209 protein-coding genes, 1 tRNA gene, 18 pseudogenes and 1 other annotated feature (1 of these 229 running past the window's edge) are annotated in these 227,089 nt (G+C 63.2%); of the genes and pseudogenes, 102 read left to right on the forward strand and 126 right to left on the reverse strand.

Annotated features, from left to right (window positions below; translation table 11 throughout):
* The 4 genes from Q5701_RS13970 to scpA all read right to left on the reverse strand — a co-directional run.
* Positions 1-1,056, reverse strand: the 5' portion of a protein-coding gene (locus Q5701_RS13970; RefSeq protein ID WP_306751586.1) for a homoserine dehydrogenase. 234 nt of this gene lie to the left of the window's left edge; the window shows 1,056 of its 1,290 coding nt (coding positions 1-1,056); its start codon is at positions 1,054-1,056; the stop codon falls past the left edge of the window.
* 63 nt (positions 1,057-1,119) lie between these two features.
* Positions 1,120-1,641, reverse strand: coding sequence for a hypothetical protein (locus Q5701_RS13975; RefSeq protein ID WP_306751587.1), 522 nt, complete (start codon positions 1,639-1,641; stop codon positions 1,120-1,122).
* A gap of 1 nt (position 1,642) precedes the next feature.
* Positions 1,643-2,458, reverse strand: a complete 816-nt coding sequence (locus Q5701_RS13980; RefSeq protein WP_306751588.1) for a glycosyl transferase — start codon at positions 2,456-2,458, stop codon at positions 1,643-1,645.
* A gap of 128 nt (positions 2,459-2,586) precedes the next feature.
* On the reverse strand, positions 2,587-4,722 hold the full coding sequence (gene scpA / locus Q5701_RS13985) for a methylmalonyl-CoA mutase (protein ID WP_306751589.1): 2,136 nt from the start codon (positions 4,720-4,722) through the stop codon (positions 2,587-2,589).
* A 57-nt stretch (positions 4,723-4,779) separates the two neighbouring features.
* Here scpA and Q5701_RS13990 point away from each other — a divergent pair, with 57 nt between their 5' ends.
* A complete protein-coding gene (locus tag Q5701_RS13990) occupies positions 4,780-5,283 on the forward strand; it encodes a DUF4174 domain-containing protein (RefSeq protein WP_234853352.1) in 504 nt (167 codons plus the stop codon).
* Between the two features lie 89 nt (positions 5,284-5,372).
* Here Q5701_RS13990 and Q5701_RS13995 read toward each other — a convergent pair whose 3' ends face one another.
* The 10 genes and pseudogenes from Q5701_RS13995 to Q5701_RS14040 form a co-directional block, all read right to left on the reverse strand.
* A complete protein-coding gene (locus Q5701_RS13995; protein ID WP_306751590.1) occupies positions 5,373-5,963 on the reverse strand; it encodes a hypothetical protein in 591 nt (196 codons plus the stop codon).
* Between the two features lie 56 nt (positions 5,964-6,019).
* Complete coding sequence (locus Q5701_RS14000) at positions 6,020-8,017, reverse strand: acetyl-CoA carboxylase biotin carboxylase subunit (protein ID WP_306751591.1); 1,998 nt, start codon at positions 8,015-8,017, stop codon at positions 6,020-6,022.
* Positions 8,018-8,116: 99 nt separating this feature from the next.
* Entirely contained in the window at positions 8,117-8,329 is a 213-nt protein-coding gene (locus tag Q5701_RS14005) for a YMGG-like glycine zipper-containing protein (protein ID WP_234853349.1), read from the reverse strand.
* A gap of 75 nt (positions 8,330-8,404) precedes the next feature.
* Positions 8,405-8,650, reverse strand: a complete 246-nt coding sequence (locus Q5701_RS14010; protein WP_234853348.1) for a hypothetical protein — start codon at positions 8,648-8,650, stop codon at positions 8,405-8,407.
* A 127-nt stretch (positions 8,651-8,777) separates the two neighbouring features.
* Positions 8,778-9,176, reverse strand: coding sequence for a hypothetical protein (locus tag Q5701_RS14015; protein WP_306751592.1), 399 nt, complete (start codon positions 9,174-9,176; stop codon positions 8,778-8,780).
* Between the two features lie 99 nt (positions 9,177-9,275).
* A complete protein-coding gene (locus Q5701_RS14020) occupies positions 9,276-9,422 on the reverse strand; it encodes a hypothetical protein (RefSeq protein WP_234853346.1) in 147 nt (48 codons plus the stop codon).
* Positions 9,423-9,620: 198 nt separating this feature from the next.
* Positions 9,621-11,153 carry an acyl-CoA carboxylase subunit beta gene (locus Q5701_RS14025; protein ID WP_306751594.1) on the reverse strand — a complete coding sequence of 511 codons (1,533 nt, stop codon included), beginning with the start codon at positions 11,151-11,153 and terminating at the stop codon, positions 9,621-9,623.
* Positions 11,154-11,711: 558 nt separating this feature from the next.
* Positions 11,712-11,981, reverse strand: a pseudogene (locus Q5701_RS14030) (integrase core domain-containing protein); the annotation flags it as partial.
* A gap of 352 nt (positions 11,982-12,333) precedes the next feature.
* Complete coding sequence (locus tag Q5701_RS14035) at positions 12,334-12,639, reverse strand: alpha/beta hydrolase family protein (RefSeq protein ID WP_306751595.1); 306 nt, start codon at positions 12,637-12,639, stop codon at positions 12,334-12,336.
* Between the two features lie 282 nt (positions 12,640-12,921).
* Positions 12,922-13,341 (reverse strand): ribbon-helix-helix domain-containing protein, encoded by a 420-nt coding sequence (locus Q5701_RS14040; RefSeq protein WP_306751596.1) that lies wholly within the window; start codon positions 13,339-13,341, stop codon positions 12,922-12,924.
* 198 nt (positions 13,342-13,539) lie between these two features.
* Between Q5701_RS14040 and Q5701_RS14045 the strand changes: the two genes are divergently transcribed.
* Positions 13,540-14,409, forward strand: coding sequence for a transglutaminase family protein (locus tag Q5701_RS14045; protein WP_306751597.1), 870 nt, complete (start codon positions 13,540-13,542; stop codon positions 14,407-14,409).
* 81 nt (positions 14,410-14,490) lie between these two features.
* Here Q5701_RS14045 and trhA read toward each other — a convergent pair whose 3' ends face one another.
* The 7 genes from trhA to Q5701_RS14080 all read right to left on the reverse strand — a co-directional run bounded on the left by trhA (position 14,491) and on the right by Q5701_RS14080 (position 20,080).
* Complete coding sequence (gene trhA, locus Q5701_RS14050; RefSeq protein ID WP_306751598.1) at positions 14,491-15,156, reverse strand: PAQR family membrane homeostasis protein TrhA; 666 nt, start codon at positions 15,154-15,156, stop codon at positions 14,491-14,493.
* Between the two features lie 153 nt (positions 15,157-15,309).
* A complete protein-coding gene (locus Q5701_RS14055) occupies positions 15,310-16,200 on the reverse strand; it encodes a transglutaminase-like domain-containing protein (RefSeq protein WP_306751600.1) in 891 nt (296 codons plus the stop codon).
* A gap of 117 nt (positions 16,201-16,317) precedes the next feature.
* Positions 16,318-16,545 carry a hypothetical protein gene (locus Q5701_RS14060; RefSeq protein ID WP_306751601.1) on the reverse strand — a complete coding sequence of 76 codons (228 nt, stop codon included), beginning with the start codon at positions 16,543-16,545 and terminating at the stop codon, positions 16,318-16,320.
* A 313-nt stretch (positions 16,546-16,858) separates the two neighbouring features.
* Complete coding sequence (locus Q5701_RS14065) at positions 16,859-17,323, reverse strand: hypothetical protein (protein WP_306751602.1); 465 nt, start codon at positions 17,321-17,323, stop codon at positions 16,859-16,861.
* Between the two features lie 117 nt (positions 17,324-17,440).
* Positions 17,441-18,634 (reverse strand): phasin family protein, encoded by a 1,194-nt coding sequence (locus tag Q5701_RS14070; protein WP_306751603.1) that lies wholly within the window; start codon positions 18,632-18,634, stop codon positions 17,441-17,443.
* A gap of 242 nt (positions 18,635-18,876) precedes the next feature.
* Positions 18,877-19,305: a response regulator gene (locus tag Q5701_RS14075; RefSeq protein ID WP_306751605.1), complete on the reverse strand. Its 429-nt coding sequence runs from the start codon at positions 19,303-19,305 to the stop codon at positions 18,877-18,879.
* A gap of 160 nt (positions 19,306-19,465) precedes the next feature.
* The gene (locus Q5701_RS14080) at positions 19,466-20,080 is read right to left on the reverse strand and encodes a hypothetical protein (RefSeq protein ID WP_306751606.1); all 615 of its coding nucleotides are present in this window, start codon (positions 20,078-20,080) and stop codon (positions 19,466-19,468) included.
* 106 nt (positions 20,081-20,186) lie between these two features.
* Between Q5701_RS14080 and Q5701_RS14085 the strand changes: the two genes are divergently transcribed.
* On the forward strand, positions 20,187-20,645 hold the full coding sequence (locus Q5701_RS14085) for an RraA family protein (RefSeq protein ID WP_306751607.1): 459 nt from the start codon (positions 20,187-20,189) through the stop codon (positions 20,643-20,645).
* 666 nt (positions 20,646-21,311) lie between these two features.
* On the opposite strand, the gene Q5701_RS14090 is transcribed toward Q5701_RS14085, so the two are convergent.
* Genes Q5701_RS14090 through Q5701_RS14100 form a run of 3 tightly spaced genes read right to left on the reverse strand, consistent with a single transcriptional unit; the run spans position 21,312 to position 23,903 of the window.
* Entirely contained in the window at positions 21,312-22,748 is a 1,437-nt protein-coding gene (locus Q5701_RS14090) for a response regulator (protein ID WP_306751608.1), read from the reverse strand.
* Entirely contained in the window at positions 22,748-23,698 is a 951-nt protein-coding gene (locus Q5701_RS14095) for a hypothetical protein (protein WP_306751609.1), read from the reverse strand. Before Q5701_RS14095 ends, Q5701_RS14090 begins: the two co-directional genes overlap by 1 nt.
* A 58-nt stretch (positions 23,699-23,756) precedes the next feature.
* Positions 23,757-23,903, reverse strand: coding sequence for a hypothetical protein (locus tag Q5701_RS14100; protein WP_306751611.1), 147 nt, complete (start codon positions 23,901-23,903; stop codon positions 23,757-23,759).
* Between the two features lie 280 nt (positions 23,904-24,183).
* Between Q5701_RS14100 and Q5701_RS14105 the strand changes: the two genes are divergently transcribed.
* From Q5701_RS14105 to Q5701_RS14130, 6 genes are all read left to right on the forward strand, one after another.
* Positions 24,184-24,402, forward strand: a complete 219-nt coding sequence (locus tag Q5701_RS14105; RefSeq protein ID WP_306755418.1) for an antitoxin MazE family protein — start codon at positions 24,184-24,186, stop codon at positions 24,400-24,402.
* Entirely contained in the window at positions 24,399-24,725 is a 327-nt protein-coding gene (locus tag Q5701_RS14110) for a type II toxin-antitoxin system PemK/MazF family toxin (protein ID WP_306751612.1), read from the forward strand. Before Q5701_RS14105 ends, Q5701_RS14110 begins: the two co-directional genes overlap by 4 nt.
* 165 nt (positions 24,726-24,890) lie before the next feature.
* Positions 24,891-26,993: a TonB-dependent siderophore receptor gene (locus tag Q5701_RS14115; RefSeq protein ID WP_306751613.1), complete on the forward strand. Its 2,103-nt coding sequence runs from the start codon at positions 24,891-24,893 to the stop codon at positions 26,991-26,993.
* Complete coding sequence (locus Q5701_RS14120; RefSeq protein WP_306755419.1) at positions 26,990-27,886, forward strand: iron-siderophore ABC transporter substrate-binding protein; 897 nt, start codon at positions 26,990-26,992, stop codon at positions 27,884-27,886. Before Q5701_RS14115 ends, Q5701_RS14120 begins: the two co-directional genes overlap by 4 nt.
* Positions 27,883-29,847: a Fe(3+)-hydroxamate ABC transporter permease FhuB gene (gene fhuB / locus Q5701_RS14125; protein WP_306751614.1), complete on the forward strand. Its 1,965-nt coding sequence runs from the start codon at positions 27,883-27,885 to the stop codon at positions 29,845-29,847. The genes Q5701_RS14120 and fhuB overlap by 4 nt, the downstream gene beginning before the upstream one ends.
* Complete coding sequence (locus tag Q5701_RS14130) at positions 29,844-30,614, forward strand: ATP-binding cassette domain-containing protein (RefSeq protein ID WP_306751615.1); 771 nt, start codon at positions 29,844-29,846, stop codon at positions 30,612-30,614. The genes fhuB and Q5701_RS14130 overlap by 4 nt, the downstream gene beginning before the upstream one ends.
* A gap of 351 nt (positions 30,615-30,965) precedes the next feature.
* Here the strand turns inward: Q5701_RS14130 and Q5701_RS14135 are convergent, their stop codons facing one another.
* A complete protein-coding gene (locus Q5701_RS14135) occupies positions 30,966-31,466 on the reverse strand; it encodes a lysozyme inhibitor LprI family protein (protein WP_306751616.1) in 501 nt (166 codons plus the stop codon).
* Between the two features lie 334 nt (positions 31,467-31,800).
* On the reverse strand, positions 31,801-32,241 hold the full coding sequence (locus Q5701_RS14140; protein ID WP_306751617.1) for a DUF2934 domain-containing protein: 441 nt from the start codon (positions 32,239-32,241) through the stop codon (positions 31,801-31,803).
* Between the two features lie 484 nt (positions 32,242-32,725).
* On the opposite strand from Q5701_RS14140, the gene Q5701_RS14145 reads away from it, so the two are divergent.
* From Q5701_RS14145 to Q5701_RS14175, 7 genes are all read left to right on the forward strand, one after another.
* Positions 32,726-33,007 carry a hypothetical protein gene (locus tag Q5701_RS14145; RefSeq protein WP_306751618.1) on the forward strand — a complete coding sequence of 94 codons (282 nt, stop codon included), beginning with the start codon at positions 32,726-32,728 and terminating at the stop codon, positions 33,005-33,007.
* 34 nt (positions 33,008-33,041) lie between these two features.
* The gene (locus Q5701_RS14150) at positions 33,042-33,266 is read left to right on the forward strand and encodes a hypothetical protein (RefSeq protein WP_306751619.1); all 225 of its coding nucleotides are present in this window, start codon (positions 33,042-33,044) and stop codon (positions 33,264-33,266) included.
* A 278-nt stretch (positions 33,267-33,544) separates the two neighbouring features.
* The gene (locus Q5701_RS14155) at positions 33,545-34,573 is read left to right on the forward strand and encodes a hemerythrin domain-containing protein (RefSeq protein WP_306751620.1); all 1,029 of its coding nucleotides are present in this window, start codon (positions 33,545-33,547) and stop codon (positions 34,571-34,573) included.
* A 179-nt stretch (positions 34,574-34,752) separates the two neighbouring features.
* Positions 34,753-35,154, forward strand: coding sequence for a hypothetical protein (locus Q5701_RS14160; protein WP_306751621.1), 402 nt, complete (start codon positions 34,753-34,755; stop codon positions 35,152-35,154).
* Between the two features lie 294 nt (positions 35,155-35,448).
* On the forward strand, positions 35,449-35,673 hold the full coding sequence (locus Q5701_RS14165) for a hypothetical protein (RefSeq protein ID WP_306751622.1): 225 nt from the start codon (positions 35,449-35,451) through the stop codon (positions 35,671-35,673).
* Between the two features lie 114 nt (positions 35,674-35,787).
* Positions 35,788-36,684: a transglutaminase-like domain-containing protein gene (locus tag Q5701_RS14170; RefSeq protein WP_306751623.1), complete on the forward strand. Its 897-nt coding sequence runs from the start codon at positions 35,788-35,790 to the stop codon at positions 36,682-36,684.
* A 585-nt stretch (positions 36,685-37,269) separates the two neighbouring features.
* A complete protein-coding gene (locus Q5701_RS14175) occupies positions 37,270-37,704 on the forward strand; it encodes a hypothetical protein (RefSeq protein ID WP_306751624.1) in 435 nt (144 codons plus the stop codon).
* A gap of 396 nt (positions 37,705-38,100) precedes the next feature.
* Here the strand turns inward: Q5701_RS14175 and corA are convergent, their stop codons facing one another.
* Both corA and Q5701_RS14185 read right to left on the reverse strand, forming a co-directional pair.
* Positions 38,101-39,057 (reverse strand): magnesium/cobalt transporter CorA, encoded by a 957-nt coding sequence (gene corA / locus Q5701_RS14180; protein ID WP_306751625.1) that lies wholly within the window; start codon positions 39,055-39,057, stop codon positions 38,101-38,103.
* Between the two features lie 337 nt (positions 39,058-39,394).
* On the reverse strand, positions 39,395-39,775 hold the full coding sequence (locus Q5701_RS14185; RefSeq protein WP_306751626.1) for a DUF6481 family protein: 381 nt from the start codon (positions 39,773-39,775) through the stop codon (positions 39,395-39,397).
* On the opposite strand from Q5701_RS14185, the gene Q5701_RS14190 reads away from it, so the two are divergent.
* Entirely contained in the window at positions 39,765-40,040 is a 276-nt protein-coding gene (locus Q5701_RS14190; RefSeq protein WP_306751627.1) for a hypothetical protein, read from the forward strand. The two genes, Q5701_RS14185 and Q5701_RS14190, sit on opposite strands and share 11 nt — an antisense overlap.
* A gap of 518 nt (positions 40,041-40,558) precedes the next feature.
* Here Q5701_RS14190 and Q5701_RS14195 read toward each other — a convergent pair.
* A complete protein-coding gene (locus Q5701_RS14195) occupies positions 40,559-41,323 on the reverse strand; it encodes a DsbA family protein (RefSeq protein ID WP_306751628.1) in 765 nt (254 codons plus the stop codon).
* A 269-nt stretch (positions 41,324-41,592) separates the two neighbouring features.
* Here Q5701_RS14195 and Q5701_RS14200 point away from each other — a divergent pair, with 269 nt between their 5' ends.
* The 3 genes from Q5701_RS14200 to Q5701_RS14210 are packed head-to-tail and all read left to right on the forward strand — an operon-like array spanning position 41,593 to position 44,588.
* Positions 41,593-42,348: an SDR family NAD(P)-dependent oxidoreductase gene (locus tag Q5701_RS14200; RefSeq protein WP_306751629.1), complete on the forward strand. Its 756-nt coding sequence runs from the start codon at positions 41,593-41,595 to the stop codon at positions 42,346-42,348.
* A 9-nt stretch (positions 42,349-42,357) separates the two neighbouring features.
* Positions 42,358-43,572, forward strand: coding sequence for an acyl-CoA dehydrogenase family protein (locus Q5701_RS14205; protein ID WP_306751630.1), 1,215 nt, complete (start codon positions 42,358-42,360; stop codon positions 43,570-43,572).
* Positions 43,569-44,588, forward strand: coding sequence for a phosphotransferase family protein (locus Q5701_RS14210; protein ID WP_306751631.1), 1,020 nt, complete (start codon positions 43,569-43,571; stop codon positions 44,586-44,588). The genes Q5701_RS14205 and Q5701_RS14210 overlap by 4 nt, the downstream gene beginning before the upstream one ends.
* Before the next feature lie 402 nt (positions 44,589-44,990).
* On the opposite strand, the gene Q5701_RS14215 is transcribed toward Q5701_RS14210, so the two are convergent.
* The 7 genes from Q5701_RS14215 to Q5701_RS14245 all read right to left on the reverse strand — a co-directional run bounded on the left by Q5701_RS14215 (position 44,991) and on the right by Q5701_RS14245 (position 52,641).
* Complete coding sequence (locus Q5701_RS14215; RefSeq protein ID WP_306751632.1) at positions 44,991-45,995, reverse strand: SIS domain-containing protein; 1,005 nt, start codon at positions 45,993-45,995, stop codon at positions 44,991-44,993.
* 14 nt (positions 45,996-46,009) lie between these two features.
* Entirely contained in the window at positions 46,010-46,987 is a 978-nt protein-coding gene (locus tag Q5701_RS14220; protein WP_306751633.1) for an N-acetylglucosamine kinase, read from the reverse strand.
* The gene (locus Q5701_RS14225) at positions 46,984-48,075 is read right to left on the reverse strand and encodes an ABC transporter ATP-binding protein (RefSeq protein ID WP_306751634.1); all 1,092 of its coding nucleotides are present in this window, start codon (positions 48,073-48,075) and stop codon (positions 46,984-46,986) included. Before Q5701_RS14225 ends, Q5701_RS14220 begins: the two co-directional genes overlap by 4 nt.
* An 18-nt stretch (positions 48,076-48,093) precedes the next feature.
* Positions 48,094-48,945: a carbohydrate ABC transporter permease gene (locus Q5701_RS14230; protein WP_306751635.1), complete on the reverse strand. Its 852-nt coding sequence runs from the start codon at positions 48,943-48,945 to the stop codon at positions 48,094-48,096.
* A complete protein-coding gene (locus Q5701_RS14235; protein ID WP_306751636.1) occupies positions 48,942-49,796 on the reverse strand; it encodes a carbohydrate ABC transporter permease in 855 nt (284 codons plus the stop codon). Before Q5701_RS14235 ends, Q5701_RS14230 begins: the two co-directional genes overlap by 4 nt.
* 127 nt (positions 49,797-49,923) lie before the next feature.
* Positions 49,924-51,183 carry an ABC transporter substrate-binding protein gene (locus tag Q5701_RS14240; protein ID WP_306751637.1) on the reverse strand — a complete coding sequence of 420 codons (1,260 nt, stop codon included), beginning with the start codon at positions 51,181-51,183 and terminating at the stop codon, positions 49,924-49,926.
* Positions 51,184-51,315: 132 nt separating this feature from the next.
* Entirely contained in the window at positions 51,316-52,641 is a 1,326-nt protein-coding gene (locus tag Q5701_RS14245) for an ROK family transcriptional regulator (protein WP_306751638.1), read from the reverse strand.
* 45 nt (positions 52,642-52,686) lie between these two features.
* Between Q5701_RS14245 and Q5701_RS22890 the strand changes: the two are divergent.
* Positions 52,687-52,833: pseudogene (locus tag Q5701_RS22890) on the forward strand (helix-turn-helix domain-containing protein); the annotation flags it as partial.
* Between the two features lie 547 nt (positions 52,834-53,380).
* Here the strand turns inward: Q5701_RS22890 and Q5701_RS14250 are convergent.
* The 13 genes from Q5701_RS14250 to Q5701_RS14310 form a co-directional block, all read right to left on the reverse strand.
* Positions 53,381-54,751 carry an aspartate aminotransferase family protein gene (locus Q5701_RS14250; RefSeq protein WP_306755420.1) on the reverse strand — a complete coding sequence of 457 codons (1,371 nt, stop codon included), beginning with the start codon at positions 54,749-54,751 and terminating at the stop codon, positions 53,381-53,383.
* Entirely contained in the window at positions 54,751-56,199 is a 1,449-nt protein-coding gene (locus tag Q5701_RS14255) for an NAD-dependent succinate-semialdehyde dehydrogenase (RefSeq protein WP_373568662.1), read from the reverse strand. The genes Q5701_RS14250 and Q5701_RS14255 overlap by 1 nt, the downstream gene beginning before the upstream one ends.
* Positions 56,199-57,209: a N(2)-acetyl-L-2,4-diaminobutanoate deacetylase DoeB gene (doeB, locus tag Q5701_RS14260; protein WP_306751640.1), complete on the reverse strand. Its 1,011-nt coding sequence runs from the start codon at positions 57,207-57,209 to the stop codon at positions 56,199-56,201. The genes Q5701_RS14255 and doeB overlap by 1 nt, the downstream gene beginning before the upstream one ends.
* A gap of 3 nt (positions 57,210-57,212) precedes the next feature.
* Positions 57,213-58,394 (reverse strand): ectoine hydrolase DoeA, encoded by a 1,182-nt coding sequence (doeA, locus tag Q5701_RS14265; protein WP_306751642.1) that lies wholly within the window; start codon positions 58,392-58,394, stop codon positions 57,213-57,215.
* Positions 58,395-58,405: 11 nt separating this feature from the next.
* Entirely contained in the window at positions 58,406-59,377 is a 972-nt protein-coding gene (locus tag Q5701_RS14270) for a cyclodeaminase (protein ID WP_306751643.1), read from the reverse strand.
* Positions 59,374-60,327 carry a hydroxyectoine utilization dehydratase EutB gene (eutB, locus tag Q5701_RS14275; RefSeq protein ID WP_306751644.1) on the reverse strand — a complete coding sequence of 318 codons (954 nt, stop codon included), beginning with the start codon at positions 60,325-60,327 and terminating at the stop codon, positions 59,374-59,376. The genes Q5701_RS14270 and eutB overlap by 4 nt, the downstream gene beginning before the upstream one ends.
* On the reverse strand, positions 60,324-61,067 hold the full coding sequence (locus Q5701_RS14280; protein WP_306751645.1) for an aspartate racemase/maleate isomerase family protein: 744 nt from the start codon (positions 61,065-61,067) through the stop codon (positions 60,324-60,326). The genes eutB and Q5701_RS14280 overlap by 4 nt, the downstream gene beginning before the upstream one ends.
* The gene (gene ehuD, locus Q5701_RS14285) at positions 61,064-61,723 is read right to left on the reverse strand and encodes an ectoine/hydroxyectoine ABC transporter permease subunit EhuD (RefSeq protein WP_306751646.1); all 660 of its coding nucleotides are present in this window, start codon (positions 61,721-61,723) and stop codon (positions 61,064-61,066) included. Before ehuD ends, Q5701_RS14280 begins: the two co-directional genes overlap by 4 nt.
* Positions 61,723-62,382: an ectoine/hydroxyectoine ABC transporter permease subunit EhuC gene (gene ehuC / locus Q5701_RS14290; protein ID WP_306751647.1), complete on the reverse strand. Its 660-nt coding sequence runs from the start codon at positions 62,380-62,382 to the stop codon at positions 61,723-61,725. Before ehuC ends, ehuD begins: the two co-directional genes overlap by 1 nt.
* Before the next feature lie 61 nt (positions 62,383-62,443).
* Positions 62,444-63,265, reverse strand: a complete 822-nt coding sequence (gene ehuB, locus Q5701_RS14295; RefSeq protein ID WP_306751649.1) for an ectoine/hydroxyectoine ABC transporter substrate-binding protein EhuB — start codon at positions 63,263-63,265, stop codon at positions 62,444-62,446.
* Between the two features lie 23 nt (positions 63,266-63,288).
* Entirely contained in the window at positions 63,289-64,074 is a 786-nt protein-coding gene (gene ehuA, locus Q5701_RS14300) for an ectoine/hydroxyectoine ABC transporter ATP-binding protein EhuA (protein WP_306751650.1), read from the reverse strand.
* Between the two features lie 93 nt (positions 64,075-64,167).
* Positions 64,168-65,556 carry a MocR-like ectoine utilization transcription factor EhuR gene (gene ehuR, locus Q5701_RS14305; protein ID WP_306751651.1) on the reverse strand — a complete coding sequence of 463 codons (1,389 nt, stop codon included), beginning with the start codon at positions 65,554-65,556 and terminating at the stop codon, positions 64,168-64,170.
* 154 nt (positions 65,557-65,710) lie between these two features.
* The gene (locus Q5701_RS14310) at positions 65,711-65,977 is read right to left on the reverse strand and encodes a hypothetical protein (protein WP_306751652.1); all 267 of its coding nucleotides are present in this window, start codon (positions 65,975-65,977) and stop codon (positions 65,711-65,713) included.
* Positions 65,978-66,290: 313 nt separating this feature from the next.
* Between Q5701_RS14310 and Q5701_RS14315 the strand changes: the two genes are divergently transcribed.
* Positions 66,291-66,551, forward strand: a complete 261-nt coding sequence (locus Q5701_RS14315; RefSeq protein ID WP_306751653.1) for a hypothetical protein — start codon at positions 66,291-66,293, stop codon at positions 66,549-66,551.
* A 563-nt stretch (positions 66,552-67,114) separates the two neighbouring features.
* Here Q5701_RS14315 and Q5701_RS14320 read toward each other — a convergent pair.
* From Q5701_RS14320 to Q5701_RS14350, 7 genes are all read right to left on the reverse strand, one after another.
* Complete coding sequence (locus Q5701_RS14320) at positions 67,115-67,414, reverse strand: hypothetical protein (RefSeq protein WP_306751654.1); 300 nt, start codon at positions 67,412-67,414, stop codon at positions 67,115-67,117.
* A gap of 127 nt (positions 67,415-67,541) precedes the next feature.
* Positions 67,542-68,582, reverse strand: a complete 1,041-nt coding sequence (locus Q5701_RS14325; protein WP_306751655.1) for a CNNM domain-containing protein — start codon at positions 68,580-68,582, stop codon at positions 67,542-67,544.
* The gene (locus tag Q5701_RS14330) at positions 68,579-69,955 is read right to left on the reverse strand and encodes a hemolysin family protein (RefSeq protein ID WP_306751656.1); all 1,377 of its coding nucleotides are present in this window, start codon (positions 69,953-69,955) and stop codon (positions 68,579-68,581) included. Before Q5701_RS14330 ends, Q5701_RS14325 begins: the two co-directional genes overlap by 4 nt.
* A 416-nt stretch (positions 69,956-70,371) precedes the next feature.
* Positions 70,372-71,040, reverse strand: coding sequence for an exopolysaccharide biosynthesis protein (locus Q5701_RS14335; RefSeq protein ID WP_306751657.1), 669 nt, complete (start codon positions 71,038-71,040; stop codon positions 70,372-70,374).
* On the reverse strand, positions 71,037-71,624 hold the full coding sequence (locus Q5701_RS14340) for a DUF2076 domain-containing protein (protein ID WP_306751659.1): 588 nt from the start codon (positions 71,622-71,624) through the stop codon (positions 71,037-71,039). Before Q5701_RS14340 ends, Q5701_RS14335 begins: the two co-directional genes overlap by 4 nt.
* A gap of 464 nt (positions 71,625-72,088) precedes the next feature.
* On the reverse strand, positions 72,089-72,496 hold the full coding sequence (locus Q5701_RS14345) for a type II toxin-antitoxin system VapC family toxin (protein ID WP_306751661.1): 408 nt from the start codon (positions 72,494-72,496) through the stop codon (positions 72,089-72,091).
* A complete protein-coding gene (locus tag Q5701_RS14350) occupies positions 72,493-72,732 on the reverse strand; it encodes an AbrB/MazE/SpoVT family DNA-binding domain-containing protein (RefSeq protein ID WP_306751662.1) in 240 nt (79 codons plus the stop codon). The genes Q5701_RS14345 and Q5701_RS14350 overlap by 4 nt, the downstream gene beginning before the upstream one ends.
* A gap of 201 nt (positions 72,733-72,933) precedes the next feature.
* Between Q5701_RS14350 and repA the strand changes: the two genes are divergently transcribed.
* The 3 genes from repA (at position 72,934) to repC (ending at position 76,294) form a co-directional block, all read left to right on the forward strand.
* Positions 72,934-74,118, forward strand: a complete 1,185-nt coding sequence (repA, locus tag Q5701_RS14355; protein WP_306751663.1) for a plasmid partitioning protein RepA — start codon at positions 72,934-72,936, stop codon at positions 74,116-74,118.
* The gene (gene repB / locus Q5701_RS14360) at positions 74,118-75,026 is read left to right on the forward strand and encodes a plasmid partitioning protein RepB (RefSeq protein ID WP_306751664.1); all 909 of its coding nucleotides are present in this window, start codon (positions 74,118-74,120) and stop codon (positions 75,024-75,026) included. Before repA ends, repB begins: the two co-directional genes overlap by 1 nt.
* 182 nt (positions 75,027-75,208) lie before the next feature.
* Entirely contained in the window at positions 75,209-76,294 is a 1,086-nt protein-coding gene (gene repC / locus Q5701_RS14365) for a plasmid replication protein RepC (protein WP_306751666.1), read from the forward strand.
* 82 nt (positions 76,295-76,376) lie between these two features.
* On the opposite strand, the gene Q5701_RS14370 is transcribed toward repC, so the two are convergent.
* The 3 genes from Q5701_RS14370 to Q5701_RS14380 form a co-directional block, all read right to left on the reverse strand.
* Positions 76,377-76,832 (reverse strand): hypothetical protein, encoded by a 456-nt coding sequence (locus Q5701_RS14370; protein WP_306751667.1) that lies wholly within the window; start codon positions 76,830-76,832, stop codon positions 76,377-76,379.
* 186 nt (positions 76,833-77,018) lie between these two features.
* Positions 77,019-77,906: an FAD:protein FMN transferase gene (locus tag Q5701_RS14375; RefSeq protein WP_306751668.1), complete on the reverse strand. Its 888-nt coding sequence runs from the start codon at positions 77,904-77,906 to the stop codon at positions 77,019-77,021.
* Complete coding sequence (locus Q5701_RS14380; protein ID WP_306751669.1) at positions 77,903-80,101, reverse strand: NosR/NirI family protein; 2,199 nt, start codon at positions 80,099-80,101, stop codon at positions 77,903-77,905. The genes Q5701_RS14375 and Q5701_RS14380 overlap by 4 nt, the downstream gene beginning before the upstream one ends.
* A 208-nt stretch (positions 80,102-80,309) precedes the next feature.
* Between Q5701_RS14380 and Q5701_RS14385 the strand changes: the two genes are divergently transcribed.
* The 10 genes from Q5701_RS14385 to Q5701_RS14430 all read left to right on the forward strand — a co-directional run bounded on the left by Q5701_RS14385 (position 80,310) and on the right by Q5701_RS14430 (position 90,214).
* The gene (locus Q5701_RS14385) at positions 80,310-82,217 is read left to right on the forward strand and encodes a nitrite reductase (RefSeq protein ID WP_306751670.1); all 1,908 of its coding nucleotides are present in this window, start codon (positions 80,310-80,312) and stop codon (positions 82,215-82,217) included.
* Positions 82,218-82,248: 31 nt separating this feature from the next.
* Positions 82,249-83,082, forward strand: a complete 834-nt coding sequence (gene cobA / locus Q5701_RS14390; RefSeq protein ID WP_306751671.1) for a uroporphyrinogen-III C-methyltransferase — start codon at positions 82,249-82,251, stop codon at positions 83,080-83,082.
* Positions 83,075-83,389 carry a c-type cytochrome gene (locus Q5701_RS14395; protein ID WP_306751672.1) on the forward strand — a complete coding sequence of 105 codons (315 nt, stop codon included), beginning with the start codon at positions 83,075-83,077 and terminating at the stop codon, positions 83,387-83,389. Before cobA ends, Q5701_RS14395 begins: the two co-directional genes overlap by 8 nt.
* On the forward strand, positions 83,386-84,540 hold the full coding sequence (locus Q5701_RS14400) for a cytochrome D1 domain-containing protein (protein WP_306751673.1): 1,155 nt from the start codon (positions 83,386-83,388) through the stop codon (positions 84,538-84,540). Before Q5701_RS14395 ends, Q5701_RS14400 begins: the two co-directional genes overlap by 4 nt.
* Positions 84,541-84,542: 2 nt before the next feature.
* Positions 84,543-85,520 (forward strand): siroheme decarboxylase subunit beta, encoded by a 978-nt coding sequence (gene ahbB / locus Q5701_RS14405; RefSeq protein WP_306751674.1) that lies wholly within the window; start codon positions 84,543-84,545, stop codon positions 85,518-85,520.
* The gene (locus Q5701_RS14410) at positions 85,517-85,999 is read left to right on the forward strand and encodes an Lrp/AsnC family transcriptional regulator (protein WP_306751675.1); all 483 of its coding nucleotides are present in this window, start codon (positions 85,517-85,519) and stop codon (positions 85,997-85,999) included. The genes ahbB (Q5701_RS14405) and Q5701_RS14410 overlap by 4 nt, the downstream gene beginning before the upstream one ends.
* Positions 85,996-86,493: a siroheme decarboxylase subunit beta gene (gene ahbB, locus Q5701_RS14415; RefSeq protein ID WP_306751676.1), complete on the forward strand. Its 498-nt coding sequence runs from the start codon at positions 85,996-85,998 to the stop codon at positions 86,491-86,493. The genes Q5701_RS14410 and ahbB (Q5701_RS14415) overlap by 4 nt, the downstream gene beginning before the upstream one ends.
* 11 nt (positions 86,494-86,504) lie before the next feature.
* Positions 86,505-87,878, forward strand: coding sequence for a heme d1 biosynthesis radical SAM protein NirJ (gene nirJ, locus Q5701_RS14420; protein WP_444875280.1), 1,374 nt, complete (start codon positions 86,505-86,507; stop codon positions 87,876-87,878).
* Entirely contained in the window at positions 87,853-89,415 is a 1,563-nt protein-coding gene (locus Q5701_RS14425; protein ID WP_306751677.1) for a nitrite reductase, read from the forward strand. The genes nirJ and Q5701_RS14425 overlap by 26 nt, the downstream gene beginning before the upstream one ends.
* A gap of 121 nt (positions 89,416-89,536) precedes the next feature.
* The gene (locus Q5701_RS14430) at positions 89,537-90,214 is read left to right on the forward strand and encodes a spermidine synthase (protein ID WP_306751679.1); all 678 of its coding nucleotides are present in this window, start codon (positions 89,537-89,539) and stop codon (positions 90,212-90,214) included.
* Positions 90,215-90,235: 21 nt separating this feature from the next.
* On the opposite strand, the gene Q5701_RS14435 is transcribed toward Q5701_RS14430, so the two are convergent.
* Positions 90,236-91,276, reverse strand: coding sequence for a fatty acid desaturase (locus Q5701_RS14435; protein WP_306751681.1), 1,041 nt, complete (start codon positions 91,274-91,276; stop codon positions 90,236-90,238).
* Positions 91,277-91,496: 220 nt separating this feature from the next.
* Here Q5701_RS14435 and rsgA point away from each other — a divergent pair, with 220 nt between their 5' ends.
* A complete protein-coding gene (gene rsgA, locus Q5701_RS14440) occupies positions 91,497-92,531 on the forward strand; it encodes a ribosome small subunit-dependent GTPase A (protein WP_306751682.1) in 1,035 nt (344 codons plus the stop codon).
* A gap of 163 nt (positions 92,532-92,694) precedes the next feature.
* Complete coding sequence (locus tag Q5701_RS14445) at positions 92,695-93,258, forward strand: FecR domain-containing protein (RefSeq protein ID WP_306751683.1); 564 nt, start codon at positions 92,695-92,697, stop codon at positions 93,256-93,258.
* Here Q5701_RS14445 and Q5701_RS14450 read toward each other — a convergent pair.
* The 7 genes from Q5701_RS14450 to Q5701_RS14480 all read right to left on the reverse strand — a co-directional run bounded on the left by Q5701_RS14450 (position 93,216) and on the right by Q5701_RS14480 (position 101,177).
* Positions 93,216-95,093 carry an adenylate/guanylate cyclase domain-containing protein gene (locus Q5701_RS14450; RefSeq protein ID WP_306751684.1) on the reverse strand — a complete coding sequence of 626 codons (1,878 nt, stop codon included), beginning with the start codon at positions 95,091-95,093 and terminating at the stop codon, positions 93,216-93,218. The two genes, Q5701_RS14445 and Q5701_RS14450, sit on opposite strands and share 43 nt — an antisense overlap.
* A gap of 3 nt (positions 95,094-95,096) precedes the next feature.
* A complete protein-coding gene (locus Q5701_RS14455) occupies positions 95,097-95,810 on the reverse strand; it encodes a Crp/Fnr family transcriptional regulator (protein WP_306751685.1) in 714 nt (237 codons plus the stop codon).
* A 53-nt stretch (positions 95,811-95,863) separates the two neighbouring features.
* Entirely contained in the window at positions 95,864-96,292 is a 429-nt protein-coding gene (locus Q5701_RS14460) for a PACE efflux transporter (protein WP_306751686.1), read from the reverse strand.
* Positions 96,293-96,432: 140 nt separating this feature from the next.
* The gene (locus Q5701_RS14465) at positions 96,433-97,701 is read right to left on the reverse strand and encodes a calcium-binding protein (protein WP_306751687.1); all 1,269 of its coding nucleotides are present in this window, start codon (positions 97,699-97,701) and stop codon (positions 96,433-96,435) included.
* Positions 97,702-98,099: 398 nt separating this feature from the next.
* On the reverse strand, positions 98,100-99,389 hold the full coding sequence (locus tag Q5701_RS14470) for a PQQ-dependent sugar dehydrogenase (RefSeq protein WP_306751688.1): 1,290 nt from the start codon (positions 99,387-99,389) through the stop codon (positions 98,100-98,102).
* A gap of 107 nt (positions 99,390-99,496) precedes the next feature.
* A complete protein-coding gene (locus Q5701_RS14475; RefSeq protein WP_306751689.1) occupies positions 99,497-100,741 on the reverse strand; it encodes an extracellular catalytic domain type 1 short-chain-length polyhydroxyalkanoate depolymerase in 1,245 nt (414 codons plus the stop codon).
* Positions 100,742-100,769: 28 nt separating this feature from the next.
* Positions 100,770-101,177: a ribbon-helix-helix domain-containing protein gene (locus Q5701_RS14480; RefSeq protein ID WP_306751690.1), complete on the reverse strand. Its 408-nt coding sequence runs from the start codon at positions 101,175-101,177 to the stop codon at positions 100,770-100,772.
* Positions 101,178-101,473: 296 nt separating this feature from the next.
* On the opposite strand from Q5701_RS14480, the gene Q5701_RS14485 reads away from it, so the two are divergent.
* The 7 genes from Q5701_RS14485 to Q5701_RS14515 all read left to right on the forward strand — a co-directional run bounded on the left by Q5701_RS14485 (position 101,474) and on the right by Q5701_RS14515 (position 109,796).
* Positions 101,474-102,337, forward strand: coding sequence for a hypothetical protein (locus tag Q5701_RS14485; RefSeq protein WP_306751692.1), 864 nt, complete (start codon positions 101,474-101,476; stop codon positions 102,335-102,337).
* A gap of 72 nt (positions 102,338-102,409) precedes the next feature.
* Positions 102,410-104,041 (forward strand): 3-keto-alpha-glucoside-1,2-lyase-like domain-containing protein, encoded by a 1,632-nt coding sequence (locus tag Q5701_RS14490; protein WP_306751693.1) that lies wholly within the window; start codon positions 102,410-102,412, stop codon positions 104,039-104,041.
* A gap of 200 nt (positions 104,042-104,241) precedes the next feature.
* A complete protein-coding gene (locus Q5701_RS14495; RefSeq protein ID WP_306751694.1) occupies positions 104,242-104,934 on the forward strand; it encodes an SDR family NAD(P)-dependent oxidoreductase in 693 nt (230 codons plus the stop codon).
* Positions 104,935-105,257: 323 nt separating this feature from the next.
* Positions 105,258-105,713 carry a (2Fe-2S)-binding protein gene (locus tag Q5701_RS14500; RefSeq protein WP_306751695.1) on the forward strand — a complete coding sequence of 152 codons (456 nt, stop codon included), beginning with the start codon at positions 105,258-105,260 and terminating at the stop codon, positions 105,711-105,713.
* Positions 105,713-107,992 (forward strand): xanthine dehydrogenase family protein molybdopterin-binding subunit, encoded by a 2,280-nt coding sequence (locus tag Q5701_RS14505; RefSeq protein WP_306751696.1) that lies wholly within the window; start codon positions 105,713-105,715, stop codon positions 107,990-107,992. Before Q5701_RS14500 ends, Q5701_RS14505 begins: the two co-directional genes overlap by 1 nt.
* A gap of 9 nt (positions 107,993-108,001) precedes the next feature.
* Positions 108,002-108,424, forward strand: a complete 423-nt coding sequence (locus Q5701_RS14510) for a hypothetical protein (RefSeq protein ID WP_306751697.1) — start codon at positions 108,002-108,004, stop codon at positions 108,422-108,424.
* A 337-nt stretch (positions 108,425-108,761) separates the two neighbouring features.
* A complete protein-coding gene (locus Q5701_RS14515) occupies positions 108,762-109,796 on the forward strand; it encodes a ScyD/ScyE family protein (protein ID WP_306751698.1) in 1,035 nt (344 codons plus the stop codon).
* 216 nt (positions 109,797-110,012) lie between these two features.
* On the opposite strand, the gene Q5701_RS14520 is transcribed toward Q5701_RS14515, so the two are convergent.
* From Q5701_RS14520 to Q5701_RS14545, 6 genes are all read right to left on the reverse strand, one after another.
* Positions 110,013-111,017: an ABC transporter ATP-binding protein gene (locus Q5701_RS14520; RefSeq protein ID WP_306751699.1), complete on the reverse strand. Its 1,005-nt coding sequence runs from the start codon at positions 111,015-111,017 to the stop codon at positions 110,013-110,015.
* Positions 111,018-111,027: 10 nt separating this feature from the next.
* Positions 111,028-112,050 (reverse strand): Gfo/Idh/MocA family protein, encoded by a 1,023-nt coding sequence (locus tag Q5701_RS14525; protein WP_306751700.1) that lies wholly within the window; start codon positions 112,048-112,050, stop codon positions 111,028-111,030.
* Positions 112,047-112,886, reverse strand: coding sequence for a carbohydrate ABC transporter permease (locus Q5701_RS14530; RefSeq protein ID WP_306751701.1), 840 nt, complete (start codon positions 112,884-112,886; stop codon positions 112,047-112,049). Before Q5701_RS14530 ends, Q5701_RS14525 begins: the two co-directional genes overlap by 4 nt.
* A gap of 10 nt (positions 112,887-112,896) precedes the next feature.
* Positions 112,897-113,814 (reverse strand): carbohydrate ABC transporter permease, encoded by a 918-nt coding sequence (locus Q5701_RS14535; protein ID WP_306751702.1) that lies wholly within the window; start codon positions 113,812-113,814, stop codon positions 112,897-112,899.
* A 79-nt stretch (positions 113,815-113,893) separates the two neighbouring features.
* A complete protein-coding gene (locus Q5701_RS14540) occupies positions 113,894-115,150 on the reverse strand; it encodes an ABC transporter substrate-binding protein (RefSeq protein ID WP_306751703.1) in 1,257 nt (418 codons plus the stop codon).
* A gap of 38 nt (positions 115,151-115,188) precedes the next feature.
* Positions 115,189-116,082: an N-acetylmuramic acid 6-phosphate etherase gene (locus tag Q5701_RS14545; RefSeq protein WP_306751704.1), complete on the reverse strand. Its 894-nt coding sequence runs from the start codon at positions 116,080-116,082 to the stop codon at positions 115,189-115,191.
* A 284-nt stretch (positions 116,083-116,366) separates the two neighbouring features.
* Here Q5701_RS14545 and Q5701_RS14550 point away from each other — a divergent pair, with 284 nt between their 5' ends.
* From Q5701_RS14550 to Q5701_RS14570, 5 genes are all read left to right on the forward strand, one after another.
* Complete coding sequence (locus tag Q5701_RS14550) at positions 116,367-117,140, forward strand: GntR family transcriptional regulator (protein ID WP_306751705.1); 774 nt, start codon at positions 116,367-116,369, stop codon at positions 117,138-117,140.
* Positions 117,137-118,162, forward strand: a complete 1,026-nt coding sequence (locus Q5701_RS14555) for an SIS domain-containing protein (RefSeq protein ID WP_306751707.1) — start codon at positions 117,137-117,139, stop codon at positions 118,160-118,162. Before Q5701_RS14550 ends, Q5701_RS14555 begins: the two co-directional genes overlap by 4 nt.
* Positions 118,163-118,172: 10 nt before the next feature.
* Positions 118,173-119,288: an N-acetylglucosamine-6-phosphate deacetylase gene (gene nagA, locus Q5701_RS14560; RefSeq protein WP_306751708.1), complete on the forward strand. Its 1,116-nt coding sequence runs from the start codon at positions 118,173-118,175 to the stop codon at positions 119,286-119,288.
* Between the two features lie 525 nt (positions 119,289-119,813).
* Positions 119,814-120,119, forward strand: a complete 306-nt coding sequence (locus tag Q5701_RS14565) for a DUF1127 domain-containing protein (protein WP_306751709.1) — start codon at positions 119,814-119,816, stop codon at positions 120,117-120,119.
* A gap of 284 nt (positions 120,120-120,403) precedes the next feature.
* Positions 120,404-122,113 (forward strand): catalase, encoded by a 1,710-nt coding sequence (locus Q5701_RS14570; protein WP_306751710.1) that lies wholly within the window; start codon positions 120,404-120,406, stop codon positions 122,111-122,113.
* Between the two features lie 102 nt (positions 122,114-122,215).
* Here the strand turns inward: Q5701_RS14570 and Q5701_RS14575 are convergent, their stop codons facing one another.
* On the reverse strand, positions 122,216-123,616 hold the full coding sequence (locus Q5701_RS14575; RefSeq protein WP_306751711.1) for a SulP family inorganic anion transporter: 1,401 nt from the start codon (positions 123,614-123,616) through the stop codon (positions 122,216-122,218).
* Positions 123,617-123,641: 25 nt separating this feature from the next.
* Positions 123,642-123,697, reverse strand: a sequence feature (sul1 is cis-regulatory element that is thought to sense ions involved in sulfur or methionine metabolism; They are found in Alphaproteobacteria).
* A gap of 316 nt (positions 123,698-124,013) precedes the next feature.
* Complete coding sequence (locus tag Q5701_RS14580) at positions 124,014-124,892, reverse strand: bifunctional metallophosphatase/5'-nucleotidase (protein WP_306751712.1); 879 nt, start codon at positions 124,890-124,892, stop codon at positions 124,014-124,016.
* A 319-nt stretch (positions 124,893-125,211) separates the two neighbouring features.
* On the opposite strand from Q5701_RS14580, the gene Q5701_RS14585 reads away from it, so the two are divergent.
* Positions 125,212-126,156 (forward strand): BMP family protein, encoded by a 945-nt coding sequence (locus Q5701_RS14585; protein WP_306751713.1) that lies wholly within the window; start codon positions 125,212-125,214, stop codon positions 126,154-126,156.
* A 213-nt stretch (positions 126,157-126,369) separates the two neighbouring features.
* Here the strand turns inward: Q5701_RS14585 and Q5701_RS14590 are convergent, their stop codons facing one another.
* The 3 genes from Q5701_RS14590 to Q5701_RS14600 all read right to left on the reverse strand — a co-directional run bounded on the left by Q5701_RS14590 (position 126,370) and on the right by Q5701_RS14600 (position 129,036).
* Entirely contained in the window at positions 126,370-126,930 is a 561-nt protein-coding gene (locus tag Q5701_RS14590) for a DsbA family protein (RefSeq protein WP_306751714.1), read from the reverse strand.
* A gap of 79 nt (positions 126,931-127,009) precedes the next feature.
* Positions 127,010-128,362, reverse strand: coding sequence for a sensor histidine kinase (locus Q5701_RS14595; RefSeq protein ID WP_306751715.1), 1,353 nt, complete (start codon positions 128,360-128,362; stop codon positions 127,010-127,012).
* The gene (locus Q5701_RS14600) at positions 128,362-129,036 is read right to left on the reverse strand and encodes a winged helix-turn-helix domain-containing protein (RefSeq protein WP_306751716.1); all 675 of its coding nucleotides are present in this window, start codon (positions 129,034-129,036) and stop codon (positions 128,362-128,364) included. Before Q5701_RS14600 ends, Q5701_RS14595 begins: the two co-directional genes overlap by 1 nt.
* 84 nt (positions 129,037-129,120) lie before the next feature.
* On the opposite strand from Q5701_RS14600, the gene dsbD reads away from it, so the two are divergent.
* The 5 genes from dsbD to Q5701_RS14625 are packed head-to-tail and all read left to right on the forward strand — an operon-like array spanning position 129,121 to position 133,696.
* Positions 129,121-130,938: a protein-disulfide reductase DsbD gene (dsbD, locus tag Q5701_RS14605; RefSeq protein ID WP_306751717.1), complete on the forward strand. Its 1,818-nt coding sequence runs from the start codon at positions 129,121-129,123 to the stop codon at positions 130,936-130,938.
* Positions 130,935-131,753 carry a TlpA disulfide reductase family protein gene (locus Q5701_RS14610; protein WP_306751718.1) on the forward strand — a complete coding sequence of 273 codons (819 nt, stop codon included), beginning with the start codon at positions 130,935-130,937 and terminating at the stop codon, positions 131,751-131,753. Before dsbD ends, Q5701_RS14610 begins: the two co-directional genes overlap by 4 nt.
* Complete coding sequence (locus Q5701_RS14615; RefSeq protein WP_306751719.1) at positions 131,750-132,487, forward strand: L,D-transpeptidase; 738 nt, start codon at positions 131,750-131,752, stop codon at positions 132,485-132,487. The genes Q5701_RS14610 and Q5701_RS14615 overlap by 4 nt, the downstream gene beginning before the upstream one ends.
* Positions 132,484-133,119, forward strand: coding sequence for a DsbA family protein (locus Q5701_RS14620; protein WP_306751720.1), 636 nt, complete (start codon positions 132,484-132,486; stop codon positions 133,117-133,119). Before Q5701_RS14615 ends, Q5701_RS14620 begins: the two co-directional genes overlap by 4 nt.
* Positions 133,120-133,150: 31 nt before the next feature.
* Positions 133,151-133,696 (forward strand): L,D-transpeptidase, encoded by a 546-nt coding sequence (locus Q5701_RS14625; protein WP_306751722.1) that lies wholly within the window; start codon positions 133,151-133,153, stop codon positions 133,694-133,696.
* A gap of 36 nt (positions 133,697-133,732) precedes the next feature.
* Here the strand turns inward: Q5701_RS14625 and Q5701_RS14630 are convergent, their stop codons facing one another.
* The gene (locus Q5701_RS14630) at positions 133,733-134,044 is read right to left on the reverse strand and encodes an ArsR/SmtB family transcription factor (protein ID WP_306751723.1); all 312 of its coding nucleotides are present in this window, start codon (positions 134,042-134,044) and stop codon (positions 133,733-133,735) included.
* Positions 134,045-134,133: 89 nt separating this feature from the next.
* On the opposite strand from Q5701_RS14630, the gene Q5701_RS14635 reads away from it, so the two are divergent.
* From Q5701_RS14635 to Q5701_RS14655, 5 genes and pseudogenes are all read left to right on the forward strand, one after another.
* The gene (locus tag Q5701_RS14635; protein WP_306751724.1) at positions 134,134-134,580 is read left to right on the forward strand and encodes a YeeE/YedE family protein; all 447 of its coding nucleotides are present in this window, start codon (positions 134,134-134,136) and stop codon (positions 134,578-134,580) included.
* A complete protein-coding gene (locus tag Q5701_RS14640; RefSeq protein WP_306751725.1) occupies positions 134,580-135,020 on the forward strand; it encodes a DUF6691 family protein in 441 nt (146 codons plus the stop codon). The genes Q5701_RS14635 and Q5701_RS14640 overlap by 1 nt, the downstream gene beginning before the upstream one ends.
* Positions 135,017-135,931: pseudogene (locus Q5701_RS14645) on the forward strand (MBL fold metallo-hydrolase); the annotation flags it as partial. The gene Q5701_RS14640 and the pseudogene Q5701_RS14645, both read left to right, overlap by 4 nt.
* Positions 135,932-135,958: 27 nt before the next feature.
* Complete coding sequence (locus Q5701_RS14650) at positions 135,959-136,330, forward strand: rhodanese-like domain-containing protein (RefSeq protein WP_306755422.1); 372 nt, start codon at positions 135,959-135,961, stop codon at positions 136,328-136,330.
* Positions 136,331-136,333: 3 nt separating this feature from the next.
* The gene (locus Q5701_RS14655; RefSeq protein WP_306751727.1) at positions 136,334-138,082 is read left to right on the forward strand and encodes a SulP family inorganic anion transporter; all 1,749 of its coding nucleotides are present in this window, start codon (positions 136,334-136,336) and stop codon (positions 138,080-138,082) included.
* A gap of 84 nt (positions 138,083-138,166) precedes the next feature.
* Here Q5701_RS14655 and Q5701_RS14660 read toward each other — a convergent pair whose 3' ends face one another.
* The 8 genes and pseudogenes from Q5701_RS14660 to soxX all read right to left on the reverse strand — a co-directional run bounded on the left by Q5701_RS14660 (position 138,167) and on the right by soxX (position 144,738).
* Entirely contained in the window at positions 138,167-138,604 is a 438-nt protein-coding gene (locus Q5701_RS14660; protein ID WP_306751728.1) for a pseudoazurin, read from the reverse strand.
* Positions 138,605-138,717: 113 nt separating this feature from the next.
* Positions 138,718-139,425: pseudogene (locus Q5701_RS14665) on the reverse strand (c-type cytochrome); the annotation flags it as partial.
* Positions 139,409-140,680, reverse strand: a complete 1,272-nt coding sequence (gene soxC, locus Q5701_RS14670) for a sulfite dehydrogenase (protein ID WP_306751729.1) — start codon at positions 140,678-140,680, stop codon at positions 139,409-139,411. The pseudogene Q5701_RS14665 and the gene soxC, both read right to left, overlap by 17 nt.
* A gap of 14 nt (positions 140,681-140,694) precedes the next feature.
* Complete coding sequence (gene soxB / locus Q5701_RS14675; RefSeq protein WP_306751731.1) at positions 140,695-142,386, reverse strand: thiosulfohydrolase SoxB; 1,692 nt, start codon at positions 142,384-142,386, stop codon at positions 140,695-140,697.
* 76 nt (positions 142,387-142,462) lie between these two features.
* Positions 142,463-143,326, reverse strand: coding sequence for a sulfur oxidation c-type cytochrome SoxA (soxA, locus tag Q5701_RS14680; RefSeq protein WP_306751733.1), 864 nt, complete (start codon positions 143,324-143,326; stop codon positions 142,463-142,465).
* A 79-nt stretch (positions 143,327-143,405) separates the two neighbouring features.
* Entirely contained in the window at positions 143,406-143,735 is a 330-nt protein-coding gene (soxZ, locus tag Q5701_RS14685) for a thiosulfate oxidation carrier complex protein SoxZ (RefSeq protein WP_306751735.1), read from the reverse strand.
* Between the two features lie 22 nt (positions 143,736-143,757).
* Entirely contained in the window at positions 143,758-144,204 is a 447-nt protein-coding gene (soxY, locus tag Q5701_RS14690; RefSeq protein WP_306751736.1) for a thiosulfate oxidation carrier protein SoxY, read from the reverse strand.
* Between the two features lie 54 nt (positions 144,205-144,258).
* Positions 144,259-144,738 carry a sulfur oxidation c-type cytochrome SoxX gene (gene soxX, locus Q5701_RS14695; protein WP_306751737.1) on the reverse strand — a complete coding sequence of 160 codons (480 nt, stop codon included), beginning with the start codon at positions 144,736-144,738 and terminating at the stop codon, positions 144,259-144,261.
* A gap of 158 nt (positions 144,739-144,896) precedes the next feature.
* On the opposite strand from soxX, the gene Q5701_RS14700 reads away from it, so the two are divergent.
* On the forward strand, positions 144,897-145,301 hold the full coding sequence (locus tag Q5701_RS14700; RefSeq protein ID WP_306751738.1) for an ArsR/SmtB family transcription factor: 405 nt from the start codon (positions 144,897-144,899) through the stop codon (positions 145,299-145,301).
* 11 nt (positions 145,302-145,312) lie between these two features.
* Positions 145,313-146,359, forward strand: coding sequence for a YeeE/YedE family protein (locus Q5701_RS14705; RefSeq protein WP_306751739.1), 1,047 nt, complete (start codon positions 145,313-145,315; stop codon positions 146,357-146,359).
* A gap of 37 nt (positions 146,360-146,396) precedes the next feature.
* Here the strand turns inward: Q5701_RS14705 and Q5701_RS14710 are convergent, their stop codons facing one another.
* On the reverse strand, positions 146,397-146,879 hold the full coding sequence (locus Q5701_RS14710; RefSeq protein ID WP_306751740.1) for a DUF302 domain-containing protein: 483 nt from the start codon (positions 146,877-146,879) through the stop codon (positions 146,397-146,399).
* A 35-nt stretch (positions 146,880-146,914) separates the two neighbouring features.
* Positions 146,915-147,358, reverse strand: coding sequence for a thioredoxin fold domain-containing protein (locus tag Q5701_RS14715; RefSeq protein WP_306751741.1), 444 nt, complete (start codon positions 147,356-147,358; stop codon positions 146,915-146,917).
* Between the two features lie 116 nt (positions 147,359-147,474).
* Here Q5701_RS14715 and Q5701_RS14720 point away from each other — a divergent pair, with 116 nt between their 5' ends.
* From Q5701_RS14720 to Q5701_RS14735, 4 genes are read left to right on the forward strand one after another with little or no spacing between them, the layout of a single operon-like run.
* Entirely contained in the window at positions 147,475-148,212 is a 738-nt protein-coding gene (locus tag Q5701_RS14720) for a cytochrome c biogenesis CcdA family protein (protein ID WP_306751742.1), read from the forward strand.
* Entirely contained in the window at positions 148,209-148,760 is a 552-nt protein-coding gene (locus Q5701_RS14725; protein WP_306751743.1) for a thioredoxin family protein, read from the forward strand. Before Q5701_RS14720 ends, Q5701_RS14725 begins: the two co-directional genes overlap by 4 nt.
* Before the next feature lie 42 nt (positions 148,761-148,802).
* A complete protein-coding gene (locus tag Q5701_RS14730) occupies positions 148,803-149,729 on the forward strand; it encodes an MBL fold metallo-hydrolase (protein ID WP_306751745.1) in 927 nt (308 codons plus the stop codon).
* Positions 149,730-149,731: 2 nt separating this feature from the next.
* The gene (locus tag Q5701_RS14735) at positions 149,732-150,694 is read left to right on the forward strand and encodes an MBL fold metallo-hydrolase (RefSeq protein ID WP_373568664.1); all 963 of its coding nucleotides are present in this window, start codon (positions 149,732-149,734) and stop codon (positions 150,692-150,694) included.
* Between the two features lie 19 nt (positions 150,695-150,713).
* On the opposite strand, the gene Q5701_RS14740 is transcribed toward Q5701_RS14735, so the two are convergent.
* The 9 genes from Q5701_RS14740 to Q5701_RS14780 form a co-directional block, all read right to left on the reverse strand.
* A complete protein-coding gene (locus Q5701_RS14740) occupies positions 150,714-151,772 on the reverse strand; it encodes a YeeE/YedE family protein (RefSeq protein ID WP_306755424.1) in 1,059 nt (352 codons plus the stop codon).
* A gap of 202 nt (positions 151,773-151,974) precedes the next feature.
* Positions 151,975-152,424 carry a hypothetical protein gene (locus tag Q5701_RS14745; RefSeq protein WP_306751747.1) on the reverse strand — a complete coding sequence of 150 codons (450 nt, stop codon included), beginning with the start codon at positions 152,422-152,424 and terminating at the stop codon, positions 151,975-151,977.
* 250 nt (positions 152,425-152,674) lie between these two features.
* Positions 152,675-153,370, reverse strand: a complete 696-nt coding sequence (locus Q5701_RS14750) for an ATP-binding cassette domain-containing protein (protein WP_306751748.1) — start codon at positions 153,368-153,370, stop codon at positions 152,675-152,677.
* An 8-nt stretch (positions 153,371-153,378) separates the two neighbouring features.
* Entirely contained in the window at positions 153,379-154,551 is a 1,173-nt protein-coding gene (locus Q5701_RS14755; RefSeq protein WP_306751749.1) for an FtsX-like permease family protein, read from the reverse strand.
* On the reverse strand, positions 154,548-155,762 hold the full coding sequence (locus Q5701_RS14760; RefSeq protein ID WP_306751750.1) for an HlyD family efflux transporter periplasmic adaptor subunit: 1,215 nt from the start codon (positions 155,760-155,762) through the stop codon (positions 154,548-154,550). Before Q5701_RS14760 ends, Q5701_RS14755 begins: the two co-directional genes overlap by 4 nt.
* Positions 155,763-156,075: 313 nt before the next feature.
* Positions 156,076-156,324: a hypothetical protein gene (locus tag Q5701_RS14765; RefSeq protein ID WP_306751751.1), complete on the reverse strand. Its 249-nt coding sequence runs from the start codon at positions 156,322-156,324 to the stop codon at positions 156,076-156,078.
* Between the two features lie 3 nt (positions 156,325-156,327).
* A complete protein-coding gene (locus Q5701_RS14770; protein WP_306751753.1) occupies positions 156,328-156,510 on the reverse strand; it encodes a hypothetical protein in 183 nt (60 codons plus the stop codon).
* 100 nt (positions 156,511-156,610) lie between these two features.
* Positions 156,611-157,150, reverse strand: coding sequence for a calcium-binding protein (locus Q5701_RS14775; protein ID WP_306751755.1), 540 nt, complete (start codon positions 157,148-157,150; stop codon positions 156,611-156,613).
* Positions 157,151-157,586: 436 nt separating this feature from the next.
* Complete coding sequence (locus Q5701_RS14780; protein WP_306751756.1) at positions 157,587-159,869, reverse strand: heavy metal translocating P-type ATPase; 2,283 nt, start codon at positions 159,867-159,869, stop codon at positions 157,587-157,589.
* Between the two features lie 50 nt (positions 159,870-159,919).
* Here Q5701_RS14780 and Q5701_RS14785 point away from each other — a divergent pair, with 50 nt between their 5' ends.
* Complete coding sequence (locus tag Q5701_RS14785) at positions 159,920-160,351, forward strand: MerR family transcriptional regulator (RefSeq protein WP_306751757.1); 432 nt, start codon at positions 159,920-159,922, stop codon at positions 160,349-160,351.
* On the opposite strand, the gene Q5701_RS14790 is transcribed toward Q5701_RS14785, so the two are convergent.
* Positions 160,348-160,728 (reverse strand): MerR family transcriptional regulator, encoded by a 381-nt coding sequence (locus tag Q5701_RS14790; RefSeq protein WP_306751758.1) that lies wholly within the window; start codon positions 160,726-160,728, stop codon positions 160,348-160,350. The genes Q5701_RS14785 and Q5701_RS14790 overlap by 4 nt on opposite strands.
* A gap of 86 nt (positions 160,729-160,814) precedes the next feature.
* On the opposite strand from Q5701_RS14790, the gene Q5701_RS14795 reads away from it, so the two are divergent.
* From Q5701_RS14795 to ade, 10 genes and pseudogenes are all read left to right on the forward strand, one after another.
* Positions 160,815-161,606 (forward strand): glutaredoxin family protein, encoded by a 792-nt coding sequence (locus Q5701_RS14795; protein ID WP_306751759.1) that lies wholly within the window; start codon positions 160,815-160,817, stop codon positions 161,604-161,606.
* Positions 161,607-161,694: 88 nt separating this feature from the next.
* Positions 161,695-162,090 (forward strand): hypothetical protein, encoded by a 396-nt coding sequence (locus Q5701_RS14800; RefSeq protein WP_306751760.1) that lies wholly within the window; start codon positions 161,695-161,697, stop codon positions 162,088-162,090.
* Positions 162,091-162,289: 199 nt separating this feature from the next.
* Positions 162,290-162,601, forward strand: a complete 312-nt coding sequence (locus Q5701_RS14805) for a four-helix bundle copper-binding protein (RefSeq protein WP_306751762.1) — start codon at positions 162,290-162,292, stop codon at positions 162,599-162,601.
* Between the two features lie 36 nt (positions 162,602-162,637).
* Positions 162,638-163,114 (forward strand): CopM family metallochaperone, encoded by a 477-nt coding sequence (copM, locus tag Q5701_RS14810; RefSeq protein WP_306751763.1) that lies wholly within the window; start codon positions 162,638-162,640, stop codon positions 163,112-163,114.
* A gap of 169 nt (positions 163,115-163,283) precedes the next feature.
* On the forward strand, positions 163,284-164,612 hold the full coding sequence (locus Q5701_RS14815; RefSeq protein WP_306751765.1) for an MFS transporter: 1,329 nt from the start codon (positions 163,284-163,286) through the stop codon (positions 164,610-164,612).
* 166 nt (positions 164,613-164,778) lie between these two features.
* Positions 164,779-165,144: an SDR family oxidoreductase gene (locus Q5701_RS14820; protein ID WP_306751766.1), complete on the forward strand. Its 366-nt coding sequence runs from the start codon at positions 164,779-164,781 to the stop codon at positions 165,142-165,144.
* Between the two features lie 8 nt (positions 165,145-165,152).
* Positions 165,153-166,016, forward strand: coding sequence for a TauD/TfdA family dioxygenase (locus Q5701_RS14825; RefSeq protein ID WP_306751768.1), 864 nt, complete (start codon positions 165,153-165,155; stop codon positions 166,014-166,016).
* 1 nt (position 166,017) lies between these two features.
* Positions 166,018-166,635: a DUF6134 family protein gene (locus tag Q5701_RS14830; protein WP_306751769.1), complete on the forward strand. Its 618-nt coding sequence runs from the start codon at positions 166,018-166,020 to the stop codon at positions 166,633-166,635.
* A gap of 481 nt (positions 166,636-167,116) precedes the next feature.
* Positions 167,117-167,844, forward strand: a pseudogene (locus tag Q5701_RS14835) (transposase); the annotation flags it as partial.
* Between the two features lie 287 nt (positions 167,845-168,131).
* Positions 168,132-169,826, forward strand: a complete 1,695-nt coding sequence (gene ade, locus Q5701_RS14840) for an adenine deaminase (protein ID WP_306751771.1) — start codon at positions 168,132-168,134, stop codon at positions 169,824-169,826.
* An 18-nt stretch (positions 169,827-169,844) separates the two neighbouring features.
* On the opposite strand, the gene Q5701_RS14845 is transcribed toward ade, so the two are convergent.
* Positions 169,845-169,919 (reverse strand) — tRNA-Gln (locus Q5701_RS14845).
* A gap of 95 nt (positions 169,920-170,014) precedes the next feature.
* Here Q5701_RS14845 and Q5701_RS14850 point away from each other — a divergent pair.
* Positions 170,015-171,190, forward strand: a complete 1,176-nt coding sequence (locus tag Q5701_RS14850; protein WP_306751772.1) for a BaiN/RdsA family NAD(P)/FAD-dependent oxidoreductase — start codon at positions 170,015-170,017, stop codon at positions 171,188-171,190.
* Here Q5701_RS14850 and kdsA read toward each other — a convergent pair.
* The 3 genes from kdsA to Q5701_RS14865 are packed head-to-tail and all read right to left on the reverse strand — an operon-like array spanning position 171,187 to position 174,387.
* Entirely contained in the window at positions 171,187-172,029 is an 843-nt protein-coding gene (gene kdsA, locus Q5701_RS14855) for a 3-deoxy-8-phosphooctulonate synthase (RefSeq protein WP_306751773.1), read from the reverse strand. The genes Q5701_RS14850 and kdsA overlap by 4 nt on opposite strands.
* The gene (locus tag Q5701_RS14860; RefSeq protein WP_306751775.1) at positions 172,026-173,750 is read right to left on the reverse strand and encodes a KpsE/RkpR family capsule polysaccharide export protein; all 1,725 of its coding nucleotides are present in this window, start codon (positions 173,748-173,750) and stop codon (positions 172,026-172,028) included. Before Q5701_RS14860 ends, kdsA begins: the two co-directional genes overlap by 4 nt.
* On the reverse strand, positions 173,734-174,387 hold the full coding sequence (locus Q5701_RS14865) for an ABC transporter ATP-binding protein (protein ID WP_234855455.1): 654 nt from the start codon (positions 174,385-174,387) through the stop codon (positions 173,734-173,736). Before Q5701_RS14865 ends, Q5701_RS14860 begins: the two co-directional genes overlap by 17 nt.
* A 157-nt stretch (positions 174,388-174,544) precedes the next feature.
* On the opposite strand from Q5701_RS14865, the gene Q5701_RS14870 reads away from it, so the two are divergent.
* Together Q5701_RS14870 and Q5701_RS14875 are read left to right on the forward strand one after the other, a co-directional pair.
* Positions 174,545-175,132 carry a uracil-DNA glycosylase family protein gene (locus tag Q5701_RS14870; protein ID WP_306751778.1) on the forward strand — a complete coding sequence of 196 codons (588 nt, stop codon included), beginning with the start codon at positions 174,545-174,547 and terminating at the stop codon, positions 175,130-175,132.
* A 69-nt stretch (positions 175,133-175,201) separates the two neighbouring features.
* The gene (locus Q5701_RS14875) at positions 175,202-175,360 is read left to right on the forward strand and encodes a hypothetical protein (protein ID WP_306751779.1); all 159 of its coding nucleotides are present in this window, start codon (positions 175,202-175,204) and stop codon (positions 175,358-175,360) included.
* 333 nt (positions 175,361-175,693) lie between these two features.
* On the opposite strand, the gene Q5701_RS14880 is transcribed toward Q5701_RS14875, so the two are convergent.
* The 3 genes from Q5701_RS14880 to Q5701_RS14890 form a co-directional block, all read right to left on the reverse strand.
* Entirely contained in the window at positions 175,694-176,254 is a 561-nt protein-coding gene (locus tag Q5701_RS14880; protein ID WP_373568555.1) for a winged helix-turn-helix domain-containing protein, read from the reverse strand.
* Positions 176,255-176,318: 64 nt separating this feature from the next.
* The gene (locus tag Q5701_RS14885) at positions 176,319-176,828 is read right to left on the reverse strand and encodes a hypothetical protein (RefSeq protein ID WP_306751780.1); all 510 of its coding nucleotides are present in this window, start codon (positions 176,826-176,828) and stop codon (positions 176,319-176,321) included.
* Positions 176,829-176,846: 18 nt separating this feature from the next.
* Positions 176,847-177,167, reverse strand: coding sequence for a sulfotransferase family protein (locus Q5701_RS14890; protein ID WP_306751781.1), 321 nt, complete (start codon positions 177,165-177,167; stop codon positions 176,847-176,849).
* A 151-nt stretch (positions 177,168-177,318) separates the two neighbouring features.
* Here Q5701_RS14890 and Q5701_RS14895 point away from each other — a divergent pair, with 151 nt between their 5' ends.
* The 4 genes from Q5701_RS14895 (at position 177,319) to Q5701_RS14910 (ending at position 181,830) form a co-directional block, all read left to right on the forward strand.
* Entirely contained in the window at positions 177,319-178,257 is a 939-nt protein-coding gene (locus Q5701_RS14895) for a glycosyltransferase family 2 protein (protein ID WP_306751782.1), read from the forward strand.
* Positions 178,258-178,338: 81 nt separating this feature from the next.
* A complete protein-coding gene (locus Q5701_RS14900) occupies positions 178,339-179,388 on the forward strand; it encodes a glycosyltransferase family 4 protein (RefSeq protein WP_306751783.1) in 1,050 nt (349 codons plus the stop codon).
* 25 nt (positions 179,389-179,413) lie between these two features.
* The gene (locus tag Q5701_RS14905) at positions 179,414-180,862 is read left to right on the forward strand and encodes an O-antigen ligase family protein (RefSeq protein WP_306751784.1); all 1,449 of its coding nucleotides are present in this window, start codon (positions 179,414-179,416) and stop codon (positions 180,860-180,862) included.
* 2 nt (positions 180,863-180,864) lie between these two features.
* Positions 180,865-181,830, forward strand: a complete 966-nt coding sequence (locus Q5701_RS14910) for a glycosyltransferase (protein ID WP_306751785.1) — start codon at positions 180,865-180,867, stop codon at positions 181,828-181,830.
* Between the two features lie 7 nt (positions 181,831-181,837).
* Here Q5701_RS14910 and Q5701_RS14915 read toward each other — a convergent pair whose 3' ends face one another.
* The 4 genes from Q5701_RS14915 to Q5701_RS14930 form a co-directional block, all read right to left on the reverse strand.
* On the reverse strand, positions 181,838-183,307 hold the full coding sequence (locus Q5701_RS14915) for an oligosaccharide flippase family protein (protein WP_306751786.1): 1,470 nt from the start codon (positions 183,305-183,307) through the stop codon (positions 181,838-181,840).
* A 57-nt stretch (positions 183,308-183,364) separates the two neighbouring features.
* A complete protein-coding gene (locus Q5701_RS14920) occupies positions 183,365-184,060 on the reverse strand; it encodes a VPLPA-CTERM sorting domain-containing protein (protein ID WP_306751787.1) in 696 nt (231 codons plus the stop codon).
* Between the two features lie 317 nt (positions 184,061-184,377).
* Positions 184,378-187,239: an HAD-IIIC family phosphatase gene (locus Q5701_RS14925; RefSeq protein ID WP_306751788.1), complete on the reverse strand. Its 2,862-nt coding sequence runs from the start codon at positions 187,237-187,239 to the stop codon at positions 184,378-184,380.
* A gap of 93 nt (positions 187,240-187,332) precedes the next feature.
* Positions 187,333-188,364 (reverse strand): glycosyltransferase, encoded by a 1,032-nt coding sequence (locus tag Q5701_RS14930; protein ID WP_306751790.1) that lies wholly within the window; start codon positions 188,362-188,364, stop codon positions 187,333-187,335.
* Between the two features lie 121 nt (positions 188,365-188,485).
* Between Q5701_RS14930 and xrtD the strand changes: the two genes are divergently transcribed.
* From xrtD to Q5701_RS14945, 3 genes are all read left to right on the forward strand, one after another.
* Complete coding sequence (xrtD, locus tag Q5701_RS14935; protein ID WP_306751791.1) at positions 188,486-190,099, forward strand: VPLPA-CTERM-specific exosortase XrtD; 1,614 nt, start codon at positions 188,486-188,488, stop codon at positions 190,097-190,099.
* A gap of 234 nt (positions 190,100-190,333) precedes the next feature.
* Positions 190,334-190,894, forward strand: a complete 561-nt coding sequence (locus Q5701_RS14940) for an acyltransferase family protein (protein ID WP_306751793.1) — start codon at positions 190,334-190,336, stop codon at positions 190,892-190,894.
* A 20-nt stretch (positions 190,895-190,914) separates the two neighbouring features.
* Positions 190,915-191,361, forward strand: a complete 447-nt coding sequence (locus Q5701_RS14945) for a hypothetical protein (protein ID WP_306751795.1) — start codon at positions 190,915-190,917, stop codon at positions 191,359-191,361.
* Here the strand turns inward: Q5701_RS14945 and Q5701_RS14950 are convergent.
* Positions 191,292-192,092, reverse strand: coding sequence for a hypothetical protein (locus Q5701_RS14950; RefSeq protein ID WP_306751796.1), 801 nt, complete (start codon positions 192,090-192,092; stop codon positions 191,292-191,294). The two genes, Q5701_RS14945 and Q5701_RS14950, sit on opposite strands and share 70 nt — an antisense overlap.
* A 171-nt stretch (positions 192,093-192,263) precedes the next feature.
* Between Q5701_RS14950 and Q5701_RS14955 the strand changes: the two genes are divergently transcribed.
* Positions 192,264-193,229, forward strand: a complete 966-nt coding sequence (locus Q5701_RS14955) for a sulfotransferase family protein (protein WP_306751798.1) — start codon at positions 192,264-192,266, stop codon at positions 193,227-193,229.
* Here Q5701_RS14955 and Q5701_RS14960 read toward each other — a convergent pair.
* Both Q5701_RS14960 and Q5701_RS22895 read right to left on the reverse strand, forming a co-directional pair.
* Complete coding sequence (locus Q5701_RS14960) at positions 193,171-194,490, reverse strand: glycosyltransferase family 4 protein (RefSeq protein WP_306751799.1); 1,320 nt, start codon at positions 194,488-194,490, stop codon at positions 193,171-193,173. The two genes, Q5701_RS14955 and Q5701_RS14960, sit on opposite strands and share 59 nt — an antisense overlap.
* 261 nt (positions 194,491-194,751) lie before the next feature.
* Entirely contained in the window at positions 194,752-194,859 is a 108-nt protein-coding gene (locus Q5701_RS22895) for a transposase (protein WP_373568556.1), read from the reverse strand.
* Between the two features lie 76 nt (positions 194,860-194,935).
* Here Q5701_RS22895 and Q5701_RS14965 point away from each other — a divergent pair.
* A pseudogene (locus Q5701_RS14965) lies at positions 194,936-196,280 on the forward strand (transposase); the annotation flags it as partial.
* A 404-nt stretch (positions 196,281-196,684) separates the two neighbouring features.
* Here Q5701_RS14965 and Q5701_RS14970 read toward each other — a convergent pair.
* On the reverse strand, positions 196,685-196,813 hold the full coding sequence (locus tag Q5701_RS14970) for a hypothetical protein (protein WP_306751800.1): 129 nt from the start codon (positions 196,811-196,813) through the stop codon (positions 196,685-196,687).
* 309 nt (positions 196,814-197,122) lie between these two features.
* Between Q5701_RS14970 and Q5701_RS14975 the strand changes: the two are divergent.
* The 5 genes and pseudogenes from Q5701_RS14975 (at position 197,123) to Q5701_RS14995 (ending at position 202,359) form a co-directional block, all read left to right on the forward strand.
* Positions 197,123-198,374, forward strand: a pseudogene (locus Q5701_RS14975) (IS256 family transposase).
* Between the two features lie 305 nt (positions 198,375-198,679).
* Positions 198,680-199,429 (forward strand): class I SAM-dependent methyltransferase, encoded by a 750-nt coding sequence (locus Q5701_RS14980; protein WP_306751801.1) that lies wholly within the window; start codon positions 198,680-198,682, stop codon positions 199,427-199,429.
* On the forward strand, positions 199,426-200,259 hold the full coding sequence (locus tag Q5701_RS14985; protein ID WP_306751802.1) for a sulfotransferase family protein: 834 nt from the start codon (positions 199,426-199,428) through the stop codon (positions 200,257-200,259). Before Q5701_RS14980 ends, Q5701_RS14985 begins: the two co-directional genes overlap by 4 nt.
* Entirely contained in the window at positions 200,256-201,179 is a 924-nt protein-coding gene (locus tag Q5701_RS14990; protein WP_306751803.1) for a sulfotransferase, read from the forward strand. Before Q5701_RS14985 ends, Q5701_RS14990 begins: the two co-directional genes overlap by 4 nt.
* Positions 201,166-202,359 carry a glycosyltransferase family 4 protein gene (locus tag Q5701_RS14995; protein ID WP_306751805.1) on the forward strand — a complete coding sequence of 398 codons (1,194 nt, stop codon included), beginning with the start codon at positions 201,166-201,168 and terminating at the stop codon, positions 202,357-202,359. The genes Q5701_RS14990 and Q5701_RS14995 overlap by 14 nt, the downstream gene beginning before the upstream one ends.
* Here the strand turns inward: Q5701_RS14995 and Q5701_RS15000 are convergent.
* Complete coding sequence (locus Q5701_RS15000; protein WP_306751806.1) at positions 202,340-203,344, reverse strand: replication initiator protein A; 1,005 nt, start codon at positions 203,342-203,344, stop codon at positions 202,340-202,342. The genes Q5701_RS14995 and Q5701_RS15000 overlap by 20 nt on opposite strands.
* 474 nt (positions 203,345-203,818) lie before the next feature.
* On the opposite strand from Q5701_RS15000, the gene Q5701_RS15005 reads away from it, so the two are divergent.
* Complete coding sequence (locus Q5701_RS15005; protein WP_306751807.1) at positions 203,819-205,195, forward strand: AAA family ATPase; 1,377 nt, start codon at positions 203,819-203,821, stop codon at positions 205,193-205,195.
* 33 nt (positions 205,196-205,228) lie between these two features.
* Positions 205,229-206,194, forward strand: a complete 966-nt coding sequence (locus Q5701_RS15010) for a ParB/RepB/Spo0J family partition protein (protein ID WP_306751808.1) — start codon at positions 205,229-205,231, stop codon at positions 206,192-206,194.
* Between the two features lie 36 nt (positions 206,195-206,230).
* Here the strand turns inward: Q5701_RS15010 and Q5701_RS15015 are convergent, their stop codons facing one another.
* Together Q5701_RS15015 and Q5701_RS15020 are read right to left on the reverse strand one after the other, a co-directional pair.
* Complete coding sequence (locus tag Q5701_RS15015) at positions 206,231-208,561, reverse strand: hypothetical protein (protein ID WP_306751809.1); 2,331 nt, start codon at positions 208,559-208,561, stop codon at positions 206,231-206,233.
* 1,283 nt (positions 208,562-209,844) lie between these two features.
* Positions 209,845-210,601, reverse strand: a pseudogene (locus tag Q5701_RS15020) (IS5 family transposase).
* Between the two features lie 146 nt (positions 210,602-210,747).
* On the opposite strand from Q5701_RS15020, the pseudogene Q5701_RS15025 reads away from it, so the two are divergent.
* Positions 210,748-211,928, forward strand: a pseudogene (locus Q5701_RS15025) (IS701 family transposase).
* 154 nt (positions 211,929-212,082) lie between these two features.
* Here the strand turns inward: Q5701_RS15025 and Q5701_RS15030 are convergent.
* The gene (locus Q5701_RS15030) at positions 212,083-212,814 is read right to left on the reverse strand and encodes a sulfotransferase family protein (RefSeq protein ID WP_306751810.1); all 732 of its coding nucleotides are present in this window, start codon (positions 212,812-212,814) and stop codon (positions 212,083-212,085) included.
* Between the two features lie 691 nt (positions 212,815-213,505).
* Between Q5701_RS15030 and Q5701_RS15035 the strand changes: the two are divergent.
* The 3 genes and pseudogenes from Q5701_RS15035 to Q5701_RS15045 form a co-directional block, all read left to right on the forward strand.
* Positions 213,506-213,751 (forward strand): annotated as a pseudogene (locus Q5701_RS15035) (transposase); the annotation flags it as partial.
* A 36-nt stretch (positions 213,752-213,787) separates the two neighbouring features.
* Positions 213,788-214,300 (forward strand): annotated as a pseudogene (locus Q5701_RS15040) (integrase core domain-containing protein); the annotation flags it as partial.
* 125 nt (positions 214,301-214,425) lie between these two features.
* Positions 214,426-215,400: a hypothetical protein gene (locus Q5701_RS15045; protein ID WP_306751811.1), complete on the forward strand. Its 975-nt coding sequence runs from the start codon at positions 214,426-214,428 to the stop codon at positions 215,398-215,400.
* 13 nt (positions 215,401-215,413) lie between these two features.
* Here Q5701_RS15045 and Q5701_RS15050 read toward each other — a convergent pair.
* A pseudogene (locus Q5701_RS15050) lies at positions 215,414-215,612 on the reverse strand (IS5/IS1182 family transposase); the annotation flags it as partial.
* Between the two features lie 266 nt (positions 215,613-215,878).
* Here Q5701_RS15050 and Q5701_RS15055 point away from each other — a divergent pair.
* Positions 215,879-216,543 (forward strand): annotated as a pseudogene (locus Q5701_RS15055) (IS110 family RNA-guided transposase); the annotation flags it as partial.
* Between the two features lie 48 nt (positions 216,544-216,591).
* Here Q5701_RS15055 and Q5701_RS15060 read toward each other — a convergent pair.
* From Q5701_RS15060 to Q5701_RS15070, 3 genes and pseudogenes are all read right to left on the reverse strand, one after another.
* Positions 216,592-217,843: pseudogene (locus Q5701_RS15060) on the reverse strand (IS256 family transposase).
* 656 nt (positions 217,844-218,499) lie between these two features.
* Entirely contained in the window at positions 218,500-219,225 is a 726-nt protein-coding gene (locus Q5701_RS15065) for a VPLPA-CTERM sorting domain-containing protein (protein WP_306751813.1), read from the reverse strand.
* A 352-nt stretch (positions 219,226-219,577) separates the two neighbouring features.
* Positions 219,578-220,051, reverse strand: a complete 474-nt coding sequence (locus Q5701_RS15070) for a hypothetical protein (protein ID WP_306751814.1) — start codon at positions 220,049-220,051, stop codon at positions 219,578-219,580.
* A gap of 448 nt (positions 220,052-220,499) precedes the next feature.
* On the opposite strand from Q5701_RS15070, the gene Q5701_RS15075 reads away from it, so the two are divergent.
* Positions 220,500-223,052 (forward strand): aminotransferase class III-fold pyridoxal phosphate-dependent enzyme, encoded by a 2,553-nt coding sequence (locus tag Q5701_RS15075; protein WP_306751816.1) that lies wholly within the window; start codon positions 220,500-220,502, stop codon positions 223,050-223,052.
* Positions 223,053-223,281: 229 nt separating this feature from the next.
* Here Q5701_RS15075 and Q5701_RS15080 read toward each other — a convergent pair.
* The 4 pseudogenes from Q5701_RS15080 to Q5701_RS15095 form a co-directional block, all read right to left on the reverse strand.
* Positions 223,282-224,142, reverse strand: a pseudogene (locus Q5701_RS15080) (IS5 family transposase); the annotation flags it as partial.
* Positions 224,143-224,411: 269 nt separating this feature from the next.
* Positions 224,412-224,543: pseudogene (locus Q5701_RS15085) on the reverse strand (IS5/IS1182 family transposase); the annotation flags it as partial.
* 659 nt (positions 224,544-225,202) lie between these two features.
* Positions 225,203-225,773 (reverse strand): annotated as a pseudogene (locus Q5701_RS15090) (integrase core domain-containing protein); the annotation flags it as partial.
* A 68-nt stretch (positions 225,774-225,841) separates the two neighbouring features.
* Positions 225,842-227,034 (reverse strand): annotated as a pseudogene (locus Q5701_RS15095) (IS256 family transposase).
* Between the last annotated feature and the right edge of the window lie 55 nt (positions 227,035-227,089).

Consider the following 227,089-nt stretch of genomic DNA (forward strand, 5'->3'; position numbering starts at 1 on the left):
GCGCAGGTAATAGGCTGCCGGAACCGCCGTCCGCGCAGGCTGCGCCGCCTTCAGCGTCGTCGCAGGCTGACCGAACACCGGCAAGCGCACGCCACGGGCGATTTCCACGATGTCGGACAGGACCGCACTGGCGGTCGGGCCTTCGCCCGCGCCCGCGCCGCGCAGGACAAGCTGGCCCACGCTGTCGCCTTCGACCACGACCATGTTCGTGCCGCCCATCAACTGGCCCAGGGGGCTGTCTGCGGGAACAAGACAGGGCGACATCCGCTGTTCCAGGCCCCGGGGCGTCATCTGGGCCACTCCCAGCAACTTGATCTTGTAGCCCATGTCGGCGGCGCGGCGGATGTCGTCGATGCTGACCCGCTCGATCCCCTCGATCTCGACCGCGTCGAAATTGACCCGAGTGCCAAAGGCGATCGACGACAGGATCGCCAGCTTGTGCCCGGCGTCGATGCCGCCCACGTCCAGCGTCGGATCGGCCTCAAGATATCCCAACTGGCGCGCTTCCTCGAACACGGCCTCATAGGGCAGGCCCGCGCTGTCCATGCGCGTCAGGATGTAATTGCACGTCCCGTTCATCACGCCCATCACGCGGCGGATCTCGTTGCCCGCAAGCGATTCCGTCATGGCCTTGATGACGGGGATGCCGCCTGCCACCGCCGCCTCGAAGCGAAGGGTGCGGCCCAGGCTTTCGGCCAGTTCGGCAAGCGCCTGCCCGTGGACGGCCAGCAGGGCCTTGTTCGCGGTGACGACGTCCTTGCCCGACCTCAAGGCAGCCTCGATGCTGTCCTTGGCAATGCCGCTGTCGCCGCCCACCAGTTCGATGAAGACATCCACGTCACCCGCCGTGGCCACCGCCATGGTATTGTCTTCCCAGCGATAGGCCGACAGGTCGGCGTCGCGGTTCTTCATCTTGTCGCGCGCGCAGATGGCGGTGATCGACACGGGGCGGCCGGTTCGGCGCGCCAGCAGATCGGCGTGTTTCTGGACGATCTTGACGACACCGATCCCGACGGTGCCAAGCCCGGCGATGCCGAGGCGAAGGGGGGACGACATGAAGGCCTCTTGTCTGCGATTGCCTGCTGTTAGCGCGGGCCGCGCCGTCATGCAACGCGCGAGTCAGGCGCCAGGGTCATGGCCAGCCCATTCCCCGTCGATGCCCGTTCCGCGCATGATGGACACCACCCGCCGTGCGGCCCGCAATGTGTCGGCGTGAATGGCATGGACCGCAGCCGGGTCCATCTCGTCGGGGAAACGTTCGCCCCGGGTGTTGATGAATGTCGGATGCCACTGGCCCGGTTCTTTTCCCGGCCGCCAGGACGCGTGGCACAGCAGGTTGCGCATCAACCGAAGCTGCCGCAGATCGTCGGACAGGGTTTCGCGGCCTTCGATGCGCGCCTGCTTCATCGCCGCCGCAAAGCTGTCGATCAGGGTGCCAAGGGTATCGTCGGCGATCTCCTCGATCCGGTGCAGCCAGGCTTGCAGGGCGGCTTCGGTCACGTCCTGGCCCAGTTGCTGGCGCGTCAGGGAAAAGATCGCGCGTTTCAGCGCCTCTTCCAGAAAGCCGAAGGCCGATACCGCGTGACCGATGGCCGCCGCCATGTCGTCCGAAAGCCGGTCGGGCGCGCGGGGCAGGGCCATGCTATTCCCGCCACAAGTCCCTGACCCAGGTTGCGGGCAGCAGGTAATGACGCAGGTGCTTGGACAGGCTTTCCTTGCGGTTGCCCGAAAATGTCCGGCGCAGATGTTCCCCCGGGCTGCGGTGGATATCACCCTCCTCCCAGCGGCCGGCAATCGCGTCGGGTGGGTTCAACGCGCCTGCAAAGATCACGATGCGGCTATTCTTTGGGATCTTGGGTTCGCGCAGGTAATTCAGCGGAAAGACCGGAACCGAATGCATCCTGAAATGCGCCAGCCATCCGCGCGGCCAGAACTTGACGCCGCCTGGTGCGTTGCGGGTGACGAAACGCTGTTCGTACCGGTACTTGTCCGCCACAGACTGCGGGTCGGCACGAAAAATATCCTGCAGCGGCGCCAGATTTCCGACCCGCATCCGATAGACCGAAGTCTGGCCCAGCCGTTCCAGCGGCGTATTGGGATTGCGCCCCAGGATTGTGTCGTCGGGATCGCCGAAGGTAAAGAACGGATCCAGATCGCCGGTGATGATCACGTCCAGATCCAGGAACAGCACCACCCCTGTCACATCGCCCAGATCGCCCCAAAGCCGCGATTTCGGCCATTTGCCGCGTGTGTTGACGGGCGCCTCGTATTCGAAGACCGGCAGCGGCCTGATCGCGATGTCGGGATGCAAGCCAGTGCCATCATCCGTAAAGCAGAACAGCCGGAACGGCGGGGTGATGTTGCGCGCGATCATCCCGTACAGTCGGTTCACGTATTCCGGCCCGAACTTCGTGCCCCACTTGATGCAGATGATCTGCTTGATCTCTGGCGCGTCCATGGCCTGCCTCGCTGTTTCCCGGCAAGGTTTCACAGCCGGAAGGCCAAGGCAATGTCCTTTGCCTTGGTCCAAATATCCTCGAGGGGTGCAGGGGGGCAGACAGCCCCCCTGCCATCGCGGGACGCAATTCAGGCCGCGCGGTTCTCGCGGATCAGCCTCAGGATGTCGGCGGCGGCCGAGGGAATGTTGGTTCCTGGCCCGAAGATCGCCTTGACGCCTGCCTGCCGCAGGTAATCGTAATCCTGCTGCGGGATCACGCCGCCGCAGATCACCAGGATGTCCCCCGCCCCCTGGGCTTTCAGCGCCTCGATCAGCTTCGGCGCCAGGGTCTTGTGGCCCGCTGCCTGTGAACTGATGCCGACCACGTGCACGTCGTTGTCAACCGCATCCTGCGCGGCTTCCTCGGGCGTCTGGAACAGCGGTCCCACATCCACGTCAAAGCCGATATCGGCGAAAGCCGTGGCAATCACCTTGGCACCCCGGTCATGGCCGTCCTGGCCCATCTTGACGACCAGCATCCGGGGGCGGCGGCCTTCTTCCTCGGCAAAGGTTTCCACGTCGCGCTGGATTTGCGCGAAGCCCTCGTCGCCCTCGTAGGCCGCGCCATAGACCCCGGCCAGGGTCTTCACCTCGGCCCGGTGGCGGCCCCATTCCTTTTCCATCGCCATGCTGATTTCCCCAACGGTTGCACGGGCGCGGGCGGCGCCGACGGCGGCCTCCAGCAGGTTGCCGCCCTCGCGGGCGCGGCGGGTGATTTCGTCAAGGGCCGCCTGGCAGGCAGCCTCGTCGCGCGTCTGGCGGATCCGGTTCAGGCGTGCGATCTGATTGTCGCGCACCGCCATGTTGTCGATGTCCAGAATGTCGATCGGGTCTTCCTTGTCCTTGCGGTACTTGTTGACGCCGACGATCACCTCCTCGCCCCGGTCGATCTGGGCCTGGCGGCGGGCGGCGGTTTCCTCGATCCGCAGCTTGGGCATTCCGGTGGCCACCGCCTTGGTCATGCCGCCCAGCTCCTCGACCTCCTCGATCAAGGCCCAGGCTTTCTCGGCCAGTTCGGCGGTCAGGCTTTCGATGTAGTACGACCCCGCCAGCGGATCGACAACATGGGTGATGCCTGTTTCCTCTTGCAGGATCAGCTGGGTATTCCGCGCAATCCGCGCCGAAAACTCGGTCGGCAGGGCGATGGCTTCGTCAAGCGCGTTGGTGTGCAGCGACTGGGTGCCGCCAAGCGCCGCGCTCATCGCCTCATAGGCGGTGCGGATCACGTTGTTATAGGGATCCTGTTCCTGCAGCGACACGCCCGAGGTCTGGCAATGCGTCCGCAGCATCAGGCTGCCTTCCTTCTTGGGTGCGAATTCCGTCATGATCCGGTGCCACAGCAGCCGGGCGGCCCGCAGCTTGGCGATCTCCATGAAGAAGTTCATGCCGATCGCAAAGAAGAAGGACAGCCGCCCCGCGAACTGGTCCACGTCCATGCCGGCCTTCAGCGCCGCGCGGACATATTCGCGCCCGTCGGCCAGCGTATAGGCCAGTTCCTGCACCAGGTTCGCGCCCGCTTCCTGCATATGATAGCCGGAAATCGAGATCGAGTTGAACTTGGGCATTTCATTGGACGTGTATTCGATGATGTCCGCGATGATCCGCATCGAAGGCTCGGGCGGATAGATATAGGTGTTGCGGACCATGAACTCCTTGAGGATGTCGTTCTGGATGGTGCCCGACAGCACGGCGCGGGAATGGCCCTGTTCCTCTCCGGTGACGATGAAGTTCGCCAGGATCGGGATCACGGCGCCGTTCATGGTCATCGACACCGAAACGCGGTCCAGCGGAATGCCGTCGAACAGGATCTTCATGTCCTCGACAGAGTCGATGGCGACGCCCGCCTTGCCCACGTCGCCCACCACGCGCGGATGGTCGCTGTCATAGCCCCGGTGGGTCGCCAGGTCGAAGGCCACCGACACGCCCTGCTGACCGGCGGCAAGCGCCTTGCGATAAAAGTTGTTCGATTCCTCGGCCGTGGAAAAGCCCGCATATTGGCGGATGGTCCAGGGCCGGCCTGCATACATCGTGGCGCGCGGGCCGCGGGTAAAGGGCGCGATGCCCGGCAGGCTGCCCAGGTGGTCCAAGCCGTCCAGATCGGCCTCGGTATACAGCGGCTTGACCGGGATTCCTTCCAGCGTGTTCCAGGTCAGGCTGTCGGGGTCGCTGCCGCGCATTTCCTTTGCCGCCAGCCTTTGCCAGTCGTCCAGTGTGGGTTTCGTCATGGTCGATCCTTTCGCACGGCGCGGGCTGCCCTATATTCAGAAAGGGAAGGGGTGCCGATGAAGTTGAAATTGTTGATCTTCGCAATGCTGGTTGCAGCCATGGGTCCGGCGCGGGAAGCACCTCCGCCCCGGCTCGAGGCACAACCCACCAGTCCCGAGGAGGTCGCCACCCCCCAGCCGGAACCTGCGCGTCCCGAATTGCGCATTCTGGCCGCGTCCGATGCGGAACCTGCGGATTTCCTGTGGCAGGCCCGCCCCGTCGTGGTCTTTGCCGACACCCCGAACGATCCGGCATTCCGCGAACAGATGCGCGTGCTGGAGGCAGGCGACACGGCCCTGGTCGAACGCGACGTGGTGATCATCACCGACAGCGATCCGGGGGCGAACAGTGCGTGGCGCCAGCAACTGCATCCGCGCGGCTTTTCGCTGGTCATCATCGACAAGGACGGGCAGGTGAAACAGCGCCGCCCGCTGCCCTGGGACGTGCGCGAAATCAGCCGCGCCATCGACAAGCTGCCCTTGCGCCGCCAGGAAATCGGCCGGGCGGGGTTGTTGCCGTAAGGATTGAAATTCCGAATTCCGTCACCTATATTCCGCTGACAGGACAAGGAGGTTCGACATGAGCACGACATCCTACAACCCCCCCCCAATTACTGGCCGTACCGGCCCGAAGCCTGGTTACTGATCTTTCTTCGATACGCAGCGCCCCGACCATCCAGGTTTGCGCGGATCGCCTCCAGGGCCTTTTCGCCCAGTTCGAGAGCCTCGATTTTCATCGAAATATAATCGTGATACATGCCGGCCGCCCGCTCGGCGCCGATTTTCGCGACATCCAGTTCCCGCAGGTCGCTGATCATCGCCGAAATGGCGTTGAGCTGACTGTAATACAGCACCACCGGATCGACCGTGTCGCGCGGCAGGACGTGGATGTCTCCGATGATCGCCCTGAACAGGGCATCGTTGTGTTCGGTCGGAATGACCGGAAAGAAATCCGCTTCGGTCAGGATGCGCGTCTTGATCGCGGCGCCATACTCGCCGACGTTATCGCGGCGCAGCACCGCCAGATAGGCGCGGATTTCGGCGAATATCGCCCGCTGCACGTCTCGCACGCGTTCCGCCCGCAGATTGGCGTCGCGTCTTCGGTTTTGCAGGGCAACCACCCACCAGCCGGCAGCCAGGAACACCCCGGCGATGACCGCCTGTTGCGCCTGGGGGCTGAGGTAGGTGTCAAGCGGCGGCATTCAGGCGTGTCCTTGCGGAAGTCCTTGCCGGCCCGGCGCGGGCCGGGCGGGCAGGATCATTCAAACTCCATGATCACGTCATCGACGCGCAGGCTTTGGCCCGGCTCGGCATTGACCGACCTGACCACGCCCCGGCGTTCGGCGCGCAGGATGTTTTCCATCTTCATGGCCTCGACCGTGGCAAGGGCTTGGCCTTCCTGAACCTCGTCCCCCGGCGCCACGGCGATCTTGACCACCAGCCCCGGCATCGGGCAGAGCAGGAATTTCGACGTGTCGGGCGGCAGCTTTTCGGGCATCAGGCGGGCCAGTTCTGCGGTGCGGGGACGGCGGACCTGGACCTTCAGGTCGGCGCCGCGCGTGCGCAGGCGGAAACCGGCCGGGATCTTGTCCGCCTTCATGACCAGGGGACGGCCATCGACCACAAGCCGGGCCAGGGTCTGACCGGGCTTCCAGTCGCTTTCCACGCGCAGGTCGCGGCCGTTCACGGCGACGGTGGCGCCGTCGCGGTCGGCCCGAATACGGACGGGGATTTCCTGGCCATTGATAAAGACCACCCAGTTCTCGCCCACGCGCCGTTCGTGGTTGTCCAGCCGCCCGCTGATCCGCGCGCGCCGGATTTCGGCCACCCGGTGCATGGCTGATGCCGCTGCGGCCACGCGGGCCAGTTCGTCGTCGGGCAGGGATGCCCCCCCGAAGCCCTCGGGGTATTCCTCGGCGATGAAGGCCGTGGTGATGTCGCCTGCAACGAATTTCGGATGGTCCATCACGGCGGACAGGAAGGGCAGGTTGTGGCCGATCCCCTCGACCTCGAATTCGTCCAGGGCCACGCGCATCGCCTCGATGGCCTTCGTGCGCGAGGGTGCCCACGTGCAGAGTTTCGCGATCATCGGGTCATAGAACATGCTGATCTCGCCACCTTCGAAGACGCCGGTGTCGTTCCTGACCACATGGGTTTCGTCCGCGACCTCGGCCGGCGGGCGGTAACGGGTCAGCCGCCCGATCGACGGCAGGAAGTTGCGATACGGATCCTCGGCATAAAGGCGGCTTTCCATGGCCCAGCCGTTGATGGTAAGGTCGGATTGCGCAAAGGGCAGCGGCTCGCCCGCCGCCACCCGGATCATCTGTTCCACCAGGTCGATGCCGGTGATCAGTTCGGTGACGGGATGTTCCACCTGCAGCCGGGTGTTCATTTCCAGGAAATAGAAGTTCTTCTGCCCGTCCACGATGAATTCCACCGTGCCCGCACTGGTGTAGCCCACGGCCTTGGCAAGCGCGACCGCCTGTTCACCCATGGCCTTGCGGGTGGCCTCGTCAAGGAAGGGCGAGGGTGCTTCCTCGATGACCTTCTGGTTGCGCCGCTGGATCGAGCATTCGCGTTCGTGCAGATAGACCGCATTGCCATGCTTGTCGGCCAGCACCTGGATTTCGATATGACGCGGCTGCGTCACGAATTTCTCGATGAAGATGCGGTCGTCGCCGAAACTGCTGGCGGCTTCGTTGCGCGAACTTTCAAACCCTTCGCGCGCCTCGGCGGCGTTCCAGGCGATGCGCATCCCTTTGCCCCCGCCGCCAGCAGAAGCCTTGATCATCACCGGATAGCCCACCTGGTCACTGATCCGCACCGCTTCCTCGGCATCCGCGATCAGGCCCATATAGCCTGGGACGGTGGAAACACCCGCTTCCTGCGCCAGCTTCTTCGAGGTGATCTTGTCGCCCATCGCCTCGATGGCAGGGGACGGGGGGCCTATGAAGACCACGCCCTCGCGTTCCAACGCCTCGGCGAATTTCATGTTCTCGGACAGGAAGCCATATCCGGGATGAACGGCCTCGGCGCCCGTCCGGCGGATCGCCTCCATGATCTTGTCGATCACGATATAGGACTGATTGGCGGGGGGCGGGCCGATATGAACGGCCTCATCCGCCATCTTGACGTGCAGCGCGTTGCGGTCGGCATCGGAATAAACGGCGACCGTCGCGATGCCCATCTTGCGGGCGGTCTTGATGACGCGGCAAGCAATCTCGCCCCGGTTGGCGATCAGGATTTTCTTGAACATGGGCCCCCCCGGCCAGGCATGAAAAAGCCGCCCAAGGGCGCATGGCCCCGGGCGGCGATAAAGGTGATACGGCGCGACGGGCGCGCTGCGATCAGGTGGTTACTGGCACAGCCGCACGTCGTTGCACAGCGCGCCGGCAGCGCCACCGATGGCCGCGCCTTTGACGACGTTTTCACCGCTGACGCTGGCAATGGTCGCGCCGACACCCGCACCGATAAGGGCGCGGTCGGTGTCGGTCGGGTTGATGCCTTGGGTGCAGCCCGCGATGGCCGTGGTGCCGACAAGCGCGGCAATGGCAAGGAATTTGGACATTCTGGTCTTCCTGTCGTTTGAAAGGCTGGATCGGAACGCCGATCCAGCCCGATCGGTTCTGAAAAGCCTGCGTGATCAGTAGCGACGCTGGCAGACGCCGGCGTCATCGCACAGCGCGCCGCCGACGGCACCGATTGCAGCGCCCGTGGCCAGATCCTCGTCCAATGCCTTGGCGATGACAGCGCCAGCGACCGCGCCGCCGGCCGCACGCTGCGCATCGGGCGACAGCCCGGTCGTTGTGCCATAGCCTTGGTCGCAGGCAGCCAGGCCCAGAAGTACGAATGCGCCGGCTGCGACGCGGGTGAACAGCGAAGTCTGCATGGAAATTTGCCTGTATGGTGGGCCGCTCGAACGGCCGGTGATAGGTGCCGAAGGACTATCGCATAGCCCGGGGGCAGGTCAAACTGACATGGCTGTGAGATCAATGCCCTAGGCAGCAAATTGCGCATCATTCGTCGTCCGGGTCGTCGTCTTCGTCCCATCCGAAATCGGGCGCGCTGTCCGCGGCGAACAGTTCGGGAAAGGACGCCTCGGCCGCTGCCATGTCGATCTGGAAAAGCTGGTCATAGTCGGCAGGATCGAAGGTGCCGACCGGCACGACCTCTCGTCCGATCAGCCAGCCAAGGCGGCCCGCGTCCAGGTTGCCGCGAACGAATGGTTCCTCGCCGAAATGGTTGATCAATGCGGACAGAAAGCCCGCGTCGGCGCGGCGGTCGGCAGGCTTGCGGTCACGAAACCGTTCGCGCCGGGTGATGGGCGTCGCGCCCTTTTTGCGATTTTCGCGGCGGATGACGAACTGGAAGTCGGTTCCGGGAAGGCGTCCCGGAAAGCCTCGGTGCTTCAGCATGATGGTTCCCACAATGCGCATTGGGGGCGGGGGTCGTGCTGGACCGGGCCGGAAAGGCGCGGGCAGCCGGACCGCCCGCGCAAGATCAGTCGGTCGGGATCAGTTGGCGCCGTACTTGCCCTGGTAAACCGGTTCGGTCGTGACCGGGTTCGGGGCGGGCACATAGACATCGGGTTCGGCTGCCGGACGCTGGCAGGCAGCAAAGGCCGAGACCAGCACCAGGCTGAGGATGATTTTCTTCGACATAGTGTCACGCTCCTGTAAAGCGGGCGCGCCTGCGCCCGTCTGCTCGGGTTCAGGGGGATGTCTTGATGCACCGCCCCGGCGGCGATGATAGCGGCGGCAGCCATGCGCAGACAGGCGGGGCGGGCGACAGGGGGCAAATGCCCCGCGCCCTGTGGCTGGCCTGCATCATTCACGCGTTTGTGCAACACCGTTAGCATCTTACAAAGGAATGTTGTCGTGCTTCTTCCACGGGTTCGACAGCTGCTTGGTCCGCAGGCTGGCAAACGCCCGGGCAATGCGCTTGCGGGTCGAATGGGGCTGGATCACCTCGTCGATGAAGCCCTTTTCCGCGGCGACGAAGGGATTGGCAAAGCGCTCCTCGTAATCCCTTGTCCGCGCCGCGATCTTGTCCGTGTCGCCCAACTCGCTGCGATACAGGATCTCGACCGCGCCCTTGGCGCCCATCACCGCGATCTCTGCCGTGGGCCAGGCATAGTTGAAGTCGCCCCGCAGGTGCTTGGACGCCATCACGTCATAAGCCCCGCCGTAAGCCTTGCGGGTGATGACCGTCACCTTCGGCACCGTCGCCTCGCCATAGGCGAACAGCAGTTTCGCGCCGTGCTTGATGACGCCGCCGTATTCCTGGCCTGTTCCGGGCAGGAACCCCGGCACGTCCACGAACGTCAGGATCGGGATCTCGAAGGCGTCGCAGAAGCGCACAAAGCGGGCGGCCTTGCGGCTGCTGTCGATGTCCAGGCACCCTGCCAGGACCATCGGCTGGTTGGCGACCACGCCCACCGTGCGTCCTTCGATGCGGACAAATCCGGTGATGATGTTGCCCGCGAAGTCCTTCTGGATCTCGTAGAAATCACCCTCGTCGGCGACCTTCACGATCAGTTCCTTCATGTCGTAGGGCTGGTTCGGGTTGTCGGGGATCAGCGTGTCCAGGCTTTCCTCGATGCGGGCGGGGTCGTCGAAGAAGGGACGCACGGGGGCCTTGTCGCGGTTGTTCAGGGGCAGGAAGTCGAACAGGCGGCGAACTTCCGACAGTGCCTCGACATCGTCCTCGAAGGCGCCATCAGCGACCGAAGATTTTTTCGTATGGGTGGAAGCGCCGCCCAGCTGTTCCGCCGTCACCACCTCGTTCGTGACGGTTTTCACCACATCGGGACCGGTCACGAACATATAGGACGTGTCCTTCACCATGAAGATGAAGTCCGTCATGGCCGGGCTGTAAACCGCGCCCCCTGCGCATGGCCCCATGATCACGCTGATCTGCGGCACCACGCCCGAGGCCATGATGTTGCGCTGGAACACGTCGGCATAGCCTGCCAGGCTGGCCACGCCCTCCTGGATGCGGGCGCCGCCCGAATCGTTCAGCCCGATTACGGGGGCGCCGTTCTGCATCGCCATGTCCATGATCTTGCAAATCTTCTGGGCATGGGTTTCCGACAGCGACCCGCCGAAGACGGTGAAGTCCTGGCTGAAGACATAGACCATCCGGCCGTTGATCGTGCCCCAGCCGGTCACCACGCCGTCACCATAGGGACGGTCGGCCTCCATTCCGAAATCGGTGGACCGGTGGGTGACGAACATGTCGAATTCCTCGAAGCTGCCTTCGTCCAGCAGCAGTTCGATGCGTTCGTGCGCGGTCAGCTTGCCGCGGGCGTGCTGCGCCTCGATCCGGCGCTGGCCACCGCCCAGCCGGGCCTGCGTCCGGCGGTCTTCCAGTTCCTGAAGAATGTCCTTCATTGCAGCTCCCCCCGATCTTTCCGCCGCAGCCTAGTCAGGCAGGGCAGGACGGGGAAGCAGAATCGAGAAAATTTGCAAACTCCATTGCCGCTGGAGCCGGAAAACTGAAAAACTGCAAATCAACTGGTGCGCAGGGAGGGCGCGGTAGTTTTGGGGACGGCCTGTCACCAATCTTTTCGACATAGTAAAGAACACCTGACAAAAACCTTCTGATCTGGTTGAGGCAGACGACGGCGCAGCCGGGGATCACGAAATGGACTGCCTCCATCGAGTGGTCCAGGTTGATTGTTAATGGATTGTCGGTCGCTGGCTTACCGGGGTGACAAATTCAGGTGCGGGCGGGAGATATCGCAAGATCTGTGCGGCCTGATAGTGTCGCAGTGACGGCGCCATCGCTCGATGAGGATCTGAGCCTCCTTAGCGAAGAGAAGACCTCGGCGCCAGTAGCTCGTGTCGCATTGCCTCACGCAGATTGTTACTGAGCGGCCTTGCTGCCTCATCTAAGATGTTCCCCGCGAAGCGGCGCTCCCGGTGACCTGCCCCCCGATCGTCCCTCGTTCATAACGAGAGTCCTTGGGGTTGATAGTTTTCGGTTTCGGATGTGGCAAGCGCGCCGGGCACGGTGCCATCAAGTAGCTCGAGCGCCCGGCGCGCTTCTGCGGGGGTCTTGTTGCCCGGCGAGGAATGCGGCCTGACGTTGTTGTAGTGGTATCGCCAGAGGGCCAGCTTGCGGCGGGCATCGGCCAGGCTATCGAAGATTTCCTCGTTGAGGCATTCGTCGCGCAGGCTGCCGTTGAAGGACTCGATGTAGCCGTTCTGCTGTGAACGCATGGCCGATCAGGGCTGCGATGGCGGATGTCTCCGCCCAGCCCGGCCATGCTTGGCCACCCTCGGTGAGACATTTCTGCTTTGCGCAGCCAAGGACATTTCAACTTGGTTGCAACAGGAGGCTACCTGCGCGGCATGACCCGCGCCTTTCAGCAAGGCCAACTCAATCTGATGGGCAGCCTGATCGGCCTGAGCGAACGCAAGCGGCAGGATCAGGCGCTCGGATGACCGAGGTTGCCTTCACCCTGCTGCTGGCCTTGGCTCTGTTTTTCTAGTTCCGCCATGGCGCAGGCGCCGCTCTGCGTGCCGCCCGAGGAGCCTTGGGTGCCTGAAAGGATGCCGACCTCCGGGCCTATGTCGAGCCGTGAAGGAAGAAGCGCACCATCGCCGCCGAGGCATTGGGTCCGCGTGGATCGGTGTAGGAGCCGCTCGGGTGTCCGCCGGCCCAGGCATGCTGCGCGCCCTCGATCATCCAGCTCTCGATCCCATGCGTGCCGTCCTCGCGCTTGGCAACGAGGCGCGTGTATCCGCGGGTTCCACCCGAGGCTCCAGACTCAACCCGGGAGGTCTTCCCGGCACCGGCGCCTTTGCCGGCAATGATCCGTTCGGCATTCGACGGATGGACCGTGGTGTCCGCGCTGCCGTGAAACACGATCACCCGCGGCCCCGCCTCCAGTCCAGCAGCGGGCTTCCTCGACGGCACTGCGCCGAGGCCGGCCTGCCCCCGCATCACCGCAAAGGCGGACGGTCTTGATGATCTTGGCCGAGGCACCGGCAGTGATCCCGCTGCCTGAGTCTTTCAGACCTGCGAGTGCCAGGGCGTTCTGAACGATTGCTGTCACGCCGGCCGGATCACCAGACCGCAGGGTGCCAGTCGCGCGGAGGATCTCCGCGACGTAATCAGTGGTCATTTTTTCTACCTTTCCTGCCGCTCGCGCGGCTATTTGATCCGTGGGGCCAAGGCGGCCTTGATCTCGCGGCTTGCCTGCAGTGCGCCGAGCACCGTCAGTGAGCCGATTGTTTGAAGGGCGAGCTCCGGTGTGACATCGGGGGCAATGCGGATAAGGCCCACGACCCTGACATGAAGCGTTTCGCCGGCAGCCGGTGCGGCCTTCAGTTCATCTGCACCAAGCTCCAGCAGGCCGACCTCCAGCCGGTGCCGCTCGATCGAGCGCGACACCTCTTCCGCTTGGCTGCGCAACTGGTTGCGGATCGCCGTCCTGATGAAGTCGGTGCGGTTTGAGAAGAAGCCTTCCTGGACCAGCAGATCGATCCGACCGAGGTCGACATAGCCCAGGTTGATGGTGATCTTCTCGCTCTCGGGAACCTGGGGCCGCAACGGCACCACTTTATCTGACATCCTATTCTAATCCATCCGTATGGATGGTATGTGGATGTCAAGTTGAGGGTTACAAGAGTAGAGGCCTGCTATTGAAGCCCAAGCAGGTCGTCACGGGAACATGTAAGGTCCAGGAGTTTTGTGGCACCAGTCGAAACCGCCTGCGACAACGGGGCTTCAGCCGACAACCGCATCTGCTCGGAACGGACAGGATTTCTCATGCCAATCGTGACTGTAGCCCATAGAACCACGTATATTTATCGGTACCCGGTTATGCTTGGCCCGCACCAGCTGATGCTTCGGCCGCGGGAAAGCCGAAACCTCAGGCTCATCTCGCACGAGATCGACATCTTGCCGCAGGCGGACCTTGCGTGGTCGCAGGACGTGGCGGACAATCCAGTCGCGTCCGCGATGTTCCAATCTCCGACAGACCGGCTAACGATCAGCAGCCAGGCAAAGGTTGAGTTGAGTGCGCCGATGTGGCCGATCTTTCCCATTTCCGCCAACGCGGCCGCATATCCATTTCGCTACTCCGATGATGAGTGGACCGATTTGGGAGCCTTGACCCGCCAACAATTCCAGGACGATGAATGCCAATTCTCCACCTGGGTCGAGGGCTTTGTCCGTCAACGACCCACGGACACGCTGTCCCTCCTCAAGGATATCAACGCCGGCATCCCTGCGCAGATATTCTACGAAAGCCGGGACAGCGAGGGCACGCAATCTCCCCTGCAAACGCTCCACCGCGGGCGTGGATCATGTCGCGATTTTGCGGTCTTGCTTGCGGAGAGCGCACGGGTTCTCGGGCTGGGGGCGCGTCTTGTCTCCGGCTATCTGTTCGATCCTGGAAGCGACATGGTTGGCTCGACGGACGCTGGATCCACCCACGCCTGGGTGGAGATCTACATTCCCGGTGCGGGTTGGATCACCTTTGACCCGACCAACCAAAGCATGGGAGCAAGTCATCTCATTCCCGTGGCCGTCGTGCGAGATATTCGTCAGGCCGTCCCGGTCGCCGGCAGTTTTTCCGGCAGTCCGGACGCCTTGGTGGACATGACCGTTGAGGTCAGAGTCAGCGCTTCCGGCTAGATGTGTCGTATCGTTCAAGGTGCTCTTTAACATCGCACGGACATCGCTGTCCCGGTCAACTCGGCGAGCGATCATCAGGGCTCAAGTCGAACCTGCGCTGCCAAGAACATGCGCAGCAACGGCGGCAAAGAAGACAGCACTCGCGGCGATGACAAAGAGGTGCCAGATGGTTCGGTGATACGGCAGCCGTGGCGACAAATAGAACGCAAACCCGGATGTATAGAGCAGCCCTCCTCCCAGGATCAGGGCGAAAACCTGGGACGTCATCTCGGCAAAGACTGCGCCGCCGGCGACCACGCCTGACCACCCCATGACCAGGTAGAGGCCGATTGCCACGCCACGGAAGTGGTCTTGTGTAAAGCTGCGCAGCGCAGCTCCGAGAGCGGCACAGGCCCAGATCCAGATCAGAAACCAGCCTGTCGGGCCTGGCGAAAGCAGAGCGAAGGGAGTGTAGGTGCCGGCGATCTTCACGTAGATCGCCGAGTGGTCGAGCCGGCGCAGCACGCCACTCCAGACATCGGGGTGTGCCATGTTGTAAAGCGTGGAGCACAGGATCATGGCAATAAGCGCCACGCCATAGATCGCCACACCGAGCAGGACGGCTGGCTCGGTGCCGAGAGACCACGTATGAATGATGAGGATCGGGACCGCCATGAGGGCAGCCAAGAGACCAACAGCATGAACAATGAAGTCCGAGATGTTCTCGGTGCGGCTGTAGCCGGCGCGTTGCGGCAAACGAGTGATCACTGAAGGGTCCTGTAAAGACGTCGGTTTGAAGCGGCAACGCCCATGATTGGCGGAAGGCCGCAGGGCTTGACGATGCCGAAAAACCGCCTTCCCAGGTTGATGGACCGAGGCATCAAGAACATGAGCTGCGGGTCAGGGATGTCTCGCAGCATGTCAGGACGACCCCGCCGTGGCTAAGGTCAGTGCAGGGGCGTTTGGCAGGCGCTCCAGTTCCGTCAGGACATCGGCCTGCGTCATCCCCTCGGGAAGCTCGTCCGTCCAGACCCGAAACAATTCCAGCTTGTAAGCTCCGAAGGAGGTGATCATCGCCCCATCTGCAGCGTCGCGCCCGCGGACCATGAGGATGCGCCCGATCCTGGGCGTGTTGTAGCGCGCATCGAAGGTGTACCAGCGGTCCTCCAGATAGACCTCGAACCAGGCGCAGAAATCGCCGGGACCGGACGGTGGAACGCCGATATCGCCGAGATAACCGCTCGCATAGCGCGCCGGAATGTTCATGGCGCGGCACAGCGAGATGGCCAGATGTGCGAAGTCCCGGCACACGCCGGTTGCCTCGGACATCGCGTTGGCTCCCGTTTTCGTCGAGCGCCCGAACTTGTAGCCGAAGGTCAGGTGATTGTGGACGAAGTTGCAGATCGCCTGAACACGCGCCCAGCCAGGCTTTACCGCTCCGAACAGGTCCCAGGCCTGTTGCGACAGCATGTCGGACTCGCAATAGCGGCTGGCTGTCAGAAAGGGGAGCGTCTCGGGCGGAAGGTGCGCGACCTCGTGCTGGCGGGCATTCCGGTCGAAGACGTCGGGCTCTCCATCGATCTCGATCACGTCGTCCGACCAAAGCCGGCAATGTCCGGGCGGAACTGTCAGTCGCGCCCGGCGATTGCCGAAGAGATCCAGGAACTCCTCGACCGACACCGCAGGTTCGGTCATGACCTTGTTGGCGCCCAGGATCTTGCCCTTGACGGACGAATGGGGTGACAGCGCAAGGATCAGCGGAAGGGGAACTCGCGTGGTTAGCGCAATTTCAAAGCCGAAGCGGATGAGCATGATGTGCCTTCCTTGCGGGGAGCGAGAATAAAGGAAGGACTGCCAGCCTCGCCATGAGGGCGTATCATTCTTCCGGCGGAAGACGGCAGTCCTGAAGAATGGCTCGAACAGCTCGCTTCATCGCGTATGCCGCTCGTCTGACCCAGGCGAAAGCTCGATTTGGGCGAGGTCTTCCATGATGGTCGCGTAAGGTTCGGTCACGTTTACCAGGGTGCCATCGCTCAACTTGATCTCGGTGCCTGCATCGTCCGCCACTTCCCTGACGGAGACGATGTGATCGACAGCAACGGCGATCCTGCTTGGGGGTCGTCCCGGCTCATTCAAGTGAAACACCACGAACGCCATCTGGTCTTTCCTCGCACCAGCGGATGGAACCACGATAGGTGCGGAAAGGGGCCCAGGGCAATTGTACTCTGGGGTTCCGAACTGTGCCTTGTTTGCGGTGAACGTGGTCGCTGTTCGCCTGCATAGGGCTGAGCGGAGTTGCAGACATAAAAGGTCAAGGCGCAGCCGATTTCCGCCATTCCTCAAGGAAAAAGGATCAAGGGGAACGGGGAACTCCGGGAAAAGCCTCGGCCTGTGAAGCCGAGGCAGTACTCGTTACAAAAGCCGTATCGGCCCATCAACGCAACCAGCACGATCTCGGTTGTGAACCCTGCTAGCGCAGGCGCCGTGCGTTGGCCGTGGCCTGCTGATGGACAGGCGCCAGGGCCAGTCCACCCGTGTCCATGGAGCGGGTGATCACCCGGGTTCCATGGGCGATGCAGCGTTCCGCAAGCCCGGACATGTCTGTTATGCTCAACGGTCGTCTGCCAAATATCAGGGGGCGGAGATGCTGCGCCTGCTCTGCGGCGTCGGCCAGCATCGCCGACCATTGCTCGACAAGGGCCGCGTTGACTTTCCCGATGGCCACCACCTTCTCCTCCACCATGCCGCCGATCTCTGCATAGTCACCTTGGGCAGGACTGCGGGCCGCATTGCCCATGATCGTCATGCGTGCCCCGATGACGCTGCTAGAGGCGATCATCATCTCGTTCACGCGCATGTTGGTCTTCATCATGTTGGAGCTGGCCTTTGCCAGCTCGGTCCATGCGTTAGTTCCGGCACTCATCAACGTGTTCATCCTTGCTAAACCGGACAATGAGACAGCACGGCTGCATGGGCCGCCTGCGCCCCGATGTCCTCGCACGGTCAGCGCTGCCGCGTGTCGCAGCAACGCCCACCATGCGGGTTCGTGTGGTTACGCCGCTTCGTTGACGCGCGCTTGAAGCGGGCTCAATGCCTGCTTCGAACTGCGTTGGGCGATCTGCAGCATCGCTGTGCGACGCTCCATCCAGTTGTGCATGGCGCCGGTGGCGAACGCCCGTTGCATCTCCGCGATGTCTTTGATCGACTTGGCGCGGAACAGCTTCTGCGAGGCTTCGACATTGGCGCGCGTGGCTTTCTCGAACCAGGTTGTCCAGGCAGAGGTGACGTCCGACAGGGCCTGCGTCGAGGTGGCAGACGTTGTGGCGACAACCTGCATGTCCTCGGCCATTCTCCGTGCGGAGTCGCTGTAGATCGTCATTGCCTCTTGAGTGTCGGAGGCCACATTTCGGGCGCGTTCAGTGACGACCTCCGTGACCTGGCGCGCCCGGTCCTGCACGGCGGTCGCGCCGCGTTCCATGACATCGGCCACCTTCTCGGTCGCCTCACGGGTAACGCGCTCCGCATCCTTCCGGGCCTTCGCGACCGCACGCTCGGCGGCAAGGGCCTTCTCGGCCTCTGCTTCCTGACGCTCCGCCTCGGCCCGCTCGTCGCGCTTGGCCTCTTTAGCCGCTGCACGCTTGTCCGCTTCGACCTGCGCGGCCTCTTCGGCGTCACGCTCGGCTTGCGCCCGCTCCTCGCGCTTTTCGTCGCGCTTTGCGGTCTCGGCGTCCTTGACGGCACCCTCGATGTTGGCGGCAACGCTGGTTGCCTCGTCATCGCTGAGTGCCTTGAGGACAGCGGGGAGAAGCTCCTTGCGCTCGTTACGAACGTGCTGCTGGAAGCCTTTGTTCAAATCGGCAATCGCAGCCAGAAACGCATCATTGTCCTTCGGCAGACCGGACAGCTTTTCAAGTGAGGAACGCAGGTCCTTGTTGCCCTTCAGGGCGCTGACGGCGAGGTCCTTGGTTTCGGGATGCTTGCGCAGCAGCGGCAGAAGGTACTGTTCCTCGATCTCAATATAGCGGACGAGTTCGTCGCTGAGTTCCGCATAAAGGCTTTCGCGGGATTTCACCGCCTGGTTCGAGGTCGCGGCAAGTTTCGCGATCAACGCGGCAGCTTTTTCAGGAGCAGCCTGGATCGTTTGACGAAGGATCATGGGAACATTGTCCTTGGGCGCCGCCTTGAACGCAAAGCCAGCCACCAAGTCCCTACCGAAGTGCAGAGAAATCACATGCTGGTTGCTCAAGGAAGCTCAAGCAGGATCATCCAAGGAAGGACTCTTCGAATGTCTCGCTGCAGTGCAACATAACCAGAGACCCTGACAATTATAAGGGGTTTCGAAGATTATTGTCCAAAACCAGCCGATGCTTCTTCTCGAAATTGCTGCATCGCAGCGAAAAACAGGCGATTGTGCCCGGGATTTCACACGCTTCTTCGGCAAGGCCCCCTTACGCTGGAGAGGAATACTTGAGGTCAGGGAATAACTGCTTAGCCACAAGCACCATGTTGACCGGTTTGTCGATAGCGAACGGCAGCGTCCCTTTCCTGGAGGTCAGACCAGGCCCGGTCTGTTCGGAAGAATTGCAAAGGGATGATTGGCTTCCCAATGAGCGGGATGGTTGCATACTTGCTGGGTATTGCCGCTTTGCTCTCGCTGCTCGTAAATATGATGGGCACGCCAACTGCCATGAGATCGTCCGCCACCGGGGAGACCATGTCGTCGCCAACCCGGATGTCGAGGATGCTGCCCTCCGGCTGAGGACCTGTCTGGAGGAGAGCGTGACCGCCCGCCAATGTGGAGACCGGGCCGACGACCACTCCCCTGCAGGCTTCGATTTTGGCGCAAATATCTGCGGCCAGGACGAACTCATCTTCGACCACCAGGATCCGCTTCCCGGCCAGGTCCGGCTTGTGCATACATCACCTTGGCAAATGGAGAACAGCGATCCCCCCGATCAACTGCTTTTTCCCGCCGATTGGATCACGAAGGTCCAAGGGGGGGTAATTTTGGCGATCGACAGGGCAAGAATGGTGGCCGCAACGGAAAGGTTTGGGGAACGGCGCGCATTTCCCGCTGTCACGCATCCGGCCTTTGCAGGGCAAGATCGAAGTAGCTATCCATCATGCGTGTCAGGGCTGCGCGTGGGTCGGCATAATCTCCCCACAGCCGCGCATGGTCCATGTCCTGCAGCACAACAATGCCCAGCGTCAGTGCCCGCATTGTCAGGAGCACTTCAGGGATATCGGTATCAGCCTTGATGAGGCCCACCTCCCGGGCGCGCTCCATCATCGACTGCGCGAGGTCGTAGATCGCAGACGAAAACCGACCCACCTGGTGGTGCGAGAGCACGGCAACGGCTGCAGGACTGACCAGCAAACGCCCGCCTACCGGATTGTCGAAAAACCACTCGACATAGGCGTGGGTCAGGGCGCGAAGCTGGCCGATGATATCATCGGATGGCACGGCGGATGCGCGACGGGCCAAATGGTCCGTCAGCAGCACCATCTGCTGCTCCACGACTGCCATGCTGAGTGCCTGATCATCAGCAAACCATCTTTGCGCCTGCTCCAGCGAGACGCCGGCCTCCTGCGCGGCGAGCGCCAATTCAGGCAGCGGCGAGATCTTGGCCATCTGCTCCGCCGCGTGTTGCAGCAAGAGATCATAAGGGCGCTTTCCAGATAATTCTTTCATTGCAGTCAACCCTCTTGCTCCAATGCCAGTTTTTCTGAGTGATGCCCTGGAGGGGCAACTCACTATCAGCTAACGCGAACAACAAGCCAGATTGATGAATTGATTTTTGCTAGAGGAAGGCTGCGGGTCAGACTGCTGTGAGGATTTCAGGATAAGGCGGCTACTTGCGCGGCATGACCCGCGCCTTCCAGCAAGGACCCGTGCGCTTATCGGCGGCATCATGGTCGCCATTGCGAAATCGCGCGGCGCAGCTGGATTCGTGCTGAACGGATCGGTCCGCGATACGGCCGAGATCGGCGCCGACAGCTTCCCGGTCTTTGCCCGCAGCGCAATCCATCGCGGTCCCTACAAGAATGGCCCGGGATTCATCAACGTCCCTGTGTCTCTACAAGGCATGGTTGTCTCGCCGGGCGACATCGTTGTGGGCGACGAAGACGGAATTGTTGCCTTCACGCAGGAAGAGGCGCCAGCTTTGCTGGAAGCGACGCTTGCCCAGGAACGCAAGGAAGCTGAGATCATGGGTCAAATCGCTGCAGGGACCTACAAGGGAGCCTACGCCAAGTAGCTATTCGCTACCAGCTAACCCGTTTTGGCACGGGGGCTGCGTATTCCACGGGATCTTGGGAACAGATCCTACTCGGGTCGTGGCCAGGTTTGACCGAAAGTCTGAAGCTACGGGTCCTCTCGTTGGGACGATTGAACCTGTAGTTCTCAGACGATGGCTGATGAACACAGTCTACGGCAATGGCGACGCTGCGCAAAACCGTCTCGTAAAAGCAAGCATCTAATCTGTTCGCAAGGGGATGGTCATCGCCGATACGGACTCCGAGGCGGTGGCTCCCCGGCGTGGTCTCAAAAAGGACAAAGAGCATCTGCGTGCCGGAGATACCTTATACCAATGGCCTTAACTATTGACCGCCTTTGGGTACTCTTGAGTAAGCAATTTTTCTGAGGCGTTTGGGATGGTTTGCGAAGGCGCCCTATGCGTCGCGGCATCGCTCGACGATGTATTCTCGGAGGTTTCGAAAACCGAAATGGCGAGGCGGTCAATGGTTAAGGCCGTTGGTATTAGTGGTCTGGCGGCTCCGTCGCGGCTGCCGCACTTGATGTGCGGTAATTGCTGACCGCGTACTCAAGGCGCGAGCGCAGTTGGATATTGAAGCGAGCCCCGAGACTTGCGGGCGCAGGCGCGCTGCCACGCCCTGCGGCAAGACTTCAACGACGAGGCTTGCTACCGACGGTTGTCGGACAGGGCAGCCAATGCGCGCTCCAGATCGGCTTCCACATAGGGCTTGATCACCGCGATGGCATTCTCTACTTCGCCTGCCGCTGCTGGATCGCCCGTGACCAGGACCACAGGCAGGTCCGGCCTTTGGCGTCGGCAAGCCGCCACGAGATCCCTGCCGTTCATGTCCGGCAGGCCCAGGTCGGTCATCAGTACGTCCAGATCGGGTGACAAGCCGGCTAAGGCCTGCGCCCCGGTCCCCACAGCGGCGACCGAATGGCCCAGCGACTCCAGCATGTCAGCCGTGCCAAGCCGGATCAGGTCGTCGTCCTCGACCAGCAGGATGTTAAGTGCTTTTGCGATAGAGGCGGCTCGCGAACCATCGCGGTGCCCGTTGGCCAAGGATGCGTGCCGCGCGGCGACTGCATTGGCTTGCTGCTGATTGGCCAGCACATGCCGGATCTTTCGGGCCAGCGTTTCGCGGGAATAAGGCTTCGGCAGCAGTTCGACCCCCGGATCCAGGCGTCCGGCATGGACAATGGAATTTTCCGTATATCCCGAGGTGAACAGCACTGCGACGTTGGGTAGTCGTTCTCTGGCCTTTCGCGCCAGTTCCGTGCTGCGCAGGGGTCCGGGCATCACCACGTCGGTGAACACCAGGTCGATGGGCGCGCCACTTTCCACCACTGTCAACGCGCTTGCCGCATCGCGTGCGCGCAAGGTCCGATAGCCAAGGTCGGTTAGAAGCGCCACGGTCGTGTCGCGCACCTCGTCGTCATCCTCGACCACCAGAACGGTTTCCGTTCCGCCCTGCACAGGCAGGCTGCGCAGGTCGGTCAGCACATCTTCGGAGGCCGTGTTCCGCGGCAGATAGATCTTGACTGTGGTTCCGTGCCCGACCTCGCTGTAGATCTTGATATGGCCGTTCACGCGCTCGCGCTGAAGTGCGAATTCCGCGTCGAGGCTGAGGGCCTCCGCCTCGATCACCGCCAGGCGCGCTTTCTGCGACTCTGCCTGGCGTGCAAACAGCGCGCGATGGCTTTCGCGTTCGGCAAGAAGGCTGTCCCGGCGGGCCTGCAAGGCGCGCAGAACCTCTTGACGCGTTTCTCCGTTGCCGCTGCGCTGTTCCCCCGACAGGACGGCCAGCACGTCACCTCGCGTGACCTGCTGTCCCTCCTTGACCAGGACCTGCGCCAGCACACCTTTTTGCGGCGCGACGACCTGCAGCAAACCCTGCTGCGGTGACAGCCAGCCTGACAGTCGAACCTTGCGGGTGTATTCGCCAAGGGCGATCAGTACTACGACACCAAGAACGATCAGCACGGCAAACATCGTCAGGACGCTGTGCGACAGCCGCGGGACCAGCAGGACCGAGCCCAGCCACCGGTCCTGCTGTTCGGCCAATGCCTCGGGACGGAACAAGGATGTGGCATGGTCGCGCATCAAAGGTCTTCAAGGTCGATTTCGGTCACCGTATAGCGAACTTCGATCATCTTGCGCTTGCGCCGTACCGGCAGGACGGTGCTCGTCTTGGGATCGAAGAAGTCCTTTAGCAAGGGCGGGCGGTTCGCCCGGAAATAGAACGCCGGATCATCGGCAACCGAGCCAGCCGCTACTGTCTCCAGCTCGTCGCGGCGGCTGACCGTCTGGACGATGATCGGGGCATGGGTAATCCCCGCCATCCGCATTGCTGTCGCCCGGTGATAGCCGTTGTGCAGCACGATCCGCTTGCCCCAGCGAATACCACTGAGAAAATTGGACCCATGTCCGACAACGATCCCGACGATCCCGGCAACCGGCCCGCAGCGGCGCAGGTCGGTGACCTGATCGGGACGCAGGATGGTTGTCTCATGATAGCGCAGATCGGTCGAATCGGACAGGAATGCATAGCGGTCGCGCCCCAGGCGGCGGCACTCGACCGGCGCATCCCGTCGCTCCAGCGGCTGGCAGAACCGAAACAGATCGGCGCCCTTCAATGCGCTGTCCAATCCCGATGCCAATCCCTGCACGAAGGGCAGTGTTACATGTCGTTGGCTCACGACGATCCGGTCCAGTTCGACCATCTCGATCGTCGTGGGGACGCGATCAAAGGTTTCGCGATAGAAATCCTTCTGTTGCAGATCTTCGGCCAGGGACCGCATCGTCTTGGGCAGCTTGCGGCAGCGAATGCGATCGGCCAGACCGGCCTCGTTCTGCTCCAGTTCGCCCAGATGGTCGTTCGCGCCGCGCCATTCGGCGATGATGTCGTCGCGACGACGCGGGTCGCCCACTGTGTCTTGCGTGACGACATCCAGATAGTCGTTCAAGGGCGGTTGACCCAACAGCCACAGTTCGTCGCGGGTCGGGGCCGCGTGACTGGCAAGCTGGAGAGGATCGACAAATTCGAAAGGCATGGTCTTCCCCAGGAAAAGCTCCCCGGGATCATCAAGACCCCGGGAAGATTATGGCATATCAGCTGCGGCTGTTGCTGCGGCCCTTGCTGCGCGATGCGCCGCTGTTGCTGCCATTGCGGCGCTTTGCCTTGGTTTTCTTCTTCTTGCGGCCTTTGCCGCCAGCACCATAGACTTGTTCCAGTTCAAGTTCGTTCAGGTCACGCATTGGTCTTCTCCTTTGGTTGTTGAAGGCATGCTCGCCTTGCTGTTCCATGGAGGGCACCAACCGTACACACGCCAAGCGCTGACCCGAAAAGAGGGCGATTTCTTCGCAAATTTTAATGTGGCTCTTCGCAAGCGTTAATCTGTTGGCAAATCCGCTGCTCAGGAAAAACTCCTGACATACACCCTGCACCGAATAGTCGATGACGACTTAACCTAATGGCACTTAGCGACCTTGAAGCGGCACCAGGAATTTGTTACATGTAACGAAACAGGAGGCTGCTATGCCAACATCTATTTCGCAGCGTGTTCAGAAACGCCGCGATGCCCTGCGAGCCGCCGGCCTTCGTCCAGTTCAGATCTGGGTGCCTGATACGCGCCGCCCCGGCTTTGAGGCCGAGTGCCGACGCCAGGCGGCCCTTGTCGCTCAGTCGGACCGTTCTGATGCCGCCTTGAATGACTTCATGGATGCTGCCCTTGATGATGTGGATGACTGGGAGTGAAGCGAGGGGACTTGGTAACGGTTGCTCTTCAAGGCGATCACGGCAAACCTCGACCGGCTCTGGTGATCCAGTCCGATCGGTTTCCTGATACAGCCACCACCACTGTTCTCTTGATTACCTCTACACTGGTCGAGGCTCCCTTGATCAGACTGACAGTTGAGCCGGCGGCAGAGAACGGCCTGCGGGCGACGTCTCAGATCATGATCGACAAGGCCATGACTGTACGGACAGACAAGCTCGGGACGACGTTTGGTCAGCTTGATGACACAGCCATGCTTGAGGTCACTCGAGCGCTCGCCTTGTTTTTGGGTGTTGCGGGATAAGAAATTCATTCCAGCGACACGACAAGCCTCAAACGTAACTGGTATACCGTGAATGCACACAAGACCAATTTCGTAGAGTTTTAGTCAGAAATTGTTGACGCCCCGGCAAAGGCGACTAAAGAGTGGGGCAGTGCCAGGTGCTCTACTCATTTCCATAGGTTTCTCATGCCCGATCTGCCCCGTTCATTCCTCCTTGTCAGTGTCAGCGCATTCGCATTGGCCTGCCCGGCCTTGGCGCAGAATGCTGGCACTGCGACAACCACCACCGCGTCCGACGACTCTGTCTTCGTTCTAGGCGACATCACCCTGACAGCCGATGAGGTAGCGGGCTATGTTGCCAGCGGCGCGCAGACAACGAAATCGTCCACTCCGATCGCAGAAGCGCAGCAGTCTGTGTCTGTTGTCACCGAGGATCAAATCGCGGAACAGGGCGCGCAGAACCTTGGACAGGCTCTTGGCTACACCGCAGGTGTCCTGGCCGAACCCTTCGGCATCGATCCTCGCTTCGATGCGCCTTACATCCGGGGCTTCAAGGCAGAGAACGCGCAGTATGTGAACGGTCTCCGGCAAGGTCGTTATTTTGGCGCGGTGGGGCAGGAAATCTATGGTCTCCAGCAGATCGAAGTTCTACGCGGCCCGTCGTCTTCCCTTTATGGTGCCGGCTCGCCCCTGGGCGTCATCAACATGGTCCAGAAACGTGCGCGGTCCTTCGACTTTGGAGAGGCCGGCATCGGCTATGACAGCAACAACAGCCCCAGCCTGTTCTTCGACGTAAACCGCGCGCCGTCCGAAGATCTGTCCTTCCGCGTTACTGGCATCGGCCGCGACGAAAGCACCCAGATCGAGGATCTGACGAACAAGGGCGGATATCTGGCAGGCGCGGTCCGCTGGACGCCCAGCGACGAGACGACCATCGATTTTCTGGCGAACTATACCAAGGATGCACCGATCTCGCCGACAGGCGTGCCCTTCGCACTGACCCAGACCGGCGACGGCGAGTACTTGCGCGACCTTTATACCGGGCAGAAGGATTGGGACGACAGCGATCGCAGGATGTACAGCGTCGGCGTCGAGATCAGCCACGCGCTCGACAATGGTTGGACGCTGAGCCAGGGCTTCCGTTACGAAAGCCTGGATTGGGATTACCGTGGCACTTATGCAAGTTCGGTGATCGGGCCGGACACGATTAGCCGCGGTTCGAGCGATCAGAGCGAGAACAGCGACACGATCAGCCTCGACACCCGGCTGTCTGGCGACGTCACGACAGGACAGGCCGTCCACAAGCTGCTGTTCGGCGCTGACATCCGTCAATACGATGCCTTCGAAAGCAGCCAGTTTGGTTCTGCCAGCGATCTCGATTTGCGGAATCCAAACTACTATGCCGGCGGGCAAACCTTTGCAGGTGAACCCAATGCCGGCGACTCGACCCTGCGCCAGGTCGGCGTTTATGCCCAGGACGAAGTCGAGTACGGCAACTGGCGTGGCTCGCTGGGTCTGCGGTATGACTGGATCGAACAGACTGGTGAACGCTACGGAAACCCCTCCGAATACAAGGACAACGAACTGACTGGCCGCGTCGGCCTCGGTTATGTCATGGCCAATGGTGCTGCGCCCTATGTCAGCTATTCAACCTCGTTCGATCCTCAGGTCGGGCAGAACATCGACGGCGATGCGCTTCTTCCCACCGAAGGCAAGCAGTGGGAAGTCGGCGTCAAGTACAGCCCGACCGGCTTCGACGGCCTGATCACGGTTGCCCTTTACGATCTTCGCCAGACCAACGTGAACCGCAGTGTCCCGTTGCCCGACGGCGAAGGAAGCGGAATTCGCCAGATCGGCGAGGTTAGGTCAACGGGCATCGAGATCGAAGCGACCGCCGAGATTGCAGACGGTTGGAAGCTGCGCGGCGGCTATGCCTATAACAAGACCGAACAGAAGGCGCCGTCGGGAGATCCCTTGGACGGCAACGAGCTTCAGGATGCGCCCAACCACCTTGCAAGCCTGTGGCTGGATCGTGACTTCGGCAATGGCATGCGTGTCGGGGGCGGCATTCGTTATATTGGCGAACGCTATATCGACGCCGCCAACAGCGCCGAACTGGACAGCGTGACGCTTGTCGATCTTGGCGCCGGATATACCCGCGATAATGTCGAAATGTCCCTGAACATTACCAACCTGACCGACGAGGTTTATGTCGGTGCCTGCGGCTTCTCCTATTGTTCGTATGGCGAAGGCCGGACTGTTGCTGCAAAGGTGGCCTACAAGTGGTGACCGGCGGGGGCATCAAGCCCTCGCGTCGTGCGATCCTTGCCGCCGCCGGGACCATCCTGGCGGCGGGCTTGCCTTTGGCGGCCCGACCCGCGCCACGCCTTGCCGCCATTGATTGGGCAATGCTGGAAACGGCAATAGCCGTCGGTCATATGCCGGTCGCTGCCGCCGAACTGGTGCGCTTTCGGGCCGATGTGGCCGAACCCCGGGTTCCCGATGTCGTCACCGATCTTGGCCTGCGCGGCGCGCCGAACTTCGAGCTGTTGCAGCTGACCCGGCCGGACCTGATCCTTTCTTCACCCTATTACACCCACTATGAGGATCGGCTGCGCCAGATCGCCCCGGTTCTGTCCCTTCCCTTCTTCATTCCAGGCGAGCCCCCGCTGCCCAAGGCCATGGCAGCGCTGACCGCCGTGGCAGACGCCATCGCGGACCCTGCCGCCGGCACCCGTGCCGTAGCGAGGACCGAAAGAGAACTGGACGCCTTGGCGCTGAGACTTGAACCCTTCCGTGACCGACCCGTGGCCCTGGTCAATATCGGCGACGCACGCCATCTGCGGGCTTTCGGCTTTGACAGCCTGTTCGGCAGCACGCTGGACCGCCTGGGGCTGCGGAACGTCTGGACTGGAAACACCGCCTTCAGCTTCCTCGCCCCTGTCCCGATCGAGCGGCTGGCCGACATGCCGGATGCCCGGCTGGTCGTCGTGGGTGTCCTGCCCGCCTCTGCCAAACGGGCATTGTCGCGCAGCATCCTTTGGCGCTTCCTTCCAGCCGTGGCACAAGGGCGGACTTATCTCTTGGCCGACACCAATGCCTTCGGCGGTGTTCCGGCCGCCCTTCGCTTTGCACATTTGCTGGTTCAGGCCTTCGAGGCCGGACCCCATCCCATCGCATGACGGCCCGGCTGCTGCCCTTTGCGCTGCTGACCGCGCTGCTGTGGCTGTGGTCAGCGTTTGGCCTGCTGCCCTTGGACCGATGGCCGGCATGGCCGCTGGATCCGGACCACATGGACATATCCCAGATCCTCCTGGCCTTTGGCCTGATGCCGCGCGGCGTCGTGGCATTGGTTGCAGGGGCCATCCTGGGCCTCTCTGGCGCGATCCTGCAGGTGGTGTTGCGCAACCCCGTGGCGGACCCGACTACCCTGGGGATTTCGGCGGGCGCCCAACTGGCATTGGTCATGGCCACCATGCTGGCACCCGGCCTGTTGGAGGAGGGTCGCTGGCCGGTGGCGCTGACAGGGGCGGGACTGGCTGCCGGACTGGTGCTGGCGATCGGCGCGAGGCGCGGTTTCGCGCCGGTCACGATGGTGATTGCCGGGATGCTGGTCGGCATGACGGCAAGCGCAGTTGCCACGGCGATGACGCTGGCCCAAGGGCAGTACCTGCTTTCGCTGGTGATCTGGAACGGCGGAGCCCTGGTGCAGCAGGACTGGTCCGCAGTCCGTGTCCTGTCCGAGGTGCTGGTCTTTGGCGCCATTGCCGCCGCCCTGCTGGCGCGTCCCCTGCGCGTTCTGTCACTGGGTAATGAAGGCGCGGCAGGCCTGGGCCTGAACGTAATGCTCGTCCGGCTGCTGGCGGTCGGCGTTGCGGCGATCCTTGCAGCCGCTGTGTCCGCTGAATTGGGGCTGATTGCTTTCGTGGGCCTTGCCGCCCCTGCCCTGGCCCGGACCTTGGGAGGCGTTTCGATCCCTCGCCTGCTGAGCTTGTCCCCACTCATCGGCGCGTTGATCCTGTCCCTTTGTGACGGGGTGGTCCTGCTAGTGGCGGGACAACTGGGAGAAATGTTTCCGACCGGCGCATTGACCGGGCTGATCGGCGGGCCGCTGCTGATCTGGCTCTTGCCCCGTCTTCGCGGATCGACCCCACCGGGAACTGAACGCGCCGAAGGACCAAGCCCCCGCCGCAACCAACCTGCCCCCTTGCTGGTCGGGCTCGCCCTCGCCTTGGTCATTGCCGCGCTTGTGCTGGTCTGGATCGGGCGTGTTCCGGGGGGCTGGGCGGTGTTGGATGCCGAAAGCTTCGCAGCCTTTCTGCCCATGCGCCTGCCCCGCCTGATCGCGGCAGCCTCGGCCGGGGCGGCCTTGGCAATTGCGGGGGCGATCCTGCAGCGGCTGACTGCCAACCCGCTCGCCTCGCCCGAGGTGCTGGGCGTATCCGGCGGCGCGGCCATGGGCTATGCAGGTGTGGTCTATCTGGTCGCGACCCCGACGGCCGTGGCCCTCACCCTGGGGACGATGGCAGGCGGCGCCTTGGCCCTCGTGTTGATCGCAGCCTTTGTCAGCCGCCGCGACATGCCCCCAGAGCGAGTGCTGCTGGCCGGGATTGCTGTTTCGGCCTTGGCGTCGGCGCTGCTGTCGGCAGTTATGGCCGTTGGGGACATTCGGTCGTTCCAGATCCTGGGGTGGTTGTCGGGATCGTCCTCGGCGGTGACGATGCAGGGGGCCACGGTCCTGGCCGGACTGGCTACAGTTCTGTGGATCGCTGCCCTGGTCGCACGCCGCTGGCTGGCGGTTCTGCCGCTGGGGACTGGCCTGGCCGCCGGGCTGGGCCTACCCTTACGGCTGGCAAGGATGCAGTTGATCGGGCTTGCGGGGGTGGCCACAGGCGCTGCGATCGTGCTGGTCGGGCCGCTGTCCTTCGTGGGGCTGATGGCGCCTCATTTCGCGCGTCGCTTAGGCTTGGCTCGGCCTGGCGATCATCTCACCGGCGCGGCGCTGATTGGCGCCGGGCTGATGTTAACCGCAGATTTCGGAGCACGCATAGCGGGCTTTCCCTATGAACTGCCGCTGGGCCTGTTCGCGTCACTGATTGGCGCGCCTTGGCTGATCTGGCTGATGATGAGACCGGCCCGATGAGCCTCTTTTCCCTTCGCGACCTGAGCGTCGATGTCCCCGGCCGCCGCCTTCTGCACGGGCTGACGTTAAATCTGCCTGCGGGCGAGGTGACCGCGCTGATCGGTCACAATGGATCGGGTAAGTCGACCCTGCTCAAGGTTCTTGCCCGGCAGATCATGCCGAGCAGCGGAAACGTCGTCTTCGAAAAGCGTCCCCTATCGGGCTGGCGCGCCCGCGACTTTGCTCGTCGGCTAACCTTCCTGCCTCAGCACCCTCCAGCCGCCGAAGGGATGATCGTGCGCGAACTGGTGGCGCTTGGCCGGTATCCCTGGCATGGCGCACTTGGTCGGTTCGGCCCCCATGACCACGCAACTGTCACCCGTGCCATGGCCGAATGCGGGGTTTCCGACCTTGCCGAGCGGTTGGTTGACACCCTGTCAGGCGGTGAACGTCAGCGGGCCTGGCTGGCCATGATGGTCGCTCAGGAAGCGGGCACCCTTCTCCTGGACGAGCCGATCAGCGCGCTTGATATTGCGCACCAGGTCGAGGTTCTGGGTCTCGTCCGCCGCATGTGCCATCAGACCGGCCGCAGCGCCGTGATCGTTCTCCACGAGGTCAACATGGCGGCCCGCTTCTGCGATCATGTGGTCGCTTTGAAGGAGGGGCGGCTGGTTCTTCAGGGAGGCCCGGTCGACCTGATGCAGCCATTGCCGCTGGAACAGATTTATGGCTTGCCGATGCACGTTCTGGATGGTCCTGGCGGCAACCCCGTCGCCATCCCCGCCTGAACGAAGAAACCAGGCTGCACACGTCATAATCTTGTGGCCAAGCGCCACGGCGTTGTTGTGGGGAAGGTGGCTGGGAGTGTGACCCTCACCCTTTTACCGGCGATGTCATGTGTCGCTGCAATAGTTTCAGCATCATGCAGCAGGCTCGTCGGACAGCCCACTTGTCATTCTGTCCCACCAGCAAGGCCCCGATCAGGCGAGCGGTGGCATCACCAAAGGGAAAGACGCCGAGCAAATCGGTTCAGCGCTTGATCTCTGGTCTGCGACGATGCGCCCCGAACCGCTGCCCAATGACTTATATGTCGAAGCGCGTGGCATCCGCATGTCCGACTTGCCACATGAACGGCTTCGTCATGCCACACCTCGTTGATAGGCCATCAGCAGGATCACCTGCCGTGCGGTCTCGTTCAGCTTGCACTCGGTCTCTGCCACCGGACTGCTGGTGTTGATGATCCGGTCATAGGCGCAGCGAGCGTCCCGGAAAGCGATCCAATCTCGTTCCATCTTGACCAAGGCGTCCACATGCTCAGCGCCGCGTTCATCCTCGGTCGCCTTCAGCCGATCATAGGTCTCGGTTAGCCGTGTTTCCCAGACCTGCCATTCAGCATCAAGACAGTTCAGCTGCCGGTCCACCACATCAACATCGCCATGTTCCGCCTCAGCATAGGCGAGGCAGCTTTCCTGTCCCACCCCCGCACAATCCAGTCGCCCCCCGTCCGTTGAGGCGTCAGCCAGGCATTGGTCGATCAGTGCAGGATCGAGACCCGAACTGTCGCCCGCCAAGGCGGGCGGCACCAGCCACAGGGCGACTGGTAAAGCAAGCGCGATGCGCAGCGGGGCAGAAAGGGGCATGATCAGTCTCCCTTCACGAGAGTGGTATGAACCCAACGGTTTGCGGCGCCTTCAGGGTCCCCAAGGGACGCCCTTGCTTCTGCGCCCACACTCTCAGCCGTGATCTGGAATGTGAGCCGTTCCGTTCGGAACCGGCCGTTGGTCCATAAAGCCGCAAACGTCTGGTGCAGAGGCTCCACATAGCATTGCCAAACAGATCACGCCTGTTCCTACTGGAAAGGTCTAAGAGTGCTATCAGAAAACGCTGCCTGGGAACTCCTTGCGGCTTGGCGGCGCCAGGGTGATGCTCTTTGTGGTGGGCCTTGCGCGGTGTTCCTCACGCCGCCCCCAATCGTTATTGCGACTGGAACTCGCGGGTTTGATGCCAATCTTTGTCGGCGCCGCCGTCCGGACTCCCCTCTTGCTGCCACAGGACGTAGGCACGCCCCTTGAGATGCTGCTCGAGGGCACGATGCCAGAACTCTTCAGCGCGTCCGTCTGGCCGCCCTTCCTGTTCCCACAGGGCATAGGCCTGCTCGCGCACCACCTGTTCCAAACCAAGTTTTGTCTCCGATGTGGTGCTGATCTCGTCGCTGGAGGGCTGCAGTCGACCTCCCCGGCTTTGGTGCATCCGCGCGCTCAAGCCTGGGAGTTCGGCGTCGGAAACGAGTTGACCATGGGCAGCAGCCTGCAAGGCTTTGGCTTGGTACTCGACGTCGCCGGCGCCTTCGCCGGTCTCACCAATGGTGATGGGATAGGTGTGAAGGACCCGTCCACTGCTGTCGATGATATCCACAAGTCGTTCTTCCATAGTGATCTCCTAGGATTGCCAAGGTCGTTCTGGCTACGGCGTCTCCTGGACGCCAATGGTGACTCTCACATCTGAACTCAGCAGTGCGGGAAGGCATCATCGTGGCGCTCACGACAGAACCGGCCGACAGTTCTGGTCGACACCTCCAATCGCGCGAGCGCCTTTCGCTCAGCCCTTCCTGACCTGTGCCGTCCGCCGCTGTGGCGGGGCCACTTCCTCGATTGCAGACACGACCGCGTCGGTTGCGGTCCGATGGATCATGTGGCCCGCAGTTCAAGGTGCGATAACAAGGCCATGCAACTGCCGCCTACGTCTCTTCAGACCTCAACTTCGCCCGAGGGCGTCATAATCCCTGTTGATCCTGGCGTAAGCCAATGATCGCACAAGGCCTAGATTGATTGCAGAGGGCCGCACCTCGAACCATCCGATAGCCCTTCTGAATACTTTTGCAAAAAATCCGCCGTGTTTGATGGAAGTTGCCAAGGCGTTCACTGCAGTGAGGTTGGCGCGTTCGTTCGGCATTCTTGTGGGAAAAGTATTCATTTCAAGGTCCTTGATAGAAAATGGCAGGTCACGGCATGCGGCTGCATGGTTTACTGCTCGGGAAAGTGGTTCTTTTTCCGAGGTAACCCGCTTCCTCGGCTACCTTTCGCAAAGCCTCGGCATCTTCAAAATCGTGCTCCCGATGATCGCCGGGGTACTCTCCGATGGGTTGGCGATTGGAGCGTTTGGAACTGGCAGGAAGTCGTAGGGCCATAATGAGGCCTCCATAGGTCACGAGCAGAATGGTCTGCCGCAACCTTTCCAACATGGGCTCCAGAAGATCACTTTACATCGGCCAGGCCGGACCTAACTCGCAATGCCATGGGAAGGCAGGAAAGAAGGACGGCCCTACCCAGCAGGGATTCGGCAATTTGCTACCCGGCGCGCTCATCAGCATGCTCCCTGCGGCAGAGCAGCAATTTCTAGAGCTTGAATATCCTTCTTCGACGGTAAAAAAGGCGATCTGAAGCAAGCCAATGATATTCTTGGGACAAGCGCCCCGGTTTCGCCGCAGTGCAGCATTAAACAGCCAAATATCACCCCGACGGGGTCTATATTCTTCGCTATCCTCTTATAACTGCCATGTTCTCGGGTTATGTTGCACTGCAGCAAGACATTCGGCGAATCCTTCTCGGATGATCCTGCCTGAGCTTCCTTGAGCAACCAGCATGCGACGTCTCCGCACTTCGGTGGGGCCTTTGTCGCTGGCTTCGGGTTCACGGAAGCGTGCACGGAAGATATTTCCATGACCCTTCGTCAAACGATCCAGGCTGCTCCTGAAAAAGCCGCCGCGCTGATCACGAAACTTGCGGCGACCTCGAACCAGGCGGTGAAATCCCGGGAAAGCCTTTATGCGGAGCTGAGCGACGAACTTTCCCGCTATGTTGAGATTGAGGAACAGCACCTTCTGCCGCTGCTGCGCAAGCATCCCGAAACCAAGGACCTTGCCGTCAGCGCCTTGAAGGGCAACAAGGACCTGCGTGCTTCGCTCGAGAAGCTGTCTGGTCTGCCGAAGGACAATGATGCGTTCCTCGCGGCGCTTGCCGATCTGAACAAGGGCTTCCAGCAGCATGTTCGCAACGAGCGCAAGGAGCTTCTCCCCGCCATCCTCAAGGTGCTCAATGATGATGAGGCAGCCACTGTAGCATCCGAGATCGAAGGTGCCGTCAAAGAGGCCGAAACCGCCAAGCGCGACGAAAAGCGCGAGGAGCGGCGAAAACAGGCAGAGCAAGCCGAACGCGAAGCTGAAGAGGCGAAACAGGCTGCCGCAGCTGAGCGTGCGGTCGTGAAGGCTCAGAAGGAGGCAGAACGCGTCACGCGCGAAGCAACCGAGAAGGTGGCCGATGTGATGGAACGCGGCGCTGCCGCCGTGCAGGACCGGGCTCGCCAGGTCACCGAGGCCCTGACCGGGCGCGCCCAGCAGGTCGCCTCTGACACCCAAGAGGCGATGACGATCTACAGCGACTCGGCACGGAAAGTCGCCGAGGACATGCAGGTTGTCACTACAACATCCGCCGCCTCGGTACAGGCCCTGTCGGAGGTTTCCTCCGCCTGGACAACCTGGTTCGAGAAGGCCACGCGTGCCAATACTGAGGCCTCGCAGAAGCTGTTCCGCGCCAAGTCGATGAAAGACATCGCGGAGATGCAGCGGGAGTTTGCCACCGGCGCCATGCACAACTGGATGGAGCGTCGCACGGCGATGCTGCAGATCGCGCAGCGCAGCTCGAAGCAGGCGTTGAGCCCGCTTCAGGCGCGCGTCAGCGAAACGGCGTAACTGCACGAACCCGCATGGTGGCGTTGCTGCGACACGTGGCAGCGCTGCCTGCGCGAGGACATCGGGGCGCAGGCGGCCCATGCCGCCGTGCTGTCCCATCGTTTGGTTAAGCAAGGATGAATACGTTGATAAGTGCCGGAACAAACGCTTGGACCGAACTGGCAAAGGCCAGCTCCAACATGATGAAGACCAATATGCGCGTGAATGAGATGATGGTCGCCTCTGGCAGCGTCATCGGGGCACGCATGACGATCATGGGCAAGGCGGCCTGCAGTCCCGCTCAAAGCGATTATGCAGAGATCGGCGGCATGGTGCAGGAAAAAGTGGTGGCCATCGGAAAGGTCAATCAGGCCCTTGTCGAGCAATGGTCGGTGATGCTGGCAGACGCCGCGGAGCAGGCGCGGCACCTCAGCCACCTGATGTTTGGTGGGAAACCAATGGGCATAGGAGACCTGTCAGGGCTTGCAGAACGCTGGTTGGCGCATGGCACCCGCATGATCACCCGCACCATGGACACGGGTGGACTGGCCCTGGCGCCTGTCCATGAGCAGGCCACAGCCAATGCAAGACGCCTGAGCTAGCAGGGTTCACGACCAAGATGCTGCCCACGCCCGAAATGGCCTGAGGCAGCTTGTATAACGAGTGACGCCTCGCCCTGGGTGGCGGGGCTTTTCCAACAGTTCCTCGGTTCCGCTTGATCTCACTCCATCGGAAACTGTCGGGAGCGTTGCCGTAACAGTTGAGACGAAACACTCTGCCCAGCACCAGCCGGGTATCGCCGAACACGGCGGGGTCTGGAGCTTCATCAGCACAATTGCCTGGAGTTTCCCCTACCGCCTATCATGACACCATCCGCTGGTGCGAGGAGAAGCCAGATGACTTTCGTGGTATTTCATCTGAATGAACCGGGACGACCGCCCAGCAGGGTTGCCGTTGCTGTCGAGCACATCATTTCTATCAGGGAAGTGGCAGACGATGCAGGCACGGAAATCAAGCTGAGCGATGGCACTCTGGTGAACGTGACCGAACCATACGGCACCATCATGGAAGATCTCGCTCGGATCGGGCTTTCTTCTGGGGCGGACCTACAGCATCCGTGATAAGGTGAGCTGCTCGGGCTATTCGTATGGACTGCCATCTATCCCATCGGGTGTGATACGGCCCTTTGCCTGGACAGCCCTCCGATCTCATCCGCTATTTGCAAGGAGGCCCTCATGCTTGTCCGCTTCGGCTTCGAGATCGTCATAAGCACGCCCGGGCCGCTTCCGTTGATCTTGGCACTCTCGCCCCACCCTTCCGTCCCTGGCCGCATCCTTGGCGCCAACAAGATCCTGACAGAGCCGTCCGTGTCGGTTGAAGAATTCCACGACCCTTTCGGCAACCGGCGGGCACGGCTGGTAGCGCCTCGGGGAATATCACGCCTCTGGTCCGACGACGTCATCGAGATCGACGGAGAGCCGGGCGTCTTCGACTGGAACGCCCGACAGCATGAGGTGGCGCACCTGCCCCCCGAGACGCTGCCTTTTCTGACGGCCAGCCGGTATTGCGAAGCCGACATGCTGTCGCAACAAGCTTGGGATCTGTTTGGCGGCACAAAGCCTGGCTGGGCGCGCGTTCAGGCGATCTGCAACTTCGTCCACAACCATCTGACCTTCGGCTACAAGTTCGGACGACCCACGAAAACTGCCACCCACGCCATGGCCGAGGCGACAGGCGTATGTCGGGATTTTGCGCACCTTGCCATTGCGCTCTGCCGCGCCATGAACATTCCGGCGCGCTATGCGAGCGGCTATTTGGGAGATATCGGCGTTCCGCCGTCAGGTCCTGGCGATTTTTGCGCCTGGTTCGAGGTTTATCTGGAGGACCGCTGGTATACCTTTGATGCCCGCTACAACACGCCCCGGATCGGGCGCATTCTGATGGTCCGGGGGCGCGATGCGGCGGACGGCGCCATGATCACGTCCTTTGGGACTTACCACCTGGACATGTTCCGCGTGTGGACGGATGAACTTCCCGCAGGCATGACGCAGGCCGATGTCCTGAAAGAGCTGGAGCACCTGCCGGAAGCCCCTGCCCTGACGCTGGCCATGGCCATGGCCGGGTCGTCGTGACAACGACAGGATGGGAAGAGATCAAGTCTCTCCCATGATTTTTATCTGAGCAAGTCTGGGCCACCAGCAAGCCGGATTGCCGGCGCTATTGATCACCTCATCTGCGGAGGAAGGCAGACGAGGCCAGCAACGAGGTCAAGCTGACGCGCAATAACGAGCTTACGCAATAGTTCTGGGGACGGCCATGCAATCTGCCCGCTGACCCCCCATATCTTCAAGGTCGCAGCAGACTATTCTGCCTGTGACATATGGAGGACCCCCCATGGGGACCCGAGGCTTCGCCGACAATCCGAACAAGCCGCCCCGCGATCCTTTGCCGGATTGCGGTCACTCCGAACGCCTGGGTGTCTCGGAGAAGAGAAGCCCCTCGTCTGAGCAAGGTTGCAATCAGGTGAAGGCTTGAACGGGTCAGACGGCGTCAGACTTTGTCTTTATCCTTCGCCCAAATGCTACCGCGGAAGGGACGCCGCTATCTGCTACCGGTAAAACCTCACTTGCCTTCCCGCTTATCGCTTCGATGAGCCGTTTTCATGATCAGGCTTTGTCTTCCGCGACCCCAGCGGTGTTCCATGCAAGGAAAATCAGATGTCCACGCGCTCGTCGACCTCCATCGTTGAATTCAAGCATCCTTTCGTTGTGCCTGGCTCACCAGAGCAATTCCCTCCCGGTCGCTATGAGGTGCTGGTTGAGGAAGAGTTGCTCGAGGGTCTCAGCTTCGCCGCTTACAGGGAAACAGGGGCCTATCTGATGATATACGGCAGGGGGCAAAACTCGGGACCCACGGAAATGCGACTGATTTCGTCGTCCTACCTCACTATGGCATTGAAGCGCGATGCCCTCCTGGACGCCCCGGCCACAGGCGTCGGCTTGGCGTCCCCCTCTGAAACGGTCAGTCCAGATGAAGGTAACTTGCCTGTTCAGGATGTGCAGGCACTGGAGCTGGAGGCGAAGAAAGGCACGACCGTTGGCAACAGGATCAAGCGATGGATCGGGACTGTGACATCGCCACAGCCGCGGTGACTCTTCTTCAGGAACTCTCGACTGCCGCGTAATTCAGACGAATGGCATTTGGCTGCTGCTCCACAAGGTCAACACCCAAGACGCGATGAGCCCTTCTGACGGGAGGCCTGCGATAAAGGTCTGCGTGCCCCAGCCACCAAAAGGCGCGTACATCCGGAGCCGCTGGCCGCGCCGGGGGCGCCCTCGCAGCCAGGTCAGGTTTATCTTCACGGAGGTTTCGCTGCGCGGACCTGCGGTTCGTCAATGAACACGAGCTGTTCAGGCTGCCGCCGCATGAAAGAAGTGCCCCGTTCCAGCCAGTCACGCCGGGTCTGTTTTACACGGGCGCGGTGCTGAAAGGATCAATCACAAACAGACCGACTGGAAATCCCCGACTCAGGTTTTCGCAGAAGTGCTTTAAAGCCAGCCGCGCCGCTTGAAATAGAAATATGGCAGGACTGCAGACAAGATCATCAGCCCGATCGCAAAGGGGTAGCCGAAGGTCCATTGGAGTTCCGGCATGAACGCGAAGTTCATGCCATAGATCGACGCGACCAATGTGGGCGGCAGAAAGACAACCGCTGCCACAGAGAAGATCTTGATGATCCCGTTCTGCTCGATGTTGATCAGGCCCAGCGTGGCATCGAGCAGAAAGGTGATCTTCTGCGCCATGTAGCCCGAGTGGTCGGTCAGCGATCGCACGTCCGATGCGAGCGCCTTCAGTTGATCGCGGACCGCCTTGTCACCTTGGGTGAGCTTCGGTCCAAGGAAGGCCAGAACACGCTCCAAGGTCGCAAGGCTGTCGCGGATGTTCGAGGTGAAGTCTCCCTTGCGCCCGATCTCTTCCAGCGTCGTCTTGTAGTTGGCGTCCTTTCGCGCGGCCGTCCCCTTCTGGCCGAACACGCTGCGCGAGATCGCGTCGATTTCCCGCCCGGCCCGTTCGAGGATGTCGGCCAGACGGTCCACGACTGTCTCCAGAAGACCCAACAGGATCGTCTCGCCACTGGTCAGGCCGAGCGCGGTTTTTTCGGCGCGCTGCGGGAAGGTCGTGAAGGCGCTCGGCTCGATGTAGCGGATCGTCACCAGCCGGTGATCACAAAGAATGAACGTCACCGGCTGAATGACCGCGTCATCACCATCGGTTTGCGACGGGAGCAGCGCCGTCATGAAGTGCCCGCCGTCCTCGGAATATAGCCGTGAGGAGATCTCGATTTCCTCCATGTCCTCGCGGGTGGGGAGTTCGAGAGCCAGGCGATGCTCCAGGCCTGTTCTCTCTTCCGAGCCGGGGTTGACGAGATCCCACCAGACTACGGACGCGGCATCCGCCGCGACGGGCTTCAGCCGATCTGCGGCCAGTTCAAATGCACGGATCATGGCGCCCCCCTGAGAACATCAGGCTGTGCGAGTAGCCCTCGGACGTGGCTTCGTAAAGCCACCCGGTCAGCGGATGCAGGATGAAACAACAGATATGACCGGTCGCAAGGCGCGCGAAAAACGACGACCCCCCGCAAAATGCTCCGGTTTTGTGGCTGACACGTGATCGGCGCCTACCGCGGGCTGATCTTCCTCTGCAGGATGGGATCCGATTGCCGCTCCTGGTCGGTATCTCTCAGTTCCCCGGAGGTCTCATTGCCAACAAGCGCCCCTAGTTAGAGCGCTTGGCGACCAGGTCTGCTTGGGATCCGGATCAGGGAGGACGTCCTGCGGCCTCTCAGCCCTGGCGTGCTTTCCGAGCAGCGTATCTCTGGTCCCGCATCGCCTTGCGCATGGCCTCATCGTCAAGAACACGGGCAATGCGTTTGTCGTGGGCATCCTCTCGGGCGTCAGCTTCTGCCGTGGCTGCCTTGGCAATGGCGGCCTCACGGTCCCGGGCTTCTCTTTCAAGACAAGCCTGCTCCTCAAGCTTTGTCTGCTCGCGCGCAGCCTGGCGCGCTTCCCGCGCTTCGGCAATCTGAATGCGCTCCTGCTGTCGGGCCTCGCGCAGCGGTTCGGCGGCTTCCTTCGCGGCCCGATAAGCCTGAAGAAGGGCGGCTTTTGCGTCTGTGGACGTGCTGCGGCGCTCAGACAGTTCGGTCTTCTTGATGTTTCTCATATCTCTGCTCCAGGTCGTTCAGGGATCAAAACCGGTCGGGTCTTTTCTTGTTCCGGCTGGACAGACGGTCATCGCCTTTCTCCTGCTGCTGCGCGGGGCAGAGTTGATCCTTGCCCGCCGCCACACCCGCCGCCTGGTGGCCCGGGGGGCGGTCGAACACGGCGCCGCGCATTATCCGCTGATCGTGGTGCTGCCGGTCCTGGGGCACGCGACCTGGCACCTGTACCGCCGGGCTGTGACCTTCCCCGACCCCGCTGCCGGATGATCGCGTGTCGTGTGACATGGCGGACGCGTCCTGCGGCCTGCTGCAGACAAGGACGGCAAATCAACTTTGCCAGTTCGCGACAATTCTACTCTGCGCCTACATTCTCCCGGAGCAACAACGGGTGTTATGGAGCGGATAGGGGAAAGCGACGTTCTGACGCTGAGGCCTGCGGCATTCTCGATGGGAGAGCTGGCGCGTTGACCAAAACTGACGAGGCTATATGGCTGGTTGGGGATACGGTTCGGAAGAACGCGAGTTTACTTCCCCAGACTGGTTCTTCAGCATGCTCTTTATTCCCAGGGCGGCCACTTTTGCAAAGGCACAGACGTGTGATTGCAGGCTGAGCTTGGTGGCAAGAAGCAGGGATGCCGAAGGAATGTCTTGTTGGCTGGGCCAGGACAGCGTTGGATGGCTGTCTGATCCCGCTGGGTGATGCTCGATATTCCGGTTATCTTCAAACCGCAGAAAACTGCCAACTATGCCTGACCGGAAATGCTCGCCAGATGTGCCTGTATGTCTTACATTCCTCGGCTTCCCGAACGCTCCAGCCGGGCAAGGTCGCGCAGGCGGGACTGTGATATTTCTCCCTCCGCTACAGTCCTGCCGACCACGAGGCTTGGCGTACCGATAAAGGAAAAAAGTCGCGCAAGCGCGCGAGCGCGTTCTAGCGAGGCAGTGACGGCAGGTGCCTGCATGTCCTGCACCATCCGGGACCAGGACAGGCCCACATCTCCCGCGATGCGACGCAAGAACTGCGGCGTCACCTGCCCTGCAGTTCGCAACAGCCTGCCGTGTAGCTTGTCAGTATCGCCCTGCATCTCTGCCGCCAGCGAGGCTCGGGCGGCCAATAGGGAGGCTTCACCGAAGATCGGCCAATGCTGACGCGTCACGACGATTTCCGAAGCAGCGGCAAGCTCCGTCAGATGCGCTGAGAGCACGCGGCAATAAGGGCAGTAGTAGTCGAAGAAGTATGCCACGGGGGTGGTATTGCTGCCGACATCCATGGCTTTGAACAAGTATCTCTCAGGAGCAGCTTTGACCTGCTGCATCAGACGCGCTGGCAGAGGCTCGACAGGCGTAAGTCCTGCCATGAAGTCGAAGCTTCCGCTCCCTGGCGAACTTGTTCTGGCGGTGGATGATAGGGTGCGAAAGCCCGGAACCTGCTGCAGCGGGCTGAACTCAATTCCATCAAGTTGGGCAGCTATCTGTGGGACAAGACGAAACGCTCCGACCCAGACAGCCAGTCCGCCGGCGAGGAAAAGAAATTGTCGACGGTTTGCCATGGGACCTCTTGTTACTCATGTGTTCGCTGGTTCAAACCAACGAGTCTTTTGCCAGTCTCAAGCCTTCCGCGAGCGCCCGCTTTTGTCGGCCGTCGCACCGCACGTCGCATGTTGATATGCAATGCCATCCCAGACCATTGCAGTCTTACAATGGTCGATCTCAGGGAAATATTCTGATGGGGGTACCCGGCTGAAGCATCGCATAGATGTCAGGCACTCGAGGCTTGGGACACGGCCGAGCGGGACTGGCTGGCGGGGGGCAGCGAGCAATGAACAATTCCATGGGCGTAACCGGCAAGACCATCCTGGTGACGGGCGCCTCCAGCGGTCTGGGCGCGCATTTCGCGCAGCTGTTGGCCCGGGACGGCGCGCATGTGATCCTGGCCGCTCGCAGCCGCGACAAGACCGCAGCTCAGGTTGACGCCATCCGCAGCGCCGGCGGCCTGGCCCAGGCGGTCGAGATGGACGTGTCCGACCCGGCTTCGGTCGCGCAGGCCTTCTCGCAGGTCGAGGGCCAGATCAACGGGTTGGTCAACAACGCAGGTGTCACTGCCACCGGCCCGGCTATCGATACAGACCCGGGCGAATTCGGCGCGATCCTGGATACCAACGTGAAGGGCGTCTTTCACGTGGCCCAGGCCGCGGGTCGCAGGATGCGCGCCGACGGTGGCGGATCAGTCGTCAACGTGGCATCGATCCTGGGTTTCCGAGTTGCGGGCAACGTTGCCGCCTATACCGCGTCGAAGGCCGCGGTGGTGCAACTGACCCAGGCCCTGGCACTGGAATGGGCCCGTTTTGGCATTCGTGTGAACGCACTCTGCCCCGGCTATATCGAGACGCCGCTGAACCGCGACTTCTTCGCCACCGAGGCGGGGCAGGCATTGATCCGGCGGATCCCGCAGCGCAGGCTAGGGCAGCTTTCGGACCTCGATGCGCCGTTGCGGCTGCTTCTTTCGGACGGTGCCGCCTACATGACAGGCTCGTCAATCGTGGTCGATGGCGGCCATCTCTGCTCCAGCCTTTAAGGGATTTCGATGGACTTCAAGATATCGCCGCAGATCGACGACTACCGTTGCCGCATCGCCGCCTTCGTGGCGGATCGCCTGCTGCCGCTGGAAGCCGATCCGGCCAGCTATGACGAGCATGAGAACATCGCCCTGCCCCTGCTGGCGAACCTGCGTGCGCAGGCCCGGGCCGAAGGATTGTGGTGCCTGCAGTTGTCGCCCGAGAACGGTGGCCAGGGGCTGTCGCGCATCGGCATGGCGGTCTGCTACGAGGAGATGAACCGTTCGATCTTCGGACCGGTGGTCTTCAATTCGGCCGCGCCAGACGACGGCAACATGATGGTGTTGCAGGCCCTGGGCACTTCGGAACAGAAGGAAAGATGGCTGCGGCCGATCGCCGAAGGGCGGGTCCGGTCGGCCTTCGTGATGACCGAACCCGCCCCGGGCGGGGGATCTGATCCCGGCATGATGCTGACCCGCGCCCAACGCGACGGCGATGACTATGTCGTCCATGGCCGCAAGTGGTTCATCACTGGCGCGGCCGAGGCCGAACACTTCATCCTTTTGGGCCGCACCAGTGACGATCCGCGTCGCGGCCACAGCTGCTTCCTGTTCCACCGCGACGACCCCGGCTGGCGCATCCTGCGCCGCATCCCGATCATGGGCCCCGAGGAACATGGCGGCCATTGCGAACTGGAGTTCGACGGCCTGCGCATCCCTGCCGCGAACCTGCTGCTGGAGGAAGGGCGCGGCCTCAAGGTGGTGCAGACCCGGCTTGGCGTCGCGCGCCTGACCCATTGCATGCGGTGGCTAGGTCTTGCCCGGCGCTGCGTCGAGATCGCCCGGGATTATGCCGAACGCCGCGAGGGCTTCGGGATCCGGCTTGCCGACCGCGAAAGCGTCCAAATCATGCTTGGGACGCTGGCCGCCGATATCGAGATCGGGCGGCTTTTGGTGATGCGCGCAGCCTGGGAACTGGATCGCGGCGGTTTTGCGCAGAAAGAGGTGTCGATGGCCAAGATCCATGTGGCGAGCCTGCTGCACCGCGCCGCCGATACCGGCATCCAGATCAACGGCGCGCGGGGCTATTCTAAGGATACGGTCCTGGAATGGATCTATCGCTATGCCCGGCAGGCCCGCCTGGTCGATGGTGCGGACGAGGTTCACAAGATGATCCTCAATCGTCACTTGGGCAGCGAAGGGAGGGACTTCTGGTCTTGGCCTGTCGAGGAGGGCGCGGCATGACCAACGTGACCTCCGAACGCCTGCATCCCTTCCTGGCCGACCAATTCGGACCAGGTGAAACCCGACTGACCAGGATCGGCGGTGGGCAATCCAACCCGACCTTCATCGTCGATCATGGATCCCGCCGCATGGTCCTGCGCAAGCAGCCGGCGGGCGAAATCCTCCGCGGCGCCCATGCCATCGACCGCGAGTTCCGGGTCATGAGGGCGTTGCAGGACACCGATGTCCCGGTGCCTCGGGCGCTGCTGTTCCACGACAACCCCGACCTTCTGGGCACGCCCTTCTACCTGATGGACTTCGTCGAGGGCCGGGTCTTCTCCGACTGTCGCCTGCCGGACCTTTCCCCGGCTGAACGACGCGGAATCTACCTCTCGATGGCCCACACCCTGGCCCGCCTGCACGCCATTCGCCCCCCGGCTGTCGGTCTCTCGGACTTCGGCCGTCCGGGGGACTACTTCGCGCGCCAGTTGCACCGCTGGACCGGCCAGCTGAAGGCGTCGAGCTTCGCGGATGATGCCTTGCTTCTAGCGCTGTCCGAAAGGCTGGCCGCGTTGCAGCCGGAGGATGACGGGCTGTCCTCGATCGCGCATGGTGACTTCCGGCTGGGCAACATGCTGATTCACCCCACCGAGCCACGTGTCATCGCCGTGCTGGACTGGGAACTGTCCACCATCGGGCATCCGCTGGCAGATCTGGGCTTCGTGGTGATGCCGTTCCACACCAGTCCCGATGAATATGGCGGCATCTTGGGCGCAGAGACACCAGGCATCCCGACAAAGGCCGAGTTCGTGGACGCCTATCGCGCGATGCTGCCTCAGGTGCCCGCGCCGCAGCCTTTCCACATTGCCTTCGCGCTGTTCCGCTTTGCTGTTATCTTCGTGGGCATCGCCGACCGTGCCCACGCGGGCAATGCGGCCGATCCCGAGGCCGGGCGCTATGCGCCGCTGGCCAATCGCTTGGCCGACCGCGCTTGGCAGGTCCTTGGCGAGACGCCGCCCCCTTCTGCAACCATCTGAAACGCGGCATTCGTAACCCGAGCCACCTACTATCCTAGACGGAGCGCGCACAGCCATTGGCCTTTGCGGCGAGCTGGCGCCCTCGGGCATCGGAGTCGTTGCTGCGAAAGCCGTCACCGGTGCATGGTCTGCCAAGATGCACAGACCCGGTTCTGTGAACTAAATGACGTTCGCAGATGGGATTCCGAAATTATCGAAACAAGATGGTGGGCAGCGACTGCATCTGCAGTCCTGCTCACGCCTGTATCGGGTCTTATGGAATGACGAGGGTGTATGACAGCTCGCTTATGCGGCGGTGTCAGAGCTATGGGGCAGAACGCACTGTTATTCGGCCAAAAGGCCTGACTGTCGGTGATCGCGGTTTTGCCCGGAAGTGCACGAAAGCTACTTCCGGGCCGAAGATCAGGCCGCTGCCTCAGTCTTCACCTTCGTGTCTTGCATTCGGTACCGGAACTTCACGTCGGTCAAGCCCGCAGCATCAGAAAGCTGGGCGGCAAGGAGTTGCGGCGCAAGGATATCCACGATCCCTTGAGCGATTAGGTTACCGAAGGCGGGAACGTGAATGGCTGTTAGAAGCGAGCTGTCAGACACGGATTTGTCTGTGGTGATCAAGAGGACCGGGCAGCCGATCTTCTCAACCTGGTGAGCCAGCTCAACTTCGCGATCGTCACCGATGATGACGACCCCAGTGGAGTCGTCCATCGCCTCCAGCGGTCCGTGGAGATAATGCCGCGTATCATAGGCGGAAGCTGGAATTCGTGCAGCTTCGCGGATCAACAGGGAGGCTCCATCGGCCGTGCCAAGCGCGGCCCCCGCGCCCACGCAGTCGATCGCGCGCCGCGTTGCAAAAAGCTCTCCCAACCGATCCATCTTGCTTCCAGCATCAGCCAGTGTCCGCTGTACAACAACAGGCAATCCCGAGAAGCTGTCGTTTGAAGCCCCCAGAAGCCTTTCGACCAACATGCCCATGCCGAGCAGCGTCGCGGTATAGCCGACACTCGAAGGCGTAGCGTCCTGCCCCTGTGCAATCTCCAGATGAAAATCAGAGGCTGCAGCCAGCGGTCCTGCCCCATCCTTGCTGATACCAATACGCTTAGCCGAGGCCAGCTTTTCAAAAGCCATAACTGTTTCGATGCTGCGGCCGCCGGCGGAAAGACCAATCAGGGTATCCGCGAGATCACGTCCAGCCGCCATGTCGCAGGCACGGATTGCGGAAGCGCGGCAGCCTTTGGCCTGCAATTCCGCGGCTCCGACCACGGCGGCAGCAAAGCTGGCACCAATGCCCGTGACACCAATGACAGGTTGCAGCAGTGTTGAAAGGTCTGCGTCGGCCAATTGGCGGATGACGGCTGCATGCGTGTCGGCAAGCGCCTCAGGCTGGCGCGCAATTGTGGAACGATAGCTCATCTGTCTTTCCTTCTTCAGACTTTGTGGGAATGCTCCGGGGACAGTTCGAAGGCATCGACGTCCCGGTTGCTCGTGATTTCCGCTGCGAGGCGGCAAGCGCCATCGACGGGATGGCCCTCGAAAAGCTGCGGCGTGACCTGACCGTCACTGCGGATCTGGATGGCTGCGACAAACGCATCCCAGAGGGGTCGCTGCGACACGATGACGCTTCCTCCCGCAACGACATGAGAAGCCGTGCTGCCGCGCAGCCGGAGATTTACCACCAGATCGGCCAAAGCCTCAGCGCCCTCGACAATCACGCGGCGGGCCAGGGGCGATCCCTCGACATAGGCGTCAAAGACGGCCGGGGCATGGGCTCCAATGGCTGCCGCGTTCCCCCTGCTAGCCAGGGCGCTACCCAAGCGAGGCAGTTCCGGCTGACCAAGCGAGGCGTACATTCGGTAGATCAGCGGATCATCGGTGGTGGCGCCCGTATCCAGTGCGCGCGCGATGGTGCGCGCGGCTTCCCGAACCAGCCCTGCGGCGCTGCCGTCGTCACCGATCAGCCAGCCCCACCCTCCGGCCGAGATCATCCGGCCGTCGTCGTCACGGCACACCGCAATTGAGCCGGTTCCCGCAACCAGACCGATCTGGCCCAGCCGTCCCATGGCCAAGGGCATCAGTTCGGCATCATTAACGACGCGCAGCGGCACGGATGTCCTGGCCCGCAAGGCCTCGGCAAAGGCATTGCATTCAGTGTCGTCGTCACAGCCATGCGCCCCAACGCCAATCGCCACCAAGGCTGTTTCCCCGGTCAGATCCTGTATCAGACGCAGCAGGCTGTCAGCATCGGAGGCGAAGTCGCGACCACGCCAGGATGAACTGGGCAGCACCACTTCGCGCAGCTTGACCAGTCTGCCTTCTTCATAACGTCCGAGACAGATTTCGGTCTTGGTGCCGCCGATATCGACGCCGACGAGGGCCCCATCAGGCAATGTTGCAAGGGAGCTCATGCGCAGGCCCGCAGGCGTTCGCCCGTAGCATCAAAAACAAGGGCACGGTTGCTGGCAATCGCCACCGCCACCTCGTCGCCAAGGTGTGCAGCATGTCTTTCGGCCCTCACACCGATACGCGTTCCATCGGATAGTTGCAGATGCAGGTAGGATTCCGCACCTAGATCCTCAATGAGAGCAACCTTTCCCGAAACTGCCAAGTTATCATCCGCCACGGCCTCTCCTTCAGGAAGCACCCGGAGGTGTTCGGGGCGCACACCAAGGTCGATCTGCATGCCCGGCGCCACGCGAACGCCGGCCGGCAGCATGACGGTGCCGCCGGCGGCCAGATCGGCCTGGGCGCTATCCATTGCGCGCGCGGACAGGAAATTCATCTTGGGCGAACCCACGAAACCGGCGACGAATTTGTTGTCGGGATCATCATAGAGATCGAGCGGCCGGCCATATTGCTGGACCTTTCCGCCACTCATCACCACCATCTTGTCTGCAAGGGTCATCGCTTCGACCTGGTCGTGGGTGACATAGATCATCGTGGTGCCCAGCCTGCTGTGCAGCTCCAGCAACTCGGCCCTCATCTGCACACGCAACTCAGCATCGAGGTTCGACAAAGGTTCGTCGAACAGGAACACTCGCGGTTCGCGGACAATTGCGCGTCCGATGGCCACGCGCTGCTTTTGTCCGCCCGACAACTGCCCCGGCTTTCGATCAAGCAGCTTGTCCAGGCGCAGAATGGCCGCGGCCTTGTTAACGCGGTCCCGGATCAGCGCCTTGGGCATGTGCGACATGCGCAGGCCGAACGAAATGTTCTGGAACACCGTCATATGGGGGTAGAGCGCGTAAGACTGGAACACCATTGCTGTTCCGCGCTTGGCCGGATCAACATTGTTGATCACTTCGCCTTCGAGGGAGATGGTTCCCGCGGACGGCGTTTCCAGTCCAGTGATCATCCGGAGCAGCGTTGATTTTCCGCAACCTGACGGGCCGACAAAAACGACGAACTCGCCATTCTCGATCGATAGGTCGATGTTGTCCAGAACGCTGAGGGCTCCAAAACTCTTGTGGAGGGATTTGATTTCAAGAAAAGCCATTGTTTCACGATACTCCGATCAGCCTTTGGTGCCCGACATCGCAATGCCTTCGACGATCTTCCGCTGGAAGATGAGGAAGAACAGCAATGGCGGGATCGCGGCGAGTAGGTTGGCGGTCATGACGACATCGACCGTCTGATGGGACAGAGGCGCATTGAACAGCCCGACGACTTGGCCGACCGTGTACATATCGGGCGTCGTAGTCACGATCAGCGGCCACATGTAGTTGCCCCACGTCTGCATAAAGGTCAGGATCGCTAGCGTGACCAGAGCATTGCGGCACAGGGGGAGCGCAACGTGCCAGTAGATCTGGAAATGACCTGCCCCGTCTAGGCGCGCCGCCTCGATCATGTCCTTGGGAATTGCACCCATGAACTGCACCAGCATGAAAAGGCCGAAGGCCGATGCAAGGCCGGGAATGACCAGACCGCGCATGGTGTTCAGCCAGCCTAGTTCTGACGTCAGCAGATAGGTCGGGATGATCGTCACTGCCGTTGGCACCATCAGCGACAGCATCACGATGCCAAACAGGACACGCTTGCCAGGAAACTCAAACAGCGCAAATTCGAACGCGGCCAGAGAGCCTACCAGGATCACGCCAAGGATCGTTAGGAGGGCATAGGCCAGTGAAATGCCATAGGCTCGCAGATAGCCCGTCTGGGTGAAGATCATTGTAATCTTTTCCAGCCCGGCCGACAGCGAAGTCGGCCACAGTCGGGGATTGATGGCCACCGGCTCGCCGGGTAGGGAAAAGACCACGTTCACCATCCACCAAATGGGAAAGATCGTGATTACGGCGATCAAGACGGCGATGATCCATTTTAAGACTGTCCAGATCGAGACAGATCTTTCGGGGAAGTATGCGGTCATGGACGCTGCCTCCAGCTGCGGATCAGGAAGAGGACCGCCGTCACGGCAATGATCGCGATGGTGAGCAAAAAGCCATAGGCGGAGGCTAAGCCGAACTGCACGCCGCCGAACGCACGGCCCATCATATCCATGACCGGGAACAGAAGCGCACCCCTCCGCCCGCCGTATTCTGAGAAGGACGATCCGGTCAGAAGCCAAGGCGTGTCAAACACCTGCATTGCCGAAATGATCGCGTAAGTCAGGACGAAGAAGAGAACTGGAGCCAACATCGGGATGGTGATGTGGATCACCTGCTGGAACTTGTTGGCACCATCCAGACGGGCCGCCTCGTAGAGATCGGCAGGAATGTTCTTCAATCCTGCCAGGATGATGACCATGTTGAACCCGGCCGACACCCAAATGTCTACTGCGATTAGCGCATAGAGCATTGTACCGGTATCATTGAGGAAGCTGATAGGCTGAGCACCGACCCAGCCCAGCATCATGTTCAGAAGCCCGAAATTCGGCGCATAAATCCACCGCCAGATCGTTGCTGCCAGAAAGGCAGGCAATACGACCGGCAGGAAGTAGGCATTGCGAAAGAAGTTTGCCCATCGACCGGTAAAGCTGTCCACCAGCAGAGCCAGGCAGAAAGCCACCGTTAGCCCAAGGGGAACAGTGATTAGAATATAGCGGAACAAGTTCCACATCGCCCGTGAGAAGTCACGGGATGCCAGCAGCTTCTCGTAGTTGCCAAGGCCAACATTGACCGGGTCTCGGACCCCGTTCCAGTCATGGAAACTATAGTAGAGCCCGCTGAGAATGGGATAGAGGAAGAACGCCGCGAAGAGCACCATGAACGGAGCGATCATGATGAAATGTGGCAGGTGATGTCGGAGGGGTCGCATCGTTTATCCTGTCGGTGCTGGGGACTGCCGTAAGCAGTCCTGCGCAGGGCGTCCCGCTTTCTGACAAGCGAGACGCAGCTTTGTTTGAATATCAGCCTGCGATGCAGTCGTTCAGTTCGGCGATCATTTCCTCGGCCCCTTCTTCGGGCGTGAAATCGCCGTCAGCGGTAGCAGAGACATAATCCACGACAATCGAGGAATAGCAGGCCGGAACGGGTTGGATTAGGTAGGGTGGGTTGACATCCATGGTTGCGGCGACCGCCTCGACCGAGACAGCGATCAGCGGGAGATCCGACACACCGGGCTCAGCCATAGCTGCGTCATTCGAGTTGTAGCGGGACAAAAGCTTTGCCCACCGCGCCATCTGATCTTTTTCTGTGATGTAGGCTGCAAATTCCCACGCCACATCAAAGTTCTCACCAGGAGCAACCCCGACGATCTCGAAATTCTTTATCCCGCCATGCTTGTCGGCTGTGTCCCCGGGTAGCAGCACAAAGTCATATTTAAGGCCACTGTTCTCGGCGGCCTCGGCATAGGTTGGATTGACCCACGGCCCGATCGAATGGAAAGCAAGCTGGTTAGTGACAAACAGATCCTTCGTCGCCTGGTCGTTGCGGCTCGTGCCCGACGTCAGCGGCTTCATCTCCACGAATTTTTCCAGAACTTTCGTCATGACCGCTGGGTCGATCCGCGTCTTCTTTGCCTCCCAGTCGATGCCCCAGGTCGAAACGTCGCCGGAAACAGCGTACATTTCAGCAATGGAATTGAAGACAAGAGCCTGATCGGGAATTGCAAACTTGCCCGCGTCCTTGACCTTCTTCATCTGATCCAACCACTCGGCCCAGTCGGCGGGCGGCTTGGAGGTGTCTATGCCAGCTTCTTCCAGCACGGTCAGGTTACGAAACAAGAGCGAGCCGTAGCCGGTATAGGGGATGCAGTACATCTCTTCAGGACGAGGGGAGCAATTCTCAACCGCACTCTTGTTGAACTGGGCACGGAATTCCTCGGGCATAGCCATCCATTTTTCATGGATGTTGGCAAGGGCGCCGATATCCGCCAGTTGCGCGCCCACGCCGATGCCGTTCATGAAGACATCTGGCAGGTTGCCACTAGCCGCGCCGGCAATTTGTCCTGCAGTCAAGTCGTCGTCGCCCTTACCGACGATGTTTACGGTGACACCAGGATGGGTTTGGATGAATTCCTTGATGAATTCTTCTTGCAGAGCCAGGGCCTCCCCCTGAGCAAAGTCCGAGTACACCCAGTACTCAAGGCTTTGCGCACCAGCCGCAGTCCCCGCCGCGAGGCCGATGGACAAGGCAAGCAAGCTTGCAGCAGTTCTCTTGGTCATCATGCACTTCTCTCCCGTCGAAAGGCCGATTCTTTGATGATCCGGCGTTTGATTGTTAGGCAGCTTAACAAACGAACTTGGTCCGGCAAGAACTTTTTCGCATCGTCTCAAAATGTTCGTTTGATTTTGGCCAGGTTAGCCTGTGGACTTCAGCATTGAGCTCAGTGCACGTTCTGCTGCCAGACGCTCCGCGCCAAGAACTGTCGCTTCTGACGCTAAGCTGCTGGTCGTGATATCAACAGGAAAGGCCAGGCGCTTCACGACATCTTCGACCTTTGGACGTAGCAGCGGAGAGGCCCCGTAGCCTCCACCCAACACAACGAGACCTGGATCAATCACGCTGACACATGTAGCGATAACTGCGCCTATGTCTGCTGCATGACTTTCTACGTAATGAAGCGCTGTCTCGTCCCCCTCGCCAGCCCGGGCCAGAAGTTCATAGGTATCAGCTGGAGGATTACCACTGGTAACAGGCCACGCCGTGCGGACCCTCGCCAGAAACGCCTCGGTCCCAATGTACCGTTCCACCTCGCCAGGAACAGGTTTCATCCCGGGACCAAATGGAAAGGCGATATGGCCTACCTCACCTGCTGCTCCGTTGACGCCTTGAAGAACCTGACCATTCAACATCAACCCTAACCCGATCTTCACGCCGACCTGAAGAAAGGCAAAGGTTTGACGGCCTTTTGCCACCCCATAATGATATTCGGCCACCGCTGCGCAATTGACGTTGTTCATCAGCAGCACGTCGATGCCGGATGGCGGGGTAAAGTTGGAGTAGATCACATCCTGCTGGGTCGCGGCAGTATCCCCTTCGGGCCCTACGACCCGCGTCGGCAGTGCGATCACCATTCCATGCAACTGTCCCCACTCCTGATCCGTGTTGACAAGCGCGTCGGCCACCGCCGATGCCACCACGCTGCTAATCTCCGGTGCCATGGAGTAGTGGCTTTTCGACAAGGGATGCAGGCTGGAATACAAAAGCCGCCGATCAAGTGTGCTGAGCCTCAGTCTCACATGTGTCGAGCCAGCATCTACAGCCATGACGTGACCCGCCGACGTTGCTACCCGATACTCGATCGCCCGGCGTCCTGTTCCCCCTTGGACAGCACCGATTGGCTCTACGACTCTGGCCCTGGCAAGCTCAGAGATGGCTGCAGACATTGTCGGACGCGATAAACCAAGCTGTTGGCCAAGCTGGGGCCGAGTTGACGGCCCAGCCTCGACCAGGGTGTGCAGCACGCTAAGTGCACTGCTGGTAAGAACCAGGGACGGGCGGATCATAGTTACTCGCAGCAGCGGAATTGGTGGCCTATAGTCCGCTTCTAAGGATTTTTCATTAAATGGACCAGCGGGCACAACACCCGGTCCTGCCACGCGAACTGACAAACCAACCCCCTGACCAACCCTAGACCTGTCCCTCTCAAATCTTTCCGATAGGAAGGACAGATGAGGGGCCATGCTTCAAAGTTTGTTGAATGATCGAGGTTGACGCATGGAAAGGAAATGCTTCAGGCAGAGGAGGTGGCACAATGATGCCGCTGCACGAATTGGGCTAAGGGGGCGAAGCGGCTGTCGAAAGAGTTCGGCTGCGCCCGCAACACAGTCCGCCGCTATCTCAATCCCGGTGGTGGTATTTCTTACGGTAAACCGGACCACTCGATCGGCGCACGCCACTCTCGTGGCGGCTATACCGCGATCGCGATCAACGGGTATTATGGCACAACTCACGACCTACGGCAGGATGGTGCCGATAAGCATAGTGCCAAAGGTGTGTTTTTCCTGGGCCAAATGGTCCCTGCGGCGGCTGTTGATTATCGGCGCCAACGGCGTGGCCTGTTAGAGCGTCCGACGGGGAACCGCAGCCGAAACCTCGGGGGGCATGCGGACGCGCAAGCCTTGAATTCTCGTGCAGGTGGCGTGGCGAACGGTAAGCGGGGCAGCACCGCTGGTGCGAGCACACTGCAAACGGCGCGAGTTGTTTGAGCACTAATGACACATCAGCTGGGCGTTGATGATGTGCCTGACAGCTTTCAGCAGTTCCGCGCGAAGATAGCGGCAGGTTGAAGGCACCGATACCGTCGAAGCGGGGGTTTGGCCTGCTTCGGTAAACGTCGATACTGCCGATGGGACCAAGCTTGGTCGACCGCCAAGTATGGAGGTCAACGCGAGCATGATGCCATTCTTGGTTTCAAGGCCCTTAGCCTAGGATCTCACGGACGGCCTCGACGGTGACACCGACGATGATGTCGGCCTCGGCCTCAGTTAGGCATAGGGGTGGCGCAAAGCCCAGGATGTCGCCTTGCGGCATGGCGCGGGCAATTACCCCTCGGCGCAACATGGCTGCGACGACCTTGGCGCCCATTCCCGCGGAAGCATCAAAGAATTGGCGCGACCCCTTGTCCTTGACCAGTTCGACTGCACAAAGCATCCCTTCGCCGCGTATCTCACCCACATGCGCGTGATCGCCTAGCGCCTCTGCCATTTGGGAATTGAGATAGGCACCCACCTTGCCCGCGTTCTGGACCAGCCCCAGGTCATCGATCAGCTTCAGGTTGGCGACGCCCGCCGCGGCGCCGATGGGATGGGCGGAATAGGTCCAGCCATGGCCGAAGACGCCGTTTTCGTCGCTGCCCTGCATCAGCACCTCCCAGATTTTCTGGCCGATGATTGAACCCGAAAGCGGCGCATAGGCACTGGTCAGGCCCTTGGCGCAGGTGATGATGTCGGGGGTCATTCCATAATGGTCGCTGCCGAACATCGATCCCAGGCGGCCAAAGCCCGTCACTACCTCGTCCGCGATCAGCAGGATGTCATGGCGTGCCAGCACCTTCTGGATCGCCTCCCAGTAACCGGCGGGCGGGGGCACGATGCCGCCGGTGCCCAGGACCGGCTCTCCGATGAAGGCCGCGATGGTGTCGGCGCCTTCGGCCGCGATCAGTTTTTCCAGTTCCTCGGCGCAATGGGCGCTGAACTGCTGCTCGGTCATGCCCGCGTCGGGGCGGCGGAAATAATAGGGCGCCTCGGTATGGATCACCTGGGCCAAGGGCAGGTCGAACTTCTTGTGGAACAGTTCCAGCCCCGTCAAGCTACCGGTCATCAGGCCTGAGCCGTGATAGCCCCGCCAGCGGGAGATGATCTTTTTCTTCTGCGGCAGGCCGCGGATGTTGTTGTAATACCAGACTACCTTGATGTTGGTTTCGTTCGCATCCGACCCGCCCAAGCCGAAATAGACGCGCGCCATGTGCTTGGGCGCGCGGTCCATCACCATCTTGGCCAAGGTGATCGAGGCCTCGGACCCGTGCCCCGCATAGGCGTGGTAATAAGCCAGCTCATGCGCCTGCTTCGCGATCGCATCGGCGATTTCCGTGCGGCCATAGCCCACGTTCACGCAATAAAGCCCCGCGAACCCGTCCAGCAGGCGGTTGCCGTCGCGGTCGATGATGTGGACACCCTCGGCCCCCTGGATGATGCGCTGCGCGCCCTCGCCCCGGGCGAACTGGCCCAGATGCGTCGAAGGGTGGAACAGACTTTCGCGGTCCCATTTGGACAGTTCGTCATTCGTCAGCATCATGCGCTCCTTCTGTCGGCCCAGTCGCGGCAGACGTATTTGATGTCGGTAAAGGCCTCGAGGCCGTGGCGGCTGCCCTCGCGGCCGAGGCCGGATTGCTTCATGCCGCCAAAGGGGATCGGCGCGCCGGTGACCTTGGTGCGGTTCACGGCGACCATGCCGAATTGCAGCGCGCGGGACAGGCGATAGATCCGGCGCGGATCGCGGGAATGGACATAGGCGACCAAACCGTATTCGGTCGCGTTTGCGATGGCCACCGCCTCGTCCTCGGCGTCGAAGGGGGCAATGGCGGCGACGGGGCCAAAGGTTTCCTCGCGAAAGATCAGCGAGTCGGGCGCGACATCGGCCAGAACCGTCGGCTTGTAGAACAGCGGTCCCAGGTCGTCGCGGGCTCCGCCGGTCAGCAGACGGGCACCCCTGGCCAATGCGTCGGCCACCTGTTCTTCCTGCTTGCGGACGGCGCCTTCGTTCATCAGCGGGCCAAGGTCGCGGTCATCCGTGCCTGGACCCATCGTCAGCGCGGCAGCGGCAGCGGTGAAACGACGGCAGAAGTCGTCATAGATCGGGCGCTCGACCAGGAAGCGGTTGGCGCCGAGGCAATCCTGGCCGGATGTCGCGAACTTGGCCTTGATCGCTTCCTCGACCGCCAGATCCAGATCGCAATCGGCAAAGGCAATGAACGGCGCGTGCCCGCCCAACTCCAGCACCAGCCGTTTCACCGTGTCGGACGACTGGCGATAAAGCAGCTTGCCGATCTGGGTCGAGCCGGTAAAGGACAGGGCGCGCACACGCGGATCGGCGCACCATTCGCCGACGATTTCGGGCGCATTGCCCGGAACCACGTTGAAGACGCCCGCCGGAAAGCCCGCACGGTCAGCCAGTTCCGCCAAAGCCGTCGCGGACAGCGGCGTTTCCGCGGAAGGGTGAATGACCACCGTGCAGCCCGCCCCCAACGCCGCTGCCGCCTTGCGGGTGATCATCGCGCAGGGAAAGTTCCAGGGCGTGACCAGGGCCGCGACGCCCACGGGTTCGCGCCAAAGCTCCATCTCGGCGGTGGACAGATGCGAGGTCACGCTTTCGATATTCGGGCGCTTGGCTTCTTCGGCATAGAATTCGACGAAGCTCGCGGCATAATCGATTTCCCCACGCGCTTCCGACAGGGGCTTGCCCTGTTCAGCGGTCATGATCCGGGCCAGATCATCGCGGTAGTCGCGGATCAGCTGGAACCAGCGATACAGGATCGCGGCGCGTTCCTGCGGCAGCGCCATAGCCCAGGCAGCAAAGGCGGCCTGGGCGGCATCGACGGCGGCACGCGCGGCAGCGGCATCCAGTTTCGCCACCTGCGCGATGGTCCGGCCAGTCGCCGGATCGGTCACGGCGAAACGGTCGGTCCCGATCCATTGGCCGTTCACAAAGGCGTCTTCGCGCCACAAGTTCCTGTCGGACATCATTCGTCCACCTCTACGCCAATGACGGCGACGCAATCGCCGGGTTTCACAATGCCGGGGAAATGCCGGGCCATCATCACGCCGGACCGTCGGGCATGGACGATGACCGGCGGCAAGCCGGTGCGGGTCACGGGAAAGATGCGGGCCACGGGTTGCTCCTGTTCGACGGCATCGCCCAGATCGGCCAGGAACTCGATCAGCCCGCCATCTTCTGCAAAGGTAAAACAGTCCTCGTCGGGCATATCCAGCCATTGGGTCGGCTGTGCCTGGACCTCGCCCTGCATCACCCCCGCCGCGATCAGCAGGTTTTTCAGCCCGCGCTTGGCAATGCCCGCGCTGCGGGCGGTGGCAGTTCCGCCGCCGCCCAGTTCGGTGGTGACAAAGGTCTTTCCCATCTCCTCGGCCGCGGTGTCGTACATGCCGACCGCGTCGATCTCCAGCATCTTGACAGACCAGGGCGCACCAAAGGCCCGCACCAGATCGAAGGACTGCGCCTCTTGCCGCTTGTCGGGCAGGACATGGGCGGCGCAATAGGGCAGGAAATCAAGCGTTTTGCCGCCCGAATGGAAATCCAGCACAACATCGGCCATGGGCAGCAGCACACGCTGGAAGTAATCCGCGATCTTTTGCGTGACGGTGCCGTCCGGGCGGCCCGGAAAGCTGCGGTTCAGGTTGCCCCGGTCGATGGGCGACGTCCGCGTCCCCGTCCCAAAGGCCGGATAGTTCATCGCGGGCACGATGATGATGCGGCCCGTGACATCTTCGGCCCGGATGGTCGAGGCCAGGTGGAACAGCGCGATCGGCCCTTCGTATTCGTCGCCATGGTTTGCGCCCGTCAACAGCGCGGTCGGCCCTTCGCCGTTGTTCACGACAGTGATGGGGGTCATGATCGACCCCCAAGCCGCGTCGTCGCGCGAATAGGGCAGGCGCAGGAAGCCGTGGCTGACCCCAGGGCCTGAGAAATCCACCGTTGCCGTGATGGGCGAGGGCGTCAGCGGCATTTGCAACATGGCCTAGTCCTTCACGAACAACTTGCGCGGCACGCTTGCCAGCAGTTCCGGCGCGCCTTCGGTGATGGCGATGGATTCGGTAATTTCCAGCCCCATCTCGTCCGACCACAGGCCGGTCATGAAATGGAAGGTCATGCCGGGTTGCAGCACGGTCCTGTCGCCGGGACGCAGCGACATGGTGCGTTCGCCCCAGTCAGGCGGATAGCTGACGCCGATGCCGTATCCGGTGCGCCCGTCCTTGACGATGCCATATTTCTTGAGGACGGCGTAAAACGCGCCCGCGAACTGTTCACAGGTGTTGCCCGCGCGCGCGGCCTCCAGCCCGGCCTCCATTCCCTCCAGAACGGCCTGTTCGCCCTCAAGGAACACCTGCGGCGGCTTGCCCAGGAACACGGTCCGCGACAGGGGCGCATGATAACGGTTGAAGCATCCGGCGATTTCGAAAAACGTGCCTTCGCCTGCGCGCATCGGCCGGTCGTCCCAGGTTAGATGCGCGGCCGCGGCGTCTCGCCCCGATGGCAGCAGTGGCACGATGGCGGGGTAATCGCCGCCGAAACCATCGGTGCCGCGGATGCCCGCGTCATAGATCTCGGCCACGAGATCGCATTTGCGCATCCCCGGCTCGATCTTCTCGAAAATGCGTTCGTGCATCTTCGTGACGATGGCGCCAGCCTTGCGCATATAGTCCAGTTCCGTGGGCGATTTCACAGCCCGCTGCCAGTTGACCAGGCCCGTGGTGTCGCTGAACCGGGCGTCGGGCAGGTGCTTTTGCAACGCTGCAAAGGCGGCGGCAGTGAACCAGTAATTGTCCATTTCGACGCCGATGCGTTTCGCGCCCCAGCCCTTGTCCTTCAGGATCGAGGACAACAGATCCATCGGGTGTTTTTGAGTATTCTGGACGTAATCGTCAGGATAGCCGATGATGTTTTCCTGAGCCAGATAGGCGGTGAAGCGCGCGCCCACCGCGTCCATGCCGCGCCCGAAAAAGATCGGTTCTCCATCCGGGGGAACGACAACGCATTGATGGACATAGAAAGACCAGCCGTCATAGCCGGTCAGCCAGTTCATGTTGGACGGATCGGTCACGATCAGCAGACCGACGCCTTTCTCTTCCATCGCCCGGCGGGTCTTGGCAAGGCGTTGGGCATATTCCTCTCGCGTGAATTTCAATGTGACATCTGTCATTGGGGTTGCTTTCAGAGGGTGAAGTCTTGGCCAGCCCCGGCCTGTGCCGCGCGGGCAAGGGCCAGGGTGGCGATGGCGGTATCCTGGATGCCGGTCCCGGTCAGGTCGGCCAGGGTGATCTGGGTTTCCTCGGTCCGCCCAGGCGCTTGCCCGGCAAGGATTTGGCCCAGTTCGGGAAAGTCGTGGCCCACCAGGGGCGAATGTGCCAGCTCACCCAGTGTGCGGGTCTGCGACAGGCGGTCGGCGACATAATGCGCGACGGCGATCAGGCCGGGGGCGATTTCGTTCTTGTGCTCGGCATCCGAACCCATGGCGGTGACATGCGTGCCGGGTGCGACCTCGTGCAGGATCGGCTGATCCGAAGGCGTGGTGGTAACGATCAGGTCAGCGCCCCTCGTGGCCTCTGTCACGGTTGCGGCAGCGGTCACGGGGATCGACAGGGCCGATCCCATCTCGTCGGCGAAGGCCCGCGCCTTGGCAGGATCGCGCGCCCAGACGGTCGCGCCCGTCAGGGGCCGCACCAGCGTCAGGGCCTGCAACTGCATGCGCGCCTGCATCCCGGCGCCAAGGATGGCTGCCCGTGTGGCGTCAGTTCGCGCCAAACCATCGGCGGCGACCGCGCCGGCTGCGGCGGTGCGCACATCGGTCAGATAGCCGTTGTCCAGCAGCAGCGCCTCGACCAGGCCGGTCGTGGAAGACAGGACCACCATCATGCCATTGGTCGAGGGCAGGCCAAGCGCGGGATTGCCGAAGAAGCCGGGCGAAATCTTGATGGCGAAATGCGACAAGCCCGGCACATAGGCGGTCTTCACGTCCACCTCGCCGCGATGCTCGGGGATGTCCAGCCGCAGGATCGGCGGCATGGCCACGGGTTTCGTCGCAAGGGCCAGGAAGGCGTCGCGGATGCAGGACACGGCGTCACGATCAAGGGGCACGAGGGTCCGCAGATCGGCCTCAGTCAGGATTTTCACCGGCGGTCTCATCCGGCCTCCGATCCGCCGGCCATGAGGCGGGCGTGCAGGGCGGGGTCGATATTGCCGCCAGACAGGATGGTGACGGTCGGCCCCCGGGCGCGGATCTTGCCCGCCAGCAAGGCTGCGGTTCCAACCGCCGCCGCCCCTTCGACAGCATGGTCTGCACGGCCGAGATGGCGGATGCCATCGGCGATTTCCGCCTCGGTCAGCAGGATCACATCATCCAGAAGATCTCGGCAGAGGGAAAAGGTCACGCGATTGTCCAGCCCGATCCCACCGCCCAGGCTGTCGGCCAGGCTTGCGACCTCTTGCACCTCGACCGGATGTCCCGCGCGCAGGCTTGCGGCCATCGCAGCGCCCGTGTCCATGGTTAGCCCGATCACGCGCGTCCTGGGCGACAGCGCCTTGATCGCGACCGCGACTCCTGCCGCGAGGCCGCCACCCGACAGCGGCACCAGCACGGCTTCGGGGGTGTTGATCTCAAGGCCGATGGTGCCTTGGCCTGCCACCACGTCGGGATGGTCGAAGGGCGGGATCTCGGTCATGCCTTCCTCGGCGACCGCACGGGCAACCTCGGTCATCGCCTCGTCCTGGCTGTTGCCGACGATCCGTACCGTGGCACCCAGGTCGCGGATCGCCTGCACCTTATTGGCGGGCACCAGCCGGGACAGACAGATCGTCGCAGGCACGCCAAGCGCCCGTGCCGCATGGGCCAGGGCGCGGCCATGATTGCCGGTCGAAGCGGTGACGACCCCGCGGGACAATTGGCCGGGGTCCAACGACAGGATCGCATTGGTCGCCCCGCGCAGCTTGAAGGCGCCAGTGATCTGGCGGTGTTCGCATTTCAGCCAGACAGGCTGACCAAGCTGTGCCGACAGAACCTCATCTTGGAGCAGCGGCGTTCTGATCACATGACCCTGGATGCGATCGGCAGCGGCACGGATTTCGTCGAAGGTCATTGCATCCTCATCAACTGGCCCGGACCGATGGGATCGGCGACGCCGCAGGCCCGCGCGGCGGCCCACAGCGTGGCGGAATTTGCCGACACCACAGGCAGACCCACCGCATCCTCGATCCGGTCGATAATGGCGGCGGCGCGGACGGCGGTGCAGGCGATAAACAGGGCCTGACTGCCCGGCGTCACGGCGGCACGGGCGGCCTCGATGATCGTCGCATTGGAAATGCGCGCCATCTCTCGATCATCTGCCAGGTTCAGGCAGGACAGGCCTTGCAGGGCAAAGCCGCCACTTTCGAAGCAATCGGCCATCGGCTGCGTCGTTTGCGGCGTATAGGGGGTCAAAAGCGTGATGCGACCCGCGCCAAGCGCCCGCAGCGCCGCGAAGCCGGCCGAGATCGGGGTGATTGGTTCCGCCCCCGGCTTGCCCGCCCGGATCGCATCGCGCACCCGGTCGTCGCCGATCACCACGGATGCCGAGGTGCAACTATAGACGACGGCATCCAGATCCTCATCCGGCAGGATCATCGCCGCCGCCATTGTGACGTCCCCCGCCATTGCGGCCAGCGTTTCGGGCGTCACGGGATTGGCAAAGGGAATGCGTGTGGCATAGACGCCGATGCCATGCGCGGGCAGGACGCTGAAATCGACCTCGGTCGTGTGATCAGTCGCCAGCGTGACCAATCCCACCCGGCGGGCCAGCGGGCGGTTGTCCAGCGTGACGGGCAGGTCTAGCACAATCATCTGCCGGCCCCCCCATAGCGGCGTTCCAGCCACCGCAGCGCGATCACGGAAATCACGCTGACAATCAGGAACATCACGCCCACCATCGTCATCGGCTCGACATAGCGATAGGAACTGTTGGCGACGGATCGCGCCTGGTTCATCAGCTCCAGCACCGTGATCGCGGACAGAAGCGGCGTTTCCTTGAACATCGCCAGCAGGTAATTCGCCATGGCCGGAATCATGGGCGGCAACGCCTGCGGCAGGATCACATGGATCCAGGTCTGGCGCGCGGTCAGGTTGGTGGCCTTCGCCGCCTCCCACTGGCCCCGCGCCACGGATTCGATGCCGCCGCGATACACCTCGGCTGCATAGGTTGCATAATGCAGACCCATGCCAATTACCCCGGCGGTCAGCGCAGGCAGGCGGATTCCGAGGTCGGGCAGGACATAGAAGATGAAGTAAAGCTGCACCAGCAGCGGCGTGCCCCGGATGAATTCCAACGCGAATCCGGTGGTTCGGGACACCAGCCGGCTGGATGAACGGCGCAGGATCGCGAAGACCAGCCCCAGGACCGCGGCAACAATGGCGCCCAGGAAGGTGGCCAGGATGGTGATCCTGAAGCCCGCCAGAAGCTGCGGCAGGATCGACCAGGCGAATTCCCAGTCCCATTCCATCAGCGCACCCCGTCCAGGCCGCGCGTCACGCGCCGCTCCAACCGCCGCATCCCAAAGGAAATGGCAGACGACATCGCAAAATAAAGGATCAGAATGGTAACGAAAGGCAGCAGCGTGTTGCCAGTCTGCGACCGCACGATCTGTGCCTGGAAGGTCATGTCGGCCAGCGAGATCAGCGACACGACAGCCGTGGCCTTCAAAAGCTCGATGGCGTTGTTGCCAAAGGTCGGCAGCATCAACGGCAATGCCTGCGGCAGGATCACATGGCGCATCTGCTGGAAGCGGGTCAGGTTCACGGCGATGCAGGCCTCGTATTGGTCACGTGGCACGGCCAGGATCGCGCCTCGCACGACCTCGGCCCCATAGGCGCCGACGTTCAGCCCAAGCGCGAGGACGCCTGCCTGCATGGGTGTGGGCGTCCACAGACCGGTCATCGGCAGCACGAAATAGATCCAGAACAGCTGCACGAAGATCGAGGTGCCGCGAAAGAACTCGATATAGACCGTCGCCAGCCAACGCAGCGCCCCATGGCGGGAAATGCGTCCCATCCCTGCGACAAAGGCCATGACCAGTGCCACGGCCGATCCCATCAGCGTCAGCTGAACGGTGATCCATGCCCCCTGAAGGATAAGCGTCAGATATCCAGACCAGTCGCCCATGCGCTGATGCCGCCTTTCTTCTGTCGGATGGACGGGCGGGATCCGGTCCCGCCCCTTCGGATCATTCCTGCGCGCAGAGCGTGTCGCGGTCGGTCGAGATCGCAGCCTGGGCCGAGAAGCCATAGGGTTCGATGATCTTCGCGAACTCGCCCGATTCCTTCAGCTTGGCCAATTCCACGTCGAAGGCATCACGTAGCGCGGTATCGTTCTTGTGGAAGGCCGCTCCGTCGCAATAAACCGGGGCACCCACGACCGGCGCGAAGACTTCCAGCTTGTCGTCGCCCGATTTCGCCAGCAGATCATTGAGCGACAGGACGGGCAGCGAATAGGCATCGATACGGCCGTCCTGCACCATCTTCAGCCCCGATTGCGGATCGGGCACGACGACCAGCCGGTCGCGCGGCACGCCCGCGTCAAGCGCCAGCTTTTCCTCGGTCCCGCCGCCGGGGGCACCAAGCCGGGCTTCGGGATCGTTGGCGAAATCCTCATAGGACTGGAAGCCCTGGGGGTTGCCTGCAGGCAGCAGCAGGGCTTCGGCATCGCACAGGATCGGCTGGGAATAAGCAACGGCCTCGCAGCGTTCGGGCTTCATGAACAGGCCCGCGGTGATCGCGTCGACGCGGCCTGCCTGAAGGCTGGGGATCATTGCGCCGTAATCGACGATCGAGGCCTCCAGATCGGCCACCCCAAGCGCTGCAAAGACCGCGCGTGCCACATCGGGGGCTGCGCCCGACACTTTGCCATCGGCGCCGATGGCGGTGAAAGGCGGCTCGTTGCCGATGGCGATACGGACGGTGCCCGCTTCCTTCAGGTCGTCCAGCTTGTCTGCAAGGGCGGGCAGCGGCGCCGCCAGAAGAAGGGCGGCAATCAGGCATGTCTTCATTGTTCTCTCCTGTTTGATGGGCATCACACGCGCTGTCCGGCGGCGATGATCTTGCGCAGGAAGGACTTCGTGCGGTCCTCTTGCGGCGCGGTGAAGATTTGGTCAGGCGGGCCTTGTTCGACGATCCGGCCCTTGTCGAAGAACAGCACGCGGTCGGCGAAATCATGGGCAAAGCCCATTTCATGCGTGACCAGCAGCATGGTCATGTCGGTCTCATTGGCCAGGCGCTTCATGACCTCCAGCACTTCCTCGACCAGTTCGGGGTCAAGGGCCGAAGTCACCTCGTCGAACAGCATGATCTGCGGCTGAAGGGCCAGGGCACGGGCGATGGCCACGCGTTGCTTCTGGCCGCCGGACAGTTGGGCGGGCATGTAATCGGCCTTGTCGGCCAGACCCACCATGTCCAGCAATTCCCGCGCCCGCCGTTCTGCATCGGGGCGTTTCTCACCCTTGGTCAGGATCGGCGCCATGGTGATGTTCTGCAACACCGACTTATGGGGGAACAGGTTGAAGTGCTGGAAGACCATGCCGATATGGCGGCGCATCTGATGCAGATGCGCTTCGTTCGCCGGCACCTCGGCACCGTTCCTGTTCATGTGGTACAGCGGCTGGCCGCAAACCTCGATCCGGCCCCCTGAAATATGCTCCAGCGTCATCAGGATCCGCAGGATCGTGGTCTTGCCCGAACCGGATGGGCCGATCAGGGCAAGCTTTTCCCCCTTCATCACGTCAAAGCTGAGGCCGTTGATGACCGTCAGCGTCCCAAAGGACTTTTGCAGGTCACGGATGCTGATGATCGGCTGGTCCAAAGTCTTTCTCCTGTTCTGGGGATAAACCTTGCAGCGCAATTAAATCAGGTCAATAACGAAATTAAATCATGACAATCATTCCTCATGTCTTGCCTACCCAATAAGCGACAGAACCGGCTCGGACGGATTATCCAGCGTTTCCGCCACCAGTGACAGGCCGCGCCGCAGATCATCGGCATCGGTCGATCCCAAGGCGATCCGCACCGCATCGCGCCGGTCCCGATCCCCAAGCCGGAAAGCCCGACCAGATGCCACGGCCACGCCGCGCTGCCGGGCCTGGGCGACGAATTCATCCTCGCTGCGGCCCGGCGGCACGTGCAGCCAGATATGCAGGCCTTGCGGATGGGCGCTGAAGGATGCTGCGCCCAACACCTCGCGCGCGATGGCATGGCGTTCGCGCAGCGCCTCGCGTTGCCAGCCGATGAGGCGGTCAACGGTTCCGTCGGTGATCCAGTGACTGAGCAGTTCGACCATGGCGGGCGTCGCCATCCAGTTGGTGACCAGGTGGCGGTTGGCGGTGGCCAGGGCGCAACGCGGGGGTGATACCAACCAGGCCACCCGAAGGCCAGGCAGCGTGGACTTGGTGAAGCCGTTGATGTGCAGCACGCGTTCAGGCGCCAGCACCGCCATGGGGGTTGGCCGATCCTCGATCATGACGTTCAGCATGTCGTTCTCGATCACCAGCAGATCATGGCGCCGGGCGACCTCGGCCAGTTCGGCGCGACGTTCGAGACTGGTCAAGACTGCCCGGGGGTTGATCGCAGACGGCTGCATATAGACAGCGTGCAGACCACCCTTTCGGGCCAGATGATCAAGCGCTTCGGGAATGATGCCGTCTGCGTCGATGGGCAGCCCTTCCAGCTGCAGGCCCAGATACTTGCACAAGGGCATCAGCAGGTGATGGGTCAGGCAAGCCGCCGCCAGGGTTCCCGCAGGGGGAACCGAGCTCATCACGGCGGTGGTTATGGCCGATGTCGCGCCGTCTGTCAGAGTGATGTTCTCGGGTGCGGTGTCGATGCCCCCGCGCCGCAGCCAGTCGGCGGCCACCTGCTTGTGCTGCGGCAGCACTGAACTGGGTCGAAAGGACAGCGCCGCCGGAACGGACAGGTTCTCGGCCACCCAGTGGAGACCCTTGCGGAAGGTTTCGACATGCATCCGCCCGGTCACAGGCTTGAGGATCGACAGGTCAATCAATCCGCCCTGCCGCTCGGCCAGGTAGGGCGGGGCATTCTCGGCCCCAGCCGGCAGGACAAAGGATCCGCGACCGACCTCGCCCGCCACAAGGCCTCGGCGGATCAGTTCCTCATAGGCGCGCGACACGGTCTGGACCGACAGGCCAAGGTCATCGGCAAGCTTGCGATGGGGCGGCAGGCGTGTCCCCGCAGCCAGATGCCCGTCACGGATTGCACGGGCATACTGCTCAGCCAGCGACAGATAAGCCGGCCGGTGCAATAACTTGGGATCAGGGCGCCAGATTGTCATGATACGACATTAGCTCAAATTAGTGATTTGGCAATGGCTCGTGCGCTGTCATGCGTTTGGTCCAGCGACCCAACGACCGGTTTCAATATAAAAGCTGATCCGGTTCTGCCCAACCAACAGCTCGGGTCAAGAGGGCGGACTTATGCCGCAAAGGTCATGCGGCCGACACTCTACCCAGATCGCAAGGGCATCCACCACGTGATGGGCACCAAGTTCCTAAAGGTCCGAATTGTCTTTCTGACGTCAGCGCGCCGATGTTGGCAAGATGCGCACCTCTGGCGCCGAAGCCGCCCGCGGCGACCAGAAAGGCGTGGGCATCCACGGTAAGCGAGTCTGGGCCGGTGCTGTAGGAGTCAAAGGCATCATCGCCATACACGCTCGTGTAGACGCTGGTGATAGGGGTGATGTGGTAGGCGGTCATGAGTGGTCTTTCCGGATTGAGCTGAGGGAGATGATGCTAAGGGGTCTCGGGCCGGGAGAGGCTGGGATGAGGGGGCGGGCTCGCCAGGGCGGGGCCCGAGGTTGACGTGATCGGGAGTGCTGCTTAGCCTTTTGGCGAGAACGATCTCCGCATAGGCTGACGGCAGGCGCAGCGGGCCGTCTGTGGCCGTGTTGAAGCGGGCCATGGCGGCGAGAAGCTCCTGTTCGAGCGCCTTCTAGGTATCGGCGTCGAGCGTTCCGAAAGCCTTGTGGATGGGTCCGTAGAAGCAGCGGAGCTCCGCTGTGGCACCCCGATGGCATGGCACAAGTTCCTTGGTGTGCTCGTGATGGCCTGCGGGATCTGGCTGGAGCGGCAGGGCGTTCAAAAACCCGCCGCGTCCATGCCCCGCTGGCAGGAGGCCGCGTCCAAGCTCGTCCACGGCGGCCTTCTGGCCGCGATCGTCGCCAAGCCGGTCGGACATCTTGATGACCATCGCCGGAGGTCGTGCCCTGACCATCTGACCGCCGCAGTCACGAAGGCCAACATGGCTGCAGCAAGGCATGTCTCACGGTGAAGACTGTGATCTGCCGTCGGCTCGCAAGAGACGGTGCGCAGGATCAGTATCGGCTGCGAACTTGCATGGCAGATTGCAGGCCCTTCTAGACTGTCAATCACCCCCGTGCGATGATCTCCAGCACTGCGATGGATCGACAGGAAGCTCGCACCTTGCTTGTTGGAGCTGCCAGACGTCCGCTGCTCGGTCCCTCGCCGAGGAAAAGGCGGCTTGCCTGGCGGTTCTGGCTTGCTACTTTCCCGACACAGCCGAGGCGGCAGAGAGCCGCAATCCTTCCGCAGCTAAGCGCACGCTGCTGCGCGCGTATGTCCACCAACTCTACGGCTATGCGACCGGCTGGCTTTAATGGACTTCATCAAAGACCTGGACTGTGAAGCGTTTGCGAAAAGCTCTAACTCCACTCGGCACCCAGTCCGGCATGGCACCCCCGGTCAACTCACTGACTGCCGCTTTTGGTGTCAACGAGTTTTATGGAGCGCCTGGTTTCTCGCGGACAGCAGTGGATGCCGTGCTGATCCCGCAATCGCTGGCCGAACTGCGGACGAGGAATGTCTGCAGTGAGACTACACCAGGCTCAACACGGTCATCAGGATGACACTGGCTCCCCGCGCAAGATCCGCATATATAGTCGGACCTCGATAACGCTCGGCTGATCGCCAGGTGCCGATGACCGCCATGATGTTGTAGGGCAGAGTAAACGCATAGCCGGCAATCAAGGCTTCCCAGGGTCGGTCAAGACTTGTCAGTGTCAGAAGCGCGATGATGGCTGACAGGTTGATTGTCAGCCCGATCGTCACCGTCCACGTCCAGAAAGCCTCATCAAGCGGCAGATCGCCCCGCCAGAATGCCCGCAGCCTTGTCATCGCAGCATCCGCCGCATGGCATGCCCCGGTCGCCGATGTTCGGCAGCGGCGTCTCGGCCCAAAAGGATCCCCGGGCACAGGGAGGTTCGCTCCATGAACCTTTCCCACCTGACCCGCGGCCCCTTTATCATGCAAGCGCCGCCGCGGGTGCCGAGGTCGCGATCTTTCCAGTCGGCAGAACCCGCCTGACGATATCGGACAGGGAGATGACCCCCAGCAGGCGGTCGTCTTCCATGACCACCGCCAACTGCACACTTGCGGCGCGCATCCGGGACAAGGCTTCGTAGACCGGCATCCTGGGGTCCAGGACATGCGCCGGACGGGCGATGGGGGCGGCAGGGCTGCTGTCAGGCAACAGCAGGGCATCGCGCACATGCACGATGGTGGGAACAGAACCCTGCTTCGTCATCAGGATGCGCATATGCCCTGAGGCAAGGCCTGCCGCACGAACATCGGCGGCCGTCGCCGTTGGTCCGACCTGCGTCAGATCCCTGCCCATACCAACCAACGCGGAGACCCGCAGGGTTCCCAGGTCGATCAGGCCCGACAGCTGCTGCTGCACTTCGGGGGCCAGTGTTCCCGACTTGGCCGAATGCTCGACCAGCTGGCGGATGGTCGCCGCGTCGCGGCCACCGACAGCAGCCTTCTCGACCGGCTCGACGCCGCTGGCCTCGACCAGCCGGTTTGCAAGCCGGTTCACCCATCTTAAAAGTGGGCGAAGCGGCCACACGTAGGCCTGCGCAATCAGGCCCACCGTCATCGCGGAGCGCTCGGGATGGGCAATGGCCCAGGACTTCGGCGCCATCTCGCCAACGACCAGATGCAGGAAGGTCACCACGAACATTGACAGCGCGAAGGCCATGCCGCCCGCGAGCCAGAGGGGCAGTCCGACGGAAACCAGCACCGGCCCCATCCAGGCGTCCAGGGCGGGTTTCGTGACTGCACCAAGCGCAAAGGTGCAGACGGTGATGCCAAGCTGCGCGCCCGCCAGCATCAGCGTCAGGTCGTTCATGCCGCGCAGGGCGGCGCGGGCAGACCGTCTGGTCGGCGCCAGTTCCTCGAGCCGGTGACGGCGGGCGCCCAGCAAAGCGAACTCGATGATGACGAACAGTGCGCTGAGCGCGATCAGGGCCACAGTCACCAGGGTGACGATCAGGGGGTCTTTCATGCGTCGTCCCCGGTCATCTGGCTTTCCACCAGCCGCACTCGCAGCCGGGCCGGAACATGGCGCTCGATGCGCAGAACCTCGACCTCCAGAAGCCAGCGGGTGGGATTGCGATCCACCAGTTCGGCGGGATCGACGGGCAGCGGGATCGTGACCCGCTCGCCCTCGGCGGGCAGCGCGCCACGTGCGGCGATCAGCAGCCCGGCGACGGTCTCGACGTCGGGTTGCGGCAGATCACGGCCAATGGTGCGGCGCAACTCGTCGAGATGGACGTCGCCGTCGATCAGCCAGCTGTCCTCAGTCTCTGGCGTCACCCCGTCGCTGGGGCTGTCGTCATGTTCGTCCGAAATCTCGCCCACGACCTCCATCGCCAGATCCTCAAGCGTCAGGACGCCTGCGAAACCGCCATATTCGTCGATGACACAAGCCAGCTGGTTGTTGGACGAGGCCAGCAGGGCCAGGGCGTCCGGCAAGGGCATCAGCGTCGGGATCACCAAGGGCTTCCGCATCACATCCGCAACGGTTCCGCCCGTGCCCCCTGACGCCTGAGGGGACAGGACATCGGCTAGGTGAACGACCCCGACCGGCGTATCCTCGCCGTCGATGACCGGATAGCGGGTATGGGCACGCGCCATCATGGCGCGCAGTTCCTCCAGCGTTGTCTCGGGACTGACCCAATCGACCTGGGAACGCGGCACCATGGCATGTTCGACATCCTGCTGCGGAAAGTCGAGGATCCGGTCCATCATCAACGACAGCTCGACCGGCAGATCGCCGCTGTCGCGGGAGTCCTGGATGATGTGATGAAGGTCGTCGGCCGAGGCGGTGACGTCGAGATCATGCACGGGCTCGATCCGCAGGGCACGCAGCAGCAGGTTGGCCGCCTTGTCGAACAGCCCGATCAGCCAGCCGAAGACGGTCAGGTATATCAGCGTCGAGCGGGCAAGCTTTCGGGCCAGCGGCTCGGGATCGGCAATGGCCAGGTTCTTGGGGTAAAGCTCGCCGAAGATCATCTGGATGATCGTGGCGGCGAAAAGGGCCAGCATCGTGCCGGTTGCAACCCCGACCTCGGTCGGGATGCCCATGCCGCCCAGAAGCACCCCCAGCGACTGGCCAACCAGCGGCTCGGCCACGAAGCCCACCAGAAGGCCGGTGACGGTGATACCCAGTTGTGCGCCCGACAGCATGAAGCTGGTGCGGCGCGTCACTGCAAGCGCCCGCTTGGCCGCGGCATCGCCCTGCCCCGCCTGCGCCGCCAGCCGCGCGCGGTCCACGGACATATAGGCGAATTCCTGGGCCACGAAATATCCGTTGACGGCAATGATCGCCAGGATCACGAGGGTTCCGATGAGAAGCAGCAGAAGGGCCTCGATCATCGGCGGGTCCTCCGGCAACTTCGGGGGCGGATCGGCTCGGGGCTGGGGTGCATCGTGTTTTGCTACCTTTGTGGGTGTTCAGGAAAGATGACGTCTGGAAAGGATTTGGCACGCCTTCTGGCGGGCAATCTATGACAAGCGGATCACGAGGGAACTGCCTTACGGTATTTGAGCGACTTGGCGTGGTTGGCGATCCAATCCATGGCCGGCAAACAGCCCACGTTCAATCAGCCGTTCCATGATCTTCCCTTCGCGCGGCGGGCGGTGGGGGGGACTTTTGCCGGTACCGTCTCGCAGGCCAGCAGATGTAGCAGACGGGTTGTCAGAACTACGACAGACATGGTGAAGGACGCGGCAAGGCCTGCAAATGCGGCAGGACTCGATATCCATTCGGACAGCAAGGGGAACTCCATGGCTCAGGAAAGAAATCCAGTCGCAACTCTGGCGACCAGAAGGACTGTGGCAACGATGATGCCCGACATCAGGACCAGGCAGGTCAGCGACAAGGCCCAGACCAACAGCACCCCCAACCCGTCGCGCATGGCCAAGGCAAGCGCGAGTGCCGTCATGCAGGCCGCAGGAGGGATGTTCCCGAGCGGCACCGGCAGGATCAGGATGATCGACAGGATCAGGCACAGAAGACCCGAAACCCGGTATGCCCAACCTTCGCTCAGAGCGTGAAGCCGGGGCCTCATCAGGCGTTCGCAGCGGCGCAGAACAGGCGAGGCGCGGGCCGCGATCGTGGCCACCATCGCGGACGATATCCCTCGCTCCATAATGACGCGAGGAAACCAGGGCCGCCGGTCGAGAAGCATCGCCAGGGACAGGTAAAGCATGGGCATCCCCAGGATCATGGATGATCCCGGAGGATTCGGCAGCATGTTAAGGATGCCGAAGATCATCAACAGCGCCAAGGTCGCGCGGTCCTGAAACCACGCGACCAGCAGGGTAAGGGTCAGCCTGTCCGAAGCCCTTCGGGCGGCGAGCCGGTCAATCAGCCGAGACAGGGGCTGCCGACTTCGGTCCTCGTCCCCGGCATCTTCCTCTGACGCCGGGGAGAGTGCAGGCTGACTGCCGTCGCTCATTCCTCGCCGCCGCCATCGTCGTAGCCCGCGTCGTCATAGCCGGCCTCGTCATCCATCGGCTCCTCGATGGGGGCTTCCGCCGCAGACGCGTCGCCCGCGAACATGCCGCCAAGGGCATTGCCCAGCAGGACGCCGCCCGCCACGCCCATGGCGGTCTGCGCGGCGCCCGCCATGAAGCCGCCGCCGCCGGACGGGCGGCCGCTGTTCCAGGGACTGCCGCCCTGCGGAGCCTGCCCGTGGCCTTGCTGACCGTAGCCCTGCTGCCCATAGGGAGAGGACTGCGGCCGCTGAGCCATGGGCCGCGGCGCCTGCGGCTGGCCGCCGCCAAAGAGCCGCCCGAGGAGGCCGCCGCCCTGCTGGGGCTGGGGCTGGTGCTGCAGTTGCTGGATGTGCTCTTGTGCCGCGTTCAGCGCCTGTTCCTGCACCATCACCGTCTGGGCCAGGTAGTAGGCCGCGCCGGGATTGTGTGCGATGAGGTCGCCGATCAGCGCCTCGGCCTCGGGGTCGCGATGAGGCTGGGCTTGGGCGGCCTGGCCGAGCTTGCCAAACAGCCCCTCGATGGCTTGCCTGTCGTTATGGTCCATGACGTCTTCTCCTTCTTGTCTGCCGACGCAAACTGTCGGCGCTCAGCGTCCCAAAGGTATCATCCGATGACAGGCCCATACGATTTTGAATCAGACCAAGATCACAAGCGCAATACCGTGCCCCGCAATCTGCCCCGGTTACCCCCAGTTACCCCCCTGCCCTTCTCGTTACGACTAACCAGGAGGACACTTTTTGTCCTACATCCGCCAATTTCGTCGTCCATGCGGATCACCCCGCGGATTAGGGATGAGCGTCTAGACGTGTAAATGAGCCCCTTACCTGAAAGAGGTAACATCCGGGAGGATCCGAAGTTTGGGAGGCCTGCAGACAACAGCAGCGCAAGGAAACGCTGCCTCTTTCGCCTACCGCGACGTGAAAGACCTACTATGGAACGATCATCAAACGACCGTTTTATAGTACCATCCAAAACTGTATTTCACCGCTTCCCCCACCCCTCCCCCAGTCAAGCAGGAGAAATGACCGTCAGCGTCGGGAAATAGGTTGTGTATCGCCCTTGGTCTCGGGTCAGCAGGCGGTAGCCGCGAACGGCGGCGTGGGCGCCGATGTAGAAGTCGGGCAAAGGCGACGCGCGGGCGCCACCGCGGCGGCGATAGGCCAGGAACGCCTTGCCCGCCAGAAAGGCGGCCGACCAGGGCAGGGCTTCGCGGTGAAAGACATCCTCGGGCAGCAGGGCGTCCAGCGTTTCGATCCGACTGTGCGCCACGGACAGTTCGGCATAGATCAGCGGGTTGATGACAAGCCGCGCGTCCTGCCCGGCCTGCCTCAAGGCCTTTGCTGACCAGGGCGACCATTCGGGATCTTGGGTAGAAATGTCGATCAGGATGTTGGAATCGACCAGGACCGGCGTCATTCGCGGGTCAGGGCCATGATCTCGTTCGTGGACAGGCGGCTGTCCGCGCTGCCGGTCAGTCCGTCGATCACGGCGTCAAGGCGCATGGCCTTGTGCTCGACACCCTGCCCCGCCGGGACCACACGAACCACACCATCGTCGCCGATGATGAAATCGACCTCGGTTCCCGGCTGAAGCCCGGCGAAATCCCGTACTGTCTGCGGGATGGTGACCTGACCCTTGATGGTGATGCGCATGATGAACCTCCCTGGTATTACCTGCAGTAATACCATGCCGAGGTCTGCGAAGACAAGATAGACGGCCGGGAAAGGAGGGTTGCCAAGAAGGCCCTTGCCAGAATCGAAAAAGAGAACAATAAATTACGCCATAAACTGAATAAGACGGCTTAAAGCGTAACCGACACAAGCCTTGCAGAAAAGGACGGCGGCATGGGGATAATGCAGCCCAAGACACGCATCGACAAGCTGGTGGGCGCCCACGCCGCTGCCTTGTCCGAACGGCTGCACGCGCATCGTGAACAGCTTTTTCCTCCCGATGCCAGACGGGAATTGCGCAAGTTCACCTCGGGCGAGGTTGCCGACCTGCTGGGTGTGAAGGATGCCTATCTGCGCAAGCTAGATCTCGAGGGCAAAGGCCCCTCACCGGAAACCCGAGCCGGGGGTCGCCGCTATTACACGCCCGCCGATATCCAGGCCTTGCGCGAAATGCTTGAAAAGGGGGCAAAATCCCCTGGGACTTACCTGCCGGGCCGGCGCGGGCAGGATCATTTGCAGGTCATCACGGTGATCAACTTCAAGGGTGGATCTGGCAAGACCACGACGGCCGCCCATCTGGCGCAAAAGCTGGCCCTTGACGGATATCGCGTGCTGGCCATCGACCTTGACCCGCAGGCCAGCCTGTCGGCACTGCATGGGGTGCAGCCGGAACTGGATCTGACCGACGGCGGCACGCTGTATGATTCCATCCGCTATGACGACCCCGCGCCATTGCGCGACATCATCCAGAAAACCTATTTCACCAACCTGGACCTGATTCCCGGCAACCTGGACCTGATGGAGTTCGAGCATACGACCCCCATGGCGTTGCGCGAACGGTCCGGCAACTATTTCTTCACCCGGATCGGCGACGTTCTGGCCGAGGTCGAAGGCGATTACGATGTCATCGTGATCGACTGTCCGCCGCAACTGGGCTTTTTGACCATGTCCGCCCTGTCGGCGGCGACCGCCATTCTTGTGACGGTGCATCCGCAGATGCTGGACGTAATGTCGATGTGCCAGTTCCTGCTGATGACATCGAACCTGCTGGGGGTGGTCGCGGATGCGGGCGGCAGCATGGATTATGACTGGATGCGCTATGTAATCACCCGATACGAGCCGGGCGATGGACCGCAGAACCAGATGGTCAGCTTCATGCGGTCGATGTTCGGGGATCATGTCCTGAACCATCCGGTCCTGAAGTCGACCGCGATCTCGGACGCCGGGATCACCAAGCAGACCCTTTACGAGGTTGAAAAGTCGCAGTTTACCCGCGCGACCTATGAACGCGCCATGGAAAGCCTGAACGCCGTCAACGGCGAGATAGAAGGGTTGATACAGGCCGCCTGGGGCCGGAAGGGGATGTGATGGCACGCAAGGACCTGCTCAAGAACCTGATGGCCGCGCCCCCTGCCCCGGCCGAAGGCCGCCCTGCCCTGCCCCGTTCGGATCGGGGTGCGATCGGCGCGGTCTCGAAATCCATCAGCGAGTTGAAGAACCGCGCGATCATCGAGGTTCCGGGCGACATGATCGACAGCGCGGGCCTGGACGACCGCCTGGATGAAGACCCCCAGGGGATCGAGGCCCTGATGGCGTCGATCAAGGAGTATGGCCAGCAGGTTCCGATCCTGCTGCGTCATTCGCCAAATGCCGAGGGTCGGTATGATATCGTTTTCGGGCGACGGCGGGTGGCCGCATTGCGCAAGCTGGGGCTGCCGGTCAAGGCCATGGTCCGCAGCCTGAACGACCGCGAACTGGTGGTGGCGCAAGGACAGGAAAACTCGGCCCGCAAGGATCTGAGCTTTATCGAAAAGGCCAATTTCGCCCGGCAGATGGTCGGGGCGGGCTATGACCGCAAGCTGGTCTGCGACGCGCTGTCGATCGACAAGACGGTGATCTCGCGGATGCTTTCGGTGATCGACGCCCTTCCCGAGCCCTTGATCAAGGCCATTGGTGCGGCCCCGTCGGCGGGTCGGGATCGCTGGATGGCCCTGGCGAAAAGGGCCGAAGGACGATCGGTGGCGGATCTGGTGAATTCTGCCAAGGGCAGCGATTCCGACGCGCGCTTTGCCGCGGTTCTTTCCGCGATCAGCGCGTCCCCTGCCCGGCCCGCGGTCCAGCCATTGCGCACCGCTGATGGCCGCCCGCTGGGCAAGGTCCGGCGAGGCAAGGCAAAAATCGTGATCGAATTAGAGGCTCAGGGCCGCGACTTTGCGGACTGGCTGATCGATCACATCGCCGACGTTCACGACGACTGGCTGAAAAGCCTGACGTAGCAAGCATCACCCAGCAGAAGCAACCAAGGAGGCACAGGACGGCAAAAGAAAAGCCCCCCAGGACATGACATCCCAAAGGGCCGTTCTCTCGATCTCGCACCTCGAAGATAACGGCTAAAGTTGACAGCTGTCAACACCGTCGGTTCCGGCGAAGGCAATTCCTTTGCCTTGTGACATCACGAATGAGACATATTTCAACGACGTCCATCGGGCGGCGGCCGGTCATGGGTTGCCCGCCCACGGGCGAAGTCCTGGCCGTGGACAAATGGGCCATCCTGCGCGACCTGACCGATGGCCGCGAAGCCTTTGGCCTGAGCGATCGCAATCTGTCGGTTCTTTCGGCTTTGTTGTCGTTCCATCCGGCGCGCGATTTGGCCGCGGGGCCGCTGACCGTGTTCCCGTCGAATGCCAGCCTGTCAGGGCGCCTGCACGGGATGCCGGAAAGCACCCTGCGACGCCATATCGCGGTCTTGATCGACGCAGGCATGATCCTGCGCCATGACAGCCCCAATGGAAAACGCTATGCGACCCGCGATGGGAAAGGCCAGATCGACCGGATCTTCGGCTTTGACCTGAGCCCCCTCCTGCACCAAGCAGAGACGATCAGTGCCGCCGCGGAAGCGGCACAAGAAACACGCCGCCTAACACGCAAGTTGCGCCAGACCGTGTTTCTGCTGTTGAGAGACGTGAGCGCCGTCCTAGAGCATCAAAACAATGCATGCATTTTCCATGAAGATCTGGCCGAAATGCAACGCCAGTTGCGTCGCAAGTTGGATCTTGATGCACTCTTTGCGATGGAGGCAGGCTTGCGTGAACTGCTTGACAGCAACAGTGAGCATAGTGCGGAAACAACGAAATCAAGCGGCAATGACGCCCGAAATGAGCGGCACCAACATAATGCAGACTCTGATCTCCATGAATCTGATAGGGGCGATGACCAGCAAGAGCTTCCACCCCTGGCGATAGTCCTGAAAGCTGCCCCCGAGATGGAAACCTATGCCACCCGAGCAATAGAAGACTGGCAGGGACTGTCGCAACTGGCCGAATTCGTCCGCCCGATGATGGGGGTCACGACGGAAACCTGGCAATCCGCCCGGCGAATGCTGGGGGACAGACGCGCATCAATTGCCTTGGCTTGCATTCTGCAGAGATTTACTCAAATTCGCAGCCCCGGCGCTTACCTGCGGCGTCTGTCGATGTCACATGATCTCGACGTTGGACCCATGGTGATGGCCTTGCTGCGCAGCGGCGCGGCCTGCCCAAGTTGACAGCTGTCAACTCTGCGGACGGTTGCCGATGTGGTTTCACGGACGCGGCTGCAATATTCATCTTAAAACAGGGCAGGGGATGTCAGTGCTTCAATCGCGGCGACAGGATCAAGGTCGGGGCACCATCCCCATCACGGTTCGGCAGGGGCCTTTCCCGGATGGTCGGGCGGCTTGCCTGCAGGACGTCCAGCATATCGGGAAACCCGCTGGCGATTTCCGGCATCCCGGCATTCGCATAGGCGGTCTGTCCCACCCCCGCATAATGGACAATGGTGCCGCCCCGCCGCACAAGCCGTGCGGCAAAGAAGGCGCAAGAGATCAGGCATTCGTCCCCGATCCGGCGCGACTCGCTTGGCCGGGCCCGCCGCTGCCCCGCGTCCATCAGGCGCACCGTCAATCGGTCCGGCGCAAGCGGGCGGTGCATATAGCTGGCTAGGGTGAGGGCCAAATGAAACTCCAGCCCCGGGGACAGCGCGACCTGGCTTTCGCGCATTCCCTCGACCACCAGATCCCGTGCCGCAGAAAGATATGTGTCCATTGTGAAACCCTGGGCATCCTTGCCGACTATCCATCGCCACAAAGGAAAGTTTGCCCCAGTCCCGCCACAGGTCAAGCCCCCGGGCGTCCGAACGACCTTGGAATGACAGGATATTGCACGGCCTTTTTGGCTTTCCCAGTGACGCGGCAACCATGCGGGAACGCCGGGATCATTATCGGGGCTGCATCAGGCGTGCAGCGCCTCGATCCGCACCTGGGGAAATGCCGCAAGGGCCGTCTCGATCGCGGGGCGGGTCATCAGCACGCCGGCCGTCGACAAGGCATCGGCAAGCGCGGCGCTGTTCGCGCTGATCGACACCACCGACCAGAAGGGGCCTTGGCCCGCCGGGCCGATGATATGCGCCCGGTTTCCCGCGGGACCGATCCGGGTGCCGAAGGCTGCCGATGTCGCAAGCGCGCGGTCCTGCAAGGCCAGTTCGCGGATGATCGTGCCATCGGGCGCCGCGATCCTTGCGCTCCATGGGGCGGGGCCGATGGCCCGCGCCTCGCCTGCGTCGATCAGAACCTGGTCCAGCCCATGGCGGGCCGCAACCTGGGCCAGGCGGTCGGCCGCAAAGCCCTGGGCGATGCCGTTCAGCGTCAGTGCCATGCCGGGGCGCATCAGGCGGATCTCGGCCGGGTCGATGCGGACGTGCCGCCATCCGACCAGGGCGGCCGCGGCGGTTTCGTCCTGGCCCAGCCTGCGGGCCTGCCACAAGGGTTGAACGGTCGGATCGAAGATGCCGCGTGTCGCGTCATGCACCTGACCGGAAAGGTGCAACACGGCCAGCAGGTCGTCGGATGGATGGGCAAGCCTGCCCATGGCGTTCAGGCGGCGCAACTCGGATCCGGTGAACAGGGAAAACTGCCGCTCGATGCCGCGCAGGCTGCGCGCGGCCTCGGCGAAAAAGGCGCGGGCGGCCGCACCCGGACCGCCTTGGACGGTCAGTGCCACGTCCGCGCCCAACGCCACGCCCTGCCATCGGTGTCGAGTCTCTGCCAGGGCGGGCGTGGCCCAGGCACAGGCGGCGGACAGGGCAAGGAAGCGGCGGCGGCTGAAGGCAGCGTTTGTCACGGCGTCACCTGCTGGGACTGAATGGACGGCGGCTGGCGGTCCGCCGCGCCGTCATGGGCGCCTGCGGGAACCTGCGTCGGGTGGAGGGGCGGCGGCACGGGCGGGGATGCCGGGGCCGTGGGAAAGGGCGGGGCGTCGCTGCCCCGCGCGCGGCGTTTCAGGACAGGGCAGGTTCCCGGATCGTTCATGATGACCTGGCAGCGCAGGCACAGCACGCATTCGTTGGGATTGATCCGCCCCAGCGGGTCGATCGCGCCCACGGTGCATTTTGTCTCGCACAGCCGGCATTCGCGCCCGCATTGCGGACGGCGCTTCAGCCAGTCGAAGATCTTGAGCTTGGCGGGCAGCGCCAGCCCCGCGCCAAGGGGGCATAGGTAACGGCAAAAGAAGCGCTCGATGAACAGGCCCGCGCCGATCAGCGCGACCAAATACAGCACGAAGGGCCACGGGCGCAGGAAGCGCAGGCTGATCGCGGTCTTGAACGGCTCGACCTCGGCCATGACCAGGGCGTGGTTCATGGAATAAAAGGACAACGCGACCAGGCCCACGAACAGCGTGTACTTGATCACCCAAAGCCGTTCATGCAGCGCCTGGGGCACGGCGATCTGGCGGACGCCAAGCCGCTGGGCTGCGGCGTTCGTCAGTTCCTGCAGGGCGCCAAAGGGGCACAGCCAGCCGCAAAAGACGCCTCGTCCCCAGAACAGCATCCCAAGCGCCACCGCCGACCACAGGACAAAGATCAGGGGCGCGACCAGAAAGGTTTCCCAACGGAAATCGAAGACCAGCCCGTGCAGGAATGCGATGACCTGGACCACCGACAACTGCGCGTTCAGGCCCCAGCCCAAGACGACAAGCGTCGTCGCCAGATAGATCAGCCGCACCCGCCGCCACAGGAGGGGACGGCGCACAAGCCATTCCTGCCCGAACAGGATCAACCCCAGCACCGCCAGCATGGCGCCCACAAAGGCGATCTGCGGACGCTTTTCCATCCAGAACCGCTGCCACAGTGGAACATCGGGTTCCGGCGCGGCGATGCGGAACGCCTGGGGCAGGGCGAGCGTGGCCGTGACGGGCAGGGTCAGGACAGCGCCGCCCGCGCCGTTGCGCGATGTCGTGACAGTCACGCGAAAGGGCCGGGTCAGGTCGATGCCGCCCGCGTCGGGATCGGCATTGAAGCGGAACACGCTGCGTTCCCTAAGGTCAGGGGCGCCGCCGATTTCCAGCCGGGGGATTGCGGCAAAGGCATCGGCGGTCGGCACCAGGCGGATGTCGTCCTGGGCGATCTCGATCCGCTGGAACAGCCCCGTGCGGCGGTATTCGGTGCCGCGATGGGATTGCAGGCCGCGCGAAAAGACGCCCAGCAAGGCCTCGCCCGGGCCGATGCCGCCCGCAAGGGCCGTCAGGCGCTGCTGGCCCAGCAGGTTGCGCCCGGCGGTGGGGGTGTCGATCACGCCCGTCCACATCTCGAACCAGGCCGCGTCCGAGGGGGCGATGGGCGGGCGCGCACCGGGCATCGCGGCGGCGGCATCGGCCATCGTGGCGCGGGCATGGGACAGCGCGCCCATCGCCGTCAGCGCGTTCCAGTCGGCGGGGGCATGGGCCACGCGGTCGATCACGCCGCCGTCGGCCTGTGCCCCGGCCAGGATGCGGGCGCTGCGCAGGATGCCGTCGCGGATCACCCCGGTCGATACCGTCGCGCGCGAGATCACGTCGGGAACACCCGCACCCTCGACGGGGCGCGTCGTGTCATAGCCGCGAAAGCCATCCACATAGGCGGCGATGTCGGCGTCCGAGATGCCCAGCGTCAGCACGGGTTCCGCGTGCCGCATCAGTCGCGCCCCCGCGACCCGGCCGTCGGGGGCGACCGCGACCAGCACGTCAAGCGGCTGGCCGGAATAGCCGGTGGATCCGGCAAGTTCCCAGGTCGAGCCGATCAGGCCCAGGACACGGCCATCCGCCGCGACCGTCCAGCCGGGCACCGGGGTTTCCTGCCGCGTCAGCATGGGCGTGCTGCCCGGCGGCATCTGGAACAGGGCGGCTGCCAGAACGGCATCAGGGGCGGCCGGCGCGATCGTTTCCGAAGCCGCTGCAAGGGCAGGGGGCGCGGCATGGACCGGCCCTGCCAGTCCCGACGCCAGCAGCGACAGGATTGCGGCCGCGCGGGCAAGGGGGCGAAGGGATGCAAGCAGGTTCATGAACAATCCCGGACGCGCCCCTTGACGCCTTTGTGCGTGGCCAAGCGTCGCAGCGGGCCGTCACGGGGAACACTTGCGCAATTTCCGTCATCCGGCCTTGACCGAAATCAAGGACAGACCTCACGGAGTTGTTAACGTCCTGCCTGCCCCACCAGGAGGATGGAGAGGATTCATGAAGTTCCCAGCCCATACAGCCAGGATGTCGCTTATGGCATCGGCGGCACTGGCCCTGGTCTTCGGCGCAGGTTTCGCGTCGGCCCAGACGGCCGATCCCGCCCCCGCTGATCCAGCCGCGGCCACCGCCCCGGCCGACGACGCCACCATTGAAAACAACGCCGATCTCAACCAGGTCACAGGCCCCAAGGCCGGTCCCGAGACCGAGGTCCAGGAACTGCCCCGGTCCGAAGGCGCCCAGCTGACCACCAGCGAACAGGCCGGGGCCAAGTCCCAAGTCGAGGACCACACGTCCAAGCCCCAGGACCAGTATGAACCCTCGCTGACCACCCTTGGGCAGGAACAGCTTGCGGTGCCTGGCACCCCCGAGGGCGTGCCCGCGATGAGCCAGGCCGAATTCGACGAGGCGAACACGATCTATTTCGAACGCTGCGCGGGCTGCCACGGCGTCTTGCGCAAGGGCGCGACCGGCAAGGCACTGACGCCCGACCTGACGCGCGAACTGGGCTATGACTATTTGAAAACCTTCATCGAATACGGATCGCCCGCCGGGATGCCGAACTGGGGAACCTCCGGGCAGCTTGACGAACGTCAGATCGACCTGATGACCCGCTATGTCCTGCAGGATCCGGCAAGTCCCCCCGAATGGGGTATGCCCGAGATGAAGAGCAGCTGGCAGGTCGTCGTCCCGCCCGAAGAGCGCCCGACCGAGAAAATGAACGACTGGGATCTGGAAAACCTGTTTTCCGTCACGCTGCGGGATGCGGGCCAGATCGCGCTGATCGACGGGGGCACCTATGAGATCAGGAAGGTGCTGGACACGGGCTATGCCGTCCATATCAGCCGGATGTCGGCCTCGGGGCGGTATCTGCTGGTGATCGGCCGCGACGGCAAGGTAGACATGATCGACCTGTGGATGGAAGATCCTGCCATCGTCGCCACCATCAAGATCGGCGCCGAGGCCCGTTCGGTCGAAACATCCAAGATGGAAGGGTGGGAGGACAAATACGCCATCGCCGGCGCATACTGGCCCCCGCAATACGTCATCATGGACGGCCAGACGTTGGAGCCGCTGAAGATCGTCTCTACCCGCGGCAACATCTATGACGAACAGACCTATCACCCCGAACCGCGGGTGGCGGCGATCCTGTCCTCGCACTACCGGCCCGAGTTCCTGGTCAACATCAAGGAAACCGGCAAGATCCACTTGGTCGATTACACCGACCTGAAGAACCTGAAGATCACGGAAATCGAGGCCGAACGCTTCCTGCACGACGGCGGCCTGGACAGCACCAAGCGTTACTTTATAACAGCGGCAAACGCACGCGGCAAGCTGGTGGTGATCGACACCAAGGACGGCGAGCTGGAGGCGATCACCGACACCGGCGGCGAAACCCCGCATCCGGGCCGCGGCGCGAACTTCGTCCACCCGACCTTCGGGCCGGTCTGGGCGACATCGCACCTGGGCGACGATTCGGTGGCCCTGATTGGGACCGACCCGGAAGGCCACGCCGACAGCGCCTGGAAGATCGTGGACAGCTTCCCGGCCTTGGGCGGCGGTTCGCTGTTCGTGAAAACCTATCCCGGATCGAACCATCTTTATGTCGACGCGACGCTGAACCCCGAACCCTCGATTTCGGGTTCGGTCGCGGTGTTCAAGATCGACGCGATGACCGGGGACGGCGCCGATCCCGAAATCATCGAACTGCCCATCACGGAATGGGCCGGGATCAGCGAAGGCCAGCCGCGCGTCGTCCAGGGCGAGTTCAACAAGGACGGCACGGAAATCTGGTTCTCGGTCTGGAACGGCAAGGACCAGGAATCGGCCATCGTGGTGGTGGACGACAAGACGCTGGAACTGAAGCACGTCATCAAGGATCCACGCCTTGTGACGCCCACGGGCAAGTTCAACGTCAAGAACACCCAGGGCGACATCTATTGATCGCCTGAATGCCCTGCGGGCGTGCGGCCCCATGTCGCGCGCCCGCTTTCCCCAGCCTCAACTGCAAGGGATCACCGACATGGCGGGCAAGGTTTATTTGATCGGCGCGGGACCGGGCGACCCCGACCTGCTGACGGTCCGCGCGTTGCGGCTGCTGCAGGCGGCCGAGGTTGTCGTCCACGACCGCTTGGTCAGCCCCGAGATCATGGCCCTGACGCCCGCCGCCGCCCGCCGCATCCCGGTCGGCAAGGCTGCGGGCTTTCATTCGGTGCCGCAGTACAAGATCAATCAGATGCTGGTGGACCTTGCCCGCGAGGGTCACACGGTCATCCGGCTGAAGGGCGGCGATCCGCTGATCTTCGGGCGCGGGTCCGAAGAAGCCGAGGAACTGGCCGCTGCGGGGATCGCCTATGCCTATGTTCCCGGCATCACGGCGGCGCAGGGGGCCGCGTCCTCGACCGGGGTGCCGCTCACGCATCGCGGGCTTGCGACCGGGGTGCGCTATGTCACCGGCCACCGGGCGCGCGACGCGGTGCTGGATCTGGACTGGCACAGCCTGGCTGACCCCGACACGACGCTGGTCGTCTATATGGGCGCCGCGAACATGGCCGAAATCGCCGCCCGCCTGATCGCCGCCGGAATGCCGGTCGATCTGCCGGTTCTGGCCGTCGCCCATGCCACCACCGCGCGAGAGGTTCGGATGCTGTCGAACCTGACCCAGATCGGCGCCGATCTTGCCCGCAGGCCGATCGAGGCGCCGGTCCTGTTCGTCATCGGCCGCGTGGCCGGGCTTTACGAAACCGCCGCGCTGCCTTTGCCGCGCGACCTGCGTCCCGCCCATCTGCGCCTGGTCGGCCATGGCTGAGCCTTGGATGGTTGCCGCAGCCTTTCTGGCCCTGGCCGGTCCCGCCATGGCCGTCACGCCCGAACGGCAGGCGCAACTGGAACACATGGTGATCCAGGATTGCGGATCCTGCCACGGGCTGACGATGAAGGGCGGCCTTGGCAAGGCCATCACGCCCCAGGCGCTGTCCGGCCTTGATCCCGAAACGGTGGCGACGATCATCCTGGACGGCGTGCCGGGCACCGCGATGCCGCCCTGGCGACCGCTGATTTCCCCCGCCGAGGCGCTTTGGATCGCCCGATACCTGATGAAGGAGAAAGCCCCATGATCCGCCCCTGCCTGACCGTTCTTGCCCTGGTCCTGCCGCTTGCCGCATCCGCCGGGGAACCGCGCGGCACCGGCGATCTGGGCGTAGTGATCGAACGGGCCAGCGGATCCGTTCTGGTCGTGGACCAGTCCGACCGCGCGGCGCTGTGCCGGGTGCAGGGCCTGGGCGATCTGTCCCATGCCTCGCTTACATTTTCGCCCGACGAACGCTTTGCCTATGTCTTTGGCCGGGACGGGGGGCTGTCCAAGGTCGATATCCTGGCCTGCAGGCTGGAAAACCGCGTGGTGCAGGCAGGCAACGCCATCGGCGGCGCGATATCTGACGACGGCCGGCTGGTCGCGGTGTCGAATTACGAACCGGGCGGGGTCAAGGTCTTTGACGCGGACACGCTGGCGCAGGTGGCCGATGTGCCGATGGGGTCCAAGACCGTGGGCCTTGCCGACGCGCCCGGATCACGCTTCGTCGTGGCGACCTGGGACAGCGGAGAGGTCTGGGTGCTCGACCATTCCGCCGACCCCGCCAACCCGCAGGTCACGCGGATCCAAGGGGTCGGCGCGAACCCCTATGACGCGCTGATGACGGCGGACGGGCGGACCTATGTCGTCGGGCTGTTCGGCGAAAAGGGGCTGACCACCATCGACCTGTGGCAGGATCCCCCCCAACCCCGCCGCATCCTGCCCGATTACGGCCGGAACGAACCCGACCTGCCGGTCTACAAGATGCCGCATCTGCAAGGCTGGACGCTGGCGGGCGCGACCTATGCCCTGCCCGCCGTGGGCCTGCACCAGGTGCTGTGGGCCGATGCGGCGACGGGCCGGGAAACCGGCCGCACGGATGTCGCGGGCCAGCCGGTCTTTGTCACCGCCCGCCCTGACGGGCGCGAGCTGTGGGTGAACTTTGCCACCCCCGACAACGGGACCGTGCAGGTGATCGATGCCCTGACGCAGCAGGTGAAGCACAGGCTGGAACCGGGCAAGGGCATCCTGCATATGGAGTTCACGCCGCGCGGGCGCGAGGTCTGGCTGTCGGCGCGCGACGACAACAAGGTGGTGATCCTGGACGCTCGCACCTATCAGAAGCTGGGCGAGATACCGGCGCAGGCCCCGTCCGGCATCTTCTTTACCGCCCGCGCGCACCGGACGGGGTTGTGATCATGCGCGACACGCCCGACCCCGATTGCCTGGACAGCCGCCTGCTGGACGAATTCCAGCGCGACCTGCCCTTGGTCCCGCGCCCCTTCGCGGCCATGGCAGAAAGCCTTGGCACCACCGAAGGCGACGTGCTGGCCCGCTTGCGCGGGTTGCGCGACAAGGGCTGCATCGCCCGCGTGGGGGCCACCTGCCGCCCGAATACGGCAGGCGCATCCACGCTTGCCGCCCTGTCGATCCCGACCCCGCGCATCGAGGAGGTGGCGGCCATCGTGGGCGCTGAACCCGGCGTGAACCATTCCTATCTGCGCGAGGATGACTGGAACCTGTGGTTCGTCGCCACGGCCCCGTCGGACGCGGATCTGGCGGCGTCGCTTGCCCGGATCGAGGCCGCGTCGGGCCTGGCGGTCCTGTCATTGCCCCTGGAAAGGCCCTTCAACATCGACCTGGGCTTTCGCCTGCGCGGCCCGCGCGCGGCGATGATCCTGGACCGTCAGGCGGACATGACGGCCCTGCGCGACGACGACCGTCCGCTGATGCAGGCGCTGTCCGGGGGACTGGCGCTTGTTTCCCGGCCCTTCGCGGAACTGGCCGGCGCCCTGAACCGCAGCGAAGCCGATGTTATCGCCCGCATCGGTGCGCTGTCCGCTGCCCGCATCCTGACCCGCGTCGGCGTCATCGTGCGTCATCGGGCGCTTGGATGGGTGGCGAATGCGATGGTCGTCTGGCAGCCCGCCTGCGTGGAAACCGCCGGGCTTGCGCTGTCGCGGGTTCCGGGCGTCACGCTGTGCTATCAGCGCCGCACCGTGCCGGGCGTTTGGGACTGGCCCTTGTTCTGCATGATCCACGCCCAGTCCCGCCCCGAGGCCATGGCCGTCCTGGACCGCGCCCGCGCCTTGCCCGAACTGGCGGGCGCGTCCCACAAGATCCTGTTTTCCACCCGATGCTTCAAGCAGCACGGCGCCCTGATCGAGGCCGCATGACCCGTCCCACCCGCACCGTCCTGCCCCATGACGCCCTGGACGCGACCGACCGCGCCATCCTGAACGCCTTGCAGGACGGCTTTCCGCTGACCCCGCGCCCTTATGACGACGCGGGCGCGGCCCTGGGGATCACCGGCGCGGATCTGATCGCCCGCCTGTCGCGCCTGCGCGATCTGGGCGCGATCACCCGCTTTGGACCGTTCTTCGACGCGGCCCAGATGGGCGGGGCCTTTTGCCTTTGCGCCATGGCCGTGCCCCCGGACCGTTTCGACGCCGTCATGACACAGGTCAATGCGTATCCCGAGGTGGCGCATAATTATGAACGCACCCACGCGCTGAACATGTGGTTCGTCCTTGCCACCGATTCCCCCGGCGGCATCGACCGCACCGCCCGCGCCATCGAACAGGAGACGGGATTGAAGGTCATGCTGTTTCCAAAGCTGGAGGAATACTTCATCGGCTTCCGGGTGCGGGCATGATGCCTGACCCTGCCGCCCTGGACCCCATCGACCGGCGCATCGTGCAGGCCACGCAGGCGGGACTGCCGCTGGTCGCCGCGCCTTATGCGGAAATCGCATCGGCTCTTGGCCTGACCGAGGCCGAGGTGATCGCCCGCATGGCCGCGATGCAGGACCGGGGCGCGATCCGCCGCATTGCGGTCGCGCCGAACCATTACGCCCTGGGCATGACCGCCAACGGGATGAGCGTGTGGGACGTGGCGGACGACCGCATCTCGGCCTTGGGGGCGCGGATCGGCGCGCTGCCTTTCGTCACCCATTGCTATCAGCGCCCGCGCGCGCGGCCCCAATGGCCCTATAACCTGTTCGCCATGCTGCACGGCTCTGACCGCGCCGAGGTCGAGGCAAAGCGCGCCACCGTTGCCGCGATCCTGGGCGACGCCTGCCAAGGCCACGACATCCTGTATTCCACGCGCATCCTGAAAAAGACCGGGCTGCGCCTGCGCGACGATTGAAAGGGGACGCGATGTTCCGCCTGACCCAATACATGCACCAACTGGTCCGGCCGACCCCGGTCGTCCGCCGGGGTCGGCCCGGCAGCGTCAAGCCGGTGGTGATCTGGAAGCATCCTGAAAAAGACCGGGCTGCGCCTGCGCGACGATTGAAAGGGGACGCGATGTTCCGCCTGACCCAATACATGCACCAACTGGTCCGGCCGACCCCGGTCGTCCGCCGGGGTCGGCCCGGCAGCGTCAAGCCGGTGGTGATCTGGAACCTGACGCGCACCTGCAACCTGAAATGCCGCCATTGCTATACGGTATCCTCGGATCATGTCTTTCCCGGCGAACTGACGCATGAGCAGGCCATGGCCGTGCTGGACGATCTGTCGGGCTTTCGCATCCCCGCGCTGATCCTGTCGGGGGGCGAGCCGTTGTCGCGGTTCGATTTCTGGGACCTGGCCGAACGCGCCCGCCAGCTGGACTTCCGCCACCTGTCGCTGTCCACCAACGGCACGAAGCTGGGCGATCCGGGCGCGGCCGACCGGGTGGCGGCGCTTGGCTTTGATTATGTCGGCATCAGCCTGGACGGGATCGGGGCCGTGAACGACTGGTTCCGGGGGGTGGACGGCGCGTTCGACAATGCGCTTGCCGGGGTGCGGGCCTGCAAGGCGCGGGGCGTCAAGGTGGGCCTGCGCTATACCATCACCCGCGACAACGCACACCTCCTGCCCGCCATGCTGGATCTGTGCGAGGCCGAAGGGGTGGACAAGTTCTATCTGTCGCACCTGGTCTATGCGGGTCGCGGCGACAAGCACCGGGGGGACGACCAGGAACACGCCCATACCCGCCGCGCCATGGACATCCTGATCGAACGGGGCTGGGACGCGCTGTCCAAAGACCGCCCGCTGGAGATCGTGACCGGCAACAACGACGCCGATGCGGTGTGGTTCATGCACTGGGCCGAACGCAACTTCGATGCGGCCACCGTTGCCCATGTGCGCGACCATCTGGTGGCCTGGGGCGGCAATTCCAGCGGCTTGGGCGTCGCCAACATCGACCCCCAGGGCAAGGTCCATCCCGATACCTACTGGTCGGACTATACGGTCGGCAGCGTCAAGGAACGGCCCTTCAGCGAATGGTGGACCGGCGACGATCCGATGCTGGCGACCCTGCGCACCCGGCCCCGACCGCTGAAGGGCCGCTGCGGGGCCTGCGCGTTCAAGGACGTGTGCGGCGGCAATACCCGGATTCGCGCGCTGCAACTGACCGGCGACCCCTGGGCCGAGGATCCGGCCTGCTATCTGTCCAATGCCCAGATCGGCGTCCATGACGACCTGGGCCGCCTTGCCGTCACGCCGTTCCGGGGGAAAAGCCATGATCCGGCCCATCGTTTCTTCTGACCTGATCCGCGGGCTGCTGCTGGCCGCGCTGCTGGTTCCGGCGCAGGCAATGGCCGACCCGGCTGCGGATTATGAAAGCCATTGCGCCGCCTGCCATGGCACAGGCCGGCTGGGCGGCACCGGACCGGCGCTGATCCCAGAAACCCTGGGCCGTGTCCGGGGCATCGCCGATGTGATTGCTCATGGCCGCCCGCTGACGCAGATGGCGGGCTTCGCGGACCAGTTGTCGGGCGAACAGATCGAGGCGCTTGTGGATTTCATCAAGATGCCCCTGGCCCGGACGCCCGCCTGGACCGTGGCGGACATCACCGCCAGCCGGGACATGGCGCCGGATTACCGCCCCGCCGCAGCCCCCGTCTTTGACGCCGATCCGATGAACATCACCCTGGTCGTCGAGACCGGCGATCATCATGTCAGCGTGCTGGACGGCGACCGGCTGACGGTGCTGGACCGCTTTGCCACGCCCTATGCCGTCCATGGCGGGCCGAAATTCTCGCCCGACGGACGCTTTGTCTTCATCATGTCGCGCGACGGCTGGGTCCAGAAATACGACATCTGGTCCCTGGCCGAGGTGGGCCGGGTCCGCGCGGGCCTCAACAGCCGCAACATCGCCATGAGCCATGACGGCAAATGGCTGGCTGTCGCCAATTACCTGCCGCAGACCCTGACGATCCTGTCCACCGACACGCTGGAACCCGTCCGGGTGATCGACGTGGTGGCCCGCGACGGCACCCCCAGCCGCGTCAGCGCCGTCTACCAGGCGCCCGACCGCCGCAGCTTCATCCTGGCCCTGAAGGACGCCCCCGAGATCTGGGAGATAGCGACCCACCCGGACGCCGGACCCTTTCACGATGGGTATGTCCACAGCTATGAAAAAGGCGCGGTCGAGGCTTTTGGCGCGCAGGAAGGGCTGTTCGCCCGCCGCCGCATCCCCACCGGGGAACCCCTGGACGATTTCTTCTTCGATCCGGGCTACAAGAACCTGATCGGCACCAACCGCGAGGGCACCAAGGGCGTCGTCATCAACCTGACCAGCGGCGGCAAGGTGGCCGAACTGCCGCTGCCGGGGATGCCGCATCTGGGTTCGGGCATCACCTGGGACCGGAACGGCCACAAGGTCATGGCCACGCCGCATCTGAACGAAGGCGTGCTGTCGGTGATCGACATGACCGACTGGACCCTGGTCAGGCAGATCCCCACCCACGGCCCCGGATTTTTCCTGCGCAGCCACGAGACATCGCCCTATGTCTGGGCGGACGTGTTCATGAGCGACCGCAAGGACGAGATCCACATCATCGACAAGCAGTCGCTGGAGATCGTGCGGACCCTGACCCCGGCCCCCGGCAAGACCGCCGCGCATACCGAATTCACCCGCGACGGGAAATATGCGCTTGTATCGGTATGGGAGGATGACGGCGCCCTTGTCGTCTACGACGCCCACACGCTGGAGGAGGTCAAGCGCCTGCCGATGCGCAAGCCGTCGGGCAAATACAACGTCTGGAACAAGATCACCTTTTCGGACGGCACAAGCCACTGACGGCCGGGGCGGCATTGCTGGCGTTCGGTGGTTCGGGAAGGGCAGGGGGGCGCGTGACCCTTCTATTGCCCATGCGGATGGGATAGGCCGGGCATCGGCTTTCAACGACAGGATTTCCCCGATGCTTCCCTGGATACACCTAGCGACGGCCACAGCGCCGGACGGGGATAGGCTGAGGCTGTTGCGCCGGGGCGACGAATTCTCGATCCGCCTTGGGGGCGGCAACGAATTGATGAACAGCAGGCTGGGCCATTCGGAAGAAGCATTGGCCAGGCTGGCGCTGACGCGTCTGTCAGGCAGGCCCGCCCCCCAGGTGCTGATCGGGGGCCTGGGCATGGGTTTCACCCTGCGGGCCGCCCAGACCGCAGCACCCCCCGATGCCCGCCTTGTCGTTGCCGAGATCGTGCCCGAGCTTGTCGGCTGGGCCGGGCAGCACATGGCATCCGTCTTTGGGGATTGCCTGGCGGATCCGCGCGTGCGGGTCGAGACGCGCGACGTGGGCGCCATGATCCGCGAGGCCACAGGCCAGTTCGACGCGATCCTGCTGGACGTGGACAACGGTCCCGACGGCCTGACCCGTCCCGGCAACCAGGCCCTTTACCATGAAAACGGCCTCGGGGCAGCCCGCCGGGCCTTGGCCCCCGGCGGCGTGCTGGCGGTCTGGTCCGCTGCACCGGCCCTGGCCTTTTCGCAACGGCTTTCCCGCTGCGGCTTCGATGTCACCACGCAGATGGTCCGCGCTCATGGCGGCAAGGGCGGCAACCGCCACACGATCTGGATCGCAGCCCGGACGGGCTGAAGGCCGGGATCGCGGGCGGGCTTACGCCGCGCCGTAGCGCCGCCGGGCCTCGCGGAACGATGTCAGCCGCTTCAGCTTTTCGTCCCACAGGTGCAGGTTCACCGAACGCAGGCTTTCCCACAGGGTCAGCCGCTGGGCGACCTCGAGTTCGGCATGGTCGCGCAAGATCTCGGGCAGGCGATAGAAAGGGATGCGGCTGTACAGGTGGTGGACGTGATGGATGCCGATATTGGCGGACATCCACCGCAGCGGCGCGGGCAGGACGTAATGGGACGATCCCGCCAGGGCCGCCTCGTGCAATTGCCAGGCGTCCCCTTCGGACCAGTGCGTTTCCTCGAACTGGTGCTGGACATAGAACAGCCAGACCCCGATCGTCGCGGCAACCACGACGGTGGGAAGAAAGATCAGCAGCACCGGCATCAGACCGCCCAGCCAGATCATCGCCGCCAGACCAAGAGCGATCATGGCATTGGTTCCCATGGCGGAAACCCAGTAGCGCCGGCCGGCATTCATCAGGCCCAGCGGCAACCTGTTCTGCAACAGGAACAGATAGCTTGGTCCCAGCCCGAACAGCGTGACGGGATGGCGGTAAAGGCGATACATCAGCCTGCCGAAGCGGCCGCGGGCGCGGTATTCCGCGACCGTCAGCGTCAGCACGTCGCCGATGCCGCGTTGGTCAAGATTGCCGTGCTGGGCATGGTGGATGGAATGGGTCCGGCGCCACACGTCATAAGGCGTCAGCGTCAGCACCCCCAGGCACCGGCCCACCCAGTCCTGCGCCCGGCGGCTGTGAAAGAACGAGGCATGGCCGCAATCATGCTGGATGCAAAAGATCCGCACCAGGAAAAAGCCATTGAGGATCGCGATGCCAAGCGTCAGCCAGGGGCTGATCGGCATCGACATCCAGGCCAGAACCCACAGCACCGTGAAGGGCACAAGCGTGGCAAGCAGTTCAAGAACGCTGCGGCGCGTGGACGGCTCGCGGTACTTGGCCAGGATGCGGACCCAGTCCTTGGCCGAGCGAACCTGCGCGGCAGGCCTGTCTTCGGATGATGTCACCATCGCCGCCCTTGAGCTTGAGCCACGTATGGCCATCGGCCCGCACGGCGTTTCCTTGTTCCCCATCATCTAGGGCAGGCCTTGTGCCCAGACAAGATACCGAAAGCACGGCTGGCGGATTATCGGGGTCGAAGGAACGGCCACGACCGCGTCTTTTGCAATACCGCGCCGTGGCGCAAGATCGGCCTTGCATCGGGCAAGCCCCCGGTTCAGTAAATCGGCTGTGACCCATGACTCGGACCAGCCATCCCGTTCCTTGGCGTCGCTCGGATGGGCGGCGTTTTTCGACGACCAGCTGGATCCGGCGGAAACCGGTCTTGCGCGGATGCGCATCGCGACCGTCCACCGCGCCCGGATGACCGCTGAATCCCTGTCGGGTCCGGTCAGGCTGGCGCTGCCCGTTCATGCCAATACCGCCGACTACGCGGTCGGGGACTGGGTTCTGGCCCAGCCGGACAGCCACCTGCTTGTCCGCAGGCTGGCGCGCAAGACCCTGTTGCAACGGCGCACCGAGGGAGGCCGGGTTCCGCAACTGATCGCGGCGAACGTGGACACACTGTTCATCGTCACCTCGTGCAACGACGACCTGAATGCCGCGCGGATCGAACGGTATCTCGCGCTGGCCAACGAGGCGGGCACGACGCCGGTGATCGTCCTGACAAAGGCCGACCAGGTCGCCGATGTCGGGCCTTACCGGGCCCAGGTCGAAGGCCTGCAGCGCGAGCTTGCGGTGGTGGCGCTGAATGCCCGGTCGCCGGACGCGGCGATGACGCTTGGCCCTTGGTGCGGCGCGGGCCAGACGGTGGCCCTTGTGGGATCGTCCGGGGTGGGGAAATCATCGCTGCTGAACACGCTTTCGGCAAAGGCGCCCGCCGATGCCCAGCCGACCGGCCCGATCCGGGAGGCGGATTCGAAGGGCCGCCATACGACCACCTCGCGTTCGCTTCACGCCATTGCCGGGGGCGGCTGGGTGATCGATACGCCGGGGATCCGCACGCTGCACGTCAGCGATATTTCCGCAGGACTGGACCAGCTGTTCAGCGAGATCGCCGACCTTGCGCCCTTGTGCCGCTTTGGAAACTGCACCCATTCCCATGAACCGGGATGTGCCGTCCGGGCGGCGGTGGCTGCGGGAACGCTGGATCCGGCACGGGTCGATCGCTGGCGCAAGCTTCTGGAGGAAAACCGCAGCAATACCCCCGTCCAGTCGGGGCCGCGCGGCAACAAGGTCACAAAGGCCCCCGGCAAGCGGCGCTGACGCCCCCGAGCGCTTCTGCTGCCTTTTCCCGCCGGAAAACGGAAACGGGCCGCGAAACCGTTGATGCGCGCCGCGTTTGCTGCCACCATGGCGGTATCGCTTCTTGTCCCCCCGGGCCGCCATGCCTTGCCCCCGCCGCCTTGTTCTTGCCGGAGCCGCAGCGATGCTGCTGGCCACGCAGGTGCGCGCCGCGGGCGAGATCGGCCATGCAGTCCGCACGGCCGGCGCCCCCGTCCTGCTGCGCGCCCGAAAGCTGTCCCCCTTGCGCGCCCGCGATGCGGTATTCGACGGCGACACCGTTCGGACCGACCCGCGCAGCCTGGCCGAACTGATGCTGGCCCAGGCGACGCGGATCAGCCTTGGTCCCAGCAGCGAACTGAAGATCGACAGCTTCACGGCCAACCTGGGCGGCCAGATCAGCCTGGGCGGCGCCATGGTCTTTGACCGGCCCGAGGATCTGCCCCCCATCGACCTGACGGTCCGTTCCGCCTTTGCGCGCATCGGCGTGCGCGGCACCCGGTTCTTTGCGGGGCCAAGCAACGGCGTCTTCGCCGTCTTCGTCGCGCGCGGTACCGTGGAGGTGAGGATGAACAACCAGGTCGGCGGGTTCACCGTGCTGGGTCCGGGCGAGGGGATCGACATCGCCCGTCCCGGCGGCAGGCCCGGCCCGGTGGTCCGCTGGGGTCAGGCCCGTATCGCCGCCGCCTTTGCCAGCGTCGGGCTGTGACCCAGGGTAAAGACCTGCATCGGGCCAAAGCTGCGGATGTCTGTCCGTCCCAGCGACCGCAGCGGCAGGCTTGACGCCGCCGCCGCCGCGGGGCCGATGCAGATGGCCGTGCCCAGATCCTTGTTCGCTTCCTGCAACCGCGCGGCCAGGTTCACGGCATCGCCATGGGCGGTATAGTCGATCCGGGCGCCCGATCCGACATCGCCCAGGACCGCCGGTCCGGTCTCGATCCCGATGCGGGTGCGCCCCAGTCCTGCCGCCACCTGGTCCGGCAGGCGGCGGAACGCCTCGGTCGCGGTATGGATTTCCAGGGCGCAGGCCAGGGCCGCGTCGACATGACGGGGCAGATCCAGCGGGGCGTTGAACAGCGCGTGGACCGAATCCCCCACCAGCTTGTCGATCATGCCTCCGTGCTTCAGCACGATGCCGCAGGTCAGGCTGAAATAGGCGTCCAGCACCCGCACCAGATCCTGCGGGCCAAGGCTGTGGGTGATGCGGCTGAAATCCTCGATGTCGGTGAAAAGGGCCGTCACGATCCGCGCCTCGCCTTCCAGCTTCAGAAGATGCGGATCCTCGACCAGGCGGGCGATGACGGAACCGGGCAGAAGCTGGCCCATCCGGCGGCGCAGCAGGCGTTCGGCGCGCCCGATCTGCGCCGCCCGGCTGATCAGGGACAAAAGCGCCGTGGACAGGACCGCCCCCGCAGGGATCAGCGGATCCATCAGGCTGCCGCCCTGCCTTTGCACCAGCAGGCAGGCGGCAACCCAGATCAGCGCGATCCCCACCGATACGGCAAAGGCGGGCAGGGCGGGCAGCGCCAGCACGGCAAGAACCGCCACCAGACCGGCTGCCGCGACAAAGCCCGCCTCGAACCGGGGCGACAGGGCGTCGCGGTGGGGCGCGGTCCCGGACAGCAGCGCCTGGGCCAGGTCGGCATGGATCTGGACCGAGGGCTGCAATGGGCTGACGGCGGTCGGCCGCAAACCGCCGCGTTCGGGCAGGCTGCTGCCCACGAAGACCACCGCGCCGCGCAAGGATGCCAGATCGGCGCCCGCCAGCACCGCCTCCGCCCGCAGGGTCCGGTCGCTCCAGACGCCCGGAGGCGTGGGATGCAGCCGGACCTGCCCGTCCCTGTCCAGCGGGACGCGCTTGCCGCCGATCCGCAGCCAGGGCGCGGGCGACGGTCCCAGCAGCACGGCGGCCTGTCCGGTCGCGATGCGGACCGCCTCGACCGCCAGCGACGGAAAGGGGGTGGCGGCGACGATCACCCCCACGGGCGCCTTGCGCAGCCTGCCGTCGGCTTCCCCCGCCATGGCGACCGATCCGGCTGTCGCGGCGGCGCCAAAGGCCGGGCAGGCGGCCTCGGCCCCCGGCGCGCGCCACAGCAGGCGGGCCGCGCCATCGGCCAGGGCCAGCGAAGGACGGGACGGCGGCGGCGGCCCGGTATCCGCCAGCAGAAAGCCCAGCACCGCAGGCCCCTGCGCAAGCGCCGCCGTAAGCGCGTTATTGACTTCCCCCGCCCCGCAATCCCCGGAAAAGACGATGTCGTATGCCACCACCGCCGGGTTCGCCCCGGCCAGCCGCGCCGCCAGCCGCGCCGTGTCGCCCCGGTCCCAGGGCGCGCCGGTCTGGCCGGTGGCGCCGATGTCGATCACCCGCACCGGCGGAACCGGATCCCCCCGCTGCGGCAGCGCAAGGATCATCGCGTCGAACACCCGGTCCTGCAACGCCCGCAGGCCGGGGGGCGGGTTCAGCACGACAATCGCAAGGCCCAGGGCCATGGCGGCCCCCGCCAGCATCAGCCGTGCCCGCCCGCGTTTCAGGCGGCGGGCCACCCTTCAATCCGCCGCCGGTTCGGCGATCTGGCGCAAGGCAGCCACGTCGCACAGCAGGGTGGTCCCGTCGCGCGTGATCGCGCGCCCGTCGCGCAGCCCCTGCAAGGCCTGGTTCACCTTGGGCCGGCTGGCCCCCAGAACCGCCGCAAGATCCGACTGGCTGATGTCCAGACGCAGCGCGGGATGGGGCGGCAGGTCGTCGCCATGGATCTGGCGCAGCGTGGCCAGCAGAAAGCGCGCCAACCGGGATTCGAGATTGTAAAGCACGATGCCTTCCAGCTGCTCGGTCGTTTCGCGCAAGCGGCGGCTGAGCCAGCGGGCGGCCCCGTCCATCAGCGCCGGATCATGCTGGGCGATCTGGCGAAAGGCCGAGCGGTGCAGGACATGGCCCGCCGTTTCCACCAGGGCCACCGCATCGGCCGACCGCGGTTCGGCATCGAACAGCGCCATCTCGCCCAGAAGATCGCCCGGTCCTGCGTGGCGCAGCGTCAGTTCGCGGCCCTGCGGCGTCGTGATCGCCAGCCGCACCCGCCCCGAGGCCAGGGCCACCAGATAGCCGCCCGGATCGCCGCGTTGGAACAGCAAGGCGCCGGCGGCCCAATGTTCCACCCCGGCCACGGCGGCGATCCGGGCAAGGCTTTCCGTTCCAAGATCCTGAAAGATCGGGAAGGACCGCCAGAACGCCGCCCTTGCCGGTGTGGTCGGGGGCATTTCCATCGCCATGCATCCTTTGGCCCGTCCCTGCTGCAAGGGTAAACCCCATAGGGGGTTCAGGCAATCGCCACGGGGCGCAGCCGGTCATAGGCAAGGTGAAACACATAGGCATAAAGCGTATAGAAGACGGTCAGCGCCATGTCGAAGAACAGCGCATCCCGAAAGCCATAGCCTCCAAGATGCATGACCACCGGCACTGTGACGCCAAGCGCGCTGAGTTCCAGCATCGCCGCATGGACCAGCCGCAGCCGGTGCGGGCGGTCGCTGGCAAGGCGGCCCGACAGGGCAAGGTCGATCCGGTCGAAGACGGCGTTGAACAGGGGTGACCACAAGGCCACGATCACCGCCAGCGACGCGACCAGAAGGGCTGAGGCGTCGGCCCGAGCGTCCGACAGCAGGGCATGGGCAGGCACGACAATGGCCAGGCCCGAAAGTTCGAACGTGACCGCCTGGAGGATCCGTTCGCGTCCCGATCGCAGTGACATCCTGGCCTCCCGGCAGGTCGATGCCCGCTTAGCGGGCGTTGCTGATGAAGGATTGCGCCGGACGCGGGCGTTGCGCTGTTGCCTGCGGAACAGGCCGCGGGCGTCCAAGGGGGCCGCATCGCCGCGGCCCCCGGTTGGTGTCAGATGATGTCAAAGACCGTGCTGGTCATTGCCAATCCCGCGTCAAGGATGGCAAAGCGGGTGGCCGCCGCGCCGCCGACGCCGTCGGCGTCATAGGACAGGTTGCCGTTGTTCGCGTTATAGATGATGCGATCCTCGGCATCGGCGGCGGCCACCCCGATGCGGAAGGCGTCCGGGTCAAGCGCCCCGGTGCCCAGGGCCTGCATGAACAGGTTTTCAAGCTGGATCGTGTCCCGGACCACGTTGAAGTCAAGAACGTCATCGACATTGGTATTCGCGTTCAGCGCGGACCTGAATGCGAAGGTGTCCGCGCCGCCGCCGCCGAACAGCTCGTCGTTGCCCGCGAACCCGATCAGGACGTTCGCGGCCGCGTTGCCGGAGATGACGTTGTCCAGGTCGTTGCCGAAGCCGTTGACCGCCGCATTGCCGCTGAGGTCAAGGTTTTCCACCTCGTTCTGGGTGCCTGCGACCTGCGCGCCCCGCAGGTTGAAGGTGACGTCCGAGATTACCAGATCGGTGCCGCCCGATCCGGCAGCGCCTTCGTCCACCACGTCGCCGCCGCTGTTCACGACATAGGTGTCGTCGCCCGCGCCGCCGATCATCGTGTCCGAGCCGGTCCCGCCGTCGATCTCGTTGTCGCCGGAATTGCCGCGGATCGTGTTGTTCAACCCGTTGCCGGTGGCGTCCAGATCCCCGGTGCCGGTCAGGGTGAGGTTCTCGACATTGCCGCTGAACTGCGCCGAAGACAGGTTGGTGGACCGGCTGGCCAGCACGGTGTCGATGCCGGAACCGCCCGCTTCGATCACACGGTCGCCCGCGCGGTCGATGACATAGGTGTCGTTTCCCGCGCCGCCGTTCATCGTGTCGTCGCCGGCGCCGCCGTCAAGGCGGTCGTGGCCGTTGCCGCCCACAAGGCTGTCGTCGCCGCCCCGGCCTTCCAGCGTGTCGTTGCCGGCCAGTCCGGTCAGGATGTTGCCCCCGCCATTGCCCTTGATGCGGTCGCCGAAGATCGAGCCGGTGACATTCTCGATGCTGAAAAAGATGTCGCCTTGGGCGGCGCCGCCGGTGTTGACGCCCAGCAGATCGACCTGCACCGCCGCAGTCGAAGTGGCATAGTTGGCGGTGTCGATGCCGGAGCCGCCATCCAGAATGTCGCCGCCCTGGCCGCCGACCAGCGTGTCGTTGCCGCCGGCGCCGACGAGAGTGTCATTGCCGCCGCTACCAAACAGGAGATTGGCAAAGTTGTCGCCTTGAGCGAAAATGCCCATGATCAGATTCCTTCTTTCAATGGTGCGCCCGGATCTCAGCGACCTCGGGCCGGGGAAAGCGGTGCCAAGGCACCACGGGGACGGTATCGCCCTTCCCTGCAAGGCCGCGGGCCTGCCGGATCCTGGTTCTGACAAGGGGGTCCGGTGCTTCCGGGCGCCTGCAGGAGTTGGACGATGAACTCAGTCTGCGCTCATCCTCCGTCCCGGTCTGTTACCAGGGGAACAGGCGCTGCAGTCACCCAGGGTCGGGCTTCAGACCAGGGCGTGCCGGGATCTGCGGCCGCCATAAACCCGCGCCTGATCATCGCCCAAAGGCCGCCCCGTCCGCAAAAGCGGTCGGAACGGCCTTGACGGGCAGTCCTGAAAATATCGAAATCGGGCTTGTGGTCCGCGCCGTTTCAGGCGCCGGTGATGCGCCAGATCACATCGCCCACGTCGTCCGCCATCAGCAGGGATTTCCCGTCCCCCCCAAGCGCGACACCGACCGGGCGGCCGAAGGCGACCTTTTCGTCTGCGGACAGAAAGCCCGACAGGATGTCGCGCGGCGGGCCGCTGGGCGCACCGTTTGAAAAGGGCACGAAGATCAGCTTGTACCCGCTTAGCTTTGATCGGTTCCACGATCCATGCTGGCCGATGACCATGCCCTCGCCAAAGCCGGGCAAGGTTCCGGCGGGCATCCAGCACAGGCCAAGCGAGGCCGTGTGCCCGCCCAGAGCATAATCGGGCGTGATCGCGCGGGCGACCAGGGCCTTGTCCTGGGGAACCCGGTCATCCACCGTCGATCCCCAATAGGAATAAGGCCAGCCGTAAAAGCCCCCCTCCCGGACCGAGGTCAGGTAATCGGGCGGCGTTTCATCGCCCAGTCCGTCCCGTTCGTTGACAACGGTCCAAAGCGTCCCCGTCGCAGGCTCCCACGCCATGCCGACGGGATTGCGCAGGCCGGATGCGAAGATGCGGGCCGTTCCCGTTTCTACATCCAGTTCCCAGATCGCGGCGCGGCCTTCCTCGGCTTCCATGCCCTGGTCGCCGATATTCGACAGCGACCCCACCCCTGCATAAAGCTTGGAGCCGTCGGGCGACACGACAAGGCTGCGTGTCCAGTGGCCGTGGGGCTTGAAGCCCACAAGCTTTTGCCCGGCGCCCGCCAGGGACGTGGCGCCGGGGGCATAATCGAAAACCACGATGCCGTCGGTGTTTCCAAGAAAGAAGCGGTTCCCGATCAGCGCCATGCCGAAGGGCTGGTTCTGGTCCCGGACAAAGACTTCCCGTATCTCGGCCACGCCGTCGCCATCGGCATCGCGCAGCAACGAGACGCGGTTCGCGCTGTCCCCGATCGCCTTGGCGCGCCGCATGGTTGCCTGGGCTGCGTGGTCCATCAGGGTCTTGGGGGGCGACGCCCGTTCCTTGGATTCCGCCACCAGGACATCGCCGTTGGGCAGAACCTCGATCCAGCGGGGATGGTCAAGGCCCGACGCGAAGGCGTTGACCGCAAGGCCGGGGGCGCAGGTCGGACGGTGCCCGTCCTTCCACCCCTGGGCGACCGGCATCTTCAAGGTCATGATCCCCTGGCGTTTCGCATCCGGGATCTGCGGGCTTGGTCCCATCGCCTGATGGGCAGGCGCCCCGATGCGGCGCAGCCGCGCAACGGTCCCGCCCACCACTGCGGTGGCCCTTGCGATCAAGTCCATGCCCGTCCTCCCCTTCGTTCAAGGCCCATGCTAGCGCCAGCAGAGGCAGCCGCAACCGCAAGTTTTCCCGCAGGACAAGCCGGCCGATCCTGCTGCGCCGCCCGCGATCACGTCGGTCGATGCAGGAAAAAGCGCACCATCTCGGCCGAGGCATCCGGGCCTGCGGGATCGGTATAGCTTCCCTCGGCACGCCCGCCGGACCAGGCATGGCCCGCGCCCTCGATCCGCCAGGATTCGACCAGCGGCGTGCCGTCCCTGGCCTCGACCAGATCGCGGCGATAGGTCCGCCCGCCGTCGGACCTGCCCTGTTCGGGCCGCGAGGTGCCGCGCAGCGCCGGACCGGCAGCCGCCACCAGGGCTTCCGCGTTCGACGGGTGGACCGTGGCATCCGCCATGCCGTGGAAAACGATCATGCGGACCGAACCCTTGGCCTTGCGCCCGGACCTGGTGCCTTGCCCCCGCATCGCGCCAAAGGCCGAGGGCATGTCATGGGCGATCCCATGGGGCAGGCCCGAATGGATGCCCACGGCGGCGAACAGATCGGGATGGGTCGCCGCCAGCGTCGCGGCCATCGCCCCGCCGGCGGAAAGGCCCGCCGCGAATATCGCGTGGCCGGGAACCGAGAACTCGGCCGCGACCGAACGGGTCAGCGCCGCAAGCAGGGCGGCCTCGCCCCCCTCAGCACGCTGGTCTTCGGGCCGGAACCAGTTCCAACAGCCCTGCATGTTGTGGGTGCGCGACTGGTGGGGATAGACCACGATCAGCCCGGCGCGTTCGGCATGGCTGTTCATGTCGGTGCCGCTGGCGAAGTCGTCCGGGTTCTGGGTGCAGCCATGCAGCATCAGCATCAGCCCCTTGGGGCCTTCGGGAAGGCTGGACGGCACGAACAGGCGATATTCGCGCGACCCATGGTCCGAGGAAAAGGTCCGCGTTTCAAAGCGTGCGCCCTCGGGGACCGGGGGACGGGCATTCGCGCGGGACAGGCCGGGCAGGTTGACCGCGCCCTGGGGTGCCATGCAGCCAAGGTTGTCCAGCATCCGTTGCAGATCGCCCGCCCCGGCTGGCGTCTTGCCCGGGCCTGCCTTGGACATACTGGCGAACGGGGGCGTGAACGAGGATTCGGGCCGGCGGGCCGGGCCTTCGTCGATCACCTCGGCATCCTCGATCTCGGCTGCGGGCTTGTGCAGCAAGGCTGTGGCCCGCGCCCCGGGGGACGAGGACGGGGCGGTGTCCGCCTGGGGCGCGTGTCCGCCGCCCAGGGCGGCCTGGATGATCCGGGCGGCCCCTGCCGGGTTGCCGGCGCGCGTTTGTTCCAGCGCCCGGTTCATCGCGGTCGCGAATTGGCTGTCCATGTCCATGTCTCCAAGACCCTTGGGCCCGTCAGGTGATGCGCCCCTTCAGGGCCGCCTTGATTGCCCCGTCCGCCTGCAACGCGCCCAGGACCGTCAGGGATCCGATGGCCGCGCGCGCAAGGTCGGGGGTGATGTCGGGCGCCATCCGCACCAGCCCGACAACCTTGATATGCAGCGTCTCGCCCGCGGCCACCGCCGACTCCAGCTCGGCGCGGGTGACGTCGCGCAGGCCCATCTCCAGGGTGTGACGCTCGACCGAGCGGCTGACGGCATCCGCCTCCGCCGCCAGTTGGTTGCGGATGGCCGTGCGAATGAAATCGCTGCGGTTGCCATAGAACCCTTCCTGAACCAGAAGGTCGATCCGCCCCAGGTCCACATGGCCCAGGTTGATGGTGATCTTCTCGTTGTCGAGCAGCTTCAGCGGTTTCTGTGTCATCGTTTATCATCCATGTGGATGGTATATGGAGGGATAGTTGGCTATGTCAAGGGGCCGCTGTCGTATGGGCCTGACGTGATCGGCTGGAACCGATCCATGGCCCAACCAGCCCCCAAGTTCCGCTCTGCCCCGGGAACGTCCCGTGGTATCCTTGTCCTGCAAGGCCGCATTTTGCCTGTGCGATCGGGTGGTCAGACAGAAAGCATCATGACCATTGCCAGGACACCGCCTGCCTTTGGACCGGCAAGGGCTTCGCAAAGGGAATGCGGACGCTGATCGGCACAGGAGGATGAGCCATGCCGTTGAAGAGAATGGAGGCAACCGACAAGGACTTTCCCCCCGGCGAGCCTGATGTTCAGCGGACGACGTTCTCGATCGACGCGATGGGCCGGTTCATCTGCAACACCTATGACGAGGCCGTGCGAAATCCCGCGTTCGATGTCATTGTCATCGGTTCCGGGATGTACGGCGCCTACTGCGCGGCCAAGCTGTACAGCGAAAGCGGCCAGCCGGGTCGGACCCCCCTGCGGATCCTGGTGCTCGAGGCGGGGCCTTTCCTTGTCCATGAGCACGGGCAGAATATACCGGACCTCGGGCTGGGCAATCCGTTCCGGCCCGTCATGGATACATTCTCGCCGGACGCCGGAAAGGTGCGCGACCTGGTCTGGCGCATGGGCTGGCGGGGCAATACCGGATTTCCGGGAACGGCCTATTGCGTGGGCGGCAAGTCGATCTATTGGAGCGGTTGGTGCCCGCGGCTGCGCGACCCGGATCTGAGCCAGTGGCCAGGCGAGGTGACGGACTATCTTGCCAAGCCGCCGGTCTTCGGGACGAACCTGCCCAATCGTCGTGCGCCTCTGGACGCCCAATCCATCTATGAAGCCGTTGAATACGAGATCGGCGTCAAGCCGTCCGACGACTTCATCTTCGATCCGATCCTTGGTCCCGATGAGCCACCCGGCCGGATCGGGCTGAACGCTGCCCTCGGAACCCGGCTTGAACACGCCCTGGGGTCGTTGCGCAACGGAGCCGGCACGGTCCTCCAGGATCCTGAAGACCCGCCGATCGCGGTCCAGACGCAATCCTTCGTCTCGGAGGTGTTTTCGCCCGACAAGTACAGCAGCCTGACCTTGCTGATGTCCGCGATCCGCCATGCCTAGGCAAGCGCCCCCGGTGACACGGCCGAGGCGCGGGACGCCAGCCGCCGTCTGTTCCTTGTTCCCAACGCCCATGTGTCCCGGCTGATCGTCGGGGACAGGTTCCGGGACGGGGCCGCGCGGGCGGGCCACAGGGTAACCGGCATCGAGGTATTCGCGGACGGGGGCCGCCAAGTCGTGGCGCTTGGCCCGACCGCGACCGTCGTGCTGGCGCTCGGCTGCATCGAGTCGACGCGCCTTGCCCTCGAATCCTTCCCGACGGCGCCGGAACGCGGGGGCGACGAGATCATGGGCCGCAACCTCATGGCCCATCTGCGGTTCGATTTTCCGTTCCAGCTTGACCGTGGAAGCTTTGCGCAGTGGGTCGAGGACAATACCGACAAGACCTTGCGCGACCAGTTGCAGACGGCAGCCTTCCATATCCAGGCCGATACGCCCGATGGCCGGTTCCACCTGCAGGTCTATGGTTCGGGCATCGACACCAATGCGCAGGGCACCGACAATCCCGAAGGTCTGCTTTACCGCATGATCCCTGATCGGGACATCGCGCAGCGCCTGGCCGAAAGCCAGGATGGAAACGAGATCAGCCTGATCTTCCGCGGCTGCGGCGAGATGCCGGCCGATCGATCGGCGCCCGTCCATGCACCGGGCACAAGCTGGATCGACCTGGCAAGCGAGGCCGACAGGGACCACCGCTTCGACCATGCCCGCGCCTATGTCCACTATGCCGATCAGGCCGGCAATCCGATCTGGCAGCATATGCGGGATGCCTGCGTTGCGCTTGCGACGGAAATGGGCGGCCGGGGCATCCAGCCCGAGGACCGCCACGAGGTCGGCAGCACCTGGCACGATGCGGGCACGCTGTTCATGGGAGACGATCCCCAGGCCTCGGTCACCGACACCTCTGGCCACTTCCATCATGTGGGCAATGCAGCCTGCGTCGACCAGGCCCTGTTTCCCACCGTAGGCTCGGCCAATCCCGTGCTGACCGGACTGTGCCTTGCACGCAAGGCGGCGGAAACGATTGTCGGCCGCCATGTCAGCGAACCCCCGCCGGACAGCGACGCCATCGCCCGCGAGAAAGCCGAAGGGTTTGTCTTTCTTCTTGAAGGGGCCGAAGCGCAGAAATGGAGGCCGAACGACCCCCGGCTCGTCTCGGACCACCCCCCGCTGATCGAGAATGGCTCCATCCTGGAGGTTCACGGCAACGCGGGCCCCGGTGTTCTGTTCTACGACGATCCGGGTCTGTTCGCCGATTTCGACCTGCGGCTGCAATGGAAGGCGTTCCTTGGCCAGGGTCCGGGCAACTCTGAGGCCAACTCGGGCATCTTCCTGCGGGCGCCGCGTCCGCCGGCCGGGCTTGACGACGCGACCTTCTTCGACCGCGCCGTCGAGGTCCAGATTGACGACACGGGCTATGACGTGGCCACCGGCCGCTTTCGAAGCCCGCTGCACCGGACAGGCGCCATCTACAAGCACGCCCCGGCCCAGAGGCACGCCCAGAAGGTGCCAAGCCGGGACGGTCAGCCCGGGTTCTGGAACGCGTGCCGGATCCTTGCACGGGGGCGGCGGGTGACCGTCTGGCTGAACGGCCGTCTTGTCAGCGAAGGCGACGTGCCGGAAACGCTTTCCGGGCCGGGGATGATCGGGTTGCAATACCACACCGGCAAGGTCCAGTTCCGTGCAATCCGGGTATGTCGTCTTTGACCCGGCACGCCGATCCTGCCCGGCAATCGTGCCGGCGGGACGGGTTGTGACATGGGCCGGGCGGCACGCCAAGCCGCCTGCCCACCCGCCATCATGTCGCCAGGCGTCGTTTCCTGGGTCTGACGGGGCGGCATGATCGGACATTGCGCCGTCACATCTTTTCAGCAAGTCTTCGAAAATTCCAAGCGGGGTGACCAACAATGACCGATCATGCGACCGGCCGGCGGGCCATCGTGACGGGGGGCGCAGGGCTGATCGGGCGGGCCATCTGCCAATGCCTTGCCGATGACGGATGGGAGGTGGCGAGCTTCGATCTCGAGAAAGGCGAGGTCGGCAGGCAGATACGCTGCGATATCGCAGACGAGGCTTCGGTTGCGGAAGGTCTTGCCTTGCTGGGCTGGGATCGGCTGGATTTGCTGGTCAACAACGGCGGCAGGACCAGGCCTCTCGATCTTCGCCTTTCCACCGCCACCCTGACAGACTGGGGCGGGTTCATCGACAGCCACCTTACCGGCGCATTCCTGATGAGCCGCGCCGTGCTGCCGATTCTTGCCAAAGGAGGTTCGATCGTCATGATGGCCTCGACGCGCGCTTTCATGTCCGAGGGTGGCGATTTCGCCTATGCCGCCGCCAAGGGGGGCATGATCGGGCTGATGCAGGCCTTGGCCGTGCAGCTTGGCCCCACCGTACGCGTGAATGCGATTGCGCCCGGCTGGATCACCGACGCCGATGACCTTTCCCCCCAGGATCATCGCCAGCACCCGGTGGGCAGGGTCGGGCGGCCCGGGGATATCGTTGACGCGGTCCGCTATCTGGCGACAGCGGGGTTCGTCACCGGCCAAGTCCTGACGATCGATGGCGGAATGACCCGCAAGATGATCTATGCGGACTAGATCCGTGTCACCGCTCGCCTAGCACAGGGCAGTCAGGTCTGGCGGGCTGGCCTTTCGCCCCCGGGTGAACAGGGCGGCGTGAACCTCAGCCTTATTACCGCACAACTTACTGAAATCTAAAAGCGTTTCTTCCGTCCGGCAGGAGCGGCGCAGCCTTCGTCGTGGCCCCTCCGACAGGCAGGCGGGAATTGCGAACGGGACGGCGGGAACACTCTTGCTATCTTTGCGTTCAACAAGGCTGTCCGGTTCGCCTGAAACGGCAACGGCGGCGGAATGCCAGAGGCTGCCGGCACCTGATCGGCTGCACCAGCAAGAGGGACATCATGGATCTGACCGTGAACGGGCAGGCGCGCAATTTCGGGGGCGACCCCGATATGCCGCTGTTGTGGTATCTGCGCGACGAGCTTGGGCTGACCGGCACCAAGTTCGGATGCGGCGCGGGCTATTGCGGCGCTTGCGTTGTCCATATCGACGGCGTCGCCAGCTTTTCCTGCGTCACCCCGATGAGCGTGGCCGAAAGCGCCGAGGTCGTCACCATCGAAGGCCTGTCGCCCGATGCCAGCCATCCTGTCCAGGTCGCGTGGCGCGAGTTGAATGTCGCGCAATGCGGCTATTGCCAGTCCGGGCAGATGATGCAGGCCGCAGCCCTGCTGGCCGAAACGCCCGATCCCACCGACGACGACATTGACGGCGTGATGACCCAGAACATCTGCCGTTGCGGCACGTATCCGCGCATCCGCGCCGCCATCAAGCGCGCCGCCGGGCAGGAGGCAGGGTGATGGCCGTCTTGGAAAATGTCAGCCGCCGTGCCGTTCTGCTGGGAATGGGCGCGGGCGCCCTGGTCCTGTCGCTTGGCCTGCCCGCCGCCGCGCAGGACGAACCGCTGAAGTTCGGGGCCGATGCCATGCCCCATGGCTGGCACGACGATCCCCGCATCTTCATTGCGATCAATCCCGATGGCACTGTCACGGTCACTGTCCACCGTTCGGAAATGGGACAAGGGGTCCGCACCTCGATCGCCATGGCCGTGGCGGATGAACTGGAGGCGGACTGGGCCCGCGTCCGCGTTGCCCAGGCACCGGGGGATGAGCCGACCTTTGGCAACCAGGACACCGACGGCTCGCGCAGTCTGCGCCACTTCTTCCATCCGATGCGCCGCGCAGGCGCCGCCGCCCGGCAGATGCTGCGCGAGGCCTCGGCTGCCGAATGGGGCGTGCCCGTGGATGAGGTCACGGCCGAGAACCACGTTCTTGCCCATGCCGCATCCGGGCGGCAGGTGGGCTATGGCGACATGGCGACCCGCGCATCCAGTGGCCAGGTTCCCCCGCGTGAAGGCCTGGCGCTGAAATCGCCGGACCAGTTCCGCTATATCGGCCGCGACGACATCGGGCTGATCGACAATCCTGACATCGTCACCGGGGGCACCGTCTATGGCATCGACGCCAAGGTCGAAGGGATGCTGTTTGCGGTGATTGCCCGCCCGCCCGTCTATGGCGGCCGTGTGGCAAGCCATGATCCCACCGCCGCGCTGAAGGTGCCGGGTGTCGAGCGGGTCGTGGTGATCGACCCGCCGCCCCAGCCGTCCGAGTTCCAGCCCCTTGGCGGGGTGGCCGTCATTGCCACCAACACCTGGGCAGCCATGCGCGGCCGCGAGGCCTTGGTGATCGAATGGGAAGACGGCGACCACGGTGCCTATGACAGCGAGGCGTTCCGGGGTGAACTGGAACAGGCCGCGCGCGGCACCGAGGGTGCGGTTGTGCGCAACCAGGGCGACGCGCTGACGGCCCTGCAGGAAGCGCCCCGCACGTTCGAGGCGGAATACTATATCCCCCATCTGGCACAGGCGCCGATGGAGCCTCCGTCAGCCTTGGCGATGATCCGCGACGGCAAATGCGAGGTCTGGGCCTGCGTGCAGGCGCCGCAGGTCACGCGCGTCCGGGTGGCCGAAAAGCTGGGCCTCGATCCCAAGAACGTCACGGTGAACGTGACCCTGCTGGGTGGCGGCTTCGGCCGCAAGTCCAAGCCCGACTTCGTGCTGGAGGCAGCCGTCCTCAGCCGGGAAATGGACGGCGCGCCCGTCAAGGTGACCTGGACGCGGGAAGACGACCTGCATCACGGCTTCTATCACACCGTTTCGGTCGAACGCCTGCAGGCCGGGCTGGATCAGGACGGCCGCCCCGTGGCCTGGCTTCACCGCACGGCGGCGCCGACCATCGGGTCGATCTTCGCGCCCGACCCCATGCAGAAGCTGCCCTTCGAGCTGGGCATGGGGCTGACCAATATGCCCCTCGACATCCCGAACGTGCGGGCCGAGAACCCGCAGGCACAAGCCCATGCCCGGATCGGCTGGTATCGGTCTGTGTCCAACATCCCCCATGCCTTTGCGATCCAGTCCTTTATCGCCGAACTGGCGCACGAGGCGGGGCGCGATCATCGCGATTACCTGCTGGAGGTGATCGGACCCGCCCGCAAGATCGACCCGGTCGAACAGGGGGATGTCTGGAACTATGGCGAGGATCCCGCACGCTATCCGATCGACACGGGCCGTCTTCGCCGCGTGATCGAGACAGCAAGCGACGCCGCAGGCTGGGGCAAGGAAATGCCGGCCCGCAGCGGCCTGGGCCTTGCCGCGCATTACAGCTTTGTCAGCTATGTCGCGGTGGCTGCCGAGGTCGAGGTCGGTGAGGACGGCAATGTGCGCGTTCCCGTCGTCCATATCGCCATCGACTGTGGCCCGCACGTGAACCCCGACCGGATCCGGTCGCAGATGGAGGGAGCCGTGATCATGGGCACCGGCCAAGCCCTGATGTCGCAGATCACCTTTGCCGAAGGACGGGCGCAGCAGGACAACTTCGACAGCTATCTGGTGCCGCGCATGGACAGCGCGCCACGCGCGATCCACGTCCACCTGGTCGGCGGCGAGGATCCCGGCCAACCCCTTGGCGGCGTCGGAGAACCCGGCCTGCCGCCCGTCACCCCGGCCATCGTCAATGCCATCTTTGCCGCCACCGGCCAGCGTATCCGCCACCTGCCGGTCGGCGATCAACTGAGCAGCTAGGAGAGAACCATGATCCCCTTCCGGTCTGCCGTGACCGCCGCCGTCCTGGCCCTTGCCGGGACACCCGCTGCCGCCGATTGCGCGTCGCATCTGGCATTGATGGACGAAGTCCTGGACCAGGCATCGCGGGATTCCATCGCCACCTCCTCGGGCGGGCAGGCCGTCGCGGGCGCCAGGGAAGCAAGGGCCGTGACCGATACCGAGGCGCCGGGCAACGACGCAAACGCGACCGAGGCCGCGCAGGACCCCCAGCCCCCGCAGGCGCCAGGCCATGCCCCGCCTGCCGAGGCGGGCGATCAGGTGCAGCGGCTTCGAGCCTCGGTCGACGAGGCAAGGGCGCAGGCGGGCAAGGACGACGCGGCCTGCCGCGAAACGCTTGTGACGGCCCTGCGCGAGCTGGTCTCAGGGGAAGACAAGCCCGAGACGCCTTGAGGCTGGCCGGTCGGCAAGCCGGTTCCTGTCCTGAATACCCCTGGCGACGAAGGGGGTGGAAGGCCGCGCGGCGCGGTCCCCGCGCCTGACCATCGGCTTGGGATCGCTATGTCAGGAACGGCTTTGTTGACAGCTTCATTCGTCGGGCGGAAGCTTCTGAACCAGGCGTTCCGCATTGGACGTCGTTTATGTGAGGTGCTTCATGAGTTCGGCTCTGATAGGGCGGTGCGTTTCCATGCCCCGCCGCATTCTCCTTGCGTCTTCCTTCATATTCGCTGGCCTTCTTGCCTCGGCACCCTCGGGAGAGGCTGCCACGCTTCGGCTCGACAAGGTTGTCATGGAAGGCTTGGCAAACCCGCGTGGCCTTTCCTTCGGTCCCGATGGCTGGCTTTACGCCGCCGAGGCCGGCACCGGCGGCGATGGCCCGTCGATCCTTTCTGGCGACGGACAGACCGTCTTCTTCGGTCTTTCGGGCGGCGTGACCCGGTATCGGTCCGGGGTGCAGGAGGCGGTCATCGATGGACTGCCCTCGCTTGCCCCGGCCGGGGGGTTCGGCGCCACGGGCGCGCACGACCTCGCCTTCCTGAACGGCGTTCTTCATGTCGTCATGGGCTTTGGCGCCAACCCTGCCCTTCGTGCGAACCTTGCAGGCGCGCCCGGCTCTGAGCTGCTGGGGCAGGTCGTCTCGGTTTCGGGCAACACCGTTTCCGCAGTTGCCGATCTTGCCGCCTTTGAACTGGCCGATGGTCCCGACAACGAGCCAAACAGCAATCCCTTCAGCGTGGTCGCCTTGGCGAACAGTCTTGTTGTCACCGACGCAGGAGGGAACGACGTTCTGACGGTCAGTCAGGATGGCACGATCGCCCTGAAGGCTGTGCTGCCGCAGGGTTCGTACCAGCCCGTTCCGACAGGCGCCACCGTGGGACCGAACGGAGACATCCTTGTCGGCCAGTTGACAGGATTTCCCTTCCCCGTGGGCGGGGCAAATGTCTTTGCCATCGACGGAGCAGGGATGATCGACGTGTTCGCCGCCGGCTTCACCAACCTCATCGACGTGGCATTCGGCAACGGGAAGCTTTACGCGCTTGAATTCGACAGCGACAGCCTGATCGGTCCGAACACCACCGGGTCGCTGTTCGAGGTCGGCAAGGATGGCGTCAAACGTCTTGTCTACGGCGCCCTCAACAGCCCGACCGGCCTTGCGATTGGAACCAACGGGCGCATCTTCGTCGCCGAAAGTGGCGTTTCGCCAACCGATGGGCGGGTCATCGAGCTTGCCCCGGTGCCGCTTCCGGCGTCCTTGCCGCTTCTTGCAGGCGGCATGGCCTTTGCCGCGGCTGTTGGTTCCCGCAAAAGCCGCAAGCGAGGCTGAGGCTGGGCAGTCACCGTGCGGAAGCCACACAAGCACGACCGGGCAAGGCAATTCGCTGTCGCCCGAACCTGTCTCCGTGACTGGCTTCCGTGCTTGACGACACCACCCGATGCGCACAGGGCTGGACCTTCCATGCAAGGTTGCCCGGCAAGTCCGCCGCGTTGGCCTGCATGACCGTCCGTCGGTGGCACCGGATCAAGAACGGCACAAGGCCGGTCATGGCAGGCGCAAGCGTTGTCCGGCCTTGTCGAAGTGGAACAGCCGGTCCTGGTCGAAGGTGATCCCCAACTCGCTTCCGACGGCGCGCTGATGTTCGCCAAACAGCCTTGCGGTCAGAAGGCCGTGGTCTTCCGTATGGACATAGACCAGCGTCTCGCTGCCCAGCCGTTCGACATGGCTGACGGTGCCCCTGATCGCACCGGGGCTGTCGGAAAGCTGCACCTGCTCGGGCCGGATGCCTGCGCTGTGGGATGACAGGCCCAGGGCGCCGGATTTCAGGAAGTTCATCTGCGGCGAGCCGATGAACCCCGCCACGAAGGTATTGGCCGGATCGTTATAAAGTTCCATCGGCGCGCCGATCTGTTCGACGCGGCCCGCCCGCAGCACGACGATCTTGTCGGCCAGGGTCATGGCCTCGACCTGGTCATGGGTGACATAGACCATGGTCGCGCCCAGGTCGCGGTGCAGCCTGGCGATCTCGATCCGGGTCTGGACGCGCAGCGCGGCATCCAGGTTCGACAGCGGTTCGTCGAACAGGAACAGCTTGGGGCGGCGCACGATGGCCCGGCCTATGGCAACCCGCTGGCGCTGACCGCCCGACAGTTCGGCCGGGCGGCGTTCCAGAAGCGACCCGAGCGCCAGCAGATCGGCGGCGTGTTCGGTGGCCGCGCGAATCTGCCCCTTGGGATGGCCCGCCTGCTTCAGCGCCAGTCCCATGTTGTCGCGCACCGTCAGATGCGGGTACAGCGCGTAGGTCTGGAAGACCATCGCGATCTCTCGCCGGGCGGGGGGCAGGTTGGTGATGTCGCGCCCGTGCAGCGTCACGGTTCCGCCGCTGACATCCTCCAGCCCCGCGATCATGCGCAGCAGCGTGGATTTGCCGCAACCCGAGGGGCCGACGAAGACGCAGAACTCGCCATCCGCGACCTGCAGATCCACGCCCTTGATGACCTCGACGGGTCCGAAGTTCTTCGTCACCCCGGAAAGACTGAGTTGGCCCATTCCCCGTCCCTTACATTTTCACGATCTGGCCGGTTCGCACGCTTTCATCCGCCGCAAGGCAGATGGCCAGCGACCGCACGGCGTCCTGCATATGGCGGGCCAGATCCAGATCATCCGCGATGGCGCGGGCCATGAAGGCCTGTTCCCGGTCGCACAGGTCCTGGTGCCCCGGCTCGTCGGCCATCGACAGATCCTCGTGGCCCTGGCCCACGCGATGCACCCGCAGGGTCGAGGTCGTGGTATGGGTGTCGATGTCATCCGACCGCGCGCTGTCGGGCATCCTGATCGAGACCGCCCCCTTAGGGCTGACCACATCCTTCACGAAGAAGGCGGTGTCCGACATCATCGGCCCCCATCCCGCCTCGTACCAGCCCAGCGAGCCATCGGCGAACAGCACCTGGAAATGGCCGTAATTGTACATATCCGGCGCGATGTCGTCGGCCAGGCGCAGGCCCATGCCGCGCACCTCGACCGGCGCGGCGTCGGTGATCTGCAGCATCACGTCGACGTAATGGACGCCGCAATCGACGATAGGCGGCGTGGTTTCCATCAGCGCCTTGTGAACCTCCCATGTCGGGCCGGAGCTTTGCTGGTTGAGGTTCAGGCGAAAGATGTAAGGCCCGCCAAGCGCGCGGGCCTCGGCGATCAGGCGCTGCCAGCTTGGATGATGGCGCAGGATGTAACCGACGACCAGCTTGCGGCCCAAGTGGGTGGCGGCATCGACGACGCGCTGCGCATCGGCGACGGTGGTGGCAAGGGGCTTTTCGACAAAGACATGGGCGCCAGCCTCCATCGCCGCCACGGCATAGTCGGCATGGCTGTCGGAATAGGTGGCGACGCAGACCAGGTCGGGCTTGGTGGCGGCCAGGGCTTGGGCGTAATCCTCGAAGAAGGGATAGCCTTCCAATCCGGGGGCCAGCGGGCGCGGGCTGCGGTTGACCAGACCGACGATCTGGAACTGCGGATCCTTGTGATAGGCAAGGGCGTGGCTTTGGCCCATGTTGCCAAGGCCTGCGACAAGGACACGGATCATTTGACGGCTCCTGCGGTGATGCCCCGGATCAACTGCCGGGAAAAGATCAGGTAAAGGACCAGCACCGGCAGGATCGCCAGCGACAGCGCGGCCAAGACGGCGTTCCAGTTCGACACAAACTGTCCCAGGAAGACCTGGCTGCCCAGGGTGATGGTCTTGGTGGCCTCGGACGGGGCAAGGATCAGCGGGAACCACAGGTCGTTCCAGATCGGGATCATGGTGAAGACCGCGACCGTGGCCATCGCGGGCCGCACCAGCGGCAGGACCAGCCGGAAGAAGATGCGGTATTCCGAAAGCCCGTCGATCCGCCCGGCGTTCTTCAGGTCGTCCGACACGGTGCGCATGAATTCCGACAGGATGAACACCGCCAGCGGCAGCCCCTGCGCGGTATAGACCAGCACCAACGCGGTCAGCGTGTTGACCAGCCCGGTCGCCACCATCATCTGCAGGATCGCCACCGTGCCCAGCCGGATCGGGATCATGATGCCAAGCGCCAGATACAATCCCATCAGCGTGTTGCCGCGAAAGCGGTATTCCGACAGCGCAAAGGCCGCCATGGCACCGAACAGCAGCACGAAGAACAGGCTGAGGCAGGTCACCGCCAGCGAGTTCTGGAAATAGGCCACGAAATCGCCCTGCTTGGCCACGGTCTGATAGCCGATCAGGTCGAAGCTTCCCGGCCCCGGCAGGGCCAGGGGCTGCGTGAAGATCGCCTTCTTCGACTTGAAGCTGTTCACCACGGTCACGAAGACGGGAAACAGCGCGATCAGGGTCCAGGCGATCAGCACCGCATGGGCGGCAAGGGTGCGGGCGGGGGACTGGCGGGTCTTGCTCATGGCTGCGTTCTCAGAACTGATAGCGGCGCAGCCGCGTCTGGATCAGGAACAGATAGATGCAGACCCCGACCAGGATGATGCCGAACATCGCCGTCGCGATGGTTGCGCCCATATGCGGATCGCCCAACTGCAACTGGAAGCCGAAGAAGGTGCGATACAGGAACGTCCCCAGGATGTCGGTGGCGAAATTCGGCCCCGCAAGCGCCCCCTGGCTGACATAGATCAGGTCGAAGGCGTTGAAGTTGCCCACGAAGGTCAGGATCGAGATGATGCCGATCGCAGGCAGGATCAGGGGCAGCTTGATGCGCCAGAACTGCGACCAGCCGGTGATCCCGTCCATCTCGGCCGCCTCGACGATGTCGTCGGGGATCGACAGCAGGGCCGCATAGATCAGCATCATCGGGATGCCCACGAACTGCCAGACCGAGATCAGCGCCAACGTCGTCAGGGCATATTCCTCCTTGCCCAGCCAGGGGGCGAACAGGCTTTTCAGCCCCACCATGTCCAGCAGGTCCGGTGCGATCCCCCACAGCGGCGACAGGATCAGCTTCCAGATGAAGCCCACGACCACGAAGCTGAGGATGGTCGGGATGAAGATTGCCGTGCGATAGAAGGCCGAAAATCGCAGCCGAGGCGATGACAGCAGCGCGGCCAGCAGGATGCCGATGGGGTTCTGCACCAGCATATGGACGGCGAAGAACCACAGGTTGTTGCCAAGCGCGTTCCAGAAGGCCGCCGACCAGCGGGGATCGCCGAACAGTGTGCGGAAGTTCTGCAGGCCCACGAAGGCGGTTCCATCCCCGGTCCGGGTGAACAGAGACAGGTTCAGCGTGCTGAACAGGGGCAGGATCATGATCGCGCTGTAGACCAGCACCGCCGGCGCCAGAAACACCGCGATATGCCAGCGGATCGGCCGTCCCTTCGCCATGATCGCGTCCCCTTGGTCCTGTTGTCTGCGGCAGAAGGCCGGGACGGTCAGCCCCGGCCTTGCCGAACTGTCGGGCGCCTTACTGCGCCTGCTGCGGTTCATACCACGAGGCAAGGCCCTCCTGCAGGCGCTTGGCCGCGTCTTCCGGCGTCTCGGATCCGCGGATCACGTTGGCGGATGCGTTCCAGGTCTCGTTTTCCAGGTTCGGCGTGCCGCGCGACAGGATCTGGTAGGTGGACCGGATCGTCGGCTCGCATTTTTCGCGCCAGGACACGAATTCCTTGGCCAGCGGATCCTCCATCTCGACCGCCGTCGAGTTCAGCGAGAAGAAGCCCGGCAGCGCATTGGCGTAAAGCGTGGCGAATTCCGGCGATCCGACCCATTCCAGGAAGGCCTTTGTTTCCTCGGGATGCGCCGTCTTGGCGTTCATGCCAAGCGCGATGTCGGTATGGTCCGAGATATAGCAGGTATCCCCCGCATTCGGCACCGGCGGCGGGAAAGCGCCCATGGTGAAGGAGACCTGCGGGTTGAAGACGCCGATTTCCCACGATCCGGTCGGATAGATCGCGGCGCGGCCCAGGGTGAACAGGTTCTGGCTGTCGGGATAGGTCTGCGCCTCGAACCCGTCGCCCAGATAGTCCTTCCATTTCGCAAGCTGCTCAAAGGGCGCGACCCAAGGCTCGTCGGTCAGCTTCTGCGTGCCCTCGATCAGCGCCTTGCGGCCTTCCTCGCCCTTCCAATAGTTCGGGCCGATGTTCTGGTAACCCATGGTCGCGGCTTCCCACTGGTCCTGGGTGCCCATCGCCATGGGGACATAGGTGCCGTCCTCCTTGATCTTGTCCAGGACGGCGAAGAATTCCTCCTCGGTCGCGGGCGGGGTCAGGCCCAGTTCCTCGAAGGCGTCGGCATTATACAGGAAGCCGTGGATCACCGAGGCCATCGGCACGCAGAAGGTGGCCGCGCCGTCGTCCGTCTGCCAGGCCGATTTCGCCACGTCCGAGAAATTCGCCATCGATGCAAGCGAGGTCAGGTCGGCAAGCTGGCCCTTGTTGTAAAGCTCCAGCGAGGCGTCGAAGGGGCGGCAGGTGATCAGGTCGCCCGCCGAACCCGCGTCCAGCTTGGAATTCAGGACGGCGTTGTAATCGGCCGGGGCCGAGGGCGAGAAGACCAGCTTGATGCCGGGATTGGCGGCCTCGAAGGCGGGGATCAGCGTGTCCTGCCAGATGGTGATGTCGTCGTTGCGCCAGCTTTCGATGGTCAGCGTGACATCCTGGCCCCAGGCGGTCCCGCCCAGCATCGTGCCCGCCAGAAGGGCCGTTCCAAGGGTCTTTTTCATCGTCATCTCCCTGTGAAGGACGCCTTCGCGCCCGTTGCTTATTGATCCGCCGCCGCCAGCAGGGGCGCCAGATGGCCGCCGCTTTGCCGCAGCGCCTGTTCCGCGTCGCCCGGGGTGCGTCCCTGCGCCACCAGGATCGCGCATTTCACGCCGCCTCGGGTCCGCGCCAGGGCAGCCTTGGCGGCTTCCTCATCCACGCGAGCCACGCCCGCCACGATCCGGGCGGCGCGGCCGACCAGCTTGGCGTTGTCGGCCTGGACATTCACCATGAAGCCGTCATGGACATGGCCCAGTTCGATGCCCAGCAGCACCGACATCAGGTTCAACGCGGCCTTTTGCGCCGTGGCCGCGCCCAGCCGGGTCGATCCCGACACCAGTTCCGGCGGGGTTGCGAGATGAATTGCAATATCCGCCCGTTCCAGAAGAGGCGAAGGCGCCACATTGGCGATGCCCACCACGGTGACGCCACCGGCCCTGGCCGCATCCGCCACCGCCAGGGCATAGGGCGTCCCGCCCGAGGCCGAGACGGTAATCAGCACATCGCCCCGGGACAGGCCGCTGCGCCTGAAATCTTGGGTCGCGGCGGCGGTGTCATCCTCGACATCGCCGCGCATGTGCAGCAGCGCGGATGCGCCGCCCGCAAACTGGATGGGCGTGCGTTCGGGCGGGATCCCGAAGGTGCCGGCCAGTTCCAGCGCATCGGCAAGGGCCATCAGGCCCGAACTGCCCGCCCCCGCATAGCCCAGCCTGCCGCCTTGCCGCAGGGCCGCCGCAGCGGCCTGGGCCGCGGTTTCGATGGCGGGAATGGCTGCGGAAAGACTGTTGAGCGCATCGCCCTGCGCCTGCACGAAAAGCGCGCCGATTTCGGCCGCCGGGCGCAGATGCAGCCCGTCGGCATGAGGATGGCGCTGTTCGGTAGGACGAGGGTCCATGTGATTCCTCCGTTGGCAAGATGATGCCAAAGCAATACCATCTGTAAAGCCCCTTGTCGCAAGGAACGGAAATTTATGTACTATCTCGTTAGCGTCTGATTCTTCTTTCGATTGGCCTTTGTTTGGTATTACTAGGAAAGGCAGGAGAATCGGATGGCGCTTGATCTGGGCATTGACGCGAAAGGCACGGCTTGCCGCACAGCCTTGGCCGAAGGGCCGGTCTGGTCCCACGCCGATCGGCGCAATCCCCCTTCAGCGCCGGGCCGTGATCCGGCGCGGGCGCCATGACGCAGGATCCATTCGCCCCAGACGGGTTTGCGGAAACCGGGCACGGTCCGCTGTACCTGCAACTCCGGCGGCGTATCGCGGATGCCATCGCCTCGGGCAGGCTTGCCCCCGGCGACAGCCTGCCGCCCGAACGGGAAATGGCCAGCCTGACGGGCCTGTCGCGGGTGACGGTGCGCCGGGGCGTGCAGGAACTGGTGGCATCGGGACAACTGGTGCAGCGGCGCGGGTCGGGAACCTTTGTCGCGCGCAAGGTGGAACGGCTGGAACAGGCGCTGTCGCTGCTGACCTCCTTCACCGAGGACATGGCCCGGCGCGGCCGTTCGGTCGAAAGCCGCTGGATCCGGCGCGGGCTTTTCGCCCCCACCCCCGAGGAGGTGATGGCCCTGGGCCTGGGTTCCGCCGACCGGGTGGCGCGGCTGGAACGGGTGCGCCTGTCCGACGGGGTTCCCCTGGCGATTGAACGGGCCTCGCTGTCCCAGCAGGCGCTGGCCCGGCCCGAGGTTGTCGAAACCTCGCTCTATGACGTGCTGGATGCGCGGGGCCTGCGGCCCGTCCGGGCCGTGCAGCGCATTTCCGCGACCAACCTGGGCGAAGCGGATGCAGGCCTCCTGCACGTCTCGCCCGGTGCGGCGGGACTGCGGATCGAGCGCATTTCCTACCTGCCCTCGGGGCAGGTGATCGAATTTACCAGATCGCTTTATCGCGGCGATGCCTATGATTTCGCAGTAGAGTTGAAATCGGCACCCGACACGGACAGGAGGCCCCAATGACCCAAAGCCACATGGCGCGAGAAGTCGCCGAAATACCCGAAGCCGCCCGCCGTTTCCTGGATGGTAGCCGCGACGCCGTGCTTGCGGCGGCGGCGGCGCTGCGCGACAGGCGGCCCGTGGTGGTGACGACTGTGGCGCGCGGATCGTCCGACCATGCGGCGACCTATCTGAAATATGCCATCGAGATGGAGCAGGGTATTCCGGTGGCCTCGCTGGGGCCATCAATCGCCTCGATCTATCAACGGCCGCTGCATCTGGCAGAGGGCGCCTGCATCGGCATCTCGCAATCGGGCCGCAGCCCTGACATCGTGGAAATGCTGCGCGCCGCGGGCGCCGGGGGGGCGTTGACCATCGCCATCAGCAACGCGCCCGACAGCCCGCTGTCAGACGCCTCGGCCCATGCGCTGCCGCTGCTGGCGGGGGTCGAACACAGCGTGGCCGCCACCAAGACCTTTGTCACAAGCGTGCTGGCGGGGCTGGCGCTGCTGGGCGAATGGCGCCAGGACGCGGCCCTGCGCCGGGCCGTGGCGGATTTGCCGGATGCCTTTGCCAAGGCGCTTGCCTGCGACTGGTCCCCCCTCGCCGCGGGCCTGTCGGAGGCTGCCTCTGCCTATGTCCTCGGGCGCGGCCCCGCCGTCGCGATTGCGGGGGAAGCGGCGCTGAAGCTGAAGGAAACCTGCGGCCTGCACGCCGAAAGCTTCAGCGCGGCCGAGGTTCTGCATGGGCCTGCGGCCATCGTCCAGCCGGGTTTTCCGGTGCTAGCCCTTGGCGTGGCGGATGCCGCGCTGCCCCAGCTTGTCGCGACGGCTGAACGCCTGGCCGGGCAGGGGGCCGATGTCTTCCTGACCGGGGCCGAGGCCGGGGGCGCGGTGACGCTGCCTTCCGTGCCGGACCTGCATCCGATCGTGGCGCCCCTGGTGCTGGCGGTATCGTTTTATGCCTGTGTCGAGGGCTTGGCGCGGCGGCGCGGATTTGATCCCGACGTGCCGCCGCATCTGCGCAAGGTGACGGAAACGGTCTAGGGGCAGGGCCATGCAGGATGTTCTGACTGCGACGCGGATCTTTGACGGGGAACGCTTCCTGACCGGCCACGCCGTCGTGGTCGAGGGTGGACGGATCGCGGCCCTGCTGCCCCTAGACCAAGCGCCGCCAGTCGGCCGGGCGTTGGAGGGCACGCTGGTGCCCGCGTTCCTGGATCTCCAGGTCAATGGCGGCGGCGGGATTCTGGTGTCGGGCGCAACGGGCGTCACGGAACTGGAACAGGTCTGCGCCGCCCATCGCGCCCTGGGCAGCGCCGGGGTGCTGCCCACCCTGATCACCGACACCGCCGAGGCCACGGCCAGCGTGATCGAGGCGGGCCGCAGGGCGGCACGGGCGGGGGTGCCGGGTTTCCTGGGCCTGCATCTGGAAGGCCCCCATCTGGATCCGCGCCGCAAGGGCGCCCATGATCTTGCCCTGATCCGTCCCATGGACGCCACGGATCTGGACCGGCTGTGCGATGCGGCGCGGGATCTGCCCGCGCTGATGATCACCCTGGCCCCCGAGGCGGCCACGGCCGGGCAGATCCACGCTCTGTCGCAGGCGGGTGCGATCGTCAGCCTTGGGCACAGCGACTGCAGCTTCGAGACAGCAATGGCGGCATTCCGTGCCGGTGCGCGGTGCGCGACGCATCTGTTCAACGCCATGAGCCAGTTCGGCCATCGCAGCCCCGGTCTGGTCGGCGCGGTGCTGACCGGGACTTGCGCCGCCGGACTGATCGCCGATGGAGAGCACGTGCATCCGGCGGCGATGACCCTGGCCCTCGCGGCGCGGGCGGAAGGCATTTTCCTTGTCACGGACTGCATGGCCTTCGCCGGCACCGACCTGACCGAGATGACCCTGCACGGAAGGCAGGTCATGCGCCGCGACGGCAGGTTGACGCTGGCCGACGGCACGCTGGCGGGCGCGGACCTGACCCTGCCGGATGCCGTTGCCCGGCTGGTCCACACCCTTGGCATCCCCGAGGCACGGGCGCTGCGCATGGCATCGGCCATCCCTGCCGCGCTAATCGGGAGGGCCGAGGATCATGGGGCGATCCGGCCGGGCGCCAAGGCCCAGATGCTGCTGCTGGATCACGACCTGCATCTGCGGGAATGCGTGGGTTTCTGAAGGACGGGGGTGGTCCCCATCACACCCGGTGCGAACTGCCCGGCTGTCCAGAACGGTTGCGCAAGTCGGGACGCCCCGAGGCCGCAGCCACGCTGGAAGCGCGTCATCCAATCCCGCAGAAGTCTCGGACGAGGTCGCGCCGATGGACGGGGGAACATGACGCCCTGGCAGGATGACCACCCCGAGCGACCATCCCTGAAGGGGATGCCAGTGTCCCCCGGCAGTCGTCACGACATCTTGAACCGCACGGCGCCCGGACCCATATGAAGGGCATGGCTATCATCTTGCATCATAACCGGCGTCGGCCGGGTTTTCGGGGGCCGCTTCTGAACCGCGGCTGACCCCGCAGGCGGCCGGTCGAATAATCGCCGCTGCGGGGCAGATGACGGAAGTCACCACACATTCTGGCGTTGAAAAGGGTGCGGCGCACAAGGGCGGCGGCCGTTTCAATGCTTATGGAAACATGGTCGTTGCGCCACCTGACAGAGCTGACCGGCAACGACCCTGATGATGCAGGAGATCGCAATGTCACACAATCCGGCCACCGGGAATTCATTCGTCGCGCGGGGGCCGTCCCGCAACAAGGGGACCGTCAACTTGACCGCCGCCATCGGGCGTTGGGTAAAGGCGGGGCTTCGCCACTGGCAGAAGCGCCGGGCGATCAGGACGCTTCGGGAACTGGACGACTGGACGCTTTACGACATCGGCGTTTCCCGCAACGAAATCCGGGGTCTTGTCGATGATCTGGTGTCCCACCCCTCCCGCAAGGTATCGCCACGGCGGCATGGCCCGCAGTCGGATGCCGCGCCACGGTCGGGACGCCCGGTCTAGGCCGGGACCGACGATGTGCCTTGGCCTTCACGCCGTGCCGGGAAAGGAGGGACGATAAGACATTCCCAGGCCGCCGGTGGGCATCGTGCGGACCATCACCTGCACGTCCCTTGCAGTCAGGCACATCGGGAATGGACCAGGATGCGGATGCCCAGTGACAAGAGGGGCCGATGCGGGGCAGGCGGTTCTAGAAGACTATTGGCAACTCTCGGGTGTATTGCCAGTTAGGTACCATTACGGGGCAGCCGCTGGGCTGCCCCCTGTCTGCAGCCAGGAGACCAGCCATGAAAGACAAGCCGCCGCACGGCAACAACACCCTGACGAACCGGCAGGGCCACGAGATCACGAACAACCAGTCGCAGCGCACGGTGGGTCCGCGTGGACCGGCGACACTGGAAAACTATCATTTCTTGGAGAAGATCACCCATTTCGACCGCGAGCGGATCCCCGAACGGGTGGTCCATGCGCGCGGCTTCGTCTGCTATGGCGAGTTCGAGGCGACGGGCATGATCGGCGATGAACCCGCCTCGACATACACCCGCGCCAGGCTGTTCCAGGAAAAGGGCAAGAAGACGCCGCTGGCGATCCGCTTTTCCACCGTGATCGGCGGCCGCGACAGTTCCGAGGTGGCCCGCGATCCGCGCGGCTTTGCGGTCAAGTTCTATACCGAGGACGGCAACTGGGATCTGGTCGGCAATAACCTGGCTGTCTTCTTCATCCGCGACGCGATCAAGTTTCCCGACGTGATCCATTCGCTGAAGCCCGACCCCGTGACCTTCCGGCAGGAACCCAACCGCATCTTCGACTTCATGTCGCAGACGCCGGAATCCATGCATATGCTGACGCACCTGTTCAGCCCGCGCGGCATTCCGGCCAGCTATCGCCACATGGAAGGCTTTGGCGTGAACACCTACAAGATGGTGAACGCGGCGGGCGACACGGTGCTGGTCAAGTACCACTTCCACCCGCGGCAGGGCATCGCCTGCCTGACGGCGGCCGAGGCCGAGAAGGTGCAGGGCAAGGACTTCGGATCGGCGTCCAAGGATCTGTTCACCGCGATCGAGCGGGGCGATTATCCGCAGTGGGATATGTATGTCCAGGTGATGGAGGATCACGACCACCCGGAACTGGACTGGGATCCGCTGGACGACACCAAGATCTGGCCGGAAAAGGACTTCCCGCTGCGCCATGTCGGCGTGATGACCCTGAACCGCAACGTCGAGAACTTCTTCGACGAGAACGAGCAGATCGCCATGGGCACGGGCGTGCTGGTGGACGGGCTGGATTTCTCGGACGACAAGATGCTGGTCGGCCGGACCTTTTCCTATTCCGACACGCAAAGGTATCGGGTCGGCACCAACTATCTGCAACTGCCGGTGAACCGGGCAAAGAACGCGCGTGTCTCGACCAATTACGACGGCGGGCAGATGTCCTTCGGACGCGATCTGGCGCCGGGTCAGAACCCCCATGTCAATTTCGAGCCCTCGATCCATAACGGCCTGCACGAGGCCGAACGCGAGGCGCCCAGCAACCCGCCCGAGATCCGGGGCAGGTTGACCCGCAGCGTGCTGGAACGGCGCAACGACTATGTCCAGGCGCGCGGCCGCTATTGCACGATGATGCAGTGGGAACGGGACGACCTTGTCCTGAACATGGGGACGCTGCTGGGCGACTGCGAACGCGACGTGCAGGAACGGATGGTCTGGCACTTCATGCTGGTCCATGACGATTACGGCAACCGCGTGGGCGAAATGCTGGGCATCACCGCGGCGGATCTGAAGCATCTTGGACCATTGCCCAAGCAGGTGCTGACAGAGGAGGACCAGCGTCGCCTGGAAAACCTGGGCGCGAATGGCGATGTGATCGACGAAACGGTCTGGGGACAGTGGACAAGCTCGGTGAAGAACCGCCAGGCCACGGCCGAGGAGGTGCTTGGCGGGTTGCCGGGTTCATCCGGCCAAGCCGGGCGCCGGGCCCAGGCGGCCGGCTCGTGAACCAACCCTGATTGTTTGCCCCGGAGGTTTCTTGTCCACGACAAGAGGCTCCGGGGCAGGCGGCTGGGCCGGTGGACGGATCCCATCCTTGCGGAAAGCCGATCAGGCTGAGCCCTCAAGCCCCTTCACGGTCACGGGCAGATTGTGGCGCAAAAAGCGGTCGCGCACCTTGTCGACCGCCGCCAGTGCCGTGATGTCCCACAGCGTGGCGCGCGACAGGTCGATGGTGACCGGGCCGTCGTGGTCGATCGGGTCGAAGGCCTCGATGAAGGCTTCGGCCGAGGCAAAGAAGATCTGCCCCTCGACGACGTAATGGTCGCCCTCGCGGCGGACCTGCTGCATGGCGGCCACCTTGGCGGCAAAGAACACGCCGCTCATCAGCACGCCGACCAGCACCCCAAGCGAGAGATTGTGGCTGAGGATCGTCACCCCCACCGTCGCCAGCATGACCAGGTTGGACAGGGCCGGCGTGGTGCGCAGCCGCTTCAGCGATCCCCAGTCCAGCGTGTCGATCGAGACCATGACCATGATCGCCACCAAGGCCGCCACCGGCACCTGGCCGATCAGATCGCCCGCCGCGCCCATGAACAGAAGCAGCAGCCCCCCGGCAGCCAGGGTCGACAGCCGCCCCCGCCCGCCATACTTCACGTTGGAAACGGTCTGCCCGATCATGCCGCAGCCCGCGATGCCGCCGAACAGGCTGGCCGCGACATTGGCCAGCCCCAGGCCCCGCGCCTCGGCATTCTTGTCCGACGGCGTGCCGGTCTGGTCATCCACGACGCCCGCCGTCATCAGGCTTTCCAGAAGACCGACCATCGCGATGGCCAGGGCCGGGGCGAAGATGATGCCCAGAAGATCAAGGCCCCAGGGCACGTCGGGAATGTGAAAGGCCGGCAGCCCGTCGGGCAGCGCGCCCAGGTCCGACACGCGCGGCACGTCGATCCCGGCTGTCGAGCAGACGGCCGTCAGCAGGACCACGCAGATCAGCGGTGCCGGGATCCTGGCGGTCAGGCGCGGCCCCAGGTAGATCACCGCAAGCCCCGCCGCGATCACGCCATAGCCACCGGTTCCGGCATTCAGGATATGCGGCAGTTGCGCGGCGAAGATCAGGATGGCCAGGGCATTGACGAAGCCCGTGCGGACCGAGTTCGACACATAGCGCATGAGCGTGGCCAGCCGGGCAAAGCCGAAGAGGATCTGGAACAGCCCCGCCAGCAACCCGGCCGCGAAAAGATATTCCACCCCGTGTTCGCGCACCAATGGCGCCACCACAAGGGCGACCGACCCGGCCGCCGCCGAGATCATCGCGGGCCGACCGCCAAACAGCGCAATGACGATGCTGATGACGAAGGATGCATAAAGCCCGACGGCGGGATCGATCCCGGCGGTGAAGGAAAAGGCGATGACTTCGGGGATCAGGGCAAAGGTCGCCACCGCCCCGGCAAGGATTTCGCGGACAGGATTGTCCTGCCACTGGCGCAGATAGTGCCGTGCAATATTCATGAGGATGAGAGGACGCTGTGTGATGCATTGTCCGGCGGATCGGCGGCCGGAATAGCCACCCGGGCTTGCACCGGGTCCAGGCGATTGCCCGCCTCTTAGCCAGAGTCGCCGATCATGCCAAGCCGGTATTGGCGAAAGAAGCATTTGTCACCCGGCATCGGCCAGACAGTCCATGCAAGTATCGCCAGGCCGTTCCGGCCTTGGATCACGGAACGTCTTAGCCGGAACAATTCATGAAGCCGTCGTTTCACAGCGGGTAGGCACGGCTTCGTCCATTCTGGTTTGAATCGCACAACGGACTTTGACGCCCGGTTTTTTGTCCCTGGCGCTGATGTGAGTACGCTGAAAATCCTCGCGCCCTCCCTGCTGCCGCAGAAAGGGAAAAGGTGGACGACTTTTACGCCGCCCGCAGCAGCTCCATGCCGCCGCTTCCGTGGACTAGTTTCTCACCGCCGTTCTCAGGATCCTCGGGCAGATCATCGGAAACCGGGATCAAGCTGTGGCTGTGTCCGGTGATGCGGCCCCCTTCGACTGACAGGTCCAGGCGTCCAAGATAACTGCCATGGCATCCTGACTGCATGATGATGGCTCCGTTGACGATCCAGGGCCGATCCAGCCGGTTATGGGTATGCCCCGACAGGATCACATCAAGCCCGTCTACTGCCTCAGCCAGGGCGCAATCCTGCGGCAGGCCCAGATGCGACAACACCACGACCAGATCGCAGCCCTCGGCGCGAAGGCGCGCGGCATGAGCCCTGGTTTCCTCGATCCCGTCGGTGAAGCGCAGCCCGGCCGAGAACGAGGGCGGCATGGTCTTGTCCAGGATCGTAGCAGCCAGCCCGATGACCCCGATCGACAGACCATTCGCCTTGCAGACGGTGGTCGGCAGGAACCGAGGGGCTTCCTCCGTCAGGGGATGGCAGTTCGCGGCCAGGAACGGGTAGTCCAGCATGCTGGCCAGCCGGTCAGCCTGGGCAGGACCATAGGCAAAATCCCAATGCCCCGTCATGGCCGACAGGCCGAGCGCGTTCAGGATGGGCACAGCTGCCTCGCCCTTGCTGAGCGTGACTGCGGGGGTGCCGTGGAATGTATCGCCATTGTCGAACACCAGAACCCCGCCCGGCGCTTCCTGGCGGGCTGCATTCAGAATGCCTGCGATCCGCGCAAAGCCGCCCATGACGGACAGTTCCGGGCCGTGAGCTTTCCAGTGCAGTTCCGGATGGGGCTCAAGATAGCCGTGGGCGTCGTTCAATTGAAACAGCGTCACCTGTGGCATTCACAATTCCTGCATCGTTGCGTTTCGCCCTGCAGCAAGCGCACGAGCCTTAAGGCAACCTTAAGAAAGGGTGCAAAGACGCGATCAGTGCCGTTAGTTCGACCCAAGATCAGGAACGGCCACCTGCCCCCTCCGGGCAGACATGTCCTGCCGTGCCGCACCATAGGACGTGGTCGAAAACCGATTTCCAACCCCCTAAAGATACAGCATCAAGCAATCATGGGTCCGTGTTTCGGGACTTCCAGTCCATTCTTCGCTGCAGGTGGTCAAGGAGGAAAAGGGAATGACGAAGTTAGGATATGCAGCGATATCGCTTCTCATGGCATCAACGGCGCAAGCGCAGTCCGACAGCCTATCCGTAGCCATGCTCTTGGCCGGCAACATTGAAGACAACGGCTTCATGGAGGCAGGTTACAATGGGTTGCTGAAGATCCAGGAAGAGTTCGGCGCGAAAATCAGCTACATTGACAAGATAGAGCCGAAACCGGATCAGTTGGCTGCTGCGCTGCGCCGTCTTGCACAAGATGGGCCAGATATGGTGATTGCCCATGGAGGCCAGAACAACCAGGCGGCCCAGCAGGTCGCGGCCGAGTTTCCCGAGATCGAGTTCGTGGTCGTGCAGGGGAATGTCACCGGTCCCAACCTTTCGAGCTATGAGGTTCTCCAGGAAGAAAGCGCCTGGCTTGCCGGTGCCGCCGCTGGACTGCTGACCGAGACGGACGTCGTCGGCCACATTTCGGGCATCCGCGTCACGCCGGGGCTGAAAGGCCGCGGGGGCTTCTACAACGGGCTGATGCATACCAACCCCGACGCGAAGTTCCTGACGATCTTTGCCGGCAACCAGGACGACAATGAATTGTCCGAGCGTGTGGCGAGGGCTCAGATGGAGCAAGGCGCCGACTACATCTTCACCATGCTGAACGCCGGCCGCCAGGGTGCAATCGAGGCAATGAAGGGCACGAACACCCGGCAGTTCGGGAACGTCATCGACTGGACCGCGGTAGAGCCAGAGGTCTTTGCAGGCTCTGCCATTGCAGATGTCAGCATTCCGAGCGTCGAAGCCGTGCGGGACTACACCACGGGGGACTGGAAGCCGGGAGTCGTCAAGACGATCGGGCTTGAAAACCCCGAGGCAGTATCGCTGACACTGGCTGATGATGTCCCGACAGACGTGAAGTCACAGATCGAAGATCTGCGGCAGAAGATCATCCGAGACGAAATCGAGGTTTCCACAGAGTATGACGGGCCAGAAATGGCTCCTTGACGAGACATCGACCGCCTGTTCCTGCTTCGCCCCCTTACGGGGGCGACTTGCTTTTCCGTCCTGATGCTCGCAGGGCAAGACGAAACTTCGCGCAGCTTTCCTGCTTCGTTCCTCCTGCTTTGCGAAGGCACTCATCACCCGCACGCGCCGCTCCGAAGCTCACCCGAGGGTTTCCCGCGCTCGCTGGACCAGGCCCTTGAGATCGTCCAGGCTTTATTTGCCAAAGGCCCCTTCGTCGCCGGCGACAAAGCTGGGCGTGCCCATCAACCCCATGTGCTCGGCCAGAAGGAAACTGTTGGTGATGTGGCGTTCGACACGCTCGGATTGGATGTCCTGCTCCAGGCGGGTCCAGTTGAGACCAGCCTTTGCGGCTGCCTGCCTGGCGGTATCAGCATTGGCCTTCCCCGGGATCGAGAACATGGCCTTGTGCATCTGCCAATAGCGGCCCTGCGACAGCGAGGCGAGCGAGACCCGTGCAGCGTCCTCGGAGTCCGTTCCGAACACCGGCCACTCGCGAAAGACGACACGCAGGTTCGGATCGGACAGGATCAGGCGATGGATCGGGTCGACCATCTCCCGACAGAAGGGACAATTGTAGTCAAAGAACTCGGTCAGGGTCACATCGCCATCGGGATTGCCGAGGACGGGCGCCGTGGGATCACGCTCGAGCGCTTTTCTCAGCTCTTCGGGCATAGGATTGTCCCGCGCCGCGAGAGCGATGGTCGGCAGAACCAGCAGTCCCGTGCTGGCGATCAGAAAGTTTCGACGTTGCATGCATCATCCTCAAACCAAAGCAGCGCATCTCGTGCGCCGTGTCATGGAGGTGGATTGGCTCGCCAACCTTAAGGGGGGCTTAAGAGGAATGCTTCTCTCCAAGATCCGCCAGCGGCAGGATGACCGCCATCTCCTGCCCACCTTTGGCTTCGCCCACCTCCAGCCGTCCGCCCATGCGCTGCACGGCCGCCGCAACGATGGCGAGACCCAGGCCGCTGCCGTGAACCTCCCGGCCTGGGCCACGCCAGAACCGATCGGTAACACGGTCGCGGTCCTCGGGCCGGATGCCGGGCCCCTGGTCGCGGACGCGGATGGTTACCGATGATCCCTCGCAGGACGCGATCAGGCTGATGATCCCATCTTCGGGAGAATGCTGGATCGCGTTCTCCACCAGATTGCGCAGGGCGCTGTGGACCAGGATGCGCGGTGCGTAAAGCGGGGGAAGATCATCGGCTTCGATCCTCAGGCGCACCTGCCGGGCGCGGGTCTGGTCTTCGGCCTGCTGGGCCACCTCCGCAAGCAGAGTAGCCACGTCCAGACGTCCGGCTGATGCCGCGTCCTGGTCGATGGCCGTGAGATCCAGAAGCTGGCGCACCATCCGGTCGGTGCGATCGACCGAGGTGGCAATGGCTGCCAGGGCACGGTCGCGCACTGCAGGATCGGCTGCCATCCGGGCGATCTGGGCATGGGTGCGCAATCCGGCCAACGGAGTCTTCAGTTCATGGGCCGCGAAGGCGGTGAAATCCCTTTCAGAGCGCCGGACATCTTCGAGACGCTGGAACAGGTTGTTGAGCGCCCGCCGCACGGGCCGGATTTCACGCGGATCCCGGCTCTCAGGCAAAGGGTTCAGATCGTCCGGTTTACGGTGACGCAGCACGGTCTCCAGGTGTGCCAGAGGCGCCAGCCCACGACCGACGCTGATCCAGATCAACAGGGCCAGCGCAGGGAAGATCACCGCCAACGGCCACAAAAGGCCCTGCACCACGTCGCCGACCAGACGATCCCGCACCTCCATCCGGTCGCCCACCATTACCCGGACCCCCACATCCGGGTTGAGGACGGTGAAGACACGCCATGGTTCGCCGTCAATCAAGGTGGTTGCAAAGCCCTCGGCCTCGGACAACCTCGCATCCGGCGCCCCCGAGGACGCCCCCAGCAGATCGCCTTGCAGCGACCAGATCTGGCAGGACAGCTGGCGCGAGTATCCGCCATCGCTGGGCAACGCAATCGTCGCCCCTGCGGCAGTGTCATTCAGCGCGATCCGACGGTCTGCCATGAGCGAGCTGACCATGTTGGCCGCCTCGGACAAGCGGGCATCCAGAACCCGTTCGACCTGTGCGCGGGTGGAGATGTTGATCCACAGGGCTGCCGACAGCCAGATGGCACTGGTGGCCAGCGTCAGGATCAGAATGAGACGAAGACGGATCGACATCAGCCTGCCTTCGCGCCGGCCACCGGCATGCAATAGCCAAGGCCGCGAACTGTCTCGATCACATCGCGGCCGAGCTTGGCACGCAGGTGATGGATGTGGACTTCGACCGTGTTGCTTTCGACATCCTCCTGCCAGCCATAAAGGCGTTCCTCGAGTTGTGCGCGGGACAGGATGCGCCCGGGACGCTCCGCCAAGGCATGCAGGATGGCAAATTCGCGCCGCGACAGGCGCAAAGGCTGACCCTCCCGCGTCGCCGTCATGGCCGCCGGGTCCAGCTCCAGCCCGTTCCGGTGCAGGACCGGACTGGCGCGGCCGCCCTGCCGGCGCAGCATGGCGCGGATCCGAGCTGCCAGTTCATCCAGATCGAAAGGCTTTCCGAGATAATCGTCAGCGCCCCCGTCCAGCCCCGCGACCCGGTCGCGCACCTGGTCCCGCGCCGTCAGCAGCAGCACCGGCAGCATGTTTCCGGAAGCCCGCATCTCGGCCAGCAGATCAGTGCCCAGACCATCCGGCAGCATGATGTCCAGCACCATGCCTGCGAACTCGCTATGGGCCAGGGCTTCGCGGGCATCGGCAAGTGTTGCGACCGCATCAGCGGTAAAACCTGACAGGCCGAGGCCCACCACCAGACCCTCCGACAGCACCGGATCATCTTCCACGATCAAGAGCCGCATGGGCATCCTTTCCTGTTTCTCAGTGCCGGGTGTGGCGGGGCAAGCTTAAGACTGGCTTAAGGTGACCTCTTTAGCCGCAGCGCCATGATGATACGAATCCTCTTGGCGGCAATCACCGCATGGACAATGGCGACAGGCGTGGCGCTTGCGCAGCCCGGCCCGCCTCTTGACCCGGCCGAAGCCTTTGCCCTGACGATCACGCCCGCTCCCTCGGGCGATCTGCAGATCGTCTGGGACGTGCAACCGGGCTACTATCTTTATCGCAGCAAGATCGAGGCGCAGGGGCCGGATGGTTCGCTCCTGCCCCTTACCCTGCCCGACGGGGAGACCTACGACGATCCCTGGATGGGCCGTGACGAGATTTACCGGACGCCGGTTGCCATCACCATTGCCGCCCCGCAGGGGCCGACGGTGCTGCATTGGCAAGGCTGCCAGCAGGACGGCATCTGCTATGCACCCCAGCAGGCGGTGCTGGAAGCCGACGGGACAATCAGGGCGGAGGAGGCTGCAGAGGACGATCCTTTCGGCTCCTGGCAGGCCGATGGCGATGCTGTGCAACCGTCCGGTTCGTCGGCTGATGACACCGACACACCCTCACAGACAGGGCTGACCCTGGCGGAAGGCGATGGCCTTGTGGCGGGCCTGGCGGGCCGCGGCGGCGTTCTGCTGGTCCTCGTAGGCTTTTTCGGCTTCGGCCTTCTGCTCTCCTTGACGCCCTGCGTCTTGCCAATGGTGCCCATTGTGGCAGGCATGCTGACCCGGCAGGGACAGGGGCTGACGGCATGGCGGGGACTGGCCCTCACGGGTGCCTATGTGACCGCAATGGCCACGGCCTTCGGCGTGTTGGGCGTCGTGGCGGCCTGGTCGGGCGCGAACCTGCAGGCAGTGCTGCAATCGCCTGCGGCGATCGGCGTCACCGCGGCGATCTTCGTGATGCTGGCGCTGTCGATGTTCGGCCTCTTCGAACTGCAGATGCCGGCCGTGTGGCAGGCGCGGCTGTCGCGGGGAACGAGCGCAACAGCTTCCTTGGGCGGGGCAGCGGCGCTCGGCTTCGGCTCTGCGCTGATCGTGGGGCCTTGCGTTACAGCACCGCTGGCCGGAGCCTTGATCTACATTGCCCAGACGGGAGATGTGGCTCTGGGCGCGGCAGCTTTGTTCGCCCTTGGACTGGGACAGGGCGTGCCCCTTCTGGCCGTTGGCGCCTTCGGTCCACACATCCTGCCCCGCCGCGGCGCCTGGATGGAGCGGGTAAAGCTTGCCTTCGGCGTTGTTTTTCTGGGCATGGCGATCTGGCTGGCGGGCCGCATCCTGCCGGGGCCGGTCATCCTGGTCCTCTGGTCGGTGCTGCTGACCGGCTGCGGCGTCGCCTTGGGTGCTCTGGATCGTCTGACCCCCGGCATGCCGCGCACCGCGCGCGTTGCTTCGGCGGCAGGGCTGCTCTTGGTCTTTGCCGGCCTGATCCAGGGCATCGGGGCCGCCATGGGTGCCGATGATCCGACCAGGCCCCTGGCGCCCCTCGCCGGTCGCACGACGCAGGCGGTTGCCGAACCCATGCCCTTCCAGACTGTGACAAGCCAGACAGCGCTGGAAACTGCCCTGAGCGGGACGCAGCCCGCGCTGATCTATGTCACCGCCGACTGGTGTGTGACCTGCCGCGCGATCGAGCGCGGGCCGATGTCCGACCCGCAGGTCGCGAGCGCGTTGCAGGACGTGACTCGGATCAAGGTCGATGTGACCGACTTCACCGCCGAGGCCCAGGCGGTAATGAAGACCCTCGCCGCCGCCGGTCCGCCGACGATGATCTTCGTCGATGCGGCCGGGACCGAGGCACAGGGCAGCCGGCTGATCGGCGATGTCGAGACACCGCAGCTGCTGGCCTCGATTGCGCAGGTGGCCCCATGAACGCGGCCTCCATCGGGCCCTTTGTCTTCGACGCCTCTCGCTTGGCGGCAATTGCAGCGTTCCTGCTGTTCCTGTCCACGAGCACAATCGCCGCCCGCCGCGAGCGCCAGGCGGGCCACGCGCGCGCGATCGAGGCCTGGGCAGGCTGGGCGGTTCTCGCCTGGATCCTGGGCGCACGGCTGGGCTTCGTCCTGACCCACGCCAGTGATTTCGCCGCTGCGCCGCTCGACGCGCTCAAGCTGTGGCAAGGCGGCTTCTCGGCCCGGGCCGGTTGGGCCGCGGCAGGAGTGGTCCTGGTGGTCGCGCTTCTGAAGGGGCGGAGCGCGGTCCTGCGCCCGCTGCTGATCGCGGCCGCCCTCACGGCCGTCACCCATCAAGCCATCACCGCAGCCCTGCCGCGTCCGCAGATGCGCCTGCCGGTGATGGAGCTTCTAGCCCTGGACGGAAGCACGGTGCAACTGGCCGGGCAGGACCGGGTGACGGTTGTCAATCTCTGGGCAACCTGGTGCCCGCCCTGCCGGCGCGAGATGCCGATGATGACGGCCTTGGCAGCCGAAATGCCCGAGGTGTCTTTCGTCTTCGCCAACCAGGGCGAAGCCGCGGATCGCATCCTGGCCTTCCTGGCGGCCGAAAACCTGCCCCTGGAAGGCATGCTGCGCGACCCGCGGGGGCACCTGATGGCCCAGCTGCGCGCCGTGGGCCTGCCCTCCACTCTCGTCTTCGATGCGACAGGCGCGCTTGTCGCCGCACAGACCGGCGAGATCTCGGGTCCCGCCCTGCGCGCCCTCATCGACACTGCAAAGGAACAAGGATGACCCATCTGCTAAGGACGCTTCTGGCCGGCTCTGTCCTGCTGGCGCTCGCGGCCTGCGAGCCCCCCCCGCCAGCCTTGGCGGCTCCACCCGCTGCCCCGGCGCCGGCCCCGGTCAGTGCCCAAACCGCAGCGCTTTATGCCGCCCAGCCTGACGGGGATCTGACGGTCCCTGCCATTCCCGCGCAGCTGCTGTCCGAAGACAAAGCCCGCCAGGAAGTGGATTACTGGACCGACGAACCGGTCGGCACGATCATCGTCGATCCCCATGCCAAGCGGCTCTACCAAGTCCGGCCGGGCAACAAGGCCATGCGCTATACCGTGGGCGTGGGGGCTGCTGGCTATGGCTTCACCGGCGAGGCGCATATTCCTTATCAGCGCGACTGGCCCCGCTGGACCCCCACCGACAGCATGCTGGCCGAGAACCCCGAACACTATGGCCCCTCGAAGGACGGCGTGGATGGCGGGCTCGCAAACCCGATGGGCGCCCGCGCGCTTTATATCCACAACGGCGGCGGTGACACCTTCTACCGCATCCATGGCACGCCCGATCCCCAGTCGATCGGCACCGCCAGCTCGGCCGGCTGCATCCGCCTCTTCAACCAGGACATCATCCACCTGGCCGAGAACACGGACAGCATGACCAAGGTTGTGGTGCTGACAAAGGAACAGTCGGGACAGGGCACCACGCCGCCCGCCGTGGCTCAGACCACCAATACTCCCGGAAGACCCGCATGAGCCTGCATCGTAGATCTCTCCTGGCCGCCGGCCTCGGCGCAGGTCTGACCACCCTTGGCGGCATAAGCTGGACCCTGTTGCGCCAGCCAGCCCGCCGCGACGAGCTGACCATCGACGATGTGCTCTTTGATCCCGATCAGCCGGTGCTGGGCAATCCGGGGGGCGACGTGACCGTGGTCGAGTTCTTCGACTACCAGTGCCCCTTCTGCAAGCGCGGCCATCCGGACCTGATGGCCGAGGTGGAGGCAGACGGCAATGTCAGACTGGCGATGAAGGATTGGCCGATCTTTGGCGGCGCCTCGGTCCTCGCCTCCCAGCTGGTGCTAGGCGCGGTGGAGGAGGGAACCTATGTCGCGGCTCAAGCGGCCCTGTTGGCCACGCCCGCGCGGCTGTCCGAAGACGATGTCCGCGACACCCTGGCGGCGGCAGGGCTCGATCCCGCAGCGATGCTGGCCGCCTATCGGCAGGACCGCGAGAGATGGGACGGGCTGATGGGCCGCAACAGCCGGCAGGCGGCCGCACTTGGCCTGCAAGGCACACCGGCCTTCATCATCGGCCAGAACCTTCTGCCCGGCGCTCTCGATCGCGACCGCCTGCGCACAGCCATTGCCGCAGCCCGTGGCAGCGCCTGATCCCCCGTTCATAACCAAGAAGGAGCAGACCATGACCAAAATTTCACGCCGCATGCTCGGCCTATTCGCCCTCGCCGGGCTTGCAGCACCCAGCCTGGTGCGCGCGCAAGCCGCACCCGCCCGCAACATGAGCAGCTTCGCCATGCAGCACTGGCAGGATCACTTCGAGGAACTGGGCATGGGCGCGATCGTCGCCGATACGGGCTCGCGCGCGCTGCATTTCTGGTCGGGCGATGGCCAGACCTACCGGACCTATCCCACGTCCGTGCCCATCTCCGAAGAATTGACCAAGCGCGGCTATACCGAGATCGTGCGCAAGAAGGAGGGGCCGAGCTGGACGCCCACAGCCTCGCAGCTGGAACGCTACCCCGACTGGAAGCCCGTCGGCCCGGGTCCGAACAATCCCTTGGGCACGCATGCCATGTATCTGTCCTGGCCCGCCTATCTGATCCACGGCACCCATGACACGCGCAAGATCGGGCGCCTGTCCTCGGACGGCTGCATTGGCCTTTACAACGAAAAGATCGAGGAACTCTTCGGCCTCTGCCCTGTTGGCACCCAGGTCCGGATCATCTGACAGCCCGGCAGGCGGGGCCGAAAGGTCCTGGCTGTGTCACAGATCCTTGCAGAACGCCTCGTAAAGCGCAGCCATCAGCACCTCCAGGTCGGGGTCGCTGATGCGGTAGAAGATGGTCTGGCTTTCGCGGCGGGTGTCAACCATCTGGGCCTCGCGCAGCTTGGCCAGGTGCTGGCTCAGCGCGGACTGGCTCAGGCCCACCGCCTGCTGGAGCGCACTGACCGAGCGTTCGCCCTTGGTCAGCTCGCACAGGATCAGCAGGCGCTTGGCATTGGCAACCAGGGCCAGCCGCCCGGCCACATGATCGGCACGCTCCTGCAGTGCGTGGGTCGCCTTGTCGAAATTCATTATATTAGCATTGACTGATTTAGACATTCTTAATATATACCCCATAACGGCGGACGGGGCAAGCGCCGCCACGGTAATGGAGGACACGAATGGAGATCGGGATCGAGACCGCGTTCACGCCCTGGGCCTCGCTGTTCGGCGGGGTGCTGATCGGGCTGAGCGCGGTGATGGTGATGGCGCTCTTTGGCCGCATCGCCGGCATCGCCGGCATCACCCAAGGCGCGATGGCGCTGCCTGGCGCGGCAAAGGACAGCGACTGGCGATGGGCCTTCCTGGCCGGCTTGGTTCTGGCACCGCTGGCGGTGACGGTTCTGGGCGGGACGGTTGAGCAGACGGTGCCGGACAACTTGGGCGGCATGGCTCTGGCGGGGCTGCTGGTGGGCATGGGCACCGCGCTCGGCTCGGGCTGCACCTCGGGGCACGGGGTCTGCGGGCTGGCGCGGCTGTCGGGCCGCTCGCTGGCGGCGGTCGTGACCTTCATGGCGGCCGGCTTTGTCACGGTCTTCGTGCTGCGCCACATTCTTGGAGGTGCGTGATGCGTATATTGTGGGGCTTTCTGTCTGGCCTGGTCTTCGGGCTTGGGCTGGTGATCTCGGGCATGGCCAAGCCGGCCAAGGTGCTGAACTTCCTGGACCTGGCGGGGACCTGGGATCCGAGCCTTGCCTTCGTGATGGGCGGGGCCACGCTGACAGCCTTTGTCGGCTACCGCCTGGCCTGGCGGCGCAAGGCGCCGGTCCTTGAGCAAGGCTTCGACATTCCGAAGAACCGCGTCATCGACAAGCCCCTGCTGGCCGGGGCGGCGCTGTTCGGGATCGGCTGGGGGATCGGCGGCTTCTGCCCCGGCCCGGCCTGGACCGCCCTGCCTCTGCTGGCACCGGGCACCCTGATCTTTTTGCCCGCGATGCTGATGGGTCTGTGGCTGGGCGCCCGGATCAAGGCAGGCGGTCTTCTGCAAGGCAAAGGAGCAACATCATGAGCACATCCAAACTGAAGGAGCGGGTCGTCCGCCATTCGCCCTCCACCGGCGCGGGCAGCCCGGATGTTTGGGGCATCTATGAACCCGATACCGGCTCGATCCAGTATATCTGTGCCGATCCCGCGACAAAACAGGCCGCGCTGATCGACGTGGTCTGGAACCTCGACCCGAAGAACTATCGCTTCTCGACCGAAAGCATGGACCAGGTGTTGGATCTGGTTCGCCAGAACGGGCTCAGCGTCGAATGGGTGCTGGATACCCATCCTCATGCCGATCACGTGATGGCCTCGGCGCTTTTGAAGGAACGCACCTGCGCGCCTGCTGCCATCGGCGACAAGGTCCATGACATCGCTAGGCTCTGGGCCGGGCTCTACAACCTGCCCGATGCCTTCGGCCCCGCGCGCGACTTCGACCACCTGTTCGCGGCCGGCGAGACCTTCCGCATCGGCCAGCTGGAGGCGCGGGTGATGCTGTCGCCCGGCCACACGCTGGGCTCGATCACCTATGTCTGCGGGGACGCGGCCTTTACCCATGACACGCTGATGCAACCCGATGTCGGCACCTCGCGCGCCGATTTCCCCGGCGGCAATACCGAGCAGTTGTGGGACTCGATCCAGGCGATCCTGGCCCTGCCGGAGAATACGCGGCTCTTCGTGGGCCACGACTATGGCACTGAGGACCGCGACGAGCCGCAATGGGAGGCTACCGTGGCCCAGCATCGCGCCAGCAACAAGCACGTCAAGGACGGCACCCGGCGCGAGGACTGGATCAAGAAACGCAACGAACGCGATGCCACCCTGCCCCTGCCCGACCGCATCCTGGCCGCGCTGCAGATCAACCTGCGCGGCGGCCGCCTGCCCGCTGCAGAGGCGGACGGCAACAGCTACCTGAAGATCCCCGTCAACAGGTTCCCGGCGCCGAAGAAGAAGGCCAAGACCATGAAGGATTTGGTCGCCGAGGCGCAAAGTCGCGTAGCAACCATTTCGCCAGAACAGGCGGCCAAAGGAGACGGGTCGGCAGCACTGGTCCTTGATGTGCGCGAACCGGGCGAACTCGAAAACCATGGGCGGGTGCCCGACGCCCTGCATGTGCCGCGCGGCCTTGTGGAAAGCCGCGCCGACGCAACGGCGAAGACAGCGGAAGTGCGCCTGACCGACCTGCGCGACACAGGGTACGTCCATGTCCTGTGCGGCTCGGGCGCCCGGGCGGCACTGGTGGCTGACACCCTGCGCACCATGGGCTACGACGCCACTGTGATCGAAGGCGGGTTCGAGGCATGGAAGGCCAAAGGCCTTCCCGTCGAGGACTGAGCCATGGACAGGCTGGGCCGATTCTTGCCGATCTTGACCTGGGGGCGTGCGTATGACCGGCACGCCCTAATCAGCGACGGCATGGCTGCGGTGATTGTGACGATCATGCTGATCCCGCAGTCGCTGGCCTATGCGATGCTGGCCGGCCTGCCACCCATTATCGGTCTATACGCCTCGATCCTGCCGCTAATGGCCTACGCGCTGTTCGGCAGCAGCCGAACCTTGTCGGTCGGCCCGGTGGCAGTGGTGTCGCTGCTGACCGCCACGGCTGCGTCCAGTGTCGTCGCACCCGGCAGCCCGGAATATATCACAGCGGCGCTAATCCTGGCGCTGCTGTCGGGGCTGATCCTGGTCAGCATGGGCGTCTTTCGCCTGGGCTTCATGGCGAACCTTCTGTCGCATCCGGTGATTTCAGGCTTCATCACCGCCTCCAGCCTGCTGATCGCCACGGGGCAGTTGAAGCACATCCTGGGCATCAACGCCGAGGGCGCCACCCTACCCGAGATGCTGTCCTCGCTGCTTGGAAGCCTGTCTCAAACCCATTGGCCGACGCTGGTGATCGGGGCACTCGCGACGGCTTTCCTGTTCTGGTCGCGCCGCACTCTGAAGCCGATGCTGATCCGGCTGCGGATCTCTCCCCCCATCGCCGCACTTCTGGCACGAACAGGGCCGGTTCTGGTCGTCGTGGCCTCGATTGCGACGGTTGTCCTGCTCGATCCGGGGGTGGCGGTCGTGGGCCAGGTGCCGCAGGGGCTGCCGCCGCTGTCGATGCCAGTTGTCGATCCGGCGCTGTGGATGGCGCTGCTGCCGTCGGCCTTTCTGATCGCCCTGATCGGGTTTGTGGAGTCGGTGTCGGTGGCGCAGACGCTGGCCGCCAAGCGCCGCCAGTCGATCAGCCCGGACCAGGAACTGATCGGCCTGGGCATGGCGAACTTGGCCGCGGCCTTTTCCTCGGGCTATCCGGTCACTGGCGGCTTTGCCCGCTCGGTCGTTAATTTTGACGCGGGCGCTCAGACCCCGGCGGCAGGCGCCTTCACTGCCATCGGCATTGGGCTTGCCTCACTGTTCCTGACGCCGCTGCTGTTCCACCTGCCCATTGCCGTCCTGGCGGCCACCATCATCGTGGCGGTGCTGAGCCTGGCGGACTTTGGTGCCTTGCGGCGAACCTGGAAATACTCCCGCTCGGACTTCTCAGCCCTTGCCGCCACACTTGGGGTGACACTGCTGGACGGGGTCGAAACCGGGATCATGGCGGGGGTCGCCGTGTCGGTCCTGCTGCACCTGTGGGCAAGCTCTCGCCCTCATGTCGCTGTGATCGGCCAGGTGCCTGGAACGCAGCATTTCCGCAACGTGCTGCGCCACCGCGTGATCTGCACACCCGAGGTGCTTGGCCTGCGCATCGACGAAAGCCTGTTCTTCGCCAATGCCCGCGCCATCGAGACCATCATTCAGCAAGAGGTCGCCGCCCGCCCTCAGCTGCGCCACGTCGTCCTGAACTGCGCCGCCGTCAACAGCATCGACGCAAGCGCGCTTGAAAGCCTGGAACTGGTGATGCACCGCCTATCCGACGCGGGCATCGCGCTGCACCTGTCCGAGGTGAAGGGCCCGGTCATGGATCGTCTGGAACGCAGCGACTTCCTGCACCACCTGACCGGCCAGGTTCACTTGTCGCATTATCATGCGGTCGAGACACTTGCCCCGCAGGACACACAGAGGACAACCCAGACAGGCCTGCGCGGCGTTTCCGGGTAACCAAGCGCCGACATGGCAGGAGAGAGGGCGGGGCGGATCACTTTCCGCCCACTCTTTCTTCTGCCTACTGCGACTTCGAAGCCGTTATTCGATCTGGGCGATAGCCTCGTCCATCCGCTCTCGCGCCTTTTTCGACATCTTGGCAGATTTGGCGGCCTCAGTATCGGCTGGTGCCTCGCCTACCTGGATCAGACCCACCATGCCCATCGCAAAATGGGGGGTGCATTTGACACCGTAGAGGCCCGGCTCGGTCACGGTCAGGATGAATTCGTCGTTCACCTTGCTTTTGAACTTTTCGACGCCCTCGGGCAGGATTTCGGCGATGGACTCGACGTTGTGGCTTTTGTCGGTGGGCACGAAGGTCACCGTATCGCCGGGCTCGGCACGAACATAGGCGGGCTCGAAGACCATCATCCCGGCTTCACCCTTGTTCAGCATCTGAACCTGGTGATCAGCAGCGAAACCTGCTCCGGCCATGGCAAAAAGGGCCGCCGGGATGGCGAGATATGAAAAATAGTTCATGGTTCTTCCTGTCTGGTGGTTGTTATGGCGCAATCCGCGTGATCGCGGATCGCGGCCGAGGCGCAGGCACCGGATGGGGCCCGCTTCTTGGTGTTTCAGTCGAGGCTGGCATCGGCGGGAGCATCTTCCGCCACGCCTTCAGCTGCCTCGCCCTCGTTGCCGGGCGTCACGTCCAGCACCGACGCATGCATGGTGATCTCGACACTTTCCTTGCAGTTCTCCATGCAAGGCTCGGCCGAAAAGGCGGAATACTCAGTCTCTGCTCGATCATCCTCGATAAAACCGTCAGCATTGGGCATCTGGACCTCGGCGAAGTTGTCCTTCGACAGAACAAAATCATCTTCGACCAGGCCATTGGAATACAGAAGATAGGCCGTGATCGCGTAGGTATCTTCAGGCGTCAGGATCTGGGCATTTCCAAAGGGCATCGAGCGATGCACATAGTCCCACACTGTGGAAAGATATGGCCAATAACTGCCGATGGTCTTTTCCGGGTCTTCCCGATCCAGGGTGCCCTCGCCGCCCGACAGGGCCGGCCAGTTGTCCAGGCCCTCGGCAAAGTCGCCATGGCAGGCCGCGCACTGCTCCAGATAGATCTCTTCACCCGTCATGACGTCACCCGACCCTTCGGGCAGGCCGGTGCCGTCGGGGCTGACATCCAGATCCCAGGCCGAGATTTCCTCAGGCAGGGCAGCCCGGCCCAGGCCGAGAGGCTGGGCCGCCGCGGGCGCAGCATTCGACGGCGCAACCTGCGTCTCGGCTGCGGCGGAACCAGCGGCGAGGGCGATCAGCAGAGCGGCAGCTTTACGAGATTTCGACATTTTCCGCGCTTCCGTCTTTCTTGATCCACCAGGTCTGGATGCCGTTGTTGTGGTAAACCGAGTTCTCACCACGAATTTCGCGCAAAGCATTCTTTGTAGGCTGGACATAACCTGTTTCGTCCACCGCGCGCGATTGCAGCAACATCTCTTCGCCGTCCCAGACATGGTCCAGGTAGAAGCGTGTCATCGCCCTCGGCGCGCCCGGCTGAGCCAGTCGCGCGGTGGTCCAGTTCTTGCCACCGTCCACCGACACGTCCACCCGCGTGATTGCCCCGCGCCCGGACCAGGCAAGCCCAGTGATGACCATGGGGCCAGGACCGTGCTTGATGGCGACCTGCGGGCTGGGCGCAGTCACGACCGATTTCGCGTCCATGACCCAGGTCCATTTGCGCGAGATCCCGTTGGCCAGCGTGTCGGTGTATTTCGACGTCTCCTCGCGGCTTTCGACGGGACCGGCGGTTACCTCGATACGGCGCAGCCACTTGACCCAGAGGTTGCCTTCCCAGCCTGGAACGACCAGACGTGCGGGATAGCCGTGTTCCTTGCGCAGGGCCTCTCCGTTGGCCTTGAAGGCCACCATCACGTCGTCCATCGCCTTCTCGATCGGGATTGACCGGCCGTTGGATGAGGCGTCGGCGCCTTCGACGTAGATCCACTTGCCTTCAGGCTTGACGCCGGCCTCGGCCAGCAGGGTCTTCAGCGATACGCCGACATATTCCATGTTGTGGATCATGCCATGCGTGAACTGCGAGCCGTTCAACTGCGCGCCGGCCCATTCCATGCCAGTATTGGCGGCGCATTCGCAGAAATAGACGGCTTGGGTGCGTGGGAACCGTTCCAGGTCGTCGTAGGTGAAGACCAGCTCGCGGTCTACCAGCCCGTTGATCATCAGCCGGTAATCCGGCTTTGCCAGTTCGATCGCCCCGGAATGGTGGCGTTCAAAGGCGCAGCCGGCAGGCGTGATCGTGCCATCCAGTTGATGGATTGGCGTGAAGTTGATCGAGCTGATGGTGTCCGCCGTTAGCCAGGACACATTGCGGCGGATCACGTCGGATTCGAAATGGATGGGCAGCCCGTAGGGGGTGGCGTCCACGCCGTCCCCGCTATAGCGCGCCCAGTCCTGAACCTCGGTGATCAGCGGATCCGGCGCCCCCTGCCCGCGCGCTGCGGACACGGCGGCCGGCAGGGCAACGCTTGCGGCCAGTCCGGCGCGCATGAAAGCCCGGCGGCTGGTCGTTCCCGGTCTGACGGTCATGCGAACCAACTCCTTCATAGTCCCTTGACGGTAATGTTAGATACGGGCGCGTCTTGTTGGGCGCCCCCAGCCTTGCGGATGTGGTCCTCCACCACGTCCCAGATCTGCGGCCCCTCAGTGCCCTCATTGACCGAAGCCCAGCCGCCGACCACATAACTGCGGGCGGGGTCGATCGGGGCGTCCTCGGCGATCAACCGAAGATCGGTAATGCGGCTGCCCATCGGGGCGGTCGGGTCGATCGTATAGGCCAGCCCGCCCACGCGGACCATGTCCCCGCCCTGCTGGTAATAGGGATCGGCATTGAAGATGTTGTCGGCCACATCCTCCATGACGGTCTTCAGCGTCTCGCCGGTCATCTCGGTCCGGTAGCACTGGCCGTAGGTCATCGAGGTGACCGAATGGATATCCTCGCGGGTGATGTCGCCGGGCAGGACCGAGGCGCCCCAGCGGACACCCGGGGACAGCGCGATCTCGGCATCGCGCTCCTCCAGGATTGCCCGGCAGATCAGGTCGTCCCAGGTGCCGTTGAAATTGCCACGACGGTAGAGAAGCTTGTCGGTCTGCCCGATCACTGTTTCCAGATCCGCCTTGTAAGGCGCGCGGACCTCCTCGATCAGCGACGACATCTCCGGATCGGGGGCGATCACGTCGGAAAAGACCGGGATCAGCTTGTGGCGAAAGCCTGCCATGCGGCCGCCCTGTACGTCCAGATCGACGCGGCTGACGAACTTGCCATGGCTGCCGGATGCGATGATGATCGTCTCGCCCACCAGCACCGGTTCGGGGACGGCGTCGTGGGTATGGCCCGACAGGATCACGTCGATGCCCTTCACCCGGCCCGCCATCTTGTGATCGACGTCAAAGCCGTTGTGCGACAGGCAGACGACCAGATCGACGTTCTGGGCGCGCAACTCGTCCACGACCTCCTGCATGCGCTCTTCACGAATGCCGAAGCTGTATTCTGGGAACATCCATTTCGGGTTGGCGATCGGCAGATAGGGGAAGGCTTGCCCGATCACGCCCATGGCCAGATCGCCCTTCTGGATGATCTTATAGGGCTCGAAGGCAGGTTCGTCCCATTCGACGTCATAGATATTGGCGCCAAGGAACGGGAAGTTGCACTGCTCGATCAGTTCCTTCACGCGCTCGGTTCCGAAGGTGAATTCCCAGTGGCTGGACATCGCTTCCACGCCCAACAGGTTCTGCACCCGAACCATGTCCTCGCCCCGGGTCTTGAGGCTGGTATAGCTGCCGTGCCAGGTGTCGCCCCCGTCCAGCAGGATCGCATCCGGGCGGCTGCCGCGGATCGCCTTCACGATCGTTGCGATGCGGTCGAAGCCGCCCATCTGGCCATAGGTCTTGGCTAGGGCCTCGAAGTCGGGATAGGTCAGCGCATAGGCCTCGGGGCTGCCCGGCGCGATGCCGAACATCTTCTGGAAGGTTTCGCCCACGACATGCGGCACCCGACCGGCGGCTTCGCCCACGCCGATGTTGGTATCGGGTTCGCGATACCACACGGGGCGCAGATGCGCATGAGCGTCGGTGACATGGATCAGCGTCAGGTTGCCAAAATCGTCGAACTGCAGCAGTTGATCCTGCGTAAGCGTCTGCTGTGCCATGGCCCGCGACCAGTTGGACATGCCCAGCCCGGCAAGGATTGCCGATGTGGCCAGACCAGCCTGAAGAAATTCCCTGCGCGAAGCCACAGTTACCTCATCATATTCGAATAATTGCAGATGTTGAGCATAGTTAGTCAGCCGCGGCAACCTGCCGCGGCCTGTCTTAGTGACGGACAGCCGGAGTTTCGACGGGCAATCCGTTCCCGCGTGAGGCTACGTAAAGCTCAAGCTCGCGGAATTCCTGGCTGCCGGCCTCGAAAGGGACTCCGCGCGTATCGCGGATGCAGCCCACGAAACGCTGATGCATCGACACGGCGCCCTGGTCCTTGAGACGATACAGCGGAAAGCCGTTGATCTGCCCCTGGCTCAGATGGTCCGAGCGGATGTTGTTACCGAAATTGTCCTCGTGGCAATTGGCGCAGGACATCTCCAGCTGGCCATAGCGCGTGTAATACATCTCCTTGCCCTTCTCCCAGAAGGGCGCGGCATCGCCGTCGATCTTGACCGCGACGGGCATGCCGCGCGACTGCACACCGATCGCAGCCGTCATGTTCTTCATCTCCTGGCTGTTCCAGCCCCAGGCTTCGGCACCCATCCGGTTGGTGCGGCAGTCATTGACATGATCTTCCAGGGCCCAAAGTTCGCCCTTGTCATTCACCCTGGGCATCTCGGCGCGCAGGCCCTTCATGCTTTCTTCGATGTCATTGTGACAATCGGCACAGGACTTGTCCGCGGTTCCTTCGGGCGTATTCCAAGCCTCGAGGCCCGCATCGACAAACAGAAACATCGGGTTGTCGAAATCGTCCTTTTGCATGGCGCGGGTGTCTGGGTCGCGGAACAGCCAGCCCGAATAGACTGTCTCGCCCAAAGCACCCTCTAGGTGATCAGGGGCAGGCGCCTGTGTCGCCAGCTCTTCCTCGCCGTTGATGACCAGCTGGTCGTCCTGGACCGGATCGGCCTGGGCGGCGGTCAGGGCAAGTGTCGCCGCCAGAACCGCCACGGCCTTCACAGTATGGTGCAGCTTCATCTTGCCGTATTTCCTCCCTGGCGATATCGGACCGCGCCACCCTCCATGGTCGCGGGCAGGCCGGGCTTGGGGCCCGGTATCAGGATACTTCGACCTTGTGGGCGTCCTCGTAGACCGACCCGTCATCGTCATACCAGGTGAACTTGAATTCCCCGGTTTCCGGCACCTTGGCATCGAATTCGAGATAGGGATTGGTGCTGATCGCCGGTTCCAGCGTGGTATCTAGCACCAGTTGTCCGTTGAATTCGGCCGTGAAGCGGTTGATGATCGACCGAGGGACGGTATTGCCGTCCTTGTCCTTGCGCTGACCCGACTCCATGGGATGCGAGATCAGCGTCTTGATCGTGATCACCTCATCCTTCGATGCGGTTTTCGGGACGCGGACGCGTGGTTTGACGTTCTCTGCCATGTTCCTGTTCCTTCTCTCTGGATCAGCCGCCGCAACCGCCGATGGTGACCTTCACATTCGCCGCCGTGCGCACAAAACTGCCGTCCGCCAGTTTGGCGATCGCGACGACATCCTGGGTCTTGGCAAGCCGGATGCGCGTTGCCGCGGCTTGGTTTGCAGCCAGCGGTCCAAAGCTGAACTTTGCCACCCCCGGCGTCGGGTTTTCTGTGGCGATCAGCAGGATTTCGGCCGCGCCTGGTGCTTCGACGGAAATGGGGACCGTGTTGCCGTTCTCGGCAATCTCGGGGGCGGTCAGCTTGACGCCGTCACCTTCAGCCACCTCCGCTCCGCCGGTGAATTCGGCGATCATCTCGTCGGCAGTCTGGGCGGGTGCCGCCGCAGCATCCTGTGCCTGCACGGCGATCGGCAGCATGGCCAGCCCGGCAAATCCCGCACTTGCGGCCAGAATCCCGCGTCGTGAAATGAGCATGTTGTTCTTCCTTCCTTGTCGCGTTCCAGACGTCCCAGCGGGACACGGCTGGTTTCATTCCTTGAGCGTCATCAGATAGGCCACGACATCCTCGACCTGCTGGGCCGACAGGATGGGCTTGATGTCCTCGGGCTTCTCAGGGGGCTTTGCGGTATAAGCAACCCCAGGACGGATGAAGGGGCCCACCTTATACATCCCCGGCATAAAGGAGTCCGGGAAGGTGTGCTTGGCATCAACAACGATCCCGCGCAGTTGCGCCTCGCTCCAGCGGTCTGCCGCACCGTCCAGCTGCGGACCAATATTGCCCTGGAAGGGCACATCGGGCAGCGCCTCGATGGCATGGCAGGCGACGCAATTGCCCAGAGCATTGGTGGTCATGACGACCTTGCCCTCTTCGGGATTGCCCGGTGTTCCTGTCAACGATTCAGATACCGATCCGTCTTCGGCCCAAGGCACTCCATCCGGCGCAATTTCTGCCATTGCCGGGGCACCAAGGCTTGCCACTACGACTGTAAGCACCAAGATATGCTGCATCTGCCCTCCCCCAAAGGCGCGGAAGTCACTCTTCCTTGCGACTCACGCATTCATCACTTTAGGGTCTTTGATCCATGATGCAATGCTTATATTGCAATAATTGAATATTTGGCGGAAGGCCTGCTGAACGGCTGTGGGCATTAAAAAGGGACACACCAATGAGCGGATCGGAAAGCATCGCGCGCTTCGGCTTGGGAAACCTGTTGTTCGGCCGGGCGGATGCGCAGGTGCCGCAGTCAACTGCCGCGAAGGCGGAACCGGCCGCGCGATTTGCTGCGATCGAGGAAGCGGCCAATATCTTCAAGACCCTGGGGCACGAAGGACGGCTTCTGATCCTTTGCCATCTGGCCCAAGGTCCAAAAAGCGTCGGAGAGCTTGAAGGGATGCTGGACGCGCGGCAGTCGGCCGTCAGTCAGCAGCTTGCGCGCCTCCGGATTGAAGGGCTGGTTACGGCGCGCCGCGATGGAAAGACGATCTTCTATTCGCTCAAAGACCCGCGCATCGGCGAACTGCTGATCTGTTATGCGCGCATCTTTGGCAATGAAGATCGCAGGGACCTTTGACTGACGCGGCCATGACAGCGGATATCGCGGCAGGATTGCAGGCCGGAACCGTCGGACTAGGGGTTGGCGTCCTTCTGGGCCTCTGCGCGCGGCTGGGCGACTTCTGCACTTTGAGCGCCCTTGAAACCGCTCTGATCGGCGGAGACTTCCGCCGTATTCACATCTGGAGCCTTGCGCTTGGCGTGGCCATCCTGTCGACCCATCTGGCCGATGCCTGGGGCCTGATCGACGTCGGCCGCACTCTGTATCACAGCATTGCCTGGAACCCGGTGTCTAGCGTCGCGGGCGGGCTGCTGTTCGGCTATGGCATGGCGATGGCGGGCAACTGCGGCTTTGGCGCTCTGGTCCGGGCTGGCGATGGCGATATCCGTTCGATCCTGATCGTGGTGGTCCTAGGGATCGCCACCTATGCCACACTTGCGGGCCCACTGGCGCCGCTGCGGGTCTTTATTTTCCCCCAAACGGAACAGAACGGGCGATCGGGGATGGGCGAGGCACTCTCTGCCCTGACCGGCCTTGACCCCGCCTGGATGGCTGCGGCTCTGGGCCTGGCGTTGATTGCGGCCGGGTTGCGCCACCCACAGGTGCGCCATTCGGCTGTTACGGTGATCTGCGCCGCAGGGGTCGGTCTGTCGGTCGTCCTGGCGTTCATAGGCACCACACAGGTCGCGCGCTACAGCATGGACGCTGTCCTGATCGAAGGCCCGTCCTATACCGCCCCAGTCGGACGCACGATCCTGTATCTGATGACCGCGACAGGAACGTTGCCGTCCTTCTCGGTGGGGCTGGTGTCCGGCACGCTTGTCGGGGCGGTAGCGGGATCGCTGTGGCGGCGCAGCTTCCGGTGGGAAGCCTGCGACGATCCGCGCGAACTGGGCCGTCAGTTGGGGGGCGCCATCATGATGGGCATAGGCGGGGTCATCGCGATGGGCTGCACCATCGGCCAAGGCCTGACCGCCACCGCTTTGCTGGCGTGGTCCGGCCCGGTGACCTTGCTGGCCATTGCCGCAGGGGCCTGGGTGGGCTTGCAGCGGCTGCTGCTGTCCGAAGATTTGTAGGGTTCCCGCCAGCCTTGGCCAGCGGAACCCGTCGCGACTACTCGGTCCCGGTATCGACCAGCTTGGTCAGCATCTCGTTCACCGGCTTCATCGTCTCACCCGGATAAGTGCGGTGGCCGACGATGATCTTGCCTGGTTCGTCCGCCGTCTCATAGACGAAGATGCTATAAGGGCAGTGCTGGATATTGGCCGGATCGACCTCCATCACCTCACGGGACACCTTGGCCGAACAGAAGCTGAAGATGTCGGCATGGGTGAACAGATCCTTGGCGCCGCCCACATCTTCCTTGGTGCGGGCCAGCATGTCGCCGACATGGCTGGTCAGGTCGATCACCAGCCCCTCGTTTGTGATCGCCTGTTCGACAGCGAAGGAGATGTCGTCAAAAGACCCCTCCACTGTGCGGACATAAGATACGCCATTCTCGCCGGATGAGGCCGCCTCCTGCGCGGTCGCTTGCCCTGAAGGCAGGGAGAGAGCCAGAAGCGCGGCGCAGGCACTCAGAATTGCTGTCTTGGTCATCAGGTCGTTTCTCCTGCTTTCATGGGCATTAAACGTCAGGGTTCGGCGCGTGCCGGATTGGAAGGAAGTCCCCCGGAAAGCACGGGCGCGGACCACCCTGCATCACTCAGAAGGCGCTCCAGCAAGACCCAGAAGAACTCATCACCGGCATAGCCTTCGATGCGGCCGACCTCTGTCCCCTCGGACAGAAGCACGAAGGTGGGGGTAAAGATCGGGGCCCGCCCGGTCAGGGTCACGCCCGAAGGGAGCGGGGCCTTGATGTCCAGCCGCTGCAGCGGGGCGGCCTGGCCCTCTGCCGTCTTGGGATAGGCGGGGCCGATTTCCTCGTTCCACTGCCGGCAGTAGCTGCATCCGTCGCGTTCGAACATCAGAAGCTGGAGCTCCGCCGGGGCGGCAGTGGCTGCCATCGCCCACAGCACAGCCAAGGCCGCGACAATGGCGGCAAGGCAGGAACAGGTCAGGTGCAGCTTCAATGGCATGGGGAACCGCATTGACGGACGCCGATACGTATTCCAATATGATGATATAAGCGTGTCATTGCAAGCGTGGTGGTAAGGGGCGCCCCGATCCACCCGGTCTTGCCGGAAGGTTGCCGATGCCCGAAATCACGTTTGGCGGGGCTGCCGTCGCGGGAATACTGTCGTTTCTCTCGCCCTGCATCCTGCCGATGGTGCCGTTCTATCTTTGCTACCTGGCCGGGGTCTCGATTGCCGAGATCAAGGGACCACACGGGATGGAGCCGCGCGCGCAGCGGCGGCTTGTCCTGGGGGCTATTGCGTTTTCCTTGGGCGTCACGACGATCTTCGTGTTGCTAGGCCTTGGCGCCACGGCCGCCGGGTCGGCGTTTTCCCGATGGCGGACGGAACTGTCCTGGGTCGCTGCAGGCATCCTGGCGCTGTTCGGGCTGCACTTTCTTGGGATCATCCGCATCCCGTTTCTTTACCGCCAGGCACGGATCGAAGCCTCGGGTAATCCGGCGACTTTGGCAGGCGCTTATGTGATGGGACTGGCCTTTGGCTTTGGCTGGACGCCCTGCGCGGGACCGGCCCTGGCGGCGATCCTGTTTGTCGCCTCGGCTCAGGACAGTCTTTGGCAGGGGGGCGCGCTGCTGCTGGTCTATGGGCTGGCGATGACCTTTCCCTTTGTCCTCATCTCCTTCTTCGCGCGGCCGTTCATGTCCTGGGTGGCGCGCAACCAGCGGATCCTCGGAATGGTCGAACGAGTGATGGGGGTCATGCTGATCCTGTTCGCGGTCCTCATCGCCACGGACGGGGTGAACCGGATCGCCGCCGTCATGGTGGACAACATGGATTGGAGTGCAACCACGCGATGACACGCCTTCATCTTGCCTTGGGCCTCGTCCTGCCGCTTCTGGCGCATGCAGCTCTGGCTGGCCCGGTGCCATTGGGCGACGACGGGCTGCACAAGCCGGACTGGCTGAAGAACAGCTTTAAGGTCCTGGCCGAGGACAATCAGGAAGCAGCCGAGGCAGGCCGCCACCTGCTGCTGATCGTCGAGCAACGGGGCTGCATCTATTGCGCCCGGCTTCACAACGAGGTTCTGACCGATCCACGCATCGACCGGCTGATCCGAGATCATTTCGATGTGGTGCAGGTCGATCTGTTCGGCGGGACCGAGCTGACCGATACGGATGGCGAGGTTCTGACCGAAAAGCGCGCCACCGCAAAATGGGGCGTTCCGCTGACGCCGACGCTGATCTTGCTGCCCCCTGCCCTGCCGCCCGACACGGACGCCGCCCGCGCTGCCATGGCGGTGATCCCGGGCGTTATGGACGCCGACGATACGCTCAAGGTCCTGGAATGGGCGGCGGCGGGCGGACCCGAAACCGGGCGCGACATCCGGGACGTGTTGTTCCAGTAAATTCGCCAGACACGCCATGCTGCCTGACAGGAAGGATCCACCATGCATATCGCTCGCCGCTTTTTTCTGACCCGCACTGCCGCGCTGATCTCGGCTGCGGCACTGCCGCTCGCACCTCTGCGTGGCTGGGCCGTCACAACGATGACCGCCGGCGATCTGCGCATCGACAGCCTGTCTGACGGGCATCTCGAGTTCCCGCCCGAGTTCGCCTTTGCAACGATCCCCGAAATGGTGCGGGCCGAGCTTTTGCGCAGCCTGAACATCGACCCCCAGGCTGTGGTGCATAGCCCGCTGAATATCACGCTGCTGCGCCAGGGCGACCGCGTGGTGCTGTTCGACGTGGGCTCGGGTCCTGATTTCATGCCGACGGCCGGCCGGTTGATCGATGCTCTGTCCGCCATCGACGTCTCTCCTGAGGACGTGACAGATGTGATCTTCACCCACGGGCACCCCGATCATCTGTGGGGGGTGCTGGACGACTTCGACGAGCCCTTGTTCCCCGACGCGACGCTGAAGATGGGCCGGATCGAGTTCGACTACTGGACAGATCCCGCCACGATCGACACCATCGGAGAGGAACGCCAGTCCTTTGCCGCCGGTGCCATGCGCCGCCTGACCGCTATTGGCGACCGGATGGACCGCTTTGACGATGGGGGCGAGGTTCTGCCCGGCATCCGGGCCGTGATGACCCCCGGCCATACGCCCGGCCACATGTCCTTCGAAATCGGCACACCCGATCAAGGCCTGTTCGTGACGGGCGATTTTGTCACCATGCTGGCTGGATTTGCCCGCCCGGACCTTGGCACCGCGACAGATCACGACCCTGCACTTGCGGCACAGACCCGCCAGGCCATGCTGGCGCGGCTTGCGGAGGAGGAATGGACGATCCTCGGCTATCACCTGCCCGATGGCGGCATCGGCCGTGTCCGGCGCGATGGGCAGGCATTTTCATTTGAAAGCGAGGCATGAAGATGTGGTTTGATGCACGCCTGATTGCGGCCGCGATGGTGCTGGCGCTGCCGGGGACATTGGCACAGGCCGACGATACGCCCGACAAGTATCCCGCCTCGGTTCTCTACAGTCCGCCGGTCAAGGTGGCAGAGGGCGTCTACAGCGCGATTGGCGCGACGCAGCCGCCGACCTACGAGAACGCGGGCCACAACAACAACCTGTCCTTCATCGTGACCTCGGACGGGGTGGCGGTGGTCAACGGCGGCGCGTCCTGGAAGCTGGCCGAGGCACTGCACACCGAGATCCGCAAGATCACCGACCAGCCGGTCAAGCTGGTCATCAACGAAAACGGCCAAGGTCATTCGATGCTGGGCAACAGCTATTGGGCGGCGCAGGGCGTTCCCATCCTGGCACACGAAGAGGCTGTGGCCGATTTCATCGACACCGAAGGTCCGCGCGGACTCGACGCGTTGAAGGCCTACGCCAAGGAAAACGCCGAAGGCACAAGCATTGTGGAACCGACGGAAACCTTCACGGACGGCAAGGACATCCAGATGGGGGACACCAGGATCGAGGTGCTTCACCTTGGCCCTGCTCACTCGCCCGGCGACGCGCAGGTCTGGCTGCCGGACAGCAAGGTGCTGATCGCAGGCGACATTGCATTTTCTGAACGCATGCCGCCGATCTTCGAAGGCACCTGCACCCTGTGCTGGATCGAAACCTTTGAGACCAAGCTGGAACCGCTTGGGGCCGAAATCATCGTTCCCGGCCACGGCGCACCGACCGATCTTGCCACCGTGCGGGCCGGAACCGTCGATTACCTCAAGGATCTGCGCGCCAAGATCGCCGAACATCTCGATGCCGGAGGCGATCTGTCGCAGGCTTATTATCTGGATCAGTCCCAGTGGACCTGGATGGACACCTTCGATGAATTGGCCACGAAGAATGCAGGCGTTGTGTTTTCCGAAATGGAGTTCGAATGATCGCTGGCGGCGAGCGGGATCACGCCCCCGCTTCCCGCCGCTGATCGACCAGGCGATCGGTGGCCATGCCCCCGATCCACATCGAGAAGAGCGCAATCCAGGCTGTCAAGGCCATGATCGAGGTGCCCGACACCCCGTTGCCGATCGAACAGCCACCCGCCAACATCCCGCCAAATCCCATCATCACGGCGCCCACCATGGCACGACGCGTCTGTGCGGCGCTTTCAAAGCTTTGGAATCGCAGGACGCCACCGATCCAGGCCGCCAGGAACGAGCCGATGAAGACACCCGGCACCAGGCCGATGTCAAAGCTCCAGCCCTCGAACGGCACCAGCATGGCCATCAGCGTGTTGGCCGAGGGGCCTGTGAACGTGACAGATGTGACCGAGACAGGATCGAAGGCGATCTGCGAGAGGCTATAGGTCAGGAAATAGCCAATCGCCACGGTAACGCCCACGCCTGCCCCAAAGATCAGGATGCCGGCTGAGATGTGGTTCCGCCAAGCAAGGAACAGCGCAGCCGCCGCACACAGCACTCCCGCCGCAAGCGCGCTCCAGTCCGGCAGCCCTAGCCAGCCGAACAGGTCGATGTTGCGTCCGTCGGGCGTGATCCATAACTGGGCCAGTTGAGTCCGCGTGCCGGAAAGCCAGCCGTGTAGCGTCATCTGGGCTGTCACGGCAAATAGCAGCCCGCTGAGGATCGAACGCAGGTTGCCGGTCGCCGCCAGCACCAGCAGGCGCCCAGGACAGCCGCGCGCAAGGACCATCCCCGCTCCGAAGATCAGCCCACCGATGATCGCGCCGCTGATGCTGCCGGTAACGGACATCATCCGCGCAGCTTCGGTATCCACGAGGCCCTGCATCCGGGCCGCCTGAACCCAGATCACGGCCGAAGAAAATGCCAGCAGCCAGACAGCCATGCGTGCCCCAAGCATCCCCCGGGCGAATTCAACAGTGGCCGCACGCAAACAGAAGGCCGACCGCTGCGCCGCAACCCCGAAGAAAATCCCCACCAGCAGCCCCATCAGTGCCGCGGTGGGCAAGTCTCCTACCCTCTCCGTAATGGCCGAGAATTCCATCACTTGGCTCTCTTCGTGGTTCAAGCCGAGTCATAGCGGCGCGGACTTAAACTTGCCATGCGACAGGTTATCCAAACCAGGCCGAGGTATGCTCCCCACGTGGATTTCCCTGCCCTTGCGACGACCCTGATCGTAACCCTCGCCGTGGGTGTCGAAACTGGGATCGCGTCGTTGATACGATCCGCTGACGCAGACTGATCCGTCAGTGTGCTGCGTCGAATGCTGCTTCGGCACGACGCTGATCCGAGCGACTGCTGCCTGGCAGATCGTCAAAGTCGCCGCGCAACGCTTTGAGCGCATAGCGTTCGCGCTCGATCTCGCCCTGGGTGCGAAATCCAAGCGCTCTCAGGAACGGAACCGGTGGACACCACCCTTGTGTGGCGTGCTGCAGCAAGAAGCCGGTAACCACAAGCGGCAGATAAGCCCATCGCCGATCATGCGTCATCGACAAGACAGTTCCGGTCAGTGCGAGCGTTGCTGCATTCGCTTCGATCGCGCGCTCGATATCCCATTCCTCGTCCAGCTCCCTCAGTCGCTGCGCGATCAGGTGCGGCCTTGAGGCGAGCCATTCCAGCCGTTTCTCTGCCTGCTGCTCGAACTTACGATGGGCTTCCGGACTTCCTTGGGAACGCGTAGCAGTCGTTGCAAGCATAGAGAGCCTCCACTTACCGACGTGTGAGAGTGCCAACCCTCGTCCCGTGCGGATGTTCCATCGCCTTGTCCGGCTGTTCCCGGCAGCAATCGGCAAGCGCAGCGCGGGAGAAGGCATCAGCCGGTGTGGGCAGGATAGGCTTTTGCGCCTTTTGCTCCTGCCGCTTTTGCAAGCTTCAAGCACAGGTGAGCGTACACGGCGGACCTTGGATAGGATTGCAGATCTTGTCTGCCCGACCGCACAGCTTCTCCTAGCTGCGTTCCTCGATCTGCACGATACGGCCGTCCTCAAGCGTCAGTATCCGGTCGGCCCGGTCAAGAATGCGGCTGTCATGGGTGACAAGCAGCGTGGTGGTGCCGCGTGCGGCACCCATGCGCTTCAGAAGATCCACCACCTCGGCTGCGCTGTCCTTGTCCAAGGCCGCCGTTGGTTCGTCCGCAAGCACTAGCAGGGGATTGCCCACCAGTGCGCGGGCCACGGCGACACGCTGCTTCTGCCCACCCGAGAGATTTGCAGGGAGATAGGCGGTGCGGTGCGCCAGGCCCAGCAACCCAAGGGCATGAACGGCTGCCTTGCGAGCCAAGCGGTCGGGGACGTTTCCATGCACCTGCACACCCATCATTACGTTCTGAGCCGCTGTCAGACTTTCATGAAGGTTATGGGCCTGGAAGATGAAGCCGAGCTGTTGGCGCAGGGTAACAAGCTGCGCCTCGGTCGCACCATGCAGCTCGTGATCGAGCAAACGCACTGATCCGTCCTGCACCGCGCGCAGACAGCCGATCAGTGTCAGAACCGTGGTCTTTCCCGATCCGGACGGACCCATGAGCACGGTGAAACTGCCACGTCCCAGGGTCACGTTCACGTCGAACAGGGCCTGCTTCTTCGCGTCGCCGCTGCCGAACCAGTGGTTGAGCCCCCGCGCCTCGACGATGATTTCTGCGTCCATGGCGGGCCTCAGAACAGGTCAGCTGGGTCGGCGGCGGCTAGGCGGCGCGTCGCGATGGCGCCTGAGAGGGCCGAAAAGAACAGGGTACCCAGAAAGACGCTGATGGCCATGGATGGCGTCATCGCCAGCGGCAGGGTGGTGATGGTGCCCATCAGGGTCAGGATCGCGGTCCCGACAATTAAGCCCGGAAGAAAACCCATGACCCCCAGCACCAGGGCTTCTTCGAGCACGATGCCCAGAAAGAAGCGGGGGCCATACCCCATGGCCTTGAAGGTGGCATATTCGCGCAGGTGATCGGCCACGTCGGTGGACAACACCTGATACACGATCACAAGCCCCACCAGCACGCCGATCAGCACGCCAAAGCCGAAGATGATGCCCGTAGGTCGCTTGGTCTGCTGGTAGCGCAGATCGTCCTGCCCGGCCTGCTCGAAGGTGCGGATGCGCAGCGTGGGATCCGAGATCAGATGCTTCAGTCGCGCGATCACCGCCTCTGCCTGTGCCCCCGGGCGCAATGTCAGCAGGATATGGTCGGGCGCCGCGGAACTGCGGGCGGGAAACAGTGATAGAAAGGTCTGGTCGGAAACGAGCATATAGCCATCCCCGCCAAACCCGCCGCCGCCCGCGAATGTGGCATAGGCGGTAAGAGTGCGCCCCTCCGTCTCGAACCTCAGGGGCGATTGCGGGCGGATTGCGGCAGCCTCGTCCCGCGCCAACCCACGGGCAAGGCGGTCGAGGATCGCCGCGTCCTGAACCTGCAAAAGCCCAAGGTCCCCAGCTATTTCCGGCGCAAGAAAACCTGTCTTGACTGGATCGAGCCCGAAGGTTGTCAAGCTGATGTCCTTGTCGCTCCGGTCCCAGGGCACATTGGCGATAAAAAGACTTGCGCCCTCCGCCACATCAGGGTCGGCCATCGCCTGCAGCGACCACTGCCGCGCAACATTACCGCCATCAGTCAGCGAGTTGGCATCCCCGGCCGAAATCATGATGTCGGCCCGAAAGAACTGATACGGACGCAGCGTGGCGGCGGCCATGGAGTTCATGATGCCCAGCTGAACGAAGACCAGCACATTGGCGAAGGCGACGCCTGCAAGCGCGGCCGCAAAGCGGGTGCGGTTGTGCGTCAGTTGCAGCCAGCCGATGGGCAGTCGCCCGAACAGGCGTTGCAGAAGGCGGCTCATGGCGCGGCCCCGGCAGTCGTGTCGATCCGGGCAACGACTTCCAGATTGGTAAAGCGCGCGGCCAGATCCGAGGAGACCTTGTCCAGTGCCACCAGCACGCGGATCACCCGTGCGTCCTTATTCTCCGCAGAGTCGTCGGAGATCAGCCCTTGCCGGCCGACCGTCAGGCCGATGCGGTCCACCCGGCCTTGCAGGGTGGTTCCAAGGGCTGCCGCGGCCAGTTCGACCGGCTGGCCGATGCGAACGGCGGGAATGCGATCCTGCCAGACCTCGACTTCGGCCATCATCTGCTCTGTATCCCCCATTTCCATGATGCCTTGGACCGGTGGACGTCCCCCTAGGCTTGCGTGAATAATCAGGATCGTTCCTGCAATCGGGGCCACCACGTCTGCCCGCGCCAGATCCAGCCGGGCGAGGGCCAGTTCTGCGCGGGCGGCATCCACATTGCGCGCCGCCACGACCACGTCGGGCTGATCGTCCAAGGCCAAGGCCGAAAACCTCTTCAAGGTTGCTTCAGCCCGCGCCACCGCCTGCCTTGAGCCTTCGGCGGCCGCGCGGACCGATTCCAGCGTGGCCTGCGTGGCGACCGACCGGCCAAAAAGCGCTTCCGTCCGCGCAACCGTCGTCTGCGCCTCGGCGGCCGTTGCCAGTGCCTGATCAAGAGCGGCCTGCGCCTCGTCTCGGCTGGCTGCGACGGCAGATCGGGTCTGCACGAGATTGGCCTCGCCGACGGCGAGGTTGGCCTCGGCCATCAGCACCGCACCTTCCATCGTCGGGCGATTGTCCAGTTGGGCCAGCACCGCGCCTTTCTCCACGCGGTCACCCTCCTCAACCAGGATTTCGGCCACTCGCGCATCTCCTGCGCCATAAGGTGGGGCCACGATCGAGACGTCACCCTGCGGCATAAGCCGTGCAAGCCCCACCACATCGGTGGGCAACATGGTTTCGGCCATCTTCGGCGGCAGCTCGATATTTGGCGGAAGGGCAATAGGCGCATCAGATCCGCCGCCGGGCTGCAGACCCGTCAGCGCATAGAACTTCTGCAAGCCCAGCGGCTGGTAATACATCCCGACGACTGCGCCCGTGAACATGAAGGCGGGAACAAGCAGCACCAGGAGATATTGTTTGCGAAACCACCGCCGCCCCGGTGCTGCCACCGGGTCAGCCAGCTTCAGGTCAAGCGGAAGCGCTTCATCTTTGACCTTGGTCATGCAAGCTCTCCCTGCCCTGGTGACCCTCAAGGATCATATCAGTTTCAGTTCGTGGATGGGTCAGTTCGCGAAGTCGTCCCGGATGATCCCTGGCGTGTTCCCTGCTGGGAACCTCCCGTCTACTGCAACAAGTTGCAGACTACAGGACAAAGGACGCATGGAACTTGACCAAGGTCAGGGAGGCTGGCGCAAAGCCAAGGCCTTCTCTGAACGCCGATCTCACGCAGGCTCGTCGTTCACTGCACCGCAGGCATCAGAAAAAGGATCAGCAGGAACGCCATGGCCGCATCTGATGGCAGACCAGACGATGTCGTCATCGGCTGCTCCTATGCTGGGCAGTGGCGGCGATCACCATCCAGACCAGCGACCGCAGGGTCATGGCGCCGAGCGTCCGCGTTTCCCACGGGCCACCGCTCAGCACGTGCCAGCCGCAGGCTGCGAAGACGATCAGGGTCGCCGCGAGAATAGCGAAAGAAAACCCGGGCGCCCAGTCGCGGCCCTGCCACAGCCCGACGCCCGCCAGCACATAGGCGAAGCCGGCAAGGAAATTGAACACGAGCACGAATTAGAGGATGGCACCCATGTCTGTCGCGCCAAAAAGCGCCCGCCGGCCGCTCAGGATCGTCAGCAGACCGAAAACGACGGCAATAGCGGCAGCAATTCGAATCGCATTTATGACAGACTGCGAATGAGCACTGGCACCTTGCGCCGTCGGCCTTGCTTCAAGAATTTCGCGCGGGAAGCCCAACGATCATCCTGGCACAGGCGGTTTGCTCGCCATCGGCGTCTTCCCAAATGCGCGATAGTGAGAAGATGCAGACTCACCTCCTCATAGAAGGAAGTGGGCTTCACCGAAAAAGAAGTTCGTCGCCGGCAAGCGAAGAGATGCCGCGCAGGGTGATCCAGAGCCGACCCGGCACTTCGATCACCATGTCCGCGCCATTGGGGCGTGTGCGGATGTCCTCGCTGCGAAATCCATTCAGCAAGATTGCATCTTCTGCGCCATCAAAGTCGGTGATGGTGTCGCTGCCGCTGTCCAGGGGCTTGCCGGAGTCGTGCGCGTAAAAGGCAAAGACATCCCTGCCCGTTCCGCCGGTCAATGTGTCGTTGCCGGCGCGCCCGTCCAGATAATCGCCGTCCGCGCCTCCCGCCAGTATGTCGTTGCCCGCTCCACCGAAGAGTTCATCGGAACCGTCTCCGCCTTCAATCAGGTCGTCCCCTCCGAAACCGATAAGCTCATCGTGCCCAGCAAGCCCGGTCATGTGGTTGGCTCCCGGCGTGCCGCGCAACATATCATCGTCAGGCGAGCCGAAGACGTCTCGGGCAAGGGTACCGGTTGCAAAAACGATGGACGCAAGCGTCGCGGCCGAAAACAGCATGGATCGCATGATTATCCTCCTCCATTACGGCTTCGCCTGTAGGTGAGTTGAGCGAAGGCCTGTCTGCTGTTCTGTACGCGTCAAAGCTGACATCCACCTTAAGACAGCAGGTCGGATGCTTCAGATGGCGGTAAGCCTGAACCGGGACATTTTGATCACGATGGCGACGCAACTGCTCTTCATCTTGGCAACTTGATCTCGGCGGACGGGCCTTTCAGGGCAACACCGCTCCCGTGCCGAAGGTCTGTTTGGTTCGGACGCGGCCATCGGTACCGCGGTCGGGTCGGGTGCCTTTGGTACCATAAGCGAGGTGCTGATCCTCGCCGGACGCTCGCGAGTGCTGGAGTCGACCCTCAGTAGGCTCAATCGCATGTGGCCGCAGGCGAAGGCTCCCAGATACAGTGCCATGATACCGAGACAGATCCATTCTGCCTGTCCCAGCATCTCACGCCTCTTTGGTGGGATCAAAGGCCAGCAAGCGCAGAGCATTGAGGGTGACCAGAACCGTGGCCCCGGTGTCGGCCAGGATGGCAATCCAGAGGCCGGTGATGCCGAGGATCGAGGTCACGAGGAATACTGCCTTGAGCCCGATCGCCAGCGTCACATTTTGCCGGATGTTGCCCATCGTCGCCCGTGCCAGCCGGATCAGGGCCGGGGCATCGGTGACGCGATCCCGCAGGATCGCTCCGTCGGCCGTTTCCAGCGCCACGTCGGTGCCAGACCCCATCGCCACGCCCACCCTTGCCTCTTTCAAGGCAGGAGCGTCGTTGATGCCGTCGCCGATCATCATGACGTTGCCCTGGCGGTTCAGGTCGCGGATCGTGGTCAGCTTGTCTTCGGGCAGCATGCTCGCGCGGAAATCGATGCCGAGTTGTCCGGCAATGGCTGCTGCGGTGCGGGGATTGTCTCCGGTCAGCATCGTGGCGGCGACGCCCAATGTGCTCAACTGCCGAACGGCCTTGGCCGCATCGTCGCGGGGCTCGTCCCGTATCGCGATCAGCCCGAGGGGCTGTCCAGCCCGGAACACCGCCACAACGGTCTTGCCCTGCTCTTCCAGCACAGTCGCGCGCTGCACGGCGGCCGCGTCGATCCCGCCGATTTCCGCAGCATGGGACGGCGAGGACACCCAGGCCTTTGCTTCGCCTACAATGGCTTCGACGCCTCGTCCGGCAAGAGCGCGGGCATCACGCGCAGCCGGGATCGAGACTTCGGCTGCCTTGGCCCGGCGCAGAATGGCCTGCGCAAGCGGATGGTTCGAGCCCGCCTCTACACCAGCCGCAACGGCCAGAAGCTCGGCCTCAAGAACGCCAGAAGCAGGGATCAGATCGGTCACGACCGGCTTGCCCCGCGTCAGGGTGCCTGTCTTGTCAAAGGCAACATGCGTGGTCTTTGCCGCCGCCTCGATCACCGCGCCGCCCTTCATCAGCATTCCGCGTTTCGCCCCCGAGGACAGCGCCGAAGCGATGGAGGCCGGGACCGAGATCACCAGGGCGCAAGGGCAGCCGATCAGCAGCAGTGCCAACCCGCGATAGATCCAGGTGCTCCAATCCTGACCGAAGGCCAGTGGTGGTACCACGACTACCAATGCCGAGAGCGCGATGACCGCGGGCATGTAGACCCGCGAGAAACGGTCGATGAAGCGTTCCGTGGGTGCGCGGGCCTCCTCTGCCTCCTCCACCAGGCGAATGATGCGGGCGATGGTGTTGTCTGATGGTTCCGTTGTCACGCGCATGCGCAGCACGGCCTCGGTATTGATGGAGCCGGCAAAAACCCCATCCCCCACGCTTCGGGTCACTGGCACGCTTTCGCCCGTGACCGGGCTTTCGTCGACACCGCTTGTGCCCTCGATGATGTCGCCATCCGCGGGAATTCGATCCCCAGGACGAACGAGGACGATCTGCCCGATCTCCAGACTGTCGGCCGGGACGGTCCGTGTCTGGCTGCCGACTTCGAGAAGCGCGGTCTTCGGCACAAGGTTTGCCAAGGCCTGGATGCCCTGGCGGGCCTTCCCGGCAGCAACGCCCTCAAGGACCTCACCCACGGCAAACAGGAAGATGACCAAGGCTGCTTCTTCCGCGGCGCCGATAACCAAGGCACCGGTAGCAGCAATGGTCATCAGCCCCTCGATGGTGAAGGGCTGGCCCATGCGCAGCGCCTCGAAGGCGCGCTTCGCCACCGGAACAAGGCCAATCAGGCAGGCGGCGACAAAGGCCCAGGAGCCGGCCTCCACCGATGTCAGCAGCTCGACCAACCAGGCGGCGGACAGCAAAGCGCCGGTCAAGATGACAGCCCGGCCCTTTCCGGTCTGGTGCCAAGACGTCTCGCGTTCGGCTGGAGCCTCCTGAGCATCAGGAGTCTCGTGCTGCATTGGGGCAGTGGAGCTGCTTTCATCCTGGTCCTCTGAGGTGCTTGTCCGAGAGGTCGGCATCGCGCCCGGCAACACGAATGCCTTCTTGCGCGGCGCCTGCTGCCCCTTGGGCGCAATCCCGAAGCCCAGCTTGCGGATGGTGCCTTCGATGACCTCCGGCTCTGTCGTGCCCGGAGCCAGGTTCAGCGACAGACGTTCCGCCATGAGTGCCACCTTGACGTCGCTGACGCCCGGCAACCGCTCCACCGCCCGCGACACCTTTGTCGTGCAGGCCGCGCAGTCCATGCCTGTCACGGTCCACTCGCGCCGCTCTATTATCTCTTCCATTATCTTGCGTCCTGCCCGAAGTCTTTTCTTCATCGAGTCGGGAAGATAGGAGCTCTAGCAACTAGAGGTTCAAGAGGTTTCTCATGTTGAGCATCGGAAAACTGAGCGCGGCTACAGGCGTCAAGGTGCCGACCATCCGCTACTACGAAGAGATTGGCCTGCTGCCCGAGGCCGAACGCAGCGCGGGCAACCAGCGGCTCTACGGCACGAAGGCCCAGGAGCGGCTTGCCTTTATCCGTCACTCCCGCGAGCTCGGCTTCTCGCTTGACGACATCCGGGAACTGCTCAGTCTGTCAGACCGGCCCGACATGTCTTGCGCTGCCGCCGATGTGATCGCTACGCGCCAGCTTGGGTCCGTCAAGGACCGCATCACGCGCCTTCAAGCCTTGCAGCAGGAGTTGGAGCGCATGCTGACGCAATGCGCCCAAGGCACGATCTCCGACTGCAAGGTCATCGAGGTGCTAAGCAACCACGAGAACTGCCTGCACGCTGTCGCTGTAGACGACAGGCCTTAGACCTCGAAGGCTGCGAGAATGGGGCAGGTCCTGGATCCTCCCTTGGAACAGTCCTCCGCTAGCCTCTCGAGATGTTGTCGAGCGCGCTGCAGTTCAGCGATCTGCTCATCAAGCTTGTCCAGCCGTTTTCGGGCCATTTCCTGTGCCCGGTGATGGTCCTGCCCCGAGTCCAGAGCGATCAACTCCTTGATCTCTTCGAGCGTGAAGCCAGCTTGCTGCGCTTTGCGGATGAAGCGAAGCCGCCGGACATCCTCCTCATCGTAGCGGCGAATGCCGCCGTCTCGCACCGGTGTTGGCAGCAGGTCCTTCCGCTGATAAAAGCGGATGGTCTCGACGCCGACGCCGCCAGCCTCGGCAAGTTTTCCAATCGAAAGCACCTTTTGCCTCTTGATCCCGTACTATGGTACAGGACTTATATACGTGCCGACATGCTCCGTTACAAGAACGGCAAGGAGTCCCAGAGATGTCGGAACATAATGCCCATGGCGCCGAAAAGTCGGCCCTCCTTTACCGGATGATGATGCCGGATCACACCTGTCCCTATGGCCTCAAGGCTCTGGACCTGCTGAAGCGGTCGGGCTTTGCGGTCGAGGATCATCACCTTGCCACGCGGCAGGAGGTCGAGGCCTTCAAGGCCAGCCATGATGTCGCGACCACGCCGCAGATCTTCATGGGTGACCGGCGCATCGGCGGCTATGATGATTTGCGGCGCTATCTCGGCAAGCGCGTCACCGATCCCAAGGCCACAAGCTACCGGCCTGTGATGGCCCTGTTCGCCATGACGCTGCTGATGGCGCTTGCCGCAAGCTTCGCGGTCTACGGCACGCCCTTCACCCTGCGGGCTGCCGAATGGTTCATCGCCTTCAGCATGGCCATCCTGGCGCTCCTGAAGCTGCAGAACGTCGAGAGCTTCGCGACGATGTTCCTGAACTACGACCTGCTGGCCAAGCGATGGGTGCCCTATTCCTACATCTACCCTTTCGCCGAGGGGCTGGCGGGCATCCTGATGATTGCCGGCGCCCTGACCTGGCTGTCCGTTCCCATTGCCCTGGTCATTGGCAGCATCGGTGCGGTGTCGGTCTTCAAGGCCGTCTATCTGGATCGGCGCGAACTCAAATGCGCCTGCGTCGGCGGATCGAGCAACGTGCCCCTGGGCTTTGTGTCGCTGACCGAGAACCTGATGATGATCGCCATGGCGGTCTGGATGGCCCTCGGTGCCCTCGGGCTGCTGCCACCCTGGGCGCACGGAATGTGATCGGACGCTTGGCCTGCGGAACGGCACTGGAACAAGTCCACCCCGTTGGCGTTCCCGTGCCATGATACGGCCAGCAATCCGAGCAAAGGTGACGTCGATCTGGCAGAAGCTTGCGAGCGTGATCGCGCTTTTGGCAGTGGCGATGTTTGTGTCGCATGCTGTCGCTGCCGAAGGCGCACTCTTGCACGCGCACGATCATATGATGGCTCAGGCAAAAGCATCTCACGTCGTCGATGTTGCTTTTGATGAGCCAGAGCGGAGCCATAACCATTCCACGGTATCTGACTACCAGCACGGCGCCAGCCAGCAAGGGAAGCTGTCGTGCTGCGGCGATGCGTGTCTCTTGGCGCTCATGCCAGACGAGGATCTCGACATGGTAGATCCTTGGGAAACTTCGTCCAAAGCCTTCATCATGGTCTTTTCGCTGGCCGGACATGATCCCGAAGGTCTGCGCCGTCCTCCACGCCCATCTCATCGTATCTGATCCCGTTCCGGCAAGCGTCGAACGCTCGGCCCGATGGAGGTCGGCGCCGCATGAGCTTTGAGGGCGGGGTTCGCTCAGACGGCATCACAGAAGCTTTCTGCTGGCGTCGTCTGTGGCGGTGAGAAACTGCGCCCGCTCGCCGCTGATCGATCCGGCGCTTTCAAAATGGAGAATCCACATGCACCGTATCCCTCAAGACATGCAGAACTGCATCGATGAATGCCTGCGCTGCCATATCACCTGCCTCAACATGGCCATGAGCCACTGCCTGGAAAAGGGCGGTCAGCATGTCGAACCGACCCATTTCCAGCTCATGATGGCCTGCGCCGAGATCTGCCAGACCTCGGCGAACGTCATGCTGATGGGCAGCAAGCTTCACAAACGCACCTGCGCGGTGTGCGCTGAAGTGTGCGAGGAATGTGCCCGAAACTGCGAACAGGTCGGTGAAATGCAAGAATGCGTCGATGCATGTCGCCGGTGCGCCGAAAGCTGCCGGAACATGGCCGCTTGATCGTTAAGATATTCAATTACATCAAAGGAAAACACCATGCGTAAACTCGAAATCGCTGCCATCATTGCCGCCTTCCTGGCTGCGCCTGCGGTTTTTGCCCAGGAGAGCAAAATGGAGGGTCATTCCGAGCAAATGACCAACCTGTCGATCCTGCCACCGGGCTGCCAAGACGCAATCCAGCAGTCCGGGATGTCAGAAATGATGAAGGGCATGGACATGTCCGGCATGATGGGCGGCATGGAAGGCATGGACGAGGCGCAGCGGGCCTCCATGCAGGCCATGATGGAGATGAACGGCCCGATGATGGCCACACACACCATCAAGGACCCTGATCTTGCCTTCCACTGCGGGATGATTGCGCATCATACCGGCGCCATTGCAATGGCCGAGGTCGAGCTGAAATATGGCGATGATGAGGAGTCAAAAGCCATGGCTCAGAAGATCATCGACGCTCAAGGCCCGGAAATCGAGGAAATGACCACTTGGGTCGAGCGGAGTGCGACCAAGCCGTAAAGACCACGGGACCGCCGGCGCATCAGGCATCTGCGGTCCCGACGATCTTGGGCTGCAAAGCCCCGGATGAGCCTTCCACAAACAGCACGACAGCTCCTTTGCCTTGGTGATGAGGCTGGCCATGTCCAGTTGAAGTGATGCCGTTAACAAAGTTCTGTAGGGACGCCTGATGCTGGCCATTCTGAGAAACCGCACCTACCGCCACCTTTTCGCGGCCCAGGTGATCGCGCTGCTCGGGACCGGACTGATGACGGTCGCCCTGGGGCTTTTGGCCTATGACCTTGCCGGGGCTGATGCCGGTGTCGTCCTGGGAACGGCACTGGCCATCAAGATGATCGCCTATGTGGGTGTGGCGCCGGTGGCCCAGGCCTTCACCGATCGATTACCGCGCCGGTTACTGCTGGTCGGACTGGACCTCATCCGGGGATCGGTAGCGCTGTTCCTGCCCTTCGTGACCGAGATCTGGCAGATTTATCTGCTGATCTTCGTGCTGCAAGCCGCCTCGGCCGCTTTCACGCCGACCTTCCAAGCCACCATCCCGGACATTCTGCCCGACGAGCACGAGTATACCCGTGCCCTTTCGCTGTCGCGGCTGGCCTATGATCTGGAAAGCCTGGTTTCCCCGATGCTGGCAGCGGCGTTTCTGAGCGTCATTGGCTTCCACAGCCTGTTCGCTGGCACGGTGCTCGGGTTCCTGGCCTCTGCCGCTCTTGTTCTCAGTGTGCGCCTGCCTGTGCCGCATACTGCCGGCCCGAGGCGCGGGGTCTGGGACCGCACGACGAGGGGTCTCCGAATCTATGTCGCAACCCCACGCCTGCGAGGACTACTAGCGATCAACCTGGCGGTTGCGGCGGCTGGATCGATGGTGATCGTCAACACCGTTGTTCTGGTCAAAGCGGGCTTCGGGCTGGCCGAGCCGCAGGTGGCATTGGCGCTGGCGGCGTTTGGCGCTGGCTCAATGATCGCGGCCCTGGCACTGCCCCCTGTGCTGGAGCGCTTGTCAGATCGCCCTGTCATGATAGCCGGTGCGGGCCTGCTGGTCGGCGGAACCGCCGCCGGGATAGGGATGAACAGTTATGGCGCGTTGTTGGCGCTTTGGCTGATCCTGGGCCTTGGCTATTCGGTGGCTCAAACACCTTCTGGTCGGCTGCTACGGCGCTCGGCCCACCCAGAGGATCGGCCTGCGGTCTTTGCCGCCCAGTTCGCTCTGTCTCATGCCTGCTGGCTGGTCTGCTATCCGCTGGCGGGATACCTCGGCGCGACCGTGGGCATGAACGGTGCGTTCGCCATCCTCTCCATGATCGCCGTCGCGGGAGTCACCTTAGCCTGGCGACTGTGGCCGCAAGGCGATCCCACCGACATCCCCCACCAGCATTCCAGCCTACCCGCCGACCATCCGCACCTGGTCGCCTCTGGAACACAGGGTCGGCACCACCACCCGGTGGTGATCGACGATTTGCATCCGCGATGGCCGGTTGAGGACCGCGTTCCGGGATGACTGCAGCGGTGTCGCGTTCCTGAGGCTAAGGCTGAAGGAAGGAGCACCATGACGCAGGAGCGAACTCGATTGGCTTCCCAGGCTTCTGTATCAAGCGGCCGAAACGGAAGGCCAATCAAACCGCCATGTTATTCTTCAGTTCATGATCTCCCCGAAGGACAGACCAATGGCACAGAACACGAGCGGTTCCATGTCAGACGACGATGCCGCAGCTACGGACAAGGCATACAGCGGTCTCGAAGCGGAGGCCCGCAACCTGGTCGAGCAAGCGGCTATGAAGGGCAATGCCGCCCAGGGCTTCGAGCGCCTAGTCCGCCCGATGGCCATGACGCTGGATGCGCCCGAGGTCGTGGCCGCCCATGCCTGGCGCGCCATCACCGCCCGCAAGCGCGAACAGCTGCCGCCGACCCGCGAACGGCTGTTCGTGGCCCTGCAGCGCCTGCGACCGGCCCTGATCGACTGGGCACTCATTCGCCTGGCGCGCGATCCGGCGGTCATTGCCGCCGCCAACGACCTTTCTTCCCGACCATGAGGACATCCATGACCTACAACATCCTGCGCCGCAGCGACTATTCGGACGGACTGGCCGATCCTGGCCTTCTGGCGGCGATCCGCGACGACCTGGCCCGCGACGGCTGGACCCTGCTGCGCGGCTTTAAGCCGCAGATGGAGGATTTCTCGGCTCTGGTCACCACGCTCTGTCGCCGGGTGACGTTCGATCCGGCCCGCAGCCATACGACCGAAACCACGCAGATGGTCGACGCCGGTCTTGGCCCGATCGGGCTGCATATCGAGAACGGAAACACGCCCCGTTGCCCAGACATCGTGACCTTCTTCGCCCAGACAGCTGCCTTTGAGGGATCGCAGACCACGATCTGCGACGGCCGTGCGGTCTGGGACCTTTTCGACGACGCGCAGAAGACCCGCTGGTCGCAACCCATGACCGTCGAACGCGTCCTGCCCGAGGGCTTGTGGAAACGCTACCTGGCCAATGAACATCCCGCCATCTCTCACCCCGACGAGGTGACGATGGAGCATGTGCTGCAGTTCAAGGCCGCCGTTCCGGGCCAGGATTTCGACCTGCATGACGATGGCGCGCTGACCTATCGCCTGACGGTCGATCCGGTCCGTCCCTCGGTCCTGGGCGGGGCCGATCGCGGCTTTGCCAATGCGGTCTTGGGCCCGTCCCACAACTACCAGCCGCCGCGCTATGCCATGGCCGACGGCAGCCCTGTCACCCCAGCCGAGATCGAGTCCATCCGCGCCCTGGCCGAGGAGGTCACGCATGAGATCAACTGGCAGGACGGCGACATCGCCATTCTGGACAACACCCGCGTGATGCATGGCCGCCGCGCCATCGCCGACGCCAACCGCAACCTGTTCATCGGCATGGGAATGATCTGACATGGAAACGCACAAGACCCGCAGCCTGACCCTTTGCGCCCTTCTGGCCGCCACCCTGCTGGGATCGGTCGCGATAGCTGCCCCTTCCGCCAGCGTGCCACCTTCGGGTCGACTGACCTTTGACGTGATCCGCAACGGCCGCGACATCGGCGACTATGTCGTCAGCTTCCGCGGCAAGGGCGACGACCTGACCGTGAACGTCGCGACGGACGTGTCGGTCAAGGTGCCGGTGATCGGCGTCAGCGCCTATCGCTTCAAGCAGGCCAGCACCGAGACTTGGCGCGGCGACCGCCTGGCCGGACTGACCTCTCGGACCGATGACAACGGCACGCCGCACGACATCTCGGTCGGGACGACATCGCTGATCCCGGCCAGCCTGTGGAACGCCGACCTCCTCCGCTCCGGGCAGGTGTTGAACACCATCGACGGCAGCACCGACGCCATCCGCGTGCAGAACCTGGGGTCCGAGACGGTCGCGACCGGGACGGGCAATGTGGAGGCAATCCACTATGCGCTGCGGGGCGGGCTGGAGCGCGACCTGTGGTATGAGGGCGCAAAGCTGGTCCATGTCCGCTTCACCGCCGAGGACGGATCGCAGGTGGATTACGTCCTCCGCTAGGGATCCGCGTAGGAAGAGACCGGGAACACGCATCACCCCTGGCCGAACCCTTACCGGGCCATCGCGCGTTCAGCGATGGCCGCAACGAGGTTGGGGCCGTTTCCTGGGCCTGCCGGGTCCGCAAAGCAACCCGAAGAGCAGGAACAGGCGATCATGACCCAGGACAACCGCGACGCGCGCGCGCGCCTTTTGTCGATCGCCACGGCGGTGCCGCCCCATCGACGGTATCGCAGCCCGCATTGAGGGGCATCAACGACGACAAGGACGCAGGCACCTACCATCTCTCCTTGCTGACGTCGAAGGCGCCGATCGTCCAGATGAAGCCAACAGCAAACGGTGGTGAGGTCCGGCTCGGATGCTGGTCACACCGGCGCAAGTGGGAGAATGTCGATGATAGGGGCCGCATTGTCATGCCCTCGGCGACGCGCTCAAGTTCATAGCGAACGAGGTGATCTTCTGCACTTGGACATGAATGACAATGTACAAAGTCGAGCTGAGCGCACGCGGGCTTAACTGGGCGGTCGGTCTGTCGCGGCGCCAGAATGTCTACCTGGCCGGGACCGAGCTGATCTTTCCCGAAGCCAGCAAAGGCCGACGGCGGAAATATCACATCCCGGATCGCATGGCGGTTGCCGCCGACACCATGCTGGAGGACGAAACATGGCAGAAGATCAACTGGCGGCAAGGCACCAAAGGCAGGCTGGGCTGTCAGTTTGCCGCTGCCCGTGTCCGGATCGCCGATGGCCACAAGCACCGCATGGGGGACGGTCGCGTGCAGGCTATGCCCGGCGACGAGGAGGTCTGCCAATCGGTGAGCGGGGCGCGACCGGAGAACAGAAATACTACGTTTCCAATCTACCGAAAGACACCACGCTCAAGGCGCTCGCCGCCGCTGTCAAAGCCAGATGGATCTGCGAACAGGCGCATCAGCAACTCAAGGAAGAACTCGGACTTGACCATTTCGAGGGGCGCTCCTGGACCGGGCTGCACCGACACGCGCTGATGACAATGATCGCCTATGCCTTCCTGCAATCCCGCCGCCTCAAAGCCGCGGGATGGAAAAAAGAGCCCCAGGACCACCGCCTCAACCCTCCATGCCAGCCGTCAGGCAAGCGATACTCGACATCTTCGCGAGACCGCCACCCATGTGCTGCCCACACTGTGACCGACCGCTCCACACCGAACTTCCGACACGATCTGCCAAAGTAGTGCTAGGTTATCGAGACCGATTACGAGATCGGGCGGCTGCAGTCATGTCCTCTCCAGGGCGAGCCGCAAGTTTTCGCAATGAAATCGCAACGAAATACCGTGAAAAGCCGCAAGACTATTACGGCAATCCGGAATAAAGTCTTTCTAAGTCAGGTGCTTATTATAAGCCCTGCGCGCTCCGAAGGCAGAGGCCAGGGGTTCGAATCCCTTCGGGTGCACCATTTTACCTTCGCCTCTGGACGTTGCTTGTTCTGTCAGGTCTTTTGGCCCGAACGAACGGAGGCATCATGGACGATCTGGAACGGCGCATTGCGCAGGCGCGTGGCGATGAACCCGCCGATCTGGTGCTGCGGGGCGGACAGGTCTTCGATCTGATCACCGGCACGATGATATCGGGCGATGTGGCAATCTGCGGCGAACGGATCGCGGGGATCGGCGGCTATGACGGCCGTCGGGTGATCGACGTGGCGGGGCTGACCCTGGTGCCAGGGTTCATCGACACGCATCTTCATGTCGAAAGCAGTCTGGTCACGCCCCATGAATTCGACCGCTGCGTGACCCCGCGCGGGATCACCACCGCCATTTGCGACCCGCACGAGATCGCTAATGTCATCGGCCTGGACGGCATCCGCTGGTTTCAGCAAGCCAGTGAATGCCTGCTGATGGACCTGCGCGTGCAGTTGTCGTCCTGCGTGCCCTCGACCGACATGGAAACATCGGGCGCCCGGATCGAGGCCGGCGATCTGCGCACCGTCATGGGCCATTCGTCGGGCATCGGGCTGGCGGAATTCATGAACTATCCCGGCGTGATCCATCGCGACCCCGCTGCCCTGGCCAAGCTGCGGCTGTTCGCGGGCGGCCATATCGACGGTCATTGCCCGCAACTGACGGGCCGCGACCTGTCGGCTTATGTCGCGGCAGGCATCCGCACGGAACACGAGGCAACGACGGCCGAGGAGGCGCTGGAAAAGCTGCGCAAGGGAATGCGCGTCCTGATCCGCGAAGGATCCGTCAGCAAGGATCTGGTGGCACTCCAGCCAGTCCTGACGGACGTGACGGCGCCCTATATGTGCCTTTGCACGGACGACCGGAACCCGCTGGACATCGCCGAACAGGGCCATCTGGACCACATGATCCGCGAATTGATCCGGCTGGGCAGCCCGGTGCTGGCGGTCTATCGCGCAGCCTCCCTGTCGGCGGCCGAGGCCTTTGGGCTGAAGGATCGCGGGCTGATCGCCCCCGGCCTGCGCGCCGATATCGTGGCTGTGGACAATCTAGAAAGCTGCCGGGCGAGGATGGTGCTGTGCGGCGGGCGGGTCGTGGATGATGCGGCCTTTGCCGGGCGAAGGCCGCTGGCTCCGGTGGGCCGCGCCTCGGTCAAGGCGCCGCCGGTCCGGGCGCAGGATTTCCGCTGCGCCGGAAACCGAAGCGAGACCCCGGTGATCGGCATCATCGAAGGCAAGATCATCACCGCCCACCTGACCCATGACATCGCGCCCCAGGATGGCGACAAGCGCCCCGACCCTGCCCGCGACCTGGCCCGCATCGCCGTGATCGAACGGCATGGCAGGAACGGCAACATCGCCACAGGCTTTGTCCAGGGCTTTGGCATCCGGCGCGGTGCCATCGCATCGACCGTGTGCCACGACCATCACAACATCGCCGCCGTCGGCGCCGATTACGATGACATGGCCTTGGCCGTGAACCGCCTGTCGCAGATCGAAGGCGGCTTTGTCGTGGCGGAGGCGGGCCGTATCTTGGCCGAACTGCCCTTGCCTGTCGCAGGGTTGATGAGCCTTGAACCATTCGAGGCCGTGCGCGACCGGCTGATGGTGCTGCGCGACGCGGCCAAGACCCTGGGCGTCGTGCTGGAGGAACCCTTCCTGCAACTGGCCTTCCTGGCCCTGCCCGTCATTCCCGCGCTGAAGATCACCGACCGGGGAATGATCGACGTGACCCGGTTCGAGATTATTGCAGGGTAACAGTACCTTGGATGATGTTGGCTGGGGCGGTAGGATTCGAACCTACGGTACACGGTACCAAAAACCGATGCCTTACCACTTGGCCACGCCCCAACTGTGAGCGGGTGAATAGCCAAGCCCGCGCGGGGGTGCAAGTCGAAAATTCGCGAAACTTGCCTGTCCGGTAAACGCGCTTTATGCCGCCCGGAATGGAACAGGTGGATCTTCTGATATTGGGCGCGGGGGCGGCAGGGTTGTTCTGCGCGGGGTCCGCCCTGCGGCCGGGACGGCGCGTGATGGTACTGGATCATGCCCCCGATCCCGGGGAGAAGATTCGCATTTCCGGCGGCGGTCGCTGCAACTTCACCAACATGGCGACTGCGCCGGACCGGTTCCTGTCGCAGAACCCGCGATTTGCGGCCAGTGCCTTGGCGCGCTTTACCGCCCCTGATTTCGTCCGGCTGGTCGATCGGGCGGGGATCGCCTGGCATGAAAAGACCCAGGGGCAATTGTTCTGCGACGGCAAAGCCACGCAGATCACCCGGATGCTGCTGGACCGGATGGCGGGCGCCGATCTGCGGATGCGGTGCGCCCCGCTGTCGGTTTGCCATGACGGCACCGGGTTTGTCGTGGATACGGCGGGCGGGGCGATCCATGCAGCAAGGCTGGTGGTGGCGACGGGGGGCAAGTCGATCCCCAAGATGGGCGCGACGGGCATCGCCTATGACATTGCGGCGCAGTTTGGGTTGCGCTTGGTGGAGAGCAGGGCGGGGCTGGTGCCGCTGACGTTCGCCGAACAGGAACTGGCCCTGTGCCGTCCGCTTGCCGGTGTCTCGGTCGAGGCCGAGATCCGCCATAACGGCGGCCGGTTCCGCGACGCGCTGCTGTTCACGCATCGCGGCCTCAGCGGGCCGGTGATCCTGCAAATCTCCAGCTTCTGGCAGGCAGGGGAAAGTTTGCAGATCGACCTGTCCCCCGGCCAAGACATTGCGTCGGCTTTGAGGGCCGCGCGGTCCGAAGGGGGCCGGGTTTCCGTGGCCTCGGTCCTGGGGCGTATGCTGCCTGCCCGGCTTGCGGCTGCGATCTGCGATGAGATGGGGGTGGCGCAGGCGCGGCTGGCCGATCAGCCGAACACTCGGCTGGATGCGATCGGCGCGCGGGTGAACCGCTGGCACGTCCGCCCCGTCGGAACCGAGGGCTATCGCACGGCCGAGGTGACGCTGGGCGGCGTCGATACGCGCGATCTGGACGCCCGCACGATGCAGGCTCGCAAGGTTCCGGGGCTGTTCTTCATCGGCGAATGCGTCGATGTGACGGGCTGGTTGGGGGGATACAACTTTCAATGGGCCTGGGCATCGGCGGATGCCGCAGGCCGCACGGATTAGCCCATCACCGGATCGGCCTTTGCCAGCCGGTCGAAGGACATCAGCGATCCGATCAGCGCAGGCATCCGGTCCAGCGGGATCATGTTCGGCCCGTCGGATGGCGCGCAATCGGGATCCTCGTGCGTTTCGATGAACACGCCCGCCACGCCCAATGCCACCGCTGCCCGCGCCATGACCGGGGCAAATTCCCGTTGACCGCCCGACGATCCACCCTGCCCGCCCGGCTGCTGCACGGAATGGGTCGCATCCATGATGACGGGATAGCCGGTCCGGGCCATGATCGGCAGCGACCGCATATCCGCGACCAGGGTGTTATAGCCGAAGCTGACCCCGCGCTCGGTCAGCAGGATGTTGTCGTTCCCGGTCGAGGCGACCTTTTCGGCGACGTTCGCCATGTCCCAAGGGGCCAGGAACTGCCCTTTCTTGATGTTGACGACCGCGCCGGTCTTGCCGGCCGTCAGCAGCAGGTCGGTCTGCCGCGACAGAAAGGCGGGGATCTGGATCACGTCCACAACTTGCGCCGCCCGGATCGCCTGTTCGGCATCATGCACATCGGTCAGCACCGGGCAGCCCAGCCGGTCGCGCAGGGTGGCCAGAATCTCCAGCCCTTCGTCTATCCCGACGCCGCGCCGTCCCGACAGCGAAGTGCGGTTGGCCTTGTCATAGCTGGCCTTGAAGACAAAGCCCGCCCCGGCACGCCTGCAGGCCTCTGCCATCCGTTCCCCGATCATCAAGGCATGATCCAGCGTTTCCAGCTGGCAAGGCCCGGCGATCACCACCAGCGGCAGATCGTTGCCGCAGGACAGGTCGCGGATGCGGATATGCTTGGGCGAGGTCATGTGGATACCTGTTCGCGAAGGATGGATGCCGTCAGCGACAGCATCAGATAGATACCCGAAAAGATCAGAAAGGCCACCAGCGTATTCTGGAAGGCCTTGGGATAGGTCGCCTCGTCCGGGGCGACGGGGGCCACGGACAGCGACAGGTAACGGACCTGCTTGTTGGCCTCGATGCGGGCAGCCTCCATCTGCGCGGCCGCGGTCGCCAGCAGTTCCTGCCGGGTCAGCAGGTCGCTTTCCGCGATCCGCAACTCGCCCGAGATCAGTGCCAGGGAATTGCGGTCCTCACCCCCTTGGGTCAGTTGCTGCCGGGTCTGGGCGATCATTTCCTGCAATCGGGTGATGTCGCCGCGAACCGCGCCGACGCGGCTTTGCAGGGGCTGGGGGTTCGACAGAAGCTGCCCCAGTTCCAGCCGCTTGGTCGCCAGTTGCGTTTCCAGGACGGAAACCTGGTTCATCACAACCGTGCCTTCCGCCACCGGATCCAGCACGCCCAAGGTTTGCTGCAATTCCTGGACGCGACGCTGGGCGGCCAACACCTTGGCCTCGGCATCCTGATAGATGGCAATGGCGCCTTCCATCTGGTCGTCGCGCAGCCGCGAGGTCATCTGGTCCACCTGTTCCTCGGCATAGGCGATCAGCGCCAGGGAAAATTCCTGGCTTTGTTGCGGATCGGGGGCGATCACCTCCATGTCGATCATGCCTTCGGTGGGATCATAGCCGATCTTCACGGATTTCTGATACAGATCGAAAGCCGCCTCGTTCGTGGCATCGGGGGCAAGGCGCTTGATCGGGTCGATGGCGGGATCCTGGAAAGCGGCCTTGAAGCCCTTGTCCCCGTCCAGCCGCAGCATCGCATCACGCGAGGTCAGATAGCTTTGGACGGCGACGGAATCGGTGTTCGTTGCCAGTTGCGATCCGCCCAGCAGTCCCCCCAGACCCCCCGCCGCCGAACCGCCCTGACCTTCCGCGGACTGGATGCGGAACTGGGAATCGGTGGCATAAAGCGGTGTCGCGACGCCGAAATAATACCATCCCGCCAAGGCGGTCGGAAGAATGACAAAGGCCAGCAGGCGCAGGGCCAGCATGACCATCCGCCGACGTCTGCGACGGGCGATGTCCTGCTGGATGCGGAAAATCTCGACCGCGCGCTTTTCCTCGGTCAGAACCTCTCGGGCGGGAAGATCGGGACGCGGCGCGGCGACCTGGGTGCCGGGCGGGGATACCGGGGCGGTCTGGTTGCGCGGCATGATCGCGGGTATGTTCGCCGCGGGTCTTGCTTGCGCGCGACTTCCCTCGCTGGACAGGATCTGGCCCAGGGCCGCGCGATGCGACGGGTCGATGCCGCGCTGGCGCAGGCGCAGGACGGCTTCCTCGTCAGATGCGACGGTGATCTGATGCAGGGTGGCGATGCGGCGGGCGATGCGCAACTGGCGTTCGGACAGGTTTTCCTTGCGGATCAGATCAAGCTGCGCGTCCAGTTCGTCCGATGCAGGCGCCTTCGCTTGGTCCGGTCCAATATGGGACAGCCCGTCATCCACCGGATCGGTCCGCATGAAGCGCTCGCGTTCGCTGTCCTGCGGCAAGGGATCAGGCTCTGCTGCCCGCTTGCGCACGGTGATGCAGATGTCGGCAGCTGACGGCTGCCCCTCGCCTTCGGCGGGGCGCACCGATTCCGAGACCGAGGCGTGATAGCGGCGGACCTTAGGCGGTGTAGTCATAATACTGTTTCGCCTCAGCAAGGGATTCGAAATGATACAGCCGCCCGTCCCGAAGGATGGCGGCGGATCGGCAGAATTTCTCGATCGTGGCGGGCTGGTGCGACACGATCACCACGGTCGCGGTCTTCAGGCGGTCATACAGCACCGCGCCGGCCTTGCGATTGAACTCCACATCGGTGGTCTGCGGCATCCCCTCGTCGATCAGATAGATGTCGAACTCCAGGGCCAGCAACAGGGAAAAGGTGAACCGCTGACGCATTCCGGCGGAATAGGTGCCGACCGGCATATCGAAATATTCGTCGATATCCGTCAGCCACCGCGTAAAGGCGGACACATAATCGGGATCCAGGCCATAGATGCGGGCGATATAGCGGGCGTTTTCATTCGCCGAATGCTTTGTGACCACGCCCCCCATGAAGCCCAAGGGGAACGAGATGCGGCAGCCGCGCCGGATCGTTCCTTCATCGGGTTTTTCCAGCCCGCACATCATGTTGATCAGCGTCGTCTTGCCGGTTCCGTTCGGTGCCAGGATGCCCAGCGAATTGCCAAGCTCGACCCGGAACGAGGCGCGGTCGAGGATCACCTTGCGCCGCGTTCCCGTCCAATAGGACTTCGAGACATTGTCGAATTCCAGCATCTGCCATTCCCGCCGCCGCACGGCCCCATCTCCGGATCACCCGGCGCCGCGACCCTAGGGCCAGGCGAGTGTGCTGTCCAGTTTTCGCCTTTTTGATGCATGGTCCATATTTGTTTGTCACCCTTCATTCGCGCGGCATTTTCACTATCTGTTCGAAATGTCGCCCTTGGAACAATCCATTTCGAACTGCCGCCTTTGTGCCGGGCGTTTTGCCGCAACTGCCACGGCCCATGAACCGCGGCCCGTGACCTGGTTCCAGTCTGACGCGCGCCTTCTGGTGGTTGGACAAGCACCCGGAATGCGGGTTCATCTCAGCGGGCGTCCCTTTACCGACCGGTCGGGCGACCGTCTGCGCGACTGGATGGGGGTCGGGGAATCCGTCTTTTATGACCGCGACCGGATCGCCATCGTGCCGATGGCTTTCTGCTTTCCCGGCTATGATGCGCGCGGATCGGACCTGCCGCCGCCGCCGGTTTGTGCGCGGACCTGGCGCGCAAGTGTCCTGGCGGAACTGCGGCCCCGGCTGACGCTGCTGGTGGGCGGCCATGCGATCCGCTGGCATCTGGGATTGCGCGATGTGACGGCGGCCGTGGCGTCCTGGCGGGATCATGCGCCCGGTGTCTTTCCCCTGCCCCATCCGTCCTGGCGCAACACCGGCTGGCTGCGCCGCAACCCTTGGTTTGAAACCGATCTGCTGCCTGACCTGCGCGCGGCCGTCCGGGCGGAACTGACGCGCAACGATTGACCTCGGTCTTTGGTCGGGGAACGTGGCGCGCCTGTTGACAGATATGGCAAGCCCCTTCATCCCTGTCCGATGCCGACCGACATTGAGATTGCCCGCGCCGCGCGCAAGCGGCCCATTGCCGACATTGCCGCCCGGCTGGGCCTGGGCGATGACGCCATCCTGCGCTACGGCCCAACGTTGCGCCGTGGCGCGCGCTTCGAGCCTGGGCATGGGACAGTGAGCGCATAGACGGATTGCTCGCGGCGCTTCTGGTCGAGCGCCGCGGCGAAAGAGGTTTGCGGAAGGAGGAAGATGGCCGAAGGGTCGACCCCCGCGCTTCGGAAGCCTGGTTCAAAAAACGGCACGAACAGCCCTCAGGCTCGGGATGCCGGCAGTTTTATGAGGACCGGAGCGTGCGGATCTCCATCTTGGCGACGGCGCCATTCATTGGTTGACCGCTATGCCGGATACGTTTGTGCAAGACCTGAACGAGCCAGCTTCAACCCTCTTGCAAACGGGGCGGGCCATACGTGGAGCGTGCGGATCTCCATCTTGGCGACGGCGCCATTCATTGGTTGACCGCTATGCCGGATACGTTTGTGCAAGACCTGAACGAGCCAGCTTCAATCCTCTTGCAAACGGGGCGGGCCATACGTTTTTGAATGCCTCTTGCGCCACCGGGTCGGACTTGGGGTGCTGGGGGCGCATCGACAGGCGGCGAAAGCCGAGGGCCGCCAGCTGTTTGCCGACCGTCCGCTCATGCATGACCACGCCAAAGCGGTCCTCGATCTTGCGCTTGAGATCGATGCAGCGCCAGCGCACTACCCCGTCGGCCTCAAGCTCAGGCCCGTCTCGGACCATTCGGGCCAGCTCCGCCTTCTGCTCTGAGTTCAGGAGCGGCGTCGGACCGGCCGCATAGCGGTTCGTCAGGCCGGCGATCCCCTCGGCGTTGTAGCGATGCACCCAATCGCGCAGGGTTTGCCGATCCATGCCGCAGGTCTCCGCTGCCGTCTTGCGATCTGTCCCATCCAGAACAAGAGCGATCGCCAGCATCCGCCGCGCCGCCTTGGCATCCTTTGTGCGAGCCGCCTGCGCCCGAAGCTCGCTTGCCGACATGTCCGTTCGTGTGATCTCAACCGCCATCAAAGCCTCCATCCCCTGGAAAACCATGATTCAGATTTTCAGGTCGAAGGGAATCCCGTGCGAGTCAGAGAGCAAGGCGTTTGGTATAATCCCCGGGCTTGTCGCAATGGGCCAGAAAGGCCGCGCTGTCTGAGGCCAGTCCGGCGCGCAGCCAGTCGCGAACGGCCGGACTAAAATCCGCGCGGCTCTCGCCCTCGATTTTCTGGGTCAGGAAGCGGTCGCGGACGCCGTGGCGCAATTTTCGCGGCAGCAGCGATTTCAGCACGCCCATCAGTGGCAGTCCATTAACCGCTGAATAGGCGGCCGAGGGCATCGTCTTGCCTGCGGACGGGTTGACATGATCGCGCTTGATTCGCAAGGCCGGCTCCACTCCCAGAAATCCGCAGATCCCGGCGAAGAAGGCGTAAGGATCGGCCTTCAGATCCTCCATGAAGCCGATGAAGATGCGGTTGTCGGGAAACAGCGCCCGATAACTGGACAGGTTCTGCCAGTAAAGGCTTTCGCCCAGATAGCGTTCCGGCATCTCGCGCACGGCGCGGTCCAGCGTGGGGGGGATCTTGTCGCCCTTGTCCACCCGGTTCTGGATCCAGGCCTAAACGATCCGCTCGACCGGATGGCGCACCACATAGATCAGCTTCAGGTCCGGCTTGTAGGCCGCCATGCGGGCGTCGCAGTGGGGAAACATCTGCCCCAAGGCATAGGCGTTGGAGCCCTCGCCGCGCAGTTTCGCGCCGTCCTGGCCCGCGAAGAAGTTTTCGTACCAGGCGGGGCCACGGGCGTGATTTTCATCATGGCTGAAGAAATTCGGCTCCGCCCTGGGGACCATGAAGACCCCGGGATGGTCTTCCAGATAGGCGCAGACTGTCGAACTGCCGCATTTCATGGCACCGATCACGATGAAATCAGGCTGCATTGTCCCGCCCCGCTGTGTTTCCGCCTTGTTTCTGCAGTCACCGGATGCAGAAAGAAAGCGTCACTTTGGCCAAAAAGCCCGGATTCTGGTTTTTCTTGCAACGGAATGCAGTGTATATGCGCAAGTGCCCTCAGTTGTGACAGTCGCCCCAATGCCCCCGATCCCCCACCGTTCCTATCTGCTGGTTTCTCCGTGCCGGGACGAGGCGGGATATATGCGCCGCACGCTGGACAGCATCGCCACCCAATCGGTACGGCCCGCGAAATGGGTGATCGTGGATGATGGATCGACAGACGGCACGCCCCAGATCCTGGCCGAATATGCCGCCGCCCACGACTGGATCCAGGTGGTGAGGAAGCCCGACCGCGGCGCCCGCGCCGTGGGACCGGGGGTGATCGAGGCATTCTATTTCGGCCTGGATCAGGTGGATGCTGACGCCTATCCCTATCTGTGCAAACTGGATCTGGATCTGGATCTGCCGCCGCGATATTTCGAAATCCTGATGGCGCGGATGGAAGAAAACCCCCGCATCGGCACCTGTTCGGGCAAGCCTTGGTTCCGCAACCCGTCGGGGCGCTGGATTTCTGAAAAATGCGGCGACGAGATGTCGGTCGGCATGACCAAGTTCTATCGCCGCGAATGTTTCCAGGAGATCGGCGGCTTTGTGCGCGAGGTGATGTGGGACGCCATCGACTGCCACAAGGCGCGCCAGTTGGGCTGGATCGCGGTCAGCTGGAACGACGACGAGTTGCGCTTCGAACACCTGCGCCCGATGGGGTCGTCGCAGAAAAGCGTCTTCACGGGACGGCGGCGGCACGGATTCGGGCAGTATTACATGGGATCCGACCCGGCTTACTTCCTTGCCACCGGCCTTTATCGGATGGCCCACCCGCCCTATGTCCTGGGCGGGCTGGCCACCGTCCAGGGGTTCCTGGCCGCCTGGCTGCGCCGCGAAAAGCGGCACGAGGATGCAGGCCTGCGCGATTTCATCCGCGCCTATCAGCGCCGCGCGCTATGGGTGGGCAAGGCCCGCGCCGTGGCTGAGATCGAAGCCGAGCGCGGGGCGCTGTGGAAGGATCCGGCATCCTGATCATGCCGCGACGATTTCGTTGCGCGTGGCAACCCTTCATGGCTAGGCTTTGCAAAGCCAGCATCAACCCGGTGGAACCTTTTGAAGATCACTTTCGTCTTGCCCTTCGCCTCGCTTGCCGGCGGCATACGGGTGGTTGCGGATTATGCAGCCGAACTGACCGCGCGTGGGCATGTGGTCACCGTCGTTTCGCAGCCCGACGACCGCAAAGGGACCGGGATTCTGGCCCTTCTGGGCCGACGCAAACCTGCCCGCAAGCCCACGCCCTTGCTGGCCTTCCTGGGGCCGCGCCATGTCGTCCTGGATCGGCCCCGTCCGGTCACCGATGCGGATCTGCCCGATGCCGACGTGGTCATCGCGACCTGGTGGGAAACCGCCGAATGGGTGGCAGCCCTGTCCTCCACCAAAGGGCGCAAGTTCCAGCTTTTGCAGGATTATGAGATGTTCCCGCACCTGCCCGTCGAACGTGTCGCGGCCAGCCTCCGGCTGCCGCTGCGCAAGCTGGCGGTGTCGGCCTATATCCGCGACATGGTGCAGGCAAACCACGGCATCGGCGATATCGCGGTCTTGCCCAATTCCGTTGACCTGACGCTGTTCGACGCTCCCCCCCGGCACAAGAACGCCGTGCTGCGGGTGGGATTTCTCTACAACCCCTCGCCGCGCAAGAACCTGAGCCTGGCGCTGAATGCCTTGCGGGCGGCGCGGACCCAATTCCCGGATCTTCAGGCGCTGAGCTTTGGCGGCCTGCCGTCGCCGGACCATCCCCTTCCCGGATGGATCCGTTATCACCAAACCCCTCCGCAGGCCGAACTGGCGCGGCTTTACGCAGCCTGCGATCTTTGGCTGTTCACCAGCCGTCACGAAGGGTTCGGCCTGCCCATCCTCGAGGCCATGGCCTGCCGCACGCCGGTGCTGGCCACCCGCGCCGGTGCCGCGCCCGACCTGATCGACGGCCGGAACGGGGTGCTCTTGGATACCGATCCCCAAGCCTTCGTCACAGCCATTGCTCGGTTCCATGCCATGCCCGACGCCGAATGGCAGGGCTTTTCCGCAGCCGCCTTGCAGACCGCGCGCCATCATCGCATCGGGCCAGCGACCGACCGCCTGATCTTGTGCCTGGCGGCGGCATGAACGTTCGACAACCGGGCGGGGCCGAATGGTGAATCTGGCGTCGATCGTCCTTTACGCCTGGCCGCTGGTGGTGATCGTGCTGTTTCGCAAGCTGCCCCTGGCCGAGGCGATTGCCGCATCGGTCCTGTTCGGCTTTCTGATGCTGCCAACGCAGATCGGGTTTTCGGTTCCGGGCCTGCCGTCATTCGACAAGGACTTCATCCCCGTGCTGGCGGCCACGATCCTGGCCCTCGGGGCCATTTCAAAGCACGCCGCCCGAGCTGCGGCGCAGGTCCGGCCAGGAATTTTCCCCCAGCATTGGCTGGGCCGGCTTTTGATCGCCATGCTGATCCTGGGCCCCTTCGGCACGGCGCTGACCAATGGCGACCGGCAGATGGCGGGGCCGCTGGTCCTGCAAGCCTTGTCGCTTTACGATGCCTTTTCTATCGTTAGCTCGGTGTTGGGTAACCTGATGCTGTTCCTGCTGGGGCGAAAGTTCCTGGGCCATCCCGACAGCCAGAAGGCGGTTCTGAAGGTTCTGGTGATCGGCGGCATTGTTTACGCGGCCCTTGCCTTGTTCGAGGTGCGCATGTCGCCGCGCCTGAACCTGATGCTTTACGGCTTCCATCCCAAGTCCTGGATTCAGTCCTTGCGCGGCGGCGGCTACAGGCCGATGATCTTTCTGGAAACTGGGCTTTACGTAGCGATGTTCCTGGGCTGCATGGCCGTGGCCGCCTTCAGCGCCATGCGCATGGCATCGGGAAAGGCACGCACGCGCTATATGTGGGCCGGGATCTTCATCTATGTGACGCTGATCCTGTCGAATTCCCTGGGCGCGCTGATGATCGCTACGGCATTGCTGCCGGTGGTGCTGTTCTTGTCCCTGCGCATCCAGCTTCTGACGGCGGGGCTGGTGGCGGCCATGGTGCTGACTTATCCGATGCTGCGAGGCGCCGATCTGATACCGACCCAGCGGGTGTTGGCCTTTGTCGAGCAGGTCAACCCCGACCGGGTCGGATCCCTGGCCTTCCGGCTGGGAAACGAGGATATCCTGATGGACCGAGCCCGTCAGCGTCCGCTATTCGGCTGGGGTGGATGGAACCGGGGGCGCGTTTATGACGAGGAAGGCCGGGATCTCAGCGTGACCGACGGCCGTTGGGTAATCATCTTCGGCCAGGGCGGCTGGGTGCGCTATCTGGCTGAATACGGGCTGATGACGGCCCCCATCCTTCTTCTGGCCTTCCGGCGGCGCAGCAAAGGGCTGGAACCCGCGACTGTCGGACTGGCCTTGGTCCTGGCGGCCAATCTGATGGACAGTATCCCAAATGGCGGTGTCCATACCGTGACTTGGCTTCTGGCGGGTGCCCTGATGGGGCGGGTCGATTGGGGCTGGGTCGATGCGGCCGCCCCTGCCACCGGCCAGACGCCCGCGATCCCGATGCCTGCCCGGCGCTATACCCGCCAGCTGGTCCGGCACAGCCGGAGCGGAGGCTGACAATGGCGCCGGATCCCCGCATCGGCGCCGTAGCTATCGGCCGCAACGAAGGGGCGCGGTTGCGCAGTTGCCTAGCTTCGTTGCAGGGCCGTGCCAAGCGGATCGTTTATGTCGATTCCGGCTCGTCCGACAGTAGCCCTGAGGTCGCAGCCGCAGCCGGGGCAGAAGTCGTCGCCCTTGACCTGGCGCGTCCCTTTACCGCCGCCCGCGCCCGCAACGAGGGGTTCGAACGGCTGATGGGGCTTGGGACGCCCGAATACGTGCAATTCATCGACGGGGATTGCGAATTGCAGCCAGGCTGGTTGAAAGCGGCCGTGGCCTTTCTGGACAGTCGCCCGGATGTTGCGGCCGTTTGCGGGCGGCGGCGCGAACGCCATCCTGGACGATCCGTTTACAACCGGCTGATCGACCGGGAATGGGATACGCCGCTGGGCGAGGCCGCGGCCTGCGGCGGCGATGTCCTGATGCGCGCCGAAGCCTTTCGGGCTGCGGGCGGTTTCGACCCCCGCCTGATCGCGGGCGAAGAACCCGAACTATGTGTTAGGCTGCGCGCCACGGGCTGGCAGATCTGGCGGCTGGACGCCGAAATGACGTTGCACGACGCGGCCATCACCCGGTTTGGCCAATGGTGGCGCCGCGCCCGGCGGGCGGGCCACGCCTATGCCGAGGGCGCTGCGATGCATGGTGCGGCCCCCGAACGACACCGGGTCGCGCAAACCCGGCGGGCGCTGATCTGGGGTTTAGCGCTGCCGATGGCCGTGCTGGTCCTGGCGCCGCTTGCGCCCCCGCTGGCGCTGTTGCTGGCTCTGGCTTGGCCGGTGCAAGTGGCGCGCCTTACCCGGCGCAGCGGCGACCTGTCCGAGGCGCTGTTCCTGACCTTGGGAAAGATCCCCGAGGCCATCGGGGTGCTGGATTACCACCTTGGCCGGTTGTCGGGGCGCAGGCGGGGCCTGATCGAATACAAGTAAGGCTGCTTCAGGCCAGAAGCTGCCGGATATCGGACCAGTGCAGCCAGACGGCCAGCCCGTTAAGGGCAAAGCCCAAGGCCAGGAACGCCATGTCGCCCTTGATGTCATTGGCCTTGTAGCGGGCCGTGAAGGCGTTCTTCATCGGATAGGTGACCAGCGATGCAAGGCCGGGCGCCAGGATGGCGCCGGCCACGCCAAGCCAGGGGATCGTTAGAAGCAGCAGAACGGTCTGCACAACTGCGGTTGTGGCCAGAAGCTGGAAATGCCGCCGGGAGTCGCCATTGGACAGCAAGGCACCTCCATAGCCGTTGAAGACCAGTTGCGGCACCATCGACAGACCGAACAGCACGATCATCGGCCCGGCCAAGTGATAGCGCGGATCGTAAAGCAATTCGATCAGCCAGATCCCGCCATGGGACAGCACCGCGCTGATCGCCAGGGTGCCCAGGACCAGCAGCCGCCGGGCGCGGTGGATGCCGGCACGGTTCGCGGCACTTTCGGCAGGGGGCCTCATCCGGTAAAGCACTTGGACAACATTGTTGTTCAGCGTGCGCCCCATCAGGATGGGCAGCGTGCCCATGAACATACCAACGCTGTAGATGCCAAGCTCTCCCAGGGGAATGAACCCGCCCAGGATCGCGCGGTCGCCCTGGTTGATCAGGAAACCCGCCGCAGTGGCCAGGAAGATGTATTTGCCAAAGTGGACCATCTCGCGCGCGGCCTCGGCGTCCCAATGGAAGCGGTTGGCAGCGCCTGGCAGCATCCGGTGCATCAGGATGTTGCGCAGGACCGCCGTGATCAGGGAACCGATCACAAGCGCCCAGACCGACCGCAAGGCCCAAGCCAGCGCCACCATGATCACGATCCCTGCCGCCTGGATAGCAAGGTCGATCCCGACCTGCCGGCCCAGCCGCAGGTGTCGGTTGGCGGAGGCGGTCTTGGTGGTGGCAAAGCCCCCGATGAGGGCGGTCAGCCCGACAACCGGCAAAAGCTGCATCAGCATCGGTTCGTCGTAGATCCGGGCCGCGGGCCAGGCCATCGCGCAGGCCGCCAGCCACAGCACGAACCCGCGACCGATCTGCAAGGTCCAGGCGGTGTTAAGAAAATCGGGATCGTCGCCGCGGGCGTTCTGGATGATCGAGGTCTTGAGGCCGATATCCGAAAACATCTGCAATCCGCCCAAAAAGACCTGCACAATCGCCATCAGGCCGAAGACCTCGGGGAACAGCAGCCGGGTCAGGAGCAGGTTCGACAACAGGCGCAGGACATTGCCGCCGCCAAAGGCCAAGATCGTCATGGCGGAACCGCGCACGGCCCGTGCGCGGATGTTTCCGCCGGATGGGAACGGGGGCAGGAAGCGCATCAGGCCTGGCTGCCGGGGTGGAAACGCAGGGGAATGTTCATCGGGCGGCAGACTTTCGAGGGCCTTGGACATCGGCCATGATCCGGCCAAGGCATAGGCAAGATCCCGGAACAAGAAAAGGGCCGATCGACGACCGGCCCTTTCCAAAAACTATGATCGACTGTCTGGCAATCAGGCCAGACGAGCCTTCTTCTGCTTGCGGCGCAGCAGGCCAAGGCCGCCAAGCGCACTGGCGATCAGCAGGCCGCCGGCCGGCAGCGGCACCGGGGCGATTTCTAGCGCAGCCAAGGCAGCATCTGGCCTGCCGACATTGTCGTTGCCGTTCGGATCGACAAAGAAGGTGAAGGTCGTGCCCACCAGCTTGAAGCCGCTTTCCAGCTTGAAGCCGTTGTTGGTTTTAAAGACCTCCGAGGCGTTCACGGTCACGTCGGCATCTGCCGGCAATGAGGGCGAGGCGCCATTGGTGATATAGATGCTCTCGGCATTGTTGCCATCGCGGGCGATGAACAGGTCGTAGAAATAGGCTGCGACCAGAGCCACCTGCTTCGAGAAGGTGATCGTGGCATAAGCCTTGTTGTTGCCGGAAATCTCGGAACCCGCGATGCCAACGCCGTCATTGACGCAAGCCAGTCCATTGGCCGGGCCATCGCAAGCCTGAGGCGTCTGAACCTGGCCCGACGACCCGGTGAGAACCCAACTGGTCCCGCCGACGCTGCCCATCAGCGGACCGGTAGTTCCGACCGGGAGAGCCGTGAAATCGATCACTGCGGCATTGGCCGAAACGCCACCTGCCAGAAGGGCTGCCGCAGCAACGCCCATAAGGCTGAACTTTTTAACCATCACACCATGTTCCCAAAAGAGTATCATTCATGTCTGCCTGATCTGCCCGACCTGCAGGCAGAACCATCTACCTAGAAATTAACATTTCAGAAATGATTATTACCAGAAAAATATGGACTTCCGGGAACATTGGCCAAGCAAATTGCCACTTTGTGCAGTAACATTGCTCGCACTGGGGAAGTCATATTTTTTGCTTCAATCGAAGGCTGAATTTTCTGAGCCGGCAGGGAGCGTCCGGTGCTTGTATCCTGCCGGAAAGCCAAAACCCCGAATCAACGTCGTCAGGATCAGGACCCCTTGGCCAAGGGCGTCAGGGCAGACCCAGAAAATACGCGATCCCCTGATCAGAAATGGTTTGTTTCGCCTTTTTCGAAATCCCGATCATGCCTGTCCCGTAAGGCCGCGCGCAGATCCTGATAGCTCCGGATATGGACCAGCCGCTCGCCCGGAATGCGGTGTCCCAAGGCCTGCTCGATCTCCATCGCCAGGCGCAAATGGCCCAAAGAATCCCAGGCGGCGATGCTGTCGGTGGTGGCCCCTTGCAGATCGGCATCGGCAGCCAGGCGGAACACTCGGCGGAAGGTGCTGGCAAGCCCGGTTTCTAGGGCCGGTGCCAGGGCAGTGGGCGCTGCTGGTGCCTTCTGCCCCACAAGGGGCAAGGCGGCCGGCGGAACAGGGGGCCGCAGCCGGATCGGCGCAGACTTGGCGGGCGTCGTGGCTCCAGGTTCGGCGGGCGGCGCATCGCCCAGGGTGAAATGGTCGGGCACCGGCAGAGCGCCTTTTCCCCGGGAATCGTGGCGCCACACCCCCCCGGCGCCCAGGTCCAGCCCGGTGTCCACCGGCGCGAATCCGGCCTTGGCAAAAATGCCCCGCACGGGGGTGTTGCGCGGCGCCTCGACGATCTGGCCGATCAGGGCGGCGCCCCGTTCCGCCGCTCGGCCTGTGGCCCAGGCTATGACCGCATCCTCGACTGTGCGGCCCAGGATCCGGCAGCTGAGCAGCAGGCTTTCGACCCAAGTTCCATCCGGCGCATCCGTGGTCTGCACCGCCGCATCGTCGGGAAAAGCTGCCTTCATCACGGCGTCCGGGGCCAGCACGATCACCCCCATCAATTCATAAGGGCTGTGGCGGTCCGACAGGCCGATGGCGCGGATGACAGCGCCCCCTTCAACCAGGCGCTGCAAACTGGCTGCGTCATGGCGGCGCAACGTGGCATTGAACTGGTTGGTCTTGGAAAAAAGCTGCAAGACCCGCTTTTGATTGTTTGGCCCATAGGGTTCGAAAACCAGGGTCATGCCCAGGTCGCGATAGAAATCGGCGATGTCCCGGAATTCCTGCCGCGCCGCCGTGATCCGGGCGCGGCCCTGATATTGCGCCGTCCGCTTCAGATCCGACTCCGTCAGGTCCAGGCATTCCAGCCAGGGGTTGTCCAGGAGCCAGCCCGCCAGATCCTCGGGGGCGGATGGAAAGGCAGGCACGATCGCATGGGGCAGGTTGTGGCGCATCTTCTGACGCTCGACCGGGTTGTCGTCGACAAACAGGCAGGATGCCTCGCCCAAGCCGATCTCGTCCAGGATCTCGGGCACGCCTACGGCCTTTTCCCCCCAGCCAATCCGGTGGGCCACCAGGTTGCCAGGTCGGATCGCCATTTCGGGATGATCCGCCATCATCCGCAGCGCCAAGTCGGTGTCATTCTTTGATGCCACGGCAAGCGCGATGCCGCGTTGCGACAAGGCCAGCAGCGCGTCCTGGAAGACGCGAAAGGCAGAACCGGGATAGCTGCCGCCGATCTCGACCCCCTCGATGCCATCCTCGCCCAACACGCCGCCCCACAAGGTATTGTCCAGATCCAGCACTAGGATCCGCGCCGTCTGCCCGCGCAGCGACAAAAGCGCCCCCAGGGTCCGTTTCGCCAGATGGTCGCCAAAGCTTGCCGAAAAAGGCATCCGGCCCAGATGCCAGAATCCGCCCGGATCGGCGGCCCGCTGGCCCAGTTCGGCCAGCATCGCACCCGTGTCCAGCAGATGCGTGTCGGCCAGTTGTGCCGCCTCATGCGCTAGGATGGCATTGGCCCGGGCCAAAAGCGCCGCCATCCCGTCGGGACGATTGCCGTCCGCCAGCCCCAGGCTTGACCGGGAAAAGGCCGCAAGCCGGGTGACAAGGATCGGGCCGGGCAGGCGGGCGCGGGCCTCGCGGATCAGCATCAGCATGGGCGACAGCGCGGCATCCAGCCATTCGTCGGCCTGGTCAGCGGGCAGCGACAAGGGCGCGCGCAGCACGTCGCCCAGGATCTCCTCGGCCCGTTCGACGATCAGGGTGGCGGTGCGCCCGCCCCCCGCGGCAGCCTGGTCCATGGCCTGTTGCAGGGGGGAATCGGCCACGTCCTTCAGCAGCTCCATCCGGGCCTGGCCAAAGGGCGGCACATGGGTGGCGATGGTCATGCCGTGCTGCGCGGCCATGTCAGCCAGGTTGCCCGCCAGCAGATCCAGGTTGGCCGATCCCAGCATCGCAACCGTTCCCATGTCGAGGGGGACTTCGCGCATCGCCTCGGCGGCCGGGGGTCCGGGTGGGGGGGCGGGCAGCGATGCTTGCACGACCGGCATTTCTGCAGGCCGGGCATAGATCATCGCGGGATTGCCCATGGCCGTGGCGCCGTCCGGCACATCGGACAAGACCAGGGCATTGGCGCCAATCCGCGCGCCTCGCCCGATCAGGACCGCCCCTGCGATCACCGCGCCCGCGCCGATATCGGCCCCTGCACCGATGATCGGCAGGGCGTCGTTCACCCCGGTCTGGGCCACGCCCAATGTGGTGTTCTGGCGGAGCTGCACATCGTCGCCAATGGCGCGCGCGCCCAGGCTCATGCCCGAATGGTGCCAGATCCGCACCCGCCGCCCCAGCTTGACCGTGTACCACAGCGAAATGCCGCAGAACCATTCGACCAGCTTGAACAGGATCCTGTAAAGCAGCGTCGCAGGCGCGCGCACCAGCTTCGGCTGGTCCATCCGCCAATTGCCGAAACGATGCACGAAGACCGCCCAGAAGCCCTGTTCGAACAGCTTGCGTTCATGGGTGCGGAAATCCTCGGCCACCAGGGCCCAGAAGCCGATGCCTTCGGGATTGAGGTTGCGCCTGCCTCGTTCGGCGACAGGGGGTATGGCCATCTCGCGTTCGGCGCGCAGATAGGCGTCAGAAGCGTCGGTCATCGGCTGTGTCTCATCGTATGTTGCGGGTGTTCGGGCCGAAGCCATAGCGCAGATGGGTGACATTGACCAACAGCCTGATCACCCGAAAGCACCTCACCAAAATCCGGCACTTGGCCGGAACGCCATACGCAGGGATGCCCGCAGCCAGACCAGCAGGTCCAGGCCAAAACCCACCGCCAGCACTGCCTTGCCCTTCAAGCCAGGACGCCCGCCCCGGCGCAGCCGCTTGGTCAGAAAATCGAAGGGCACATAGCCATGAGGCGCGCGCGGCAGTTCGGCCTTGAGCATCCCGCCCAGCCAGGCCGGATCGGCGGCGGCGGCCATCAACAGGGCATGGGCCTGTTCCTCGGTCGGGGCGTGGCGGCGGATATGGGCGAACAGGGCCGCATTGACGGCGCTGCCGACCACGATCCGGGTCTGGTGGTGGATCAGGTTACGGATGCCGCGGATCGATTCATAGACATGAAACACCGCTGGATCGCCGTCGATGCGCGACAAGTCCTGCGGTCCCGACAATAGGTCGGTCAGCACCATGGCGCGGATAAAGCCGTCCTCGACCGGCAGGCCCGCGGGCAGGGCGATGCGGCGGGCAGGCGCGGCGCGCATCATGAACAACTGCCCGCAGATCGACTTACGCCAATCGGTCAGCCCGTCACCCCCCACGGCGATCATCCGCCCCACTGGTCCCGTCGGGCGGTCGAAATGAACCACATCCTTGACCGGCCGCGAGGTGACAACCCGTAGGCCGGGCTGGCCATCCAGCATCGCCAGCATCCGCGCCAGCGTGTCAGACTGCGGCAGATGCACGTCGGCATCCATGAAGCCCAGCACCCCGGCTTGCGCGCGCGACAGGTCGTGGATGAAGCGGTGAACGGTGCGCGACTTGCCCGGCTGGGGCAGATCCAGCACGGCGATGCGGTCCCGGATCATTGAATCGGGCAGGGCCGCAAGGGCCGCGCGGGCGCGGGCCACCGTGTTGTCGGTGCAGCCATTGGCCAAGATCAGCACCCGGACATCGGCAGCGGGGTCGCGAATCAGATCCTGCCGGGCCAGATCACCGATCAGCGTGCCGATCGAGGCGGCCTCGTCATGAGCGAAAATGCCGATATCCAACGCCGCCACCATGCCCATCCCGCAATTATTTTTCGGTTGCCTTGCACAATGACCTTATCGGCAACTGTCGGCAAGCCGCCGAACCTGCTAAGATCCGGCCGTACATTTATGAGTTTCGAGAAGGCTATTGGTCATGCCCCTGTTCTCCCGAGACGCCGCCCTGCCTGCAACCGGGCAGGCCAGCGGCTTTGCCCATTGGGGGCTGATCTGGCTGGCGATCGCTACGATCGCTGCCGGGGTCTTCTTTTATCCGGGCCTTGATGCCCTGCTGACAGCCTGGCAACTGCCCGAATACAGCCACGGCCCGCTGATCCCGGCGCTGTCGGCCCTGCTGTTCCTGCGCCAGCTGAAGGAAGTGCCGCCCCGGCCCGGCGCCCTGCCCGACCGCTGGCCCGGCGTGATCGTGGTGATGCTGGCGCTGTTTGTGGGCTCCCTGGGACGGCTGGCTAACATTTCGGACATCGTGGCCTATGCGACGATCATCTGGGTAGGGGGGATCCTGCTGATTTCCTTTGGCTGGGAACGGGGCAAGCATATGTGGCCGCCGGTCCTGCACCTGGTTTATATGCTGCCGCTGCCGGGCGTGCTGTATTACAAGCTGTCCACCTGGCTGCAGTTCGTGTCGTCCGAACTGGGGGTCTGGTTCCTGAAACTGTTGGCGATTCCGGTGTTCCTGGAAGGCAACGTCATTGACTTGGGCGTGACCAAGCTGCACGTGGCCGAGGCCTGTTCCGGCTTGCGCTATCTGTTCCCGATCCTGTCCTTTTCCTATATTTTCGCAGTCCTGTATCGCGGGCCGATGTGGCACAAGGCGATCCTGCTGGTTTCCGCCGCGCCGATCACCGTCTTGATGAATTCGGTCCGCATCGCCATTGCCGGATACATCGTCAACCGCTGGGGCCTGGATTGGGTCGAAGGCTTCACCCATTTCTTCGAAGGCTGGGTGATCTTTGTCGCCTGCGTGGCGCTGTTGTTCCTGCTGGCCCGGATTTTGCTGCTGTTCCATCCGCAAAGGCCGGGACTGGTCAATGCCCTGGATCTGGAAACCGAAGGTCTGGCCGCGCAGGTTGGACGGCTACGGCTAGTCCAGCCTTCGGTCGCGCTGATCAGTGCGGCCCTTGTGATGGGCGGGGCAGCCCTGGCCTGGCAGGCGATGCCGGAACGCAATCCCGGCACCATCGCGCGGCAGGACTTTTCCAGCTTCCCCCGCAATCTGGGCCAATGGCAGCAAACAGGCCCGGCTGAAATCCTGGGCGAACGCGTCGCCCGCACCCTGGGCGCCGACGATTATCACCAAGTCAGCCTGCGCCGCGATGGGATCAGTGCCCCGGTCGGCCTGTTCACGGCCTGGTATGCCGACCAAAGCCAGGGCGGCGTCCATTCGCCCGAGATCTGCCTGCCCGGCAACGGCTGGGAAATCGCCTGGCTGGAACGCACCGACATCGCGCCCCGGCTGGGCAGCGACACGCCCTTCCAGATCAACCGGGCGATCATCCAGAAGGGCGAACACCGGATGATGGTGTATTACTGGTTCGAGCAAAAGGGCCGGAAGGTGGCCTGGGACATTGCCGCGAAATTCTATCTGATGGCCGACGGCATTTCCACCGGGCGCACCGATGGCGGGCTGGTGCGGCTGACCACGCCGATATCGCGCGGCGAATCCAATGACGCCGCCGAGGCCCGGCTGCTCGAGGTGCTGAAAGAGGTAATGGGTCCGCTACCCCGCTTCATGCCCGCGGATGGCTGAGGGTTCCGGGCACGTGTTTCCGGTCCCTACGGGGGCCGGTCATTCCCCGACAAATGCTGCCCGGCGAGGGAATTTCCAGTACTCTCGGAGGGCCGCCGCCGATTCTGGACCCGATACCGAAACAAGACTGTGAAACCGCTCCTTTCCCCTTTGCCTGCCCATCCGAAGCCGGCCCGGCAAAGCGTTTCGCCGGCCTTTTCGTCCCGCCCGCCGCTGCAGGATCCCATCGAGACCATGCGTGGTCTGGCAGTGCTGCTTCTGGTCAGCTTTCACGTTATTGGCGCAACTTCCGACGCGGGGCTGCAGCTGGATTATCCCCATCCGCTGCGGGTTTTCGCCGATCTGCTGATCGACCTGCGCATGCCGTTGTTCGCCTTCATCGCAGGCTATGTGTATGGATTGCGCCCGATCCAGCTGGGCCAATACGGCAGCTTCGTTTCGGGAAAGTTCAAGCGCCTGGCCGTTCCTGGCAGCATTGCCATGCTGATCTTCGCTTTCCTGTCCACAATGGCCGGCAGGGAAAGCTTTGCCGTAGGGGCAGGCGATCTGTGCCGGATCTTTGTCTTTCCATATGCCCATTACTGGTTCCTGCAGGCGATCCTGCTGATCTTCCTGCTCCATGGACTGATCGAGATCGGAACCGGCAATCGCGGAACGCCCCTGCTTTTGGGGATGGCCTGCGCGATTTTCCTGTGGCCCGTTTTCCCACCGCCCTGTTTTCGGTCAATTCGGCTGTGCTGTTGTTTCCCTTTTATCTTCTGGGCCTGGCCGTTCTGCGTCATCGCGACTGGATAATCCGGCATCGCCGGGCGCTGATGCTCCTTTGCTTGGCCGCCATTGTCGCAGGCACGATCTGGAACCTTGACCAACTGGCTGTGCGGGGCGAATTGTCGGAGAACCGGCGCGACCTGCAATCACTGGCCGTGGGGCTGGCGGTCTGCCTGCTGGCGGTGCTAGCGATGCCACGGATCGCAGCGCTGTCTTGGATCGGCCCGCCGTCCTTCACAATCTATCTTTATCACGTGCTGGGCACCGCCTCGGTGCGCGAGGCACTTTATAGTATGGGTCTGACCTCGGTGCCCTTGAACTATGCAGCGGGCATTGCAAGCGGCATCGGGCTGCATCTGCTGGTCAGCCAAAGCAAGGCCTTGCGCGGCTCGGTCCTGGGATTATGGCGCCAACCCCGTACCGTTCACAAACTGGCAAGGGAATGTGCCCAAAGTCTGCGCGCTTCGGGGAACCGTTCGGCGCAAGACAGATAGATCGGCCGCAGAAGCCCGGCTGCCCTGGCCCGCAGTTCATCGGGGATGTCGGCGCCGCGTTCGGTGCTGTTGAAGCGGCGCGCGATGAAATCGGGATCGGGGGTGCAGCCGAAGAAGCGATTCAGTTGCATAAAGAAATCCGGCTCGAACATGGATTCGTAAAAGCCGGTCAGTATTTCGTCAGGGCCGAACACCGCTTCCAGCCGGGCCAGCGTCGCGGGATAATCGGTCCGCAGCAAGGCTTGGTCTGTTTCCAGATAGTGCAGCAGCATCTGATCGTCGGGCAGGGCGACATCGACGCCGTGGCGCGACCTGCCCCCACGCTTGTACATGCGGATCGCCGACAGGCAGCGTTCCACCGGATCGCGCATCAGGAAAACGGTGCGGACCCGAATGCCACAGCAAGCAAAGCCGTCGCGGATCGCACGCAGCGCCGGAACCGGCAGCGCGCTGTAGGACGGGGTGATGTCGCCAGTCATGCGGATGCCATCCTGCGCCAGAAGACCTGCAAAGAAATCGAAATAACGATCGGGATCGGCTTGCAGGCGGCGGCGCAGAAAAATTTCCTCTTGCGGGCGCCCGGTCAGGCCACGCCACAGATGTCGCAACCGTCGATGTGGAGTGATGCGCACTGTCCTTGTGTTAAATTCGCTGAATTCCGGCACCGACAGCCCATCCCAGACGTGATATTCCTTGATCGGTCCGAAATCCACGTCGTCAAAATGGGACAAGTAGGCATGAAGCCAAGTCGTGCCGGCTTTTTGTGCGCCTATGCCCAGTACGAAAGTCGGTTCTTGCGCCTGCGATAACATCGTGCTTGTCCCTTTTTGCAGCCCTCGCATCAGGCCAGATGGATGGGCACGGAACGACGGATGGCAAGGGCCAGACAGGGAAAAACACGATTGCGACTGCCAGATTTCTTCATCATCGGGGCCGCCAAGGCCGGAACCACCAGTCTTTACGACATGCTGATCCATCATCCGGGCGTTTTCCTGCCCGATCGCAAGGAACCCGAATTCTTTGCCCGCGACGATCTTTATGGCGAAGGAATTGAAAACTATGCTTGGCTTTTCGAACCAGCCCGCCCCGATCAGCTGACCGGCGAAGGATCGACCCTTTATTCGCTATCACCGCTCTTTCCCGACACGGCCGCGCGGATCGCCCGCCATGTGCCGCAGGCGCGCTTCATCTATGTGCTGCGCCAGCCTGTCGAGCGGGCCTATTCCTTTTATGTCCAGCTGGTGAAGAATTATCAGAACGCCACCGGCGATCATGTCGTTCATCGCCGGTTCGAGGACTTCATTCTGCCCGAATGCCATGCGCGCGCCGCGCCGCGCGCCAAGGCCTTGGCCCCCTTCAACGCGCATTTTCCCGACACGCCCGAACTGTGCCTGGCGGGCAGCGACTACCCGGCCCAAATCAATGCCTATTTGGCGCATGTCCCGCGCGACCGGATGCTGTTCCTGAAGTTCGAGGATTTCCGCCGCGACCGCGACGCGGTGATGGCGCAGGTTTGCGATTTCCTAGGCTTGCCGCAGACCATGGACCATCCCGCCGGGTCCGGGCGGCGCAATGTGTCGCGCGACCATTTCCACCGGCTGGGAGAACAGCTAGCCCTGGATGCATTCCGTCAGGAAGCCGGGGCATTGTGGAAATTGCGTGGGATGCTGCCCGCACGCCTGCGGCAGCGGCTGCGCGAACGTGTGCTGGCGCGGGCGCTCCAAGGCGAAAAACCGCACGAACCTCCGGCGATGCTGCCCGAAACACGCGCCCTGCTGTCATGCCGTTTCGCCACCCAGATTCCCGAACTTACCCGGCTGACCGGGCTGGATCTGTCGGAATGGGGGTTGGACCTATCAAAGGATTAGGCGCATCCTCCAGGGGATAGGGGCGCAAATCGCTGCTCGGTCCTTCGGTAAACAGCCGCCCCAATCGCGCGGCCTCGGTCCGCAGGGCAAAATGCCGGGCCACAGTGGCGCGGCCGACCCGGCCCATCCGCTGGCGTTGCGCCGGATCTGCGGCCAGGCACAGGATCGCATCCGCCAATGCGGCGGGGTTGCCCGGCGCCACGATAAACCCGCTTTCGCCATCGTCCACCAGTTCGGGGATGCCCGCGATGCGGGTGGCGATGACCGGAAGGCCGCTTGCCATCGCCTCCATCAGCACCACCGGCACGCCTTCTGCAAAGCTTGCCAGCACGAAGATGTCGCTTTCGGCCAGATGGGCTGCCACCTCGTCCTGGGACTGGTATCCGGTAAAGCGCACCCCGTTGCCCAGGCCAGCCGCCATGGCCTGAAGCGCGGCGCGGTCCGGGCCGTCGCCGATCACGGTCAGGCGCAGATCGGTTCCCCGGGCGCTGGCCTGTTCAAACGCCTCGAGCAGCACCCGCACGCCCTTCACCGGGGCTAGGCGACCCACGAAGACCAGCCGAACCGGTTCCTGCGGACCCTCGTCCGCAGTAGGGCGCCCATAACGGGCCGGATCGACAGCGCAATGGACGATGCGCAGTTTCGCCCAATGAACGGGATCGGCATGGATCATCGCCTGGCTGCGGGCGAAATGGCTGATGCAGGCGACGAAATCCGCCGCGGCGATCTTGCGGTCCAGCCGGGCCTGGTGCGCCTCGACCAGATCGGCGGGGCCGTGCAGGGTGAAGCTGAAGGGAATGTCCAGAAATGTCGCCGCCAGCAGGGAAACCGAGGCACTGGCCCCTGCGAAATGGTTGTGCAGCCGCGCGACGCCGCGCCCGTCCAGATGGGCCGCCAGCAGCAAGGCCTCGGCCGCATAGAACAGGTGCCAGGCCAGTCCCCGCAGCCCCGGCGGGCGGATCCGCCATGCTTGGCGCAGCATCCGGCCCAAGGCCCTGGGCCGGCCGAGGGCCAGCCGGGCAGTCCGGGCGAGATGGCGGGGCGAGCAGGTCGAGGGCTGGATATAGAAGCTGGTTGCGGCGGCCTGTTGTTCGTCGGGACCGCGTTGATGCTCGGAACCGGAGGCGCGGACCGAACAGGTTTCGACCGGAAAGCCCATGGCCCGCAAGGCTAGGATTTCCCGCAGGATAAAGGTGTGCGAGACGGCGGGATATTGTCCGGTCAGATAGGCAATGCGCGGGCGCGCCTCGGGGTCGGGCATGGGTCCGCCAGCATGGGTAAATGCAAATCGGGCACACCTTGCCGGGAAGCCGCGCCTGAGTAAAGCGGTCCGCGCATCCTTTGGGAAGGCTGTTTATGCCCGGATTGCCCAAGATCTGGTCTTTGATAAATGCTGATAGTATAGACCAAATATCTGTTTATAATTACTTTTGTGTCGAGATAGACTATGCTGTTGCGCTTTCCCCAGGACTTTCTGGCCCTGCCCCCGATCATTCAAGGCGATAACGGTGTTGTCGATTTGCTACATGATTTCGGGCGTCCTGGGTATATCCTGGCGCCAGCCGAACAGCTGCGACGGCGAAATCCCCAAACGGCGAGCCAGCGCGGAAACATTGTCGCCTGGCTCCAAAGCTGCAGTGAGGGGCTGTTGAAAAACCGTCGCTTTGCTGATTCCATAGCTTCAGGATTTTGTCGCAGGGGCCAGAATGATTGGTCATCAGAACCGGGATCAGCTCGAGTTTTTCGTCTGCGGGTCGCTGCGTGACCTTGTGCCGGATGATCATGTCCTTGCCCGCGTCGACCGGGTGCTCGATCTCGGCTGGCTGGCCGAAGATGTTGCTGATCTTTATGCCGTCGGAACTGGTCGTCCGGGTGTTGCGCCGGAGGCCGCCGTGCGTCTCATGCTGGCTGGCTTTCTTCTTGGGATCGTCCATGACCGGCGTCTCATGCGAGAGGCACAGGTCAATCTCGCGATCCGCTGGTTTGCGGGCTATGGCCTCCAAGAGCGGCTCCCGGATCATTCTTCGCTGACCCGTATTCGACAACGCTGGGGCGCCGAGCGGTTTCGGCGCATCTTTGAGCGGACGGTTCAGAGTTGTGTGGCAGCCGGGATCGCCAAGGGCGAGGTCGTGCATGTCGACGCCTCTCTGATCCGAGCCGATGTCAGCTGGGAAAGCCTCGCGGTTCGCCATGTTGGTGCCATGTCCGACGCGAATGGTGATGTGCCGGAGGACACGGAGGCCGATCTCCAGGTCCGGAACTCGAAGAAGACCGGGCGCTACAAGAAGGTCTGCGTCACCGATCCTGACGCCAGCATGGCGACCAGCGGGCGCAACCGGCGTCTCGAGCCATGCTACAAGCAGCATGGCGTGGTCGACGATCTCTGCGGGGACATTGTCGAGGTGGAGGTCACGACCGGCGAGGCGAACGAGGGCGACCACATCCTTGACAGCCTCGATACGGCTGCCGCGACCCTGGGAGAACCCATCGGGGTGGCAACAGCAGATGCGGGCTATGCCTACGCCAAAGTGTTCGGCGGATTAGAGGCGCGCGGGATCGATGCCATCATACCGACCAAGGCCGAACCGATCAGAAGCAAGGTCCCGCTCCGCCGGTTCAAGTTCGATGCGCGCCATGATCTCGTAAAATGCCCGCGCGGCAAAATCCTTCGGCCAACGAAGACCAGGATCAGTCATGGCAGGTTCTTCGTCACCAGGGTGCGTGACTGTGCAAGGTGCGATCTCGCGGCTCTGTGTCTTTCACCGTCGCGAAAGACCCGGGCGGTCGTGATCGTTCATGACTATCCGGCCCTGCTGCGGGTGCGTCGGCGGCGGGAGCGGTGGGGCGAGAAAGCGAACCGGCTCTATCGGCGTCACCGCTGGCGCTCGGAAGGGTTTCCACGGCGAGGCAAAGACCTGGCATGGCCTCGCCCGTGCGGTGCGGCGCGGGCTCGAGAATATGCGCATCCAAGCCTTCCTCACCGCCGCGGCTGTGAACCTGAAGCGGTTGGCGGCAGCATTCCTTGCGTATTTACTGCATTTCTTGGCCGTCAGCCGCCAGGAAGAGCTGTTCTCACTCTCTTTCACCCTCCTGCGCTACCCGCAAAGGAGGTTTGCGGCCTCACTGCTCCACCCGAGGGCGTACGGCATCGGCAGCGTTCCATAGGACTTCTTCAACAGCCCCAGTGACCGCCTTTGTCTTGAACTCATCTGACCACCGGCGACGCTCGCCGACCGGCGCACCGTCCAGCTGCTCGACAATCGCCTCGACCAATTGCAAACCACCAGTTGCAGGCCTAGGCGTAGACAGGAGATAGCGGTGATCAGATCAACCCGCACTTTATCCCAGACCCGGCATGCCATTAACTCAAAGGGTTTCCTTCCCGCTTACAAACATGAACCGTTTATGTGGAGGCATCTCGAAATAGCGTTCGATTTGATCGGCGGAACGGCTGATCAGCCCAGCATCGGCTGATAACAGTCCAGCATCGACACCGGTCCTTTGGGGGCAGGCTTCATTCGCGTCTCGTGGTGATAAGCCGAGGCGGCCCATCCCACCAAGTCATGCAGGATATAGTAAAGCAAGCCCCGGAAGCCAATTCAGCAATGCACTGCGACACCGGATCCAGCAATCCTGGCGCATCGGGATTGTTCATCCCACGGCTAGGGGCGCAGAAAGCTGTAGTGGTCGAGGCATCGAGCAGCACCGGCGCGTCAGGCAGGGGGCAACTGCGATAGAACCCTTCGCCTGATCAAACTGGTGGGTGAAGAACTGCGGATCCTTGGGGTCCGAGACGCAGAGTAATGAGCGAAAGTTGGTGATGCCCTGAGGGGCGGCATATCATGGCGGTGTTCACGCGCCGTCAATTCTCAGCCGAGAAAGGGATATGCCACATGCCGCAGAATACCATCACCCAACTCCCCGATCTATCGGGATTTAGCGCCGATGCATTCACCGACGTCCTCCGCAATGGCGCGCGCAAGCTGATCGAACAGGCGATCCATGCCGAGTTGGCCACGCTCATGGCCGCCTTTTCCAAGGAAAAGCTTGAGGATGGGCGTGCGCGCCTGGTGCGCCATGGACACTTACCCGAACGCGAGGTGATGACCGGGATCGGTCCGGTGCCGGTGAAGGTGCCGCGGGTCCGAGATCGCAAGCCCGGTGAGGACAAGATCACCTTCACGCCCTCCATCCTGCCGCGATACCTGCGCAAGGCGAAATCGGTCGAGGAGCTGCTGCCCTGGCTTTACCTCAAGGGGGTCAGCACGGGTGATTTCACCGAAGCGCTGGCGGCACTGCTGGGCCCGAACGCCCCCGGGCTTTCCGCCAAGACGATCACGCGGCTGAAGGCAGACTGGTGGAACGACTATGAGGCCTGGCAAAAGCGCGACCTGAGCCATCGGCGCTTTCTCTACATCTGGGCTGACGGGGTGTATTTCAAACCGCGCATGGCTGAGGAAAAGCAATGCGTTCTGGTGATCGTCGGGGCTGATGAATATGGCCACAAGGAGCTTCTGGCGATGATCGACGGCTTCCGCGAAAGCGCTGAAAGCTGGCGTGAGCTCTTGCTCGATCTCCGGCGCCGAGGCCTGAAGCAGGATCCCAAGCTGGCCATCGGCGACGGCGCGCTCGGGTTCTGGACCGCCCTGCGCGAGGTCTTCGCCACCACGCGCGAGCAGCGGTGTTGGGTCCACAAGACAATGAATGTGCTCAACGCGCTGCCGAAATCGCTGCAGGACAAGGCCAAGAGCCATCTCCACGACATCTGGCAGGCGGAAACCAAGGCCGAGGCCGGCGCCGCCTTCGACTTCTTCGTCGAAACCTACAGGGTCAAATACGACAAGGCCGTTGCCAAGCTGGTCAAGGATCGCGAGGCGTTGCTGACCTTTTACGACTACCCGGCCGAGCACTGGAAACACATCCGGACATCGGAACCCAATTGAAAGCACCTTCGCGACCGTCCGGCACCGCACGAAGCGCACCAAAGGTTGCCTCAGTCGCAGGACCGGACTGGCCATGGCCTTCAAGCTGATGATGTCAGCGCAGAACAAGTGGCGCAAACTGGATGGCCAGAACCGCCTGCCAGAGATCATCCAGGGGGTTGAGTTCCGCGACGGCCTCCGCCAACGTCAAGCCGCCGCCTGATCAAGCGTCACCAACTTTCGCCTATATCTCCGAGACGCAGATGTCGGGGCTTTGCTCCAGCAGAGAGGCAAGCCAGGTCGTGCCCGATTTCTGGGCTCGGTCAGGAAGGCATGGTACTTAAAGGGGCTGGTTGGACTGTGACGTAACTTCTTGTAACTGCTTCTCTTGGCGGATCGGCAATGGAATTCAACGTCTCTGCCGCCAAGCCATGCATTACGGCCCTTTGCAGGCAAGGTTCACCTTGACCAAGGGTCATCCAGGAACGACAGTGCCGCAAAGCGTTCCTTGCCTTGGACCCACCCGTCATGTCCCTGTTCCAACCCATCCCCGCCGCTGCGCCGCAAAACCCCGGCGCGCAGCGGGTCGGAGTCATCCGCGATCTGCTGGGTGGGCCTGTCGGCAGCCTGCTGGATATCGGCAGCGGCCGGGTGGCGCCGGATTACCCTTACTTGGATCTTGCCCAGCGGATCACCTGCATCGACTGGAACCCCCGCATCATCCCCCCAACACCCGGCAAGATCGAAATCCGCAGCGGCAATTTCCTGGACATGGATATCCCCGAGGGCAGCTATGACGCTGCGATCTGCGCCGATGTCTTTGAACACGTCGCTCTGGAACAGGAAGCGGCCTTTGCCGCTGCCTGCGTTCGGGCACTACGACCTGGCGGGCTGCTGATTGTCAGCGTTCCCCATGCTGGCCGCTATGCCTGGCTGGACCCGTATCAGGTCAAGCCCGCGCTGCACCGGTCCCTGGCGCGCCTGGGCCTTTACCGGCACACCCACAACGGCTTTTGCGACATCCAGAAGGGCCACAAGCACTACAGCGCGCCCGAGATCGCGAAGGCCTTCGCTCCCCTGGTTCCGGTGGCCACGCGCCGCTGGGGCTATCTGTGCGATCCGCTGCTGAGCTGGAGCGAGGGCTTGGGCCGTAAGACCGGCATCGCCCCCTTTCGCAACCGGCTGGCGCGGGCTTGCGCCACTGAATTCTGCCGCGATTACGGATCGGAGTCCTTCAATCTCGCGGTGACCTTGCTCAAGAAGGCGGAGGACATGTGACCGGACCCGACCTAGCCACCCATCTGATCCATCGCATTGCCCCAATAGGCGATCCCTATGTGCTGGGCCGCTGGCATCACGACCGCGCCACATGGAGGGGTTACACCTTCGAAGCGCGGGTGTTCCTGAAAAGCCTGATCCGACGGAATGACACGCAGCGATTCCTGTTAATGGGGCGGCCTCGTTCGGGCACTACCCTGTTTCATCACTTGTTGAACCAGGTTGAAGGCATCCATTGCGACGGCGAGGTGCTGCATCACGCGGTCCTGAATCCGCGCGGTTTCCTGAACCGCCTGGCGGGGATCAAGTCCAGCCGTGCCTGGGGCTGCAAGCTGTTGTCCTATCAGATGATGGAGGTGCAGCGTATTCCCAATCACCGCGCCTTTCTGGCGGGTTTGCTGGCCGACGGGTTCCGGCTGATCCATGTCCGGCGGCGAACCTATGACCAATCGCTGTCCTTGTCGGTTGCGCAGGTCATCGACCAATATCATATCCACAAAGGCGGATCGGCCCCCATGCGGCATCTGTTACTGGATCCGGCCCGGTTCGTCGATCAGCTGCATTGGAACCTTGCCATGCTGGATTACGAAAACCGATTGCTGGCGGATCTGCCGCACATGCTTGTCGATTATGCCGCCGATCTGGAAAATCCCGCATCCCATCAACCCGCCGTGGACCGGATCTGCAAGGGCTTGGGCCTGCTCTCGGGACCGGTCACTGCCGATCTGGCGCGCACCGCGCACAAGCGCCAGATCGACAATCTGGATGCGCTGCACGCGGCCGTCCGCAGGGCTGGCCTGGGATACGTGCTGGACGATCCGACGACATGAGCGACTCTGTTTTTCACATCGGTTACGTCAAAACCGCCACCACCTTTCTGCAACGCCATGTCTTCAACCGCGCCGATCTTGGCATTGGCCTGGCCGGCGGGCCACGCAGCCGTGGTCATGTCGTGGCCGGGCTGGTTCTGGCCGATGATTATGTCTTCGACCCAGCCGCCCTGGCCGCGCGTTTCGCCGAATTAGAAGCGCCGCAGCGGGCCGAAGGCCTTCTGCCCATCTGGTCCGAGGAGGTGCTTTTGGGCGATCCCCTGGCCGAGCGCTATGACGGGCCTGCCAACCTGCGCAGGCTGCACGCAGCCTTTCCGCGAGCGCGGATCCTGATCACCATTCGCGAACAGCGCGCCATGGCGCTGTCGATGCTGCGCGAATATGCCAAGCAGGGCAGCACGGCGCCGCCCGCCGACGTCCTCGGCACCGGGCGCGAGGAACTGGCCTTCAGCCCGCTGCTGCGCCCCGATTTCCTGCGCTTCGAGCGGGCCGTAGGTTTCTGCCGTGATACCTTTGGGCCTGATCGGGTTCTGGTTCTGCCCCAGGAAATGCTACGCAGCGATCCGGGGGGGTATTTCGACCGGATGGGTCGGTTTCTGGACCTGCCATTGGTCCCGCCCAAGACAGCGGGCGGCGACAATGTAGGCCGGGGGCTTGCAGCTGCGGCATTCAATCGCGGCCTGAACCGTCTGGTCCGGCGCAGCCCTTTGCGGCGCAATGCAGGGCTGGCTTGGCGGGCCAAGGACCGCGCGGTCCACTTGTTCGACCGGGCGGTGCCGCAGGTGCTGGATTGCCGGATCGAGGCGCGGCTGCGGGCGAGGATCGAGGATCGGTATCGCGGCGAATTCGCGGCCGGCAATCGCGCCCTGGCGGGAATGACGGGGCTGGATCTGGGCAGTCATGGCTATGACCTTGGTTGACCCGGTGGCTCGACCCGGTCTTCTGATCGTGCAGACCGGCGATTTTGGCGCTGCCTGGGCGCGCATGGCGGCCGGCACACCTGAAACCTATCGCGACCAATATGCGTCCTTGCGGTTTGTGGCCGGACTGGCGCAGGATTTCGACGTCACGACCTTGGCAATCTGCGCCCGCCCCCATGACGAGCTTCTGACCCCCGGCCTGCGAGCAATCGGTATTTCGCGTGCGAAACTCAATCCGAAGCGCGTCGCGGCCTTGATGGACCAACTGACCCCTGCCCGGCTGATCGTGCGATCGCCATTCATCTCGATCCTGGCCGAAGCCCGCAGGCGCCGCATCCCGACCCTGCCCTGTTTCGCCGATATCTTTGCAACAGGCAGGTTGCGCGGCCGATGGCGCGTCTGGCAGCTAGGGCGACTGCTGAAGGGTCCGCATATTCCAGGCGTGGCCAATCACAGCCTGAATGCTTCACGCTCGGCTGTTGCAGTGCTGGGCCTGCCACCCAGCCGCGTGATCCCCTGGGACTGGAGCCGAATCCGGCCCGAAACCGCCGCCAAGACCGGCATGGCCGATCCCGCCCGGCCACGCTGCTTTTATGCCGGGGCCTTGAGCGAGGCCAAGGGCCTGGGCGATTGCCTGGAGGCCTTGGCGATCCTGCACGGCCAAGGACTGCGGGTGCGATTGTCGGTGGCAGGCGGCGGCGATCCGCAGCCTTGGGCCACACGCATTGCCGCCTTGGGATTGGAGGATGACGTCGACCTGCTGGGGGTAGTTCCCAATGCCCGGGTGCGCGCCAGCATGGCCGCCCATGACCTTGTGATCGTGCCTTCGCGTCCCGAATATCCCGAAGGGCTTCCGAACACTATCTATGAAGGGCTGGCATCCCGCTCGCCCGTGGTCCTGTCCGATCATCCGGCCTTTCGTGGCCGGATCAGGGACGGGGTGGGCGGGTTGGTTTTCCGGGCGGGCGATCCGCCTGCCCTGGCCAGGGCCATCCGGCAACTGAGCGATGATCCGGCCCTTTATGAAAAGCTTTCGGCCGGCGCCGAGGCGGCGCTTGCAGATCTGCACGTCGGATTGGAATGGCCGGATCTGATACGCCATTTCCTGGACGATCCGCACGACGAAACAGGTTGGGTGGACCGCAGTTCGCTGGCAGCCCTCAGGCCCGCCGCGTCCTGACCCATCCAACAAACGCCCGGTCCGTGCTGCGCAGGCGAGGCCGTCCGGTCGCCGCCCACCAGCTCCGCCATTCGGCAGCCATTGCATGGACATCGGCACCGGGGACCAGAGCACGGGCTTCGTCAAGCGTTTCGGGGCGCAGATGCGGCCCTTCGCCCGGTTCGATCATCGCGGCACAGGGAGTGACGCGCAGAATGTCACCCGGCTCCTCGAACAGAAGGTAATCGGGCAATCGGTTTTCGCGGATCATTTCCCGCAACATGGCGCGAAAGACGCGAACCGGGCTGGTCGATCCAGTCTTCTTGGCCAGAATGGTAACTGACACGGTCCATTCTGCCTGACGCCCGCAATGCTTGCGCGCCAGTTCATAGATCCGCCGCTCGAGCGGTTTTCGCATGCGAAAATAATCGCGGCTCAGCGTCAGCACTGATCGCGACAGCACCGCATTGAACAACCATTCCGACAGGGTGATGGTGACGGCGACCATCCGGCCCGCGCGGGTCTTGCGAACGATTTCCCAAGCCTCGATCAACCCGAAGCCCGAGGTGATTTCCTGTTCGCCAGTCACGATGTTGGTGGTGATGCGGGTGCCTGCTAGCCGTTCAAAGGCATCGCGCAGCCGCTTGTATCCATCGCCCGAGGTTTCGCGGTGGGTGGCCTGCAACAGGTCATGGGCGGTCAGGGACAGCTTGCGCGACACGGCCCGGCCTTGATTCAAGGCGGCCATTAATTGGCTGATGCAGAAGATTAGGATATCAGCGTCAAAGATCGTGGCACGTCCCTTGACGCTGGGCGTCACGGTCAGAGTGGCGCCGTTGTGATCATAGCTAACCACCCGCCGATCGGGCCGCGTGGACAGCGAAAAGATCGGATGCTCCATCGAGGCCAAGTCATGCTTGGGCACCGCCGCGAAGAAATCACAAACGAAGAAATCCTGAACAAGCCTCGTCCCGGTCTCCACAGTCGTCGGAGATGATACGGCCATGGCCCGTGCCTTTCCATCCTTGCTAGGTCCAATTCAACAGACCGCAAAGACATTCCTGCCCACTTCCGCGATCCCACCCACTGGAACAGGGTTCGTCGTTTCATTGACACCCATCCTAGTTATCCACAGCCAGCGCGTCCAGCAAGGCAGGCCTGCTGCAGCAATTGTTTCGGGGGATCGGATTCATCACAACGTGGGACTGGAATCGCATTATCGTGGGATCGGATTCACCATTCCATTCTAAGTGGAAAAAAGAGCAATTATATCAATACGATGCAAGGGATTTCGGAAAAACAGTGTGTATGTAACTTAATACTAACTGGATTCTAACAAAGTTGGACCGGCGAAATTGCAACAAAAGGCCTTAGAAAAGGGAATATCTGGCAAGGAAACAGCAATATGTTGCAGAAATAGGTACGTGTGCCGGGTTTTCTGGTATGATATGTAAAAGCTGTTGCATAAGAAAGAATTACGATGAGCGGCCAGGACATTCCCCCCTACTTCAACATCTCGCCCGACCGGGCCTTGTCGATGCTGGAGGATCCGACCGGTACTGAAGGATTGTCCCGGATTGCCGCAAACTATCGCCGAGGGCGCCAGGATTTGGTGAGCCGAGGTCTTGAGGAAAACGGCATCCGCAAGTTGCGGCTGTTTTCAACATGGGAAATCACCCGCTATCTAATCCCGGTGGCACCCCAGCATTTCCGCCGCGTGCTGCGCCAAAACCCCGACCTGCCGCAGGGCCGGTCCGAGACCGAGGCAGGCGCCAAATGGTTCACCCTGGACGAAGTGCAGCGCCTGCGCGCGCATTTTGGCGCCGAGGGGTCAAAATCCAAGGAATACCTCCCATACCGCCCCAAGGGCCTGCCGGCCAAGATCGTGGCGGTGGCGAATTTCAAGGGCGGCGTCGGCAAGACCTCAACTTGCGCGCATCTGGCGATGTCGGCGGCGCTTGATGGCTACAAAGTCCTGATGATCGACCTGGACAGCCAGGGATCCTTGTCCTCGATCTTCGGCGCCCAGATCGAGGATGAGTGGCAGACGGTGTTTCCGCTGCTAGCGCGCCATTATGCTGAAACCCTGCGCCTCGACAATCAGCGTCGCATTGACCGGGGCGACCCGCCGGTGGCACTTGACGACAGCCTGTCGGACGCGCTGAAAATCAAGGCGGGCGATCTGATCCGTTCGACGCATTGGCCGAACATAGACCTGATCGGCGCGCAGCTGAACCTGTATTGGGCGGAATTCCAGATCCCGGTCTGGCGCATGGCCTCGCGGGGGTGGAAACTGTGGGACGCCCTGACCGAGACGCTGGCGGCGGACGATATCCTGGACCGATATGACCTGATCTTCCTTGATACGCCGCCGGCACTTGGTTATCTGACCATCAACGGGCTGGCAGCGGCCGATATCGTCCTTGTGCCTTTCGGGGCGTCCTTTCTGGAATTCGAATCCACCGGACGATTTTTCGACATGCTGCATTCCACCTTCGCCAGCATCGAGGACAGCGAAAATATCGCTGCCCGTGCCCTGGGCCGTGAGGAACTGCATTTCGAATGGGACGCAGTGCGTGCGGTGATGACCCGATACGATGCAGGCCAGCAGGCCGATCTGGCCGGGCTGATCCAATCCTATCTGGGTGCTACCCTGTCGCCGCACCGGCAGGATTTCACCGCGCTGATCGGCCAGGCGGGCGAACAGGTCCACGGCATCTACGAGGCCGATTACCGAGACTTCAATCGCGAAACCTATGCGCGGGGGCGGGAAACCTTTGATCGCACTTATGCCGCATTCAAGTCGCTGCTGCTAGGCATCTGGCGACGCGAGGAATTGGCAGGACAAGATGGCTGAGTTTCGCACGCGAAATAACAGGGGAATGGATTGATGGCCAAACGCAAGCGGCTGGGCTCCTTTCAAATGGTGGGCGAGGAGGAACCCTTTGCCTCTGCCCTTATGCCCCCCGTGGCCCGTATCGCGGCCGACACCGCCACCCAGGCCGCTCTGGAAGAATTGGCGACCGAACTGCGCCAAGCCCGCGACAGCGGCCGGATGGTGCTCGATCTGCCGTTGCCTTCTGTGAAGGCCACGCATCTTCAGCGCGACCGGATGCATATCGACCCTGAGGAAATGGCCTCACTAAAGGCCAGCATTCGTGATCGTGGACAGCAGATGCCCATCGAGGTCGTGGCCCTGCCCAATGGGCAATATGGCCTGATCTCGGGTGCGCGACGCCTGGCTGCCCTGACAGCCCTTCATGCCGAGACCAGTGACAACCGCTTCGAGGCCGTCAAGGCGCTGTTACGCCCCTTCGACGATGCGTCCGAGGCCTATCTAGCCATGGTCGAGGAAAACGAGATCCGCGCCGACCTGTCTTTTTACGAACGTGGCAGGCTGGCCCACGAGGCAGCCCGTCTGGGTGTTTTCGACAGTGCGGCAACAGCGGTCAAAGTGCTGTTCCAGCATGCCCCTGCACCAAAGCGATCAAAGATCCTGTCCTTTGTGGCGCTGCACCAAGCCTTGGGCGATGCCCTGCGCTTTCCCGAGGCGATTCCCGAAAAGTTGGGCTTGGCCTTGGTCAAGGCAATCCAGGGAAATCCGGATCGGATGCACCAGTTACGGGATCGGCTGAAAGCAACCGCGCCGGAAAGCATTTTGCAGGAACGCGCTATTTTGGAAGCTGGCTTGCGTCCTGAAACCGCACCGGGAGCCCTGTCAGAAGCCGTAGAAACCGAAGAAGGCATGTCCGCCGGGATCCACGTAAAGTCACGCCCCGGCCGGGTCGTTCTGACCGGCCGGGGCGTGACGGAGGATTTTCTGCGCGATTTGTCGGATTGGCTGCAATCGCGTTGAGAGTTTCGCGTGCGAAACTTTCGCGTGCGAAATATTTCAGATCGGATCGTCGGTGATCTGCGGCATTGCTCCTTGAAGGCTGGTCCACAGCAATTTCAGGGCTGCATCCTGCGTATGATCGATAAAATCTGCATCGCCCGTGCTATCGGTCCGGATCTGGCCACTGCCCTTGCCGGCCTCGCCGACCAGCAGGAGGACTTCGTCCTGGATGTAATCAATTCGGATCAATGCGTCCCGATTTCTGCCGAGTCCTGCAACGGAAACATCGTCAAAGGATCCGATGATCTGGTCGGCATCCAAAAGTACCCAGCTTCCCCCGGATTTGGCGTTCAGGGGGGACAGGTTGATGGTCAGATCGCCATCCAGCCGGATTCCCGAGGTGACATTCGAGGTCTCGCCAAAAGCCCCGGAATGGAACTCCGAGATTTTGCCCAGTCCCGTCGTGTCGGCTACAAAGGACAAGGTGGCACCTTCATGAAGCTGCAACATGGCGGCCTTGCCATTTGCCCCGTCGAAGCCGACTTTGGCCTGCGTTCCGGTCACCACCAGACTGCTGTCCCTGACCAGATCGAAACGTCCGCCCGCAGCCGCCAGCAAGAACTGTGCATTGCCGGAAACCAAGGCGTGGGTTTCGCCTGCGAAAGTACCTTTATTGGCAAGGCGCCCTCCGGTCAGGCCGATTTCCAACAGATCGCTGTCGTGATACCCATCGATCCAGACTTGGCCGGAACCCCTAGTTTCCAGCATTGCGCCACGTGACCCGACGGCCATCTCGCCGGCGATCGTCAATTTGCCCGAAGTGGCGGTCAGATGCCCGAAATCGCCAAAGTCGAAATGATCGACAACAAGGGATTGTCCGCCGAACTGGACATGATTGCCGCCCAAGTCGACGCTGTCGCCGTCCTGGGTGCCCGGCAGATCCCCGGTCGACCAGTTCAGTCGGTTGTCCCAGCGGACCCCGTCGGCCAGATTGTTGGGGACAAAGCGCAGCGTTTTGGCCTCATCGCGCAGCGCCGTGTCCAAACCGAAGCCCGCGCGGAAAAAGCTGTTGATGATGTCCGCATCGACATGGCCGTCGAGCTTCCCGGCCGCCTGAGCGCGCAAATAGTTGGCCAGATCGGCAATGGTGGCGGTGTCCTTGCCAAGAAGATCGGCGGTAAAATTCTGGATGGTGGTTTCATTGAGGATGGACTTGTCAAGCTGGCCAACCTCCTTTTCGATCCTGGGCAGATCCCGTTCGATGGTTCGTCTGCCTATCCAGTTGTAGATGATGGTGTCGTCATAAAAGGCCGCAAACTTTTCCTTCAGCGGAGCGTGGCTCACATATTTCTGCTTCAGCTCTCCAGGATTGTTCGGATCGGCCAGATGGGCGACGATGTTGTCGATCATGGTGGGCATGCGGCCGCCACTATCGACACCCATGGTCAATGCGCCGCGCGGCCCCTTGCTGACATCGCGATGCGCCCCCGAAGTGATGACATTGCCCGAAAACAGTGTGTAATTGCCGGCACCATGGGTTTTCATGTCGTCGCCGCCCACAAAAGTGATGCCGGCATTGTTGTCCAGGAACAAGTTGTTCTCGATGACGCCGCCCGAACGGACCTGCGCCCCGAAGGACGCACTGCGCATCAAGATGTTGTCGCGCAATGTCAGGTCAGTGTTGTCAAAGCTGAGATACATGCCTTGGCTAAAGATGCTGGGCGGTTGTCCACCCGACAAGGCCAGGTTGGTCTTGTATCCCTCAGACCAGCCGGTGTGATCGACAAAGTTGTTCTCGACCAGGAGGCCCTCGTTGCTGTTAGCGAAAAATCCGCTGATTCGGTTTATATGCGGCTGCCAGATACCGTTGCTGTTAGATTCGCTACGAAAAACGTCGATGATGTCGGAATTGCGCAGGGTGAAGCCTTCGACCTGTTTCGCGGTCAGGGTTTTGTTACGGATGCCCACTTCTTCCAAAAGATAGTTCTTGCCTTGGATCATTTGCAGGCCGTCGGTAAAGGTCAGCCCGCGAATAACGATATTGGCATTAACTGGAGTGTTGTAAATCTGGGACTGGGTGATGATCGGCCGATCGCCTTCGCCATAGGACGAGACCAGCACCGGGTTGAGGGCGCTTTCGCCCTGCGTGCCGCGCTTGACGATAAATCCCACCTCGTCATAGCTGTGGCCGCTTTCCAACAGCAGCCAATGCGAGGAAGGGACGGACTTAGATCTGCTGCCCGTAATGGCGCCCCACAGTTCCATGCCCGCGATCTCGTCGAGGGCCATGTCGGCGCTGCTGCCGTATTCGGGGTTGTTTGCCAGCCATTTGCCGCTGATGTCGGAAACCTTGACGCCTTCCATCTTGGCGATGTCCTGCAGCGACAAGGCATTCTGGCTGGCCGACACATAGACCTTGCGGTGATTGTCGCCGTGTTCGACGATGCTGCGACCGTCCGCATCGGTTTCCAGGATGTAATGTTCCCCGGTTCCCCAGCTGGCCTTCTGCTGGCCGGCCACGACTTTCACCTTGGCGGCGATATCCTCGGTCTGGCCATTGGCATAAGTGACCTCATAGCTGAACGACAGCGTGCCCTGCTTGTCCGTGCCGGAAAGCACCAAGGCCAGGCTGTTGTCCGGGTTGACCGAAACATGGCCCCAGTCACCACCCTCGAGGATCCGCACCGAGGCGATCTGGCCGCCGTCGTCATCAGGCAGAAGCGTGGCCACGCGGCCCGCCATGACCGTAACGCCTTTGGCCAAATCCAAGGCGATGGGTGCCGCAGAGGGCAAGGCGTCGTCATCGTCTTCCCGAACGGGTTGTTCCTGACGGGGCGGGATCGGATCGGGTCGGCTGCCGGTCTTGTCCGAAACCGTTTCCCTTACGGGCAGCGGGGTTTCCGTTGCAGGCTGAAAGCCGGCTTGCCGGGAAAAGCTGTTTACGTCCCTTTCGGACAAATCCGAGGACGCCTCGGCCTCCGACATGGCAGTATCCCGGGACATAACGGGCGGATTGACGATCTGGGAGGAGGTTTTCACCTCGATCTCCTCAACGCGGGGAGTGGGTCCAACAAGCCCAGGAAGGGCAACAATCAGATCGCGCAGCAACATTCATTCGTTCCTTTGAAGGCAGTTTTTGCGGACAAAACGAACTTTTTCGTTCAGTCCCGCCGGGTTGGGGCGGAGGTCAGAAGTTACACTGGTAGGCAGAGGAAAATATCAGACCAGGCGAATTCTTGCCCTTGCTGTGGGGTTAAGCAGTCCAAAGGCGAGCAAGGCGATCGTCTGGATTCCGAATAGAAACCAATTCGCCAGGGTGCAGACGATTGGCCGGAGAAGACCATATTTGGAAAGCCTGCTTCACCTCTTCCAATCTTAGGCAGGTTTAGATGCAGCCGACTCTTCGTTTTGCTGTGATTATGGTATTGTAGCAGGCACTTACGAAGGAAAAGCTGTCTAGCCAATCTGTTCATTGGGAGGTTGCGATCCCGTCTAGGTCATGGTCTGATATCCTTTTGCCAAACAGGACAAACGGGGCGGTGCTAGTTTGACCACTCCCTGACATAGAATGCTGAACTTTGCGATAATACCGATAAGGGATAGGTCGTTTTCAGCCGATTTCGCCCGCCGCCTTGCGGATTATTGCCGCCATTCCTAGGTAGAAAACTCATTCAGGTCCAAGCAATCCCGATAGAAACGAGCGCCAGACTGGCCAGGTAGTTACGAGCAAGACGGTCGTATCGGGTCGCGATACGGCGCCAGTTCTTGAGCCGTCCCCACATCCGCTCGATGACGTTGCGCCGCTTGTATGCTTTTCGATCGAGCGGGAAGGGAAAGGTGCGTGTGGCCAGGGAGGGGATCACCGCTCTGATGCGCCGGCGCTTGAGCCAGCGACGCAGGCTTATGGCATCGTAGGCCTTGTCGGCAATCAGCCTCTTGGGACGGGAAAGTCCCTCCAGAAGCGGAATAGCCATGTGAATGTCCGGGATGTTTCCGGGTGTCAGGGCAAAGGCGACCGGTCGGCCTGTGACGCATCGGCCAGTGCATGGATCTTGCTGGTCGCCCCGCCGCGCGAGATCCCGACCGTTTGCGGCCAGGCCCCCCTTTTGTGTTCTGAGCCGAGCGGTGAGCTTTCACGTGGGTGCTGTCGAGACAGAGCTCTTCCGGCACTGGCCCCGCAGCTGCAAGGCGCTCGAACATGCGCTGCCAGATCCCCCGATATGACCAGCGGGTGAAACGGTTGTAAATGGTGGTGGGTGGCCCATAGGCAGCCGGCACATCCCGCCAGCGGCAGCCGGTCTTGAGCACATGCAGAATGCCCGAGATCACCCGACGGTCGTCCACTCTGGGCTTCCCCGGCAACCCCCGCGGCAGATGCGGCTCAATGGCCGCCCAAGCTTTGTCCGAAAGCCAGAACAGATGCGCCATAACACGCTCCTCCCTGCCGAACCCAATCGAAAGGAATATTACCACAGAATTACAGCGATCTGTATGAGTTTTCTACCTAGCATTACAGTTGCATTCTCCTCTTCTGCCTGAATCCATGCGCTTTCATGATTGATGGAGGCTTGTGGATGGCGAGCTTGTCGGTCGAGGAGACGCTGTAGCTTTGGGCCTCGTCGCTTCGTGCTGCGAAGGCTCGCATGCGCCCGCTGTTCACGCAGCACGCGTTGCGGTATCGGCCGAACGGTTTCTCGACAGGTTGTTGGGCGAGGAACGGCGCAAGACGGGCTGGATGCGAGCGGAAGCGGCTGGAGATCCGGGTCCTTGGCGGCAGCAGGCCATTCTGGGACGCGCCCCTTGGGATGCCGATGCCCTGCGCGATATTGTTCGGGACTACGCCCTGGACACTCTTGCTGATCCCGAGGCGGTTCTGGTGATCGATGAAACCGGCTTTCTGAAGCAAGGTCGCGCGTCCTGTGGAGTAGCACGCCAATACACCGGATCCGCAGGCAAGATCACCAGTTGCCAGATCGGTGTTTTCGCCAGTTATGTTTCGCGCCATGGGCATACCTTTGTCGATCGGGCGCTTTATCTGCCAAAAGCCTGGACTGATGATCTGGAGCGGCGAACCAGGACCCATGTCCCCGAGGCCGTGCAATTCGCCACAAAACCTGCTCTTGCCCGCGCCATGATCGAGCGTGTGCTGTTGGCTGATGTCCCCTTCTCCTGGGTGGCTGCCGACAGTGTTTATGGCGTCGGTGCCATCGAAATAGCACTGCGCCGCGCCGGCAAGGGCTATGTGCTGGGCGTCAGCGCCAATCATTCCTTCACGTCCTGGGCCAAGCCCCATGGCGTCAGCGGAACCGCAAGGAACATCGAGGCAGCCTGGCAGCGCCTTTCGGCAGGCTCGGGTACAAAGGGCGAGCGCCTCCACGACTGGGCCTACCTTGATCTGGCCGATCTTGATGCTGCGAATTTTACGCCGATTTCCACGGGGTCTGGACGCGTGGCCTGCTGATCCGCCGCACTATCTCTGACGGCGAGTTGGCGTTCTTCACCACCTAGTGCCCGGAGGGCTCGGGCATGGATACACTGGTGCGCGTCGAAGGACATCGATGGGCAATAGAGGACAGCTTCGAGACCGCAAAGAACGAACTTGGCCTCGATCAAAACGAGACCCGCTCCTGGCACGGGTGGCACCGCCATGTGTCGTTGGTCATGCTGGCCTTTGCCATGATGGACCATTCGCCATCACGCCAATGCCGAACCGCCCAAAAAAACCATGCGCAGGATGCCAGCAAACCTAGGCTGATCCGCTGGTCGATCCGGGAGATCCGACGCATCGCCAATCGCTTAGCCCAACGTCGGATCGAACCGGCTCATATCATTGCATGGTCGATGTGGCGAAGGGCCCATCAGGTCGCAGCAAGGCAGGCACACTTACGAAGAAAGGTGTAACTGTAATGCTAGTATCCAAAAGACCGGATATCTTCGGCATAGATCTCGGATACGATCCGCCACGTCTCGGTAGTATAGGCCTCGCGAAATGGGATGTGCACGGAAGGCAGAATTCTGCGCCCTCCATCAAGTTCAATGCCCAGTATCTCGGACAGCCGCGCCAGGTCGGCTTGCATGGTCTCGAACCTGCCAAGGAAATCCATCGCGTGTCCCTTCCTGCGCGGCATGCAGAGCCAGTGACATTGCGGACGGAAATGGTCGTAGCGCATCACCACGGTACGATATTGTGGATCCGCGAGTGCTAGGACGAAGCTGTTGAAGTCCGCGTGCCGGGCGAGATAGGCCTTGGTGAACTGCTTGTCTCTTCCTGTGATCCCGCCCTGCATCAGGAAGCTGTAAGCTGACAGCAGCCGGTCCCAAGGATTGCGAACGAAGCCGAACTTGAAGAAGTCCCGCGTCTTCTGCGCATCGTATGCGGCAAACTCCAATATGCGGCGATGCCCACCATTATCCACGGTTCCATACAGGGACATCTTGATGCTTGACCCTGCTGCCTTGGGCACATGGATGAAGATCACCCGGCGCTCCCGAACGTGAGGCGTGAATGGATCAGTCCCTATCGGCAGCCGAGGAACCAGGAGTTGTAGGATTGGCAGGGGCAGGAGGTAAACCGCATCTTTAAGACCGGCAGGGACAAGGGCCTTCTTACGTCGGGAAGGTACAGACTGATAATCTGACATCACTATAAAATCCATCAACCCTGTTCAGGGGTGCATGGTCGGCGCTTGATTTCAACAAAAAACTCCTGCGCGATTAACAATCAGCAGGAATTGAAGGCAGCCCCGAGGCCAGGCCTCAGCCACAGATTGCGAGAGGCCTGCCAGGTCAGTGTCAACCTGGCAAGCTGAAGCCGCAAAGATCACGGATTCAGAATTACTACCTCTGGCACCGCGAGAGACCGGGGCACCGCGGGCCAGAACCGGTAACGCCCAGGGAGGCCGCACCGGAAGCGCATAAGCGTTCCCCGTCATTCTCTGCGCCTTTATGGGGCTTGGTCCTGCGACGGCGGAAGGGCAGGGACCGCAGCCGCACTCCCGTTCACAAGCGAACGTGGACCCCGGCACCTGCTACGCAAGCACCACCAGCACCAAGTGCAGGACTATGAGCTAGGGGAAAAGAGGGGAGGCCGGGAACGACACTGCACCGGCTAGGACAGGCCGCAGCGCCTGAGAAGGAGTCAACAGCAGCTTTGTGCTACCCGCCTGCCACGGCGCCTTGCGCTTGTCAGCGACCCGCACAGCGGCTCAGAAGATGGCCGGACAGCAGAGCGACTACAGACACAGAGGCGGACGTTCGTAGGAGAGCCGGGCCAGCCAAAGCCCAGCACCGGCAACGAGGGCAGCAAGTGTAACGCTGCAAAATTAGATATAGGCCGGACCCAAGCTGAACGGGGCTCTGGAAAAGATCGGGCGCTGGACGTTGCAGATCGTCAAACGCTCCGACACGGCCCAGGGCTTCGAGGTCATCCCACGCCGATGGGTAGTCGAGCGCACGCTCGCATGGCTTGGACGGTGCCGCCGGATGGCCAAGGACTGGGAGAAAACCATCGCCAGCACCGAAGCCTGGCTTCTCACCGCCCACATCAGGCGCGTCACCCGACTGTTGGCAAGGACATGATATCACTCAGCGAGTTTTGAATCGGACTCTAAGGAACTGGCGGTTCCTGAAGCTCCGAACCTGGTCTGGTCGATGGAATTCGCTTTGCGGACCTTCGGTTCATGGCCGATCGCTTGACCGACGGACGGCAGTTCCGACTTCTGAACGTGCTGGACGACTTCAACCGCGAGGGCCTGGGCATCGAGGTGGACTTCTCGCTGCCAGCGGAGCGGGTCGTCCGATCCTGAACCAGATAATCGAATGGCGCGGCAAGCCCCTTCCATAAGGGTTGATAATGCCCCGGAATATGTCAGTTCCACGCTCATGACCTGGGCCGAGAAGCAGGGCATCGCCCTGACCTACATCCAGCCTGGCAAGCCGTAGCAGGATGCATATGTCGAGCGCTACAACCGGACTGTCCGCCATGAATGGCTGGACCTCTACATCTTTGAAACCATCGAGGAGGTGCAGCAGATCGCCACTGAATGGCTATGGACCTACAACCACGAACGCCCCAACATGGGCATCGGCGGAGTTACACCCGCCATGCAGCTAAAAACGGCCGCGTGAGTTCTACGGTCACACCCCGTTAAAACGGGGAGGATTACCCAACTGCCCTATGGGAATTGGACCTAGCACTTAGGCCAATTATAATGATCTAAACCAACAATTCTCCCGAACTAGGATAATATAAAATGTCGTCACAGAGCTTTAAAGGAAATCAAGCTTCGGCGGCGGCGCGCAGTGAGAATACTAATCATGAATATATTGGTACTATAATGTACCTTGCCTATGGCAAGAGCCAGTATGTTTATGAAGCTATTTTCTCGCTCCTGACAGCTGCATATTTTGAGCCATTTGACACCGGCCGTATTCGCTACGTCGTCTACACCGATCAACCTGAAGTTTTTGCGACCCTGGAAGGTGTGATCTTAGTTCGAATTAATAAGACCAAGCTGGAAGAGTGGCTTGATGGCAGTGATTACGTTCATCGCCGTAAGCTGATGGCGATCGTTGAGGCCCTTAAGACTTACAAGGGAAAGTTGGCGTTCATCGATACCGACACATACTTCAAGCGATCACCCATGCGCATTTTTGACCGCATCGGTGCCGGCCGCAGCTGTCTTCATCTTTTAGAGCACCTCTTGTGCCTCTCTCGTTCCTCAGACGCGAGGAAAATCCGGGATAGCTTCAAAAGATACCCATTCACGTGGAGTGACGGCAGTAAGGCGTCGTTGGGCGGAGACAGCGAAATGTGGAACTCTGGTGTCATTGGCTTTGACTACAGCGATATTGGCGTACTCCGCGAAGGTCTTCGTCTCTCGGACCATCTCTGGGAGTACAGCCAAGTTAACACCTGTGAGCAGTTTTCCATCGGAGTGGCCGCGCGGCAAATGACCTCTGTCTCGCTCACATGGGATGTTGTCTTTCACTACTGGCCTAAATTCCTGAAGCAGCCGTTTCGGGTCAAGTTAGAAAAAGACCTTCCCGAGATTCTCGCGCTACCGGCGCATCTGCGTCCCCAAGCAGCATTCAGGGCGCGGTTAAAGGCTACACCACTGCAGTGGCTCAAGCTGCTCAAGCAGCCGACTAAATACGCCGTTGCGCGGATCGGCCGGTCAGCATACGGGATCCTACAGCACCTGAGATTGATTGGCCGCAATTGTTGATTCTACTTAGAGGTGACCCAGGCGTGAAGTGAAACCCATGGACTAGCACGGTGCTGTCGATCATCTGAAGTGCATCCGGCACGATCGCGCGCTCGTTCAGCGCCTCCAAGATCTGCTCCCACAGCCCGAAACGCCGGAGCTGCCATAGACGAACGACCATTTGGCAACTTCTTCCGACAGGGCGAATCGGTCCGTGCGATCCAGAAAGATCCCATTACAGGCCGGAGCAGCACCTGAGGTTTGAGCGGGAGGGCTGGTCAGGTGCCGTACCAAGAGCATGACAACGATCTCAACAGAGACCGAGGGCATGGCCGTGGGCTGTGAGCCAGCGGTTGGGGGTCAAAAAAGTTAGCGTGTCGCGGGCATCGGTAATCCTCCCCGTTTTAGCGGGGTGCACGGCTCTGATGATGTAACCGCCCCCCGACGGCATCTCTGTGCCAAGGTGGGTCTGCGAGGATCCACAAAAAGGGGAGCGGTCATGTCGGAGATTATCACAGTCGGGCTCGATCTTGCGAAGAATGTGTTCCAGGTGCATGGAGCCGACGGCGCAGGACGAGCCGTTCTGCGCAAAAAGATACGGCGAGCGCAGGTGCTGGAGTTTTTCAGCCAGCTGCCCTCTTGCATCGTGGCGATGGAAGCCTGTGGCGGCGCGCATTTTTGGGGCCGCGAGATTGGCAAGCTGGGCCATGATGTGCGGCTGATCCCGCCTGCCTATGTGAAGCCCTTCGTGAAGCGTCAGAAGAATGATGCCGCCGACGCGGAAGCGATCTGTGAAGCCGCACTGCGTCCCACGATGCGCTTTGTTCCGGTGAAGAGCGAGGAGACGCAGGGCGCGGCGATGGTCTTCCGGGTCCGGGAGCTGCTGATCCGGCAGCGCACGCAGGCGATCAACGCATTACGCGGCCATCTGACCGAATTCGGTCAGATCGTGCGAGCCAAGGGGCATCCAACGCCACACGCCTGATCGCGATCGTGGAAGACCCGGAAAGTGACCTGCCTGCCGATGCCATCCCTACGCTGAAGGCTTTGATCGCGGCACTCACGCACCTGGAGGCAGAGATCGCCAAGCTCGATGCGGAGATCGCCCGTCGCGCCAAGGAAAATGACGTCGCCCGGCGGCTGATGACGGTGCCGGGCATGGGAGTGTCCTGAACTTTGTGTATCTGACCGGCTCCATGCGGTTTCAGATACTCAAGCGTCGAAGCGCTCGCCGAACATTATGGCGAACTGGTTGCGGGCCGCAAACCATTCCCGCACGTTTCGGCCGTCTTTCTCGAAGCTGCGGATTGCCAGGTAGATCAGCTTCGTTGCGGCATCGTCTGTCGGGAATGACCCACGGGTCTTGATCGACTTGCGGATGACCCGGGTCAAACTTTCTATGGCATTGGTGGTGTAGATGATCTTGCGGATCGCCGGATCGAAGCCGAAGAACGGGATCACCTCGGCCCATGCTCGTCGCCAGGCTGGGGCGATGGACGCGTATTTCCCGGCCCATCTCTCCTCAAAGGCATTGAGTTCGGCCTCGGCCATTGCGGCGGTTGGGGCCCTGTAAATCCGGCGCAGGTCGGCAGCCACAACCTTGCGGTCCTTCCAGGAGCAAAAGCTCAGGCTATGGCGGACCAGATGCACGATGCAGGTCTGGACCATGGCCTCGGGAAAGGCGGCAGTGATCGCCTCGGGAAAGCCCTTCAGCCCGTCCACGACCGCAATCAGGATGTCCTGCAGCCCTCGGTTCTTCAACTCGTTCATCACCGCCAGCCAGAACTTGGCACCCTCATTCTCGGCGATCCAAAGACCCAGGACCTCGCGCAGGCCGTCGCGGGTCACGCCGAGAGCAATGTAGACGGCCTTGTTCTTGACCGTGCGGCTGTCGGCATCGCGGATCTGCACCCGCAGCGCGTCGAAGATCACGATCGGATACATCCGGTCCAGTGCCCGGCTTTGCCATCCCCGAACCTCGTCCAGAACCGCGTCAGTGACGCGGCTGATCAGGTCGGGGGAGACCTTCAGGCCGTAAAGATCAAGCAGATGCGCCTGGATGTCGCGCACCGTCAGCCCGGCGGCATAGAGCCCGTCCGCCATGGGCCTCGGACCAGTGGCGGCTTCCATGGCGAACTCTTGTCATCCATGCCATCAATGCGGGTCTGGCCCTTCTTCACCAGCTCCGGCTCAAAGCTGCTGTCGCGGTCGCGGGGCACGGCTACCGGCAGTTCGCCGTCCTGGCCCTTCAGCACCTTTGTCGACGAGCCGTTGCGCCGGTTCGCCTGGCCCGGAGGTGCTTCCTTGCCTTCCTCATAACCCAGATGCGCGGTCAGCTCCGCGCCCAGCATCCGCTCCATGAGCCGGATCTTCAGCTCCTTCATCAGCCCGGCATCGCCGAGCAGATCCTCAGGGCGCTCAACATCCTTCAGCAGTTCATCAGAAGTTCCTTGGAGATCGTCATGCATGCTTCCTTTCGGTGAAGCATGGACCGGATCACTCATACACAGAAGATCGGACACTCTCCGTTTCTCGCCGGGCTGACCGCAGAGCAGCGCCGTAACGCTTGGGGAAAACCGAACAAAACGAGTCCAGCGCTCCAACTCAGCGTCGCATGAGCTTTGTTCGTGCCGAGCTTTACACCACGCCGACATATCTCACGACATCAGAAGTTCTGCGCTTGGTGGCTCGGCTCATCCTCAGCCGCGCTCCACCAACCGAAGTCATTCTGCCATGGTCATTCTGGCGCCGACGACATCAGGCCAATCCAGCAAACGCGCATCGGAGAAGACGCGCATGAAATGAAACTGTAGTATTAACGCAAGCGATCCGATCAAATCCTCAAGGAGTTCTTGTAGGGAAGGGGTCGTCCACATAATACCACCGGGGGCGGTCCCAACCTCAACGCCTTGCTAATCCATGCCAATTCTGGCGGCTTTGATGGCACCCTCACATTGGAGGCTCGGCTGCCCTCTCACTGCCTGAACACCAATGAGGCGGCAGAATCCGCCAAATCTTGACCGGCCTGAGCGTGCTGCGCTGGTGGATTAAAGCAGCAGCTAAAGGAAAACGTCGGCCCTGCTGGGCCGACGTTATGGTACTTCTTACATGCCGGTAAGATCAGGCCTTCTTGCGCCGACGCAGAAGGCTCAAGCCACCAAAGCCACCCAGCAGCAAAAGGGCTGAAGCGGGAAGCGGGACCGGAGCGATGTCGCCAGCCCGGACTTCGATTAGGTCGAGGGCGCCATCAACCGAAATGTTGAAGTCGGTGGTGCTGATAAAGAACTGCAAAGCCCCAATCTGGCTAAAGTCAACGCCCGAAAACTCGCTGAAAGCAAGTTCTTGGTTGAAGCCAGGTGCGATAACCTCCTCATAGGTGTCTGTTCCCCCGGCCACGTCCCAAACGGTAACCCGGAAAAGCGCAGTGTTGTCGAACGGTTCATCAGCCGGCAAGCCAAAATAGAAGAACGGATCGGTACCGATCAGCAAGTTGACCCCTCCGAGGCCCGTTGTATCAACGGCCCCGCCCGTGGCACTCCCGTCATAGGTCAGAGTACCCTCACCCCGGGCGCCGGAAACGTTAGAGAACTTGAGCTTGCCATTCGTCACACGCAACTCGGTTGCAGCGGTATTGTCCCCATCTGCTCCCGTATTGCGAACAGAGAGATCTCGGTAGTCACCGAGAACACTGTCATCAAAAACCTGGGAAGCATTGACGGTGACAGGGGCATCCTGAACCCACTGCGGGCTGCTGAACGAGTCGATCGTCAGCACTGCGGCCGAAGCCTGCGATGCTCCAAAAAGAAGCGCCGTCGAAGCTGCAGCTCCAAGAAACTTCATCAACATTCCAAACCCCCTAAGACCCTAAGTCCACAAACTTGTATGATCAAGTAAGCGTTAATTTTTTTGAAAGTTCCAGCCCTTTTTGTAGGATTTTCAAAAGATTTAGAAACCGACATACTGTGGAAGAGAGCCTCTCGCTGCGCGCCCGGAACAACTCCTTGTTAAAAAAGTAGAAATGGGATCTGAGCGCGCCAGCACATAAAGGAGAGTTAAATAGTGTAAAAACAACCCCAGGGAGAATACGAGTAGGATATTGTTAACTTAAGAAATTTTAACCAACTTTATGTAAAGTCAGGGGCTTCTGATTCGTCCTTCTTCGTCCTTTCCTCTCTTTGATTTGAGCAGGCTCTCCTCCTCAGGCTATTGCCAAGGGCATCCCCTCTGTCTCCGCAAAGACCATAAGATCCTCCTCCATCTGCGCCAAGGCTTTCACCCAGATCGGCTCAGCCAGCGCCAGATGGAAGATAGTGCGGTGACGTTCCTTTCCGGCAGTAGTCAGGGTTAGTCCTTGCCTGTCATGAGCAAGGTAACCCGCAACCTGAAGCCGCCGAACGAGCGCCTTAGGGGACGAGCAGGTTTTGTCATCCTGGTCGCTCAGCGTTGGGAAATACTTCAAGGCTAAAGAAAGAAGAGCGGACACAGTTTCATAATCAAGGGGCCATGCTAGAATTCCCTTAAACTTGTCTACAATATCAAGGATGTATCCTGACACAGGCTGGTCCATAATTTTCAAAGGATGAACAAACGCGGACCGAGGGTCAGGATGTAAACAAGTCATCGAATTTCCAGCAGGTTGTTCTATTGGGACAAAGGTAAACCATTGGATCAACCCCTGGTAGCATCAAATGTTCCATTCTCGAGCTGGTACGCGCGTGCCAGCAGGAGCTATGATTCTCACGAAGCTATCTTATACGCCCTGCATCTCCGCCCCGCAGTGCGAAAATTCGCTTGTGGGTAGAAGAATTCCAGCAACATCTTGCCACCCAAAAGCTCATTGCAATGCAATGAGTTCCCTTTGAACAAAAGCTACGTCAGATGTGCGCCGGTGGTAATTTCAATTTGACAATGATGATTGCCACCGGATCGGCCCAAGCTCTCTTGCAACGATACACTTTTTTGGGAGCCTCTCTGCCTTGAGTTGTTAACTATTCCTCAAGGTTGTGTCGCTACAGTCCTTAGGGTGCCGTTTACAAAATGTGTTTGGGTTGTTGCCGCAGACCTCAAGTACGAAGCCTAACGGAGCTCTTATGTCCTTGCTGAACCCTGCTCGTAACCAATTGCTTGAGACATTTGCACTTGATGTCACCCTAATCCGCGGAAGCGGAGCCTGCCTTTTTGACGAGCATGGCGAAGAATATCTGGATTTCCTGTCACAGTACGGGGCTCTGCCCTTCGGGCACAATCCTGAACGAGGCTGGGCGGCGCTGCGGGACGCGCACCAGGCCCAACTTCCCTCGATGGTCCAGCCGCTGCGCTCTCCCGAGGCCGAGCGACTTGCCTGCAAGCTGGCCGAGGTCACGCCCGGCGACCTGGCCATCACGACCCTGACCAACAGTGGCGCCGAGACTGTCGAGGCCGCCATCAAGCTGGCCCGCATCCGCACCGGGCGTTCTGTCATCCTGTCCACCCGCAACGGCTTTCACGGCAAGACCCTGGGCGCGCTGTCGGCCACCGGCAAGCCACTTTATCAGCAGGGCTTCAATGCCCCGGCGCCTGATTTCGATTATCTTCCCTTTGGCGATCTTGCCGCGCTCGAAGCGCGGCTTGTGGCCCAGGGAGGCGAGATCGCGGCCTTTATTTTTGAACCCATTCAGGGCGAGGGCGGTGTCATCTGCCCACCTGAAGGGTATGTTGAGGCGGCCATTGCGCTGTGCCGCAAGTATGGTGTCCTGACGATCCTGGACGAGATCCAGACTGGGCTGGGACGCACCGGACAACTGTTCGCCTGCTCAGGCTTCCGCGAGGTACCGGACATGCTGCTTTTGTCCAAGGCCTTGGGCGGCGGGCTGATGCCGATTGGCGCCTGCATTGTGCGCCCTTCCGCCTGGGATGACCGCTTTGGCCGCCTGCACAGCTCGACCTTCGCCAACAATGGCCTTGCTGCCACCGTGGCCTGCGCGACGCTTGACCAACTCCTCGAAGACAATGGAGCACTGATCCGACAGGTGGCTGAGAATGGCGCCTATATCCGCGCCCGTCTTGAGGCGCTGCAGCGCGATTATCCGGATGTCATCCGCGAGGTGCGGGGCCGGGGCTATATGCTGGGGCTCGAGTTCCAGCCACTGGAGGAACGTGGGGATTCCGCCATCATGGCCCATGCCGGTCTGAATGGCGGAGTGACGGCGCTGATCGCCTCCTATCTGGTCAACGTCCAGAAGGTGCTGACCGCCCCCTTGTTCAACGACAGCCGGGTGCTGCGCCTGCAGCCGCCGCTAATCCTGGACCGGACAGGCCTGGACCGCGCGGTCGAGGCCCTGGCGGTGGTCTGCGACATTCTCCACCGCAGCGACTACCATGCTTTGGTGCGCCATCTCGTGGCCCGGCGCCACAAGACCGAAGCCGCCGCACCCGCGTCTGAGGCCCTGTCCTGTGAGACCCCTGCGGCCGAGCCCGCACCCTTGCCCGCGACAGAGCCGGTCAAGGGCCGGTTCGGCTTCGTGATCCACTATACCGAGGATGAGGACATCTTCCGGTCCGATCCTTCGCTGCGCCAGTTCAGCGACAGCGAACTGGATGACTGGAAGGCCTGGGTCAAGCGCCTCGGGCCGGGCTTTGTCCGGCAAATCCCGGATGTCGTCTCCAAGACCGGCGAGGTTGCGTCTGGCTGGCTTTTGTCCGTGCCAATGCTGCCTGCAGACATGCGCGGCAAAGGCCGCAACGAGGCAAGACAGATGATTGCCGGGGCAGTGGATCTCGCCGGTGCAGAGGGTGCCTGCCGGGTCGGACTGGGCGCCTTCACCTCGATCGTGACCCGCGGCGGCGAGACAGTGACTGGGCGCGGCGTGCCTATCACCAGCGGCAACACGCTGACAACCGTCTCGGCGGTGAAGGCGATCACCCAGCTGTGCCGGCGCACCGGACTTTCCCTCCAAGACGCTCATGTGGTCGTTGTGGGCGCCTCGGGGGCCATTGGTCAGCTGGGGGCGATGCTGCTGGCGCGCCGTGCCGGAAGCATGACACTTGTGGGCAATGCCAAGAACCCCTTCGCGCCGCGCCTTTTGTCGAAGGTGGCCGACGAGATCCGCCTTTCCCTGGCTGAAGCCCCCCAGGACGCCGCTTGGACGCCCGGACGCCTGGCACAGTCCATGCGCAATGGCATGGAGGGCCAAGGCTTGTCCTGGACAACTGATCTTGGCCCGGCCCTGGCAGAGGCTGACATTGTCCTGGTTGCCACCAGTTCGGATACGGTCCTTGTTGATCCCACTCAGCTCCGGCCCGGCACCCTGGTCTGCGACGTCGCCCGTCCCCCGAATGTCGCCAGTGCCGATCTCTCGGGCAGCGGCGTCCTGGTCTTCGATGGCGGCCTCGTCAGCCCACCCTCGGCAGTCGATCTGGGGCCCTTCCAGACCCTGCCGGACAATATCGCCTGGGGCTGTCTCAGCGAAACGATGCTGCTGGCGCTGTCCGGCGAAACAGGGGACTTCAGCATCGGCTCCTCGCTGTCGCTGACCGGGGCCGACCGGCTGGCCACCCTGGCCGAAACGCACGGCTTCGAGCCGGCAGCCCCGCAATGGTACGGAACCCTCGTGACCGAGGACGAGCTGGACGGCTTTGCATCCTCTGTTCGGGCGCATCTGGATGGGGGCCGGGTGGTAAACCTTGTAGCTTGAGGTCACTCCGCAGAAGGTTGCAGAGCTGCCGAAGATAGATCCGCTGATAGGCCCACCGAACCTCATGCTCGCGGTGGGCTTATCCCTTTTTTGGAGCAGGTGCGCCAAGTTACACTTCGGCCTTCGGCATCTATGGCAGCATCCGATCACAGATTGGGTAAAATGGGGTAATCGGGGCTCTGTTGCACAAATCGTCTGATGGCCGGGGTTTCCCTTTCCCCGGACAGACTCATCCCACGGCTTCCGTGATGGGTATGCCGAGCGCGGTGAAGCCGTTCAGCACGGCGACACGGACCTGGAACTCTGCGGCCTGACGGTCGAAGTCCCGGGCGGTCAGCCGCTGGCCAAGTAGTTTGACGCAGTGCATCTTGGTCTCTGCGCGGCTCCGGCGGTGATAGCCGCTCCATCGTCGCCAGATGGTCCGCCCGAAGCGCTGTGATGCGCGGAGGGCTTCGTTTCGTGCGATCGCTCCAGGGGTGTCAGGCTTCCAAGGCTTGGCGTTCTTGCGAGGCGGGATGATTGCCGCAGCGCCTCGGGCGGCGATGGCCTCGTGGCACTTGCGGGTGTCGAAGGCGCCATCGGCGGTGACAGTTGCGATCTCCTGATCGGGCGGGATCTGGTCCAGCAGTTCGGGCAGCATCGGCGCGTCGCCGACATCGCTGGTGGTGAACTCTGCCGCGCGGATCTCCAGCGTCTGCTCGTCAATTCCGGGGATCTGGTCCAGCAGTTCGGGCAGCATCGGCGCGTCGCCGACATCGCTGGTGGTGAACTCTGCCGCGCGGATCTCCAGCGTCTGCTCGTCAATTCCGATGTGGATCTTGCGCCAGACGCGCCGTTTCGCGCCGCCGTGCTTACGAGCGTTCCACTCGCCTTCGCCCTCGACCTTGATGCCGGTGCTGTCGACCAGCAGATGCAGCGGGCCTTCCGATCCGCGATAGGGGATGTTGACCTCCAGGGTCTTCTGGCGTCGGCTCAGCGTGCTGAAGTCGGGCACCGACCAGTCCAGACCGATCAGCCGCAGCAGGCTCTCGACAAAGCCGGTCGTCTGGCGGAGCGCCATGCCAAACAACACCTTCATCGTCAGGCAGGTCCCGCGTCCGAAGCTCCATTGGATGTGGCTTGCCCATCAACTCCCCCATACCTGCCTCAGCAGAAGGGAAGCACATCATAGGCAAGCTGGGAATCCTGAATCTCGATGCCCGCGACACGCTCTAATCGTCGATAAAGGGGGATCATCACTCTAACAGTCTCCTGCCCCAGTCGCCGAGCGAGAGTTGTTTCCCGTCTTAGCGACCGATGAGGAACGTGACCGGGCCCTTCGGCACGGAGGGCATGGTTGGCTGACACCCGATCCGGTGGTCATGCCCCCAGAAGTCGGGGCAGCCGGGCCAGGTTACTGGCAGCCATTGTCAGGATGAAGCGGGAACGGACCCGATCAACGCCGCGCCCGATGGTCTGGGCCATGCCACCGACGATCTTAGCCCGGCCGAAAAGCCCACGGTATCACAGGCCTTGTCGGCATGCTATGCTCTGTCAATGCCTGCAGCCATAGCTAACTTCGCCGGCAGTTAGTTACACGCGGGCTGTCGGGATTGTTTCGCCATTCGCGCTTGTAGCTCAATGAGAGCGATTGCAAGGCCAGGTCATAAACCGTGCCAAGTTGATGCTCAGGCAAGACGACAATCGCCGGAGGAAATACGGTCGTTCCTTACCGCGATCACCGGACGCATTCTTCAGCTTTCTGACCACAAGCCCGGTGTAGCCCTTGGTGCGGAGACCAGAACGTTAGCAGGTACCACTGCAGCCAGCACGATCATGAGCATCGTAGGTACGCTTGGTAGCGCTTCCACAGGAACGGCACTTGCAAGTCTGGGCGGCGCGTCCAAGACCTCTGCGACGCTATATTGGATTGGCGGCGTTGCTGAGGCGGAACTGCGGCCCGCGCCGTTATCGTTGGTGCCGAAGCCATAGGCGCAGCGATTTATGGTTCGCGGAAAGTCAGACATGCGCTGCTTGGGCAGACCCGTCGCGATACTCGTTCGGAGAGCTGACCTGCCCCCCGGTCGTCCCTCGTTCATCACGAGAGTCCTTGGTGTTGTGCTCTGCCCCCTGGAAACTGGACCGCCGGATGCTGGAGTTTTCCGGCTTGGTCAGGACGAAGCGCTGGCTGCGTCGCCGGGATAATGCAGCGTGAACGGGACCTTGTACCCGATCGCACTATGGGGCCGGTCTTCGTTGTAGTGCCTACGCCAATCCTCCAGCTTTTCTCGAGCATCTGCAAGGCTCATGAACCAGTGCGCGTTCAGGCATTCTGAGCGGAGCTTGCTGTTGAACGCCTCAATGAAGCCGTTATCCGTCGGTTTGCCGGGTCGTGAGAAGTCGAGGGTGACGTCATTGGCATAGGCCCACAGATCGAGATCGCGGGAGATGAACTCGCTGCCGTTGTCCACCCTGATCGTCTTTGGGTAGCCGAACTGCGCACAAACCTGTTCCAGTGTCCGAACCACATCTTCGCCGCGATAGGTGAAGCGGGGATCGGCGGCCGGGTAAACGCGGGAGTGCGTATCGACAATGGTCAGGATGCGAAGCTTCGTACCCAGGGCGAGTTGGTCATGCACATTCGCCGGGAAAGCAGTCCCCCGGACTGTTTTTTGGCCCGGCTCATTCCATGGTCCAGATATCGTTGGGGCCAACTGCCTCCTGACGGTCATCACGCAGCTTCAGGTCGTGTCGCGGATGCTGTGGAAATTCCTTGGCGGCTTGCTCCGGCCCTGTGAAGGCTCGGTTTTTCAGGCGGCGAGGTCAAGGAGCATCGGCTCGATGGGCTGAGCGAGGGCCTCCCGGCCGTTCACCTTGCGCATCTGGATCTGGCCGGAGACCAGAAGCGCCCGGAGCAGCATCGGCACGGTCTGGGCGGAGGGCAGCACGGTCTGGGTCTTGATGTGGCGGCGGAACTCCTCGTTCAGGCGCTCGATGGCGTTGGTAGTCCGGGCGGTCTTCCATTGCGAGGGATCGAGGCGGGTAAAGCTGAAGAGCCGGGCCCTGACTTTTTCAAGGCTGTTGGCCACCGCCCGGCACTTGAGCCGCCACTTGCATATGAAAGCCTTGCGGCGCGTCTCGATCTCGGCCGCGGTGTCGGCGTAGATCATGGCCTGATAGTCCTCGGCCAGTTCATCGTGCATGTGCTTGGGGGCATGGCCGAGCAGGTTGCGATGGCTGCCGAACCGTGCAGCGCTGGATCGGCAGGTCGTCGCCCCAGGGCGCCACGAGCGCGGCTTCTAAGCCCCGGGGCGCCGTCAACGATCACGAACTCGGGTCGCCTCAGGCCGCGGGCATCCAGACCGGTGAGGAACTGGCGCCAGGCTGCCGTGCGTTCGCCGCCCATGTTCCGGATGGACAACAGCACCTTCTGGCCGTCGCGCCGCACGCCGATCGCTGCCAGCACCGAGATGTTGGTGGCCTTGCGGTCCAGCCGGGTCTTGATCACGGTGCCATCGAGGATCAGGCGGTGTCCCAGTCGACCTCCACCTTGCGGCCCAAGCCCGGCTGACCACGTCCTTGCCTACCGCGCCCTCGAACAGCCCGAACAGCGCCCGCTTGACGCGCCGCGTGTTGGTGCCGGCCAGGTAGACCGCCGTTATCAGGGCCTCGGCCTTCTTCGTCAGCCGCCTGTAGCGGGGCAGGGTCTTCGAGCGCCATTCGCTGACCTGGCCGGTCTCGTTCTCGATCCGGGCACGCGGCACGCGGACCGTCTCAGTGCCAAACGTGCCGGTGAGTTGCCGCTCGCGGTGCCCGTGGCGGTAGCCCCTGGCCCGCTCGTTGCCGCGCCCGTAACGAAGCCGACCAAGAAAGCCGACCCGCTCCTCTTCGAACATGGCCTCAATGGTCGCCCGGACGTTCGCCCGCAGGCGATCCTCGATTGGATCATACCCGCCTGCGTCGGCAGTGGCGGAAAGGACGAGCTGTCGGTATTCTGCTTCATGGCGTGATCTTCCCGCCGATTGGCGCCGCCGGGTGGGTGGGTGCCAGTCCACCCG

The sequence above is a fragment of the Paracoccus actinidiae genome (assembly GCF_030863885.1).
Lineage (GTDB): Bacteria > Pseudomonadota > Alphaproteobacteria > Rhodobacterales > Rhodobacteraceae > Paracoccus > Paracoccus everestensis.

Bases quoted from the DNA above. Each gene is read 5' to 3' on its own strand.
- Q5701_RS14880 (WP_373568555.1), bottom strand. From the start codon at position 176,254: ATGGCGGTTGAGATCACACGAACGGACATGTCGGCAAGCGAGCTTCGG.
- Q5701_RS14945 (WP_306751795.1), top strand. From the start codon at position 190,915: ATGCTCCTTTGCTTGGCCGCCATTGTCGCAGGCACGATCTGGAACCTT.
- Q5701_RS14055 (WP_306751600.1), bottom strand. From the start codon at position 16,200: ATGCTCATCCGCTTCGGCTTTGAAATTGCGCTAACCACGCGAGTTCCC.
- Q5701_RS14135 (WP_306751616.1), bottom strand. From the start codon at position 31,466: ATGCCCCTTTCTGCCCCGCTGCGCATCGCGCTTGCTTTACCAGTCGCC.
- eutB (WP_306751644.1), bottom strand. From the start codon at position 60,327: ATGACCTTCGACGAAATCCGTGCCGCTGCCGATCGCATCCAGGGTCAT.
- Q5701_RS14015 (WP_306751592.1), bottom strand. From the start codon at position 9,176: ATGCTGAAGCACCGAGGCTTTCCGGGACGCCTTCCCGGAACCGACTTC.
- Q5701_RS14875 (WP_306751779.1), top strand. From the start codon at position 175,202: ATGCCGACCGACATTGAGATTGCCCGCGCCGCGCGCAAGCGGCCCATT.
- Q5701_RS14075 (WP_306751605.1), bottom strand. From the start codon at position 19,305: ATGCACAAGCCGGACCTGGCCGGGAAGCGGATCCTGGTGGTCGAAGAT.
- repB (WP_306751664.1), top strand. From the start codon at position 74,118: ATGGCACGCAAGGACCTGCTCAAGAACCTGATGGCCGCGCCCCCTGCC.
- Q5701_RS14465 (WP_306751687.1), bottom strand. From the start codon at position 97,701: ATGGGCATTTTCGCTCAAGGCGACAACTTTGCCAATCTCCTGTTTGGT.
- ahbB (WP_306751674.1), top strand. From the start codon at position 84,543: ATGCGCGACACGCCCGACCCCGATTGCCTGGACAGCCGCCTGCTGGAC.
- Q5701_RS14505 (WP_306751696.1), top strand. From the start codon at position 105,713: ATGGCCGTCTTGGAAAATGTCAGCCGCCGTGCCGTTCTGCTGGGAATG.
- Q5701_RS14000 (WP_306751591.1), bottom strand. From the start codon at position 8,017: ATGTTCAAGAAAATCCTGATCGCCAACCGGGGCGAGATTGCTTGCCGC.
- Q5701_RS14040 (WP_306751596.1), bottom strand. From the start codon at position 13,341: ATGTCAGATAAAGTGGTGCCGTTGCGGCCCCAGGTTCCCGAGAGCGAG.
- Q5701_RS14930 (WP_306751790.1), bottom strand. From the start codon at position 188,364: ATGGTGGCGGCGTTGGATATCGGCATTTTCGCTCATGACGAGGCCGCC.
- Q5701_RS14715 (WP_306751741.1), bottom strand. From the start codon at position 147,358: ATGCCATTGAAGCTGCACCTGACCTGTTCCTGCCTTGCCGCCATTGTC.
- Q5701_RS14910 (WP_306751785.1), top strand. From the start codon at position 180,865: ATGGCGCCGGATCCCCGCATCGGCGCCGTAGCTATCGGCCGCAACGAA.
- Q5701_RS14825 (WP_306751768.1), top strand. From the start codon at position 165,153: ATGACCTACAACATCCTGCGCCGCAGCGACTATTCGGACGGACTGGCC.
- Q5701_RS14995 (WP_306751805.1), top strand. From the start codon at position 201,166: ATGACCTTGGTTGACCCGGTGGCTCGACCCGGTCTTCTGATCGTGCAG.
- Q5701_RS14220 (WP_306751633.1), bottom strand. From the start codon at position 46,987: ATGAGCTCCCTTGCAACATTGCCTGATGGGGCCCTCGTCGGCGTCGAT.
- Q5701_RS14255 (WP_373568662.1), bottom strand. From the start codon at position 56,199: ATGTCCGACAGGAACTTGTGGCGCGAAGACGCCTTTGTGAACGGCCAA.
- Q5701_RS14065 (WP_306751602.1), bottom strand. From the start codon at position 17,323: ATGAACACGTTGATGAGTGCCGGAACTAACGCATGGACCGAGCTGGCA.
- dsbD (WP_306751717.1), top strand. From the start codon at position 129,121: ATGATGATACGAATCCTCTTGGCGGCAATCACCGCATGGACAATGGCG.
- soxY (WP_306751736.1), bottom strand. From the start codon at position 144,204: ATGCTCATTTCACGACGCGGGATTCTGGCCGCAAGTGCGGGATTTGCC.
- Q5701_RS14570 (WP_306751710.1), top strand. From the start codon at position 120,404: ATGAAAGACAAGCCGCCGCACGGCAACAACACCCTGACGAACCGGCAG.
- nagA (WP_306751708.1), top strand. From the start codon at position 118,173: ATGCAGGATGTTCTGACTGCGACGCGGATCTTTGACGGGGAACGCTTC.
- Q5701_RS14190 (WP_306751627.1), top strand. From the start codon at position 39,765: ATGTTTCTCATATCTCTGCTCCAGGTCGTTCAGGGATCAAAACCGGTC.
- Q5701_RS14025 (WP_306751594.1), bottom strand. From the start codon at position 11,153: ATGAAGGACATTCTTCAGGAACTGGAAGACCGCCGGACGCAGGCCCGG.
- Q5701_RS14395 (WP_306751672.1), top strand. From the start codon at position 83,075: ATGGCTGAGCCTTGGATGGTTGCCGCAGCCTTTCTGGCCCTGGCCGGT.
- Q5701_RS13980 (WP_306751588.1), bottom strand. From the start codon at position 2,458: ATGGACGCGCCAGAGATCAAGCAGATCATCTGCATCAAGTGGGGCACG.
- Q5701_RS14495 (WP_306751694.1), top strand. From the start codon at position 104,242: ATGACCGATCATGCGACCGGCCGGCGGGCCATCGTGACGGGGGGCGCA.
- Q5701_RS14700 (WP_306751738.1), top strand. From the start codon at position 144,897: ATGAGCGGATCGGAAAGCATCGCGCGCTTCGGCTTGGGAAACCTGTTG.
- soxX (WP_306751737.1), bottom strand. From the start codon at position 144,738: ATGCAGCATATCTTGGTGCTTACAGTCGTAGTGGCAAGCCTTGGTGCC.
- Q5701_RS14005 (WP_234853349.1), bottom strand. From the start codon at position 8,329: ATGTCCAAATTCCTTGCCATTGCCGCGCTTGTCGGCACCACGGCCATC.
- Q5701_RS14725 (WP_306751743.1), top strand. From the start codon at position 148,209: ATGACACGCCTTCATCTTGCCTTGGGCCTCGTCCTGCCGCTTCTGGCG.
- Q5701_RS14740 (WP_306755424.1), bottom strand. From the start codon at position 151,772: ATGGAATTCTCGGCCATTACGGAGAGGGTAGGAGACTTGCCCACCGCG.
- Q5701_RS14105 (WP_306755418.1), top strand. From the start codon at position 24,184: ATGCCAACATCTATTTCGCAGCGTGTTCAGAAACGCCGCGATGCCCTG.
- Q5701_RS14335 (WP_306751657.1), bottom strand. From the start codon at position 71,040: ATGAGCGACGGCAGTCAGCCTGCACTCTCCCCGGCGTCAGAGGAAGAT.
- Q5701_RS14195 (WP_306751628.1), bottom strand. From the start codon at position 41,323: ATGGCAAACCGTCGACAATTTCTTTTCCTCGCCGGCGGACTGGCTGTC.
- soxC (WP_306751729.1), bottom strand. From the start codon at position 140,680: ATGACCGTCAGACCGGGAACGACCAGCCGCCGGGCTTTCATGCGCGCC.
- Q5701_RS15030 (WP_306751810.1), bottom strand. From the start codon at position 212,814: ATGTCAGATTATCAGTCTGTACCTTCCCGACGTAAGAAGGCCCTTGTC.
- Q5701_RS14410 (WP_306751675.1), top strand. From the start codon at position 85,517: ATGACCCGTCCCACCCGCACCGTCCTGCCCCATGACGCCCTGGACGCG.
- Q5701_RS14720 (WP_306751742.1), top strand. From the start codon at position 147,475: ATGCCCGAAATCACGTTTGGCGGGGCTGCCGTCGCGGGAATACTGTCG.
- Q5701_RS14795 (WP_306751759.1), top strand. From the start codon at position 160,815: ATGTCGGAACATAATGCCCATGGCGCCGAAAAGTCGGCCCTCCTTTAC.
- cobA (WP_306751671.1), top strand. From the start codon at position 82,249: ATGTCGCGCGCCCGCTTTCCCCAGCCTCAACTGCAAGGGATCACCGAC.
- Q5701_RS14630 (WP_306751723.1), bottom strand. From the start codon at position 134,044: ATGAATTTCGACAAGGCGACCCACGCACTGCAGGAGCGTGCCGATCAT.
- Q5701_RS14760 (WP_306751750.1), bottom strand. From the start codon at position 155,762: ATGACCAAGGTCAAAGATGAAGCGCTTCCGCTTGACCTGAAGCTGGCT.
- Q5701_RS14145 (WP_306751618.1), top strand. From the start codon at position 32,726: ATGGAAGTTGCCAAGGCGTTCACTGCAGTGAGGTTGGCGCGTTCGTTC.
- Q5701_RS14865 (WP_234855455.1), bottom strand. From the start codon at position 174,387: ATGCTGGAATTCGACAATGTCTCGAAGTCCTATTGGACGGGAACGCGG.
- Q5701_RS15010 (WP_306751808.1), top strand. From the start codon at position 205,229: ATGGCCAAACGCAAGCGGCTGGGCTCCTTTCAAATGGTGGGCGAGGAG.
- Q5701_RS14280 (WP_306751645.1), bottom strand. From the start codon at position 61,067: ATGATTGTGCTAGACCTGCCCGTCACGCTGGACAACCGCCCGCTGGCC.
- Q5701_RS14315 (WP_306751653.1), top strand. From the start codon at position 66,291: ATGGCATGGCACAAGTTCCTTGGTGTGCTCGTGATGGCCTGCGGGATC.
- Q5701_RS14170 (WP_306751623.1), top strand. From the start codon at position 35,788: ATGCTTGTCCGCTTCGGCTTCGAGATCGTCATAAGCACGCCCGGGCCG.
- Q5701_RS14345 (WP_306751661.1), bottom strand. From the start codon at position 72,496: ATGACGCCGGTCCTGGTCGATTCCAACATCCTGATCGACATTTCTACC.
- Q5701_RS14710 (WP_306751740.1), bottom strand. From the start codon at position 146,879: ATGACCAAGACAGCAATTCTGAGTGCCTGCGCCGCGCTTCTGGCTCTC.
- Q5701_RS14545 (WP_306751704.1), bottom strand. From the start codon at position 116,082: ATGGACCCTCGTCCTACCGAACAGCGCCATCCTCATGCCGACGGGCTG.
- Q5701_RS14850 (WP_306751772.1), top strand. From the start codon at position 170,015: ATGGAACAGGTGGATCTTCTGATATTGGGCGCGGGGGCGGCAGGGTTG.
- Q5701_RS14245 (WP_306751638.1), bottom strand. From the start codon at position 52,641: ATGGCCCCTCATCTGTCCTTCCTATCGGAAAGATTTGAGAGGGACAGG.
- Q5701_RS14185 (WP_306751626.1), bottom strand. From the start codon at position 39,775: ATGAGAAACATCAAGAAGACCGAACTGTCTGAGCGCCGCAGCACGTCC.
- Q5701_RS14320 (WP_306751654.1), bottom strand. From the start codon at position 67,414: ATGACAAGGCTGCGGGCATTCTGGCGGGGCGATCTGCCGCTTGATGAG.
- xrtD (WP_306751791.1), top strand. From the start codon at position 188,486: ATGCCCCTGTTCTCCCGAGACGCCGCCCTGCCTGCAACCGGGCAGGCC.
- Q5701_RS15005 (WP_306751807.1), top strand. From the start codon at position 203,819: ATGAGCGGCCAGGACATTCCCCCCTACTTCAACATCTCGCCCGACCGG.
- Q5701_RS14235 (WP_306751636.1), bottom strand. From the start codon at position 49,796: ATGATCGCTCCGTTCATGGTGCTCTTCGCGGCGTTCTTCCTCTATCCC.
- Q5701_RS14585 (WP_306751713.1), top strand. From the start codon at position 125,212: ATGGCATCAACGGCGCAAGCGCAGTCCGACAGCCTATCCGTAGCCATG.
- Q5701_RS14735 (WP_373568664.1), top strand. From the start codon at position 149,732: ATGTGGTTTGATGCACGCCTGATTGCGGCCGCGATGGTGCTGGCGCTG.
- Q5701_RS14160 (WP_306751621.1), top strand. From the start codon at position 34,753: ATGATGAAGACCAATATGCGCGTGAATGAGATGATGGTCGCCTCTGGC.
- Q5701_RS14895 (WP_306751782.1), top strand. From the start codon at position 177,319: ATGCCCCCGATCCCCCACCGTTCCTATCTGCTGGTTTCTCCGTGCCGG.
- ehuR (WP_306751651.1), bottom strand. From the start codon at position 65,556: ATGACAATCTGGCGCCCTGATCCCAAGTTATTGCACCGGCCGGCTTAT.
- Q5701_RS14430 (WP_306751679.1), top strand. From the start codon at position 89,537: ATGCTTCCCTGGATACACCTAGCGACGGCCACAGCGCCGGACGGGGAT.
- Q5701_RS14610 (WP_306751718.1), top strand. From the start codon at position 130,935: ATGAACGCGGCCTCCATCGGGCCCTTTGTCTTCGACGCCTCTCGCTTG.
- Q5701_RS14515 (WP_306751698.1), top strand. From the start codon at position 108,762: ATGGAAGGCTTGGCAAACCCGCGTGGCCTTTCCTTCGGTCCCGATGGC.
- Q5701_RS14530 (WP_306751701.1), bottom strand. From the start codon at position 112,886: ATGAGCAAGACCCGCCAGTCCCCCGCCCGCACCCTTGCCGCCCATGCG.
- Q5701_RS14200 (WP_306751629.1), top strand. From the start codon at position 41,593: ATGAACAATTCCATGGGCGTAACCGGCAAGACCATCCTGGTGACGGGC.
- Q5701_RS14210 (WP_306751631.1), top strand. From the start codon at position 43,569: ATGACCAACGTGACCTCCGAACGCCTGCATCCCTTCCTGGCCGACCAA.
- Q5701_RS14575 (WP_306751711.1), bottom strand. From the start codon at position 123,616: ATGAATATTGCACGGCACTATCTGCGCCAGTGGCAGGACAATCCTGTC.
- Q5701_RS14590 (WP_306751714.1), bottom strand. From the start codon at position 126,930: ATGCAACGTCGAAACTTTCTGATCGCCAGCACGGGACTGCTGGTTCTG.
- Q5701_RS14940 (WP_306751793.1), top strand. From the start codon at position 190,334: ATGCGTGGTCTGGCAGTGCTGCTTCTGGTCAGCTTTCACGTTATTGGC.
- kdsA (WP_306751773.1), bottom strand. From the start codon at position 172,029: ATGACCTCGCCCAAGCATATCCGCATCCGCGACCTGTCCTGCGGCAAC.
- Q5701_RS14230 (WP_306751635.1), bottom strand. From the start codon at position 48,945: ATGACCGCATACTTCCCCGAAAGATCTGTCTCGATCTGGACAGTCTTA.
- Q5701_RS14240 (WP_306751637.1), bottom strand. From the start codon at position 51,183: ATGATGACCAAGAGAACTGCTGCAAGCTTGCTTGCCTTGTCCATCGGC.
- Q5701_RS14830 (WP_306751769.1), top strand. From the start codon at position 166,018: ATGGAAACGCACAAGACCCGCAGCCTGACCCTTTGCGCCCTTCTGGCC.
- Q5701_RS14960 (WP_306751799.1), bottom strand. From the start codon at position 194,490: ATGCCCGACCCCGAGGCGCGCCCGCGCATTGCCTATCTGACCGGACAA.
- Q5701_RS14600 (WP_306751716.1), bottom strand. From the start codon at position 129,036: ATGCGGCTCTTGATCGTGGAAGATGATCCGGTGCTGTCGGAGGGTCTG.
- Q5701_RS14780 (WP_306751756.1), bottom strand. From the start codon at position 159,869: ATGAAGAAAAGACTTCGGGCAGGACGCAAGATAATGGAAGAGATAATA.
- Q5701_RS14500 (WP_306751695.1), top strand. From the start codon at position 105,258: ATGGATCTGACCGTGAACGGGCAGGCGCGCAATTTCGGGGGCGACCCC.
- scpA (WP_306751589.1), bottom strand. From the start codon at position 4,722: ATGACGAAACCCACACTGGACGACTGGCAAAGGCTGGCGGCAAAGGAA.
- Q5701_RS14475 (WP_306751689.1), bottom strand. From the start codon at position 100,741: ATGGACAGCCAATTCGCGACCGCGATGAACCGGGCGCTGGAACAAACG.
- Q5701_RS14805 (WP_306751762.1), top strand. From the start codon at position 162,290: ATGCAGAACTGCATCGATGAATGCCTGCGCTGCCATATCACCTGCCTC.
- Q5701_RS14640 (WP_306751725.1), top strand. From the start codon at position 134,580: ATGCGTATATTGTGGGGCTTTCTGTCTGGCCTGGTCTTCGGGCTTGGG.
- Q5701_RS14425 (WP_306751677.1), top strand. From the start codon at position 87,853: ATGATCCGGCCCATCGTTTCTTCTGACCTGATCCGCGGGCTGCTGCTG.
- repA (WP_306751663.1), top strand. From the start codon at position 72,934: ATGCAGCCCAAGACACGCATCGACAAGCTGGTGGGCGCCCACGCCGCT.
- Q5701_RS14130 (WP_306751615.1), top strand. From the start codon at position 29,844: ATGAGCCTCTTTTCCCTTCGCGACCTGAGCGTCGATGTCCCCGGCCGC.
- Q5701_RS14045 (WP_306751597.1), top strand. From the start codon at position 13,540: ATGCCAATCGTGACTGTAGCCCATAGAACCACGTATATTTATCGGTAC.
- Q5701_RS14350 (WP_306751662.1), bottom strand. From the start codon at position 72,732: ATGCGCATCACCATCAAGGGTCAGGTCACCATCCCGCAGACAGTACGG.
- Q5701_RS14990 (WP_306751803.1), top strand. From the start codon at position 200,256: ATGAGCGACTCTGTTTTTCACATCGGTTACGTCAAAACCGCCACCACC.
- Q5701_RS14370 (WP_306751667.1), bottom strand. From the start codon at position 76,832: ATGGACACATATCTTTCTGCGGCACGGGATCTGGTGGTCGAGGGAATG.
- Q5701_RS14010 (WP_234853348.1), bottom strand. From the start codon at position 8,650: ATGCAGACTTCGCTGTTCACCCGCGTCGCAGCCGGCGCATTCGTACTT.
- Q5701_RS14655 (WP_306751727.1), top strand. From the start codon at position 136,334: ATGGACAGGCTGGGCCGATTCTTGCCGATCTTGACCTGGGGGCGTGCG.
- Q5701_RS14925 (WP_306751788.1), bottom strand. From the start codon at position 187,239: ATGACCGACGCTTCTGACGCCTATCTGCGCGCCGAACGCGAGATGGCC.
- Q5701_RS14625 (WP_306751722.1), top strand. From the start codon at position 133,151: ATGACCAAAATTTCACGCCGCATGCTCGGCCTATTCGCCCTCGCCGGG.
- Q5701_RS14115 (WP_306751613.1), top strand. From the start codon at position 24,891: ATGCCCGATCTGCCCCGTTCATTCCTCCTTGTCAGTGTCAGCGCATTC.
- Q5701_RS14660 (WP_306751728.1), bottom strand. From the start codon at position 138,604: ATGAACTATTTTTCATATCTCGCCATCCCGGCGGCCCTTTTTGCCATG.
- Q5701_RS14150 (WP_306751619.1), top strand. From the start codon at position 33,042: ATGGTCTGCCGCAACCTTTCCAACATGGGCTCCAGAAGATCACTTTAC.
- Q5701_RS14980 (WP_306751801.1), top strand. From the start codon at position 198,680: ATGTCCCTGTTCCAACCCATCCCCGCCGCTGCGCCGCAAAACCCCGGC.
- Q5701_RS14705 (WP_306751739.1), top strand. From the start codon at position 145,313: ATGACAGCGGATATCGCGGCAGGATTGCAGGCCGGAACCGTCGGACTA.
- Q5701_RS14870 (WP_306751778.1), top strand. From the start codon at position 174,545: ATGTCGCCCTTGGAACAATCCATTTCGAACTGCCGCCTTTGTGCCGGG.
- Q5701_RS15065 (WP_306751813.1), bottom strand. From the start codon at position 219,225: ATGTTGATGAAGTTTCTTGGAGCTGCAGCTTCGACGGCGCTTCTTTTT.
- Q5701_RS14525 (WP_306751700.1), bottom strand. From the start codon at position 112,050: ATGATCCGTGTCCTTGTCGCAGGCCTTGGCAACATGGGCCAAAGCCAC.
- Q5701_RS14080 (WP_306751606.1), bottom strand. From the start codon at position 20,080: ATGAAAGAATTATCTGGAAAGCGCCCTTATGATCTCTTGCTGCAACAC.
- Q5701_RS13995 (WP_306751590.1), bottom strand. From the start codon at position 5,963: ATGCCGCCGCTTGACACCTACCTCAGCCCCCAGGCGCAACAGGCGGTC.
- Q5701_RS14905 (WP_306751784.1), top strand. From the start codon at position 179,414: ATGGTGAATCTGGCGTCGATCGTCCTTTACGCCTGGCCGCTGGTGGTG.
- Q5701_RS14155 (WP_306751620.1), top strand. From the start codon at position 33,545: ATGACCCTTCGTCAAACGATCCAGGCTGCTCCTGAAAAAGCCGCCGCG.
- nirJ (WP_444875280.1), top strand. From the start codon at position 86,505: ATGTTCCGCCTGACCCAATACATGCACCAACTGGTCCGGCCGACCCCG.
- Q5701_RS14325 (WP_306751655.1), bottom strand. From the start codon at position 68,582: ATGAAAGACCCCCTGATCGTCACCCTGGTGACTGTGGCCCTGATCGCG.
- Q5701_RS14755 (WP_306751749.1), bottom strand. From the start codon at position 154,551: ATGAGCCGCCTTCTGCAACGCCTGTTCGGGCGACTGCCCATCGGCTGG.
- doeA (WP_306751642.1), bottom strand. From the start codon at position 58,394: ATGACAGATGTCACATTGAAATTCACGCGAGAGGAATATGCCCAACGC.
- Q5701_RS14455 (WP_306751685.1), bottom strand. From the start codon at position 95,810: ATGGAAATGCCCCCGACCACACCGGCAAGGGCGGCGTTCTGGCGGTCC.
- Q5701_RS14310 (WP_306751652.1), bottom strand. From the start codon at position 65,977: ATGACCGCCTACCACATCACCCCTATCACCAGCGTCTACACGAGCGTG.
- corA (WP_306751625.1), bottom strand. From the start codon at position 39,057: ATGATCCGTGCATTTGAACTGGCCGCAGATCGGCTGAAGCCCGTCGCG.
- Q5701_RS14745 (WP_306751747.1), bottom strand. From the start codon at position 152,424: ATGCTTGCAACGACTGCTACGCGTTCCCAAGGAAGTCCGGAAGCCCAT.
- Q5701_RS14250 (WP_306755420.1), bottom strand. From the start codon at position 54,751: ATGCTGACGAATGACGAACTGTCCAAATGGGACCGCGAAAGTCTGTTC.
- ahbB (WP_306751676.1), top strand. From the start codon at position 85,996: ATGATGCCTGACCCTGCCGCCCTGGACCCCATCGACCGGCGCATCGTG.
- copM (WP_306751763.1), top strand. From the start codon at position 162,638: ATGCGTAAACTCGAAATCGCTGCCATCATTGCCGCCTTCCTGGCTGCG.
- Q5701_RS14095 (WP_306751609.1), bottom strand. From the start codon at position 23,698: ATGCCTTTCGAATTTGTCGATCCTCTCCAGCTTGCCAGTCACGCGGCC.
- ehuC (WP_306751647.1), bottom strand. From the start codon at position 62,382: ATGGGCGACTGGTCTGGATATCTGACGCTTATCCTTCAGGGGGCATGG.
- Q5701_RS14730 (WP_306751745.1), top strand. From the start codon at position 148,803: ATGCATATCGCTCGCCGCTTTTTTCTGACCCGCACTGCCGCGCTGATC.
- Q5701_RS14060 (WP_306751601.1), bottom strand. From the start codon at position 16,545: ATGGCGTTCGTGGTGTTTCACTTGAATGAGCCGGGACGACCCCCAAGC.
- Q5701_RS13990 (WP_234853352.1), top strand. From the start codon at position 4,780: ATGAAGTTGAAATTGTTGATCTTCGCAATGCTGGTTGCAGCCATGGGT.
- Q5701_RS15000 (WP_306751806.1), bottom strand. From the start codon at position 203,344: ATGGCCGTATCATCTCCGACGACTGTGGAGACCGGGACGAGGCTTGTT.
- repC (WP_306751666.1), top strand. From the start codon at position 75,209: ATGAGACATATTTCAACGACGTCCATCGGGCGGCGGCCGGTCATGGGT.
- Q5701_RS14460 (WP_306751686.1), bottom strand. From the start codon at position 96,292: ATGTCACTGCGATCGGGACGCGAACGGATCCTCCAGGCGGTCACGTTC.
- Q5701_RS14400 (WP_306751673.1), top strand. From the start codon at position 83,386: ATGATCCGCCCCTGCCTGACCGTTCTTGCCCTGGTCCTGCCGCTTGCC.
- Q5701_RS14330 (WP_306751656.1), bottom strand. From the start codon at position 69,955: ATGATCGAGGCCCTTCTGCTGCTTCTCATCGGAACCCTCGTGATCCTG.
- soxZ (WP_306751735.1), bottom strand. From the start codon at position 143,735: ATGGCAGAGAACGTCAAACCACGCGTCCGCGTCCCGAAAACCGCATCG.
- Q5701_RS14815 (WP_306751765.1), top strand. From the start codon at position 163,284: ATGCTGGCCATTCTGAGAAACCGCACCTACCGCCACCTTTTCGCGGCC.
- Q5701_RS14470 (WP_306751688.1), bottom strand. From the start codon at position 99,389: ATGGACTTGATCGCAAGGGCCACCGCAGTGGTGGGCGGGACCGTTGCG.
- Q5701_RS15045 (WP_306751811.1), top strand. From the start codon at position 214,426: ATGTCGTCACAGAGCTTTAAAGGAAATCAAGCTTCGGCGGCGGCGCGC.
- Q5701_RS14540 (WP_306751703.1), bottom strand. From the start codon at position 115,150: ATGAAAAAGACCCTTGGAACGGCCCTTCTGGCGGGCACGATGCTGGGC.
- Q5701_RS14485 (WP_306751692.1), top strand. From the start codon at position 101,474: ATGCCGTTGAAGAGAATGGAGGCAACCGACAAGGACTTTCCCCCCGGC.
- Q5701_RS14380 (WP_306751669.1), bottom strand. From the start codon at position 80,101: ATGAACCTGCTTGCATCCCTTCGCCCCCTTGCCCGCGCGGCCGCAATC.
- Q5701_RS14785 (WP_306751757.1), top strand. From the start codon at position 159,920: ATGTTGAGCATCGGAAAACTGAGCGCGGCTACAGGCGTCAAGGTGCCG.
- Q5701_RS14635 (WP_306751724.1), top strand. From the start codon at position 134,134: ATGGAGATCGGGATCGAGACCGCGTTCACGCCCTGGGCCTCGCTGTTC.
- Q5701_RS14520 (WP_306751699.1), bottom strand. From the start codon at position 111,017: ATGGGCCAACTCAGTCTTTCCGGGGTGACGAAGAACTTCGGACCCGTC.
- Q5701_RS14020 (WP_234853346.1), bottom strand. From the start codon at position 9,422: ATGTCGAAGAAAATCATCCTCAGCCTGGTGCTGGTCTCGGCCTTTGCT.
- Q5701_RS14385 (WP_306751670.1), top strand. From the start codon at position 80,310: ATGGCATCGGCGGCACTGGCCCTGGTCTTCGGCGCAGGTTTCGCGTCG.
- doeB (WP_306751640.1), bottom strand. From the start codon at position 57,209: ATGTTGCAAATGCCGCTGACGCCCTCGCCCATCACGGCAACGGTGGAT.
- Q5701_RS14205 (WP_306751630.1), top strand. From the start codon at position 42,358: ATGGACTTCAAGATATCGCCGCAGATCGACGACTACCGTTGCCGCATC.
- ehuB (WP_306751649.1), bottom strand. From the start codon at position 63,265: ATGAAGACATGCCTGATTGCCGCCCTTCTTCTGGCGGCGCCGCTGCCC.
- Q5701_RS14820 (WP_306751766.1), top strand. From the start codon at position 164,779: ATGGCACAGAACACGAGCGGTTCCATGTCAGACGACGATGCCGCAGCT.
- Q5701_RS14535 (WP_306751702.1), bottom strand. From the start codon at position 113,814: ATGGCGAAGGGACGGCCGATCCGCTGGCATATCGCGGTGTTTCTGGCG.
- Q5701_RS14445 (WP_306751683.1), top strand. From the start codon at position 92,695: ATGCTGCTGGCCACGCAGGTGCGCGCCGCGGGCGAGATCGGCCATGCA.
- Q5701_RS14650 (WP_306755422.1), top strand. From the start codon at position 135,959: ATGAAGGATTTGGTCGCCGAGGCGCAAAGTCGCGTAGCAACCATTTCG.
- Q5701_RS14565 (WP_306751709.1), top strand. From the start codon at position 119,814: ATGTCACACAATCCGGCCACCGGGAATTCATTCGTCGCGCGGGGGCCG.
- Q5701_RS14580 (WP_306751712.1), bottom strand. From the start codon at position 124,892: ATGCCACAGGTGACGCTGTTTCAATTGAACGACGCCCACGGCTATCTT.
- Q5701_RS14225 (WP_306751634.1), bottom strand. From the start codon at position 48,075: ATGGCTTTTCTTGAAATCAAATCCCTCCACAAGAGTTTTGGAGCCCTC.
- Q5701_RS13975 (WP_306751587.1), bottom strand. From the start codon at position 1,641: ATGGCCCTGCCCCGCGCGCCCGACCGGCTTTCGGACGACATGGCGGCG.
- Q5701_RS14510 (WP_306751697.1), top strand. From the start codon at position 108,002: ATGATCCCCTTCCGGTCTGCCGTGACCGCCGCCGTCCTGGCCCTTGCC.
- Q5701_RS14620 (WP_306751720.1), top strand. From the start codon at position 132,484: ATGAGCCTGCATCGTAGATCTCTCCTGGCCGCCGGCCTCGGCGCAGGT.
- Q5701_RS14890 (WP_306751781.1), bottom strand. From the start codon at position 177,167: ATGCAGCCTGATTTCATCGTGATCGGTGCCATGAAATGCGGCAGTTCG.
- Q5701_RS14270 (WP_306751643.1), bottom strand. From the start codon at position 59,377: ATGAGACCGCCGGTGAAAATCCTGACTGAGGCCGATCTGCGGACCCTC.
- Q5701_RS14550 (WP_306751705.1), top strand. From the start codon at position 116,367: ATGACGCAGGATCCATTCGCCCCAGACGGGTTTGCGGAAACCGGGCAC.
- Q5701_RS14615 (WP_306751719.1), top strand. From the start codon at position 131,750: ATGACCCATCTGCTAAGGACGCTTCTGGCCGGCTCTGTCCTGCTGGCG.
- Q5701_RS14215 (WP_306751632.1), bottom strand. From the start codon at position 45,995: ATGAGCTATCGTTCCACAATTGCGCGCCAGCCTGAGGCGCTTGCCGAC.
- Q5701_RS14480 (WP_306751690.1), bottom strand. From the start codon at position 101,177: ATGACACAGAAACCGCTGAAGCTGCTCGACAACGAGAAGATCACCATC.
- Q5701_RS14100 (WP_306751611.1), bottom strand. From the start codon at position 23,903: ATGCGTGACCTGAACGAACTTGAACTGGAACAAGTCTATGGTGCTGGC.
- Q5701_RS14435 (WP_306751681.1), bottom strand. From the start codon at position 91,276: ATGGTGACATCATCCGAAGACAGGCCTGCCGCGCAGGTTCGCTCGGCC.
- Q5701_RS14175 (WP_306751624.1), top strand. From the start codon at position 37,270: ATGTCCACGCGCTCGTCGACCTCCATCGTTGAATTCAAGCATCCTTTC.
- Q5701_RS14340 (WP_306751659.1), bottom strand. From the start codon at position 71,624: ATGGACCATAACGACAGGCAAGCCATCGAGGGGCTGTTTGGCAAGCTC.
- ehuD (WP_306751646.1), bottom strand. From the start codon at position 61,723: ATGGAATGGGACTGGGAATTCGCCTGGTCGATCCTGCCGCAGCTTCTG.
- fhuB (WP_306751614.1), top strand. From the start codon at position 27,883: ATGACGGCCCGGCTGCTGCCCTTTGCGCTGCTGACCGCGCTGCTGTGG.
- ade (WP_306751771.1), top strand. From the start codon at position 168,132: ATGGACGATCTGGAACGGCGCATTGCGCAGGCGCGTGGCGATGAACCC.
- soxA (WP_306751733.1), bottom strand. From the start codon at position 143,326: ATGAAGCTGCACCATACTGTGAAGGCCGTGGCGGTTCTGGCGGCGACA.
- Q5701_RS14165 (WP_306751622.1), top strand. From the start codon at position 35,449: ATGACTTTCGTGGTATTTCATCTGAATGAACCGGGACGACCGCCCAGC.
- Q5701_RS14595 (WP_306751715.1), bottom strand. From the start codon at position 128,362: ATGTCGATCCGTCTTCGTCTCATTCTGATCCTGACGCTGGCCACCAGT.
- Q5701_RS14750 (WP_306751748.1), bottom strand. From the start codon at position 153,370: ATGGACGCAGAAATCATCGTCGAGGCGCGGGGGCTCAACCACTGGTTC.
- Q5701_RS14090 (WP_306751608.1), bottom strand. From the start codon at position 22,748: ATGCGCGACCATGCCACATCCTTGTTCCGTCCCGAGGCATTGGCCGAA.
- Q5701_RS14860 (WP_306751775.1), bottom strand. From the start codon at position 173,750: ATGACTACACCGCCTAAGGTCCGCCGCTATCACGCCTCGGTCTCGGAA.
- Q5701_RS14775 (WP_306751755.1), bottom strand. From the start codon at position 157,150: ATGCGATCCATGCTGTTTTCGGCCGCGACGCTTGCGTCCATCGTTTTT.
- Q5701_RS14920 (WP_306751787.1), bottom strand. From the start codon at position 184,060: ATGATACTCTTTTGGGAACATGGTGTGATGGTTAAAAAGTTCAGCCTT.
- Q5701_RS14555 (WP_306751707.1), top strand. From the start codon at position 117,137: ATGACCCAAAGCCACATGGCGCGAGAAGTCGCCGAAATACCCGAAGCC.